This is a genomic window from Actinoalloteichus sp. AHMU CJ021 (assembly GCF_002895405.1).
GTDB lineage: Bacteria > Actinomycetota > Actinomycetes > Mycobacteriales > Pseudonocardiaceae > Actinoalloteichus_B > Actinoalloteichus_B caeruleus.
Genome location: NZ_CP025990.1, coordinates 4027254 through 4257939 on the forward strand (window position 1 = coordinate 4027254; position 230686 = coordinate 4257939).

Consider the following 230686-nt stretch of genomic DNA (forward strand, 5'->3'; position numbering starts at 1 on the left):
GCGGGCCAGGGGTCTGCGCCCGGTGGTCCTGACCGCCGATCCTTCACGGTATCCCTACCTGCGGCGGGACCACATCGACGTGCGCGTCGTCCGAACCAGTGAACCTGACGAGGTGCTCGCCGCGTGCCGGACGATGCGGGACGAACAGGGCCTGGCCGGTGTCACCTCCAGCTCGGAGTACTTCATCGGTACTGCCACCGCCGTCGCCGCAGCCCTCTCGCTCCCCTCCGGGGATCCCGAGGCGATCGCCCGGTGCCGGCACAAGCACCACCAGCGCGCCGCGCTCACCGAGGCCGGTGTCCCCGTCCCCGACTTCCGCGTCGCCACCGATGTCGACTCCGCCTCACTGGCGGCCACGGACCTCGCCCTTCCCGTCGTGGTGAAGCCGAGCACCGGGTCGGGGTCCGTTGGCGTACGCCTCTGCCGGACCAACTCCGAGGTGGCCCGCCACGCTCGCGCACTGTTCGGCACCGGCGCGCGGACACCGATCCTGGTCGAGCGATACGTGCGGGGACCGGAGTTCTCCGTGGAGACATTCGACGGGAACGTCGTGGCGGTGGTGGGCAAACATGTGGGCCCGCATCCCCACTTCGTCGAACTCGGGCACGACGTACCAGCTCCAGTTCCCCCGGAATGGGCGGCCGAACTGCGACGATGCGCGCTGGCGGCGGGGTCGGCACTCGGACTCGGGTGGTCGGCCAGCCACACCGAGATCCGCATGTCCGAGGACGGCCCGGTCATCATCGAGGTCAACCCCCGCCTGGCTGGCGGCATGATCCCCGCACTGGTCCGGCACGCCTGCGGGGTGGACCTGGTGGACTGGGTGGTCGCGAAGGCCGCCGCCCTGTCCCTCCCCACGGTTGACCGCTCGGCGTCCAGTGCCTCCATACGCTTCCTGCGGGCACGAACGGGTGGCGTGGTCACCTCGGTGATCGGGCAGCGGGAGGCCGCGGCTAGTCAGGGGGTCGAGTCGGCGGTGGTCACGGTCGCCCCGGGGGACGAGATCCAGCTCACCTGTTCGTTCCGTGACCGCCTCGGGTACGTCATCGCCACGACAGCGGCTGGCGGCGATTCGGGCGCCCTGGCCGACGCGGCCCTCGCGCACCTCCGCGTCAGTGTCGAGGCCGGTCCGCGGGAGCCACGTCGATGACCGCCGACCGTTCCACCACGACCAGGACCGGTGTCGGCGCGGCCTATGGCACGTTCGGGGAGCTCCTCCAGGGTGTCCTTCCCGAGAGGGACGGGGACTTCCTCGTGACCCTGCCGATCGGACAGCGTTCGACCGCGACGTTCTCGCTCGGCGACCACGACGAGCTCGCGGTCCAGCCCGCTGGCAAGTGGAAGTCGGCGCGGATGGCGGGCCTCGTCCTGGCGGCCGCCGGTCTCCCTCCGCGTGGCCTGCTGGTCATCGGCAGCGACCTTCCGGAGGGCAAGGGCTTGGCCAGCTCGTCAGCTGACCTCGTGGCGACAGCGCGGGCCGTCGGCCGAGCGCTGGGAACGCGGTTGTCCACGAGGGAGGTGGAGGCATTCCTCCGCAGGATCGAGCCGACCGACGGAGTGCTGTACCGGGACGTCGTGGCCTACCACCACCGGTCCGCGCGACTGCGGGGGCGACTGGGACAACTCCCACCGGCCACTATCGTCGCGATCGACGAGGGAGGCCAGGTGGACACGGTGGCCTTCAACCAACTGCCCAAGCCCTACTCCGCCTCGGACCAGCGGGAATACGCCATGCTGCTCGACCGGCTGCGCGTGGCGATGCGACGAGGGGACCTGAAGGAGGTGGGTTCCATCAGCACGCGGAGCGCGGAACTGAACCAGCGGCTGCGTCCCAAGCGGACATTCGAGCAGATGCGTTCGGCCTGCGCCGAGGTTGGAGGGCTGGGAGTCGTCGTGGCGCACAGCGGCACGATGATCGGCGTCATGCTCGACGAGTCCGACCCGGACTTCACCGAGAAGTGGCGTGCGCTGCGACGGTCGGAACCCCTGTGCGCGGGCAGTCCCGTCTCCTTCCGCTCGCTCCGGTCGTCCAGCTGACACGCCCGGTCCGGCGCAGGAGGTACGGCGCCGGCGCGAAGGACCCCGGTCGGGCGACGGATCCTCCCGGTGCTGTCCGCGTCCCCCGGGGCGCACGGCAGGGGGCTTGGAGCGTCACACCGCTCCCGAGGACACGCAACGACCGATTACCGGGTGCAGGAGGAACCGTTCGTCCTCAACCTGCGCGACCAGGTTGGCGTCGACCAGCAGGTCAAGTGACGCCTCGACCTCGTCCCGCGCGCGAGCGACCCGGCTGGCCAGTGAGGAGGGGGTCGTGACGGTTCCCGTGGCAGCGAGGGCCGCCAGTACGGTGCGTTCGCTCTCCTCCAACCTCGCTATCGACGAGGACACCACGGTGAGCAGGCTGACCGACTCCGCCCGCAGGACCGAATTCGTGTCCCGACTGGCCAGTTGTCGGGCGAGCACGGAGATCCGCAGCACGGGTCGGTGACGCAGTCTGTTCGCGGCGAGTGTCAGAGCCAGTGGGTGACCCGCGCACGCCTGGATCAGCTGGGCGGTCGCCGTGGCCTCAGCGTCGAGCCGCTCGGCTCCGACCAGGCCCGCGAGCAGTGATCTCGCGGCACTGTCGGAGAGGGCGGGAAGCGAGCAGGTGTGCGTCGCGGGGAGCGCCAGCAGCTTGTTCCTGCTGACCGTGATCAACGTGGACCCGGTTGACGAGGGGAGCAGCGGCAGAATTCGCTCGCTGGACACCACGTCGTCGAGGACGACGAGGATCCTGCGGTTCGCCATCCTCGCGCGCAGCACTGCGGCCTGGTACTCGTCCCGGTCGAGCCCATCCTCCGCCGCCACCCCCATGCTCGCGAGCAGGGAACGCACCGAGTCGGCGGTGGACAGGGGGGATGGGCCGTGACCTCGGAGGTCGAGATAGTACTGACCGTCGGGGTAGTCAGCCGCGATGGTGTGCGCCAGCCGCAGGGCGAAAGCGGTCTTGCCGACGCCGGGCATACCGTCGATCGCCACCACCTGTCGCCGCTCCCGCGCACCGGACATCACCTTGAGGACACGGTCGAGTTCCTCGTTCCGCCCCTCGAGGGAGCCGGTTTCGGCGGGGAGGTTGGAACGCAACACCTCCACCCGGCCCGTGGCGGTCGCCGCGGGAGCGAAGCGCTCCGTGATGCGGTCAATCGCCCGCTCGTCGCGGTTCAGGACGGCTTGGTGCGCCGCGAAGAGTTCCTCACCGGGTTCCATGCCCAATTCGTCGAGGAGCCTCAGTCGCATGCTGGAGTAGACCATCAGGGACTCGGCCTGTCGGCCACTCCGGTACAGCGCCGCCATCAGCAGGCAGGCGGCCTGCTCGTGCAGCGGATGCCGTTCTCGTATCTCCGTCAGGTCGAGCACCGCGCTTGGGTGGTCACCCGCGGCGATGTCCAGTCCCGCCCGCCGCATCAGCAGGCCCAACCGCAGCTGGTGGAGTCGAACGCGATCCTGGGCCAGCAGCGGGCCTGGCAGTCCGTCGAACGGTTCACCCCGCCAGAGCGCAAGGGCGTCGGCGACCTGGCCGTATCCGACCTGGTCCGTGCTCCGGGGAGCCGCCGCCCTGGCGAAACGGACGGCATCCACCGTGTCCGGGTCGATCCGCAGGGTGTAGCCGGGGCGCCGCCGTTCGATGACCGCGGCGCCAGCCAGCACCCTGCGCAACCGGTAGATGTAGGTGGGGATCACCTTGCTCGCGCTACTCGGGATCGCCTCACCCCACACCGCTCCCAACAGCTCGTCGGACGACATCGTGACGTTCGGGCGGGAGAGCAGGACACCGAGGAGGGCGCTCTGCCGTGCTGGTCCCGGGTGGAGGTCCTTCCCCCGGAACTTCGCCCGCAGTGGCCCGAGGACGTCGAACGACAGGCCGGAAGACAACGCAACCCCCCACAGATCCGTGTTCGCTGGAAGAGCACGAACTATTGAACGTGACTTCCGTATTTCGACGAGTGGACAATTGGGTCCCATCATCCATCTCACGGAAAGGCGAACGGCGGCCCCACGAGCGCCGGCTCCGAACCGCCCTCCCATTCGGAGGTGATGCGCGAGCGCGGGTGACACGAAGCCGGGACACCTGTCCGCGCGACTTACCCGCCCGGCGAACATGCTCCAACACCTCACACCGCTTTCCGAGTACCGACGGTACCCAGCAGGACACGGAACGTGTCCCGGATTCCCGCAGTACGATGCGGCGTGCCCGTCCCAGCCACTTCGAGGCCAGGGCGCATTCCCTTCCACGCCCGCCCCGCAGCCTGGCCGCCCTCGCGGCTCGTCGCCACCGGTGAGCGCCGTCAACACCGTGCCCCGTCCCACTCCGCGGCGGCCGACCGGCGGACCGGTGCGCACGACCTTCGCCGGGAGGACCGCCCACATTCCAACTCCCGCCGGCCGTCCGAACGGGTACTCGCCCGCCACCAAGGGATGTGGGGCCCGGCCGACCTGAAACCATTCGTCGACCACGTCGTGAGCGATTTCCCCAATCCAGGACCACTCCGCAGCTCCGCTCCCTCCGAACCACCCACGTTCCCTTTCCCGCGCGACGCGCACACCACGGCCGCCGCTGATTGCCGGCACCCATTTGCGCGCCGACCCGGAACAGTGGGCACGGGACGCAGGCGTCCGGGATCGTCGCACTCGGCGATCAGCCGACGCTTCACACTAGCATTTCACACTTTTGGGGGCTTGTCCTTAACCATCCGAACACTTAACTTATCGCTGGGGTACACCCCACTTCTCCTTAAGAGGCACCGTTAGCCCCCCGGAGCTATCAGCCCGTTACTTTCCGTGTTCATCAATACCCGGCACTGGTCTCTCCTGAGGCTCATTCCAGCCGCCCTCCACCTGCGGACGGTCATGGCCCAACGGGTGGTGTTGGCGCCCCCGCTCCGCCGAGCGACCTACCGGCACCACGTCTCCCACCCAGCCACGCCGCACGAGCGCCAAGCGCGCCCGGGTTGCCCAGGGGGACTGGTGGCCTGCCCGGAGGAGTCGAAGGGTCCAGGCGCTCGCGCCGGCCACCGGGCCAGCACCCCCGCAACACCTGGGCGGGCCACCGCGACGAGCAGCCACCTACCGCGTCGACCTCGACGCAAACGCCTTCGCCGGCACCCACCGGCTGCTGCCGCGAGTCAGACTGGGCGACACCCACGTCCGAAGGACGTCACCTTCCGCCTCGACGACGCCCAACTCGTCCCGGTGTACCGGGTCACCATCGCACCCGGTCCCTCGTGACCACGTCGGGAACCCGTTGACTCCGTCCCGGTAGCGGGACCCCCGGCGTCGAGCCCCCTCCCACCGTGGTGCCCCAGCTGACCGCTCCCTCGTGGGACCAGTTCCGCCATCCGCCCGGTCTCGCCCAGCCAGACCGTCGCTCGCCCACCGACCGGGAGGTGCGCGTCCACGAATCGCGATCAAGGCCAGCGCCGGTCCGGCCAGCTCCTCCTGGTTCGTCGGGCCCCGTGGGCGAACCGCGGCGCACCCGCTTCGAAGCCGCTCAGCGACTGCCCGCCCACGCGGGGCACCCTGGCGGGAATTCCCGCGCGACACGGCGACGCCAACGGCCGTTGCCGTCCGGCTGGGGGCGGCGGGTTGGGCCGCGAGGTCACACTGGTCTGTCGGGGACCAGGCCGAGGCTGATGATGTGGCGGGCGCGGCCGTCACCGGGAGCCGGGTGCGGGAGCAGGCGGGTCGGGTGTTACCGGAGTACATGATGCCCACGGGGTGGGTGGTCCTGGACGAGTTGCCAGTAACCCACAACGGGAAACTGGACCGCGTGGCGCTGCCCGCACCCACGTACCACGGCGGGGCTGAGCACGCCGAGCCGTCGACCGAGACCGAACGATCCCTCCTCGTACTGTGGAGTGAAGTGCTCGGAACGACGGGCATCGGTGTCGACGACGACTTCTTCCGCATCGGCGGCGACTCCATCAGCGGTGCCCGGGTGCTGGCAAGACTGCGGTCCGGCACGTCCGTTGAGCTTCCGTCCCGCGTCCTCTTCGACCACCCGACCATCCGAGGACTGGCGGCATTCCTGGCCGGCGCCGATGTCGTCCCAGACGGCACGAACGATGTCATCCCCGCACGAGGAGACGTGGCCGCCGCGCCGCTCTCCTCGGCTCAGCAGCGGTTGTGGTTCCTCGACAGCTTCAGCCCGGGGGGAGTGGAGTACAACACCGGAATCGCACTCCGGGTGGCAGGTCGTGTTCGGCACGATGCGCTACGCGCAGCGCTGTGCCGCCTCGCCGACCGCCATGACTCGCTGCGGACTGTCTTCGACTTCGATGGCGGTGTGGGCCGACAGCGCGTTCGTGAGCACGCGGCGGTCGGGCTCCGGACGCTCGACCTGACCTCGTTTGACGGCGTTGAGCGGGATCTCCGGCTGGGCGAGGAGCTGCGAGTCGAGTCTTCGAAGCCCTTCGAGCTCGGTGTTGGTCCCCTGGTACGAGCCCTCCTGATCCGCGAGAGCGACGAGTCCGAAGTCCTCGCACTGGTCATGCACCACATCGTGACGGACGGGTGGTCGATGGGTGTGCTGGTCCGGGAGCTGGACCAGTACTACACCGCCGAGCTGGCCGGTGCCCCGGTGGAACTACCCGCGCTACCGGTGTCCTACCGGGACTGGGCAGCCTGGCAGCGGGACCAGACCGAGAAGGCCGGTTGGGAGGAACAGCTCGACTACTGGCGGGAGCAGCTGGCCGGGGTTCCGGTGCTGGAACTGCCCACCGACCGTGCCCGACCGGTGGTGCGCAGTTCGGTGGGCGCGGTGCACGTCCTGCGGGTCCCGCCCGCGGTGGTGGACCGGTTGACACGGTGGGGCGCCTCGGGTGGGGCGAGCCTGTTCATGACCCTGACCGCGATTACCCAGCTGGTGCTGGCCCAGCACAGCGGGCAGGACGACATCGCGGTGGGCACGGTGGTCTCGGGTAGGGACCGCACCGAGCTGGAAGGGCTGGTCGGGTTCTTCGTCAACACCCTGGTGCTGCGGTCCCGGGTGGATCTGTCCGAGTCCGCCGAGGTGTTTCTGGCGCGGGTCCGGGAGACGGTGCTGAGGGCGTTCTCCCACCAGGACGTGCCCTTCGACCGGGTGGTCGACGCCGTGGGTGGGGTGCGGGACGCGTCCCGGCCGCCGTTGGCGCAGGTGATGGTGGTGTTGCAGAACGCGGTGGGTGAGGTGGCCGAGTTCGGGGGGATGCCGGCGCGACGGGTGGTGTTGGACCGGGCGTCCTCGCGGTTCGAGGTGACCTTCGAGTTCTGGCCGGACGCGGAGGGGTTGGTGGTGGAGCTGGAGTACAACACCGACCTGTTCGATGCCGGCACGGTGGAGCGGTGGGCCCGGGACTGGGTGCGGCTGGCCGAGGCGGTGACCGCGGAGCCGGAGCGCCGGTTGGTCGAGGTGGCGGTGACCGACCCCGCTGAGCGGGATCTGGTGGCGGAATGGAACACCCCCGACCGGGTGCTGCCGGTGCAGACGGTCACCGGGGTGTTCGCCGCGCGGGTGGTCGAGTGCCCGGACGCGGCGGCGGTGGTGGGGGAGGGGGTGTCGTGGTCCTACCGGGAGGTCGATGCCCGGTCGGCCCGGTTGGCCGGATACCTGGTGTCGCGGGGTGTGGTGGCCGGTTCCCGGGTGGGGGTGTTGTTGGAGCGGGGTCCGGATGCGGTGTGCGTGCTGTTGGCCGTGCTCCGGGCGGGTGGTGCCTACGTTCCGGTGGATCCGGGGTACCCGGCGGCGCGGGTGGAGTTCCTGCTCACCGACAGTGGGGCCGGGGTGGTGGTGACCACCGCCGAGTTGGCCGACCGGGTCCCGGCGGGCCTGGCGACGGTGGTGGTGGACGACCCGGCGACCGTGGCCGCCCTCGAGCGGGAGACCACCGTGCCACCGGGAGTGGTCTCGGGTGACATGCCGGCGTATGTGATCTACACGTCCGGCTCCACCGGTACTCCGAAGGGAGTGGTGGTACCGCACCGGGCTGTGGTGCGGGTGGCGTGGGAGCCGGATCACCTGCCGGTGGGGCCGGGGGATGTTGTCGCCCAACTGGCGTCGTTGTCCTTCGACGCGGCCACTTTGGAGATCTGGGGAGCGTTGCTCAACGGGGCGGCGGTGGCGGTGCCCCGGCCCGGGGTGTTGTCGGTACCCGAACTGGGTGAGTTCCTGGGTGAGTACGCGGTGACGGGGTTGTGGTTGACGGCGGGGTTGTTCCACGAGGTCGTCGACACTGATGTGGCGGTGTTGTCGGGGGTGCGGTACCTGTTGGCCGGGGGTGACGTGCTGTCTCCGTCGCACTGCCGGCGGGTGGTGGAGGCGGTACCGGGGGTGCGGTTGGTCAACGGGTACGGGCCCACGGAGAACACGGTGTTCACCACTGTTCAGGTGGTGGGTGCCTCCGTTGTGCGGGGGCGGGGTTCGGTGCCGATCGGGTCGCCGGTGGCGGGGTCCGGGGTGGTGGTGTTGGACCGGTGGTTGCGTCCGGTGCCGGTGGGGGTGCCGGGGGAGCTCTACACCTCGGGTGCGGGTCTGGGGCATGGGTATGTGGATCGTCCGGGGTTGACGGCGTCGCGGTTCGTGGCTGATCCCTTCGATGCCGCTGGTGGTCGGGTGTACCGGACGGGGGATCGGGTGCGGTGGTTGCCGGACGGGGTCCTCGAGTTCGTGGGGCGGGTGGATGATCAGGTGAAGGTGCGGGGGTTCCGCATCGAGCCGGGTGAGGTCGAGGCCGCGTTGGTGGGGCAGCGGGGTGTGGCGCGGGCGGTGGTGGTGGTCCGGGAGGACACCCCGGGAGCGCGGCGCCTGGTGGGTTACGTGGTGCCGGAGGACGGGGCCGTGCCCGCTCCGGAGGTGTTGCGGGACGCTCTGCGCCGGTTCCTGCCGGAGTACCTGGTGCCGGCGGCGGTGGTGGTGCTCGAGGCCTTGCCCCTGACGGGTAACGGGAAGGTCGACCGGGCGGCGTTACCAGCCCCGGAGTTCCAGTCCGCTGACCGTCATGTCGCACCGCGCACGGACACCGAAAAGGTGTTGTGCGAGGTGTGGGCTGAGGTGCTGCGGTTGGACCGGGTCGGGGTGACCGACAACTTCTTCGAGCTGGGTGGCGACTCGATCCTGAGCATCCAGGTCGTGTCGAAGGCCCGAGCGGCGGGGGTGGTGTTCACCTCCCGGGAGTTGTTCCAACGCCAGACGATCGCTGCCCTGGCATCAGGACTGTCATCCCCTGACGGGGAACCCGGAACGGTGGGGGCCGAGCAGGGTCGGGTGTCGGGGGCGTTCCCGATGACCCCGGTCCTGGAGTGGTTCACCACCACGCACCCGGTGGGCCCGGAGCATTTCAACCTTTCCGCGGGGTTCACCCTGCCCCCGGACACCGATCTGGCGGTGGTGCGGCGGGCGGTGGGCGCGGTGGTGGAGCACCACGACGCGCTGCGCATGGTGCTGCGCCGCGAAGGCAAGAGGTGGACACCGGTGGTGTTGCCCGAGGTGGACCTGGACGAGGTCATCCAGGTAGTGGACCTACCAGCGGTGGAGGCAGACCAGGTCTGGCAGCGGGCGGTGGTCGCGGCGCAGGCAGGGTTGGACCTGCAACGAGGCCCGTTATCGCGTGTTCTCCTCGGCCGTGGTGCTGGTGGTGACCGGCTGCGGGTGGTATGGGTAGCCCACCACGTACTGGTCGACGGGGTGTCCTGGCGGATCCTGCGGGAGGACCTGACCACCGCCTACCACCAGGCAGTGACCGGACGACCGGTGGACCTCGGGGTGAAGACCACCGCGTTCCCCCACTGGGCACAGGCCCTGCGGGAGCACACCCGGGCCGGGGGGTTCACCGACCAACTCCACTACTGGCGGCAGGCCATCCCCACCAGTCAGGACCTACGGCTTCCGGTGGACGTTGCCGAGGGGGACCACTCGGTCGGAGCCCAGGACCGGGTGCGGGTGGTACTGGACCAGACCACGACCCGGGAGTTGCTGCAGGACGTGCCCGGGGTGTACCGGACCAGGATCGATGAGGTCCTGCTGACCGGGCTGGCCCGGACGGTGCGGAGGTGGACCGGGTGGCCCCGGGTACCGGTGACGGTCGAGGGCCATGGTCGGGAGGAAGTCCTGCCGGGGGTGGAGGTGTCCCGGACCGTGGGCTGGTTCACCTCGATCTACCCGGTCACCGTGGAACTGTCCCCGCGGGGGGAATGGGCCGGTGATGTCCTGGCGGTCAAGGAACAACTCCGTGGGGTCCCCGACCGGGGGATCGGGTACGGGGCACTGCGCTACCTCACCGGAGGGGGAAGCCCGGATTCGGGGCTGGACACCGACCGGGAACCACGGATCAGCCTGAACTACCTGGGCCAGTTCGACACCACCACCGGTGAGCAGGAGTGGATCGGGGACTGGCGGCTCAACCCCGGTGGCGAGCACCACCCGGGAGAAACCCGTACTCACCTGCTGGAGGTCGTGGCCCAGGTCCGCAACGGCCGGTTGGAGATCGACTGGTGGTACTCCCCAGGCCTGCACCACGAGGACACCGTTCATGGCCTGGCGGAGTCCTTCCTCACCGAGTTGTCGGGGTTCGTGGCTCACTGCCGCCAGCCCGGGGCCGGGGGTGTGTCCCCGTCGGACTTCCCGTTGGTGGCGTTGGACCAGGACACGGTGACCCGGTTGGCCGGGACCGGTCGTGCGGTCACCGAGTTGTACCCGTTGACGGGGTTGCAGGCCGGGATGTTGTTCCACGCGGTGGCCGATCCGGCGTCGGTGGCGTATCTGGAGCAGTTGTCCTGTGTTCTGGAGGGGGTGGATCAACCGGGGTTGGTGGCGGTGGCCTGGCAGCGGGTGGTCAACGCTCATGAGGCGTTGCGGGTGTCGGTGGCCTGGCGTGAGGTGCCGGACCCGGTGCAGGTGGTGCACCGTGAGGTTGAGGTCCCGATCACCGTGGAGGACTGGTCGGGTTACGAGGGTGGGGAGCAGGACCGGCGGTGGCGGGAGTACCAGCGGCGGGATCAGGGGGTGGCCTTCGATCTGGAGCGGGCCCCGTTGATGCGGGTGTTGCTGGCCGGGTTGGGGGAGGGCCGGGTGCGGGTGGTGTGGACCTTCCACCACCTGCTGCTCGACGGGTGGAGCATCTACCGGTTCTTCTCCGACCTGATCGCGACCTACCAGGCCCTGGCCGAGACCACGGGTGAGAACACCGTCTCGGTGGTCCCGGTGGGACGCCGCCAGTACGGGGAGTTCCTGCGGTGGTTGACCCGGCAGGACCAGACCACCGGGCGGGCCTACTGGCGGGAGGCGTTGGCCGGGTTCGACCAGCCCACTGCCCTGCCCTGGGACCGTGCCCCTGACCGGGCACACCGTTCGGAGTCCACCGCCCGTGTCCGGGTGCCTGTGACCACGGCGGGTTCGGAGGCGGTGTTCTCCTTCGCCCGGCAGGAGCGGGTCACGGTCAACGCGGTGGTGCAGGCCGGGTGGGCGTTGGTGTTGGCCCGGCATGCCGGCACGGTGGATGTGGTGTTCGGGGCGACGGTGTCATGTCGACCGGCTGAGGTGGTGGGTCCGCAGGAGATGGTGGGGTTGTTCATCAACACCCTGCCGGTGCGGGTGGTGTGTGATCCGGGGGTGCGGGTGGGGGAGTGGGTGTCGGGGGTGCAGGCCCGGCAGGTGGAGGCCCGCCAGTTCGATTACGTGCCGTTGACCGGGATCGAGTCGGAGCTGCCGGCGGGGGTGGGGTTGTTCCAGAGCCTGGTGGTGTTCGAGAACTACCCGGTTCAGGAGGCGGGGTCGGCATCCGGGGTGCGGGTGTCGGGTGTGGAGGCGGTGGAGGCGACGAACTACCCGGTGACGGTGACGGTGTATGCCCGGGACCGGGTGGAGGCGTGGTTGTCCTATGACCCGGAGTTGTTCACCGAGGACACCGCCGGGCGGGTCGCGGCCCGTTTCGCCTGGGCGCTGTCCGAGATCGCCACCAACCCCGACCGACCACTCGGCCAACTCGGCATCGCGACCGCATCGGAGGTACGGGATCTGGACCGGTGGAACGACACCGCCCGTCCCGTGCCCTCCATGACCGTTGACCAACTGGTCAACGAGCAGTGCCTCCGCACGCCTGACCAGCTCGCCGTCATCGCCTCCGACGGTCGCCTCACCTACGGAGAGCTGTCGGCTCGGGCCAACCGGCTCGCACACCACCTCAGCGAGCGCGGTGTGAGGGCGGAGCACCGGATCGGTGTGCTCCTCAACCGTACGACGGCGCTACCCGTGACGTTCCTCGCGATCCTGCGGGCAGGCGGAGCCTACGTCCCGCTCGGCTCGGAACAACCCCCAGCTCGGCTGAGGAGCATGGTGGTGGGCAGCCGACTGGACCTGGTGATCACCGAACGGGAACTCGCGAACCGGATTCCCGGGGCCGGGTGCGACGTTCTCGTGCTCGACGACCACCCGCAGCGGTTCGACACAGCCCTTCCGACCGCCGAGCCGGACGTCCGACGGCACCCGGACCATCCCGCATACCTGATACACACCTCCGGTTCCACCGGACGCCCGAAGGGCGTCGTGGTCACCGATCGCGCGTTGGTGAACCTCCTCAGCTGGATGAGGGACCGACCGGGACACCTCGACACGGACCGTGTCCTGGCGAGGACTTCCGCGACATTCGACGCCGCCCAGTGGGAACTGTGGTTGCCACTGGTCACGGGCGCCGTGCTGAGGCTCGCCGAACCCGACATCTCCCTGGACCCGGTAGAGCTCCGGACGAGGATCAGGGAGGACGGCATCACCGTCCTCCAACTGGTACCGACCCTGCTCCGTGAGCTCGCGGTGGCGGCCGGCGACCAGAAACCCCTCTCCGGTGTGCGCGAGCTCTTCGTTGGTGGGGAAGTGCTGACCGCTGAACTCGCGGACCGTGCCCTCGAACTCGGTGCCGAGTCCGTCGTGAACGTCTACGGGCCGAGCGAGACCACTGTGCAGGTCAGCGCCGGCACCTACCGGCCTGAGGACACCGGGTCGTCCAGCGTTGCCATCGGGGCTCCGGCGCACAACGTCCGGGCCTATGTCGTGGACCGGGAGCTGCGGGCACTTCCCGTTGGAGTCAGCGGTGAGCTGTACCTGGCCGGAGCGCAGGTCGCACGGGGCTACACCTCGCCCACCTTGACGGCGGAGCGTTTCGTCGCCGACCCGTGGGGAACCGCCGGGGACCGGATGTACCGGACCGGCGACCTGGCGCGGTGGCTGCCCGACGGGAGGCTGCTGATCCTCGGACGAGTCGATGACCAGGTGAAACTCCGGGGGCGCAGAGTCGAGCCCGCCGAGATCGAGACAGTGCTCACCGGACATCCCTCGATCGCCCAGGCCGCGGTCCTCGTCAGCCCGGCGACCGCGACCGCTGCCGAACGACTCACGGCCTACGTGGTCACCGCGAGGGGTGCGGAACCACCCGATGACCTCGAACTCCGTACCTTCCTGCGGCGCCTGCTACCCGAGTACCTGGTGCCAGCGGTCGTCGTCGCACTCCCGGAGCCACCGCTGACACCGAGCGGGAAGCTCGATCGGAGGGCGCTGCCCCGACCTGCCGACGGCACCGACCCGATCACCGAGCCGCGGACCGCCACCGAACGGCTGCTGGCGGAGGTGTGGGCGGAGGCGCTGGGGCTGCCCAGGGTAGGAGTCGAGGACGACTTCTTCCGGTTGGGAGGGGACTCCATCACGAGCATGCGTGCGGCCGCCCGGATCCGCGCACGTCTCGGCGTCGAGCTGTCTCCGCTGATCGTCTTCGACCGACCGACGGTAGCGGCGCTGGCAGCCGAGCTCGACGAACGCCAGGAGGTCGGGACACACCAGGCGTCGGCTGACGAGCCAGGCTCGGACCTCCTCCCGATCACCGATCAGGGAGCCGGAAGCATGCCGTTGTCCTTCGGGCAGGAACGGCTGTGGTTCCTGGAGGAGTTCTCCCCGGGCGGCACCGAGTACAACACGGGCTTCGCGCTGCGGATGTCAGGACACCTCGACACCGCCGCGCTGGAGGACGCGCTCTGCGCGCTGCTCCAACGTCATGAGGCCCTGCGCACGACGTTCCCCACGGTCGACGGGCACGCCGTACAGCGGATCACCACCGACGAGGTCGTGGGACTCCGGACGGTCGACCTGTCCGGAACACCGGAGTCGGAGCGACCGGCCACGCTGCACGACGTGTTGTCCACGGCGGTGACGCGACCGTTCGACCTGGCGTCGGGACCGCTGCTGCGGGCGTTGCTGGTTCGTGAGGTCGCGGGCCAGCACGTGTTGGTGGTGACGATGCACCACATCGTCACCGATGGCTGGTCCGCAGGCGTGTTGGTCCGGGACCTCGGTGTGCTGTACGGCGCAGCGTCCCGGGGCCACCGAGCAGTGATGCCGAGCCTGCCCGTCCGCTATGCCGACTGGGCGGCCTGGCAGCGGCGGCGCGTGTCCGGAGACCTCCTGCGAGACCAGGTGGATTACTGGCGGGAGAGGCTCGCTGGGCTCCCGGTGTTGGAACTGCCCACCGACCACCCCCGACCGGCGGTGCGCACCGGTGCCGGTGCGGTCCACACCTTCGAGGTCCCGGCCGGAGTGGTGTCCCGGCTGACCTCGGTGGCCCGGGACGGGGAGGCCACGCTGTTCATGGCGTTGGCCGCGATCACCCAGCTGGTGCTGTCCCGGCATTCCGGGCAGGACGACATCGCGGTGGGGACGGTGGTCTCGGGCCGGGACCGGGCCGAGGTCGAGGACGTGGTCGGGTTCTTCGTCAACACCGTGGTGCTGCGTTCCCGGGTCGAGCCGGGTGGGTCGTTCGCCGCGTTGCTGGCGCGGGTCCGGGAGACGGTGTTGGGGGCGTTCGCGCACCAGGACGTGCCTTTCAGCCGGTTGGTGGAGGAGCTGGTGCCCGAGCGGGACACCAGCAGGACCCCGTTGGTGCAGGCCCTGGTGGTGTTGCAGAACACCCCGGCCACGCCCGCCGAGTTCGACGGGTTGCGTGTCGAGCCCTGTGACCTTCCTCGGGAGGCAGCACAGTTCGACCTCAGCCTGGAGTTCCGGCCTGATCCGAGTACCGGCGGGCTCGTCGGCGAGTTCGAGTTCAGCACGGACCTGTTCGAGGTGGACACGATCCGCCGGTGGTCCGGGCACTGGCTGCGCGCGGCGGAGCTGTTCGGTGCCGATCCCGGTCAACCGGTAGGGGATGTCCCGCTGCTGAGCGAGACCGAGTACCAGCAGGTGGTCACGGACTGGAACACCACGGACCGTCCGGTACCGGTGGTGGACCTGGCGGGGTTGTTGGCCCGGCAGGCCGGACGGACCCCGGAAGCAGCAGCGGTGCTCACCGATACCGGTGCCGGGCTGTCCTATGCCGAGTTCACCGCCCGGGTGGCCCGGGTGGCCGCGGTGTTGCGGTCCCGGGGTGTGGGAGTGGAGTCCCGGGTGGGTGTGGTGCTGCCCCGGTCGGTGGACTCGGTGGTCGCGGTGTGGGCGGTGTGGACCGCGGGTGGGGTGTACGTGCCGGTGGACCCGGAGTACCCGGCCGAGCGGATCGCCTACGTCCTCAAGGACAGCACCCCGGCCCTGGTGATCACGACCGAGGACCTGGTCGGGAGCCTGCCCGCCGACATCGACACGCTGGTGATCGACAGTGAACCAGCCCGCGCGGAGATCACTCGTGCGTCTGAGCCCAGCCCGGTCACGGTCCACCCCGCGCAGGCGGCGTATGTGGTGTACACGTCGGGTTCCACCGGCCGCCCGAAGGGGGTGGTGGTCTCCCAGCAGGCGATCGTGGCGCACCTGGACTGGATGGTCCGCACGTTCCCGTTGGGCACTGGGGACCGGGTCCTGCACAAGACCTCGATCGGGTTCGACGTGTCGGTGTGGGAACTGGCCTGGCCGGTGATCACCGGGGCCGGGGTGGTGCTGGCCCGTCCGGGTGGGCAGCGGGACCCGGCCTACCTGGCTGGGGTGATCGAGCGGGTGGGGGTGACGGTGACCCATTTCGTGCCCTCGATGCTGGCGGCGTTCGTGGCTGAGGACGAGGCAGCGGTCCGGTGCGGGGGGTTGCGGTGGGTGCTGTGCTCGGGGGAGGCCCTGCCACCGGGGGTGGTGGACCGGTGGGCCCGGCGGGTGCCGGGGGTGCCGGTGGTCAACCTGTACGGGCCGACCGAGGCCGCGATCGATGTGACCTGGTGGCCCTGCCCCACCCCGGAGGACACCGACCAGACCACGACCGGGGGCAGCCCCCTCGCCGCCGCAGCACAGGACCCAGCGCCGGCTGGACCGGCGAGGGGTAAGGACGGTGCGGCCGGTGGATCGGTGCCGATCGGTCGGCCGGTGGACAACACCGGGGTGCTGGTCCTGGACGACCGGTTGCGTCCGGTCCCGGTCGGGGTGTGGGGCGAGATCTACCTGTCCGGGGTGCAACTGGCCCGGGGGTATGCCGGGCGGGCGGGGTTGACCGCGTCGAGGTTCGTGGCCCACCCGGTGGGGGCGGCCGGTGCTCGGGTGTACCGGAGCGGGGATGTGGGCCGGTGGACGGCCTCGGGGGTGGTGGAGTTCGCCGGTCGGGTGGATGACCAGGTCAAGATCCGGGGTTATCGGATCGAGCTGGGTGAGGTCGAGACCGTGCTGGGGGCGTGTCCCGGGGTGGGGCAGGCGGTGGTGGTGGTGCGGGAGGACCAGCCGGGGGTACCGAGGTTGGTGGCCTATCTGGTGGCCGATACCGCTGGGGTGGTGGTGGATCGGGTGCGGGAGCAGGCGGGTCGGGTGTTACCGGAGTACATGATGCCCACGGGGTGGGTGGTCCTGGACGAGTTGCCGGTGACGGCCAGCGGGAAGACCGACCGCCGCGCCCTGCCCGCACCCGTTCTCGAGGAGAGTGCCTCCTACATCGCTCCCCGCAATGAGGTCGAGGAGATCATCGCCCTGCACTGGTCGGAAGTCCTCGGAGTCGACAAGGTGGGTGCGGAGGACGACTTCTTCCGTCTTGGTGGAAACTCCATCCAGTGCATTCAGGTCCTTTCCCGAGTCAGGACGACTTTCGGTGTGACCATCTCACCTCGTGCCTTCTTCGCAGGGCCGACTGTCGCCAGCCTCGCCGTCATGGTGGAGGAGGAGGTCCTGCTGGAACTCGAGAGTTCCGTGACGACCGAAAGCGGTGGTGAGGGTACAGCGGGGTGACCAGGATGAGTCCGATGTGGGGGCTGTCGTCGGTACGGGGGCGTTGCCGATGGGTGCGGAAGTGACATAGCAGCCACTTGTCCTGGCCGGCCAACTGTGAGTACCTGAGGGGAACGGACCGCATGGTGACGACGTCGACGGGCGGAAACGAGCGGGCTGACCAGGGTGGTGACCAGCCAGAACCCGGGCGTTCCTCGGTGCGCCCTTCCGACTGCCTGCACCACCTCCTCGAACGGCGGGCGGCGATGAGTCCTCTGTCGACGGCGGTGACCTCCGAGGCGGACTCGATTTCCTACTCCGAGCTGAATTCCCGGGCCAACCAGGTGGCCCGGGCGGTACTGGCAAGGGGAATCCGCCCTGGAGACCGGGTGGGGCTGTGCCTGGACAGGTCGGTGGATCTGGTCGTCGCGCTCGTCGGTGTCCTCAAGACAGGTGCGAGCTATGTGCCGATGGATCCGCGCTATCCCGCTGACAGGCTGCGGTACACAATGGACGATGCGGGAATCCGTCTGGCGATCGGGACCTCGGAGACGGTGCCGAGTCTTCCCAGTGCTGTATCCGTGTTGCGAATCGACGAGGAAACGGCGGCAATCGCCTCCTTCCCCGACGGCGACCTCAGCGACGAGGAGCGGGGCGGCCGGGTTTCTCCCGACAGTGTCGCCTACGTGATCTACACGTCCGGGTCGACCGGACGGCCGAAGGGCGTGGCGGTACCGCACCGCGGCGTGGTGTCACTGCTGACCGGGACCCAGGACCGGTACGGCTTCGACGCCGGGGACGTGTGGACGTTGTTCCACTCGGTGGCCTTCGACTTCTCGGTGTGGGAGATGTGGGGCGCGTTGGCGTTCGGGGGCCGGTTGGTGGTGGTGCCCTGGGAGGTGTCCCGCAGTCCGGGGGAGTTCCTGGAGCTGGTGGTGGCCCAGCGGGTGACGGTGCTCAACCAGACACCCTCGGCGTTCGAGCAGTTCGTGCGGGCCGAGGCGGAGAACCCCGGGTTGGGGCGGGAGTTGTGCCTGCGGTGGGTGGTCTTTGGTGGGGAGGCGTTGGAGGTGTCCCGGGTGCGGCCGTGGTTGGCCCGGCACCCGGACACACCGGTGTTGGTGAACATGTACGGGATCACCGAGACCACGGTGCATGTCACCGCGCACCCCCTCAACCCGACCGGGAAGGGGGAGAACGGTGCGGAGGTCGATCTGGTCGAGGGGTCGGCTGGGGTGATCGGGCACGCGGTGCCGGGGTGGCGGGTGTACGTGCTGGACCGTGCCGGTGGGTTGCGTCCGGTTCCTCCGGGGGTGGTGGGGGAGATGTACGTGGCGGGTGCGGGCGTGGCGCAGGGGTATGCGGGTCGTGCGGGGTTGACGGCGTCGCGGTTCGTGGCCGATCCGTTCGCTGGGGATGGCCGGCGGATGTACCGGACTGGGGACTTGGCCCGGGTGGATGGTCAGGGGCGCCTGTCGTACGTGGGTCGGGCGGATGAGCAGGTGAAGGTGCGGGGGTTCCGGATCGAGCCGGGGGAGGTCGCCGCCCGGTTGGGAGAGCACCCGGGAGTGGCGCAGGCGGTGGTGGTGGTCCGGGAGGACACCCCCGGCGACAAACGCCTGGTCGCCTACCTCACCCCCGACACCACCACCGCCGCCCCCGTCGCCCGCTACACCCGACTGGCCGCCACCGGGGAACTGGCCGCCACCGGAGCCGAACTCCACGAACTGCCCAACGGCATGCTGGTCCTGGGCCGCAACCGCTCCAACATCGCCTTCCTCTACCAGGAGATCTTCGCCAACACCGAGTACGTCCGCGGCGGGATCCACCTCGACCCGGGGGCGGTGGTCATCGACGTGGGCGGACATGTCGGGTTGTTCTCCCTGTTCGTCACCCACCAGGTGCCCGACGCCCGCGTGTACGCCTTCGAACCGATCCCGGAGCTGGCCCGGTTGTACCGGCTCAACACCGCCCTGCACGGGGCGGACACGGTGCTCTCGGAATGCGGGGTGGCTTCGGAACCGGGGGTGGCGGAGTTCACCTACTACCCGGAGATGTCGATCATGTCCGGTCGGTTCGCCGACCAGGACGAGGAACGGCAGGTGCTGGAACAGTTCGTGCGCAACGAGCACGAGGAGGTCGGCGGTGACCAGGGTCTGGGGCAGCTGTTGTCCCACCGGTTGGCCAGCCAGCGGGTGCGGGCGGAGTTGACCACGATCTCGGAGGTGATCGACGCGCGGGGGTTGGCGCGGGTGGACCTGGTCAAGGTGGATGTGGAGAAGAGCGAGTTGGACGTGTTGCGGGGGGTTCGGGACGAGCACTGGCCGCGGATCGGTCAGGTGGTCGCGGAGGTGCATGACGCGCAGGGCCGGTTGGCGGGGGTGCGGGGTCTGTTGGAGTCGGTGGGGTTCACCGTGGTGGTGGACCACGCGCCGGATGTGGCCGACACGGGCTTGTACATGGTGTACGCGACCCGGCCGGGGTGGTCCACCGAACCCGCCACGCCCGTCGAACCCGCCACTGCTGGTGGTGCTGATCCTGGGGTGGGGCCTGGTGGTCGGGCGGTGCGGTGGTGGAACCCGGGGCAGTTGGTGGGGTCGGTGCGGGAGACCGCGCGGGAGGTGCTGCCGGAGCACATGGTGCCGGCGGCGTTCGTGGTGCTCGACCAGCTCCCCCTCACCGTCAACGGCAAACTCGACAGAGCAGCCCTCCCCGCACCGACCACCGACACCCTCCGGCGCTACGTACCGCCCCGGACCGACACCGAACAGCAGCTGTGCTCCGTGTGGCAGGACGTGCTCGGCGTGGAACGGGTCGGTGTGGAGGACGACTTCTTCGAACTCGGCGGCAACTCCATCAGCGGTCTGCGCGTCCTGAGCCGCCTCCGTGAGGTCCTCGGAGCAGAACTCTCCCCCCGCGTCCTCTTCGACGAGCGCACCATCACCGGCCTCGCCGCCGCGGTCGCCGCCGAGAGCGCTCGGGCCGGTGGTGACGTGCGGGCCGTCATGAGCCGGGGCCTCCGGGACACCGGCCCGCTGTCCTTCGCGCAGCAACGGCTCTGGTTCCTCCAGGAATTCGCCCCAGAGGGTGTCGAGTACAACACCGGCATCGCCCTCCGGCTGACGGGCGAGCTGCGACTCGACGCGCTGAACTCCGCACTGGCGGCCCTCGTCGCCCGGCACGAGTCCCTGCGCACCACTTTCCACCTCGTGGACGGGAACGCGACGCAGACCGTGAGCCCCGCCGCTCCGCCTCCCACCACCCACATCGACCTGCGGGACCGGCCCGCCGCAGGACGTGGTGCGGCGCTGGACGAGGTTCTCCGCGCGGAAGCCGCGACCCCGTTCAACCTGCGCACAGGGCCGCTGAGCCGGATCGTCCTCGTGCAGGAGGACACGAACCTCCACGTGCTGATCTGGTCGATGCACCACATCATCACCGACGGGTGGTCGGTGGGCCTCCTCATCAGGGAACTCGCCGAGCTCTACACGGCCGGACTCGGAGGGACGGACGCGAAGCTGGCAACGCCATCCGTCCGTTACCTCGACTACGCGGACTGGCAGCGAACCCGGGCGGACAGCCAGGCCTGGACGAACCAGTTGCACTACTGGAGGGCGCAGCTCGCCGGGCTCGAACCTCTCGACCTACCCACCGACCGACCCCGCCCTGCCGTGCGGACCACCGCAGGGGCCGTGCACACCTTCGACGTGCCCGCCGACGTCGTCCACACACTGCGCACCGCGAGTACCCGACACGGGGTCAGCCTGTTCATGGCGCTGACCGCCGTCACCCAGGTGCTGCTGTCCCGCCACACCGGGCAGGACGATGTCGCGGTGGGGACAGTGACGTCGGGACGAGGGCGTCCCGAGCTGCAGAACCTCATCGGTTTCCTGGTCAACACGCTGGTGTTGCGGTCGCGGATCGGCCGTGAGGATTCGTTCGCGTCGTTGTTGGGGCGGGTCCGGGAGACGGTGTTGGAGGCGTTCGCGCACCAGGATGTGCCGTTCGACCGGGTGGTGGACGCGGTGGTGGGGGAGCGGGACGCGTCGCGGTCTCCGTTGGCGCAGGTGATGGTGGTGTTGCAGAACTCGGTGGGCGAGTGGGGTGATTTCCCGGGGTTGGGGGTGGAGCGGGTTCCGCTGGCTCGGGAGTCGGCTCGGTTCGAGGTGACGTTCGAGTTCTGGGAGCGTCCGGGTGGGTTGTGGGTGGAGGTGGAGTACAACACGGATCTGTTCGACGCGGGCACGGTGGAGCGGTTGGCGCGGCACTGGGTCGTCCTCGCCGGGGAACTCACCGCCAACCCGCACCGCGACCTGGCCGACGTGTCCCTGCTGGAGGACGACGAACGACGGCAGCTGCTGCACGACTGGAACGACACCACACGACCCGAGACACGGAACACCACCGTCCTCGACCTGTTCTCCCGTGCTGTCCGCGCGCACCCACGATCGGATGCCGTGGTGTGGGACGACCGGCGGCTGAGCTATGCCGAACTGGACAGGCGGGCGAACCAGCTCGCCCGCCACCTGCGCACCGCGCACGGGGTCGGCGGAGGAACCAGGGTCGGTGTGTGCGTGTCGAGGGCGCCCGAATCCGTCGTCGCGTTGCTGGCCGTCCTCAAGGCCGGAGCGGCCTACGTCCCCCTCGATTCCCGGTACCCGACCGAGCGAATCCGGTTCATGCTCTCCGACAGCGGCATCGGAACCGTCGTTTCCCAGACCGCACTGGCGCCGCGCCTGCCTGAGGACTGTGGCGTCGTCCTCGTCGACGACCCGGAGACCGAGCGCGCGCTCGGTCAGCAGGATGGCTCCGCGCCACCGCTGTCGGTATCGCCGGACAGTGCCGCCTACGTGATCTACACGTCCGGCTCCACCGGACTTCCCAAGGGGGTCGAGGTGCCGCACCGCGCTGTCGTGCGCGTGGCGTGGCGGTCGGACCACCTGCCGGTGGGACCAGGCGACGTCGTCGCCCAACTGGCCTCGATGTCCTTCGACGCGGCGACCCTGGAAATCTGGGGTGCGCTGCTGAACGGGGCCGCCCTGGCGGTGCCGCCACCGGGCGTGCTCTCGGTGCCCGAACTCCGGGATTTCCTCAACGAACGCAAGGTCACAGGCCTCTGGTTGACGGCTGGCCTGTTCCACGAGGTCGTGGACATCGACGTGGCGGCGCTGTCCGGGCTTCGCTACCTGCTCGCGGGGGGCGACGTGCTCTCCGCGGCGCACTGCCGGCGGTTGGTGGAGGCGGCGCCGGGGGTGCGGTTGGTCAACGGGTACGGGCCCACGGAGAACACGGTGTTCACCACCACGCAGATAGTGGATGCCGAGGTGCTCGCTCGCCCCGGACCGGTGCCGATCGGGTCGCCGATCGCCGGTACCCGGGTGTACGTGCTGGATGCGATGCTGCGACCAGCCCCGATCGGCGTTGTCGGCGAGGTGTACGCCGCAGGTGAGGGGCTGGCACGCGGCTACGTGGACCGTCCCGGTCTGACGGCGTCGCGGTTCGTGGCCGATCCCTTCGATGCCGCTGGTGGGCGGGTGTACCGGACCGGGGACCGGGGACGCTGGCTTCCGAACGGTTCCCTGGAGTTCCTCGGCCGTGCGGACACCCAGGTGAAGATCCGAGGATTTCGGATCGAGCCGGGTGAGATCGAGGCGGTACTCGAACAGCACGTCGCCGTGTCCCAAGTCGCCGTGATCGTCCGCGAGGACAACCCCGGTGTCCGGCGGCTGGTCGCGTACGCGGTGACTGACGGGCAGGACGAACCGTCCTCGTCCGAACTGAGGGACTTCGCCCGCCAGGTGCTGCCGGAGTACATGGTTCCGGCTGCGGTCGTCACCCTGGACGCCTTGCCGTTGACGGTCAACGGCAAGGTAGACCGAGCCGCTCTCCCCGCACCCGGGACCGCCGACGGCCCCTTGTCCACCGCCCCCCGTACCGACACCGAGAAGGTGTTGTGCGAGGTGTGGGCTGAGGTGCTGCGGTTGGACCGGGTCGGGGTGACCGACAACTTCTTCGAGCTGGGTGGCGACTCGATCCTGAGCATCCAGGTCGTGTCGAAGGCCCGAGCGGCGGGGGTGGTGTTCACCTCCCGGGAGTTGTTCCAACGCCAGACGATCGCTGCCCTGGCATCAGGACTGTCATCCCCTGACGGGGAACCCGGAACGGTGGGGGCCGAGCAGGGTCGGGTGTCGGGGGCGTTCCCGATGACCCCGGTCCTGGAGTGGTTCACCACCACGCACCCGGTGGGCCCGGAGCATTTCAACCTTTCCGCGGGGTTCACCCTGCCCCCGGACACCGATCTGGCGGTGGTGCGGCGGGCGGTGGGCGCGGTGGTGGAGCACCACGACGCGCTGCGCATGGTGCTGCGCCGCGAAGGCAAGAGGTGGACACCGGTGGTGTTGCCCGAGGTGGACCTGGACGAGGTCATCCAGGTAGTGGACCTACCAGCGGTGGAGGCAGACCAGGTCTGGCAGCGGGCGGTGGTCGCGGCGCAGGCAGGGTTGGACCTGCAACGAGGCCCGTTATCGCGTGTTCTCCTCGGCCGTGGTGCTGGTGGTGACCGGCTGCGGGTGGTATGGGTAGCCCACCACGTACTGGTCGACGGGGTGTCCTGGCGGATCCTGCGGGAGGACCTGACCACCGCCTACCACCAGGCAGTGACCGGACGACCGGTGGACCTCGGGGTGAAGACCACCGCGTTCCCCCACTGGGCACAGGCCCTGCGGGAGCACACCCGGGCCGGGGGGTTCACCGACCAACTCCACTACTGGCGGCAGGCCATCCCCACCAGTCAGGACCTACGGCTTCCGGTGGACGTTGCCGAGGGGGACCACTCGGTCGGAGCCCAGGACCGGGTGCGGGTGGTACTGGACCAGACCACGACCCGGGAGTTGCTGCAGGACGTGCCCGGGGTGTACCGGACCAGGATCGATGAGGTCCTGCTGACCGGGCTGGCCCGGACGGTGCGGAGGTGGACCGGGTGGCCCCGGGTACCGGTGACGGTCGAGGGCCATGGTCGGGAGGAAGTCCTGCCGGGGGTGGAGGTGTCCCGGACCGTGGGCTGGTTCACCTCGATCTACCCGGTCACCGTGGAACTGTCCCCGCGGGGGGAATGGGCCGGTGATGTCCTGGCGGTCAAGGAACAACTCCGTGGGGTCCCCGACCGGGGGATCGGGTACGGGGCACTGCGCTACCTCACCGGAGGGGGAAGCCCGGATTCGGGGCTGGACACCGACCGGGAACCACGGATCAGCCTGAACTACCTGGGCCAGTTCGACACCACCACCGGTGAGCAGGAGTGGATCGGGGACTGGCGGCTCAACCCCGGTGGCGAGCACCACCCGGGAGAAACCCGTACTCACCTGCTGGAGGTCGTGGCCCAGGTCCGCAACGGCCGGTTGGAGATCGACTGGTGGTACTCCCCAGGCCTGCACCACGAGGACACCGTTCATGGCCTGGCGGAGTCCTTCCTCACCGAGTTGTCGGGGTTCGTGGCTCACTGCCGCCAGCCCGGGGCCGGGGGTGTGTCCCCGTCGGACTTCCCGTTGGTGGCGTTGGACCAGGACACGGTGACCCGGTTGGCCGGGACCGGTCGTGCGGTCACCGAGTTGTACCCGTTGACGGGGTTGCAGGCCGGGATGTTGTTCCACGCGGTGGCCGATCCGGCGTCGGTGGCGTATCTGGAGCAGTTGTCCTGTGTTCTGGAGGGGGTGGATCAACCGGGGTTGGTGGCGGTGGCCTGGCAGCGGGTGGTCAACGCTCATGAGGCGTTGCGGGTGTCGGTGGCCTGGCGTGAGGTGCCGGACCCGGTGCAGGTGGTGCACCGTGAGGTTGAGGTCCCGATCACCGTGGAGGACTGGTCGGGTTACGAGGGTGGGGAGCAGGACCGGCGGTGGCGGGAGTACCAGCGGCGGGATCAGGGGGTGGCCTTCGATCTGGAGCGGGCCCCGTTGATGCGGGTGTTGCTGGCCGGGTTGGGGGAGGGCCGGGTGCGGGTGGTGTGGACCTTCCACCACCTGCTGCTCGACGGGTGGAGCATCTACCGGTTCTTCTCCGACCTGATCGCGACCTACCAGGCCCTGGCCGAGACCACGGGTGAGAACACCGTCTCGGTGGTCCCGGTGGGACGCCGCCAGTACGGGGAGTTCCTGCGGTGGTTGACCCGGCAGGACCAGACCACCGGGCGGGCCTACTGGCGGGAGGCGTTGGCCGGGTTCGACCAGCCCACTGCCCTGCCCTGGGACCGTGCCCCTGACCGGGCACACCGTTCGGAGTCCACCGCCCGTGTCCGGGTGCCTGTGACCACGGCGGGTTCGGAGGCGGTGTTCTCCTTCGCCCGGCAGGAGCGGGTCACGGTCAACGCGGTGGTGCAGGCCGGGTGGGCGTTGGTGTTGGCCCGGCATGCCGGCACGGTGGATGTGGTGTTCGGGGCGACGGTGTCAGGTCGACCGGCTGAGGTGGTGGGTTCGCAGGAGATGGTGGGGTTGTTCATCAACACCCTGCCGGTGCGGGTGGTGTGTGATCCGGGGGTGCGGGTGGGGGAGTGGGTGTCGGGGGTGCAGGCCCGGCAGGTGGAGGCCCGCCAGTTCGATTACGTGCCGTTGACCGGGATCGAGTCGGAGCTGCCGGCGGGGGTGGGGTTGTTCCAGAGCCTGGTGGTGTTCGAGAACTACCCGGTTCAGGAGGCGGGGTCGGCATCCGGGGTGCGGGTGTCGGGTGTGGAGGCGGTGGAGGCGACGAACTACCCGGTGACGGTGACGGTGTATGCCCGGGACCGGGTGGAGGCGTGGTTGTCCTATGACCCGGAGTTGTTCACCGAGGACACCGCCGGGCGGGTCGCGGCCCGTTTCGCCTGGGCGCTGTCCGAGATCGCCACCAACCCCGACCGAACCCTGTTCGCTCTGCTCCACCTGGAGTTCGCTGGACTGCCCCCGTTGGACGAGACGACCACCGGCAAGATCCCGATGTGGCCGAGGCCTGGCCAGACGCCCGAGATCGCCGCGACCGAAGTGTTCGCGGGAGACGGGGTCCTCCGAGCGAGTACCCGGTCCGGAACGGTCGAGACCGTGGAGATCGCCCGTGTGCTGGCTGGGCACCACACGCTCTCCGACGCCGCGGTCGCTCTGCGGGATGTACCAGACCAGGACGATCGGCTCGTGGCTTACGTCGTACCGTCCGACGACCAGGTTCCTGACACCGGTGAGCTCCGGGAGCACGTACGTGCCTCGCTGCCGGACTCGGTGGTGCCGGCCGAGTTCGTGGTGATGGCGAGCCTCCCCGTCACTCCGGACGGGGAGCTGGACCTCGCCGCCCTGCCCATGCCGACCACAGAACACCGGCTCGACTACCTGGCGCCGCGAACTCGGACCGAGGAGGCACTCGCAGCTGTCTGGTGCGACGTGCTCGGAGTCGACCGGATCGGGGTAGAGGACAACTTCTTCGACCTCGGTGGCGATTCGATTGTCAGCCTGCGGGTGGTCGCGAGGTTGCGTCCCAGGATCCAGGCGGACGTGTCCCCGAGGCTGCTGTTCGACCACCCGACCATCGCGGAACTCGCTCCCGTCCTGGACGTCGAGGCAGGTGGGGAGAGGGCGGGTTCTCCCGGGCCAGCCTTGGTGCCGGAGACCAGCGGTGACACCGCTCCGCTCTCCTTCGCGCAGCAACGGCTGTGGTTCCTGAACGAGTTCGCCCCGGACAGCGTCGAGTACAACTCCGGAATCGCTTACCGGCTGTCCGGAGATCTGGACCTGGCCGCGCTGGGAGCAGCCCTGTCCGGCGTTCTGATCAGGCACACCGCGCTGCGGACGACTTTCGAGTCGGTGGACGGAGTTGGGCAGCAGCGGATCCACGCGCAGCGGGACGTGCCGATCCGACTCGTCGAACTGACGGGTACGACGGTCGTGGACCGGGCCGCCGAGCTCCACCAACTGCTGCGGTCCGAGATGAACACACCGTTCGACCTGGCTACCGGGCCTCTGCTGCGGGTCCTGTTGGTCCGTGAGGAGGAGGACCGGCACGTGTTGTCGGTGACGATGCACCACATCGTCACCGATGGTTGGTCGATGGGAGTGTTCCTCAGGGACCTCTCCGCCCTGTACGCCGCGGCGGTTCGTGGCGAGCGCGCCCAGCTGCCCGAACTACCGGTGCGGTATGTGGACTGGGCGGTGTGGCAGCAGCGGAACGCCTCCGGTCCCGACTGGGAACGGCACCTCGACTACTGGCGGAACCAGCTGACCGGTCTGCCGGTGTTGGAACTGCCCACCGACCACCCCCGACCGGCGGTGCGCACCGGTGCCGGTGCGGTCCACACCTTCGAGGTCCCGGCCGGAGTGGTGTCCCGGCTGACCTCGGTGGCCCGGGACGGGGAGGCCACGCTGTTCATGGCGTTGGCCGCGATCACCCAGCTGGTGCTGTCCCGGCATTCCGGGCAGGACGACATCGCGGTGGGGACGGTGGTCTCGGGCCGGGACCGGGCCGAGGTCGAGGACGTGGTCGGGTTCTTCGTCAACACCGTGGTGCTGCGTTCCCGGGTCGAGCCGGGTGGGTCGTTCGCCGCGTTGCTGGCGCGGGTCCGGGAGACGGTGTTGGGGGCGTTCGCGCACCAGGACGTGCCTTTCAGCCGGTTGGTGGAGGAGTTGGTGCCCGAGCGGGACACCAGCAGGACCCCGTTGGTGCAGGCCCTGGTGGTGTTGCAGAACACCCCGTCGCAGCCGGTGGTGCTCTCCGGGGTGGAGGCGGTCGAGTGCGACCTGCCCCGGGAAGCAGCCCAGTTCGAGGTCTCGTGGCACTTCGAGCCCACCAGCACGGGAGGGTTGCGGGCACTGGTGGAGTTCAGCACGGACCTGTTCGAGGTGGACACGATCCGCCGGTGGTCCGGGCACTGGCTGCGCGCGGCGGAGCTGTTCGGTGCCGATCCCGGTCAACCGGTAGGGGATGTCCCGCTGCTGAGCGAGACCGAGTACCAGCAGGTGGTCACGGACTGGAACGCCACGGACCGTCCGGTACCGGTGGTGGACCTGGCGGGGTTGTTGGCCCGGCAGGCCGGACGGACCCCGGAAGCAGCAGCGGTGCTCACCGATACCGGTGCCGGGCTGTCCTATGCCGAGTTCACCGCCCGGGTGGCCCGGGTGGCCGCGGTGTTGCGGTCCCGGGGTGTGGGAGTGGAGTCCCGGGTGGGTGTGGTGCTGCCCCGGTCGGTGGACTCGGTGGTCGCGGTGTGGGCGGTGTGGACCGCGGGTGGGGTGTACGTGCCGGTGGACCCGGAGTACCCGGCCGAGCGGATCGCCTACGTCCTCAAGGACAGCACCCCGGCCCTGGTGATCACGACCGAGGACCTGGTCGGGAGCCTGCCCGCCGACATCGACACGCTGGTGATCGACAGTGAACCAGCCCGCGCGGAGATCACTCGTGCGTCTGAGCCCAGCCCGGTCACGGTCCACCCCGCGCAGGCGGCGTATGTGGTGTACACGTCGGGTTCCACCGGCCGCCCGAAGGGGGTGGTGGTCTCCCAGCAGGCGATCGTGGCGCACCTGGACTGGATGGTCCGCACGTTCCCGTTGGGCACTGGGGACCGGGTCCTGCACAAGACCTCGATCGGGTTCGACGTGTCGGTGTGGGAACTGGCCTGGCCGGTGATCACCGGGGCCGGGGTGGTGCTGGCCCGTCCGGGTGGGCAGCGGGACCCGGCCTACCTGGCTGGGGTGATCGAGCGGGTGGGGGTGACGGTGACCCATTTCGTGCCCTCGATGCTGGCGGCGTTCGTGGCTGAGGACGGGGTGGCCCGGTGCGGGGGGTTGCGGTGGGTGCTGTGCTCGGGGGAGGCCCTGCCACCGGGGGTGGTGGACCGGTGGGCCCGGCGGGTGCCGGGGGTGCCGGTGGTCAACCTGTACGGGCCGACCGAGGCCGCGATCGATGTGACCTGGTGGCCCTGCCCCACCCCGGACGGGCGATCCCCGGAAGGAGGTGACCGGGATCCCGGGACCGGGGATCCCTCGTCGGCATCGGTGCCGATCGGTCGGCCGGTGGACAACACCGGGGTGCTGGTCCTGGACGACCGGTTGCGCCCGGTCCCGGTCGGGGTGTGGGGCGAGATCTACCTGTCCGGGGTGCAACTGGCCCGGGGGTATGCCGGGCGGGCGGGGTTGACCGCGTCGAGGTTCGTGGCCCACCCGGTGGGGGCGGCCGGTGCTCGGGTGTACCGGAGCGGGGATGTGGGCCGGTGGACGGCCTCGGGGGTGGTGGAGTTCGCCGGTCGGGTGGATGACCAGGTCAAGATCCGGGGTTATCGGATCGAGCTGGGTGAGGTCGAGACCGTGCTGGGGGCGTGTCCCGGGGTGGGGCAGGCGGTGGTGGTGGTGCGGGAGGACCAGCCGGGGGTACCGAGGTTGGTGGCCTATCTGGTGGCCGACACCGCTGGGGTGGTGGTGGATCGGGTGCGGGAGCAGGCGGGTCGGGTGTTACCGGAGTACATGATGCCCACGGGGTGGGTGGTCCTGGACGATTTGCCGGTGACGGCCAGCGGGAAGACCGACCGCCGCGCCCTGCCCGCTCCGGAGGTCCACCCGGAGGCGGAGTACGTGGCCCCGGGGACACCGACCGAGGAGGCGTTGGCCGAGATCTGGGCCGAGGTCCTCGGCGTGGACAAGGTCGGGGTCACCGACGACTTCTTCCACCTCGGAGGGAACTCGATCGTCAGCATGCGGGTAATCGCCCGCATTCGTGAGGACTTCGATGTGGAGGTCTCGATCAGGACATTCTTCGACGGCCCAACAGTGCGGTCGCTCGCCAGCACTGTCGAGGAGCGGATCCTGCTGGAGCTCGAGACTTCTGTGTTGACTGAAAGTGGTGGTGACGATGCGGCGCGCTGAACCAGGATGACGGCGGGCCAGAGGGAGCCGCATGGACGCGATGAGTTGAGCTTGTCGGAGGACTCCGCCCTGCGAGGAGTGTCCTGGCTGCTCCCAACCAGCATGTCGTCTGCTCTTGGGGGAAACGCATGGTTGATGTGTCGTCGGTGGCCGGAGACCGGTCCGGCACTGTCGTCCATGTCGACCCCCCCAACGCGATCACGCGAGCTTCCGGATCGGTGCACCACCAATTCGGAAGAATGGTCGACGAACGTCCGGATGCCGTCGCGGTGCGATTCGACGGCGGAGCCCTCACCTACGCCGAGGTGTGGGAGTGGTCGGGTCGCGTGGCCGCGGAGCTGTGCCGTCTCGGAGCCGGTCCCGAGGTTCCGGTGTTGGTCGCGCTGGAGCGGGGGCCGGCCGTGCTCCCGGTCTGGCTCGGAATCCTGCGTGCCGGTGCGGTGTTCGTCCCCGCGCACCCGGGCACACCCGCCGAGCGGGTGTCGTGGATGTGCGAGGACCTCGGAATCACCGTCGCGGTAGCCGACCCTGACCACCACGACCGGGTTCCGTCCACTGTCCGTCTCGTCGAACCCGACCCTGCCGGGAGTGACGGGGACCGGGGCACGAGCGCCGTCGTCCCCCTGACCTCGGCCGCCTATGTCATGTACACCTCCGGGTCGACCGGACGGCCCAAGGGCGTGGTGGTGACGCACGGGGCCGTGCTGTCCCTGGCCGAGGACCGGCGGTGGCGGGAACCCGCGCACCAGCGGGTGTTGTTCCACTCCCCCCACGCCTTCGACGCCGCCGTCTACGAGATCTGGGTACCCCTGTTGCGGGGAGCGACGGTCGTGGTCTCCCCACCAGGCGATCTCGACGTCGCCGTCCTCACCCGGATGGTGACCGAGCACGGGGTATCCGCTGTCTTCGTCACCACCGCCCTGTTCGGGCTCCTCACCGAGCAGGACCCGGGGGTGTGGTCCCGACTCGGTCAGGTGTGGACGGGAGGTGAGGCGGCCCGACCACCGGTCTGGTCGCGGGCACGGGCGGCCTCCCCGGACACCGAGTTCGTGCACGTGTACGGCCCCACCGAGGCAACCACCTTCGCGGTGTGCGGCGCGGTCCCCGCGACGGAGCTCGCAGCCGGCCGGGTCCCGTTGGGGCGGCCGATGGACGGCGTTCGGATGTGGGTGTTGGACCGGTGGCTGCGTCCGGTCCGGACTGGCGAGGTCGGCGAGCTCTACCTCGGTGGGACGGGACTCGCGCGCGGGTACGCGGGACGACCCGGTCTGACTGCGGGCCGCTTCGTGGCCGCTCCCCTCGATGACGCGGCCGGCGCGCGTGCGTACCGGACCGGCGACCTGGTACGGAGCCTGCCGGGCGGCGGCGTGGAGTTCGTCGGTCGTTCCGATGACCAGGTGAAGCTGCGCGGTTTCCGGATCGAGTTGGGCGAGGTGGAGGCCGCTCTCGCGGAGCTCCCGGGAGTCGGGCAGGCGGTGGCGACCGTTCTGGAGGACGGCCCTGACCTGCGTCGTCTGGTCGGGTACGTCGTGCCGTCGGACGACGGGGACGGGATCCACGGCGATCCGAGGGCGGAACTCCGGGCGGTGCTCCCGGCGTACATGGTGCCGGTCTCCGTGCTCGTTCTCGACGCGCTCCCGCTCACCCCCAACGGGAAGATCGACCGAGCGGCCCTGCCCGCCCCAGCTCCCAACTCCGGCGGGACCCACGTGGCACCCCGCACGGAGACCGAACGGGCGCTGTGCGACACCTGGGCCGAGGTGCTTCGGCTTGACCGGGTCGGCGTCACCGACGACTTCTTCGATCTTGGTGGCGACTCGATCAGCGGGCTGCGGGTTCTCTCCAGGCTGAGGGCGCGCTTCACCGACGACCTCTCCACCCGGATGCTGTTCGAGCACCGGACCGTCGCGGCCCTCGCCCCCCTGATCGACAAGGCTGTCTCGGCCCGGCCAGGTCGGAACCCCGGTGCCTCCGGCGTCGACCTCCGCCCCGCCGACCTGAGCAGGCCCCTGCCCCTGTCCTTCGCGCAGGAGAGGCTCTGGTTCCTGCACGAGTTCACCGCCGGTGGGGTCGAGTACAACACGGGTATCGCGCTGCGCCTGGCAGGCCAGCCGCCGCACCTGGACGCGCTGCGAACGGCGTTCGCCGAGGTCGTCGCACGTCACGAGTCCCTCCGCACCACCTTCGACACCGTCGACGGCCAGGCAAGGCAACGGATCCACGCGACCGCCGAGGTGCCGTTCACCTTCGTCGACCTGACCGGCCGAGCGGCGGGCCAGGGTTCCAACCTCGACGAACTGCTCCACGCCGAGGCCACCACCCCCTTCGACCTCCGCACCGGCCCCGTCGCGAGGGTGCTCGTCGTCCGCGAGCACGCGGACTCCCATGTGCTGGTCCTGTCGATGCACCACATCGTCACCGACGGCTGGTCCGTCGGTCTATTCGTCCGGGAACTCGCGGACCGCTATCGGGGCCAGCTCACGGGCAGCGGCGTGCCCCGCCCGCCGCTGCCGGTCGCCCAGTACGCCGACTACGCCGTGTGGCAGCGGGAGCAGGTCACCGCCGGGGCCTGGGACGACCAGATCGACTACTGGCGAGCGCGCCTCGCGAACCTCCCCACCCTGGACCTCCCCACCGACCGTCCCCGGCCACCCGTCCACACCACCCACGGCGCGGTGCACAAGCTCACGGTGCCCGTCGAGACCAGCGAAGCACTCGCTCGCGCGGCCCGAGCGCACGGCGTCAGCCTCTTCATGGTCCTCACCGCCGTCACCCAGGTGCTGCTGTCCCGGCACAGCGGCCAGGACGACATTCCCGTGGGCACCGTGACCTCCGGTCGCCACCGCGCCGAGTTCGAGGAGATCACGGGGCTCTTCGCCAACACGCTGGTGTTGCGGTCGCGGATCGGCCGTGAGGATTCGTTCGCGTCGTTGTTGGGGCGGGTCCGGGAGACGGTGTTGGAGGCGTTCGCGCACCAGGATGTGCCGTTCGACCGGGTGGTGGACGCGGTGGTGGGGGAGCGGGACGCGTCGCGGTCTCCGTTGGCGCAGGTGATGGTGGTGTTGCAGAACTCGGTGGGCGAGTGGGGTGATTTCCCGGGGTTGGGGGTGGAGCGGGTTCCGCTGGCTCGGGAGTCGGCTCGGTTCGAGGTGACGTTCGAGTTCTGGGAGCGTCCGGGTGGGTTGTGGGTGGAGGTGGAGTACAACACGGATCTGTTCGACGCGGGCACGGTGGAGCGGTTGGCGCGGCACTGGGTCGTCCTCGCCGGGGAACTCACCGCCAATCCACGACGGTCACTGGCGGAGGTACCCGTGGTCGACGCCAGGGAGAACGCCGAGCTGCGTGCGCTCGCCTCTGGAGCTGATCGCCCCGAACTGCTGGTGGGGTCGGTCCCTGAGATCCTCACGGCCCACGCACACCACACCCCCGGCGCGGTCGCCGTCGAGCAGGGAACCGACCGACTCGACTACGCGGGGTTGGCGGCGCGGGTAGGTTGGCTGTCCGCGTCGTTGCGCGCGCGAGGAGTGCGCGCCGAGACCCGGGTCGCCGTGCTCATGCCCCGTTCGGTTGACTCGGTGGTGGCGATGCTCGCCGTTCTCGCGGCGAACGGCGTGTACGTCCCCGTCGACCCGGCCCTGCCCGCCGAACGCATCGCCTTCATGCTCGCCGACGGCGAGGTCGCGTTGGTGCTCACCACCGCGACCCTTCACCACCTGGTTCCGGACGGTGTCGCCGGGCTCGTGGTGGACGAGGAGTTGACCGGTTCCGATGCCTCGGATCCGGTGGCGGTCACCTCGCCCGCCGCTCCCGCGCAGGCCGCCTACGTGATCTACACGTCGGGCTCGACCGGGCGTCCCAAAGGCGTGGTCGTGGCCTACTCCTCGGCGATCGGGATGGCCAGGACGCACGTCGAGGAGCTGGGACTCGGCTCGGCGAGCCGAGTCCTGCAGTACGTGTCCCCGAGCTTCGACGTCGCGGTGGCCGATGTGCTCATGACCGTCGTCGCCGGAGCTTCCCTGGTCCTGCCGGACACGAACGAGCTCCCGGTCGGTGCGGAGCTCGTCGAACTGCTGCGGGACCGGACGATCTCGCACACCATGCTGCCGGCGGTGCTGCTCGGAGCGCTACCGACGGCGGAACTCCCGAACCTGCGGGTCGTGGTCGCGGGAGGTGAGGCTCTCAGCACCGAGACGGTGCAGCGGTGGGCCGCCGACCGTGTACTCCTGAACGGCTACGGGCCGAGCGAAACGACCGTGTGCGCCTCCCTCGGCGGACCGTTCACCACCGAACTGCACGGCCCCCCGCCCATCGGTGGCCCGCTGCCCAACACGACGACCCTCGTGCTCGACCCCGACCTCCGGCTCACCCCCGTCGGTGTCGTCGGCGAGCTGTACATCGCCGGACTCGGTCTCGCACGGGGTTACGCGAAACGGGCCGCTCTCACCTCGGAGCGTTTCGTGGCCAACCCGTTCGGTGCGGTGGGAAGCCGGATGTACCGGACGGGAGATCTCGTTCGCTGGCGGACCGACGGTGCTGGACTGGAGTTCGTCGGTCGGCTGGACGACCAGGTGAAGGTCCGTGGCTTCCGAGTGGAGCTGGGAGAGATCGAAGCCGCACTGACCACCCAGGACCACGTCCGCCAGGCGTGCGTCACGCTCCACGAGGACGGGCGGGGAGCACGACGCCTGGTCGGCTACGTCGTCGCCGAGGAGGGGGACGAGGTACCGACTTCCACCGATCTCGCTGCCGTGGTCCGGTCGACGCTCCCCCAGTACATGGTCCCCCACGCCTTCGTGGTGCTCCCCGAACTGCCGTTGACGAGGAACGGGAAGGTCGACCGGGCGGCGTTACCAGCCCCGGAGTTCCAGTCCGCTGACCGTCATGTCGCACCGCGCACGGACACCGAGAAGGTGTTGTGCGAGGTGTGGGCTGAGGTGCTGCGGTTGGACCGGGTCGGGGTGACCGACAACTTCTTCGAGCTGGGTGGCGACTCGATCCTGAGCATCCAGGTCGTGTCGAAGGCCCGAGCGGCGGGGGTGGTGTTCACCTCCCGGGAGTTGTTCCAACGCCAGACGATCGCCGCCCTGGCATCAGGACTGTCATCCCCTGACGGGGAACCCGGAACGGTGGGGGCCGAGCAGGGTCGGGTGTCGGGGGCGTTCCCGATGACCCCGGTCCTGGAGTGGTTCACCACCACGCACCCGGTGGGCCCGGAGCATTTCAACCTTTCCGCGGGGTTCACCCTGCCCCCGGACACCGATCTGGCGGTGGTGCGGCGGGCGGTGGGCGCGGTGGTGGAGCACCACGACGCGCTGCGCATGGTGCTGCGCCGCGAAGGCAAGAGGTGGACACCGGTGGTGTTGCCCGAGGTGGACCTGGACGAGGTCATCCAGGTAGTGGACCTACCAGCGGTGGAGGCAGACCAGGTCTGGCAGCGGGCGGTGGTCGCGGCGCAGGCAGGGTTGGACCTGCAACGAGGCCCGTTATCGCGTGTTCTCCTCGGCCGTGGTGCTGGTGGTGACCGGCTGCGGGTGGTATGGGTAGCCCACCACGTACTGGTCGACGGGGTGTCCTGGCGGATCCTGCGGGAGGACCTGACCACCGCCTACCACCAGGCAGTGACCGGACGACCGGTGGACCTCGGGGTGAAGACCACCGCGTTCCCCCACTGGGCACAGGCCCTGCGGGAGCACACCCGGGCCGGGGGGTTCACCGACCAACTCCACTACTGGCGGCAGGCCATCCCCACCAGTCAGGACCTACGGCTTCCGGTGGACGTTGCCGAGGGGGACCACTCGGTCGGAGCCCAGGACCGGGTGCGGGTGGTACTGGACCAGACCACGACCCGGGAGTTGCTGCAGGACGTGCCCGGGGTGTACCGGACCAGGATCGATGAGGTCCTGCTGACCGGGCTGGCCCGGACGGTGCGGAGGTGGACCGGGTGGCCCCGGGTACCGGTGACGGTCGAGGGCCATGGTCGGGAGGAAGTCCTGCCGGGGGTGGAGGTGTCCCGGACCGTGGGCTGGTTCACCTCGATCTACCCGGTCACCGTGGAACTGTCCCCGCGGGGGGAATGGGCCGGTGATGTCCTGGCGGTCAAGGAACAACTCCGTGGGGTCCCCGACCGGGGGATCGGGTACGGGGCACTGCGCTACCTCACCGGAGGGGGAAGCCCGGATTCGGGGCTGGACACCGACCGGGAACCACGGATCAGCCTGAACTACCTGGGCCAGTTCGACACCACCACCGGTGAGCAGGAGTGGATCGGGGACTGGCGGCTCAACCCCGGTGGCGAGCACCACCCGGGAGAAACCCGTACTCACCTGCTGGAGGTCGTGGCCCAGGTCCGCAACGGCCGGTTGGAGATCGACTGGTGGTACTCCCCAGGCCTGCACCACGAGGACACCGTTCATGGCCTGGCGGAGTCCTTCCTCACCGAGTTGTCGGGGTTCGTGGCTCACTGCCGCCAGCCCGGGGCCGGGGGTGTGTCCCCGTCGGACTTCCCGTTGGTGGCGTTGGACCAGGACACGGTGACCCGGTTGGCCGGGACCGGTCGTGCGGTCACCGAGTTGTACCCGTTGACGGGGTTGCAGGCCGGGATGTTGTTCCACGCGGTGGCCGATCCGGCGTCGGTGGCGTATCTGGAGCAGTTGTCCTGTGTTCTGGAGGGGGTGGATCAACCGGGGTTGGTGGCGGTGGCCTGGCAGCGGGTGGTCAACGCTCATGAGGCGTTGCGGGTGTCGGTGGCCTGGCGTGAGGTGCCGGACCCGGTGCAGGTGGTGCACCGTGAGGTTGAGGTCCCGATCACCGTGGAGGACTGGTCGGGTTACGAGGGTGGGGAGCAGGACCGGCGGTGGCGGGAGTACCAGCGGCGGGATCAGGGGGTGGCCTTCGATCTGGAGCGGGCCCCGTTGATGCGGGTGTTGCTGGCCGGGTTGGGGGAGGGCCGGGTGCGGGTGGTGTGGACCTTCCACCACCTGCTGCTCGACGGGTGGAGCACCACGACCTTCCTCGATGACGTCTTCCACGAGTACGACGCGCTTCGTCATGGGGAGACTGGGGATCGGCCCCGGCCGCGGTTTGACCCGGCGCTGAGCCGGAGCCCGGTGGGACGCCGCCAGTACGGGGAGTTCCTGCGGTGGTTGACCCGGCAGGACCAGACCACCGGGCGGGCCTACTGGCGGGAGGCGTTGGCCGGGTTCGACCAGCCCACTGCCCTGCCCTGGGACCGTGCCCCTGACCGGGCACACCGTTCGGAGTCCACCGCCCGTGTCCGGGTGCCTTTGACCACGGCGGGTTCGGAGGCGGTGTTCTCCTTCGCCCGGCAGGAGCGGGTCACGGTCAACGCGGTGGTGCAGGCCGGGTGGGCGTTGGTGTTGGCCCGGCATGCCGGCACGGTGGATGTGGTGTTCGGGGCGACGGTGTCAGGTCGACCGGCTGAGGTGGTGGGTTCGCAGGAGATGGTGGGGTTGTTCATCAACACCCTGCCGGTGCGGGTGGTGTGTGATCCGGGGGTGCGGGTGGGGGAGTGGGTGTCGGGGGTGCAGGCCCGGCAGGTGGAGGCCCGCCAGTTCGATTACGTGCCGTTGACCGGGATCGAGTCGGAGCTGCCGGCGGGGGTGGGGTTGTTCCAGAGCCTGGTGGTGTTCGAGAACTACCCGGTTCAGGAGGCGGGGTCGGCATCCGGGGTGCGGGTGTCGGGTGTGGAGGCGGTGGAGGCGACGAACTACCCGGTGACGGTGACGGTGTATGCCCGGGACCGGGTGGAGGCGTGGTTGTCCTATGACCCGGAGTTGTTCACCGAGGACACCGCCGGGCGGGTCGCGGCCCGTTTCGCCTGGGCGCTGTCCGAGATCGCCACCAACCCCGACCGGAACCTGGGAGACCTGGAAGTCCTCACGCCGGAGGACACCGGTTCCATCGCTGGCTGGAACGCCACGGACCGTCCGGTACCGGTGGTGGACCTGGCGGGGTTGTTGGCCCGGCAGGCCGGACGGACCCCGGAAGCAGCAGCGGTGCTCACCGATACCGGTGCCGGGCTGTCCTATGCCGAGTTCACCGCCCGGGTGGCCCGGGTGGCCGCGGTGTTGCGGTCCCGGGGTGTGGGAGTGGAGTCCCGGGTGGGTGTGGTGCTGCCCCGGTCGGTGGACTCGGTGGTCGCGGTGTGGGCGGTGTGGACCGCGGGTGGGGTGTACGTGCCGGTGGACCCGGAGTACCCGGCCGAGCGGATCGCCTACGTCCTCAAGGACAGCACCCCGGCCCTGGTGATCACGACCGAGGACCTGGTCGGGAGCCTGCCCGCCGACATCGACACGCTGGTGATCGACAGTGAACCAGCCCGCGCGGAGATCACTCGTGCGTCTGAGCCCAGCCCGGTCACGGTCCACCCCGCGCAGGCGGCGTATGTGGTGTACACGTCGGGTTCCACCGGCCGCCCGAAGGGGGTGGTGGTCTCCCAGCAGGCGATCGTGGCGCACCTGGACTGGATGGTCCGCACGTTCCCGTTGGGCACTGGGGACCGGGTCCTGCACAAGACCTCGATCGGGTTCGACGTGTCGGTGTGGGAACTGGCCTGGCCGGTGATCACCGGGGCCGGGGTGGTGCTGGCCCGTCCGGGTGGGCAGCGGGACCCGGCCTACCTGGCTGGGGTGATCGAGCGGGTGGGGGTGACGGTGACCCATTTCGTGCCCTCGATGCTGGCGGCGTTCGTGGCTGAGGACGGGGTGGCCCGGTGCGGGGGGTTGCGGTGGGTGCTGTGCTCGGGGGAGGCCCTGCCACCGGGGGTGGTGGACCGGTGGGCCCGGCGGGTGCCGGGGGTGTCGTTGTTGGCGACCCGTCTGACCAGTCGGGTGCGGTCGGTGTTGTCGGTGGAGTTGCCGGTGCGGGCGGTGTTCGAACACCCCACCGTGGCCGGTCTCGCCGAGGTCCTGGCCGGTGGGGGGCGGGTGCGTCCCGCTGTGGTGCCTGTCGAGCGGCCGGCGCGGATCCCGCTGTCCTACGCGCAGCGCCGGCTGTGGTTCCTCCACCAGCTGGAAGGACCATCGGCCACCTACAACATCCCCTTCGCCCTCCGGTTGCGGGGTGCGCTCGACGAGGAGGCGTTGGGGGCTGCGTTGCGGGACGTCGTCGCGCGGCACGAGGCGCTTCGAACGGTGTTCCCCGAAGTGGATGGGCAGCCCGAGCAGCGGGTGCTGCCGGTGGACGAGGCCCGTCCGCGGTTGTCCGTGGAGGCGGTGTCGGAGGCCGAGCTCCCAGCGGTGTTGGCGGCGGAGGCCGGGACCGGGTTCGACCTGACCCGTGAGCTGCCGCTGCGGGCGAGGCTGTTCGGAGTGGGGGAGCGGCAGTGGGTGTTGTCGGTGGTGTTGCACCACATCGCCGGTGACGGCTGGTCCATGGGACCGCTCGCTCAGGACCTCACCCGGGCCTATGCGGCGCGCACCAGCGGACACGCCCCCGACTGGGAGCCGCTGCCCGTGCAGTACGCCGACTACACGCTGTGGCAGCGGGAACTGCTGGGCAGCGAGGACGAACCAGACAGCCCGATCTCCCAGCAGCTCGACTACTGGCGAACCGCACTGGCCGAACTGCCAGAAGGACTCGACCTGCCCACCGACCGCCCCCGCCCCGCCATCGCCGACTACCGGGGCGACACCGCCACCTTCGACATCGACGAGAACCTGCACCAACGGGTCGTCGACCTGGCGGCGGAGTGCGGTGTCAGCGTCTTCATGGTGCTCCAGGCGGGGTTGGCCGCGTTGCTGACCCGGTTGGGGGCGGGCACGGACATCCCGTTGGGCACGCCGGTGGCGGGCCGCCCCGACGAGGAGCTGGAGGAGCTGGTCGGGTTCTTCGTCAACACCCTGGTGTTGCGGACCGACACGTCCGGGGATCCCTCGTTCCGGGAGTTGCTGCACCGGGTGCGGCGGACCGACCTGGCGGCCTACGCCCACCAGGACCTGCCCTTCGAACGGTTGGTGGAGGTCCTCAACCCGACCAGGTCCCTGTCCCGTCACCCGCTGTTCCAGGTGGCACTGGCCTTCCAGTCCACCGCCAGGCCGGACCTGGACTTCCCCGGCGCCACCGTGGAGTCCGAACCGACCGGTGGCAAGGTCGCGAAGTTCGACCTGTCCATCAGCCTCAACGAGTACCGCACGCCCGACGGCGCCCTCACCGGCATGGAAGGGCTCGTAGAGTACTCCACGGCGCTCTTCGACCCCTCCACCATCAGCGCCCTCATCGGCCGGTTCCTCCGACTCCTGACCGAGGCCACCGCCCATCCCGAGCGCACCATCGACAACCTCGACATCCTCGGTCAGGAGGAACGTCGCACGATCCTCCACGACTGGAACGACACCGCGCACCTCACCGACGCCGTGCCGCTGCCCACCCTCGTGGAACGCACCGTCGACTCGGTCGGGGACGGCGAAGCCGTGCGGCACGGGGGCACCACCCTCACCTACACCGACCTGGACACCAGGGCGAACCAGCTCGCCCACCACCTCATCGAGCTCGGTGTCGGCCCGGAGACCAGGGTGGCGCTGCTGCTGCCCCGCACCCCGGAACTCGTCGTCACCGTTCTCGCCGTCCTCAAGGCCGGCGGAGCCTGGGTCCCCGTGGACCCCCACTACCCGGCCGACCGGGTGCGGTACCTGCTGGAGGACAGCCAGGCCGCGCTCCTGGTCACCGAGGAGGCACACCACGGCGACCTCGACACCACCGTTCCCCTGCTCCTCCTCGACGACGAGACGACCAGGAACACGGTCGCCGCGCGGCCGGTCTCCCGACCATCGCGCACACCGCACCTGGACAACGCCGCGTACGTCATCTACACGTCCGGCTCAACCGGCCGCCCGAAGGGCGTGGTCATCCCCCACGCCGGACTCACCGGACTCGCCGAGGAGCAGATCGACCGGTTCCGGCTCACCACGGACTCCCGTGTCGCCTCGCTGGCGTCCCCCAGTTTCGACGCCTCGGTCATGGAGATGCTCATGGCCCTCACCAGCGGCGGAGTCCTCGTCCAACCCGAGCAGTCCGGTCCCGTCGTGGGCGCCGATCTCGCCCAGTTCCTGTCCGAGCACCGCATCACCCACGCCCTCATCCCACCCACCGCGCTCGGGAACGTCCCAGCGACCGACCTCCCCGACCTCGTCACGGTCCTGGTCGGCGGTGAGGCCTGCGGCACCGACCTCATCGGCAGGTGGGCACCCGGCCGCCGGATGTTGAACCTCTACGGCGCCACCGAGGCGACCGTCTGGTCCACCGCGGGCACCCTCGCCGAGGGCACCACGGTGCCGCCGCTGGGCGGACCCATCCGCAACACCAGGGCCTACGTACTCGACCCGTCCCTGCGCCCGGTCCCCGTCGGCGTCGCCGGCGAGGTGTACCTGGCCGGCGACGGTCTCGCACGCGGCTACCTCGACCGCCGCGGACTGACCGCCCAACGCTTTGTCGCCGACCCGTTCGCCGCCGGTCCCGGCGCCAGGATGTATCGCACCGGGGACGTGGCGCGCTGGCTGCCATCCGGCTCCCTGGCGTTCGTCGGACGAGCTGACGACCAGGTCAAACTCCGCGGATTTCGCATTGAACTGGGTGAGATCGAAAACGCCCTGACCGAACTCCCGGACGTCGCCCACGCGGCGGTCGTCGTTCGGGAGGACCAACCAGGCCGCCAGCAACTCGTCGGCTACGTGGTACCGGAGGCGAACCACGCCACCAACGACGCGGCAACCGACGCGGAGGGCACCCCGACGGGCGCTGCGGGGTCGAGCGCGCTGCGGGAACAGCTCCGCCGGACACTGCCCGAGCACATGGTGCCCGCGGCCGTCGTCACCCTCGGGGAGCTCCCGCTCACCAGCAACGGAAAACTGGACCGGGAAGCACTCCCCGCACCCGACCACACCGCAACCACCTCAGGGCGGATCCCGATCACCCCACGCGAGGAGGCGCTGTGCGCACTCTTCGGGGATGTCCTCGGTGTCGAACGGGTCTTCGCCGACGACAGCTTCTTCGACCTCGGCGGCCACTCGCTGCTGGCGACCGAACTCGTCAGCCGGGTCCGCGCCCTCCTCGGCGTCGACCTCGCCGTGCGCACCGTCTTCGAAGCGCCGACCGTCGCCGAGCTGGCGGCGCGCCTGGGCACCGAGGTGGACGAGGGTGCCCTCGACGTCCTGCTCCCCCTCCGCACCCGAGGCAGCAGGCCACCCCTGTTCTGCGTGCACCCCGCCGGGGGAATGAGCTGGTGCTATGCCGGGCTCCAGAACACCCTCGACGGCGATCAGCCGATCTACGGCCTCCAGGCGAGGGGGATCGGGGAACCGGGCGCTCTCCCCGGGAGCATCGAGGAGATGGCCGATGACTACCTGGCCCAGATCAGGACGGTCCGCCCCCACGGCCCCTACCACCTGCTTGGCTGGTCCTTCGGAGGCGTGGTCGCCCACGCCATCGCGACCCGCCTCCAGGCCGACGGGGAGGAGGTCGGGCTCCTCGCGCTCCTCGACAGCTACCCCGTGACGGCGACGATCGAGGGCCGCCAGGCCACCGAGCAGGAAACCCTGCGGGAACTGCTCCAGGTTTTCGGGATGCCCGGACCCGAGGACGTGCCCCTCACCCGCGACGACGTCGTCGCCGCCGCACTCGGGAACGGAACCCTCGCGGGCCTCGCCGAACGCGACGTCCAGGCGATGCTGGATGTCTACCTGAACAGCAGCGACCTCGTCGCGAAGTTCACCCCGGGGCGGTTCGTCGGCGACGTCCTGCTGTTCCCCGCCACCGTGGACCGCGTGGAGGACGCCCCCACCGCCGAAGCCTGGGCCGCTTACGTCCAGGGGACGGTGACGACACACGAAGTCCACTGCGCACACCTCGACATGGCCCAACCAGGACCGCTCGCGGAAATCGGACGCCGTGTGGCGGAGGAAATGCGCGACAGCACCGAGGAGGCGGACTGACAGCAACACCCGGGCCCGAGCACCATTGGGAACGGTGGACGGGCGCGTCAACGGAAAGCGGCATCGACTTGACGAAACCGTTGACGCGCCTGCCCTCGAAATCCGGTTCGCCCGCGTCCCGGAAGTCCGCCGCATTTCCGAAAACCCACCGAGCGCACACCACGGCACAACCACCCGAAAAGGAACTCGACCAGAGGGTTTTGGGGAAGGGCGAAGGTCGTTGCGAGTCCGAACCACCTGGTAGAGCCTGGTTGCGGATTGTTGGCGGGCAAACGGGAACGTCCGGCCCCCAGGGGGCGGAGGGGCGCGGCCGGTCCACCACCGAACCAGACGAGAAGTCCGTCCGCAACGGGGGAACGGGTGTCAACGCTCGACACCCACGCCCACCGTCCGGTGCCCGGGGAAGGTGGCATGGAGTCAACTCAACTGGCAGACGTGTTCGAGAAGCTGGTGCATCAGTACCGGGTTCCCGGGGCCCAGTTGGCTCTCTACGACAACGGCGAACTGCGCACCGTCGAAGTCGGCCACCAGCACCACGACCGTCCCAGCCCCGTCACCAGGAACTCCGCCTTTCCGTTCGGTTCCGTCACCAAGTTCGTGACCGCGACCCTCGCCATGCAGTTCGTCTCCGACGGGGACATCGACCTCGACACCCCGATCTCCGAGTACGTCCCCGCTCTCCGCGGTGCGGCCAACCCCCAGATCGGGCGGATCACCCCCCGGCAGCTCCTCAGCCACACCGGTGGCCTGGTGACAGAGATCGACTTCCCCGACATGCGGACCGCCTCCTACCAGCGGTACGCCCAGGCCGCCGCCGGCGTGGACAACATCTTCCCGCCCGGCGAGGCCTTCTCCTACTCCAACGTGGGCTACTGCCTGGTCGGCCACCTGGTCGAGAGGGTCTCCGGCATGGACTGGTGGACCGCCGTCGAAACCTGCCTCCTCCGGCCCCTCGGCATCACCCCGGCGTTCCTCTTCGACCCCCGGCCGCTCAGCGAACGCTCCTCCGTCGTGGGCGGCCACACGGTACGTGTGGAAACCGGTGACGTCGCGGCCGTCGACCTGTTCCTCCCCCTCTCCGCCAGCGCCGCAGGAGGCCTCGCCGGCAGCGCGTCCGACCTGGTCACCCTCGCCCGGCTGCAACTCGAGGACCGCGACGGCTTCGACCACGCCGACCTGCTTCCCGATGACGCCGCCCGGAACATGCGCGCTACCGCCCACGGCGCCGAACCCTTCGGCCTCGCTGACGCCTGGGGTCTCGGTCTGATGAAGTACCAGGGCGCCGACGGGACGACCTGGTTCGGCCACGACGGAACCGTCGACGGCACCAGCTGCCACCTCCGGGCCAACGCCGAGCAGAACACGGCACTCGCGATGACCGCCAACGGAACCACCGGACTCCTGCTCTGGGCCGACCTCGTCGAGAGCCTCCGCGACGCCGGGATCGCGGTCGGGCACTACACCGTGCCCGCCACCAACCCCGTCGAGGTGGCCGACCCCGCTGACTACACCGGCGACTACGTCAACGGCAACATCCCCTTCCGGGTGGAGTCGGACCCCGAAGGCGGACTCGCGCTGACCAGGACCGACGGTTTCCACGTTCGGCTGGCGATGCACCAGGACGACGTCTTCCTCGCACGCGAGGAGAACTTCGACGCCGCCGACATCGGTGGTCGGTTCGTCCGTGACGCCGCGACCGGCGCCGTCACCCTGCTGCAGTACGGCGGACGCTCGTACCGGCGGTCCTGACCACGTCGAGCGAACACCGCCAGGCTTCGCTGGTTGGCCGGAGTGGAACGCCTGGCACGGCACGACGAACACCAGGCGGCGGCCAACCGACAGGAGCGAAGTACCAGAGATGACCACCGAACCGCATGCTGTCCAGGTCTCCGCCCCCGGCCCCCGCCGCTTCGCCCCGCTCGTGGTGCCGGCCGACCTCGTGCGCCGGCTGGACGCACTCCAACACGACCACCACCCGGGGGCGGCGACGACGACAGCGGAGCACGGCGACGCTCCCACCCGGCGGGAAGAACCCGCTCACCCGTGGGATGCGGTCCTTCCCGCTCTGATCACGTCCGCACGGGCGCTGTACGCCAGTCAGCACGACGGTCCGAGTCCTTCGGTCCACGTCATGCGCCAGTCCGAACCAGGGGACCCGGCGCATTCGTCGAGCGACGCCACAGCGGGGCAGTTCTCCGCCTCGACCGTCATCCCCGCGAGCGAGATCAGCCCGAAACAGGAGGCAGCCGAGCTGCTCGGGGCCCTGCGCAGTCACCTCGTCCAAGGCAAGGCCCTCGGTACCACGGCCGCTGACCTCACCCAGCCTGCTCCTGTACGCCACTCCTCGACCGCAGCGGGGACGCGCCCCGCCTCTTCTCCACGCATCGTGATCCGCATTCACGGCGCCCCGGTCGCCCGAGATTCGCGCTCCGACCAGTCCACCGGTGCCCTCGCGCTCGATCTGTGGACGGCCGCCGACGGGGTGTTCGGGGTGATCGGCGGCACCGAGGTGCTGGACGGGCAACACGCGACTGGCCTGGGACGGCAGCTCGTGCTCCTGCTTCGGTCCATCGCCGACCACCCTGAGCAGCCGGTGCGGGATCTCCTGCGCGCGTCGGAACGGCGCCACACCGAAGAGCACGTGATCGCCACCGACCGGGTGCTGCCGGTGCAGACGGTCACCGGGGTGTTCGCCGCGCGGGTGGTCGAGTGCCCGGACGCGGCGGCGGTGGTGGGGGAGGGGGTGTCGTGGTCCTACCGGGAGGTCGATGCCCGGTCGGCCCGGTTGGCCGGATACCTGGTGTCGCGGGGTGTGGTGGCCGGTTCCCGGGTGGGGGTGTTGTTGGAGCGGGGTCCGGATGCGGTGTGCGTGCTGTTGGCCGTGCTCCGGGCGGGTGGTGCCTACGTTCCGGTGGATCCGGGGTACCCGGCGGCGCGGGTGGAGTTCCTGCTCACCGACAGTGGGGCCGGGGTGGTGGTGACCACCGCCGAGTTGGCCGACCGGGTCCCGGCGGGCCTGGCGACGGTGGTGGTGGACGACCCGGCGACGGTGGCCGCCCTCGAGCGGGAGACCACCGTGCCACCGGGAGTGGTCTCGGGTGACATGCCGGCGTATGTGATCTACACGTCCGGCTCCACCGGTACTCCGAAGGGAGTGGTGGTACCGCACCGGGCTGTGGTGCGGGTGGCGTGGGAGCCGGATCACCTGCCGGTGGGGCCGGGGGATGTTGTCGCCCAACTGGCGTCGTTGTCCTTCGACGCGGCCACTTTGGAGATCTGGGGAGCGTTGCTCAACGGGGCGGCGGTGGCGGTGCCCCGGCCCGGGGTGTTGTCGGTACCCGAACTGGGTGAGTTCCTGGGTGAGTACGCGGTGACGGGGTTGTGGTTGACGGCGGGGTTGTTCCACGAGGTCGTCGACACTGATGTGGCGGTGTTGTCGGGGGTGCGGTACCTGTTGGCCGGGGGTGACGTGCTGTCTCCGTCGCACTGCCGGCGGGTGGTGGAGGCGGTACCGGGGGTGCGGTTGGTCAACGGGTACGGGCCCACGGAGAACACGGTGTTCACCACTGTTCAGGTGGTGGGTGCCTCCGTTGTGCGGGGGCGGGGTTCGGTGCCGATCGGGTCGCCGGTGGCGGGGTCCGGGGTGGTGGTGTTGGACCGGTGGTTGCGTCCGGTGCCGGTGGGGGTGCCGGGGGAGCTCTACACCTCGGGTGCGGGTCTGGGGCATGGGTATGTGGATCGTCCGGGGTTGACGGCGTCGCGGTTCGTGGCTGATCCCTTCGATGCCGCTGGTGGTCGGGTGTACCGGACGGGGGATCGGGTGCGGTGGTTGCCGGACGGGGTTCTCGAGTTCGTGGGGCGGGTGGATGATCAGGTGAAGGTGCGGGGGTTCCGCATCGAGCCGGGTGAGGTCGAGGCCGCGTTGGTGGGGCAGCGGGGTGTGGCGCGGGCGGTGGTGGTGGTCCGGGAGGACACTCCGGGGGCGCGGCGTCTGGTGGGTTACGTGGTGCCGGCCGAGGGGCATGTGGTTGATGGTGGGCAGGTGCGGGAGGAGTTGCGGTCTCGGTTGCCGGAGTACCTGGTGCCGGCGGCGGTGGTGGTGCTCGAGGCCTTGCCCCTGACGGGTAACGGGAAGGTAGACCGGGCGGCGTTACCAGCCCCGGAGTTCCAGCCCTCCCAGGGGTACGTGGCACCGCGCACGGACACCGAGAAGGTGCTGTGCGAGGTGTGGTCCGAGGTTCTTGGTGTGGACCCGGTGGGCATCGATGCCGACTTCTTCGCCCTCGGTGGCGACTCCATCAGCGGGCTGCGGGTGCTCTCCCGGCTGCGGGAACACCTGAACCTCCCGCTTCCCGCCCGGCTCCTGTTTGACGAACCGACGGTGGCCGGGCTCGCCGCGCACGTCGACGGCCACACCACTGCGGAACACCAGGAAACCGAGCAGGTACCGCTTGTCGGCGGAACCGGTGGACACCCGGACAACGGTAGCGACAGCTCCGTGCACCAGCTGTCGCCGCCACAGCAACGCCTGTGGTTCCTCGACAGCCTCATCCCGGGCGGTGTCGAGTACAACACCGGAATCAGCCTCCGGCTGCACGGCTCTCTCGACCTGGAAGCCCTGGCCAAAGCCCTGAACCGGCTCGTCAGCCGTCACGGGAGCCTGCGAACGACCTTCGAGGAGGTGTCAGGCCAGCCCGTCCAACGAGTGCGGCGGGGGTTCGACGTACCGCTGCGGACGGTCGACCTGCGCACACCAGAGCTGGACTGCCTGGAGGAGCGGGATGCCCGCCTGGCGGCGGTACTCCGCGAGGAGACGTCCACACGGTTCGACCTCCACGAGGGGCCGCTCTTCCGAGGCCTGGTCGTCCGAGAGACGAACGACGTGAGCGTCCTCGTGCTGTCGGTGCACCACATCGTGACGGACGGGTGGTCGATGGGTGTGCTGGTCCGGGAGCTGGACCAGTACTACACCGCCGAGCTGGCCGGTGCCCCGGTGGAACTACCCGCGCTACCGGTGTCCTACCGGGACTGGGCAGCCTGGCAGCGGGACCAGACCGAGAAGGCCGGTTGGGAGGAACAGCTCGACTACTGGCGGGAGCAGCTGGCCGGGGTTCCGGTGCTGGAACTGCCCACCGACCGTGCCCGACCGGTGGTGCGCAGTTCGGTGGGCGCGGTGCACGTCCTGCGGGTCCCGCCCGCGGTGGTGGACCGGTTGACACGGTGGGGCGCCTCGGGTGGGGCGAGCCTGTTCATGACCCTGACCGCGATTACCCAGCTGGTGCTGGCCCAGCACAGCGGGCAGGACGACATCGCGGTGGGCACGGTGGTCTCGGGTAGGGACCGCACCGAGCTGGAAGGGCTGGTCGGGTTCTTCGTCAACACCCTGGTGCTGCGGTCCCGGGTGGATCTGTCCGAGTCCGCCGAGGTGTTTCTGGCGCGGGTCCGGGAGACGGTGCTGAGGGCGTTCTCCCACCAGGACGTGCCCTTCGACCGGGTGGTCGACGCCGTGGGTGGGGTGCGGGACGCGTCCCGGCCGCCGTTGGCGCAGGTGATGGTGGTGTTGCAGAACGCGGTGGGTGAGGTGGCCGAGTTCGGGGGGATGCCGGCGCGACGGGTGGTGTTGGACCGGGCGTCCTCGCGGTTCGAGGTGACCTTCGAGTTCTGGCCGGACGCGGAGGGGTTGGTGGTGGAGCTGGAGTACAACACCGACCTGTTCGATGCCGGCACGGTGGAGCGGTGGGCCCGGGACTGGGTGCGGCTGGCCGAGGCGGTGACCGCGGAGCCGGAGCGCCGGTTGGTCGAGGTGGCGGTGACCGACCCCGCTGAGCGGGATCTGGTGGCGGAATGGAACACCCCCGACCGGGTGCTGCCGGTGCAGACGGTCACCGGGGTGTTCGCCGCGCGGGTGGTCGAGTGCCCGGACGCGGCGGCGGTGGTGGGGGAGGGGGTGTCGTGGTCCTACCGGGAGGTCGATGCCCGGTCGGCCCGGTTGGCCGGATACCTGGTGTCGCGGGGTGTGGTGGCCGGTTCCCGGGTGGGGGTGTTGTTGGAGCGGGGTCCGGATGCGGTGTGCGTGCTGTTGGCCGTGCTCCGGGCGGGTGGTGCCTACGTTCCGGTGGATCCGGGGTACCCGGCGGCGCGGGTGGAGTTCCTGCTCACCGACAGTGGGGCCGGGGTGGTGGTGACCACCGCCGAGTTGGCCGACCGGGTCCCGGCGGGCCTGGCGACGGTGGTGGTGGACGACCCGGCGACCGTGGCCGCCCTCGAGCGGGAGACCACCGTGCCACCGGGAGTGGTCTCGGGTGACATGCCGGCGTATGTGATCTACACGTCCGGCTCCACCGGTACTCCGAAGGGAGTGGTGGTACCGCACCGGGCTGTGGTGCGGGTGGCGTGGGAGCCGGATCACCTGCCGGTGGGGCCGGGGGATGTTGTCGCCCAACTGGCGTCGTTGTCCTTCGACGCGGCCACTTTGGAGATCTGGGGAGCGTTGCTCAACGGGGCGGCGGTGGCGGTGCCCCGGCCCGGGGTGTTGTCGGTACCCGAACTGGGTGAGTTCCTGGGTGAGTACGCGGTGACGGGGTTGTGGTTGACGGCGGGGTTGTTCCACGAGGTCGTCGACACTGATGTGGCGGTGTTGTCGGGGGTGCGGTACCTGTTGGCCGGGGGTGACGTGCTGTCTCCGTCGCACTGCCGGCGGGTGGTGGAGGCGGTACCGGGGGTGCGGTTGGTCAACGGGTACGGGCCCACGGAGAACACGGTGTTCACCACTGTTCAGGTGGTGGGTGCCTCCGTTGTGCGGGGGCGGGGTTCGGTGCCGATCGGGTCGCCGGTGGCGGGGTCCGGGGTGGTGGTGTTGGACCGGTGGTTGCGTCCGGTGCCGGTGGGGGTGCCGGGGGAGCTCTACACCTCGGGTGCGGGTCTGGGGCATGGGTATGTGGATCGTCCGGGGTTGACGGCGTCGCGGTTCGTGGCTGATCCCTTCGATGCCGCTGGTGGTCGGGTGTACCGGACGGGGGATCGGGTGCGGTGGTTGCCGGACGGGGTCCTCGAGTTCGTGGGGCGGGTGGATGATCAGGTGAAGGTGCGGGGGTTCCGCATCGAGCCGGGTGAGGTCGAGGCCGCGTTGGTGGGGCAGCGGGGTGTGGCGCGGGCGGTGGTGGTGGTCCGGGAGGACACTCCGGGGGCGCGGCGTCTGGTGGGTTACGTGGTGCCGGCCGTGGGGCATGTGGTTGATGGTGGGCAGGTGCGGGAGGAGTTGCGGTCTCGGTTGCCGGAGTACCTGGTGCCGGCGGCGGTGGTGGTGCTCGAGGCCTTGCCCCTGACGGGTAACGGGAAGGTCGACCGGGCGGCGTTACCAGCCCCGGAGTTCCAGTCCGCTGACCGTCATGTCGCACCGCGCACCGAGGTGGAGAAGGTGTTGTGCGAGGTGTGGGCTGAGGTGCTGCGGTTGGACCGGGTCGGGGTGACCGACAACTTCTTCGAGCTGGGTGGCGACTCGATCCTGAGCATCCAGGTCGTGTCGAAGGCCCGAGCGGCGGGGGTGGTGTTCACCTCCCGGGAGTTGTTCCAACGCCAGACGATCGCTGCCCTGGCATCAGGACTGTCATCCCCTGACGGGGAACCCGGAACGGTGGGGGCCGAGCAGGGTCGGGTGTCGGGGGCGTTCCCGATGACCCCGGTCCTGGAGTGGTTCACCACCACGCACCCGGTGGGCCCGGAGCATTTCAACCTTTCCGCGGGGTTCACCCTGCCCCCGGACACCGATCTGGCGGTGGTGCGGCGGGCGGTGGGCGCGGTGGTGGAGCACCACGACGCGCTGCGCATGGTGCTGCGCCGCGAAGGCAAGAGGTGGACACCGGTGGTGTTGCCCGAGGTGGACCTGGACGAGGTCATCCAGGTAGTGGACCTACCAGCGGTGGAGGCAGACCAGGTCTGGCAGCGGGCGGTGGTCGCGGCGCAGGCAGGGTTGGACCTGCAACGAGGCCCGTTATCGCGTGTTCTCCTCGGCCGTGGTGCTGGTGGTGACCGGCTGCGGGTGGTATGGGTAGCCCACCACGTACTGGTCGACGGGGTGTCCTGGCGGATCCTGCGGGAGGACCTGACCACCGCCTACCACCAGGCAGTGACCGGACGACCGGTGGACCTCGGGGTGAAGACCACCGCGTTCCCCCACTGGGCACAGGCCCTGCGGGAGCACACCCGGGCCGGGGGGTTCACCGACCAACTCCACTACTGGCGGCAGGCCATCCCCACCAGTCAGGACCTACGGCTTCCGGTGGACGTTGCCGAGGGGGACCACTCGGTCGGAGCCCAGGACCGGGTGCGGGTGGTACTGGACCAGACCACGACCCGGGAGTTGCTGCAGGACGTGCCCGGGGTGTACCGGACCAGGATCGATGAGGTCCTGCTGACCGGGCTGGCCCGGACGGTGCGGAGGTGGACCGGGTGGCCCCGGGTACCGGTGACGGTCGAGGGCCATGGTCGGGAGGAAGTCCTGCCGGGGGTGGAGGTGTCCCGGACCGTGGGCTGGTTCACCTCGATCTACCCGGTCACCGTGGAACTGTCCCCGCGGGGGGAATGGGCCGGTGATGTCCTGGCGGTCAAGGAACAACTCCGTGGGGTCCCCGACCGGGGGATCGGGTACGGGGCACTGCGCTACCTCACCGGAGGGGGAAGCCCGGATTCGGGGCTGGACACCGACCGGGAACCACGGATCAGCCTGAACTACCTGGGCCAGTTCGACACCACCACCGGTGAGCAGGAGTGGATCGGGGACTGGCGGCTCAACCCCGGTGGCGAGCACCACCCGGGAGAAACCCGTACTCACCTGCTGGAGGTCGTGGCCCAGGTCCGCAACGGCCGGTTGGAGATCGACTGGTGGTACTCCCCAGGCCTGCACCACGAGGACACCGTTCATGGCCTGGCGGAGTCCTTCCTCACCGAGTTGTCGGGGTTCGTGGCTCACTGCCGCCAGCCCGGGGCCGGGGGTGTGTCCCCGTCGGACTTCCCGTTGGTGGCGTTGGACCAGGACACGGTGACCCGGTTGGCCGGGACCGGTCGTGCGGTCACCGAGTTGTACCCGTTGACGGGGTTGCAGGCCGGGATGTTGTTCCACGCGGTGGCCGATCCGGCGTCGGTGGCGTATCTGGAGCAGTTGTCCTGTGTTCTGGAGGGGGTGGATCAACCGGGGTTGGTGGCGGTGGCCTGGCAGCGGGTGGTCAACGCTCATGAGGCGTTGCGGGTGTCGGTGGCCTGGCGTGAGGTGCCGGACCCGGTGCAGGTGGTGCACCGTGAGGTTGAGGTCCCGATCACCGTGGAGGACTGGTCGGGTTACGAGGGTGGGGAGCAGGACCGGCGGTGGCGGGAGTACCAGCGGCGGGATCAGGGGGTGGCCTTCGATCTGGAGCGGGCCCCGTTGATGCGGGTGTTGCTGGCCGGGTTGGGGGAGGGCCGGGTGCGGGTGGTGTGGACCTTCCACCACCTGCTGCTCGACGGGTGGAGCATCTACCGGTTCTTCTCCGACCTGATCGCGACCTACCAGGCCCTGGCCGAGACCACGGGTGAGAACACCGTCTCGGTGGTCCCGGTGGGACGCCGCCAGTACGGGGAGTTCCTGCGGTGGTTGACCCGGCAGGACCAGACCACCGGGCGGGCCTACTGGCGGGAGGCGTTGGCCGGGTTCGACCAGCCCACTGCCCTGCCCTGGGACCGTGCCCCTGACCGGGCACACCGTTCGGAGTCCACCGCCCGTGTCCGGGTGCCTGTGACCACGGCGGGTTCGGAGGCGGTGTTCTCCTTCGCCCGGCAGGAGCGGGTCACGGTCAACGCGGTGGTGCAGGCCGGGTGGGCGTTGGTGTTGGCCCGGCATGCCGGCACGGTGGATGTGGTGTTCGGGGCGACGGTGTCAGGTCGACCGGCTGAGGTGGTGGGTTCGCAGGAGATGGTGGGGTTGTTCATCAACACCCTGCCGGTGCGGGTGGTGTGTGATCCGGGGGTGCGGGTGGGGGAGTGGGTGTCGGGGGTGCAGGCCCGGCAGGTGGAGGCCCGCCAGTTCGATTACGTGCCGTTGACCGGGATCGAGTCGGAGCTGCCGGCGGGGGTGGGGTTGTTCCAGAGCCTGGTGGTGTTCGAGAACTACCCGGTTCAGGCGGCGGGGTCGGCGTCCGGGGTGCGGGTGTCGGGTGTGGAGGCGGTGGAGGCGACGAACTACCCGGTGACGGTGACGGTGTATGCCCGGGACCGGGTGGAGGCGTGGTTGTCCTATGACCCGGAGTTGTTCACCGAGGACACCGCCGGGCGGGTCGCGGCCCGTTTCGCCTGGGCGCTGTCCGAGATCGCCACCAACCCCGACCGACCACTCGGCCAACTCGACATCGTCAGCCCGAGCGAGTGGAAGGGTGCCCCTGTTCTCGAATGCAACTCTCAGGTAGGAGTGCGGGATGTGGAAGCAGAATCCCTCCTCGACCTGTTCCGGCACCACGTCCACGCGGCCCCGAGCAAGGTCGCCGTGTCCTACCGGGATTCCGAGGTCACCTACGGGGAACTCGACCTGCTCTCGACCCGGCTGGCGAAGCACCTCGTCGGGATCGGCGTCGGCCCGGAAACTCGGGTAGCCGTGGTCTTGCCCCGCTCGGTCGACCTCGTCATCGGCATACTCGCCGCTCTGAAGGCCGGCGGTACCTACGTTCCAGTCGATCCCCAGTACCCCGCCGACCGCATCGCCTACACCCTCGCCGACAGCGACGCGTCGGTCGTGCTCACCGTCTCCTCGGTAGCAGGAGCCCTGCCACCGGGCCTGGCGGAGGGCATCGTCCTGCTCGACGAGGTCGAGTGGCGGAACTCGGATGAGGACCGCGACCAACCCCTACCTGGGCGGGTCGACCCGGATCAGTCGGCCTACGTCATCTACACCTCGGGTTCCACCGGCCGGCCCAAGGGAGTCGTCGTACCCCACCGTGCCGTGACCAGCCTGTTCCGGGAAACCACGGAACGGTTCGGTTTCGACGCTGACGACGTGTGGACGATGTTCCACTCGGCGGCGTTCGACTTCTCGGTGTGGGAGATCTGGGGAGCCCTAGCATTCGGTGGCAGGCTCGTCGTCGTGCCGTGGGAGGTCTCGCGCTCGCCGGGGGACTTCCTGCGCCTCCTCGTCGATCACCGAGTGACGGTGTTGAACCAGACCCCGTCGGCCTTCGCGCAGCTGGCGCAGGCCGAGGCGGATCAACTCCACCTCGGCCAGGACCTGGTACTGCGGTGGATCGTCTTCGGGGGCGAGGCCCTCGACGCGTCGCGCCTCGCACCGTGGTTCGCCAGACACCCGGACGGGCCGACCATCGTGAACATGTACGGCATCACCGAGACCACGGTGCACGTCACGGCTCACCCGGTCCTGCCGGAGGAGCTCCTGCCCGGCGTGATCGGACGCGCGATCCCCGGTTGGCGCGTCCACGTGCTGGACCGTGCGGGAGGACTGCGGCCGGTTCCACCAGGCGTGGTCGGAGAGATGTACGTCGCTGGTGCGGGGGTCGCTCGCGGTTACTCCGGACGCCCTGGCCTGACGGCCACCAGGTTCGTGGCCGACCCGTTCGGCGAGCCGGGTTCACGCATGTACCGCACGGGGGACCTCGCGAGGGTCGACGCCGAAGGCCGGCTGGTGTACGTGGGCCGAGCCGACGAGCAGGTCAAGCTGCGGGGTTTCCGCATCGAGCCTGGTGAGATCGCGACCGTACTCGGCCAGCACCCCGGCGTCGGACAGGCAGCGGTCACGGTGCGGGACGATCTCGCGGGCGAGGCTCGGCTCGTCGCCTACCTGGTCCCCGCCGCTCCTGACGAGCCACTGCACACCGACGAACTTCGAAGCCTGCTCCACCAGGTTCTCCCGGACCACATGGTGCCCTCCTCGTTCGTCGTCCTCCCCGAGCTCCCCCTGACGTCGAACGGCAAACTGGACGGGCGGGCGCTTCCCGCGCCGGACATGACGGCGACCGCGTCCTACGCCCCTCCCACGACCGAGACGGAACAGGTCCTCTGCGTGATCTGGGCCGAGGTGTTGGGGAAACGGCGAGTCGGCATCGACGACAACTTCTTCGAACTCGGCGGCGACTCCATCAGCAGCATGAAGGTCTCCTCCCGTACCCGCGCGGTCCTCGGGATCGAACTGTCACCCCGCCTCCTCTTCGACTACCCGACCGTCGCCTCCCTCGCCGCTGCCCTGCCCGGCGAGGAGCTGTTCGGCGCCATGGCCGAGGTGCCGACAGCCACGGTGCGTTCCGACGGGCTTCCCCTGTCCTACCCGCAGGAGAGGTTGTGGTTCCTGCACGAGTTCAGCCCCGCGGGTGCCGAGTACAACCTGGGTGTCGGCCTGCGGCTGACAGGTGCTCTCGACGTGGAAGCCCTGACCTCGGCCGTGGAGGCCCTCGTTGAGCGGCACGAATCGCTGCGTACCACCTTCGACTCTGTTCACGGCAGCGGGATCCAGCGGATTCACCCGACGATGCCCATCTCGCTGCGCACGGTCGATCTGACTGGGGAAGAGGAGGGACGTCGCGCGCGTGAGCTGCGGCGGCTCCTGAGCGCGGAGATGGACAAGCCCTTCGACCTCAGGAAGGGGCCACTGGCGCGGGTGCTCCTGGTTCGGGAACGACCGGCGGTTCATTTCCTGGTGGTGACGATGCACCACATCGTCACGGACGGCTGGTCGATCAACCTGCTGCTGGGCGAACTCGCCGCGCTGTACGGGGCATCCGTGCGGGACGAGACACCGTGGCTCCCGGAGCTTCCGCTCCAGTACGTCGATTACGCCGTGTGGCAGCGGAAACAGCTGTCCGGTGACGCGCTCGATGGGAAACTCGCCTACTGGCGAGACCAGCTGTCCGGCCTGCCAACGCTCTCGCTGCCAACGGATCGTCCACGGCCGGCCGTGCGGACCACTGCGGGTGCCATGCACACCTTCGCCGTTCCGGCAGCCCTGGTGAGGGGGTTGAGAAGGGTGGGCCGTCCGCACGGCGCCAGTCTTTTCATGGCTCTCACCGCCCTCACGCAGCTCGTGTTGGCTCGGCACAGCGGGCAGGACGACATCGCCGTCGGTACGGTCACCTCGGGGAGAGAACGCGCCGAGTTCGAGGAGACCGTGGGGTTCTTCGTGAACACCGTCGTCCTCAGGACCAGGATCGACGAGACCCGGACGTTCGACCAGCTCCTCGCTGACGTGCGGGACACCGTGTTGACGGCGTTCGCCAACCAGGACGTCCCCTTCACCAGGCTCATCGACGAGCTGGTTCCGGACCGCGATACCAGTCGAACACCACTGGTCCAGGCCATGGTCGTGCTGCAGAACACGCCACCTGCCCGGCCGGCGTTCCCTGGTATCGAGGTCGAGGAGGTCCTGCTTCCCCGGAACGCCGCCCAGTTCGAAGTCAGCTTCCAGTTCGAGGAGCGGCTGGATGGTCAGCTCTGGGCGGCGATCGAGTACAACACGGACCTCTTCGACCCGGACACGGTCGCTGAGATCGCGAATCATCTGGTGGTGGCGGCGAGCGCTGTTGTCGAGGAGCCCGCGCGTGCTCTCGCGGTCACTCCGCTGATCGAGGACGCCCGGCTCGAGGAGCTGCGCGCGTCGTGGGCGCGCTACTCCCCGGCGCTCGTCGAGGGTGTGGAGCCGGTGTCGTTGGTGGAGTTGTTCGATCGTCAGGTCCGGGAGCGTCCCGAGGCGGTGGCGGTGTCCTTCCAGGACACGACGGTGACCTACGGGGAACTGGCCGGGCGGGCCTACCGCCTGGCGGCGCACCTGCGGGCCAGGGGCGTGACCCCGGGAGCGCGGGTGGCGTTGCTGCTGCCCCGCACCACCGACCTGGTGGTAGGGGTGCTGGGTGTGCTCGCGGCCGGGGCGGCGTACGTGCCGGTGGACCCGAACTACCCGGCGGAGCGGATCGCCTACACCCTGACCGACAGCGGGGCCTCCACGGTGGTGACCGTCTCGGAGACCGCTGGTGCTCTCCCGGGGGCGGTGTCCGGGGTGCCGGTGGTGGAACTGGACCGCACGGACTTCTCGGGGTACGAACCCGGGCGACCGGAGGTGGTGGTGCCCGCCGAGGCGGTGGCCTACGTGATCTACACGTCCGGGTCGACCGGACGGCCGAAGGGCGTGGCGGTACCGCACCGCGGCGTGGTGTCACTGCTGACCGGGACCCAGGACCGGTACGGCTTCGACGCCGGGGACGTGTGGACGTTGTTCCACTCGGTGGCCTTCGACTTCTCGGTGTGGGAGATGTGGGGCGCGTTGGCGTTCGGGGGCCGGTTGGTGGTGGTGCCCTGGGAGGTGTCCCGCAGTCCGGGGGAGTTCCTGGAGCTGGTGGTGGCCCAGCGGGTGACGGTGCTCAACCAGACACCCTCGGCGTTCGAGCAGTTCGTGCGGGCCGAGGCGGAGAACCCCGGGTTGGGGCGGGAGTTGTGCCTGCGGTGGGTGGTCTTTGGTGGGGAGGCGTTGGAGGTGTCCCGGGTGCGGCCGTGGTTGGCCCGGCACCCGGACACACCGGTGTTGGTGAACATGTACGGGATCACCGAGACCACGGTGCATGTCACCGCGCACCCCCTCAACCCGACCGGGAAGGGGGAGAACGGTGCGGAGGTCGATCTGGTCGAGGGGTCGGCTGGGGTGATCGGGCACGCGGTACCGGGGTGGCGGGTGTACGTGCTGGACCGTGCCGGTGGGTTGCGTCCGGTTCCTCGGGGGGGGGGGGGGGAGATGTACGTGGCGGGTGCGGGCGTGGCGCAGGGGTATGCGGGTCGTGCGGGGTTGACGGCGTCGCGGTTCGTGGCTGATCCGTTCGCTGGGGATGGCCGGCGGATGTACCGGACTGGGGACTTGGCCCGGGTGGATGGTCAGGGGCGCCTGTCGTACGTGGGTCGGGCGGATGAGCAGGTGAAGGTGCGGGGGTTCCGGATCGAGCCGGGGGAGGTCGCCGCCCGGTTGGGAGAGTACCCGGGAGTGGCGCAGGCGGTGGTGGTCGTCCGGGAGGACACCCCCGGCGACAAACGCCTGGTGGCCTATGTGGTCGCTGCCGCTGGTGGGTCCCTGGTGCCTGCCGAGTTGCGGAAACATCTCCGCGCGGCTCTTCCCGAGCACATGGTGCCGTCGAACGTCGTCGTCCTGGACGCCTTCCCGCTGACCGGGAACGGCAAGCTCGACCGCGCGGCGCTGCCCGCCCCTCAACAGGAGATGCACGGATCCGCGGGAGATCCCGCGACTCCGACCGAGGAAGCTCTGGTCGACATCTGGTCCGATGTGCTGCACGTCAGCTCAGTCGGAACCGATGCCAACTTCTTCGAGAACGGTGGTAACTCGATTCTGAGTCTCCAGGTCATCGATGCGATTCAGGAAACCTTCGGCATCGACTTCTCAGCGCGGCTCTTCTTCGAGAACCCGACGATCACCCGCCTTGCCGAGGTGATCGAGGAGAAGATCCTGTCCGACATCGAGGGCTCGCTGTTCACCGAGGGTGACAGCGCACTGGACTGAGCTTGGCGGATGCCGGGCAGCAGAGCCGAGCGAGGGACGACAACAGCTGCTCGCTCCCGGCCCGCCCTGCCCAACAGCCGAAACCCACGTTCGTGATCACCTGGCCACCGAGGGGAAACTGATGATCAGGCCGGCTGCCGACGAGAACCTGCCGATGCGGTGGGCAGGTGCGGACCATCCCGTTCCTGGTTCGGACCTGGCGGGGTTGTTGGCCCGGCAGGCCGGACGGACCCCGGAAGCAGCAGCGGTGCTCACCGATACCGGTGCCGTGATGGGGGTGACGGTGTTGCTGATCTGGCCGATCGCGATCCGCTTCTTCCGCTGGGAGTGAGCGGGGTGCCCCGGGCCAGCAGTGCCGTGACCTCAGCCTCGGTCGTCTTCAGCGCAACCGTTCTCGACCTTGTTCAGCTTGCTTCGGGACCACCTCGGCAGTTGCTCCTGTCACTCCATCGGCGGTACGCGGAAATGAGGTTATCCCGCAAGTTCGGGCATGGTGTCGAACTGGGAGGAGTTGGGGTGAACAGCCTGTCGTTCCTTTGGCTGGAAATCACCGGCAAGTGCCAATTGCGGTGTTCGCACTGCTATGCCGAATCGGGGCCGCGTGGCAACGATGGCACGATGGCTCCGCAGGACTGGGAGAGCGTCATCGACCAGGGGGCCAGGCTCGGGGTTGAAATGGTGCAGTTCATCGGGGGTGAGCCCACGCTGCACCGCTCGTTGCCCGATTTCGTGAACCATGCCCTCACACGCGGCCTGCGGGTCGAGGTGTTCAGTAACCTGGTGCACGTGTCGCCACGCCTCTGGGACGTCTGTTCGCAACCGGGCGTGCGGCTCGCCACAAGCTACTACAGCGACCGCCCCGACGAGCACGAGCGCATCACCAAGGGGCGCGGTAGCTACATACGTGTCAAGACCAATATCATCGAGGCACTACGCCGGTCGATTCCACTGCGTGTCGGGGTGATCGACCTCGGCGACGGGCAGCGCGTCGAGCAGGCACGGAACGAGCTTGCCGCGTTGGGGTTCGACGGCGAGGTGCGCGTCGACCGGCTGCGCGGGATCGGGCGCGGGGTGCGCGCCGCGGCACCCGACATGACCCAACTGTGCGGAGGGTGCGGTAACGGAAAGGTCGCGGTGACCGCTGACGGCACCGTGTGGCCGTGTGTGTTCTCGCGCTGGCTGCCGGTCGGTAACGTGCGGGTCGCCCCCCTCGCCACTTCGAGCAAACCGCCGGCACGGTGGTGGCGATCGACGAGAAGCAGGGCTCGAAGTCCGAGCAGCTGGCGAAACGCCTGTCCAGCCAGCAAGGAAAGATCATCACGGTCACGCTGCAGACCTTCCCTGCGCTGCTGGACTACCTGCGACGCAACCCCACCGAAATCCAGGGCGCCAGGTTCGCGATCGTCGTCGACGAGGCGCACTCCTCGCAGTCCGGCGACGCCGCCGGTGACGTGCGCAAGGTGCTGCGGGGGCTCGCGCTCGACGCCGACGACGACAGTGGCGAGGCCGGCGCATCCGAGGCGAGGATCGACAAGGACGACATCGAGGCCAAATCGAGGCCAAGCTCAGACAGCGCATCGCCGAACGCGCGAAGAACCCGCACCTGTCGTACTTCGCGTTCACCGCCACTCCGAAGGCCAAGACCCTTGAGTACTTCGGAGTCCTCGGAGAGCACGAGGGCAAGCCCGCCTTCGTGCCGTTCCACACCTACTCGATGCGGCAGGCCATCGAGGAGGGCTTCATCCTCGACCCGCTGCGCAACTACGTCACCTACAACACCTACTGGAAGCTGATCAGCAACAACCCCGACGACCGGGAGGTGGATCCGAACAGGGCCAATTCGCAGCTCGCACGCGCTGCGGTGATGCACCCCTCGACCGTGTCGCAGCACGCTCGGGTGATCGTCGACCACTTCCAGGCGCACACGCTACTGGGCCGAGACCAAGGCCATCCTCGACGACCCCAACGTCGACCACGAGACCAAGCAGCTGCTGCTCCGGTCCTACCGGGACCACGTCGTCTACAACCCCGATGCCGTGAACGTCTGCTACGCCAACGAGTCCGAGGAACTGGCGCAGTACCTCGACGAGTACGACGTCAAGGGCATCGCGTTCGGCCATTACGCGAACGACCTCGACCCGATCATGGAGGAGGCCCGCGCGCAGCGGGACGACCGGGGCTGGCAGGAACAGCAGGCCCGCGAGGCGATCGACGAGGGGCAGCGCGACCTCGACCGGATCACGCCTCCGGGGCAGGCTGGTGGGGTGGACACCTCGGACGAGGTGCTCGACCCTGGTGAGGCCGGCCTCCGCTTCTTCGACACCTTCGGGCAGCTCCTCGCGCAGTGCCCGGCCGACACCATCCCCTACAGCGGCCGGCGTCCTCCGCCGAGCTCGACGCGTTGCCGCCCACGGTGTGGCCGGCGAACACGTCCCGCCACGCCGACGGCGCGGTGCGGATCGGTGGCGTCGACGTCCGCGAGCTGGCCAGGGACTTCGACACCCCGCTGTTCGTCCTCGACGAGGACGACTTCCGCTCCCGGTGCCGCGAGTACCAGCGCGCCTTCGGGGAACGGGCCCGTGTCCACTACGCCTCCAAGGCGTTCCTGTGCACGGAGGCCGCCCGGTGGGTCGCCCAGGAAGGGCTCAGCCTCGACGTGTGCAGCGGCGGGGAGCTCGCCGTCGCGCTACGAGCGGACTTCCCCCCGGAGCGGATCGCCTTCCACGGCAACAACAAGTCGGTCCCGGAGCTCGCCGCCGCCCTGGAGGCCGGCGTCGGCGTGATCGTGGTGGACTCCTTCGAGGAGATCGACCGCCTGGACCGCCTCACCGCCGAGAACCCACCGGCCGGTGGCCGCCAGGACGTCATGATCCGGGTCACGGTGGGAGTCGAGGCCCACACCCACGAGTTCATCGCGACCGCCCACGAGGACCAATGATCCGGGTCACGGTGGGAGTCGAGGCCCACACCCACGAGTTCATCGCGACCGCCCACGAGGACCAGAAGTTCGGGTTCTCGCTGGCGGGGGGAGCCGCGGCCGAGGCGGCCAGGCGCGTGCTCGGGGCGGGGGGGCTCCGGCTCGTGGGCCTGCACAGCCACATCGGTTCGCAGATCTTCGACCTCGCCGGTTTCGAACTCGCCGCCAAGCGGATCGTCGGCCTGCTCTCCGACCTCCACGACGAGCACGGTGCCCAGACGATGGCGGACCTGGACACCCTCGACCTCGGCGGCGGGCTCGGCATCGCCTACACGGAGCAGGACCGGGTCCCCGAGGTCGGCGAGATCGCCGCCACCCTCTGGGAGATCGTCCGCCGGGAGTGCGGCTTCGCCGGGCTGGACACGCCCCTGCTGGCCGTGGAACCGGGACGTTCGATCGTCGGGCCGGTGATGGTGACGCTCTACGAGGTGGGCACCACCAAGGAGGACGACCTGTTGCGCCTGGAGGTGTCATGACATCGGCTACCGGTTCGACCCCACCGGTCAGGGTCGCGATGCTCGGCTGCGGCACGGTCGGCACGCAGGTCGAACGCCTGATCCGGGAGCAGTCCGCCGACCTGACCGCGCGGGTTGGGGCTCCCGTGGAGCTGACCGGCATCGCGGTGCGGCGGCCGCACCGCCACCGTGAGGTGCCGGAGGAACTGCTGACCACGGACGCCGAGGCGCTCGTGGCCTCCGACGTCGACGTCGTGGTGGAGGTCATCGGCGGGATCGAGCCGGCCAGGAGCCTGCTGCTGGCGGCCCTGCGCGCCGGCAAGTCGGTGGTGACCGCCAACAAGGCCCTGCTCGCCGAGCACGGCCCCGAGCTGTACGAGGCGGCCGACGCGTCGGGCGCCGACCTCTACTTCGAGGCGTCGGTGGCCGGCGCGATCCCCCTGCTGCGGCCCCTGCGGGAGTCCCTGGCTCGGGCTGGCCCTGGCGCTGTACGACGAGGTGTGGCTCCGGGTGGTGGACCGGGGCGTCCGGGTGGAGGTCTCGGGCGAGGGAGCCGACGCGGTGCCCCGGGACGCTAGCCACCTGCTGTTGCGGGCGTTGCGGGCCGCCACCGACGCGCTCGGCGTGGAGCTGCCCGGGGTGGAGCTGCGGTGCGTCAACCGCATCCCGCACGCCCGGGGTCTGGGCTCCTCCGCCGCGACGATCGTGTCCGGGATCGCCGCCGGTTACGCGTTGGCCGGGCGGGAGCCGGACGAGTCGGCGCTCGACCTCGCCGCCCGGTTCGAGGGACACGCCGACAACGTGGCGGCGAGCATGGTCGGCGTCTACGTCCCCCGGCCGGTGCACCCCGACGCGCTGGAACTCCTCGCCGGGCACGGCCGGGTCGTCCCCGGCTACGGAGACGGAGCGGTGCCCTTCGAGCAGGTCGCCGACACCGTCGAAGCCGTCCTGCTCCGCACCGCCGAGCTCCGCGCGCCCAGCATCGACCGGGCACCGCGCCTGCGGGTGATCTCCCGGCACGGCGTGGGGGTGGACACCGTGGACGTCGCGGTCGCCACCGCCCGGGGCATCCCGGTGTGCGTGACGCCGGCCGCGAACACCCTGGCCGTCGCCGAGCACGCGGTGGCCCTGCTGCTCTCGGCCAGCCGTTCGGAATGACGCCAAGATCGTCTTCCTGGACCGGTCAGTATGTGAACGTACTCGCCGTCAGCAAATCCCGAGTGAGGTTCCGCGCGATGCCACGCGGGGGGCTCACGAGGGCGACGCCAAGGAAGCGGGAGTTCATGCGACCACGACGACTGACAGCGGCGGGGGGTGCGGTGTTGATGGGCCTGAGCCTGGCCCTGGCCGTGCCCTCCGCCACCGCCGCCGAACAATCGAACAGGGATGCTCCGCTCTCGTCGAGCGCCTCCGGACGGGCGGAGGTGTTGACGCTGGTGACCGGTGACCGGTTGCACGTCCACCGCGAGGCCGGGGACGCGTTCGGCGTGCGGGTGGAACCGGCGGAGGGGCGTGAGCACGTGACCTTCGTCCGCTACGCCGACGGGGATCGTCTGGTGGTGATCCCGTCCGACGCGCTGGGCCTGGTGCGTTCGGGTCTGTTGGACGAGCGGTTGTTCGATGTGCGTGGGCTGTTGGAGCAGGGTTTCGCCGACGGCGGTCCGCTGCCGTTGATCGTCTCCTACGCCGAGGGCAGCGATCCGGGGGCGCGGGCGTCGGTGCTCTCCGAGGAGGCGAGCACCGGTCGGGTGTTGGAGAGCCTGAACGCGGTGGCGGTGCACCCGGACGAGGATTCCGGGGACGGTGTGTGGTCCGAGATCACCCAGGAGGACGCGGAGGCGCGTGTCTTCTCCGGTGGGGTGGAGCGGGTGTGGCTCAACGGCCGTGCCCAGCTCTTGGACGAGGAGAGCAACGCCCAGGTGGGCGCGCCGGAGGTGTGGGAGTCGGGGTACACCGGTGAGGGTGTGACCGTCGCGGTGCTCGACAGTGGCTACGACCCGGAGCACCCCGACTTCGCGGATGCCGTGACGGAGGCGGTGGATTTCGTCGACCCCGAGGGTTCGGCGTTGGACGAGGACGGTCACGGCACGCATGTGGCGGGTACGGTGGCGGGCCGGGGGACCGCCTCGGGCGGGGCGCATCGGGGGGTGGCGCCGGATGCTGACCTGCTGGTGGGCAAGGTGTGCGGCCCCTTCGATTGCCCGGAGGACGCGATCATCGCGGGCATGGAGTGGGCCGCCGCGAGTGACGCGGTCGCGGTCAACTTGAGCCTGGGCGGGTGGCACTCCGACGGGACCGACCCGATGTCGCTGGCGGTGAACGCCCTCACCGAGGGCACCGGCACGCTGTTCGTCATCGCAGCCGGCAACGACGGTCCGGGCGAGCGCGTCAACACACCGGCGACGGCGGACGAGGCCTTGGCGGTGGGCAGCGTCACGAAGTCCGACGAGCTCAGCTACTTCTCCAGCCAGGGCCCTCGGGCAGGGGACCGCGCGGTGAAGCCGGAGATCGCGGCCCCGGGCTCGGCCATCATCTCCGCGCGCGCGGCGGGCACCTCGATGGGCTCCCCGGTGGACGAGCACCACACCTCGGCTGATGGCACGTCGATGGCCTCGCCGCACGTGGCGGGCGCGGTGGCCCTGTTGGCGCAGGCGAACCCCGACTGGACGGCCCCCGACTTCCGGGCCGCGCTGATGGCCTCCGCCCAGCCGTTGGAGGGCATCGGGGTCGCCGGGCAGGGTGCCGGTCGGCTGGACGTGGCACGGGCCGTCAACCAGACCGTGGTGACCGAACCCACCGCCGTGTCCTTGGGCAACTTCTCCTGGCCGAGGGATGGGCTGGAGCCGGTGGTGGAGACCGTCACCTACCGCAACTCCGGTGACGAGGACGTGACCCTGGACCTGGCCTTCGACGTGGTCGGCTCGGAGGGCGAGGCGGCCCCGGACGGGCTGGTCGAGCTGTCGGCGAGCGAGGTGACGGTCCCGGCGGGTGGCACCGCCGAGGTGGAGATCGTCGTCGACCCCACCGTCAACGAGGTGGCCGGGTACCTGGGTGGTCAGCTGCTCGCCACGGACGGCGAGGTGTCGGTGTCCACGCCGGCGGGGGTGTTCGTCGAGGAGGAGAGCTACGACCTCGACCTCACGATCCTGGACCGCGAGGGGGAGACGGCGCCGTGGGCGATGGTGTTCGCCGAGAACACCGAGACGGGGGACGTCACCTTCCTCGTCACGGACGAGAACGACAACTACGGCACCCGCCTCGCGAAGGGCACCTACGACCTGTTCGCCCTCGTCGACACTTCCCCGGCCGGGGAGGACAACGCGGAGATGTTCAGCGAATGGACCTACGTGTCCCAGGCCGGGGTTGACCTCACCTCGGGTAATGCCGAGGTAACGCTCGACGCGTCCCCGGCCGTTCCGGTCCGCGTCGAAACCGAGCGGCCGGCGGAGCTGACCGCGTGGGACAGCTCGCTGAACAGCGGGCATCGTCATGCCAACGTGGGTGCCAGCGCGGATGCCGCGAGCCCGCTGTACGTGGTCCCGGGCGAGGGAAGTTTCGCCCTGGCGTACAAGCCGGTCCTGGAGTCCGCATCGGAGGAGGACTACACGTACCACCTCGCCTTCGAACTGGTGGACGAGATCCCGGAGGAGGTCCTCTTCGCCCCCTCGGACGAGGAGTTGGCCAAGGTCACCACGACCTACCACGGCCAGGGCATCGAGGCTCGGGGGGAACGCACCGTGGCACCGCGGTTCGACTACGACGCCATGTGGGCGTACCAGGTGAGGGAGGTCGGGCTGCCCTCGGACGAGACCCTCTACTACTCGGTGGGACAGGGCTTCACCTACGAGGAGCTCCTCACGCTCAGCGATCCGGATGCTGAGATCCACGAGCAGTGGGAGCGGGTGAGCACGTACGAGACGGGTTCCTCAGAGAGCTCCTGGAACCTGGCCCCGGTGACGGTGAACGGATTCGCCGAGCGCATCTACGACCTGGCGATGATCGCACCCCAGCTCTTCACGACTTCCGATGCCGACCGTTACGAGGCTTACAGCGGAACGGGCAACGGGGTCAACGGGCAGCTGACCCTCTCCCATGAGGGTGAGGTCATCGCCTCCACAGAGGATGCCGTCCTGCTCATGCTGCTGCCCAGCGGACCGGCCGAGTTCACGGTGGAGGCGAACGCGACGCGGGACGTGCCCTGGTCGTCCCTCGGTTCCTCGGCGGAGGCCCGGTGGACCTTCCACTCGGACACCGCCGGTGAGACCGAGGCCGAGGAGCAGCCGATGCTCGGTGTGCGGTTCTCCGGGGCCGCCGGCGATGCCGACCTGCTGGGTCGGCTGCCCGGTGGTGGTGAGCACGTCCTGAGCGTGGACGTGGAGCGGGCTGTGGGTGAGGTCGCCGAGTTGTCGGTGGAGGTGTCCACGGACGACGGGGAGACCTGGGAGGTCGTGGAGGTCGTGGACGGCACGGTGACCGTCGAGCACCCGGAGGAGGGTTTCGTGTCGCTGCGGGCCTCGGCCACCGACTCGGAGGGCAACAGCGTGGAGCAGACGGTGATCCGTTCCTACCAGGTCATCTCCGAGTAGTGAGCGCCGGTCGGGGTCCGGTCTGGTCCGGGCCCCGCCGGGGCCGGGTGGGTGTGCCACGCCCCTCGTGACCCGGGCTCGGCATCGCCCGCTCGGCATCGCCCGCGTTGGGGACGACGGGGTCGTTCCGTCCCCATGTGCCACGCCGTCCCCGGCTGCTGCCTGATCCCGCCACCACCGCGCCGCTGGCCCGACCTCGCGGGGGCGGGACGTCGCACCAGCCGTCCCCCGCTCGGCCGCCCACCCGGTGCCACTCGGCCACGAGGGCGAGCCCGGTCCCCAGGCGCAGTTGACCGTCCGGGTGGCCGGTCTCGTGGCGCGGCGTCGTCGTGACGTGGTTGGCGAGGATCGTGGGTGCCCGTCCCGGCGCCATCGGCTTGGCGGTGAGCTGGCGATTCCACCGCCACCGTCGTCCCTGGTTCCCTTCGGGGGCGAGCGTCGCACGAGGAGAGAACGCACGGCGAATTCGGTGATACGAACGCGGTCAGGTTCCGCGAGAGTTCCACCACCGCGCCGAATGCGTTTCCGCTGATTCCGGTAATCCTTCGTCGTCGCCGGTCAGCCCGCTGGACCGACCTCGACCACGGCTGCGGGCTCGGGACCGCGACGCGACGGGGACCGCCGCCGCGCCCTGGTGGAGGGGTGGTGTGCCAGCGCACGAGGCCCGGACCGCCTCATCGTGGGAGCGGGACCAGCCGGCCGGTTCGCCTCGTACTTTCGGTCGACGCCGTTCGGCGGAGCACTCTCGGCAATATGGCCACTGTTCCCGTTCCAGCTGTTCGGGAATGGCGCCGAGATCTGTTCGTGAACTGGCCGATATGTGAACGTACTCGCCGTCAGCAAATCCCGAGTGAGGTTCCGCGCGATGCCACGCGGGGTCTCACGAGGGCGACGCCAAGGAAGCGGGAGTTCATGCGACCACGACGACTGACAGCGGCGGGGGGTGCGGTGTTGATGGGCCTGAGCCTGTCCCTGGCCGTGCCCTCCGCCACCGCCGCCGAACGTCCGAACGGCGGGGATCAACCGCTCTCGTCGAGCGCCTCCGGACGGGCGGAGGTGTTGACGCTGGTGACCGGTGACCGGTTGCACGTCCACCGCGAGGCCGGGGACGCGCTCGGCGTGCGGGTGGAACCGGCGGAGGGGCGCGAGCACGTGACCTTCGTCCGCTACGCCGACGGGGATCGCCTCACCGTGATCCCGTCCGACGCGCTGGGCCTGGTGCGTTCGGGTCTGTTGGACGAGCGGTTGTTCGATGTGCGTGGGCTGTTGGAGCAGGGTTTCGCCGACGGCGGTCCGCTGCCGTTGATCGTCTCCTACGCCGAGGGCAGCGATCCGGGGGCGCGGGTGTCGGTGCTCTCCGAGGAGGCGAGCACCGGTCGGGTGTTGGAGAGCCTGAACGCGGTGGCGGTGCACCCGGACGAGGACTCCGGCGACGGTGTGTGGTCCGAGATCACCCAGGAGGACGCGGAGGCGCGTGTCTTCTCCGGTGGGGTGGAGCGGGTGTGGCTCAACGGCCGTGCCCAGCTCTTGGATGAGGAGAGCAACGCCCAGGTGGGCGCGCCGGAGGTGTGGGAGTCGGGGTACACCGGTGAGGGTGTGACCGTCGCGGTGCTCGACAGTGGCTACGACCCGGAGCACCCCGACTTCGCGGATGCCGTGACGGAGGCGGTGGATTTCGTCGACCCCGAGGGTTCGGCGTTGGACGAGGACGGTCACGGCACGCATGTGGCGGGTACGGTGGCGGGCCGGGGGACCGCCTCGGGCGGGGCGCATCGGGGGGTGGCGCCGGATGCTGACCTGCTGGTGGGCAAGGTGTGCGGCCCCTTCGATTGCCCAGAGGACGCGATCATCGCGGGCATGGAGTGGGCCGCCGCGAGCGACGCGGTCGCGGTCAACTTGAGCCTGGGCGGGGGCCCCACCGACGGAACCGACCCGATGTCGCTGGCGGTGAACGCCCTCACCGAGGACACCGGCACGCTGTTCGTCATCGCCGCCGGGAACTTCGGCGCGGACGAGAGCGTCAGCAGTCCAGCTGCGGCGGACGCGGCGCTGGCCGTGGGCAGCGTCACGAAGTCCGACGAGCTCAGCGACTTCTCCAGCCGGGGACCCCGGGTGGGCGACCGCGCGGTGAAGCCGGAGATCGCGGCCCCGGGAACGGCGATCGTCTCCGCGCGGGCGGCGGGCACCTCGATGGGGTCCCCGGTGGATGAGCACCACACCTCGGCTGATGGCACGTCGATGGCCTCGCCGCACGTGGCGGGCGCGGTGGCCCTGCTGGCGCAGGCGAACCCCGACTGGACGGCCCCCGACTTCCGGGCCGCGCTGATGGCCTCCGCCCAGCCGTTGGAGGGCATCGGGATCGCTGGTCAGGGCGCCGGTCGGCTGGACGTGGCGCGGGCCATCGACCAGACCGTGGTCAGCGAGCCCGCAGCGGTGTCGTTGGGCAACTTCTCCTGGCCGAGGGATGGTCTGGAGCCGGTGGTGGAGACCGTCACCTACCGCAACTCCGGTGACGAGGACGTGACCCTGGACCTGGCCTTCGACGTGGTCGGCTCGGAGGGCGAGGCTGCCCCGGACGGGCTGATCGAGCTGTCGGCGAGCGAGGTCACGGTCCCGGCGGGTGGTACCGCCGAGGTGGAGATCGTCGTCGACCCCACCGTCAACGAGGTGACCGGGTACCTGGGTGGTCAGCTGCTCGCCACGGACGGCGAGGTGTCGGTGTCCACGCCGGCGGGGGTGTTCGTCGAGGAGGAGAGCTACGACCTCGACCTCACGGTCCTGGACCGCGAGGGGGAGACCCCGGAGTGGGCGCTGCTGGTCGCCGAGAACACCGAGACGGGTGAGGACACCCAGATCCTGCCCGATGAGAACGGCGACTACGTCGGCCGGCTCACGAAGGGAACCTACAACCTGCTCGGGATCATCACCACCACCTACCCGGGTGGTGAGGGCGACGAGGAGATCTCCGAGGACCACACCTACGTGATCGGGTCGGGGATCGACGTCACCTCGGGTGATGCGGAGGCCACGCTCGATGCGGCGCCCGGCGTTCGGGTGCGCGCCGACACCGAGCGGCCGGCTGAGCTCACCGCCTGGGACAGCTCCGTGGTCGGCGAGCACCGGCTGTTCGGGGTGGGAGTCGCCGGGATGGCCGGGGGCGGCTCCACTCCCCTGTACGCGGTGCCGGGCGAGGGCTCCTTCGCCCTGACGTACCTGCCCATCCTGGAGTCCACCTCGGGTGACGAGGACTATGCCTACCACCTCGCCTTCGAGTTGGTGGACGAGATCCCGGAGGAGATCCTGTTCGCCCCGTCGGACGAGGAGTTGGCCGAGGTCACCGCGACCTACCACGGCCAGGGCGTCGAAGCCACCGGCAACCGGGCGGTCATCGCGCGCTTCGACTACGCCCACATGTACATCCGCGTGCCCAGGGTGGTGGAGGTGCCCTCGACGGAGACCCTGTACTACAGCGTCGAGGACAACCTCTCCTACACGGAGAGCTTCGACCACAGCGACCCCGACGCGGGGATCTACGAGTACTGGGACCGGACCAGCACCTACGAGACGGGTTCCTCCGAGAGCTCCTGGAACCTGGCTCCGCTCACCGTGCGGGGACTCGCCCAGCGATTCGGCGACGAGGCCATGATCGGATCGAGCCTCTTCACGACCTCCGACGCCGACTTCTACGACGTCTACGGCGGCTCGGACGGGGGAGTGACCGGGGAGGTGACCCTTTCCCACGAGGGTGAGGTCATCGCCTCCAGTGAGGACGTCGCCTATCTGCTCGCGACGCTGCCCAGCGGCCCGGCCGAGTTCACGGTGGAGGCGAACGCGACGCGGGACGTGCCCTGGTCGTCCCTCGGTTCCTCGGTGGAGGCCCGGTGGACCTTCCACTCGGACACCGCCGGTGAGACCGAGGCCGAGGAGCAGCCGATGCTCGGTGTGCGGTTCTCCGGGGCCGCCGGCGATGCCGACCTGCTGGGTCGGCTGCCCGGTGGTGGTGAGCACGTCCTGAGCGTGGACGTGGAGCGGGCCGTGGGTGAGGTCGCCGAGTTGTCGGTGGAGGTGTCCACGGACGACGGGGAGACCTGGGAGGCCGTGGAGGTCGTGGACGGCACGGTGACCGTCGAGCACCCGGAGGAGGGTTTCGTGTCGCTGCGGGCCTCGGCCACCGACTCGGAGGGCAACAGCGTGGAGCAGACGGTGATCCGCTCCTACCAGGTCACCTCCGAGTAGTGAGCGCCGGTCGGGGTCCGGTCTGGTCCGGGCCCCGCCGGGGCCGGGTGGGTGTGCCACGCCCCTCGTGATCTCGGGCTCGTCGCCGTACGGCCGGTTCCGCCCCAGGCGGAGCCGGCCGTACGCGCGTGTACGCCAGGAGGCCCTGCCTCGCCGCCGTGCGGCCGTGCGCGCCCTCGACAGGGTGACCGGGGTGGGGCACGGCCCGCCCGCGCCTGGCGGGCGGGCGTGTCCGGGGGAACGGCCGGCTGTCCCCGCTTCCCGCTCAGGACGGGCCGAGTTCGGCGGTCCCGTCCGGCGCTCGACCAACCCCGGACGGGCCCGGCCCGGGATGGCCGACGGGCGCGGGAGGAGGGGAGAGGCTCGGAGCGGAGCCACCGATAGGGGAGTACGGCACGGACGGGACAGGAGTGTTGCGGCGCGGTTCCTGTCCCGTCCCGGCGAGCCGACCGGCCACTGCGGATGCCGGCTCAGACCCCGACAGGAGGTGAATCACTGTGGGCCCTCGCTAGGGAGGTGGCTTCACCGTACGTGGGGAGTAGTGGGAACTCTACGAGCGAAAGCAGCAACATCGGATGCTGCTTTCGGGCTAGGAAACGGGCATCCTGGCGGTGACCGGCGGTCAGGTTCAGCGCAGCGTTCTCCCTGGTCAACGGGCTGTGATCGCGGGAGGGGGTGTGGGCGGTCCGGTGCGCACGGGAAGCTCCGCGACGCCGCTGATGAGGACACGCCGCCAGCGCAGTTCCCCCACCGGGACCGCGAGCCGCAGGCGGGGGAACCTCGTCGTCAGGGTCCGCAGCGCCTCCCGGAGTTCCACCCTGGCCAGCGCGGCGCCCAGGCAGTGGTGGATGCCGTGCCCGAAGGCCAGGTGCGGGTTCCCGCCGCCCCGCCCGAAGTCGAGCGAGTCCGGCGAGTCGAACACCGCCTCGTCCCGGTTCGCCGAACCGATCGCGGCGATGACCCCGTCACCTGCCCGGATGCGCACGCCGGCCACTACCACGTCCTCCGCCGCCACCCGGTACTGCCCCGTCTCGCCGAGGCGGTTGAACCGCAGCAGCTCCTCCACGGCGTCGGGGATCAGGTCGGGCTCGGCCACCAGCCGTTCCCACCGGGTGGGGTCGCGGAGCAGGGTGATCAGGAAGCTCCCGATCTGGTTCGCCGTGGTCTCGTGCCCGGCCACCAGCAGGGTGAGTACCAGGGAGACCAACTCGGCCTCGCTGAGCCGGTCCTGCTGGTCGCGGGCCAGCACGAGCTCGTCGAGGAGCGCGCCGGAGGGGGCCCGGCCCGCGAGCAGCGCGGAGCGCCGCTCGGCCACCAGCGCCGTCACGTAGGCGTCGAGCGCGTCGTAGGAGCGTTCGACCTCGTCCTTCTCCGCCATGTCCATGCTGTAGACGACCTCGGACCAGCGCGCGAAAAGCGGCTGGTCCTCGGCGGGCACGCCCAGCAGGTGGCAGATCACCGTGATGGGCAGGGGCAGCGCGAACAGCCGCCGCAGGTCGGCGGGGCCCTCGACGGCGGCCACGTCGTCGGCGAGGCGGTGGGTCAGCGCGCCGATCCACGGCTGGAACTCCCGCATCCTGCGCTGGGTGAAGGAACCAGCGACCAGGCGGCGCAGCCGGGTGTGCTCGGGCGGGTCGGCCGCCGTGATCGAGCCGGCCCTCGGGGCGGCGACGGCGGTGCGGGGGGCACCCGGTCGCACGACGAGGGCCCGGGAGAACCGGGGGTCGGCGAGGACGACGCGGACGTCGTCGTAGCGGGTGACCAGCCAGACCTCGTCGCCGGCGACCGTGCGGACCCGGCGCACCGGCGCGTCCCGCCGGAGTTCGGCCCAGGTGGGGGACGGGTCGACGGCGAAGGCGTCGGGGAAGGGCAGGCGCAGTTCGGGTTCGTCGCGGGCGGTTCCCGTCACGTCCCACCTCCCGGTGGCCTCCCGGACACCGTCGTTCCCGGTTCCTCGAGCACCGAGGGTAGTGCCGCGGCGACACCGCGAACAGGGGGTCGCGCGGTTCGGCTCGCCCGGGCGGTACGGGTCCGATATGCCCGCCGGGTCCGGGCGAACCGGGCTCCGAGCCGGGTGGGTCACGCCAGGTGGCGAACCGGGCCCGGCGCGGTGGGTACCGTTCGCCGCGCCGTCCCCGGCAGGCCGCCTCAGTCGATCGGGGGGCCGCCCCGCTCGTCGACGCCGAGGAGTTGGCGGGCCCTGGCGTTCGCCCACTTGTTCTCCGGGGCCTCGTACCGGACGAAGCGGTCGAGCAGCTCGGCCGGCTCGGACCCGACGAGCAGCATGTCCCGGAACACCGGGGCGAGGAACTCCTCCGAGACCATGTGGTCCACGAAGCGGCGGAGCGGCTGGTAGAAGCCGCCGACGTCGAGGAGGCCGAGGGGCTTGGCGTGCAACCCGATCTGCGCCCAGGTCCACACCTCGAACAGTTCCTCCAGGGTGCCCGCGCCGCCGGGGAGTGCGATGAACCCGTCGGACAGCTCGGCCATCATGGCCTTGCGTTCGTGCATGTCGGAGACCACCCGGAGGTCCGTGAGGCCGGGGTGGGCGATCTCGCGGTCCACCAGCTGGGTGGGGATGACGCCGGTCACCGAACCGCCGGCCGCGATGGCCGCGTCGGCCACCGCTCCCATCGTGCCGACCGAGGCCCCACCGTAGACGAGCCCGATGTCGCGGGCCGCGAGGAGCTCGCCGAGGGCCCTGGCCGCCTCGACGTACCGTTCGCCCCGACCCCGGGAGGATCCACAGAACACACAGATGCGCACGGGCCGACCCTATTCGGGGCGGTCCACGGGGGAGGAACGGCCCGGTGGACGTCGGGCGGCGGGCAGGGGAGGACCGCGTCACGCCGGCCGAGCCCGGGTCGCGCCCACCGGGATGGTGACGGCACCCGCGACGACGGTGTGTGACGTCCCGCCCGCACCTCACCGGGACCGTTGGTCACCGGAGTGAGATCGCCTCGGCCCCCTTGTTCCGGGACGGGCGACACCAAACGCTGGTGCGGGTTCGGGACGCTGTCGAACCCGACCGTGGACGCGGTGGACCGGTGCCGGGCGGCGGCCGGCGGGGCCACCCGCCCCGGTGTTCGACCGTTCCCTCGAGGACAGGAGGAGCGATGACCCCCCTGCGGCTGCGCGCGGACGTGGCGACGACCGAGACCGAGGACGGGATGGTCCTCCTCGACCGGCGCACCGGTCGTTACTGGGTGTTGAACAGGTCCGGTGCCCTGGTCGTCCGTGGCCTCACCGCCGGGCTCAGCCACGACGAGATCGCCGAGGAACTGGCCGGTGAGCAGCACCGCGACCCCGGGCAGGCCCTGGCGGAGGTGCGGGCACTGGCCGAGCAGCTCCGGAGCGCGGAGCTGGCCCACACCTGATCGGCCAGGGAACTCGCCGGCCCCGGCGGTTCGCCCCGCCGACGGCGAAGGCGCGCAGGACGACCTCGGCGCGACCGTCTCCGTCGAAGTCGTACACCAGGAACTGCGTGTAGTGGGCTCAGGACGGCCTCGGGCAGGTCATCGGCGACCCGACGTCCCAGCCGACCGGACGACCTCCGACGCCGTCGCCGCGCGCACCACCGCCGGTCCTCCGGCGGAACGCGGGAGGCGGCCGCCGGCTGGGCCCTGCTCCACCCGGGCATGTCGACCGGTCACGGCAGCAGGACCACCTTGCCCACGGTGCGTCGTTCCTCCAGCGCGCGGTGGCTGGCGGCGGCCTCCGCCAGGGGGTAGGTGGTCAGTTCCGGCCGGAGGCGGCCCGTCGCCGCCGCCCGCAACGCCCGTTCCTCCAGCTCCCGCAGCGCGCCGGGCCGGCGGAGCGCCCCGAGTCCCCAGCTCGCGGTGAGACCGCGCCCGACGAGGTCGGCGGTGGTGATCTCGGTGGGGCCGCCGCCGGAAGCCCAGCCGTACATCGCCAGCCGCCCGCCCGGCCCCAGCAGTTCCAGGGCTCGCCGGCCCAGCTGGCCACCCACCCCGTCCAGCACCATGGTCGGAGCCCGGTCCGGGCCGAGCGCGGCCGAGACGGCGGCCGGCCAGTCCTCCTTCCGGTAGTCGACGGCGACCTGGGCGCCGAGGGCGCGGACCCGATCGACCTTCTCCGGGCCACCGGCGAGGCCGACGACGGTGGCGCCCACGGCCAGCGCCTCCTGCGTGAACAGGGTGCCCAGGCCCCCCGCGGCGGCCAGGACGAGCACGACGTCGGCGGGGCCGGGGGTGACCGTGTCCAGCACGGCCAGGGCGGTGCGTCCGGTACCGATCATGGCGACCGCCGCCTCCGGGGTGAGTTCGTCCGGCACGGGGTGCAGGGATGCCGCCGGGGCCACCGCCAGCTCGGCGTAACCCCCTGCCGAGGCGACGGAGCCGAGGTGCGCCACCACGCGACGTCCCAGCCAGCCACGGTCGACGCCGTCCCCGACCGCGTCCACGGTCCCGGCGACCTCCCGGCCGAGGACGGCCGGGAGGTCAGGCGCCTTCGCCGGGCCGGCCGGCTCACCGCGACGCAGTTGGGTGTCGACGAGGTGGACGCCGCTGGCGGCGACCCGGACCCGGACCTGGCCCGCCGCCGGCACGGGGTCGGGGACCTCCGCCAGCACGAGGTGGTCGGCGGGGCCGAAGGAGGACAGCGTGATCGCGCGCATGGGTGTGCTCCCCGGTCTGGATGGATGCCCGCACGGTATGAGCTCAAGCTCGCTCGAGCTCAAGATCGTGGCGGGGGTCGTCGTCTGGCCGGGAGGCGCCCGGCCAGACGAGTGGTCAGGCGAGTGGTCGCCGGCCGCGTGTCAGGGTGAGGAACACCCCGAGGGCCGCCAGCGCGGTGAGCACCATCACCAGGGCCATCGGCACCGCGCTGCCGCTGCCGCCGAGTCCGACCAGCGGGGCCGCCAGGCCACCGAGGGTGAACTGGAGCATCCCGAGCAGTGCCGAGGCGGAACCGGCCGCGTCGGGGTGGTCGGCCAGTGCCAGGGTCGTGCCGTTGGGCATCACCAGACCGATGCTGGAGACCACCAGGAACAGGGCCGGGAGGACACCGGCGAGGCCGAGCACGTCGGTGGTGACGACCACCAGCAGCGCGATCGCTCCGAGCAGGGCGGAGCAGAGCCCGGTGATCAGCAGCGTGCGCTGGTCGAACCGGCTGACCAGCAGCCCGTTGACCTGACCGGCGACCACGATGCCGACGGAGTTCAGGCCGAACAGCAGGCCGAAGGTCTGGGGGGAGACCCCGTAGATGTCCTGGAGCACGAACGGCGACGCCGAGATGTAGCAGAAGACGGCGCTGAAGGCGAGACCGCTTGAGAGCGCGCAGCCGAGGAAGAAGCGGTTGGCCAACAGGCTCCGGTAGGTCCGGAGGGTGTCCCGGACGCCGCCGCTGCGGCGGCGTTCCGGTGGCAGGGTTTCGGGGAGTCGCAGGCCGGCGAGGAGCAGGAGGACGACGCCGTAGCCGGCGAGGACGACGAAGACGCCCTGCCAGGAGGTGATCAGCAGCAACTGGCTGCCGATGAGGGGGGCGAGCACGGGGGCCGCGCCGGTGACCAGCATCAGCATCGAGAAGAACTTGGCGGCGGCGATTCCGGAGTACCGGTCGCGGACGATGGCTCTGGCGATGACCAGGCTGGCGGCTCCGGACAGGCCCTGGACGAAGCGGGCGCCGGTGAGCATGGGGGCGGTCAGGGCGACCGCGCAGGCGGCGGAGGAGAGGACGTAGACGAACAGGCCGGTGAGCAGTGGTCGCCGTCGGCCGAGGGCGTCGCTCAGGGGGCCGGCCACGATCTGACCGAGTGCCAGGCCCAGCAGGCAGGCGGTGAGGCTCAGCTGGACCTGGGAGGTGGTGGTGTCGAAGTCGGAGGCGATCGCGGGGAAGGCCGGTAGATAGGTGTCGATGGACAGTGGGCCCAGCGCGGACAGCGCTCCGAGGATCGCGGCCAGTCGCCACCGGGAGATCGGGAAGGGTTCCTCGGTCCGTTCCGTGGTCTGGTCTGGTCGGGTTTGGCGTTCCACGCTGGGTGCGTGGTCCCCCTCGGACGGCACGGAGGACGGCGTGATCGCGCGCATTGGGTGTGCTCCCGGGTCTGGATGGATGCCCGCACGGTATGAGCTCAAGCTCGCTCGAGGTCAAGATCGTGATATGGCGGGATTCCGCCACGCTCTGCCCCGGGCGGTGCGCGCGGGTGCCCGGACAGCCGACCGCCCCCGACCCATCAGTGGGAACCGGCGGGTGGGGGCGGTCGGTGGGAGGCGTCTCGTCAGGCCGGCTGCCGGCCCCGCGTCAGGGTGAGGAACACCCCGAGGGCCGCCAGCGCGGTGAGCACCATCACCAGGGCCATCGGCACCGCGCTCTCGCTGCCGCCGAGTCCGACCAGCGGGGCCGCCAGGCCACCGAGGGTGAACTGGAGCATCCCGAGCAGTGCCGAGGCGGAACCGGCCGCGTCCGGGTGGTCGGCCAGCGCGAGCGTGGTGGTGTTGGGCATCACCAGACCGATGCTGGAGACCACCAGGAACAGGGCCGGGAGGACACCGGCGAGGCCGAGCACGTCGGTGGTGACGACCACCAGCAGCGCGACCGCTCCGAACAGGGCCGAGCAGAGCCCGGTGATCAGCAGCGTGCGCTGGTCGAACCGGCTGACCAGCAGCCCGTTGACCTGACCGACGATCACGATGCCGACGGAGTTCAGGCCGAACAGCAGGCCGAAGGTCTGCGGGGAGACCCCGTAGATGTCCTGGAGCACGAACGGCGACGCCGAGATGTAGCAGAACACGGCGCTGAAGGCGAGACCGCCCGAGAGCGCGCAGCCGAGGAAGAAGCGGTCGGCCAACAGACTCCGGTAGGTCCGGAGGGTGTCCCGGACGCCGCCGCTGCGGCGGCGCTCCGGTGGCAGGGTCTCGGGGAGTCGCAGGCCGGCGAGCAGCAGCAGGACGACGCCGTAGCCGGCGAGGACGAAGAAGACGCCCTGCCAGGAGGTGATCAGCAGCAACTGGCTGCCGATGAGGGGGGCGAGCACGGGGGCCGCCCCGGTGACCAGCATCAGCATCGAGAAGAACTTGGCGGCGGCGACCCCGGAGTACCGGTCGCGGACGATGGCTCTGGCGATGACCAGGCTGGCGGCTCCGGACAGGCCCTGGACGAAGCGGGCGCCGGTGAGCATGGGGGCGGTCAGGGCGACCGCGCAGGCGGCGGAGGAGAGGACGTAGACGAACAGGCCGACGAGGAGTGGCCGCCGTCGGCCGAGGGCGTCGCTCAGGGGGCCGGCCACGATCTGACCGAGTGCCAGACCCAGCAGGCAGGCGGTGAGGCTCAGCTGGACCTGGGAGGTGGTGGTGTCGAAGTCGGAGGCGATCGCGGGGAACGCTGGCAGGTAGGTGTCGATGGACAGCGGGCCCAGCGCGGACAGCGCTCCGAGGATCGCGGCCAGTCGCCACCGGGAGATCGGGAAGGGCTCGCCGGCCCGCTCCGATGCCTGGTCTTGTCGGGGTTGGCGTTCCACGCTGGGTGCGTGGTCCGCCTCGGACGGCACGGCGGGCTGACGCTGGTCCGCAGCGAGCCCATTGCGTGCTGAATTCACCATTCCTCCCTGTGATCCGGGCCCGTGAACGGCGGCGCCAGGCGGCGCCGGTTGACCCGGCAGACAGTTTCATTAGACAACCTTCAGCGAACGTCCGACCACCGCGATTTCATCTCGGATGTGAGCCAGCTCATCCTCGCCGTGGTCGCGGGCTGGTCGTCGCCCACCTCTCCCGTGATCGCATACTTATTGCATACAATGCGTGCGACTCCAGGTCCCTGGTGAACCCAGGTCGCATGGAATCAGACGCTTGTCAGACCGGAGAGTGAGGAGACAGCCGATGCGGTCCACCCCAGTCAGTGGTTCCACCGCCATCCCGGCACCAGACGCGGCCGAGCGGGTCGACGTCGTCGTCGTGGGCGGCGGCAACGCCGCGTTCTCCGCCGCCCACGCGGCCCGCGAGCGCGGTGCCAGCGTGTTGTTGCTGGAGAAGGGCGTGCGGGAGGCGGCCGGCGGCAACTCCTACTACACGGCGGGAGCCTTCCGCTTCGCCCACGGCGGCGGGCGGGCCCTGGCCCCGATCCTCGACGAGGGCAGCGTCGAGCGGCTGCCCAGGACCGAGCTGCCCGCCTACTCCGCCGACGACTTCGCCTCGGACATGGCGCGGGTGACGGAGGGCCGCAACGACCCGGTCCTGACCCGTACCCTCGTCGACCACAGCGCCGACACCGTCGACTGGCTGACCGGGAAGGGCCTCCGCTGGCAGCTGCTGTACGAGCGCCAGACCTACGTCGAGGACGGCCGGTGGGTCTTCTTCGGCGGGCTCGCCGTCGGCACGGTCGACGGGGGCAAGGGCCTGATCGCCCAGCACACCGCCGCCGCCGAGAGCGCGGGCGTGGAGATCCGCTACGAGGCCGAGGTCCGCGAGCTGGTGCGGGGGGACGACGGAGCCGTCCGTGGCGTGGTCTACCAGGACGGATCCGGTGCCCACCACGAGGTCGCGGCCGGGTCCGTGGTGTTGGCGGCGGGTGGCTTCGAGGCGAACCCGGACCTGCGGGAACGGCACCTCGGGCCGGGGTGGTCGCGGGCGTTGGTCCGGGGCAACCCGCTCAACACCGGCGAGGTGCTGGAGATGGCGTTGGCCGCCGGCGCCGCGCCGCACGGCGACTGGGGCTCCTGCCACAGCGTGCAGTGGGACGCCGGCGCCTCGCCCGACGGTGGTAACCGGGAGCTGACCAACCAGCTGACCCGGCAGAGCTACCCGGTGGGCATCGTGGTCAACCGGGACGGGCGGCGCTTCATCGACGAGGGCGCGGACTACCGCAACTTCACCTACGCCAAGTACGGGCGCGAGGTGCTCGCCCAGCCGGAGGGCGTCGCCTACCAGCTCTTCGACGCCAAGACCCGGCCGATCCTGCGGACCCTGGAGTACGACAGCGAGCCCATCACGAGCGCGGTGGCGGACAGCCTGGAGGAACTGGCCGACAAGCTCGGCGTCGACCGCGACGGCCTGATGGGCACCGTGCGGGAGTTCAACGAGTCGATCGTCGACGTGGAGTTCACCCCCGCCGTCAAGGACGGTCGCGCCGCGCGGGTGGACCCGCCCAAGTCGAACTGGGCGCAGGCGTTGGACACCGCGCCGTTCTACGGCTACCCGGTCGCCTGCGGGATCACCTTCACCTTCGGCGGCGTGCGCGTGCACCACGAGACCGCCCAGGTGCTGACGGCGGCCGGCGAGGGCATCGGTGGCCTCTACGCCGCGGGGGAGCTCGTCGGCGGGCTGTTCTCCGGCAACTACCCGGGCGGTTCCGGCCTGACCGCGGGCGCGGTCTTCGGTCGGTTGGCCGGGTACGCGGCGGCCGAGGAGAGCGCCCAGCTCCGCGCCTGAGGGGCGGCACGGTCCCGGCCCGGTGGGAGCAGCGCCCCCGGCCGGGACGGAGCCCGGGAGGCTCCCCCGTCGGAGAGGTACCCAGCTCGGCGGGGCCGCGCGGTCCTCTCGTGAACCGCTTCCCCCGCCGGCACCCGCCCCCGGGCCCTTCCCGTGGACCGGTCTCGTCGTGCCTCCGGTGCTGCCGCGCGTGTGGGGTGCTGGTGGGGCTGCCCGCCGGCAGTCGACGCGCCGCCGGGTGGTGGTGCGGTCAGCGGGTGGCGGGGGTCCCCCCGGTTCGGGGGCCGGGGCGCGGAGGCCGTCGCGGACATGCCATCGGTGCGGATCGTCGGGGCCTTCCGAGGGGCGGCCGCGCGTCCCCCGTGGGGTGGGGTGCCCCGAGGGCGCTCGCCCGTGGCTGGTCGAGTGGCCAGCGGGTCGGCCCGTCGACAGGTCGGGTGGGGACCGCCCGGGGCGCGCGGGCGGTCCCGAGGACGCGCCGCCCCACCGCCACTGCCCTTCGTGGCGGGGCGGCGCCGCCGTTCCGGGTGCCGGCCCCCGGAGGAGGCCCCGGGGGCCGGCGGAGATCGGGGAGGGCCCACCCGGCCAGGGTCAGCCGAGGGCCGCCGACGTGGGGACGTCCAGGGTCGCCGTGGCGAGCCGGCGGGCGTTCCGCAGCACGAACACGGTGTCCAGCTCGCCGTCCTCGCTGCTGGTCCACAGCGGGAGGACGCCGGAGGGCGTGCTCAGGCGCAGCGGGTCGCGGTGCCGCGCGCTCTCCGGGAGGACGGTCCCCGGCGTCGCGGCCGCGGCGGCGACAGCGACGCTGACCGTCACCGCCAGCGCCGGGTGGGTCCGCCCCATCGACAACATGCGCGCGGAGACGTCCGCCTCGTCGGCGCGGACCGCCTCCCCGGACAGCGTGCGCTGGTCGGTGCTCGGGGCCAGCCAGGCGAGTTTGGGGATGGCCCTGGACACCTCGGCGGCACGCGCCCGGTCGGGGGCGATGCCCATGAGTTCGGAGGCGTGCGCCCTGGCCTGGTCCAACACCCGGAGCAGGTCGGTGTCCCCGTCCACTCGCGCGGGGAGTTCGGTGCCGTCGAGACCCAGGTCGGGGCCCCACAGCAGGGCCGACGGGTTGCCGGCGTCGACCAGCGTCGCCCGGACCGGGCCCCGCTCGGTGTCGAGGTGGTCGACCGCGCGCCCGGTCGGGAGCAGGCGACCCGTGACGGCCCCCTGCGGTCGGACGAAGCCCATCCGGATACCGGGGCCGGGGAAGGGCACACCGTCGATGCGCACCTCGCCCTCGTTGGTGGGGTGCCCGCCGGGGGTGGGCACGTCCTGGGCGATCAGCTTGCCGGTGTTGGTGTTGAGCACCATGACCCTGGTGAGGTCGCCGGTCGGGGCGACCCACCCCTGCTGGACGGCGTAGAGGCCGACGACGGTGGCGCAGTTCCCGCAGTTGTTGCTCCAGTCCACCTTCGCCTCGGCGATACCAATCTGCGCGAACGTGTATTCAACGTGCACTCCATCGCGCTGGGATGGGGCCAGCAGGGCCGCCTTGCTCGTGGTGGAGGTGGCGCCGCCGACCCCGTCCACCTGGCGCAGGTCGGGACTGCCGTACGCGCGGAGGAGCAGCCCGTCCCGGTCGTCGGTCAGGCCGTCGAGTTCCCGCAGGTCGAAGGTCCAGCACTTGCTGGTACCCCCGCGCATCAGCACCGCTGGTACCGCAATCGACATGCTGCCTCCCGCCGTCTCGCAGGTTGGTCCGATTCGTGACCAGGCGCCTCCGCCGGCCGGGAGGGGTCGTCCCCTGGCGGCTGGGGCGGGGTTCTCGCGCCAACCTCAACCCCGGTCGTCGCGACGCTGGCCCTCAGTGGGGCGAGTATTGCATACTCATTGAATGCAAAGTAGGGACGAGGTTGCGCGGACGCTGACGATCGGCGTGATCGAGGGCGACGGGATCGGACCCGAACTGGTGGCCTCCGCCGTCGAGGTGCTCGACGCCGCCGTGGCCGGAGTCGGCCACCGGCTGGAGCTGGTCCGCGAGGACGGCGGCGCCGACACCTACCGGCGCACCGGGGAGGCGCTGGCCCCCGGGGTCCTCGACCGGGCGCGGGGGTACGACGGGTTGCTCAAGGGACCCGTGGGCCTGCCCGACGTGCGGCGCCCCGACGGCACGGAGGCCGGGCTGCTGGGCGGCCTGCTGCGGGGCGGCCTGGACACCTACGCCAACGTGCGGCCCATGCGCCTGCTGCCGGGCGTCGCCACGCCGACCAGGTACGCGCCGGGGGACATCGACTACGTCATCGTCCGGGAGAACACCGAGGGCCTCTACCTGTCCCGGGGTGTCGGGGTGCGCAACGACCGCGCCGCCGTCGACCAGCTGATGATGACCCGGCACGGCGTCGAACGGGTCGTCCGCCACGCCTTCGACCTGGCCCGCACCCGGCGGGGTGCGCCAGCCGACGGTGTGAGCCGCGTGACCTGCGTCGACAAGAGCAACGTGCTGCGCAGCTTCGCGTTCTTCCGGGAGATCTTCGAGGAGGTCGCCGCCGACTACCCCGACGTCGAGCACGACTTCCGGTACGCCGACGCCGCCGCCCACGACCTGGTGGCGAGCCCGGGGCACTTCGACGTGCTGGTCATGGAGAACTTCCTCGGCGACATCCTCAGCGACCTGGGAGCGGCCACCGTCGGGGGACTCGGGATGTGCCCCTCGGCCAACGTCGGGGCGGATGCCGCCTACTTCGAGCCGATCCACGGCAGCGCGCCCAGCCTGGCCGGCCGCGACCTCGCCAACCCGGTCTCCCAGGTCCTGGCCGGCGCGCTGCTGCTCGACCACGCGGGCCTGCCGGCCGCCGGGGACGCGGTGCGGGCCGCCGTGCACGGCGCCTTCGCCGACGGTGCGGTGCGGCTCGCCGACGGGCGACCGGAGGGCGGGACCCGCGCGGTGACCGCCGCCGTGGTCGAGCGCCTGGCGGCCGGGTGACCACTCCACCGCTGGCCGGCCGGGGGGTCGCCGGCGGGAGAACCAGGTTTCGCTCTGGCCACCACCATGGGACTTCACCCCGTCCGCGAAGTAACGTTCTGTTGTGGCCTCAGAAAGTAACCGCAGCCGTCCGCCCTCCAAGCGTGGCTCCGGTAGCCCCGGCTCCCCGGCCTCGGCCGTGACGGGACCGGCCCACGACTCGCCGGTGGCCGCCCTGCCGCGCTACCTCGACGGCAAGCCGACCTGGGGACGGACGACCGACGCCGTGTCGGACGCGCTGCGGGAGGCGATCCTCGACGGTGCGTTGCCCCCGTCCACGTGGCTGCGCGAGGACGAGATCGCCGCCGCGCTCCAGGTGAGCCGAACACCCGTCAGGGAGGCGTTGCGCAGGCTGTCCGACGAGGGCCTGACGGTGAAGACGGCCCACCAGGGCACCGTCGTCGCGCCGATGTCCCTGGAGGACATCCTCGCGCTCTACGTCATCCGGGAGAACCTCGAGGGGCTCGCCGCGCGGCTGGCCGCGCTGAGGCCCACCCCGGAGTTGATCGGCAGGCTGGACGCGGTCCAGGCGGAGATGGCCAAGGCCGCCAAGCGGCCCAACGTCGAGCGGCTCGCCAAGCAGAACATCGAGTTCCACCGGCTCATCAGGGAGGCGGCGGGCAACCACTACCTGGACCGCTTCCTGGCCCAGGCCGAACAGGCGGTGCGCCGCCTCCCGCCGACGACCTTCGCCCGTCCTGGCCGTCCGGCCTCCGCCATCGAGGAGCACGACGCGATCGTGCGGGCCATCCAGCAGGGTGACCCGGACGCCGCCGAGGCCGCCGCCAAGCAGCACATGCGCAGCGCCAGGGAGATCCGGCTGGCCGTGCTGCTCAACACCTGAGGCGGTTCGCGCCGCCTCCCTCCCGCGCTGCCGTGCGGGGCTTGGCCGGTGCCGCGCCCCCGCCCCCCGGGAACCCGCTTCGGGGCAGCAGGTGCCCTTGGAGGCCCGCCCCGATCCGGCGAGCGCGGTCCCGCCCCGAGGGCCCCGCGTCGCCTCGTGCCCCGGTCCGCCGCGTGCGCGCGCCGGGAGCGTGAGCACGTCGTCCCCCTTCGCTGTCGTGGGGCTGGCCTCCCCGCCTCCCGAGTGGTCCACGGCGGAGACGCCGAGGCGGCGGGCCGGCGCGTACCGACCCGCCGCCCAGGACGGTGTCAGGCCAGGAAGGCCGGGGTGAACCAGCCCATCGGCATGCTGATGTCCGCGAGGACCTGGAGCAGGACGAGCGCGGCGACCACCACCGACGTGTAGATCGCGATCGGGACGGGCCGCATCGACGCGACCCTCCACAGGAACAGGGGCACGAACACGGCGGCCGCGAGCACCGCACCGATCACCCAGGTGATGGCGAGGAACAGGCACAGCCAGCCGAGGGCGTGCGCGGTCCACTTCACCTCGGTGCGCCACTCCGAGTCGCGCCCGCGTTCCTCCCGCCACCGCCGGTACTCCTGGACGCCGACGACGAGGGTCAGCAGGACCCCGATGCCGGCGACCAGCTGGGGAACCAGCCTGGCGTCCTCGCCGAAGCCCTGGCTCATCACCCAGGCCCCGCCGAAGACCACGAGGAAGACCCCGGCGAGGGACATCGGCCAGTAGGTGCCGGTGAACGTCGGTCCGGGTTCGCTGATGACCGGTTCGGCGGCCGCACCGTCGCCGCCGGTGGTGGCGTCGTTCGAGCGCTCGCCCTGGTCGTCGGTGTCGGTTCCCGAGCCCGCGGCGCCCGGGGACGTGCCCTCGGAGGTGGCGCCGGCGCCGACCGAGGCGGGGGCCGCGTTCCGCTGCCGCCGGGCGCGCAGCAGCGCCTTGACGAGCTTGAAGAGCAGCGGAGCCAGCAGGATGGCGATCATGACCACGACGCCCGGCCTGGTGAGCCACTCGGTCGGCTCGTAGAGGCTCTCCGTGAGGAAGTAGTACCGCTCCAGCGGGATGCTCAGGACGAATCCGATGAGGAAGGGCGCCCTCGGGTAGTCGCACATCTTCATCAGCCAGCCGAACACGCCGAGCAGCAGCATCACCTGCATGACGCCGAACTCCTGCGAGGCCTGGAAGGCGGCGACGAACATGATGACGACCAGGCCGCCGGCCAGGACGGGGAAGCGGATGAAGCTCAGCCGGGCCAGCGGTGCCGCGAGCAGGAAGCACAGCGCCGCGCCGAGCACGGCGGCCAGGGCGAAGGACCAGATGATGGTGTAGACGAGGTCCAGGTCCTGGGTGATCAGCCGTGGTCCCGGTTCGATGCCGAAGACCAGCAGCGCTCCCAGCAGCAGGGCGGCGGCGGCGCTCCCCGGGATCCCGAAGAGGAGGGTGGGGATCAGGTCACCGGCGGCGATCGAGGTGTTCGCGCCCTCCGGCGCGGCGATGCCACGCGGGTCGCCCTTGCCGAACCTCCGCTTGTCCTTCGAGGTGGCGATGGCCTGGCCGTAGGCGATCCAGCTGCCGGCGGTCGCCCCGATGCCGGGGAGCACGCCGGCCCAGACGCCGACGAGCGCTCCGCGCAGCACCTGCCCCCAGTGGGTCAGGACGTCGCGGAACCCGCGACCCCAGCCGCCGCCGATCCCCGTCTTGGAGGCGACGCTGGTCTTCCTGGCGATGAGCGCGATGATCTCGGCGATGCCGAAGGTGCCCAGGGCGACCGCGACCAGGTCGAGCCCCTCGGTCAGGAACAACGAGCCGAAGGTGAAGCGGTACTCGGCCGCCGCGGGGGCGGCGCCGATCTGGCCGATCAGCAGTCCGAAGGCGCCGGCCAGCAGGCCCTTGGCGACGTTGCCCCTGGAGAGCAGGGCGGCGAGGCTGATGCCGAGCACGGTGAGCATGAACAGCTCCGGTGAGCCGAACATCAGCACCAGCGGGCGGGCCAGCGGGATGGCCAGGGTCAGGCCGATCGCACCGACGAGACCGCCGACCATCGAGGAGATGAAGGCGATCGACAGCGCCCGGGCCGCCTGCCCCTGTTTGGCCATCGCGTGACCGTCGAGGGTCGTCACGGTCGCCGAGGCCGAACCGGGGACCCCGATCAGCACGGCGGTGATCGTGTCCGAGGTGTGGATCACGGCGGTCGCGCCGATGATGAGGGCGAGGGCCTGCTGCGGTTCGAGGACGAACACGAACGGCAACAGGATGGCGACCGCCCCGGTGCCCCCGAGCCCCGGGATGATGCCCATGACCAGACCGGCGAGGACGCCGGAGATCAGCATGAGGATCATCTGCGGATCGAGGAAGCCCCCCAGCGCGGAGGCCGCTGCGTCGAGCATGGTGGAACCGCCTGTCTGTGTGTTCCGTGGAGACGGTGTTGGGTTCGGGAGGGAGACCGGTCAGGAGCCGGCGATGACCGTGCCGTAGTTCTCGGCGAGCAGGTCGAGGACGTACTCGCGCACGGAGTCGTCGAGGCGCAGCGCGGCGCGCACCGACTCCTCCACCTCGTCGCCGGCGTAGAGGGGGTAGCCGCCGAGGACCTCGCGACCCTGTTCGAGGAAGGCCTCGTCCCGCTGGAGTTCGCGCACCGCGTCGAAGACCGGCTGGACGACGGAGTCCGGGGTGTCCTCGCGGACCCACAGCCCCTTCTGGTACGAGAAGCCGGCCGCGAGGAAGGTCTTGTAGGCGTCCCAGCCGGGACCGGAGGGCGATTCGCCGTAGTGCTCCTCGTACACCTCGGGGACGGTCGGCAGGTCGGGCACGTTCGGGTCGCGGATGACCTCGCCGGCGTCGTCGAGCTGTCCCAGCGACATCAGGGGGACCGCCCGGCCCTCGTCGATGAGCGGTTGCACCTGGGTGAGGAAGCCGGACGTCGTCTGGTAGTCGACGTTGAGCTCGCCGCGCTCGATGGCCAGCCGCGCCGGCCCCCGCCCCTCGAACCCGAAGGTGGAGGTGACGTCGAGCCCCAACACCTCGAAGGCGAGGACGGCGCTGAGGTCGAGGCCGGTGATGCTGATGCCGCCGTACTGGAGCGGCGTCGAGGGGGAGAAGAGGTCGTCCACGGACGTCACCCCGCCCTCGACCGAGCCGTAGATGACGCCGCCGGAGCCGTTGATCACGAGGGGGCGCATCTCGCCGAAGTCGAACTCGACCTCCGGGCGCCCCAGCAGGTACTGGAAGTAGGTGGTGCCGGAGGACACCAGGACCTCGGAGCCGTCGTTGCCGGCGCTGCGCGCGTACCGGTTGGAGCCGATGATGCTCTCGCCACCGGGGACGTTCTCGGGTACGAACCTCGTGCCGGTCTCGATGTGCCCGCCGAGGTGGTTGCCGATGAAGCGCCCCCAGACGTCGGTCCCGCCGCCTTCGGCGTAGGGGATCAGGACCCGGACCCGGGACGGGAGCGGGTCGCCCTCGTGGGCGTCGGCCATCGTCCCGTGGGGGTTGGGTGTCGCGCAGGCCGCGCCGAGCAGGGCGGCCGTGGTGAGGACGGCCAGGGCGGTGCCCCGGCGTCGGAAGAGCCGCGTCATTGCGTCTTCGACCTCCATGAGAACGGGTGGGTGTGGCGAAGGGCGGTGGGTGTGCGGGGTCGCCGACGCCGCCGGTGTTCCGGGACGAGCCGGGAACACCGGCCGTGCCGGTGCGGGGAGGTGTTCGACGCGCCGCCGGTCGGGCGGGGTCGGAGCGGAAGGCGCTAGACGTGCACCTGGCCGGCCATGAGTCGGCGGGCGGTGCGGAAGACGCTGACGCGGTCGACGGTCCAGCCGTTCGCGGTCAGGTGTGGTTCGGCGGCGACGGCGAGGGTTCCGGAGGGGTGGCCGATGACTCGTTCCGACCCGCCGTCGTCGGGCCGCAGTTGTTCGGCGACGACCGTGCCGTCGACGCCGGCGGCGACCGCGAGGCAGATGCCGGCGGTCACCGGGAGCGCGCGGTGCACCTGGCCCATGGACAGCGCCGCGACCCGGAGGCTGGTGGCCGCCGCGTCGACGGTGGTGCCGTCGGTGGCCTGGTAGGTGGTCGGCGGGCCGACGAGTGCCAGCTTCGGGACGGCCCTGAGCGTGGCGCCGGCCTCCTCCCGGCTGGCGGCGAGCCCCATGCGCACGGCCCCGGCCGTGCGGGCGTGCTCCAGCCTGGCCAGCAGGTCGACGTCGGTGTCCAGCTCGTCGGGGGTCTCCCGGCCGGTGAGCCCGAGGTCGCGCCAGCGGACCAGGACGAAGGGGTTGGCCGCGTCGATCAGCGTCACCGGGATCTCCCCGAGCCCGGGCACGTCCAGGGTCTCCTGGGGGCTGCCGGTGGGCAGGAGGGAACCGGTGCGGGAACCCCCGGGGTCCAGGTAGTCGAGCTGGATGCGGGATCCGGTGCCGGGGATCCCGGGGATCGCGAAGTCGCCGGTGGGATCGAAGCGGCCGTCCCTGGTGGGGACGGTGGCCACGATGATCTTGCCGGTGTTGGTGTTGTGGATGCGGACCCGGGTGGTGCCCGCCCCGGGGGTGACGAGCCCCTCGTCCACGGCGAAGGGGCCCACGGCGGCGGAGAGGTTCCCGCAGTTCCCGCCCCGGTCGACCACGGCGGCGTCGATCGAGACCTGGCAGAACTCGTAGTCGACGTCCGCGCCCCGGGTGCCTGGGCTGATGACGGCGACCTTGCTGGTGCTGGAGGTGGCACCGCCGAGCCCGTCGATCTGCCGTCCGTGGGGGTCGGGGCTGCCCATCGCGCGGAGGATCACCTCGTCGCGGGCGGCGGGCTCCCGGGGGAGGTCCCGCTCGTGGAAGAACAGGCCCCTGCTGGTGCCGCCCCGCATGATCACGCTGTTGACGAGCACAGCTTCCTCACCCCCGTACCCCGATGAACGCAGATTGCATACATCTTGCATGTAGTCCGGATGGGTGTAAAGGCTGCGCGCGGAAAAATGCGCGGGAAGCGGCGACGGCCCGGGTGACCAGGTGTTTCCCTCTCAATACACGACAACGGCCGGTCCGATCAATGGATCGAACCGGCCGTTCCGGACATCGCGCGCGAGTCGTGCGTGAAGTTGTGCCGCCCTTGGTGTCGCCGCCGGATGTCGCCCGGGGAGCGGGGGCGGAAGCCCCGCCTCAGACGGAGCTGACCACCTGGTCGTACTCCAGTCGCGGCAGACGCGGGTACCAGGCGTCGGGGCCGGGTCGGCCGACGTTGACCACCGCGAGCACCCGCTGGTTGCCCTCGGGGAAGAAGTCCGCCTCGATGCCGGCCGCGTCGAAGCCGGTCATGGGGCCGGCGGCCAGTCCGGCCGCGCGCACGCCGAGGATGAAGTAGCCGACCTGGAGGGTCGCGTTCAGGCGAGCGGAGCTCTCCCGGCCGGTCGCCTCGGCGAAGAAGTCCTTCGCGTTCGGCACGGGCGGGAACTGGCTCGGCAGGTGCTCGTGGAAGTCGGTGTCGGCGGTCAGGATGACGGCCAGCGGGGCGTTGCCGGTCTTCTCCTTGTTGCCGTCGGCCATGTGCCCGACCAGGCGCTCCCTGGCCTCGGGCGACCGCACGAGCGTCGCGCGCAGCGGTTGCTGGTTCATGGACGTCGGCGCCCACTTCACCAGGTCGTAGATCGCTCGCACCTGCTCGTCGGTGACCGGCTCGTCAGTGAAGGTGTTCGCGGTCCTGGCCTCGCGGAACAGTTGTTCCTGGCTCTCAGGGGAGATCGTGATGTGCGGGGTCGTCGTGCTGGTCATCGGGCAATGCTCCTGGAGATCGGATCGGGATCTGGATCGGGGTTGGCGGGGCGGAGCCACCGCGATCCGCAACGAAGTAGAGCGTTCAAGTATTTCAGGGTGTGGCTCAGGTCTCCTCGCGGCGCGGGGAACAGCCGTTCGGGGCCGCGCGCCCCACCTCCGTGCTCTTCGCGTCGTCGCCCTCGGTCCGGGTGCGCACCCGATGAGTGCGTTTCCTCCCCGCGCGGGCGGATGGGTGGCTGCTTTCCCGGCCGGACGTCGGCGGAGGGTGACGCGGTCGCCACGTCGGGTGCGTGAACGCGGGATGTCCCGCGCTTCTCCGCTGACCGTCACTGGGGTGGCTGCCCGGGGCGTGCCCGTTCGGAATGGCGCATGGGGGCCTAAGGTGTCCCGTGGGTCTCGTGAAATCGGGGTCTGGCTGCGTAACATCGGCCGGTAGTGAGAGAGGAGGTCCACCGTGGGTGGAATCGGAGGATGGCAGCTCCTGATCATCGTGGGCGTTCTGGTGCTGCTCTTCGGCGCCTCGAAGCTGCCGCAGATGGCCAGGTCGCTCGGCCAGTCGGCGCGCATCCTGCGCGCCGAGACCAAGGGCTTCAAGAAGGACGACGAGGCGGCCGAGTCCCAGGACCAGGCGGCGCAGCAGCAGCCGGCGGCGCAGCCCGCTCCGCAGCAGCAGATCACGCCAGGTCAGCCGGTCGTCGCGCAGCCCGTCACCAACGCGCAACCGGTACAGGCCGAGCAGCAGAGCACTGACGACAGCCGCCGCTGATCACGGCCGGCGTTCACGGAAACGGCGGGGCCCCCGGTCGTGGTTCGAGGATTGAAGGCACTGCGCCTGGTCAAGACGCTGAGCAGGTTCCGGCGTCGCGGGATCGGTCGCAGGTGGGGACGGCGTGCCAACCCCGACGGCACGATGCCGTTGATGGAGCACCTGTACGAGCTGCGGTACCGGCTCACGGTCGCCTTCGCCGCGCTCGTGGTGACCACCGTGCTCGGCTTCCTGTGGTTCACCAACTCGGTGTGGGTGCTGCCCTCGCTGGGTGAGCTGCTCACCGCCCCCTACTGCGCCCTGCCCACCGAGATCCGCTTCGAGCCCAACGACGGCCAGTGCCAGCTGATGCAGACGGCCCCCTTCGAGGTCTTCATGCTCCAGCTGAAGGTGGCCTTCGCCGCCGGGCTGGTCCTGGGCTCCCCGATCTGGCTGTACCAGATCTGGGCCTTCATCACCCCGGGCCTCTACGCCAGGGAGCGCAAGTTCGCCGGGCTGTTCGTCGGCTTCGCGTCGGTGCTCTTCGCCGTGGGCGCGGTCCTCGCCTACAACGTCGCCCCGCAGGGGCTGCGCTTCATGACCTCCTTCGGCGGCGACCAGTTCTTCACGTCGCTGACGGGTGGGGAGTACATCAGTTTCGTCCTGCTGCTCCTGATGATCTTCGGCATCAGCTTCGAGCTCCCCCTGCTCGTGGTGATGCTCAACTTCGCCGGGGTGCTCCCCTTCGCCAAGATCAAGAGCTGGTGGCGGGGCATCACCTTCTCGCTGTTCTGCTTCGCCGCGCTGGTCACCCCGGGTCAGGACCCGGTGTCGATGGTGGTGCTCGCGATCGCGCTGTGCCTGCTGTTCGGCGCGGCCAGTCAGATCGCCTGGCTGCACGACAGGCGCAAGGCCAAGAAGCTGGCGGCGGCCGGTCTCGCGGGCGGCGACCTCGACGAGCCCTCCCGGCTCGACCTGACGCCGAGTGGTCCCGAGCAGGCCACGGACAGCAAGGAGATCCGGCGGGACTACGACGACGTGACCTGATCCCCCGTGGAGCGGGACCCGTCGCCGTCGGCCCGGGGCGCTGGTGGAGCCGCCGGGGCCGGCCGGAGCGGCGGGGTGAGGGGCCACGTCAGCCAGGGCAGGTCGTGCCGCACCCAACCTCTGGGCACACCCACTCCGGTGGGCGGGTGGTGTCCCCGTCTCAGGAGGGGCGGGAACGCAACCACCCGTCGAGCGACCACGCGACTTCGACGAGGACCACCGCGACCCCCGCGACGGCCAGCGCCGTGAGCACCGCGCCCACCCCGCCCGGGTCGAGCGCGAAGAACGCCCGGGAGGACGGGAACGCCAGCACGAGCAGGAACAGCCCGACCATGCCGGCCACCAGGACGACCTTCCACCACGTGTAGGGGCGCGCGATGATGACCAACACCCAGGTCGCCACCACGTAGAGGGTGACCAGGGTCGCCGTCCCGTGCTGCTCGGCGGAACCGTCGGCCCGACCGCTGACCCACCAGTAGGTCACGAAGGTCGCCGTCGCCGCGATCACCCCGGCCGGCAGGGCGAGCCGCATCACCCGGTTGACGAAACCGGGACGTGCCCGCTCCGCGTTCGGGGCCAGGGCCAGGAAGAACGCCGGCACGCCGATGGTGAGCGCGCCGATCAGCGTGAGGTGCCTCGGCAGGAACGGGAAGGGCACCTGCGCGATCCCGACCATGATCGCCAACAGCACCGAGTAGACCGTCTTCGTCAGGAAGAGGTTGGCGACCCGTTCGATGTTGCCGATAACCCGGCGCCCCTCGGCGACCACGTGCGGCAGGGTGGCGAACCGGTTGTCCAGCAGCACGATCCGCGCCACGGACCGGCTCGCCGGACTGCCCGAGCCCATCGCGACCCCGATGTCGGCGTCCTTGAGGGCGAGCACGTCGTTGACACCGTCCCCGGTCATCGCGACCGTGTGCCCCCGGGACCGGAGAGCGACGACCATGTCCTGCTTCTGGGCCGGCGTCACCCTGCCGAAGACGGAGTGCCCGTCCACGGCCTCGGCCAGTTCGCGGGGATCGGTCGGCAGCCCCCGGGCGTCCAGGGGGCGGTCCGCGTTCGGCAGGTCCAGTCGGGCGGCCACCGCTCCCACCGACGTGGCGTTGTCCCCAGAGATGATCTTGACGGTGACGCCCTGCTCCGCGAAGTACCGCAGGGTGTCCCGCGCGTCCGACCGTATCCGCTGTTCGAGCACCACCAGGGCCGCCGGCTCCACCACACCCGGGCCGGCCGGATCGTCCACCGCGCCGGCGGGCCGCCCCAGCAGCAACACCCGCAACCCCTGGCTGGCGGCCTCGCCGACCTCGGCGAGCAGCGGATCCGTGCCTGGCAGCAGGACGTCGGGAGCGCCGAGCACCCAGTCCCCGGCCTCGGTGAACCGGGCCCCGCTCCACTTGCGGGCCGAGGAGAACGGCACCGTCGCCGCCACCCCCCACCCCGGTGGTTCGGGGAACGCCTCCCGCAGGGCCAGCAGGCTGGCGTTGGGCCTCGGGTCGGTGGCGGCGAGGGCGGCCAGCACCAGCCCGGGGTCGACCTCCCCACCGGCGCCGACGGGCCGGAGGTCGGCGAGCCGCATCCCGTTCTCGGTGAGGGTGCCGGTCTTGTCGGCGCACACCACGTCGACCCTGGCCAGACCCTCGATCGCCGGCAGCTCCCGCACCAGGCAGTGCCGCCGGCCCAGGCGGATCACGCCCAGCGCGAACGCGATGCTGGTCAGCAGGACGAGCCCCTCCGGAACCATGGGCACCAAGGCCGCGACCATGCCCCGCACCGCGTCGGGGAGCGCCTCGTCTGCGAGGGTGAACTGGCTGTAGATGATGAGAGCGCCCGCCGGGACCAACAGGTAGGTGATGAACCGGAGGATGCGGTCGATGCCCGACCGGAGCTCCGAGTGCACCAGGGTGAAGCGGCTCGCCTCTTCGGCCAGCCTGGCCGCGTAGGCCTCCCGCCCCACCCTCGTCGCCTGGTAGCGGCCGCTGCCGGCGGCGACGAAGCTTCCGGAGAGGACTCTGTCACCGGGCTCCTTGACCACCGGGTCGGCCTCCCCGGTGAGCAGCGATTCGTCGATCTCCAGACCGGAGGCCGTGGTCACCACGCCGTCCACGACCACCTGGTCACCCGCACCGAGTTCGACGACGTCGTCCAGCACCACCCGGGCGGGCGGCACCTCGCGGGCCCGGCCGTCCCGCACCACCCTCGGTCGGGCCTCCCCGATGATCGCCAGCCGTTCGAGGGTCCGCTTCGCCCGCAGCTCCTGCACGATGCCGATCGCGGTGTTGACCACGATGACGAAACCGAACAGGCCGTCCTGGATGGGCCCGATCACCAGGATGATGGCGAAGAGCACCCCGATGATGGCGTTGAACCGGGTGAGGACGTTCGCGCGGACGATCTCGGAGACGGTGCGGCTGGCGCGGGCGGGCACGTCGTTCGTGCGGCCCTCGGCGACCCGGGTCGCCACCTGCTCCTCGGTCAGCCCCCGCTGGGGATCGACGGTCGCGCTGCCGGACTCGTCACTCATCCACACCCCGCACGCGCCGGAGCCGCCGCCTCCGGGTCCCGTGGGGGAGCTGGGCGCAGGGAAGTGCCGTCGGAGCTACCGGCACGGGTCGGGATGCGGGGCTGTCACAGGTCTGGCTCGGCCCGGGAGGACCTCCGGTGCCGCATTCTGCCGGACCGGCGAGGTCGACGAGGCCGACATCCCCGTCCCGAACGAGTGATGCGTCCGGCCCGGTGGGCCCGCGCTCAGCGTCGCGCGCGGGCCGTCTCCCGGGCGTTGGTCCGCTCGATGGCGCGCACCAGCTCGCTCTTGCTCATCTTCGACCTGCCCGGCAGGTCCAGTTCCCTCGCCACCTCGTACAGGTGTTCCTTGGTCGCGTTGGCGTCGACGCCCGACCGGGACCGCCCGCCCGAGCTGCTCGCGCCCCGCCGGGCCCGCGAATCCGAGGGCCCCCGTTCCGGTTTGGCCTCCCAGTGGTCGCCGACCTTCTCGTAGGAGTGCTTCAGCGCGGCGTAGGCGACCTGGTGGGCCCGCCGGCCCTCGCCGTAGCTGTCGATGGCCGAGTCGTGCGCCTTCACCCACGTGCGCTGCGCCTTCTTGGGGGAGCGGCGCAGCGTGTCCGGGAGGCTGTCCCAGCCAGGCATGGTCTCTCACCTCCATCTGGTCGGTCGGACCGTTCCCGGTCGTCGCCCGAGGACGACCGCTTCTCCGCCGGGCGTACCCGGGCGGCGAGCACCGAAACGTCCGAGATCACTCACCGGGAGGACAGACCGTCGACGACCCCGGCCGTGTCGACCGCGATCCCCAGCTCCTCGCGCGGTTCGACCACGAGGACCGGCACCGAGGCGTCCCCCGCCGAGACGAGCCCGTCCTCGGCGCGGTCGCCGACCACCGGCTCCTCCACACCCAGCACGTTCAGCCGCCGGCACACCGCCGCGCGCACCTCGGGCTGGTCCCAGCCGATCTCCCCGGTGAACACGAGGGCGTCCACCCGATCCAGGCTGGTGGCGGCGGCCGCCAGCTCCCGGCTCACCCCACGGGCGAACACGTCCAACGCCAGCGCCGCGGTGGCGTCACCCGCCCCCGCGGCGCGCACCAGGTCCCGGGTGTCCGCCGACAGCCCGTCCGAGAGGCCCAGCAGGCCCGAACGCCGGCGCAGCGCCTCGTCGAGGTCCTCCCATGACAACCCGGCGCCGTCCCGGCTGGTGAGCCAGAGCAGCAACCCCGGGTCGACGCTGCCGGACCGGGTGGTCATCGGCATTCCCTCCAGGGGTGTCATCCCCATCGAGGTGTCCACGCTCCGCCCGTCCCGGACCGCGCTCACCGAACACCCACCACCGAGGTGGGTGAGCAGCAGCTGGTCGGCGGGCCGGCCGAGGTCACCGAGCAGGGCGGTCGCCCGCCGCAGCGCCCAGCCGTAGGACAGCCCGTGGAACCCGTACCGCCGCAACCCGTACCGCCGGGTCCACTCGGCTGGCAGCGGGTAGGTGGTCGCGACCTCGGGCAGCTCGGCGTGGAACGCGGTGTCGGGGCACCACACGTGTGGGTGGTCGGGCAGCCTGCTCAGCAGGGTGTCCACCAGGCGCATCGCGGCCGGCACGTGGGACGGCGCCAGCCCGGCCGCGGCCCGCACCGACGCCACCGAGGAGCGGTCGACCAGCGTGGGTGCCCGCACCTCCCGACCACCGTGCACCAGGCGGTGTCCGACCCCGGCGACCCCCGACGGGTCGGTGCGGGAGAGGAAGTCGTCCAGCTCCCGCTCCGCCTCGGCGCTGCCCGGCGGGCGTTCCACCGCCGCCGAGTCCACCACGCGCGGTTCCGGGAGCTCCACGAGGTGCAGCTGGAGGCTGGACGAACCGGCGTTCACCGTCAGCACCCTCGTCACGCCGACCACCGCCACTCGGTGAACTCCGGCGCGTCGGCTCCCTCCCGGTAGGCGTACCGGCGCAGCCGGTCCCGGTCACCGGCGAGGGACTCGGCGAGCTCCCCGCCCGCCGAGGACCAGCCGGTCGCCCTGGTCACCGCGTCGGCGGCCAGGTCGTAGCGGCTCATCCGGTTGCTGACGAGCAGGTCGAAGGGGGTCGTGGTCGTACCCTCCTCCAGGTAGCCGTGGACGTGCACCCTGTCGCTGACCCCGCGCCCGTGCAGCACGTCATGCACGGCGGAGGGGTAGCCGTGGAAGCCGAACACGACAGGCACGTCCGTGCCGAAGCAGCGCGTGAAGTCGGTGTCCGACATCCCGTGCGGATGCCGGTCACGCGGTGACAGCGAGAGCAGGTCGACGACGTTGACCACCCGAACCCGCAGGTCCGGGGCCTGGCGGCGCAGCAGCCACGCGGCCGCCAGGACCTCGGTCGTGGGGATGTTCCCGGCGCACGCCAGCACCACGTCCGGCTCGGCCGGGTTCGCCGCGCCGTTCCCGTCGTGGCAGGCCCACTCCCACACGCCGGCCCCCGCCCGGCAGTGCCGTTCGGCTGCCGGGAGGTCCAACCACTGCGGACCGGGCTGCTTGCCGGCCACGACCAGGTTGATCCGGTCACGCGTCTCCAGGCACCGCCGCATGGTGACCAGCAGGGTGTTGGCGTCGGGTGGGAGGTGGACCCGGCTGACCGAGGCCTTCTTGGTGAGCAGGTTGTTGATGAAGCCCGGCCCCTGGTGGCTGTAGCCGTTGTGCTCCTGGCGCCACCCCTCGCTGGTCAACAGGTAGTTCAGGCTCGCCACCGGTTCCCGCCACGGCACCTCCGCCGACATCTTGAGGAACTTGGCGTACTGGTTGACCATGCTGTCCACGATCGAGGCGAACGCCTCGTAGCAGGGGAAGAGCCCGTGCCGGCCGGTGAGCAGGTACCCCTCCAACCAGCCCTGGCACAGGTGTTCGGAGAGGACCTCCAGCACCCGCCCGCCCCGGCCCAGGTGTTCGGCGTACTCGTCGACCGGCCAGGTGTAGGCCCGGTCGGTGACGTCCAGGATCGCCCCGAGCTTGTTGGAGACCAGTTCGTCCGGGCAGACGACGCGGAAGTCCCTGCTCGCCTCGGTGCGGCGCACCAGGTCCGCCAGCCAGGAACCGAGCACCGGGGTGGCGCCGACGGTGGCCCCACCCGGCTCGGGGACGTCGACGGCGTGCTCCTCGACCGGGGGCAGCGGGAGCGGCCGGAGCAGCCGGCCCCCGTTGGCCTCGGGGACGCTGCCCAGGCGCAGCTCCCCGCTCGGCGGCACCGAGACGACGTCGGAGCGGGGGCGGCCGGCCTCGTCGAACAGCTCCTCCGGGCGGTAGGAACGCAGCCAACGTTCCAGCAGCCGCAGCTGCGCCGGATCGTCGTGGACGTCGTCCAACGGGACCTGGTGGGCGTGGAAGGTCCCCGCCAGCGGCGTGCCGTCCACGTCGTGCTCCGGCGCGCCCCAACCCTTGGGGCTGCGGAGGACGATCATCGGCCACACCGGTCGGGACGGGGTCGCCGAGCCCTGCCGGTAGCTCGTCTGGACGGCGGTGATCTCCTCGTGGGCGCGGTCGAGGGTGGCCGACAGCAGGGCGTCCGGGTCGTCGGTGCTCTCGACGTCCACCAACAACGGGGACCAGCCGGCGCCGGCGAGGTAGGCGATGACCTCCTCGTCGTCCATCGTCCCGAACACGGTGGGCGAGGAGATCTTGTAGCCGTTGCGGTGCAGGACGGGCAGCACGACGCCCCCGGTGACCGGGTCCAGGTACTTCGATCCGTGCCAGGAGGCCGCCGTCGGCCCTGTCTCGGCCTCACCGTCGCCGACCAGGCAGGCCACCAGCAGGTCCGGGTTGTCCATGGCGGCGCCGAACGCCGTGGACAACGCGTAGCCGAGTTCGCCGCCCTCGTGGATCACCCCGGGGACCTCGGGGGAGAGGTGGCTGGGGAAGCCACCCGGCCAGGAGAACCCGTCCACGAGCCTGGCCAGCCCGCGCCCGTCCCGGGACAGGGCCGGATCGTGGTCCTGGTGGGTGCCCTCCAACCAGAGGTTCGCGTGGACCGCCGGCGCGCCGTGGCCAGGGCCGGTCACGAGCAGGGTCCGTTGCCCGGTGCGCCGGACCAGCCGGTTCAGGCCGCTGTAGAGGTAGGTGATCCCGGGGCAGGTCCCCCAGTGGCCGAGCAGCCTCGGTTTCAGGTGTTCCCGCCGGAGCGGTTCCCGCAGCAGGTGGTTGCCCCGCAGGTAGATCATCGCGGCGGCGAGGTAGTCGGCGGTGCGGCGGTACCGCCGCAGGGTCGCGCTGTCGGGCAGCGAGGCGTCGTCGGGGGTGCGGGTCGTGGGCACCGCGTGGGTGGTGGCCGTCATCGTCGCGGTCTCCTCCCGGTCTGGCCAGGCCTGGTCGTCGTCGACACCCGTTCGGGTTTCCCCGCTCGGCCCCGGCTATGTGCCGGACCCCGCATCCGGGTGCGAACGGAGTAGTGGCGGCCCTCGTTCGGCGCGGCACCGCACGGGACGTGGCAAGGGGGGTCGGGGCCAGCGGAGCCCCACCCGCTCGGGTCGGCTTCGTGTCGAGCTGGGCGGTTTCCGCGCCGCCGGCCCGGGGTAGGTCGACACCATGAGCGACGCCGTGATGATCTTCGCGCCGTCGCCGCAGTTGACGGTGACCATCGAGGACCGGGGCGGCCGACCGGACATCCACCTCCACCCGGGTGGGCAGGGTGTCTGGCAGGCCAGGATGCTCCGCTCCCTCGACGTGCCGGTCCGGCTGGTGGCCGGGCTGGGCGGGGAGATCGGCCAGGTACTGGCCAGCCTGATCAGCGGCGAGGGAATCGAACTCACCGGGGAACGGATCTCCAGCCAGAACGGGGGATACGTGCACGACCGCCGGGGCGGTGGACGGGTGGAGATCGTGGAGTCACCCTGCGACGCCCTCGGACGGCACGAGGTCGACCGGTTGTACGAGTCGGCGTTCACCGAGGGGCTGCGCAGCCGGGTGGCGATCCTCTCCGGCCCGGCGGGTGAGCACGTCCTGCCCACCCACGTCTACCGCAGGCTGGCCGCGAACCTCTCGGCCACCGGCTGCCAGGTGCTGGTGGACCTGGCCGGCCCCCGGCTCGACGCCAGCCTGGAGGGCGGCGTCGACCTGCTCAAGATCAGCGATCAGGAACTCGTCGCCGACGGCCGCGCCACCAGCCTCGAACTCGGCGACATCCGACGCGGCATGGAAGGCCTCCGCCAGGCTGGCGCGGACACGGTGCTCGTGTCGCGGGTCGGCCATCCCTCGCTCGCGCTGGTCGGCCAGAGCTGGTACGAGGTCGCGGTGCCCGAGCTGGATGCCGCCGACCCCCGGGGCGCGGGCGACTCGATGACGGCGGGCCTGGCTGCCGGGATCGCCAGGGGAGGCTCGGTGATGGACGCCATCGCCCTCGGTGCCGCCGCCGGAGCGGTGAACGTGACCCGCAGGGGGCTGGGCACCGGGAGCGACGAGGCGATCCTGGCGGTGTCGGACCTGGTCAGGATTCGCCCTGTCGAGGAGGCCGTGACCTGAGACTCCCGGGTGCTGATGAGGTCGCCGCCCGCCGGACTGCGGAGCGGGCGGACAGCGGTACGAACCGGAGCGGAAAGGCCGGGTCCGGACGGTGCGCGCCGTCGGGCGTGGCGGACGGAAGCAGCCATAGGCGCGGAGCGGGACGGTGATGAGGGTGCGGGTACTGGTCACCAACGACGACGGAATTGACTCTCCGGGGTTGCACGCGTTGGCCGCGGTGGCGGTCCGGGAGGGCGCGGAGGTCACCGTCGCGGCCCCGGCCCACGACGCCAGCGGCAGCAGCGCCGCCCTGACCGCGCACGTGCGCGACGGGGCGGTCTCCTCGGAACGCGTCGACCTCCCCGACCTCCCCGGTGTGCCCGCGTACTCCGTCGGAGCCCAACCGGCGTTCATCGTCTTCAGCGCCCTCCAGGGGGCGTTCGGCGATCCGCCCGAGCTCGTGCTCTCCGGCATCAACCGGGGACCGAACGTCGGGCGGGCCGTCCTGCACTCGGGAACGGTCGGCGCCGCCCTGACCGCCGGTCTCGGTGGGGTCAGCGGTATCGCCGTCTCGCTCGACTCCAGCGTGGAGGACGAGTCGGCCGGTGTCGACGAGCCGCACTGGGAGACGGCCGCCGACGTGGTGCCCATCGCGCTCCGGCACCTCCTCGCCGAGTGCGCCGCCGGCACGGTGTTCAACCTGAACGTGCCCAACGACGTCGGTCCCTGCGACACACTGCACCGAGCCCGCCTCGGCCACTTCGGCGCCGTGCAGACACGGGTGGAACGCGCCGGCGACAGCGACCTGCGGATGACCACCATGGTCGGGGAACCCGACTTCGCGCCCGGGACGGACGCCGCGCACCTCGCCGCCGGCCGGGCCACCATCACCGCGCTGCGCGGCATCACGGAGTCCGGGGAGGTGGGCCTGCCGGCCAGCATCGCCCTGCCCGCGCGCTGAACCCCGTTCGTGCCGTTCCCTGCCGCCGCTGCCCCGCCGAGCAGGGCTGGTGCCCTCGAACCGGCCACCTGGTCGCCGGTTCCTGTCGAGGCCGTTACGAGCAGGAGGCGATGCGAATAGCTGACGTCGCGACGGTGATCCCTGGCTTGCTCCAAACCCGTGCGTACGCACGAGCTGTGCTGGCCTCAGCGGACGGTCCTTACGCCCCTGCCGACCTGGTGATCACGAGGATGGGCCGTCAGTCAATCCTCAACGAGCCGCCGGCACCCGACTACACCGCGTACATCGACGAGTCAGCATTGATGCGCCCGGTTGGTGGTGCGCGCGTGATGACCGACCAGCTCACCCGACTGATCTCTCATCCGACAGCGACTGTGCGGATCATCCCCATAACTCTGGCCCCGACACCGGACCTAGTGCCCGGCTCGCTGGGCACGTTCGCACTCATCGAGTTCACTGACGCACCACCGGTGGTGTACCTGGAACACCTTGCTACCGGGACCTACCTGGATCGTCCGAGTGATACCGGCACCTACGTTAGGGCCGTGGATACGCTGTCCGGCGTGGCGATGACCCCGGATGAGTCCGCCAAGGTCATCGCAACGTACCGAGATAGGTATGAAGGGCAGGACCAACGTGACACAGACGCTCAAGGGGTGGAGAAAATCCAGCCGTAGCGGACCTAACGGCGGATGCGTCGAAGTCGGCGGCGCGCCTGGCATCGTGGGTATCCGGGACACGAAGAAGCGGGACGCTGGCACCCTCGTCGTCGGTCGTGACTCCTTCGCTGCCTTCATCGCGGCGGTGAAGTCCGACCGCTTCTGAGCGTTCCTCGGATGTGGTGGAGCCCCCGCGACGCGGGGGCTCCAGGCGTTCGGGGGTCGGTTCACCTCAATCGCCGTGTTCCCGGGGTGTCGCTGCCCGTTGCCTGTTGCCCAGTCGACACCGCAGGACGAGGTTTGTGTGCGCTGGCACGGGGCAATGCTCGTCCGAATGGCGTGGTGGCTACTCCGTAGTGGTGCCTAACCTTCTGCTGCCACGCTGGTTGCGCAGCCGCCGCGTGGGGCGGGACGGTCCCACCGCACGGTGGGACATCAACGGGAGCCCATGCCAGTGCCTGGACTTCGCGACCCCAGTGAGCCACCCAGACGACCCGGCTGGTGAGCCGCCCGCACCGAACGCGACGGCGGCGCCCTCCACTCGGATACGGAGCTGCCCGACGTCAACGAGGCCCATTGAACTACCGAGCGGGACGCTCCTTGACCTCGAGCACCTGGACGAAGTCGCGTCCGACGGTCCTCCGACCCACCGGGCTGTTCACATCTCCTGGTGTTGGCCACACCACACGGACAACGAGGTCCGCACGGGACAGTTCCAGTCGACAAGTGATTCCCGCCCCAGTACGAGCTAACCGAGCCCGCCCTGTGGAACCGGCTCTACCGGCTGTGGATCGACCACGCCGACGATCTCCGACGTGAGCTGGGCGAGATCCAGGCCTCGCGCATGCTGCGCGAGGCGTACCAGATGCTACCCATCCTGCCGGACCGACGCGCGGTCCTGATGACCCTGCGCCGCCCCACAACTCTCCCGATGCCACCCAGCACGGCCGATACGGTCAGCGGGCCCGGCGACAGCCTCGATGAGAGGACCAACCAGTGACCCACCCTTCGGCTCGTGCCGCAGTATTCTCCGCCGGGGCCTGGGGCACCACCATGGCCAAGATCCTGGCTGACGCCGGCACCAGTGTCACGATGCACGCCCGCCGTGGCGAGATCGCCGACGGGATCAACACTGAGCGCCGCAACCGGGACTATTTCCCGGACGTCGAGCTGCCGGCTTCCCTGAACGCGACGACCAACGCCGCAGCCGCGCTGGACGGCGCTGACTTCCTGGTGCTGTCCATTCCCGCGCAGACCCTCAAGCCCAATCTTGCCGCCTGGGCGCCGCACATCGAGGAACACACCGTGATCGTTTCTCTGATGAAGGGGATCGAGCAGGGGAGCCATCTGCGTGCAAGCCAGATCATCACCGAGGTGACCGGCGTCAGCGCCGATCGGGTCGCGGTGCTGTCCGGCCCGAACCTGGCGCGCGAGATCATGGACGGCCAGCCCGCCGCAGCCACCATCGCGTGCCTTGACGAAAGTGCTGCCCGTCGGTTCCAACAGACCTGTCACACCACCTACTTCCGCCCCTACACCAGCACCGACGTAACCGGGTGTGAGCTGGGCGGCGCGGTCAAGAACGTCATCGCCCTCGCCGTGGGCATCGCTTCCGGTATGGGATTTGGCCACAACGCACAGGCCATGCTCATCACTCGTGGCCTCGCGGAGACCACTCGACTGGCTGTCGCCATGGGTGCCACCCGAACCACCCTGTCCGGCCTGTCCGGCCTGGGTGACCTGGTAGCCACCTGCTCCTCCTCGTTGTCCCGCAACCGCACCTTCGGCATCCACCTCGGCCAGGGGCTTAGCGTTCAAGAGGCAACGGCCGTCACGCGTCAGACCACCGAAGGCGTCAAGTCCGCCCAGGCGATCCTTGCCCTGGCTCGCGCCCATGAGATCGAGATGCCGATCACGAAAACGGTCTCCAACCTGCTGAACGAGAAGATCACCCTCGAAGAGGCGGTGGCCACGCTGACGCAGCGGCGCTGATCACAGCGTCCGGCTGCGCAGCCGCACTTCCTTTCACCCTCCCCACCGGAGGTTTCATGCATGTGTCTGTGCTGTCCGCTGTCCAGATGACCGTCACCCTCGGCTTGGTGGTCTGGATGATCATCGGTTTCACGCCCCTACCCGGCCACTGGCTGCGATGGAGGATGTTCTGCCGGGCCACCTTCACGATCGTCACCCTCATCGGCACGAAGGACGGACGCGCCGAGCCCGTGAACGTCTACGACCACCTGTCCCCGGGTTCCTTCATCCTCAACCCTTCTGCCCTTCAGAGGATTCTTGATCACCTCATCGAGAGCGGCCGGTACGACCGGATCGACGGACACGGCCGCATGCTGTCCGCTGACGGTGAAAAGCCCGTCGAGGTGAGGGAGAGTCGTGTGGTTCTTTGACGCCCTTGCCTCCGGCTTCCAGTACCCCACCGACACCGGTCGGCTCCAGTGGTTTCGAATCATCTTCGGCGCCGTGCTGACCACCCGTTTCGTTCTCGCGTTCGGGCAGGGCGGTTGGGACCGATTCGTTCCCGGGTCGATGAGTGTCCACCTTGCCAAGCAGCGTTTCGGTCAGGCCCGTGCCCGGGCTCTGATCATCCTTTATCGACCCGGGCTGCTGGTTCGCACGGCCGCCGCCCTCGCCCTGGCGCTCGGCTTCGTACCCCGGATCGCGCTACTACTAGTCCTGGCGGGTATCGCGATGGAGTTGCTGTACCTCCGTAGCCCCAACGCTGTCCGCTACACCCTGCTGACCGGCGCTTGCCTCCTGCTCGCCGGAAACCTGGGTCACGGTCCGCACGTCGACTACGGCCTGAGCATGGAGAACACCTGGTCGCAATGCCTCCTGGTCCTTGTCACCACCGACATCTACTGGAACAGCGCCTGGCAGAAGCTCCGCTCCAGCCAGTTTCGCAGCGGGCTCTACCTCGCCCAGTGGATCCACACCTACACCCAGGTGAGGGACCGGCTGCCCCACCGCCAGTACGCCGTTCCCGGCCTCGTCCGCCGCCACGCGGGTAACCTGACCTCCCGCGACATCCGCCTCTGGCGTTTGGTCGCAATCACTGTCATCGTGGTGGAGATCGTGTTGCCCCCCGCCCTGCTCATCCCGGAGACGATGCCTTACGCGGTTGCCGTCGGCATCGTGATGCACGCCGCGTTCAGCGCCCTCAAGCCCCGCCAGCTCATCACCTTCTCCGGCCTGACACTCGGCACCTACCTCGCGTTCGCCGCGTGAGTTCTCCTCAGCCGGCGGCGGCCGTCGGGGCCGGGTGTAGGTTGTCGGCCGCCTTCGGCACGGCCGTGAAGCACGACTGCTGAGCGCCCGGGCCATCGGGAGCACAATGGAGGCCAACTGTTCACGGTGGTGAACCAGCCGTCGCCGCATCGAGGAGACGAAGTCACGGGCCACCGCAGCACTACCTGGGCAGCAAGGGTTCGACCGCCGTCGCCACCCGCTCGGCCATCTCACACGGCTCATCCGTCGACCCACCGTCACGAATTCCACGGACCATGACCGAGACGGTCGCTTCCCCGTCCAGGTCCAGAGCGAACTGGCAGAACTCGATGTCGAGGGAATCCGTGATACGAAGGGCGCGCAGCGACCCGACCTGCGTCTCCTCCGGCTGGTAGTTGGTCAGCTCAAGTGTGTCTACACCGCCGTACGTGTCGAGGTTGAGAGCTACTGAAGGCCTGATACCCGGCCCAGGACGGTAGTTGCAGGCGTAGATCACCCCAACGTCGTCGAGCGTGGCGGTCGCGGGATCGAGCCCGATCCCGTCCAACTGCTCATCGGACAGCACTTCGCAGGGGTGCATCGCCGCCAACTTCTCACCGACCGTGGCATCAGGGGTACCACTGGCGCCTGGATGCGCTGAGGACGTGTCGACAGCTGTCGGGCCCTCCTCCACCGGAAGGGACCGTCCGGCTTCCGCGGTCGTGCACCCGGCGATCGCTCCGGCGAGGACGAACGCAGTCGGCGCCGCCGTCCACCGCCGGGTGGAGAGGGACCTCGTCACAACTGCTCTCCTGTCTGCTCAAGTTGAGCTGCGGTGGTGGAGTCGGTCTCGGCCGTGGTTCTGGCGCTCGTTCGAATGGCCGCCGCGAGTTCTCGTAGGGCGTCGATGTAGAGGAGGAGGTTCTCCTTGGCGGAGGTCGGCGTGCCCGAGGCCGACAACCTGGTCTGCTCCGCCATCTCCAGGGCCACCGGGCTCGACCCCAGGCGAACACGCTGTTCAAGGAACGCGACGCGGGTCAGCCGATCAGTCGCGCGTTCGGCCATGGCTTCCAGCTTCGAGGCCATGCGTTCCGCGCTGTCGGCGTCCACCGTCACTGTGCCAGCAGCGGCCGCCGCCCGAAATCGGTGGATGCTTCCCGTCATCTTCGCCGTCGCGGCGGCGTACCCCGCCTGATCCTCACCGCTTGACTCAACGTGCACGTGGGCCTCCCACCACTGCGGCTCGCGTCGCCTCAATGAAAGATCAAACTAGCAGTGTGGCATTGTCCCTGGAGCCGTTTGGTCGCATTGCGTGATCAGCGCGAAGCCTGGGCTGGCCCGCCCGGTCCATGCCGGCGCACGTTGGCCCGGTGGACGTGCCGGCACCGGGGACGTCCACCCCCGAGCGCGCGAGGGACGAGCTGGGCGTCGCGGACGCTGTCTCAGCCGGCCGTACTGGCGGGGACGGGCCGCGCAGCCCAGCCGTGGACACTGAACGAGGTGCCGGCGCGGTAGGCGTGGATACCCGCCGCCGGGTAGGCGATGATCTTCTCGGGAAGCGCGTCGAGCGGGAACCAGGACACCGCGGAGCACTTGTCGGGTTCGCGGTTGGTGGGTTCACCAACCCACCGGCGGGTCTCGAAGAACAGCCCGAGGCGGGAGTCGGGGCCGGAGCCGTTGACGTGCAGGGTGTGCACGTGCCACAGATCGCTCGGATCGATGAGGACCCCCACCTCCTCGTGGGCTTCCCGGGCTGCGGCGTCCAGGACGGACTCACGCGCGTCGAGTTTCCCTGAGGGCAGGTGCCACAGCCCGTCGAAGCTCGGGTTGGTGTCGCGCCGCCGACTGAGCAGGAGCTGGTCGTCGCGCACGAGGAGCAGGTGGACGTCGATCAGGTGACGGTCGGCCATCATCAAGTCCCTTGCGGCGCGGTCAGTAGGGGGCAGCGCTCAAGTGCAGGGCTCCCCCGTGGTCTGGACCAAACGGAGCTTAGGGGGTGGCCGGATCGGCGTGCGGGAGGCCCGCCAGGTGGGCGATTCGCTTGGCGATCAGGCTTGTGACGTGAGCGATGGGGGTGCGGGTGGTGTCCACCGTCAGCAGCGGCCAGCGGCCTGCACCCAGGCGCCGGCTCGTGTCCTGGTAGAGCTCGGCTTCGGCGCGGCTGGTGGCCAGGCCGCTCTCGAAGCGGCTGTGCGAGCCTCGCCTCTCGATCCGGCCAGCGGTGACGGTCGCGTCGGCAATCAGGATGACCGCTAGGTCCGGGATGTCGGCGGCGGCATTGAGCGCTTCGACGAACTCGATGGGCACACGGTCCATGCGTTGCAACACGAAGGAGGAGGCGACGTAGCGGTCGCAGAGGACGATGCGTCCAGCCGCCAGATTGGGGCGGATCTCGGTGGCCAGGTGGTGGTAGCGGTCGGCGGCCACCAGACAGGCCAGGGCGTGCCGGCTGTAGGTGTCGGTGCCGTGACGAGCGATTGCGCCCAACTCGGCATGAGAGGGCTCGGTGGTGACATGCACCGTGTACCCCTGTGCGGCGAGGTGCTCATTCAGATGCCGGGTGGTGGTGGACTTGCCAGCGCCACCCATCCCGTCGAGGGTGACGAACACCCCGCGATGCCCGGTTACCGAGTCGGTGGCGGTCATGCGGCGGTGGCCTTGCGGGTGTACTGCTCGCGGGAGAGCGCGACCAGTCGCGTGCGGACGTAGTCGATCGGTGCCTCGGCCAAGGGCAGGTTGACGGAGAAGTTGAATTCGTCGCGCTCTCGCATGGATTCGTCCAGGCCGGCACCGGTGAGGTCGACGGCGCTGTAATCGAGCAGTTGGGCCGTGCTGTAGCGACCGGTCGCGAGGAGCCGGTGCCAGTCCGGGGTCCCCGGATAGGGCCGATACTCGAAAGCTGAGGCCCGGAATCGTCCGGGTAGCGCTTCGGTGAGGTTCCAGAGTTCGTGGACCAGACGTACGGTGGAGTCGATCTCGGCCACCGTCTCAGTGGGGAATCCGAGGATGAAGTAGCCCTTGACACTGATCCCGCGTTCGGTCAGCCTCCGCACGACACGCTGGGTCATACCGGGATCGATGCGTTTGTCGATCAGCTCCAGGATCCGTTGACTTCCGGATTCGATCCCGAGTGCGACTTCGCGTAACCCGTTACGTGCCAACCTGTCCAGGGTGGTGTCACTGGCGCGGTCCAGTACGTTGATGCGGCCGGTAGCGTCCCACACCGCCCAGTCGCCGACCCTGTCGGCTGCGAAGGCGTTCATCGTCCGCTCGATGACCCGCCGAGCGCCGAGGAACAGGTCGTCGACGAAGCGGAACGCGGTGACGCCTTGCTCGCGGAGCTGGTGCATCTCGGCGAGGATGTTGTACGGGTCACGGGTGCGGATGGTGATGTCCGGGTTGGCTGAGACAGCGGCGCCGCAGAAGGAACAGTCGTAGGGGCAACCTCGTGCCCCGACCATGTTGGCTTCCCACCGCCCGTTCTCGTGGTGTGGGTCCTGGGCCAGGAAACGGCGGTCAATGAAGGGCAGAGCGTTGATATCTGGCGCCAGGTGGTGCGCCGTCCCGGGCTTCCCGCCGGTAACCGGAGACTTCAGAATCGGGTCCAGCCACATCACTCCGGGCAGGTCGGCGCGGGCTCCCTGATCAGCCAACAGGGCCGCCACGCGGGTCTCTCCCTCACCCAGCACCAGAGCTTCGCACCCAGCCATACGCGGGTCGTTCAGGATTTCGGTGGGCATCGCCTTGGCTTGGTGCCCGCCGAGCATGACCTTGATCGAGGGATCGAGTTGGGCGGCGATGCGAGCGCTGATCTCATAGGTCGGAGCGAGCAGATTGAACCCGACCCACCGAGGCCCCCGCCTGTTGATCAGGTCGACGGTTGCGGCGATGCCTTGGCCGTGCGCTTCGGCATCCAGGACACCGACGTTGAACCCCTGGGCCGTGGCGTAGGTCGCGAGGTAGCCCATGCCGAGGACCGGCAGGGTGAAGTCGTTGACCCGTGGCCGTTGGGTGTAGTCGCGTAGGGGCGCGTTGACGAAGATGGCATCGAGCGGGCGGGTGTGCTCGGCACCGGCGATCAGGTTAGAGAGCGACGACTCCGGTTGTGCGGGCATGGCGTACTCCCCAGGCGAGAGTGAGCAGGGTCCGCGCGGACAGCTGCCCCCCCGCCGCCTCCGCCCACACCCGCGCGAACTCCGGCTCGGTATCCGGCCAAAGTCGCTGCGGTGCGAGGCGTTTCGCCCAGGTGCGGACGGCGAGGTCGGCGAAGGGATACAGGGTGTAGTCGTTGGTGAGGTCGGCTACGGTCGCGCCGGCGGTCCAGGGACCGATTCGCGGTACGTTCTGCACCTCGCCGACCAGCGTGGACGGCTCGAGTTCGGCCCACTTGGCGCCGAACTCCAGGTACGCTTCCGCGGCGGCGCGCAAGGGACGTGCTTTGAACGCCATGCCCAGCCGCGTGAACTCGGCGTCGGACAGCTCGAGCACCGTCGCCGGATCAGGGAACAGCCACGTCTGGCCGTGCGAGGTGACTACCGGCTCGCCGTGGGCTTGGCCGAAGGCGCGGTAGAGCTTGCGGGCCTGACCCGCCCGGATGACCTGCCGCACGATCGAGGTGGCCAACGCGTCCCACAGATCCGGGTTGCGCCACCGCGCCACTTGTCCAGCGGCACGCAGGTTGTCGACGATGTCGCCTGCCCCGGTCAGAGTCGCGGGATCAACCACGTCGACCACTGGCGCCTCCCCATCACCGGACACGCGATCGACGGCGGTGCGGTGGCGACAACCGTCCTCGGCGGAGGCGACGGTCATCGCCCAGACGGCGTTTCCGCAGCGCACAGCTCGGAAGGCGCCAGTACCGCTAGCGAGCCAGGACGGGTGGTCGGTCATCACCGAGTCAACGATCACTCCGGCGTCGTCCTTCCGCTCGCGGGGTGCGCACTCATCATGCCGATCACGCTTCACTTCCAAGTGGACTGTGCCGGGTATGGCCGTCAGCGAGACCAGCACGGGATGACGCTCGGCCAGGTGCTTCAGCCGGTCCGGGTCCTGAACCAGGGCGGTGACTGGACGTAGCGGGGTCACCACTAAGGGCACCTTACTGTGAGATCCCAGGCTGGCAAGGCTGGCCCTCGATGCCTTGTGGCTGAGGTCAACCTGAAGTACGCCCATCACCACGAAGAGAGCGGGCTATGGCCGGCGTCAGGCCCTTTCGAGTTGCCGCCTGCCGACCCGGCGGAGTTGGCGGGGCTCCCCGCGTTCGTCACGCCCGGCATCGCGACATCGCGTGGCGGATCGGTGGGTGAGCTCGCCTCCCCCACGAGCACGTCTCGCGCGAGAAAGTGCCCATGCGTCGACACGTCCGGCTGGCCGATGCGGAGGAGCCCGCCGATGACCTCCCACCGTCGGGTGCGCCACTCCAGCCGGCCCTTCGCTCCCGCGATCCGCGACGTTCAGCGCGAGCCGACGTTCCTCCGCTCGTGCCACCGCAGCCCCGCGCCGGTGAGGGACGAGAGGAACCGCGCCGGCTCGACGAACTGGTCGAGGTGGAACACGCCGGGCGGGTGGGCACCGCTGGTCATCAGCTCCACGACCCGGGCGGCGACCAGGGCGGTCGCCCTGCTCTGCCCGTCCCCGGTCACCCCGAAGCGCGCCGACCCGCCCCCGGCCCCGACGGCTTCGGCGACGACGGCGAACCGGCTGCCCCCGAGGCGGACCCGGCCAGCGGTCGCCGCCACCCGCCCACCGGCTCCGAGACGCGCCACCAGCGGGCGCACCGCCCGGCGGGCCCGGAACACCGCCGCCGTCACCGCCGGGTTGTCGAAGCACAACCGCGTCGTCACCGGCACCCCGAGGGTGGCCCGCAGGTGTTCCTGGTCGGAGAAGGGGAAGGGGTACGCGCGGCGCGCACCGAACTCGGGGAACCGGGTGAGGCGGGGGTTGCCGCCGGCGCCGCGACCACGGGGGGCGGCGGCCAGCCCTTCGGCCGTCCAGCGCGCGCCGGCCGCTCCGTGCGCCTCGCCCGTCCCGAGCAGGACGCCGATCTCGACCCTGGCCGGTGCCTCCGCCAGCCGGGAGACCGCGTGCGTGGCCAGCAGGTTCGTCAGGCCCGGCGCGACACCCACGCTGAGCACCGCCGTCGTCCCGCTGCGGAGGAAGTCCGCTCGTCGTGCCTCGACGGCGCCCAGCACCTCGGCGTTGGCACTGATGTCGACGTAGCGGACTCCGCGTTCCGCGCAGCGGCCCGCCACCCACCCCTCGGGGTCCTCCACGCAGTTCACGACCGTCCCGACGTCCCGGAGGGCCTCGGAGAGGGCGGTCGGGTCGTGCGGGTCGAGTTGGACGGCGGTGCTCCCGCCCTGGACCGTGGCGGCGACGGCGGCCGCCCGGTGGCGACACCGGCTCGCGACCACCACCACACCCGGCACGACCTGCCCCAGCATCGGGGCGAGGTGGCGGCCCACCGCCCCGGCACCGCCGAGGACCAGGCAACTCCCACCGGGGTCGACTTCGCGGGGTGGGACGTCACGGGTGGTCATGGTCGGGTTCCGCTCCCAGGTGGACGTGGCTGTCCTTCCGAGGCTACGGCGGCTCGGGCCCGGACGTCCGGTGCGCGCCCGCCGAGCCGGTCCTCATCCGTCCACCGCTCGTTGCCGTAGTGCCAGCACCGCCCCGGCGGGGTCGGCGATGACGGCGTAGGCGCCCGGCCCGGTGCCCCGGGGTTCGGTCAGCACCCGGCCGCCGAGGGCGCGCACCCGCTCCAGGCTGGTGTCGAGGTCGGCGACGGTGACGTGACTCAGCCAGTGCGCGGGTCGGTCGGCGTTGGCGCCGCGCCGAGGGGACACCCCGGCCCTGGGAGTGTCGTCGGCGGCCAGCATCTGGTAGTCGTCGCGGTCCCCCAACCCGAGGGGCCGTGCCTCCCCGCCCACCACCGCCGCGTAGAAGTCCCGGATGCCCCGGGTGTCCGACACGGTGAGGTCGAACCCCGTGACGGTGCCGATGGTGCCCTGCGCGTGGTCCCGCATGTCCGTTCTCCTCTCCGGTGATCACTGTCGTCCCCAGCCTGGGGGAGGAGACCGACAACTCGGGCGGAGCGGGTCGACTCCCCGCGCCCGGGGCGGGTCAGCCGCCGCACGGCTCAGGTCGGGTCCGGTTCCGGACACACGCCCTGGCCTCAGCCACCGGACGAGGTGCTCAGTCCACTCCACCCACTCGACCTCGATGCCGTCGGCGTGGCGGGCGCGGCACCGCGGGACACGGGCCAACGGAGTGCGCGCCTGGGCTGGGACCCGGCGGCACCTCGACGGGATCGGCGGCGCTCGCCGCGCCTTCGTCGAGCGGGGCCGAGCCCGCCGGGCACTGGGGCGGCCCCGAATTCCCTCGCCGCCGCGACTCGTCGTGCCCTGATCGCGCCCGCGTCCACTGGGGCGGGTGGTTGGTGCTCGGGGCCGGTGGCCCCGGTGGTGCCGTCGCGTCCACCCGCGCATGACGTCCTGACCAGCGGCTCATGACGGTCGTGTGAACACCAACCGTGATTACCGAAGGTAATTGTGGAGTCTCTTCGGGTTACCTCTATTGGGCCTGTCGTTGGCGTGTGGACCGTCTGTTTGATGTTCCTGATGCCGGACGGCCACTCCCTGCCGCAGGTTCGTCCACACGGCGTCGCGAACGAAGGAGACCAACGTGGCTAACACGAAGTCCCGACGGTGGGCCGCCCTCGGCGCCATGCTCGCCGCCGCGCTCCTCCCGCTCACGGGCATCCAGGCCGCGGCCGAGACGGAGCCCATCGCCGGGGCCCCCGCCTCCACCGTGCCCGGCACCGAGGCGGGAGACGTCGGCACCCGCATCGTCGGCGGAACCCGGGCCAGCATCTCCGACTACCCGTGGGCCGTCTACCTGACCAACACCGCCGGCTCCCAGTTCTGCGGCGGAGCGCTCGTCGCGCCGAACAAGGTCGTGTCGGCGGCGCACTGCACGATCAACCGCTCCGCCTCGGCCGTCCGGGTCGTCGCGGGCCGCGAGGACAAGAACGGCACGGCGGGCGTGGTCGCCTCCGTCACCAGCATCTGGAACCACCCCGACTACCGGAGTTACCTGATCGGCGAGGACGTCTCGGTGCTCACCCTGGACCGCGACCTCCCCTACGAGACGCTGCCGCTCGCCACACCCGCCGACACGGCGCTGTACGAGGCCGGCACCACCAGCAAGGTCCTCGGCTGGGGGGCGACCTCCTCCGGCGGCGCCGCCTCCCGCTACCTGCTGGAGGTGGACGTCCCGGTGACCAGCGACGCCACCTGCGCGGGGGCCTACTCCCAGTACAACAGCACCGCCATGGTGTGCGCCGGGTTCCCGGAGGGCGGCTACGACGCCTGCCAGGGTGACTCCGGCGGCCCGCTGGTGGTCGACGGGAAGCTGATCGGCATCGTCTCCTGGGGCAACGGCTGCGCCTGGGCCGGCTACCCCGGCGTCTACGCCCGCGTCTCGACCTACGCCGCCGACATCCAGGCCCAGCTCGGCTGACCGAGGCGTCATCGCACCGCGGTCGGGGAGCGTCGGGGAACCCACACCCGGCGCTCCCACCCGGCCCGCTCCGCGTCCTGGGGAACGCCGAGCACCGGCGCCGCACGCCACGGCCGGGCGCCCGAGGAGCGGGTGGCCGGCGCCGCGCCCGGCACCGGCATGATGGTCGGCATGGACGACGTGCCGATCCGGGACGGCAGCATCAGACTCGGTCAGTTCCTCAAGCTCGCCGACCTCGCCTCCGACGGCGGTGACGCCAGGGACATGCTGGAGTCGGGGCAGGTCACGGTCAACGACCAGCCGGAGACCAGGCGGGGCCGCCAGCTCGCCCCGGGGGACGTGGTGGCAGCCAGAGGGCGCACCACCCGCGTCGTCGGCCCCGGGGCCTGACCGGACGCGACGGCCCGGCCAGGCCCGTGGCTCAGCCCCGTCCCCGTCCCCGCCGACGGCCGGGACGGCGGCGCCGGCCCGGCCGTTCCGGACCGCCCCGCGCGGTCCGCACCACCGCTCCCAGTTCGTCGTAGCGGGTCCGCTTCGCCAGCGGGACACCGGTGAGGTAGCCGGCCCTGGCGATCGCGTAACCGCCGACCGCCGCCGTCGTCAGCTGCACCACGACCGCCAACACCACCTTCACGGTGTTCCCGAGGCTGGGGTGGTGCAGCAGCACACCCACCAGCACCAGCCCCACCCCGAGACCCGAAGCCGTGGTCACCGCGCTGGCCCTCGTGTACAGGTCGGGCAGGCGCAGCAGCCCGACCCCGGCCACCGCCAGCACGAGGGCACCCACCACGACCAGCGCGGTTCCCACGTGACCGAGCAGCACGCTCATCGTTTCCCCCCTGTCACGAGCCGGGCGATCGAGAGACTGGCCAGGAACCCGACCAGGGTGGCCACCAGGACCACGTCGAAGACGAGCTCGCTGTCCGCGCGGAGGCCGACCAGGGCGACGAGCGCGACGAAACCGAAGAAGACCAGGTCCCCGGCGAGACCCCGGTCCGCGTCGGAGGGGCCGCGCACCAACCGGACCACGGCTGCGAGCAGGCTCAGGGCGACCAGCACGATCGCCACGTCGATGAGGATCACGTCTCGTCTCCGTCCTCGCTGCGGTCGGCGGACCGACGCGCCGCGTCACCCGCCTCGGACGCGGGGCCATCCGCCGGCCCCGGACCGGGCAGCGCGCCGGCGGCGGCGGACAACCGCATCGCCACCAGCATCCGACCCTCCATCTCGTACAACTCGGCACGGAACGCCTCGCGGTCCTCCGCGAACATCCCGTGCACCCACAGGGTCGGCGGCTCCGCCCTGACCGCCACCGTCAGCGTCCCCGGGGTCAACGAGATCAGGTTCGCGATCATCGTGATCTCCAGGTCCGTCCGGCAGCGCAGCGGCAGTTCGGCGATGCCGGGCCGCAACCGGTCACTCGGGACCAGGGTCTCCCTGATCACCGAGACGTTCGCCTTCACGAGTTCCAGCAGGTAGTACCCCAGGAACCCGACCAGCCGGAGGATCCGTGCCAGGTGCCGTGTCATCGGCCGATCACCGCCTCGATGTAGCCGGACGTGTCCAGCAGTCCCGCCGCCGCCTGTTCCGCCAGCACCAGCAGGCCCTGCGCCCCGATACCCACCCCGAGGGTCACCCCGGTGAGGACCAGGGCTGGCAGCACGAGTGCCGGCCGGACCCTGGTGAGCAGTGCTCCTCTCGGGTGCCGTTCGAGGTGGTGCCCCGCGACGTCCTCCGGGGACCGGCCCCAGAACACCCCGCCCCAGATCTTCAGCATCGACATCAGCGTGAGCAGGCTGACCGCCACGGCGACCACCGCCACCGCGACCTGCCCCTCGTCGAAGGCGGCCCGCACCAGCGTCAACTTCGCCACGAACCCGGAGAAGGGCGGCATCCCGGCCAGCGACAGGGCGGCACCGAGGAAGGCCGCCGCGAGCAGCGGTTCCGTCCTGGCCACCCCACCCAGCCGGTCCAGCCGGTTCGTCCCGTAGGTGACCTCCACCGCTCCGGTGGACAGGAACAGCGACGCCTTCACGACCATGTGGTGCAACAGGTAGAAGATGCCGGCGGTCAGGCCGAGCGGGCCGAACAGCGCCACCCCCAGCAGGATGTAGCCGATCTGGGAGATCATGTGGAACGCGAGGATCGACCGCGTCGTGTTCTCCCCGACCGCGCCGAGCACCCCCACCACCATGGTCACGCCCATCGCGACCACACCGATCCACAGGTAGGTGCTGTCCCCCTCGAAGACCACCGCGTACACCCGGTAGATCGCGTAGATCGCCACCTTGGTGTGCAGCCCGGAGAACAACGCGGTCACCGCGGGGGAGGCGTAGGGGTAGGTCCTGGCCAACCAGCCGTGCACCGGGACGACGGCGGCCTTGACCGACAGGGCGATCAACACGACCGCCACCGCCGTGGCCACCAGTTCGGATTCGGCGGCCAGCCCGGCCAGCTCCCCGAGGTTGACGGTGCCCGTCACCCCGTAGACGAGGCCGACGCCGGCGAGGAACACCGTCGAGGTCAGCAGGTTCATCGCCACGTACAGCCGGCCGGCCCGCACCCCCCGGATGCCGGTGAGCATCGCCAGCAGCCCGTACGAGGGCAGCAACATCACCTCGATGAAGACGAACAGGTTGAACAGGTCCGCCGTGAGCAGCGCCCCGTTCACCCCCGCCGCCAGGACGAGGACCAGCGGCGCGAAGAACCTGCGTTCCTCGTCACCCGCGGCGATCGCGAACGCCGAGCACACCAGTGTCAGCAGGGAGGTCACCACGATCATCAGGGCGCCGAACATGTCCCCGACGAACGGGATGCTGATCCCGTTCGGCCAGAGACCGACGTTGTGCGAGACGATGCCGCCGTCCCAGCTGGCGACGACGAGCAGGACACCGAACCCGAGGCTCAGCGCGCTCGTTCCGAGCAGGATCGCCCGGCGCGGTAGGGCGGGTTCCCGGAGCACGGTCAACACCGCGGCGGCGAGCAGCGGCACCGCCACGGCCAACGGCAGGAGAGCGCCGGTCATGCCTTCTCCTCGTCCTTCTCGCCGGACACGGCCGGGCCGCCCCGCGTGTCATCGTCCCGCTTGCCGACCCCGGCGAGGGTGAGCATGTAGACGGTGATCGCGAACGCGATCACGATCGCGGTGAGGACGAACGCCTGCGGCAGCGGATCGGCCGCCACCGAGGCGTCCGTCTCCGACATCAGCGGGGCCTCCCTGCGGAACGCGCCCCCACCCGACACCAGCAGCAGGTTCACCGCGTGGCCGAGCAGGACGAAGCCGAAGGTGATGCGCACCATGCCGCGCTGCACCACCAGGTACACGCCGCCGGCCACCAGCAGGCCGACGGAGATCGCGAGAGTCATCGGGTCTCCTTCCCCGCGCTCCGACCGGACCTGGACGCGCCCCGCGAACGAGGCATCCCGCCCGGCGGGCCGGAATCCCCTCCCAGCCGGTTCAACGCCGTGACCACGACACCGATCACCGCCAGGTAGACACCGACGTCGAAGACCAGGGCCGAGGTGAAGTGGTACTCACCCCCCCAGGGGAGCGGGATGTCCAGGTGGACTGGCCGGAGGAAGCTCCCCTCCAGGTAGCCCGCCACCCCCGTCAACACCGCGACCCCGACACCGGAGGCGATCAGGGCGATGTAGGGCCAGCGGATCGGGGCGCGGTCCGAACTCGGCGCGCTGAGGTAGGCCAGGGCGAACCCGGCGCCGCCCACCAGCGCCGAGATGAACCCGCCGCCCGGCTCGTAGTGGCCCCGCAGGAGCAGGTAGGCCGACAACAGGATCACCAGCGGCGCCAACCACCGCCCCACGGTGCGGAACAGGATGGTGGCATCGGTCGGCGAATCAATGGGACTGCCGGCGAACCGGTGGATGGCCGTCGGCTGCCGGTTCGGCAGCAGGCCGTTGGCGTTGAGCACGGCCACGATCACCAGCCCGGCGATGCCGAGCACGGTCAGCTCCCCCAGCGTGTCCAACGCGCGGAAGTCCACCAGGATGGTGTTCACGACGTTGGTGCCGCCGGTCTCGTTCTCGGCTTCGGTCAGGAAGTAGTCCGCCGCGGGGGACAGCTCCCGGCGACCGGTCATCGTGTAGGTGGCGAGCGCGGCGACCCCACCGGCGACGATCGCGAGGACCGCGGCGGCGGCCCTCCGCACCCTCCCCGTGGGGTGGAAGGACCGTGGCAGCCGCCGGAGGACCAGGACCGCGACGACGACGGTGAGCACCTCGACCAGCAGCTGGGTCAGACCGACGTCGGGGGCGCCGAGCGTGAAGAACCACAGGGCGACGGTGAAACCCCCCACCCCGATCGACCCCAGCGCGGCGAGGCGGGAGCGCGCCACCACCGCTCCGAGCACCGAGGCGGCGATCAGGGCGACGAGCACCCAGTCCATCGGCCGGCTCACCGGAGCGGGGAAGTCGCCGACGGCGAGACCGGCCGACAACGCGACCGAGGCCAGCACCGCCAGCAGCACGAAGGGCATCGCGAGGTGCTGGGCGGGGGAGTCGCTCCGGGTGAGATCACCCACCCGCGCACCCAGCGCGATCGTCCCCCGGTACAGGCGTTCGAACACCTCCGTCCCCCGGACGGGGAACAACGAGCGGTCCAACACCCGGTCGAGCCACGCCCGTCGGAGGAAGAGCACCGTCCCGGCGCCGAGGACGACCACCGACATCCCCAGCGCGGTGGAGAAACCGTGCCAGAGCGCGAGGTCGCTGTCGTGGACCAGCCCCCAGGTATCGGTGACGACCCGGTCCACCAGGGGGTTGAGCAGCGGGACCACCAGCCCGAGCACCAGACCCGCCACCGACGCCACGGCGGCGGGGAACAGGAACGCCGCCTTCGGCTCCCGGAGGTGGCTCTGCTCGGTGGGCCCGCCGAAAGCCCCGTAGACCAGCCGGAAGGAGTAGGCGAAGGTGAGGATCGCCCCCACCACGGCGACCCCGCCCACGACCGGCCCCACCCATCCGGGGCCCGGGGCGTCGAGGAAGGCGCCGAACATGCTCTCCTTGCTGACGAAGCCCAGCAGCGGCGGAACACCGGCCATCGACAGGGCCGCCAGCCCCGTCAGCGTCGCGGTGACCGGCATGACCCGTCGGAGACCGGTGAGCTTCCGGATGTCCCGGCTGCCCGCCTCGCGGTCCACCACGCCGACCAGCATGAACAGGGTGGCCTTGAACAGCGCGTGCGCGAGGGTGTGGGCCGTGGCGGCCGCCATCGCCGCCGGGGTGCCCACCCCGATGATCGCGACGAGGAACCCGAGCTGGCTCACCGTCGAGTAGGCCAGCAGCTCCTTCAGGTCGTGGCGTTGCAGGGCGAACAGCGCGCCGAGGACGGCGGTCACCAGGCCGAAGCCGATCAGCGCGGTCTGCCAGACCGCGTGGTCGGCCAGCGCGGGGGAGAACCGCATCAGCAGGTAGATCCCCGCCTTCACCATCGCCGCGGCGTGCAGGTATGCGCTCACCGGTGTGCTGGCGGCCATGGCGTCGGGCAACCAGTAGTGGAACGGGAACTGCGCGGACTTGGTGAAGGCGGCGAGGATCACCAGGACCGCGACGGCGGTGGCGAAGGCCGGGTCGTCGGTCCAGGCGGAGTGCTCCAGGATCACGCTGAGCCGGGTCGTCCCGGTGGTCACCCACATCAGGACCACGGCGGTGAGCAGCGCGAGGCCACCCGCGGCCGTGAGGATCAGCGTCCGCACCGCCGGGCGGCTCGCGGACAACCCCGATCTCCCGATGAGGAAGAACGAGCAGATCGTGGTGATCTCCCAGAAGACGAACAGCAGCACCACGTCGTCGGCGAGGACGAGACCGAACATCGCCGCGGCGAACAGCGTCATCAGCAGGTAGAAGTCGCCGTGCCGCCCGTGGGAGAAGTAGCTGGCCGAGTAGGCCATCACCAGTGCGCCCACGACCAGGACGAGCGAGACGAACAGCAGGGCGAGACCGTCCAGCCGCAGGTGGAAGCCCACACCGACGGCGGGCATCCACGGTGCGTCGAAGGACGGGGCCCCGGCCCCGGACAGCACTTCGGGTGCCCGGGTGGCGACGAGCGCGGCGAGGCCCAGGAACGCGGCGGCCAACGGCCAACCCGTCGACCGGCCCAGGAACCGGTCGAGCAGGGGAGCCGCCAGCGCCAGCGCGGTGAGCGCCGCGAGAACCAGTGGCAGGACCAAACGAGTGACCTCTCAGCTCGGCTTCGGGGCAGCCGTCACTCGGTGGTCCCGCGACGCGGGTCACGGGACGAGGAAGGCGGTGACAGCCGGAGCCCGAGGAGGGCGAAATCCGGGTAGGGCGAACGACCGTGGCGTCCCGACCGGGGCCACGGAGCGGGTCAGCGCGGAGAGGAGGCGCTGACCAGGGCGTGGGAACGGGGCGGCGGGCATCCGCTGAGTTCGCCGTGCGCGTTGGTTCCCCAGGAGTTCGTGTAGCCGTTGGTGCCGGTCGCCCGTTTCGTGTCCGAGGGGGGCAGCACCGGGTGCGGCGTGGAAAGGGCTCGACGGGTCGACTCGAGCGCGGGCGACGGGATGGGGGCCACCGCTGGGACCGCCTGGGGCCAGCGCGCCGGTCGTGGCTGCGGAGCGCGGCTGGTCCGCGCCCTGGGGGCAGGACCGGCCACCCTCGTGGGGGGCTCCCGTGGCGGTGGGAGGGCCGAGCTGGCGACGCGCACCGGCACCTCACTCTCCCCGCGCGAGCGACATCGCGACGGACCCTACCAGCCCGGGAACGGTGGGCACCGCTCCAAACCGCTCGGCCACCACGGGGGGAGGGGAGTCGAGGCGCGACGTGCCGGCCTCGTCCTCAAGGCGCCGTCGCTCCGACCGCGACGCGGGGAGCCCGCCCGTGGCGGTGGGGACTGAGAGCGACGAGCATATCACCGGTGGGCGATATGCCGAGGGAATATTAGTGCTTGCGGGGGAAGGCTTGGCATGGCCGAAAACTACCCTGAGTAGTCGAACTGGGGGTGGCTGACGTGGACGATCGGGTGGTGGGGAGGTCCGAGTCGCGGGCGGCGCATGGGGCCGTGCCGAGGGCGCCACGAGTGTTCCAGCCTCGAGTGAACTGCGTCTACCAGCCGATATTAGTTCTGCTGACCGCCTTGGCTCTCGTCTTGGGCCGTTCGTGGAAGATTTCTGCCCGCTGAGCGAGTGGTGGCAGCCAGTAGTCGCGATATCGACCCACCGGTGTAGGTTGCTTTGCACGAATTGGTGCCGGTGGTGGGCGGCTTCCTCGGAAGGAAGCCGCCCCGGTCGGTCGCCACCAGCCGCGCTCGCGGACGCCCGCTCCTGGCAGAGATCAGCGTCCGCCTGGCGCTCCGAGGGAGGACCAACCTGATGACAGTAGGCCGTGACCCCTGGCTCGACGCAACCGAGGTCGGGGGCAAGACCGGTGAACGGTGGGGTTCGCGCGGTGGGGTGTTGGAAGCGATTCGCCTCGCGGTGTCGCTCCTGTCGGCGGTGGTGGGCGACTCGCCGACCACCAGGCGGGTCATCCTCCTGCTGTGCGCGATCTGCCTCGTCCTCACCTTCCCCCTGCTGGTCCTGCCGATAGAGATCGACCTGGGCTGGTTCCGCCTGCTCCGTTAGGCGGTGCTGGCTCGCCCCGACCCCGCCGGCCCCTCCGCGACGCCGAAGGGGTTGTCGATGGCGTAGCGCCAGTACCCGTCGGCCCCCCGGCGCGCCACGTCCGTCGCCGTTCCCTCGATGCGGACGGAGCCGCCGTGCCGCGCGGTTCCGGCGATCACGAAGTCGACGATCAAGAGTGCGACGTCGTCCAGGGCGTAGACGTGGCGGGGGGAGACGGTGATGGGCAGCCCGAGTTCCAGGAACTCCGCGTTGGCCAGTCGCCGTGCCTCCCCCGTCACGGCCGTGCCGGGTTGGGGAACGAACAGCGCCCCGGGCTCGTACACCTGTTCCAGGATGTCGACGTCGCCGGTGTTGAACGCCGAGGCGAAGACCTCGGGGTGCCGTGCGGGGTCCGTCGTGAGTTGGATGTGGGTCGGAGTCTCGCTCATGGAGCGGAGCCAACAGGAGGCGCACGTGGGTAACCAAACGGAAACCGTGGTCAGGGCCGACGGCGGCTGGGACCGAGAGCTGGTCCCGGACGTGGCGGGGCGCACCCAGCGGCCGGACCCGGACTGCCCGGTCGAGGTCGCGCTGGCGGCCGTCTCCGGTCGCTGGACCACGCTGGTGCTACGGGAACTCCTGCACGGGCCCTGCTCCTTCACGGAACTCCGGCGCCGACTTCCCACCCTGAGCGCGAAGGTGCTGACCGAGCGGTTGGGTGAGCTCCAGGCGCGCGGCCTGGTCGGCAGGACGCGCGCCCCCGGCTTCCCGGCGCGGACCGAGTACGCGGTGACCGAGCGCGGGACAGCGCTGCGCCCACTGCTGATCAGCCTCTACCGCACCGGCCAGGCCCTCGGGGGCCTGCCCCCGCGCCGCTGAACCAGGTCGGTGGGACCTGTCGGCCGCGACCGAGGTGTGACGGCCCGGCCGGGTGCTCCGCTCCAGCCCGTCCCCGGAGTCACGAGGAGAGGTCAGCGCGCGCACCACGGCCGCGGTCGGGTGGATGACGTCGGCCTTCGGGCGCGGCCCGCGGATCGGTCACCCTTCCGGACGGACCTCGCGCCGATCGGGGCGGGGCGAAACCGCCCCGCCCCGGAGGTGCGGCGTCAGTTGCCCAGGCCGTCGTCGTGCGGGGGCTTGCCCGCTCCGCTCAGGCCGAACAGCAGCCGCTGCATGACCTGGGGGTCGAAGTCGTCCGGCTCCCCCGCCATCGCCTCGGCGGCGGGGGAGGGGCGTCGCTCCCGTTGGGGCAGGGGGACCGCCGTGCCGTTCAACCCCGTCGGCAGGGGGAGCTCACACCAGGCGAGTCGGATTCCGCCGTCGAGCGGAACGAGCCCGGTGCGCAGTTCCGACAACTGGGCCAGCACCGGGGCGTGCTCGTTGAACCGTTCGGTCTCGACCTCCACGACGAGGCAGTCACCGCGCAGGCGCAGGCGCACCGTGATGAAGCCCGCCGACTGCTGGTCGGTGTCCTCGACGGTGGCCGTGACCAGCGCGCTCATCACGCGGGACGCGTCGTCCTGCAAGGGGCGTAAGGACCACTCGGACAGGGTGAACCGGAGAAAGAGATCGGCGAGATTCACGGCATTGGGCACTGCGAGCAGGCGGAGGTCGTCGACCTGGATGGTTTGCGAGTTCACCAGGATCCTTTCTGCTTCCGCGTTCCGCGCGAGACGTCACGAGGCACCGGCGAGTCCGTATCTTGCCAACTCGAGCCGACGTCGGGTCTGGGCGGGTTCCCCTGACGCGGCTTTCCGTCGCTTCGACGTCATCCCAGGTGCCGAGCGTGGCAGCACGGGAAACGCGTGCACCGGAGCTTCCACTGTGGAAACTACCTGGTGGCACCAGGGTCGCCCAGTGGTGGGGCACCCGGTCGCCGCCGGCAGCGTTCTGACGCTCGGTAACCGCCGAACGGGTGCCGCCCCGTCGGACGATCGCCGCGCTCCCGTCGGCGGGGGCGCGACGCGTCCATCCTGCCCGCGATGGTCACCGGCCGATTCCGCCGTTCTCCGGGCCGAACCGCCGGGAATCGCGCAAACTCCGGGTACGGCGCCCGCCGGGGTGCTAATTTGGTCGAGTGACCAAAACAGTCGATCGACCAGGTCCCGGGCGAGGTGAACGACGCCGTGAGCAGCTGGTGGCGGTCGGCGTCGACCTGCTGGCGGAGGGCGGATGGCCCGCCGTGACCACCCGTGCGGTCGCCGAGCGGGCGACCGCGAACGTCGGGCTGATCCACTACCACTTCGGGGGTGTCGGCAACCTGCACCGCGCGATAGCCGAACGCGCGGGTGACCTCGTGATCAACCCGGTCATCGACGAGCTGTTGGAGGCCTCCGACGAACAGGCCGCCCTGGACACGCTGCGTGGTCTGCTGCCGAGTTCCGGGAGCACGCGGGCGAGCCGGCTCGCGGTCGAACTCGTTGTCGGAGCGATGCGGGACAGCAACCTCGGTGCCGTGATGCGGGACCAGATGCGCCAGTCGAGGGCGCAGGCCGCCGACCGGCTGGCCACGCTCCGACCGCACTGGTCGGCGAGCCGCTGCGCCGGTGTCGCCACCCTGGTGGTGGCGCTGCTCGACGGGCTGATGCTGCACCTGGTGCTCGACGAGGACCTGCCCACCGAGGAGGCCCTCGCCGCCATCGAGGAACTCGTGGGCGACCGCGACGACACGCCGGTCCCCTCCTGAGCCTGGCGACCCGCCTCCTCCGTGAGCGGATGGTCCCGGGCTCGGCCCTCCCCGCCGGTGGGGACGCGGGCTGGGCTGGTGGTGGGTGTCGGGACGCCGACGAGGACCTCGTCCCCCAGGGCCGCCGCTCCTGGGCGCTCGTGCGGTCCCGACTGGCGTACCCGGGCGGGCGAGAGCGGGCTGGGGAGCGCCCTCGGGTCTCCGTGCCGGGGGTCAGCTGCCGAGCCGGGCGGCGCGGCGGTGGTTGGCCGTCGGCGCGGGAACGTCTCGTCGTTCTCCTGCCGGCGGGAACGCCTCGCTCCCGCCCGTGCACCGGCTCGCTCGCGCAGCGTCCCGGCCTCCCTCGGCCCGGGAGGAGGCAAGCCGCCACCGTCACGTCAGCTTCGGTGGGGCGCCGCGCGCCCCCGTGGGTCCCGGGGACAGCTCGATGGCGGAATCGGACCGCTCTCCTGGCGCGACCCCGTCCCTGGGTGAGGCGAGCCGCCGGCCGCGGTCCGCCAGCGTGGAGTTGGTCGAGGAGACGTGCCGTCTCCCGGGTCTGGGGTCTCCCGAAAACCGCGAGGGGGAACTAGGACGTGTCGACCGCACACGACGAAGCGCGGTGGGGGATGCCCGCCACCGCGCTCGTTGGTCTCGTTGCGCCCTCGACAGGATTCGAACCTGTGACACCTGCCTCCGGAGGGCAGTGCTCTATCCACTGAGCTACGAGGGCTCACCATCGTCGGTTTCGGGATTCCCCTCGCCGGCGACGGGGAAAGCTTAGCGCATCCCGATCGGGGGTTCGCGCACCCCCCCTGGTTGACGCCTGAACGAGTTCACCTCCTCGTTCTCCCAGGCCAGGGGAGCGCGCGATTGCGGACTTGTACTCATGCGCATATCGCTATATGTTCGCTCCGGGAGGCGACGAGATGACAGCGGACAACGGCGGTCGTTCCGACGAGGGGCACCGGGGGCACGGACACGGGCACGGCATCACCGCGGCCGACGCGGTGAGCGCGTCCGGGAGGCATGTGCGGCGGATGGTGGCCGCGTTGTGCGTGCTCGTCACCTTCCTCGTCGTGGAGGTCGTGGTCGCCCTCGCCACCGGCTCCCTCGCGTTGCTCTCGGACGCCGGCCACATGCTGACCGACGTCCTCGGCATCGGGATGGCCCTCGCCGCGATCACCGCCGCCCGCCGAGCCGCGCGCCGCGCCTCCGGGACGCGCCGCACCTTCGGCCTCTACCGGCTGGAGGTGCTCGCGGCCCTGGCCAACGCCCTGCTGCTCTTCGCGGTCGCCGGCTTCATCCTGTACGAGGCCGCCCACCGCTTCACGGATCCGCCGGAGGTCGAGGGCGGCCCGGTCATGATCGCCGCCGCCGCCGGACTGGTCGCCAACCTCGTCGCCTTCGCCCTGCTGCGACAGGGCGCGGCCGAGAGCATCAACGTGCGGGGCGCCTACCTGGAGGTGCTGGCCGACACGCTGGCCTCGGTCGGAGTGCTCATCGGCGCCGCCGTCACGCTGCTCTTCGGCTGGCGGTACGCCGACCCGCTCGTGGCCGTCGCCATCGCGGCCTTCGTCATCCCCCGGACCGCACGGCTCGCGGGCCAGGCCCTGCGCATCCTCGTGCAGGAAGCGCCCGCCGAGGTCGACGTGCGCCAGCTCAGGCGGGACCTCGTCGGTCTCCCGGCCGTGGTCGGCGTGCACGACCTCCACGTCTGGACCCTCACCTCCGGCATGGAGGTCCTCCAGGCGCACCTGACGATCGAGACCGACGGCGACACCGGGACCGTGCTGGGCGAGGCCCAACGGATGCTCGCGGAGAAGTACGGCATCCACCACGCCACCCTCCAGGTGGAGCCCGCCCACCTCCCGATGAGCTGCCGCGAGTTGAGCTGGTGAACCGTTCGGCCCGAGACGGGGCACCGGGCGGACCACCACTGGTCTGACCAGCCGTCGCGCACCGTCCGGAGGTGGGGACGCCGACGAGCCCGGGCGCGCCCCGACCTCCCGGGGGCCAGCCGGCGGTGGTGGCGGGACGATCAGCGCCGCCGGCGGTCGCACCGGCACCGGTGGAGGGCGGCGGCCGAGCCCCCGGGAGGTCGGAACGGGAGAGGGCCACGAACCCCCGCCGGGCGCGCCCGGGACGCGGGGACGACCTGCCGCGCGCCGCCGCCGAGGAGCGCGCGGGCGCGTCGCCGGTCAGTCGTGCGCCTCGGCGGGCTCGTCGCCGGGGGTGGTGGCGGTGGGTACGCCGGCACGAGCGCCCCGCCGGCCCCGAGCGCGGTGGGGGTACGAGCACCCCGGCATGCGGCAGGGGCGAGGCTCCCGACCAGTACCCGCCATTGCGGCGCCAGTGGGGTCGGTCAGTTGTCGAACGGCAGCGGCTCGGCCCCTCGCTCCCGCAGCATGCCCACCATCTTCGCGCTCTCCGCGGTCTGGTGTTCCAACATGTTCGACGCGAGGTTGCGCACCTGCGGCCGGCCGGCGCGCTCCGCCGCGTAGGAGGCCATCTCGACGCCACCCTCGTGGTGGCGGAGCATCAGCTGGAGGAACAGGACGTCGAGTTCCTCTCCCCGGGCCGCCCGCAGCTCGGCCAGCTCCTCCTCGCTGGCCATCCCCGGCATGATCGCCGGAGCACCGTTCTCGTCCTGGGGCACGGCACCGTGGTGCTGGTGGCCCTCCGGGCCGGTCATCCAGTTCATGTAGCCGTCCACCGGTGTCAGCGAACGGTCCCAGATGTTCAACCAGCCCTGCATCCAACCGATCTGCTCGCGCTGGTTGGTGTCGATGTCGAAGGCCAGCTGGGAGATCGACGGGTCCTCCCCGTTCACCCGGTACAGGGTCGCCATCGTCGTCGCCTGGCGGTGATGGATCGTCATGTCCTGCGCGAAGCCGACGTCCACGGACTCCGCCGACGGGGCCGCCGAACCGCCGGCCCCCGGCAGCCCGACCAGCATCCCGCCGGCCGCGCCGAGGAGCAGCAGCGCCAGCACCGCGCCCACGAGGGTCACCGCCCGTATCCACGGCGGCCCACCGGAGCCGACCCCCGGGGGCGGCGAACCGTCGCTCTTCTCGGCGCTCCCGCTCCGCGCCCTCGGGTGCCTCGTCACCACGTGGCCCTCAGCCCTCAGTCGTTGGTGTCGCCCTCGTCGGATGCGTCAGCGCCCTCGTCGGACTCGGGGGCCTCCGACTCGTCCGTGGCCGGGTCCTCCTCGCCCTCCGGCTGCTCGCTCGCCTCCGGGGCGCCCGAGGGGTCGAGCATCTCGTCACCGGGACCGGTGTAGCCGCCGAAGTCCTCCGGGTTCGCCGACATCGGCATGGCGTCCGGTCCGGGCTCGCTCGGGTCGAAGGGCGGCGGGTTGTCCACGTCGAAGCGGGCCGGGTTCGGCATGCAGGTGGCACCGATCTCGGGGTAGACGTAGGCGTTGAGCTGGAGGGCCGTGATGAACTGGTCGATCCGCTCGTCGTCGGCGCTGTCGACCTTCAACCGGTGGCCCCATGCCTGGAGCGAGATCGGGCTGTCGAGGTCGGGGTAGGGCGACATCATCATCGCCGGCTCACCGATGACCTTGTTCCGCAGCGTCTCCAGGTCGTCGCCCTGGATCTGGTCCTCGTTGTAGGCGATCCAGACGGCGCCGTGCTCCAGCGAGTGGACCATGTTCTCGTTCCGCACCGGGACGTCGTAGACCACGCCGTTGCAGCCAGCCCACACCTCGTCGTGCGGTCCGCCGTTGGGCGGGAACTCCTCGTAGGCCACCCGCTGCGGAGCGACCACGTGCAACTGGCCCGCGTACTCCTCGCTGGTGACGCCCTCGATGTCCAGGGCCGGGTTCTGGTTCTCCTCCGAGGGCGTGAAGGCGCGGATGTCGGCGGTCGCCTCGTACTGCGTGTAGACGTAGGTGAAGATGCCGCCGGCGAACAGCACCAGCACCGCCACCGCGGCCAGCGTGCCCCAGGGCTTCGACTTCTTCACGGCCGTCGCCGCGCGGGCGTTGCGTACCGCTTTGGAGCTCTTTCCGCTCGCCATGCCTGTCGGACCTCGTCTCCGTGACTACCGCACTCCGCACCTGACGGCGGACAGTCTATGAGCCGCGAGCGGAATTCGGTACGTGTGGTCGGCCTCTCGTTCACCCAGAGTCAGACCGGGATGGCGGACGGTGCCGACCCCTCGCGGGGGTCGCCGACCCCGCCCCGGCCGGGCGTGTGCGCGGTGTCCGCACCCGGCGGTGAAGCGGGTGTGGGTACCGGGTGGGGGCACTCGACGTGAGCGAACACGCGCGGTGGGCCACCCACGGGGCGGCCAAGCCGCACCGCGTCCCAGCAGGCGGGACGCGGTGCGCCCACCGGACAACCCGCTCGTTTGTCGTGGTGGCGGCTGCCTAGACTTTCCCGGGTGAACCCCGCCGTGCTCAGCGACCTGATCCGTTCCACCGCAGCGGAAGCGCTCACCACCCGTGGGCTGGACACCACCGTGCTGCCAGCCACCGTGACCGTGGAGCGACCCAGAAACCCCGAGCACGGCGACTACGCCACGAACCTCGCCCTCCAGGTCGCCAAGAAGGTCGGAGTGGCGCCCCGCGAGTTCGCCGGGTGGCTCGCCGAGGCGCTGGCGCACCAGGACGGCGTGCGGTCGGTGGACATCGCCGGTCCCGGCTTCCTCAACCTGCGCCTCGACCCGGAGGCGCAGGGACTGGTCATCCGCGAGGTGCTGCGCCGGGGCGAACACTTCGGTGAGGGCGACGAGCTCTCCGGCACCCGGATCAACCTGGAGTTCGTCTCCGCCAACCCCACCGGGCCCATCCACCTGGGCGGTACCCGCTGGGCGGCGGTCGGGGACACCCTGGGACGGCTGTTCGCCGCGCGCGGCGCCGACGTCACCCGCGAGTACTACTTCAACGACGCGGGCGCCCAGATCGACCGCTTCGTGCGCTCGCTGGTCGCCGCCGCCAAGGGCGAGCCGGTGCCAGAGGACGGGTACGGCGGCGACTACATCGCCGAGATCGCCGCCAGCGTGCTCCAGGCGGAGCCCGACGTGCTCGGCCTGCCGGAGGACGAGGTCGCCGAGACCTTCCGCCGGGTCGGCGTCGGCATGATGTTCGAGCAGATCAAAGGGAGCCTGCACGACTTCGGCACCGACTTCGACGTCTACTTCCACGAGGACTCCCTGCACTCCTCGGGAGCGGTGGACCGGGCGGTCGAGCGGCTGAAGGAGGCGGGGAGCCTCTACCACTCCGAGGGTGCCTGGTGGCTCCGCTCCACCGAGTTCGGCGACGACAAGGACCGGCCGGTCATCAAGAGCGACGGGCAGCCCGCCTACATCGCCGGTGACCTCGCCTACTACCTGGACAAGCGGTCCCGGGGCTTCGACCTCTGCGTCTACATGCTCGGGGCCGACCACCACGGCTACATCAACCGCCTGAAGGCCGCCGCGGCCGCGTTCGGGGACGACCCTGGCACGGTCGAGGTCCTGATCGGCCAGATGGTCAACCTCGTCCGGGGCGGGGAGACCGTCCGGATGAGCAAGCGCGCGGGCACCGTGGTCACCCTGGAGGACCTGGTGGACGCCGTCGGGGTCGACGCGGCCCGGTACTCGCTGATCCGGGCATCCGTGGACTCCCCGCTGGACATCGACCAGGAGTTGTGGAGTTCGCGCAGCAACGAGAACCCGGTCTTCTACGTGCAGTACGCGCACTCCCGGCTCGCCTCGATCCAGCGCAACGCCCTGGAGCTCGGGGTGGACGCCGGCGACCCGGAGCGGACCGACTACGGCCTGCTCTCCCACGAGCGGGAGGGTGACCTCCTGCGGGAGCTCGCCGCCTTCCCGGAAAAAGTGGAGATGGCCACCCGGCTGCGGGAGCCGCACCGGATCGCCAGGTACCTGGAGGAGCTCTCCAGCGCCTACCACAAGTTCTACGACGCCTGCCGGGTCCTGCCGATGGGCGACGAGAAGCCGACCGAGTTGACCTCGGCCCGCCTCCAGCTCTGCGCCGCCACGCGGCAGGTGCTGGCCAACGGCCTCGCCCTGCTCGGCGTCAGCGCACCCGAACGGATGTGATCATGCGCGCCCATCCCGCCGGTCCCCGCCACGCGGAGGTCCTGCTCCCGGTCAACACCGCCGGCCCCCGGCCGGCGTCCTCCGCCGAGCTCGACGCGTTGCCGCCCACGGTGTGGCCGGCGAACACGTCCCGCCACGCCGACGGAGCGGTGCGGATCGGTGGCGTGGACGTCCGTGAGCTGGCCAGGGACTTCGGCACCCCGCTGTTCGTCCTCGACGAGGACGACTTCCGGTCCCGGTGCCGCGAGTACCAGCGCGCCTTCGGGGAACGGGCCCGCGTCCACTACGCCTCCAAGGCGTTCCTGTGCACGGAGGCGGCCCGGTGGGTCGCCCAGGAAGGGCTCAGCCTCGACGTGTGCAGCGGCGGGGAACTCGCCGTCGCGCTGCGAGCGGACTTCCCCCCGGAGCGGATCGCCTTCCACGGCAACAACAAGTCGGTCCCGGAGCTCGCGGCCGCCCTGGACGCCGGCGTCGGCGTCATCGTGGTGGACTCCTTCGAGGAGATCGACCGCCTGGACCGCCTCACCGCCGAGAACCCGCCGGCCGGCGGCCGGCAGGACGTCATGATCCGGGTCACGGTGGGAGTCGAGGCCCACACCCACGAGTTCATCGCGACCGCCCACGAGGACCAGAAGTTCGGTTTCTCGCTGGCGGGGGGAGCCGCGGCCGAGGCGGCCAGGCGCGTGCTGCGGGCTGGGGGGCTCCGGCTCGTGGGCCTGCACAGCCACATCGGTTCGCAGATCTTCGACCTCGCCGGTTTCGAACTGGCCGCCAAGCGGATCGTCGGCCTGCTCTCCGACCTCCACGACGAGCACGGCGCCCAGACGATGGCGGACCTGGACACCCTCGACCTCGGCGGGGGGCTCGGCATCGCCTACACCGAGCAGGACCGGGTCCCCGAGGTCGGTGAGATCGCCGCCACCCTCTGGGAGATCGTCCGCCGGGAGTGCGGCTTCGCCGGGCTGGACACGCCGCTGCTGGCCGTGGAACCGGGACGTTCGATCGTCGGGCCGGTGATGGTGACGCTCTACGAGGTGGGCACCACCAAGGACGTCGTCGTCCAGGACGGGGCCAGCCGGCGCTACGTCAGCGTCGACGGCGGGATGAGCGACAACATCCGCACCGCCCTCTACGACGCGGTGTACGACTGCCGCCTGGTCTCCCGCCGGGCCGAGGAACCGCCGGTGCTCAGCCGGGTCGTCGGCAAGCACTGCGAGTCCGGTGACATCGTCGTGCGGGACTGCTGGCTCCCCGCCGACCTGCGACCGGGTGACCTGGTCGCCGTCGCCGCGACCGGCGCCTACTGCTACGCGATGGCGAGCGACTACAACCGGTTGCCCCGGCCCGCCGTCGTCGCGGTCCGGGACGGCCAGGCGCGGTTGCTGCTGCGCCGGGAGACCATGGACGACCTGTTGCGCCTGGAGGTGTCATGACATCGGCTACCGGTTCGACCCCACCGGTCAGGGTCGCGATGCTCGGTTGCGGCACGGTCGGTACGCAGGTCGAACGCCTGATCCGGGAGCAGTCCGCCGACCTGACCGCGCGGGTCGGGGCTCCGGTGGAGCTGACCGGCATCGCGGTGCGCCGACCGCACCGCCACCGTGAGGTGCCGGAGGAACTGCTGACCACGGACGCCGAGGCGCTCGTGGCCTCCGACGTCGATGTCGTCGTGGAGGTCATCGGTGGGATCGAGCCGGCCAGGAGCCTGCTGCTGGCGGCCCTGCGCGCCGGTAAGTCGGTGGTGACCGCCAACAAGGCCCTGCTCGCCGAGCACGGCCCCGAGCTGTACGAGGCGGCCGACGAGTCGGGCGCCGACCTCTACTTCGAGGCGTCGGTGGCCGGCGCGATCCCCCTGCTGCGGCCCCTGCGGGAGTCCCTGGCCGGTGACCGGGTCAACCGGGTGATGGGGATCGTCAACGGCACGACCAACTACGTCCTGTCGGCGATGGACTCGACCGGGGCCGCCTACGGCGAGACCCTGGAGGAGGCGGGGCGGCTCGGGTACGCCGAGGCCGACCCGACGGCGGACGTGGACGGTTTCGACGCCGCCGCGAAGGCCGCGATCCTGGCCTCGCTGGCCTTCCACACCCGGGTCCCGGCCGAGGCCGTGCACCGGGAGGGCATCTCGCGCGTGACCGCCGCCGACATCACGGCGGCCAGGGGCATGGGGCGTGTCGTGAAGCTCCTGGCCATCTGCGACCGGGTGGTGGACGAGGACGGCGGCGAGTCCGTCTCGGTCCGGGTGCACCCGGCGATGATCCCGCGCGGCCACCCGCTGGCGACGGTGGGCGGGGCGTTCAACGCCGTGTTCGTGGAGGCGGAGGCAGCCGGGCAGCTGATGTTCTACGGGCAGGGCGCGGGTGGCCCGCAGACGGCGAGCGCCGTCCTCGGGGACCTCGTCGCGGTGGCCCGCAACCGGGTCGCCGGCGGGCGCAGCCCCCGGGAGTCCGCCTACGCCGAGCTGCCAGTGCGCCCGATGGGGCAGGTGGCGACCCGCTACCACATCAGCCTGGACGTCGCGGACCGCACGGGAGTGTTGGCGCAGGTCGCCGCCGTGTTCGCGGAGAACGACGTGAGCATCGCGACCGTGACCCAGCGGGGCCACCGCGACGAGGCGAGCCTGGTCATCGCCACGCACCTCGCCTCCGAGGACGCGTTGCGGGGCACCGTCGAGAAGATCGCGGCCCTCTCCGCCGTGCGGGAAGTGGTGAGCGTGATGCGCGTGGAGGGCGAGGAGCCGTGACCGAACAGACCGCGTTGTCCCCCATCCCACCGGCGGTGTCCGGCGGGGCCGGCCCCTCGGCGGTGTCCGGCACCGGCGGTCCGGCGGCGGGGTGGCCCGGTGTCATCGCCGCCTACCCCGCTCGGGTGGCGGTACCCGCCGGCGCCGGGATCGTCACCCTCCACGAGGGCGGCACCCCATTGCTCCCGGCCCCCCACCTGAGTGAGCTGACCGGTACCTCCGTCTACCTCAAGGTGGAGGGTGTCAACCCCACCGGGTCCTTCAAGGACCGGGGTATGACGGTGGCGATCACGCACGCGCTGGCCTCCGGCAGCAAGGCCGTGATCTGCGCGTCCACCGGCAACACCTCGGCCTCCGCCGCCGCCTACGCGGCCAGGGCCGGCCTGACCTGCGCGGTGCTGGTGCCCAGCGGGAAGATCGCCCTGGGCAAGATGGCCCAGGCAGTGGCCCACGGGGCCCGCATCCTCCAGGTGGCCGGCAACTTCGACGACTGCCTGGAACTGGCCCGCAAGACCGAGGCGGAGCACCCGGTGACCCTGGTCAACTCGGTCAACCCGGTGCGGATCGAGGGGCAGAAGACCGCGGCCTTCGAGATCTGCGACGTCCTCGGCCGCGCCCCCGACATCCACTGCCTGCCGGTGGGCAACGCCGGGAACATCACCGCCTACTGGAAGGGCTACCAGGAGTACGCGGACGACGGCCTGGTGCGGGGTACGCCCAGGATGTTCGGTTTCCAGGCGGCTGGGGCGGCTCCGATGGTGCACGGCCAGCCGGTCGCCAACCCGGAGACGATCGCCACCGCGATCCGGGTGGGCAGCCCCGCGTCCTGGCAGGGAGCCGAGCGCGCCAGGGCGGAGTCCGGTGGTCGGTTCGACGCGGTGACCGACGAGCGGATCCTGAGCGCCTACCGGCTGCTGGCCGCCCGGGAGGGTGTCTTCGTCGAGCCCGCCTCCGCGGCCAGCGTGGCCGGTCTGCTGCTGTCCTCGGAGGAGGGGCGGTTGGACCCCGGGTCCGTGGTGGTGTGCACCGTCACCGGGCACGGTCTGAAGGACCCGGGCACCGCACTGGAGGGCGCGGTGGACGTGGAGCCGCTGCCCGTCGACGCGAACGCCGTCGCCGCCGCCCTGGAGCTCCGGTGAGCCTCCGGAGACGAGCGGCTCTCCCCGGGTGGGGACGATCGTGATCGGCCGGGAGCTGTCGGTGCGGGTCCCCGCGTCGACGGCGAACCTGGGGTCGGGTTTCGACACCCTCGGGCTGGCGCTGGCGCTGTACGACGAGGTGCGGCTCCGGGTGGTGGACCGGGGCGTCCGGGTGGAGGTCTCGGGTGAGGGAGCCGAGGCGGTGCCCCGGGATGCCAGCCACCTGCTGTTGCGGGCGCTGCGCGCCGCCACCGACGCGCTCGGCGTGGAGCTGCCCGGGGTGGAGCTGCGGTGCGTCAACCGCATCCCGCACGCGCGGGGTCTGGGCTCCTCCGCCGCGACGATCGTGTCCGGGATCGCCGCCGGTTACGCGTTGGCCGGGCGGAAGCCGGACGAGTCGGCGCTCGACCTCGCCGCCCGGTTCGAGGGACACGCCGACAACGTGGCGGCGAGCATGGTCGGCGGGGTGGTCGTGGCCTGGTCGTCGGCCGGTGCGTCCCCGACGTTCCGCGCGCTCCGGCTCGAACCGCACCGCGCGCTCGCGCCGGTGCTGCTGGTGCCCGAGGTGGAGTCGGCCACCCACACCACGCGGGGTCTGCTGCCGGAGCGGGTCCCCCACGAGGACGCGGCGTTCGCGGCCAGCCGGGCCGCCCTCGCCGTCGCGGCGCTGACCTCGCGGCCCGACCTGCTGCTGGACGCGACCGGGGACCGGCTGCACCAGGAGTACCGGCGACCCGCCTGGCCCCGGTCGTTGGCGCTGGTGGAGGAGCTGCGGGCCGCCGGTGTCCCGGCGGCCATCTCCGGGGCGGGCCCCACCGTGGTCGCCTTCCCCGTCGGCGCGCCGTCCTGGGCGGGATTCGACACGAGCGGGTTCGAGGTGTGCCCGTTGGCCGTGGACACCCGAGGGGTGACGGTCCGTGAGGAGCCGGCCGATCCGTGACCGGTGCCGGGGGCGTGCCTGGGCTGTTCGGGGTCCCCGGTAGGAGGGGACTCCCGGGCAGCCGGTAACATGGAGTCATCGGAGGGGGATGGCCGCGGCGAAGCACCGCGCTGGCCAGAACCGCTGGACCTCCAGCCTTTCGCCAGTACCCCCGCTACCTGGTCGCCTTCTCCGTCAGCCATACCCGATCGACGGCACAACACCCTCCATCGGTGGTGATCTTGGCCGTTGGTTCGGCCGCCGGGAGACACGCAGGTGACGCGGGTTGTTGCGAGCTGTTGACGAGCGGTCTACCCTCGAAGGCGATCAGTCACCGCGCGCACGGGCGCCGGTACCGTCCCGGGTAGTCAACTCGGGAGGCATTCTCTCGCTATGAGGTTGGTTCACGCTATCCAGCGGGGACCAGCGGTGGAGAGTACCCGGACAGCCTGGGGTGGCCGAGGAGTCCGTACGGGTGGTTCTTCGTGAGTGTCGTCAGGTGTGGCAGCGTCGAGAATCGCCATAAGCGGGCAGGTTAGGGTGCGTGCGGGCAGAACGTCGTGACCGCCAGTTCTGCCCCCGAGCCCGCAGTGCCGCACTGCGTCCCGCAGCGTGGCAGGTCCGCTGGTCCGCGTAGGAGGCGCGGACCGGTCAGGAAGGACATTTGTGAGCAACACCGAACTGTTGAGCGGCGAGGCGGGCACGGCGGCCTCGGCTGCTGACCAGCCAGAAGCGGATAAGCCCAAGTCACGCAAGGGCTCTGCGGCGAAGGGGGAGGTACCGCACCAGGCGGACAACGGAGCCGCTCCCCGTCGGCGCGGAGGGCTGTCCGGCATGGTGATGGCGGAGCTTCGCCAGCTCGCCGGGGAACTCGGCATCACCAGCACCACTGGAATGCGTAAGGGTGATCTCATCGCCGCGATCAAGGAGCGGCAGGGCGGTGGTTCCGCCAAGACCGACACCGCTGCGCAGCTGCCGTTCGGGTCCGGGGACCAGGGCAAGACCGAGCAGACCTCCGCGGACGCGCCGGCGCAGCCGGCTCCCAGCCGCCGCTCCAGGGGCGCCAGTGCGTCCGAGAGCGCGTCGTCCGGTGAGGGTGAGGAGGACGGTGGCCGTCGCGGCCGTCGTCGCCGCACCTCGAGCCGGGCCGCCAGCGCCACCGACGGTGGCGGCGGCGATGACCGGGGCGGCGAGCGCCAGGAGCGTGGTGAGCGTCAGGACCGTGGTGAGCGTCAGGACCGTGGCGAGCGTCAGGACCGCGGCGACCGCCAGGACCGCGCGTCGCGCAACGACCGCCAGAACGACGGTCGGGACGATGACGACGAGGACGGCGGCGGCCGGCGGCGGGGACGCAGGTTCCGGGATCGTCGCCGGGGCCGTGGCCGCGCCGAGGGTGGCGGGAACGAGCCGGAGGTGCGGGAGGACGACGTCCTCCTGCCCGTGGCCGGCATCCTGGACGTGCTGGAGAACTACGCGTTCGTCCGCACTTCGGGGTACCTCGCCGGCCCGAACGACGTCTACGTGTCCCTGTCGTTGGTCCGCAAGTACGGGCTCCGGCGGGGCGACGCGATCACCGGTGTGGTCCGCCAGCCGCGTGAGGGCGAGCAGCAGCGCCAGAAGTTCAACCCGATGGTGCGGGTCGACTCCATCAACGGCCTCGCGCCGGACGCCGCTCGGGGACGCCCGGAGTTCACCAAGATGACTCCGCTGTACCCGAACGAGCGGCTGCGGTTGGAGACCGAGTCGCACGCCCTGACCGGCCGGGTCATCGACCTGGTCATGCCGGTGGGCAAGGGCCAGCGGGCCCTGATCGTCTCGCCGCCCAAGGCCGGCAAGACGATGGTGCTCCAGGCCATCGCCAACGCCATCACGACCAACAACCCCGAGTGCTACCTGATGGTCGTGCTGGTCGACGAGCGGCCCGAGGAAGTCACCGACATGCAGCGCTCGGTGAAGGGCGAGGTCATCGCCTCGACCTTCGACCGGCCGCCGTCCGACCACACGACGGTGTCGGAGCTCGCCATCGAGCGGGCGAAGCGGCTGGTGGAGCTGGGTTACGACGTGGTCGTGCTCCTCGACTCCATCACCCGGCTCGGCCGGGCCTACAACCTGGCGGCGCCGGCCTCGGGTCGGATCCTCTCCGGTGGTGTGGACTCGACGGCGCTGTACCCGCCGAAGCGGTTCCTGGGCGCGGCCCGCAACATCGAGAACGGTGGTTCACTGACCATCTTCGCGACGGCGCTGGTCGAGACGGGATCCGCTGGCGACACGGTGATCTTCGAGGAGTTCAAGGGCACCGGCAACGCGGAGCTGAAGCTCGACCGCAAGATCGCGGACAAGCGGACGTTCCCGGCGGTCGACGTCGACGCCTCGAGCACCCGCAAGGAGGAGCTCCTGCTCTCCCCGGACGAGCTCGCCGTCACGCACAAGCTGCGGCGTGTTCTCTCCGCGCTGGATGATCAGCAGGCGCTCGACCTGCTGCTCGAGCGGCTGCGGAAGACCCGGACGAACATCGAGTTCCTGATGCAGGTGGCGAAGAACACGCCTGGCGGGAACGGGGACTGAGGACGCACCGGAGGCGTTGCCGTCGTCGCACGGCGGCAGGGCCTCCGGTCACCCGGCGCCGCTCACCACCTCGGGCCGCGAACAACGGTCCGCCTCGCCGCCATCGGTCGGGCAGGGGCGCCGGCCGGCGAGCAGCAGCACCCAGGACACCACGGCCGCGGCGGCGCACCCCAGCGCCGCCGACGTGGGGACCGGCAGGTCGCCCACGGTCAACGCGCAGGTGATCAGGACCAGGCCGTAGGGCCAGCTCAACCACCGTGGTGACCACGGGCGGGTCCACGCGACCGAACCGGCGAACACCGCGTTCAACCCGGCCGCCGCGCCGAAGAGGACCGACCAGTCCGGGTGAACGGCATCCCCGGCGGCGGGCAGCACCAGGCCCAGGCCACCCAGCCCGAGCACGGTGCACAGGAACGTCGGGGGCACCAGCAGCCAGGCCCACACCCGCAGCGGTCCCAGGTTCGCGCACAACACGGAGCCAGGATGGAACAGCCCCGCCTGGCGCGGCGGCAGCCAGCCGCTCCGATCGCCCGGCGGACCGGAGACGGCGGCGGGTGGCCCCTGCGTCACGGTGAGTGGCATGGGGCGTTCGGAAACAGACGGCGACCCCCACGCGTTGTGGAGGGTGGCGGCGACGCGGTGGCCATCTGGCACACTGGTTCGCCGAACCCGGCTCCGGTTCACCCCCTCACCCGGCCCCTGGCGAGTGCCAGGCGACCAGGCAGGGCGGACCCGGCGGCCCAAGAAGGAAGGGACACACCTGTGAAGACCGGTATCCACCCCGAGTACGTGACCACGCAGGTCACCTGCGGTTGCGGCAACACCTTCACCACCCGGAGCACCCGTTCCACCGGTGCGGTGACTGTCGAGGTCTGCTCCAACTGCCACCCGTTCTACACGGGCAAGCAGCGGATCCTGGACACCGGTGGCCGGGTGGCCCGCTTCGAGGCCCGCTACGGCCGCCGCAAGAAGTAGCTCTTTCGACGGCGCCCACCCCACCGAGCTGGCGGGGTGGGCGCCGTCGGCGTGTGTCCGGGGTCCGGTCGGCAGTGACCAGGGCCCGGCGGTGTCGTCAGGACGGAGGGTGCGGCGTGGAGAACTCGGCGCTACGGAGCTTGCTCACCGAGTACGGGGAGCTGGAGGAGCGGTTGGGTGACCCCGCCGTGCTGGCGGACCGCGCCGCGGCACGCCGGTACGGCCGGCGGCACGCCGAGCTGACGGCCATCGTGCAGGCCGCCCGCGAGCTGGAGCGGGTGCGCACCGACCTGGAGGCCGCCCGGGAGCTCGCCTCCGAGGACCAGGCCTTCGCCGAGGAGGCAGAGGAACTGGCCGCCCAGCTCCCCGAGCTGGAGGCGAGGGTGGCCGAGCTGCTCGTCCCCCGCGACCCGCACGACGCCTCCGACGCCGTGCTGGAGATCAAGTCGGGGGAGGGCGGCGCGGAGTCCGCGCTGTTCGCCGCCGAGCTGCTGCGGATGTACGAGCGGTACGCCGAGCGCCGGGGGTGGCGCACCGAGGTGCTGGGCGTCACCGAGTCCGAACTCGGGGGCATCAAGGACGCCACGATGGTCGTGAAGGGCCCGGTGCGAGCCGACGGCGTGTGGTCGAGGCTGAAGTTCGAGGGCGGGGTGCACCGCGTCCAACGGGTCCCGGTGACGGAGTCCCAGGGCCGCATCCACACCTCGGCCGCCGGGGTCCTCGTGTACCCGGAACAGGAGGACGTCGCCGTCGAGATCGACGAGAACGACCTCCGGGTGGACGTGTTCCGCTCCTCCGGGCACGGCGGGCAGAGCGTGAACACGACGGACTCCGCGGTCCGGATCACCCACCTGCCGACGGGCATCGTCGTGTCCTGCCAGAACGAGCGCAGCCAGTTGCAGAACAAGACCAGGGCCATGCAGGTGCTCCGCGCGCGGCTGCTGGCGGCGGCGGAGGAACAGGCCGCGCGGGAGGCGTCCGCCGCCCGCCGCAGCCAGGTGCGCACGGTCGACCGCTCCGAGCGGGTGCGGACGTACAACTTCCCGGAGAACCGGATCTCCGATCACCGGGTCGGGTACAAGGCGCACAACCTGGACCAGGTCCTCGAGGGCGACCTCGACGCGGTGTTGGACGCGCTGAGCGCCGCCGACCGCCAGGAGCGGATGGAACGCAGCGCGGCACCGACGGCCTGAGGTTCGAGGACCGATCGGCGGCCCACCTCCCCGGCGGGGCGCTCACTCCGGCGGGGGACCACCCCGGTAGCCCGGTCGGCGGGTTGGTCGGGTCGGGCGCCCGCTGACCGGGCGCACCGCGCTGGCCGTGGTTGGCTGGTGCGGGGGAGACGGGTTCCGGACCGGGAGGGGGAGGAATTGTCCAAGCAGCCGTTGCGACTCGCCGTCGCCGAGGCCGAACGAATCCTGCGGGAGGCCGGGGTCGCGAGCCCCCGCGCGGACGCCGAACTGCTCGCCGCCCACGTCGTCGGGGTGGAACGCACCAAGCTCACGATGGTTCCGCTGGTGTCCGTCTCCGTGGTCGAGGAACTGCACCGACTGGTCAGGGAACGGTCGAAGGGCATCCCCCTCCAACACATCACCGGCTGGGCAGCCATGGGGGCGATCACGGTGAGCGTGGGGCCGGGCGTCTTCGTACCGAGGCCGGAGACGGAGCTGCTGCTGGCCTGGGGGCTGGCGCACCTGCGCCGCACCAGGCAGCCGACGATCGTGGACCTGTGCACCGGCTCCGGTGTCCTGGCGCTCGCCTTCGCCAACGCCCGCCCCGACGCCTCCGTCCACGCGGTCGAGCGGGACCCGAGCGCGCTCGCCTGGGCGAGGCGCAACGCCAACGCGCTGGTGGGTGCGGGGGACCGCCCGGTCGATCTCCGGTTCGGTGACGTCGGCGATCCGGAGCTGCTGGCGGAGCTGGACGGCACGGTCGACCTCGTCGTGTGCAACCCGCCCTACGTGCCGGAGGGAACGCCCGTGCCGGTCGAGGTCGCGGAGCACGATCCGCACGCGGCGGTCTTCAGCGGCCTCGACGGCATGGACACCATCCGCCACGTCGTGCACTGCGCGGTGCGGCTGCTCCGCCCAGGTGGGGCGCTGGCGCTCGAACATGACGACACCCACGGCGAGGCGGTGCCCGAACTGCTCCGGGCGCGCCAGGTGCTCACCGAGGTCGCCGACCACCCCGACCTGGCGGGACGGCCGAGGTTCGCCACGGCCCTGCGGCGTTCGTTGTCCTGATCCGACCAGGGGAGGGCGTCCGATCGGCCGCCCTCCCCGACTCGGTGAACCGTCACCAGTACGGGTACCACTTCTGGTCGACCGCGCCCGTGCAGTGCCAGATCAGGGTCGGAGTGCCGTCGTCCCAGCGGCCGTGCTCCGTGCCCAGGCACCGGTTGGCCAGCACGGAGACGATGTCCCCCGACTCGACGCGCCACCGTTGGGCGTCCGACCCGTCACAGTGCGCGATCCGCACCGGGGTGCCGGCGGAGGGGTCGCCGCCGGCGACGGCGAGGCAGTAGCCGAGGGCGCGGATGGTGTCGCCTTCCCGGGTCCACTGCTGGGCGTCCGAGCCGTTGCAGTGGGCGATCTGCACCGGGGTGCCGTCGCTGGCGTTGCCGCCGGCCACGTCCAGGCACAGCTCGCCGATGCCCCTGATCGTCCCGGTCCCGTCTCCGGGCGGCGGGGTGCCCGAGCCCTCGTAGACCCGTACGTAGTCGATGAGCATCCGCTGGGGGAACTGGGTGGAGTCGTCGGGCGGGCCGGGCCAGTTGCCGCCCACCGCCGAGTTCAGGATCATGAAGAAGTCCTGGTCGAACACCCAGGGGTTGTTGCCCACGTCGGAGCGCGTGACCTGGTGGTACACGTGCCCGTCCACCGACCACACCATGCCATCGGGTGACCAGTCGACCGCGAAGACGTGGAACCCGTCGGCGAACTGCTGGCCGCCGGGCAGCGTGTACGAGCCGGTGATGCCCTCGCCGGCCGAGTAGCCGGGGCCGTGGATGGTGCCGTGCGCGGTGCCACCCTCCCGGCCGACGACCTCCATGATGTCGATCTCGCCGCTGTGCGGCCAGGGTGTCTCGGGGAAGTTGTCGCCCAACATCCAGAACGCTGGCCACACCCCGTTGCCCCGGGGCACCTGGATTCGGGCCTCGAAACGGCCGTAGCGCTGGGAGAACTTGTCCTGCGTCGTGAGGCGGGCGGAGGTGAACTGGCAGGGGCCGTAGTGGCAGCTCAGCCCGTCGGTGCCCTCCCGGGTCGAGGTGATGACCAGGTTGCCCTGCCCGTCGAGCGCGGAGTTGCGGCGGTCGGCCGTGTAGTACTGGAGTTCGTTGTTGCCCCAGCCGTGGCCACCGATCTCGTGGTTCCACCTGGCGGGGTCGGGGGCGGCGCCGGAGGGACCCTCGAAGTCGTCCTCCCAGGTGAGGGCGAGCGGGGTCGCCCCGACCGCCGAGGAGGGGGCGCTCGTCGTCGACGCCAGCGCCGTCGACGCGTCGACATCGGGTGCCGGGTCGACGTCCGCGTGGGCGGCCGGTACGGCGAGACTCGCGCCGACGGCCAGGACAGCGGCCAGGACGCCGGCATTCCTTCTCCGGCCACGTCGACCGGACGTCGGCACAGGGGAAAGGGCCATGAAGATGACCTCCACTCACGGGCGGAAGAATTGTGGTCGGAAACAAAACACCGCCAGTTCCCGATGTCAAGGGCGCGGATGTCCCGTGGGGTTGGGGCGAGGCTGGCGGGAGTACTGGAACCGCTTCCGTCCGGACCTCCGGATACCGCCGTGCGGTGCATCAGAGGTGGTCAGAATCGGCCCAAAACGGGCCAGGTGGCCGCCGTTGCGCTGCGGGTTCGCCGTATCGCGGGTACACCCGCCCGGTGCGGGGCGAATGACAAGGAGTCGGCGCCAGCCATTCGACGTTCGTTCCACTCGCGGACGCGGGAAAGGCGATCGGGTGAACGAAGGGAATCGTCGGAGCGGAGCCGGGAAAACGCGGGAGTGCCGAGGGCATCGCGTGCCGGTCCGTTTCGCGGAGGACGGCTGTTCCCTCGCCGGACCCCCAGGGGAAGGCCGTCGTCGCCCCGCTCGGCCAGGGGGGCGGGACGGGGCACGCTGGCACCGGCCCCGGCGGTCGGGAGCGGGTGGGCCGTTCCCCTGTCCGCCACCGGCGGGCAGGTCCCGCTGCCCTCCCCGTCACCGGGGGTGCCAGGATCGTCCGTGTGAGCACGAGCTATGACTGCAACATTCCCGAGACCCGGCAGGCGGGGCTCGCCGCCGCCGCGGAGACGGTGCGCGCCGGCCAGCTCGTCGTGCTGCCCACCGACACCGTCTACGGGCTGGGGTGCGACGCCTTCGACTCCGCCGCCGTCCGAAGCCTGTTGAGCGTCAAGGGGCGTGGCCCGGACATGCCCGTCCCGGTGCTGGTCGGGTCCTGGACGACGATCGATGGCCTGGTGCTGTCGGTGCCCAGGCCGGCCAGGGCCCTGATCGAGGCGTTCTGGCCGGGTGGCCTGTCCCTGGTGCTCAACCACGCCCCCTCCCTGGCCTGGGACCTCGGGCGCACCCGGGGAACCGTGATGCTGCGGATGCCGTTGCACCCGGTGGCCCTCGAACTGCTGCGCGAGGTCGGCCCGATGGCCGTCTCCAGCGCCAACCGGTCCGGTCAGCCGCCGGCCACCACGGCGGAGGAGGCCAGGGAGCAGCTGGCGGAGGACGTCCCCGTCTACCTCGACGGTGGCGCCGCCGAGCGGGCCACCCCGTCCACGATGGTGGACCTGACCGGCCCCACGCCCCAGATCCTGCGGGTGGGTGCGGTGTCGGCTGAGGAGATCTCCGAGGTCCTCGGCGTCGAGGTGGCCGTCGCGGACTGAGGGGTCCGGCGGCCGAGCTCCTCGACGCCGAAGCCGGTGCCCGCACGACAGGGCGCCGAGGCATCGCCTCGGCCATCCCGGTCAGGCGGGTGGGGCCGGTCGACCTCGGCTTCGGCGGCGGCGCCCTGCTGGCCCCTCCACGGCGCGACAGGCGGGACCCCTCGGTGCTCGGGGACGGCGCGCCGACCGGACGAAGATCGGGCCGCCGACCTGACAGCAAGATCACGCAGTAGCGTGAGAGCGCGCGTTCGGCCCCGGCGTCCCCGCCGGTTCCGGGCGCGCCGACGCCCCCGCGCGGGGGCCTCCCCGTCCCGAGGCTGGTGTGCCCGGCACCACCAACCAGGGCTAAGGTCTGGGGCACCGCGACGCGCGAGGGCGCCGGTTGGTGGAGACCTGACGACGGGCGGACACCGCGGGGCCCGGTCGGGCCAACGCTCGTGGCGACGCGACGCGGTCACTCGTTCCCATCCGAGGCGAGGAGCATCCAGCAGTGAGCACGCCGTTCTGGGGGCCGGACTTCGACTCCCTGCGTGACACCGACCCCGAGATCGCGGACGTGGTCCTGGGGGAACTGGACCGGTTGCGGGGTGGGCTGCAACTGATCGCCAGCGAGAACCTGACCAGTCCGGCGGTGTTGGCCGCGCTGGGGTCCACGCTGTCCAACAAGTACGCCGAGGGCTACCCGGGACGCCGCTACTACGGGGGCTGCGCCCAGGTCGACCGCGCCGAGGAGATCGGGACGGCGCGGGCGCGGGAACTGTTCGGAGCCGAGCACGCCAACCTCCAGCCGCACTCGGGCGCCAGCGCCAACCTCGCGGTCTACGCCGCGTTCGCGAGGCCAGGGGACACCGTGCTGGCCATGGACCTCAAGCAGGGCGGCCACCTCACCCACGGATCGCGGGTCAACTTCTCGGGGAGCTGGTTCAACGCGGTCTCCTACGGGGTGCGCGCGGACAGCGAACTGATCGACTACGACCAGGTGCGCGACCTCGCGCGGGAGCACCGGCCCCGGCTGCTGATCGCCGGCGCCACCGCCTACCCGCGCCTGATCGACTTCGCGGCGTTCCGCGAGATCGCCGACGAGGTGGGAGCCGTGCTGGTGGTCGACGCGGCCCATTTCGTCGGGCTGGTCGCCGGCGGGGCCGTCCCGTCCCCCGTTCCCTACGCGGACGTGGTCACCTGCACCACCCACAAGGTGTTGCGCGGTCCGCGTGGCGGCATGATCCTCTGCCGTGCCGAGCACGCCAGGGCGATCGACAGGGCCGTCTTCCCCTTCACCCAGGGCGGTCCGCTGATGCACGCGGTCGCGGCGAAGGCGGTCGCGCTCCGCGAGGCGGCCAGCCCCGCCTACCAGGAGTACGCCCGGCAGGTGGTGGTGAACGCCAGGGCACTCGCGAGCGGCCTGGAGGCGGCGGGGATGCGTGCCGTCTCCGGCGGGACGGACACCCACCTGGCGTTGCTCGACCTGCGTCCGCTCGGGCTGACCGGTGCCGAGGCCGAGAGCAGGGCCGAGGCTGCCCGCATCACCCTGAACAAGAACGCCATCCCCTTCGACCCGGCCCGACCCGCGGTCGCCTCCGGCATCCGGATCGGGTCGCCGGCCGTCACCACGCAGGGCATGCGGGAGCCCGAGATGGCGGAGATCGCCCGGCTGCTCGCCAGAGCGGTCCGCGCGGTACCCGGTTCCCCCACCGGCGACGACGTCCTCGCGGAGGTCGGTGCCGAGGTGGCCGAGCTCGTGGCCGCCCTCCCCGCCTACCCCCGTCCGGCCTGACGACAGAAGCGGTACGACAAGCGTGATGCCAGGTTTCGCTCCGGCCGGCTTACCGGTCCGCGAGTACCTCCTCGTGGGACTGACGGCAGCCGCCGTGACCTTCCTGGTCACCGGCGTGATCCGGCTGCTCGCCATCCGCATCGGCGCCGTGGCGCATCCCCGGCAGCGGGATGTCCACGTCAAGCCCATGCCCAGGATGGGCGGGGTGGCGATCTTCATCGGCGTGGTGGCCGGCATGCTGCTCGCCTGGCGGCTCCCGGTCCTCAGCCGCGCCTTCGACTACTCCTACGAGATCCTCGGAGTGGCCGTCGCGGGCGGGGTGATCGTCCTGATCGGGATGCTCGACGACCGTTTCGAGCTGGACTCCATCACCAAACTCGCCGGCCAGATCATGACCGCCGGCATCCTCGTGCTCTTCGGCGTGCAGTGGTTCTTCTTCTGGGTGCCGTGGGGGGAGCAGGGGGACAGCGTCGGTTCGCTGCTGGTGCTCTCCGGTAACCAGGGCGCGGTGCTCACCGTGCTGCTCGCCGTCACGATGATCAACGCGATGAACTTCGTCGACGGCCTCGACGGGCTGGCGGCGGGCATCGGGTTCATCGCGGCCTCGGCGATCTGCGTGTTCTCCCTGGGCCTGCTCTCGGACGTGGGGGGTGACGTCGGCGCCTACCCGCCGGCGTTGATCGCGGCCACCCTGGCGGGCGGTTGCCTGGGCTTCCTGCCGTACAACTTCCAGCCGGCTCGGCTGTTCATGGGTGACTCGGGGTCGATGCTGATCGGCCTGATGCTCGCGGCCGCGAGCACCACGGCCTCCGGCGACATCGACTACTCCCGCTACAGCGCGAGCGACGCGATCGCGTTGCTCTCCCCGCTGCTGGTGGTGGCGGCGGTGCTCTTCGTGCCGCTGCTCGACCTGATCATGGCGATCATCCGCCGTACCCGGCGCGGGCAGAGCCCGTTCAGCGCGGACAAGATGCACCTGCACCACCGCCTGCTGGAGATCGGGCACTCCCAGCGTCGCGCGGTCATGCTGATCTACCTGTGGGCGGCGTTGTTGGCGTTCGGGGCGGTCGCGGTGACCATCTTCGACCCGTCAGTGGTCGTCTGGGGCGTGCTGGGCGGGCTGCTCCTCGCGGTGATCGTGTCCGCCGTGCCCCGGCTGCGCCAGCTCGCGAACCGCCGGCGCCCCTGACCGCCGCTGGCCACATCCGGCCGCCGCGCCCCGCGCCCCTCCCTGCTCATCACGCACGGTGACCAGCGTTGCCGGAGCGCGCCGGCCCGGCACCCGGTCGCCGGGTGAGGTCCGGGTATGGGCGACAATGGTGCCGCGCGAGGACGTGAGTCCCGCGCAGTCGACGAGTGAGGGGTCGTGCGGTGAAGGCAGCCACCGTGGCGGGGACACTGCGTTCCGCCCTGCGTCAGGCGCTGCTGGCACTCGGGGTGGGCACCCCGGTGCTGCTGGGCGCCGGTTGGCTGGTCGACGGGGTTCCCGGGGTGTGGGGCGCGGCGATCGGGATCGCGCTGGCCGCCGGGTTCATGCTGGTCACGACCGTGGTCAGCGTCATGACCGCGTCGGCGTCCCCCACCGTGATGGCGGCGGCCGTGCTCGGCTCGTGGCTGGGCAAGATGATCGTGCTGTTCGTCGTGCTGGCCCTGTTGCGCAACGAGGACTTCTACTCGCGGATAGTCCTGTTCGGCGTCGTCGTACTGACGGTGATCGGCGTGATGGCCGTCCAGACCCGGGTGATCCTCACCAGTCGGGTGCCCTACGTCGACACCACTACGCCGAGTAGTGAACCGGACACCGGGGACGAACCGGCTCGACCCGGGGTGGCCCCGGAGGGGAGCGACGCGGTCGACACCGCTCCCGCTACGAGCCGATCAGGCTCTGACCAGTGACGACGGCTAACGCCCCTGGGGTTCGTCCTGGCGAAAACCGATTGGTAAAGTGCGTTTCAAGATGAGTGATCAGTCGGACAAACCACCCCAGAAGGGTGAGTCCACCCGAGGGTTGCTCATCAGGACCCTGATCGCCGGCCCCATCGCCTGGGGTGGCATCGGGTTCGCCGTTGACCTGATCAGTGACAGCTGGCTGTGGACCTTCGTCGGTCTGGGGCTGGGGCTGCTTACTGCGCTCTACATCGTGTACGTCCGTTTCGGCCGGGCCTGATCCGCGCCGGCTACGACCAGGGAGACCACACTGAACGCGCAAGTGTTGGCCGCCGTGCTGGCCGCGGGTGACGGAGAGGGTTTCCACGCGCCCGGTATCGAGGAGTTCTACCCCGGTGCCCTGCTCTTCGAGGGCACGATCTTCGAGATCAACCGGATCATGCTGGTCCGGTTCGTCATGGTGGCGCTGTTGGCGTTGTTCTTCATCCTCGCGCTGCGCCGGGCCAAGCTCGTGCCCCGGGGGCTCCAGAACGTCGCCGAGTACTTCCTGGACTTCGTCCGCCTGCACATCGCCGAGGAGATCCTCGGCAAGGGGGCGGCGCGACGATTCCTGCCGATCCTCACCACGTTCTTCTTCATGATCACGGCGTTGAACCTCGCCGGCGTGATCCCGTTGCTCAACATCGCGGGGACGAGCCTCATCGGCACCCCGCTGGTGTTGGCCATCGTGGCGTGGATCGTCTTCAACTACGCGGGGATCAAGGCGCAGGGTTTCGGCCCCTACATGAAGAGCAACCTGCTCCCGTCAGGTGTTCCGCTCTACATGGCGCCGATCATCGTGCCCGTCGAGTTCGTCTCGACGTTCATCCTGCGCCCCTTCGCGCTGACGGTCCGGTTGCTGGCCAACATGATGGCCGGCCACCTGATCCTGGTGCTGTTCTTCTCCGCCACCAACTTCATGTTCGTCGAGGCGGGATCGGCGCTGCTCGCGCCGGTCGGCGTCCTGACCCTCGGGGCCGGGTTCGCCTTCACGCTCTTCGAGATCCTGGTGGCGGTGCTGCAGGCGTACATCTTCACTCTGCTCGCCGCCGTCTACATCGACCTGGCGTCCCACGCCGAACACTGACGGCACGACCTGCGAGCACCAGAGACGACCTTCCGGTGAACGCCGGGAGGCCAACATGAAAGGGAAGACACGGAAGTGGAAATCCTCGCTGCGATCGAAGGCAACATCGCGACCGTCGGCTACGGTCTGGCCACTCTCGGCCCGGGTATCGGTCTGGGCATCCTGATCGGCAAGACGGTCGAGGGCATGGCGCGTCAGCCGGAGATCGCCGGTCAGCTGCGGACCACCATGATCCTGGGTATCGCCTTCGTCGAGGTCCTGGGTCTGCTGGGCCTCATCGCCGGCATCCTCTTCGGCGGCATGGGCTGATCCGAACCGACCGTTAGGCGACCATCGTGAGTACATTCGCAGTGCTGGCGGCGGGCGACAACCCGAATCCGCTGCTGCCGCCTGGGTACGACATCTTCTGGTCCGCGGTCTGCTTCGTTCTCGTCGGTCTGCTGTTCTGGAAGTTCGTCCTCCCGATCTTCCAGCGCGTGCTCGACGAGCGAACCGACAAGATCGAGGGCGGTATCGCCCGGGCCGAGAAGGCCCAGCAGGAGGCCAAGGAGACGCTGGAGCAGTACCAGGCCCAGCTCGCCGAGGCCAGGGCCGAGGCGGCCCGCATCCGGGACGACGCTCGTGCCGAGGGCGACCAGATCATCGAGGAGATGCGGGCCAGGGCTCAGGAGGAGTCCGCGCGCATCGTCGCCCAGGGCCAGGCCCAGCTGGACGCCCAGCGCGCCCAGATCGTGGCCGAGCTCCGGGCCGACCTGGGCCGCATGTCGATCGACCTGGCCAGCCGGGTGATCGGCGAGTCCCTGGAGGACGAGGCCCGTCGTCGGGGAACCGTGGACCGGTTCCTGGACGAGCTGGACTCGGTGTCGGCTCCGGCGAGCAAGTGACCAGGTGACCATCGTGCCGAACAGGGGAGTGGAGACGTCGTGACCACCGTGACCACACTGCACGCGGCGAGTCGGGACGCCTTCGCCGCCGCCGCCGAGCGGCTGCGCGCCGAACTCGACGGCGTCACCGGCGAGGAACTGGCTGGTGTCGGCGAGGACCTCGGAGCGGTCAGCCGGCTGCTCGGTCGGGAGTCCTCGCTGCGCCGGTCCCTCGCCGACGCCGCCAGTGAGCCGGCACACCGCGAGTCGCTGGTGCGGGAGGTGCTCGGGCGCAAGATCGGCGCCCGGGCGCTGAACGTCCTCGCGACCGTGGTGACCGCCCGCTGGTCGAGCCCTCGCGAACTCGTGGAGGGCGTCAGCCGGCTGAGCTGGGAGGCCATGCTGATCAGCGCCGAGCGCGCCGGTCGGCTGGACACCGTCGAGGACGAGCTGTTCCGCCTCGGCCGGATCGTCGCCAGCCAGCCCGACCTCGACCAGCTGCTGTCCGACCCGGCCGGGTCGGCGGCGGGCAAGGTGACCCTGGTCCGGCAGTTGCTCACCGACCGGAGTGACCCGGTGACCCTGGCTCTGGTGGAGCAGCTCGTCAGCCAGCCGGGCGGCCGGACGGCCGTCGCGGGCCTGGAGGAGTTGGCGGCAGCCGCCGCCAAGCGCCGGGAGCGTTCCGTGGCGCACGTTCGCTCCGCGACCGTGCTGTCGGACGCTCAGGAGGAACGGCTGGCCGCGCTGCTCAGCCGGATCTACTCCCGACCAGTCGCCGTGCACACCGAGGTGGACCCGACGCTGGTCGGCGGCCTGGTCATCCAGGTCGGCGACGAGATCATCGACGGCAGCGCCGCGGGCCGGTTGGCCGCACTACGGCGGCAGCTCGCGGGGTAGGCGCGCCGGCGCCCCGCGCGAGTAGCCGCGCAACCAAGACCAACACCGCTTGAGAACGACCGAGAGCAGGAACGACATGGCGGAGCTGACGATCTCGTCGGACGAGATCCGCAGTGCGATCGAGAAGTACGTCTCCAGCTACTCTCCCGAAGTCAGCCGAGAAGAGGTAGGCGTCGTCACGGACACCGGTGACGGCATCGCCCATGTCGAGGGCCTGCCTTCGGTGATGACGGAGGAGCTGCTGGAGTTCCCCGGCGGCATCAACGGCGTCGCGATGAACCTCAACGAGAGGTCGATCGGCGCCGTCGTCCTGGGTGACTCGGAGAAGATCGAGGAGGGCCAGCAGGTCCGCCGCACCGGCCAGGTGCTGTCGGTGCCGGTGGGCGATGGCTTCCTCGGCCGCGTGGTGAACGCCCTGGGCGAGCCCATCGACGGCCTCGGCGAGATCGTCGCCGAGGAGCGGCGGGCGCTGGAGCTCCAGGCCGCCACCGTGGTGCAGCGGCAGGAGGTCCGCGAGCCGCTCCAGACCGGTATCAAGGCCATCGACGCGATGACCCCGATCGGTCGGGGCCAGCGCCAGCTGGTCATCGGTGACCGCAAGACCGGCAAGACCGCCGTCTGCGTGGACACCATCATCAACCAGAAGGGCAACTGGGAGACCGGCGACCCGAAGCAGCAGGTCCGCTGCATCTACGTCGCCATCGGCCAGAAGGGCTCCACGATCGCCTCGGTGAAGCGGTCGCTGGAGGACGCCGGCGCGATGGAGTACACGACCATCGTGGCCGCCACCGCGTCCGACTCGCCCGGCCTGAAGTGGCTGGCCCCCTACGCGGGTTCCGCCATCGGCCAGCACTGGATGTACCAGGGCAAGCACGTCCTGATCATCTTCGACGACCTGTCCAAGCAGGCGGAGGCCTACCGGGCCATCTCGCTGCTGCTGCGCCGCCCGCCGGGCCGCGAGGCCTACCCGGGTGACGTCTTCTACCTGCACTCGCGTCTGCTGGAGCGTTGCGCGAAGCTGTCGGACGAGCTCGGTGGCGGCTCGATGACCGGTCTGCCGATCATCGAGACCAAGGCCAACGACGTCTCGGCCTACATCCCCACCAACGTCATCTCCATCACCGACGGGCAGTGCTTCCTCCAGTCCGACCTGTTCAACTCCGGCCAGCGGCCGGCGGTGGACGTCGGTATCTCCGTCTCCCGTGTTGGTGGCGCCGCCCAGATCAAGGCGATGAAGGCGGTCTCCGGAACGCTGCGGCTCGACCTCGCCCAGTACCGGGAGCTGGAGGCGTTCTCCGCCTTCGCCTCGGACCTGGACGCGGCCTCCAAGGCGCAGCTGGAGCGGGGCGCGCGGCTCTACGAGATCCTCAAGCAGGGCCAGGGCCAGCCGGTGCCGGTGCAGGAGGAGGTCGTCTCGATCTACCTCGGCACCAGGGGCCACTTCGACGCCGTGCCGGTCGCCGACCTGCGCCGCTTCGAGTCCGAGCTGCTGGACCACCTGCGGCACGCCCACGAGGGCATCCTCACCGAGATCCGGGACAGCAAGGTGCTCAGCGACGACAACGCGGAGCGGCTCGTCTCGGTGACCGACGAGTTCAAGAAGCAGTTCGTCACCTCCGACGGCTCCTCGCTGATCCCGAACGAGGCCCCCGCCGAGGCGATGGACGCCGAGAAGGTCGGGCAGGAGACGGTCAAGGTGAACCGTCCCGCTCCGAAGAAGTGAGCCGATGACATGGCCCAACTTCGAGAACTACGCGAACGGGTCCGCTCGGTCAAGTCCACCCGCAAGATCACCAAGGCGATGGAGCTGATCGCGACCTCGCGGATCAACCGGGCGCAGGCGCGGGTGGAGGCCTCCCGGCCCTACGCCGAGGAGATCACGAACGTGCTCAGCGCGCTCGCCGGGTCCTCCTCGCTCGACCACCCCATGCTGGTCGAGCGTGAGGAGCCCAAGCGGGTCGGTGTGCTGGTCGTGACCAGTGACCAGGGGCTCTGCGGCGGCTACAACGCCAACGTGATCAAGGCGGCGGAGGAGCTCCAGACGCTGCTGCGCGAGCAGGGCAAGACCCCGGTGCTGTACGTGGTCGGCCGCAAGGGCGTGAGCTACTACCGCTTCCGCCAGCGGCACATCGAGCGGAGCTGGACGGGTTTCAGCCAGCGGCCCGGGTACACCGACGCCGCTGATGTCGCCGAGACCCTGGTGCGGGCCTTCCTGGCCGGTGCCGACGACGAGGGTGACGAGCCCGGCGCCGACGGCGTGCTCGGCATCGACGAGCTGCACATGGTGCACACCGAGTTCGTCTCGATGCTCACGCAGCGGCCGGTGGCCCGCCGGGTCGCTCCGCTGGAGGTCGAGTACACCGACGAGCCGACCGAGGCCGCGCCCACGCCGAACTACGAGTTCGAGCCGGACGCGGAGGCGCTGCTGGCGGCGTTGTTGCCGAAGTACATCAACTCCCGGTTGTACGCCGGTCTGCTCGACGCCTCGGCGGCCGAGCTGGCGGCCCGCCGGAACGCGATGAAGTCCGCGACGGACAACGCCGACGAGATCATCCAGAACCTCAGTCGCCAGGCCAACCAGGCCCGCCAGGCGCAGATCACCCAGGAAATCAGCGAGATCGTCGGCGGTGTCGAGGCGCTCTCGTCCGCAGGAAGTGAGTGACATGACTGCAACTGCCACCAGCACCGCGGTTGGGGCCGGCCGCGTTGTCCAGGTTCTCGGCCCGGTCGTGGACGTCGAGTTCCCGCGTGGCGAGGTGCCCGACCTCTACAACGCCCTCAAGGTGGAGATCACGGCCGAGGGCATGGAGAAGACGCTGACCCTGGAGGTCGCGCAGCACCTGGGTGACAACTCGGTGCGGACCATCTCCATGCAGCCCACCCAGGGCCTGGTCCGGGGCGCCAAGGTCACCGACTCGGGCGCCGGCATCTCGGTGCCGGTCGGCGACTCGGTCAAGGGCCACGTGTTCAACGCCCTGGGCGACTGCCTGGACAAGCCGGGGCACGCCTCGGACGCGGAGCGCTGGGAGATCCACCGCAAGGCCCCGGCCTTCGACCAGCTGGAGGGTCGGACCGAGGTCCTGGAGACGGGCATCAAGGTCATCGACCTGCTGACCCCGTACGTCAAGGGCGGCAAGATCGGCCTGTTCGGTGGCGCCGGTGTGGGCAAGACGGTGCTCATCCAGGAGATGATCACCCGTATCGCCCGAGAGTTCTCCGGGACCTCGGTGTTCGCCGGCGTCGGCGAGCGGACCCGTGAGGGCAACGACCTCTGGGTCGAGATGGAGGAGATGGGCGTCCTCCCCGACACCGCGCTGGTGTTCGGTCAGATGGACGAGCCGCCCGGCACCCGTATGCGGGTGGCGCTGTCGGCGCTGACGATGGCGGAGTACTTCCGGGACGTCCAGAACCAGGACGTGCTGCTGTTCATCGACAACATCTTCCGGTTCACGCAGGCCGGTCAGGAGGTGTCGACCCTGCTGGGCCGGATGCCCTCCGCCGTGGGTTACCAGCCGACGCTGGCCGACGAGATGGGTGAGCTCCAGGAGCGGATCACCTCCACCAAGGGCCGGTCCATCACCTCGCTCCAGGCGATCTACGTGCCGGCGGACGACTACACCGACCCCGCGCCGGCGACCACCTTCGCGCACCTGGACGCCACCACCGAGCTCTCCCGGGCGATCTCCCAGAAGGGCATCTACCCGGCGGTGGACCCGCTGACCTCCAGCTCCACGATCCTGGACGCCTCGGTCGTGGGGCAGGAGCACTACCGGGTGGCCCAGGAGGTCAAGCGGATCCTCCAGAAGTACAAGGAGCTCCAGGACATCATCGCCATCCTCGGCATGGACGAGCTGTCCGAGGAGGACAAGCTCACGGTGAGCCGGGCCCGGCGGATCGAGCGGTACCTGTCGCAGAACTTCTTTGTCGCGCAGAAGTTCACCGGCGAGGAGGGCTCGTTCGTCCCGGTCAAGGAGACCATCGAGGCCTTCGACCGGCTGACCAAGGGCGACTTCGACCACTACCCGGAGCAGGCGTTCCTCTCCATCGGTGGTCTGGAGGACCTGGAGAAGGCGTACAAGAAGCTCACCGGCAAGTGATCGGTGGGGACGGCGCCGCCGCGTCGTCCCGCGCCGGACACGGCGCGACGTTCGGGGCCGGACCTCCACCACGGAGGTCCGGCCCCGACGTGTCTTCCGGCAGGGCCGGACCTCCGGGTGGGTGTCGCGGACGGCGCGGGCGTCCTGTCGCGCGCCGCCCTTGGCTCCACCCGGCCGTTCGCCGTCACCCTGCCCTGGCAGGGCACGGGCGGGGCCTGCCGCGGCGATGGGTTCGCGCCGCCGCCCAGGCGACCAGGGCGGGAGCGGCGACCAAGGGGGACCACCGCCCTCAGCGGACGAGCTCGACCACGTCCGTCCCGCCCTCGCGGCTGACCTCGACCTGCACGGCCTCCGCCGGCAGCAGGGCCGCTCCGCGGTCGGACTCCACCGCCTGCCACGGACCGTCCGGGGTGGTGCGGTACCTCAGCTCGGCCTGGTAGGAGAGCACGACCCAGCCCTCGTCGTCCGGGAGCCGGACGGAGAGCTGCACCGGGTCGTCGGGCCGGGTCGGGCCGCCGTAGGCGAAGTCGTCGACCTCGGTGAGGTTGTCGTCGGTGAACACGACGGCGTGCGCCTCGCCGTGCTGGACGCGGTTCCACTGCTCGCCGATGGTGGCGATCCTGCCGTCGGTCATGCGCACGATGACGAGGAAGCTGCCGAAGACGCCCCCGCTGTGGTGGTTGATCAGGTCCGCGCGGCCGGAGTCCCGGAGCGCGCGTTGGGTCCTGTCCATCAGGTCCAGCTCGCGCTCGCTGTCGGGGTGGCTGGGCGCTGCCGTGATCCGCTCACAGCTTTCCCCGCCGTTCTCACCGGTCTCGCACCGCCAGTTGTCCGGGCTGTCCAGGGCTTCCTCCTCGGCCAGCCGTTCCTGGTAGGTCAGGGCGGGTCGGCTGGCGACCGGTAGGTAGAAGAAGGTGAGGCTCTCGTTCCAGTTCGAGTCCAGCGAACGGGGCCGGAGGAAGTGCTGCGCCGCGCCCGGATCGAGCGCGGCCGCCCTGCTCTCGGAGGTGAGCACCGCCAGTGGGGGCCGGCGCTCGAGTTCCTCGGGTATCAGGGTGTCCGGAACCTCCGTCGCGGCGACGACGTCGTGCGCATGGCTGTCCGCTGGCAGCTGCCGCAGGATGAGGCCGTCCTCGGCGACCAGTTCCTCCCACTGGCGGGTGACCTCACCGGTGCTCCCGTCGATGTCGGGCCCCGTGGAGAGGTGCAGCGGTTCGGGGCCGGGCAGGCCGATCAGGGTGCGGTCGTCCTCGCCGAACAGGTACAGCTGGCCCTTGCCCTCGTCGCGGCCCACGGAGAGCAGGTGCAGCTCGCCGTCCTCCGGCGACTGTGCGACCAGGCCCAGCATGTCGTAGCTCTCGTCGTCGCCCGGGGGGGCATGGCGCTGGACGAAGATCGCGGCCGGGCCGGACGGGGTGGTGGTCGCGGCCACCAGGTGGGGGTCGCCGCGACCACCCTCGTCGAGGCCCGCCCTGATGCCCAGGAAGAGCGGCAGTTCATCCCGCCAGGTCGTGCTCGCTCGCCCGACGAAGTCCCGGTCGTCGGCGAGGTCGCCCCGGGTGGGCACGTCGAACCAGCTCCTCGCGACGGCGGGGGCACCCTCGCCGCCCAGCACCTCGGTGGTGGTGAGGTTCATCGTCGTCAGGGCTCCGCCGGTCACGACGAGGGCCGCTGCCAGGGCGACAGCCGTGACGCCGGTCCGCCGCCGCCGGCGCCGGCGGGCACGCGCGCCCCCGATGACCTCCTCGGCCAACCGGGTCGGCGGTCGGAGCCCGTCAGTGGTCTCCCGCATGGCCTCCCGGAGCGAGTCCTCGTCGATCATCGCTGTCCTCCCGCTGGAGTGGTGGTCAACCGGGCCGCTCCTGGCCCGTCCGGTCGCAGGGCTTCGCGCATCCGCGCGAGCCCGCGCGAGGTCTGGCTCTTCACCGTGCCGATCCCGCAGCCGAGCACCTCGGCCACCTGCCGCTCGCTGAGGTCGTCGAAGAACCGCAGCACGATGACGGCTCGCATCCTCGGTGGCAGGCTGGCGAGCAGCGGTGCGATCTGGTCGGCCGTGACGACGGCCTCCTCCGGCCCGTCCACCGCGGGAGCGAGCTGGCCTGGTGCCAGCGGTGTCTCCCGCACCCGGCGGGACAGCCGGCGCCAGCGGTTGGCGGCGGTGTTGGCCAGCGCGCCCCTGGCGTAGGCCTCGGGGGAGCCGGTGATGCGGGGCCAGCGGGGGTACATGCGCTCCAGCACGTCCTGGAGCAGGTCCCGTGCGGCCTCCGGGTCCCCGCCGGCCAGCAGGTAGGCCGTTCTGAGGAGCGCCGGGGAACGGTGGACGACGAAGTCGGTGAACTCCGTGTCCCAGTCCTTGTTCTTTCCTGTCACGGACCACCTCGGTGGTTGGCGGAGCACTGTCACCCGACCTGACACCGTGCCGGTCCCGGTGGTTGCGAGGGGAGGTGTTCGACGGGCCCGGCGCCGGGGTTCTGGTCGCTGGGGAGGGAACGGGGCAGCTGGGCCAGCGGTCGTCGACGGCCCGGTGTCCCCGGCCGGCCGGACGGTGTCCACGCCGCGCCGGCGGGAGTGGCGTGGACACGTCGGGTCGCGCCCCGCTCCGGGCGGTCAGCCGGCGAGGGGCACGACGACGGGCTCGCCGTCCTCCGGAATCACCTCGACCCCCGGATCGGGGGTGGCGACCTGGACGGCCTCGCTGTCCACGTCTTCGGGCAGTTCGGTGACCGCCACCGCGCCCTGGACGTCCAGCTCACGCCAGTCCCGCTCGCCCCGGGCGTCCTCGGTCCACCACCGGCGGGTCGAGACGTGCGGCTCGGGCTCGGCCGAAGGTCGGTGACGAGCGGGGTGCGGTCGTCCTCGCCGATCAGGAACCCCGAGGGGGTGATCTGCTGGGTACCGGGAACGCGGTGGCCGAGATCCTCGCCGAGGACGCGGAGCTCGCCGGTCTCCGCGTCCGGTCCGACCAGGCCGACCAGGGTGCTCACCTGGTCCTCGCCCGTGACGACCCGTTCGCTGGTAGGAGCACGCGTTGGCCGATCACGGCCACCGTTCCGCCAGGTGTGGTGCCCGCCACGGCACCTGGGGGCGCCGGGGATGTCTTCCGTCCGGCCCTGCCGCAGGTTCCACGAAGTGGGGAACCCACTCCCGTCACCCCTCCAGCACCTCGGAGGAGGTCGTGCGCTCCGGCGAGGTCACCCGCTGCCGGGTGCCCGTACCGGGGGCCACCAGGATCGTGGCCGACGCGACCCTCGCCCAGGGCCGTGGCTACCGGCGACGCCGTCGCCTCAACCTCGTGACTGGCACGGTCGGGCTGCCGGCGGTGGAGCTGGCGGCGTTCCTCTGGCCAGCCTCCGCGACCCGGCCCCGTCCCGAAGCCGGGTGGGAGTGTGCGGTCGGAGCCGGCGGGGGCCAGTACCCGCCGCGGTTCCCCAACGGCCAAGGGGTGTCTCCTCCGACCGGGACGCGGGGGCGTTCTCCCCGGCGGGCAGGGGGGAGTGGGGGAGAGGGCGGCCCTTCGCGCCTTGGTCGTCCCCTGCCTGGTGCGGGACGGCGCGCAGCCGGGCGAGTGCCCGCGCGGTCTGGCTCCGTGACCGTGCCCCTGGAGGCCCAGAGGGCCGTGGCGGTCCGTTCTTCCGTCAGGTCCTCGGAGAAGCGGAGCACGATCACCGCCCGCTGTCGGGGCGGCAGCGTGGCCCGCGCGCGTGACCTCGTCGGGCCGGACCAGCTCGGGTTCTGGTCCATGTTCGCCCCCGTCGCCCCTGTCCTCCCACGGCGTCTCCCGGCCCCCCGTCGGGAGAGGTGGCGCCAGCGGTTGGCCGTGGCGTTGGCCAGCGTCGCCCGCGCGTGGGCCCCAGGGGAACCGGCGACGGACCGCCACCTCGGGTACGTCCGGGCGAGGACGTCCTGGAGCGGGTCCTCGGCAGCCGGGGGCGTCCCCGCCGGTGAGCAGGTACGCGGTGCGCGGCAGGGCGCGCGATCCGTGGACGACGAAGCCGTGGAACTCCCGGTCCTGCCGGTTCACCGGCGGCTCCCGTCTCCTGTCAGTGGGTACATCGGGTCAGGACACCGGGAGGGCGGCGGAGGTTGCCTGTCCCGTTGTCTAGACTGCACGCAACCAGCCGATGAAGGAGATGCGCGTGGCCGAGATGACCGTCGAACTCGTCGCTGTCGAGCGTCGCCTCTGGTCCGGGACGGCGACCTCCGTGGTGGCCGAGACGACCGAGGGGGAGATCGGCATCCTGCCCCGGCACGAGCCGCTGCTCGGTCAGCTCGTCGAGGGTGGTGTGTTCCGCGTGACCACCACCGACGGGGAGCGGATCAACGCGGCGGTGCACGGCGGGTTCCTGTCCGTGACCGGGGACCGGGTGAGCGTGCTCGCCGAGGACGCCCAGCTCTCCCACGAGATCGACATCGAGCAGGCGAAGCTCGAGGCGGAGAGCGAGGACTCGGTGATCCGGGCGAAAGCCCGGGGCAAGCTCCGAGCGGCCGGGCAGGCTGTCTGAGAAGCCGAGATACGGGCGGGCCGAGCCGTGTGGGTGATCGAGACCATCGGGGTGGGCCTGTTCGTGGCCGTGGTGGTCCTGGCAGTCCTGATCACCCGGCGGATCCGGCTGTTGCGCCGGATCGGTGGGGTCGACGTGGCCCTGCGGTCGCGCGTGGATGACACGCCCCGGGGCTGGCACCTGGGTGTCGGACACTACCGGGGCGGTGACTTCCGCTGGTACCGCGTGTTGAGCCTCCGCTCCGGGCCGGACCGGGTGTTGCGGCGGACCGGCCTGGAGATCGCCAGCCGCCGCTCCCCGACGGCGCCGGAGGCCTACGCCATGCCACCGGGTTCCACGGTCCTGCACTGCACCGGGGCCGAGGGGGACCTCGAGGTCGAGCTGGCGATGGGGCCGGATGCGTTGACCGGGTTCCTGTCGTGGTTGGAGTCGTCCCCTCCCGGCCGTTCGGTGCCCTGGGCGTCCTGAGCCCCGCACCGCCCGGTGTGCGTTACTCCCGTGGGATGTACCAGCGCGCCGCCGCCCGCCGTGTCGGAGTGGGTGCGGCCGCGTCGCTGGGACCGCGGTCGAGGAGCGCGCCGCCGTCCCTGGTCGGGTGCCGCGCCCCGAGCGATCTCGGTGACGTCACCCGTCCCGGCCTCCTCGCGAGGGCGCGTTCCGGCGGCCGGTGATCGCCTCCCGTACCGCCCTCGGCGCGGTCAGCTCGCGCCCCGCGCGTCGGGTTCCTCGGGGCGGGCGGTCGCGCGACCGCTGGCGGTGCCGGCCCGCCGTGCCGTGACCCGCCCACGGCGGGGGAGGAGTTCGGGCCCAGGGAGCCGATGCCGCCGCTCCTTCGCCGCTGTCCTCAGGCCTGGCCGCTGCCGGGCTTCCACAGCACGTCCCCGTCGGGGTTGCAGACCCGGGCGAGGATGAACAGGAGGTCGGACAACCGGTTCAGGTAGCGGGCGGTGAGGATGTTGCAGCGTTCCGGGTCGGTCTCCAGCAGCGCCCACACCGCCCGCTCGGCCCGGCGGGTCACCGTCCGGGCGGTGTGCAGCAGCGCGGCCGCCGGCGTCCCGCCGGGCAGGATGAACGAGTCGAGCTTGCCGAGCCGTGCGTTGAAGTCGTCGCACCACCCCTCCAGGCGGTCGACGGCGGCCTGGGTGACGCGCAGCGGCGGGTACCTGGGGTCGGGCACGATCGGGGTGCACAGGTCCGCTCCGACGTCGAAGAGGTCGTTCTGGATCGTGCGGAGCACCTCGGTGACGTCCTCGGGGGGAGCGCCGAGTGCCAGGGCGGTCCCGATCGCCGCGTTGGCCTCGTCGACGTCGGCGTAGGCCACGAGCCTCGGGTCCGTCTTGCGCACCTGGCTCGAGTCGCCGAGACGGCTCATGCCGTCGTCACCGGTCCTGGTGTAGATCCTGTTCAGGTGCACCGACATGTCGGGCAGCCTACGGAGGCGTCGCCCGTCTGGCCAGCGTCGCACGGTCGGACCCGCCACGTCCGGTGGCCGTCGCGGACGGCCGAGGAGTCGACCATTACGCTGGCTGGCCGTGAGTGAGCACTTCCGGGTTCGTGGTGGCGCGCGGTTGGTGGGAACCGTCGACGTGGTCGGCGCCAAGAACAGCGTCCTGAAACTGATGGCGGCCGCACTGCTGGCCGAGGGAACCACCACCATCACCAACTGCCCCGAGATCCTGGACGTCCCGTTGATGGGCGATGTCCTGCGGAATCTCGGGTGCGAGGTGACCATCGACGGCGGGACGGTGCGCATCACGACGCCCGCCCAGCCGGACCACCGTGCCGACTTCGCGTCGATGAGCAAGCTCCGCGCCTCGGTGTGCGTGCTGGGGCCGCTGGTGGGCCGGTGCCGCCGGGCCGTGGTCGCGTTGCCCGGTGGGGACGCGATCGGCTCGCGGCCGCTGGACATGCACCAGGCGGGGCTCCGGAAGCTGGGCGCGCGCAGCGAGATCGAACACGGGTGCGTTGTGGCCGAGGCGGAGGGGTTGCACGGCGCGCAGATCTGGCTGGACTTCCCCAGCGTGGGCGCCACGGAGAACATCCTGATGGCGGCCGTGTTGGCGGACGGCACCACGGTGATCGACAACGCGGCCCGGGAGCCCGAGATCATCGATCTCTGCGCGATGCTCCAGCAGATGGGGGCGAAGATCGAGGGGGCGGGCACGTCGACCCTCACCGTGCACGGCGTCACGGCGCTCCAGCCGACCCAGCACCGGGTGATCGGCGACCGCATCGTGGGCGCGACCTGGGCGCTTGCCGCCGGGGCCACGCGGGGGGACATCACCGTGCGCGGCGTCGACCCGCACCACCTGGACCTCGTGCTGGAGAAGCTGCGGATGGCCGGCGCGGAGGTCACCGTCGGGGACGAGGAGTTCCGGGTCGTCATGTCCGGACGGCCCTCGGCGGTGGACTTCGTGACGTTGCCCTACCCGGGGTTCGCCACCGACCTCCAGCCGTTCGCGGTGGTGCTGGCCGCGGTCGCCGACGGCACGTCGATGATCACCGAGAACGTCTTCGAGGCCCGGTTCCGCTTCATCGACGAGATGGTCCGGTTGGGGGCCGATGCCAGGACGGATGGCCACCACGCCGTGATCAGGGGCGTGGAGCGGTTGTCGAGCGCGCCGGTGTGGGCGTCCGACATCCGGGCGGGCGCCGGTCTCGTGCTGGCCGGGCTGTGCTCGGAGGGCGTCACGGAGGTGTGGGACGTGTTCCACATCGACCGGGGCTACCCGAGGTTCGTCGAGAACCTGCGTGGGCTCGGCGCGGACGTCGAGCGGGTGTCGGAGCCCCCGCAGCGCTGAGCGGCATTCTCCGGGGTCGGACCGGTGCCTCCGGTCCGGGCCCCGCCGGGAGCCGGGCGGGGCGTCTGGGCGCCGGTGAGGGCCGGCGTGGCGCCCCTCAGCCCGAGGGTCGCCCGGGCCGCGGCCTCCAGCACGCGCTCGGTCGGCGCGTGGCCCCACTTCTCACGTTCTCGCGGGCTCTGGTGATGCGGGTCAGGCGGTTCGTGGCGGAGTTGAACCGTTCTCGTGGGTGCGGGTGGGGACGTGCTTGGCCGGAGCGGACTTGGCCGGGCGAACTCCCGGTGCCGTGACGCTCCCAGGATGACCGGAACGAGCACCCCGGCGGCGACCGCGGTCGCGCCGACGGTCCTGGCGGGCCCGGGGCGGGCGAGGCCTCGGGCCCGACCATCCCGGGGCGGTGGCGCGGGGCGAGGCCCCGTGTGTCGAGGTGCGCTCGGTCGGCGGCGACCGGCTGGGTCGGTGGGCGTTCGGTCCCGGCGGTGCGCGGGCAGCTCGCACGGCGTGGCCCACGCTGCTCCCGGGAGTCTCCGCCCAGGCCCGGCCCGTCGTCGTTCGACGGTCGCTCCACCCCCTCGCCGCGTCGCCCGTCGGTTCGGCATGCGTTGGTGCCCGGTCCAGTGATCCTCCGGGTTCGGCGGGCGTCCCGAGGCCCACGGCCGTGTCCGGGTGCCGGTGGCGGACGGTCACGTGCTCGTGCGGTGGCCGCCGCCGTTGACCGGGCCGTGGCGAGGTGACGGCGCTCGAGCCCTCGGCGCGTTGGACACGGCCCCGGGCGCTGTCCTCACGTGCCCGGGCGGCTGGCGGACCCGATCCGCGAGGCATCCGCCATCCGCCATCCCCCGAGGCACCAACCGACCAGGCGCGTCGATCGACGCGAGACGACCGCCCTCGGAGAGCCCGGCGGTACCTCTCGGCGGGCCCGTGGCCTCGCCCCGGGAGTGGGATGTCGTGTCCGCTCCCGCCGTCGGGCGGGAGCGCCTGGGGGAGCGGGACGCACCCGACGCGAGTACCCATCCGCGCGGCGTTCCACACGTATTCTTCCCGCATGCATTGCCGGATCGTTTCCTGATCGCGTCCGGTCTGTTTCCCTGGCGGGGAACGCGGCGCCGCTCACGAAACGTGGTCGTTCTCCTTCGGTGCGCAGTCCTCGCGTGCGCGGCCGATCGTAATCAAAACGAGACCCATATAGCACAACGTTCGCACGATGTCAGCCGAATGGGTGAATCTGCTGGTAACGCAGAGTTTTTCCCGTGGCGATCTTTGTCGCTCGCGGGGTGAATCGTGAATCTCGTTCCGATAACGTCGCCTGACCGTGTGAACGGTCGTCTTTGACCGGGGGGATGACGCGGCCTAGGTTCGGAGCGCCGGGTCACCCGGGTAATCGGGAACCCGGCGTCACCTGTTACCAAGTAGGGAGCGGCCCGCTGTGTCTGCTGCGAACGTCAACCGACGAAACTTCCTCCGGGGTGCGGCAGGCGGATTGCTGGTGGTCGGACTCGGCACGGGACTCGCGACCGGTTGCAGTCGAGTGGATCTCGAGGCCACCACGGAGGGCGGGAGCCTGCTCGACGAGCTCCGGAGCCGAGGCAACGTCCGCATGGGATTCGCCAACGAGCGGCCCTTCGCCTACATCGACAGCGAGGGGAACCTCACCGGCCAGGCCTCCGAGGTCGGGAAGACCATCTTCCGCCGGCTCGGGGTCGAGGAGTTCGTCCCGAAGCTCGCCGACTTCAGCTCGCTGATCCCCGGTCTCAACGCGGGCCTGTTCGACGTGATCGCCGCCGGCATGTACATCACCCCGGCGCGCTGCGAGCAGATCCGCTTCACGAACCCGGACTACAACGCCCCCTACAACCTGCTGCTGCCCGAGGGAAATCCCAAGGGGCTGGGCACGGTCGAGGACTTCGTGCGGCGCGACGACGCGGTGATCGGGGTCATCGTCGGCGGCGTCGAGCAGGGCATCGCCCGGGACATCGGGGTGCCGGACAGCCGCATCGTGGTGTTCCCGGACCAGCCCTCCGGTTTCGACGGCGTCCTGGCGGGTCGAGCGGACGCCTTCCTGCTCACCGGCCTCTCGCTGCGCTCTGCGCTGGAGGCCCGCCCCGGCACCCCGCTGGAACTCGGGCCTCCGTTCGTCGCCGTCGTCGACGGGGTGGAGCAGCACGGCGCCGGCGCTTTCGGCTTCCGGCAGGACCAGGGGAACATCGTCAACGACTTCAACCGCGAACTCGCCGACATGAAGAGCTCGGGAGAACTGCTGGAAATCGTCGAGCCGTTCGGTTTCACCGAGGCAGAGATGACTGATCTGACCGCCGACGAACTGTGCAGCGCGCCGGTGTCCTGACGAGAAGGAGTTCGCGCAGATGTCCGCGGGTCTCTGGAACTACATGTTCGAAGGGTTGCTTGTCACCCTTCAGCTCACGATATTCGGGGCGATACTGGGACTGGTGTTCGCCTTCGCGGCCGGGTTGGCCCGGCTCAGCGGGAACGAACTGTTGCGGGGAATGGGATTCGCCTACACCGAGGCTTTCCGGGGGCTCTCGGCACTGGTGGTGCTGTTCTGGTTGATCTTCGTGCTCCCGACGGTCTTCGGGGTCCAGTTGGCGCCGCTGTTCGCCGGTGTCCTCGCGCTCTCGCTCAACATCGGTGCCTACGGCGCCGAGGTGGTGCGCGGGGCGGTGCGGGCGGTACCGCAGGGGCAGATCGAGGCGGCGATCGCGCTCAACTTCACGCCGTGGCAGCGGATGCGCAAGGTCATCCTCCCGCAGGCGGTCGTGGCGATGATCCCCTCCTTCAGCAACAACCTCATCGAGCTGCTCAAGGCCACCGCGCTGGTCTCGGTCGTCTTCCTGTCCGACCTCACCTTCGGTGCGCAGCTGGTGCGGGCCTCCACCGGTAACACCGCTGGCACCTTCGGTCTGCTCCTGGTCGCCTACGGCCTGATCGCCCTGGTCTTCACCACGCTCATGCGGCTCCTCGAACGGCGTGCCGCCGCCTCGCTTGGCCGGACCGTGCCGCCGGGCATGATCGCCCGCATCTTCCGCAGGACGGAGGCCTCCGCATGAACTGGGACTGGCAGATCTTCTGGGACTCCTTCCCCCGGCTGCTCGACGGGCTGGTCATCGCGCTCCAGGCGACCGTCGTCGGCTACCTGATCGCACTGGTGCTCGGCCTGGTCTTCGCCCTGCTGCGGCGCAGCCGGCTGGTCTGGGTCTCCGCTCCGGTGGGGCTGGTCGTGGAGTTCATCCGGTCCACGCCGCTGCTCGTGCAGCTGTTCTTCCTCTTCTACGTGCTGCCGCAGTTCGACGTGCACCTCTCCACCCTGATGACCGGTGCCATCGGACTGGGCGTGCACTACGCCACCTACATCTCGGAGGTCTACCGGGCTGGCATCGAGGGGGTGCCCCAGGGGCAGTGGGAGGCGGCGAAGGCGCTGAACCTGCCGGCTCGCCGCACCTGGACGAGCGTGATCCTGCCGCAGGCGATCCCGCGTTCGGCGCCGGCGCTGGGCAACTACGTGATCGCGATGTTCAAGGACACCCCGCAGCTCATCGTCATCACGCTCCCGGAGATGCTGACCACCGCCCAGGGCATCGGGTCGGAGACCTTCCGCTACCCGGAACCCATCACCGTCGCCGGCATCCTCTACCTGGCGACCGCCCTGGTGATGTCGTGGATCGCCCGCATCTTCGAGCGCCGTTTCGGCACCGTCCGCGCGGCCTGATCCGCCGCCAGCCCCACCCCACCGTTCTTCGTGAGACCGAGAGGATTCGACATGACCGAGCCCAGCGCCGCGGCGGCCGGCTCGCCGGGGGAGAAAGCGACCACCGACGACGGGTTCATCGTCTTCGACCAGATCAGCAAGCGCTTCGGGAAGAACGTCGTCCTCGACGACCTGTCGTTCTCGGTCGGGTCCGGGGAGCGGGTGACGCTGATCGGGCCGAGCGGTTCGGGGAAGACCACCATCCTTCGGATGCTCATGACGCTGACCAAGCCAGACTCCGGCACCATCAGGGTGGGGGAGGACTACCTCTACCACGAGGAGCGGAACGGCGAGCTGGTCAAGGCCGGGGAGCAGCACGTCCGCAAGGTCCGAGGTCGGATCACGATGGTGTTCCAGCAGTACAACCTGTTCCCGAACATGCGGGTCCTGCGCAACGTCACCGAGGCCCCGGTGCACGTCCTCGGCCGCTCGCAGGACGAGGCGGAGGAGCGGGCGAAGGAACTGCTCGACATGGTGGGGCTCGGTGACAAGCTCCGGGCGTACCCGTCGCAGCTCTCCGGTGGTCAGCAGCAGCGGGTAGCGATCGCCAGGGCGCTGGCCATGGACCCGGACATCCTGCTGCTCGACGAGGTCACCTCGGCGCTGGACCCCGAGCTGGCCGCCGAGGTGCTCGACGTGCTGCGCGACATCGCGAAGAGCAGTGACATCACCATGCTCTGCGTCACCCACGCGATGAAGTTCGCCCGGGACGTCTCCCACCGGGTGCTCATGTTCGACCAGGGGAAGATCATCGAGGCGGCTCCGCCGGCCGAGATCTTCGACGACCCCAAGCAGGAGCGCACCAGGACCTTCCTGGAGTCCGTGCTCGACGAGACCTGAACGGGTGCGGGCGTCGGTCAGTCAGCGACGCCGACGCCCGCCCGGTGCAGCAGGAGCAGGGAGTACGCGGCGATGGACTGGGCGTCGGTGATCTCGCCGGTGGCCACCATCTCCCGGAACCGCTCGTGGGTGAACCAGGCGGCACGCATGTCCTGCTCCTCGTGTTCCCGCTGGTGCACGCCGATGGTGAGTTCGGTGGCCAGGAAGACCGCGCCGCGCTGGCTGCTCAGCCCCGGCGCGAGGTCGAGCGTGCCGAGTTCGGTCAGCCGACCCGCCCGCAGGCCGGTCTCCTCGCGGAGTTCGCGTTCGGCCAGTTCCCTCGGCGGGAGTTCCAGTTGGTCCGGGGCGGTGCCCTGCGGGAACTCCCAGCACCGCCGACCCAGTGGGTAGCGGAACTGCTCCACGAGGAACAACCGTTCCCCGTCCTCCGGGATCACCAGCGCGAACGGTGGCTTGTCGATGACCCCGTAGATCCCGACCGAACCGTCTTGGCGCCGGATGGTGTCCTCTCGGATGCTCATCCACGGGTTCGCGTACACCTGGCGGCTGTCGAGCGTGTCCACGGCCGATGATCCTGCCTCCTGGCGAGGAGGGTGCCAAGTCCGGGGGTGGTGCTTCCGCGACCCACGAACCCCGCTCCGCTGTGGAGACCGTGCTCCGGTTGGAGCAGTCCCCGCCACCACTCGTGAACGGTTCCTTGGCCGAACGGGTGAGACCCCTCATTCGAAGGGGTACAGCCCCGCCCGACGAACGCGAAGGCATTCCGCAACCAGCCGGTCGAATGTCAATCTTTCCCTTACGAATAGTCGGTCCTGTTGGAAATTTCCTGACGGATCGACGGGGAGGAGTGGCAATGAACGACTCATGGTCCAGGGCGGTGGCGTTCCTGGGGGCGGTGGCGCTCGTCGCGGCCCTGCCAGGAACGGCACTCGCGACGGAAGGCCCACGCGGGGACGTGCTGGGCACCGAGAACCCCGACGCGGTGCCCGGCCGGTACATCGTGGTCCTGGACGACACGGTCTCCGCCCAGGACGTCGTGGGAACCGCCGGTGATCTGGCCGCCAAGTTCGGCGGCTCCGTGGAGATGACCTACCGGACGGCGCTGCGCGGGTTCGCCGTCAGCCTGGACGACGCCGAGGCGCCGCTGCTGGCCGCCGAACCCGGTGTCGCGCTCGTCGAGCAGGACCAGCGGGTTCGGCTCACCGATGTCCAGGAGGGCCCCACCTGGGGCCTGGACCGCATCGACCAGCGGGAACTCCCCCTCGACGAGGCCTACGAGTACCAGTCGACCGCGGAGGGGGTGTCCGTCTACGTCCTCGACACCGGCATCAACCACGGGCACGTCGACTTCGGTGGCCGAGCCCAACTCGGGTTCGACGCGGTCGACGACGGCCAGGAGGGCGAGGACTGCAACGGCCACGGCACCCACGTCGCGGGAACCATCGGCGGCGAGGAGTACGGGGTGGCCAAGGGCGTCGACCTCTACTCGGTGCGCGTGCTCGGATGCGACGGCTCCGGCACGAGCTCCGGCGTGATCGCGGGCATCGACTGGGTCACCGAGAACGCCGAGACGCCCGCCGTGGCCAACATGAGCCTGGGTAGCGCCGGGGCCACCGCCATCGACGAGGCCGTCGCCAACTCCGTGGCCGCCGGCGTCACCTACGTCGTGGCCGGGGGCAACTCCAACACCGACGCCTGCGGGACCTCACCGGCCCGGGTCGAGGAAGCCGTGACGGTCGGGGCCACCGACGCCGAGGACGGCCGCGCCTACTTCTCCAACTGGGGGGAGTGCCTCGACCTGTTCGCCCCCGGCGTCGACATCACCTCGGCCTGGATCGACGGGGAGGACGCCACCAACACCATCAGCGGGACGTCGATGGCCTCACCCCACGTCGCGGGCGCCGCCGCCCTCCTCCTGGCCGAGAGCCCCGAGGCCACTCCCGAGGAGATCGCGGCGGCCCTCACCGACGCCGCGACGCCGGACGTGGTCGAGGACCCGCAGGCGGGTTCGCCCAACCTCCTCCTCTACACCGGGCAGTGACGGCGAGCCGGCCGGCGGGGCGCGCGCGACGGCGTCGACGGGGCATCTAGGCTGTGCCGGGTGCGTCTCGTGATCGCTCAGTGCCAGGTGGACTACGTCGGCCGGCTCACCGCCCATCTGCCGAAGGCCACCAGGCTCCTGCTGATCAAGGCGGACGGGTCCGTGTCGGTCCACTCCGACGACCGCGCGTACAAACCGCTGAACTGGATGAGCCCGCCCTGCTGGCTGATCGAGGACCCCGACGTGTGGACCGTGCAGAACAAGGCCGGCGAGAAGCTCGTCATCACCATCAGCGAGGTCCTGCACGACAGCAAGCACGAGCTGGGCCCGGAGCCGGGCCTGGTCAAGGACGGTGTCGAGGCGCACCTCCAGGAGCTGCTCGCCGAGCACGTCACCACCCTCGGGGAGGGCTGGTCGCTGGTGCGCCGCGAGTACCCGACGGCCATCGGCCCGGTCGACCTGCTCTGCCGCGACGACGCGGGGGCCACGGTCGCCGTGGAGATCAAGCGTCGCGGTGAGATCGACGGGGTCGAACAGCTGACCCGGTACCTGGACCTGCTCAACCGGGATCCCCTGCTGGCGCCGGTGCGGGGTGTCTTCGCCGCGCAGATCATCAGGCCCCAGGCGCGGGTGCTGGCCGAGGACCGGGGCATCCGCTGCGTCACCCTCGACTACGACGCCCTGCGGGGCATCGAACCGGACGAGTTCCGCCTCTTCTGAGCGCGGGGCGTCGGGAACACGGGCGTCCGCATCGGCCCTAGCCTGGGGGGATGCCCGTCCAACCGGAGCCAGGCCACGCCCCCGCGCACCCGGTGCGCGGGCTGCTCGTCTTCGTCGCGGCCGTCGCGGCGACCGCCGTGGTCGGCTCGCTCGCCTCAAGATCCGCGGCCGAGGACTACGCGGCGCTCGAACTGCCGTCCTGGGCCCCGCCCTCCTGGCTCTTCGGGCCCGTGTGGACGGCGCTCTACGTGTTGATCGCCGTCTCGGGCTGGCTGGTGTGGCGGCGGCACGGCATCACCGGAGCCCGTACCGCGCTCGGGTTGTACGGCGCCCAGCTCGTGTTGAACGCCGCGTGGACGCCGCTGTTCTTCGCCGCCGGACGTTACGGCCTCGCGTTGGTCGACATCGTGGTGCTGTTCCTCGTCGTCGCCGTCCTCGTGGGCCTGTTCGCCCGGCTCCACCGCACGGCGGCTGTGCTGCTGGTGCCCTACCTGCTCTGGGTGGGGTTCGCGGCCCTGCTGAACGCCGCGGTCTGGTCGCTCAACACGTGAGCGCCGCTGACCCGTTCGCGACCGCCGAACCAGGTCGGGACCAGTGGGAACGGTGGACACGGACGGCCTGACGCGCGCCTCCCCGCCCCTCGTGGGTGACGAGCTGTGGGGTTCCACGCCCTGTCCCGCCGTGCTGCTCGGGCGCGACGGCACCCCGCGGGCCCTCAACGGCTTCCCCGCCGCCGACGGGGGTGCCCGGTTCGACCAGGGCAACCGGCGTGGTTGGTCGACGCGCACTCCCGTTTCCTCACCGCTGATCACCCACCCGCACCGGGAGGGCCCCGACGTCGTGGCGCTCTCCCGCTCGATCGCCACCCGCCTCCCCACCGGGCACGCGACCGTCACCGCCTGCCATGCCGACGGAAGGCCGTCATCGTCGGCGGAGCCCCCTGCGGCGCGGACGGCCGTTACGCCGAACCGCTCGGAGCGCACGCCTGGGCCCGGGACGCCCGCGAGGCGGCCGACCTCCTCGCGGCGCGGCGGCCACCACCGCCGACCTCCCCCGCCACCCCGTCGACGACCTCCCGCGCCTGGTGGCGCGGGAGTGCACGATGGTCGCGCGGCGTGCCACGGGTCTCGTCCGGACCACCTGCGCGCGGCTGGAGGATCTGTTCCCGGCCGTCACCGAGCACACCGAACGGCAGCGCCAGCACACCGCCGAGGACGTGGGTCCACATCATCGGCTTCCTGGTGACCGCGCCCTACCTCGGCGATGACGAGCTCTTCCACGGTTTCCTCGACTGGGCGTCGGACGTGCTCGCCGCGCGCGACGTCCCCCTCACGTTCCTGGTGACGACCCTCGACCCGCTTGCCACCGAACTCCGGGAGCCCCCCGCGCGGCGGCCATCCCCAGCGGCGGTGGATCCAGGTGGGACGGCGGACGAGCCCGAGCCGGTGAACCGACGGGCCGCCCTCACCGCCTCCCCGGCCGCCCGTGCGCCCCCGTCCGGGCGGGGGCTGGAACGGGCCGAGAGGTCTCGCCCGCCGGCGCGGTCCTCGACGGGCTGGCCGCGCGCGGGGACCCGCGCGGACGCGCACCCAGCGGAGTCCTCCACTTCCCGTACGGGACCGAACGCGCTCCCCGCGCGAGCCGGGGGACCACGGTTGGCCGTAGTGGACCCACCGGCACCGACGACCGGCTAGCGTGCGGACGTGCCTGTGCGTCGAACCGGTCCCGCCTCCTCGTTCCTGGGAGCGGCCGTGCTCATGTCCCTGGTGGCGGCCGGCTGCGGAGCGGCACCCGACCTGACCAAGACCGTCTCGGCCAGGAGCACGGTCCCGATGGAACCCGCCCCGGTCGATCCGGGGGTCGCGGCGGAGTGGACCGGACCACAGGACCCGGCGTTGACCCTGGACGCCCAACGGAGGGTCGATCCGTGCGCGTTGGTCGACCCCGCGGCCCTCGCCCCGTTGGCCGACGACCTGACCCTGTCCAACTCCGGCTGGGACCGCTGCTACGGGTACAAGCTCCTGGAGGAACGTTCCCTGAACGTGTCCCTCCAGCTCGGGGACAACGCGCTCCTCTTCGCGCAGGAGGCTGCCGAGGACATCGCCGGCCTCCCCACCTACCTGCAGTCGATGAGCAGCGGGTCCGGCGGGAACTGCACGGTGCGGCTGCTCACCAGCGAGGGCGAACACCCCCGCGCGCTGACCGTGCTGGTCGACGGCCCCGGCGAGGATCTGTGCGACCAGGGCGGCGAACTGGCCCGCGTGGCGGTCGAACGACTCCGCGAGGGTCCCCCGCTGTTGGACACCCCGGACGGCACCCTGCTGGAACGGGACCCCTGCGCCCTGCTGGCCCCGGACGTGGTGGAGGACGTCCTGGGACCCGATCAGGAGTCGCGGCCGGACGGCCTGTACCGGTGCCGCTGGGGAGCCCCGGCGGGCCCGTCCCTCCTCGTCGAGTTCGCGCAGGGGTCGGACCCCGCCGACGACGACGCCACCGAGGAGGTGGAGGTGGCCGGCGCGGTCGCCTACCGCGAACGGTCCGAGATCGTCTACCCCCAGTGCGAGATCAGCTGGTTGCACCGGACCACCGGCGGCGGCGCGTACGAGTCCGAGATCGTCCGGGTGGTGATGGACGACGTCCTGCGGGACGGGGCCGACGTCTGCGCCGGCGCGCTCGCGGCGGCCCAGGAGGTCAGGCCAGGGCTGCCGCCCTCGGCCTGACTCACGGGGTGTTCCCCGCCCACCCCGCCCATCACCCGTTCGTCGGATCTTCACCACGGCCCCACGCCAACGGGTGCGCAATGGGGGGTGTCCGGAAGATGATCTGTCACGACCGCGACGTGTCCGGCGCGCGAACTGGGCTGACGGCCCGCGACGCTCCCCGGTCCCTGGGAGGATGCACCATGCCGAACCCCGTGCCAGGCCAGGACAACAGCGTGGCGGGGGTGTCCGGGGGCGGCTGCGGGACGGTCACCGGCGAGTCGGTGACGGGGCCGGGAGCGCGGCGCTTCACCTCCGTCGACCCCCGCACCGGGGAGACCGTCGGCCACTACCCGCTGCGGACACCCGAGGAGGTCGAGGACACCGTTGCCTCGGCGCGCGCCGCCGGCGAGTGGTGGTCCGGGCTGGGGTTCGGCGGCCGTGCCGCCCGGCTCGCCGCCTGGCGCCGCCACCTCGTCCGCCACTTCGACGAGCTGGCGCACCTCGTCTGCGCCGAGACCGGGAAGCCGGTCGACGACGCCCGGGTCGAGGTGGCGATGGCCGTCGAACACCTCAGCTGGGCGGCTCGGCACGCGGAGCGGGTGCTGGGGCGCCGGCGGGTGCCGTCCGGGTGGCTGATGAACAACCAGGTCTCCACGGTCGAGTACCTCCCGCTCGGCGTCGTCGGCGTCATCGGGCCCTGGAACTTCCCCGTGCTCACCCCGATGGGCAGCATCGCCTACGCGCTCGCCGCCGGGAACACGGTCGTGTTCAAACCCAGCGAGCTCACGCCCGGGGTGGGGCGGTGGCTGGCGGCCTCACTCGCCGAGAGCGTGCCGGAGCGCGAACTGCTCCACACCGTCACCGGGGCTGGCGACACCGGCGCGGCGCTGTGCGCCTCCGGGGTGGACAAGATCTCCTTCACGGGCTCGGCGAGCACGGGCCGGGCCGTCCTCCACGCCTGCGCCGACAGCCTCACACCCGTCGTGCTCGAATGCGGGGGGAAGGACGCCCTCATCGTCGGGGAGGGCGCTGACCTGGGACGCGCCGCCGACGCCGCCGTGTGGGGCGGGCTGTCCAACGCCGGCCAGATCTGCGTGTCGGTGGAACGGATCTACGTGGTGGAGGCCGTCGCGGAGGAGTTCCTCCGACTGCTCGTCGAACGGGTGGCCCGGGTGCGACCCGGCGGTGAACCCCACGCCGACTACGGGCCGATGACCGACCCGGCCCAGGTCGAGGTCGTGCGCCGCCAGCTCGCCGAGGCGCTGGAGCGGGGAGGCAGGGCGCTGGTCGGCGGCGTGGAGTCCGTACGGCCGCCGTACGTCGAGCCGGTGGTGCTGGTCGACGTGCCGGAGGAGGCGCTGGTCAGTTCGGAGGAGACCTTCGGGCCGGTCCTCGTCGTCCACCGCGTTCCCGATCTCGACACCGCCGTCGCCCGGGCCAACTCCGGACGCCACGCGCTGGGAGCGGCCGTCTTCGCCGGTCCGGCCGGAGCGGACCTCGCGCCCCGGCTGCGAGCGGGCATGGTGGCGGTGGACGGCGTCCTCACCTTCGCCGCCGTTCCAGCTCTCCCCTTCGGGGGTTCCGGCGAGTCGGGTTTCGGCCGGGTGCACGGGGAGGACGGCCTCCGCGGTTTCGCCAGGGCGCAGTCGGTGGTGCGGCGGCGGTTCCGCCCCCTGCTGAACCCGATGACCTTCACGGGGCGGACCAGGGCCGTGCGGCGGCTGGGCCGGCTCCTGCGCCTGCGCTACCGGCGGTGACCCCTGGCGGCGCCGTCGTCCGGTGTCCGCATCCGCCCCGGCCGTCCACCCGACCCGACACCTCTGGCACCGGTAGGGTCACCGTGGTGACGGCCGTCACCCGGTCAGGGGGCGGGCGTGGGGCCTGCCCGGACGAGCCGGGCGGGTCGACAGGGAGGTTCGACGCGTGAAGAAGATCCTGAACGATCCCTCGACCGTGGTGACCGACGCGCTCCGAGGTCTGGCCCTGGCTCATCCCGAGCTGCTCAGGGTGAGCACCGACCCCGCCGTGGTCACCCGGGTGGAGCCGACCCCGCCGGGCGCCGTCGCGGTCGTGTCCGGAGGCGGCTCGGGGCACGAACCGCTGCACTCCGGGTTCGTCGGCCCGGGCATGTTGGCGGCCGCCTGCCCCGGCCCGGTGTTCACCTCACCCACCCCCGACCAGGTGGTCGCCGCGGTGCGGGAGGTGGAGGCGGGCGGGGGCGCGCTGCTCGTCGTGAAGAACTACACGGGCGACGTGCTCAACTTCGAGACGGCCGCCGAGCTGCTCGAGGCCGAGGGCGTCGAGGTGCGGACGGTGGTGGTCGACGACGACGTGGCCGTCACGGACTCCTCCTTCACCGCGGGGCGGCGGGGAGTGGGGGGAACCGTCCTCGTCGAGAAGATCGTCGGCGCGGCCGCCGCCCGGGGGGACTCCCTCGACCGGTGCGCCGAGATCGCGGGCCGGGTGAACTCCCAGGTGCGGTCGATGGGGCTGGCGCTGTCGCCCTGCGTCGTGCCCCACGTCGGCCGGCCCAGTTTCGAGTTGGGCGAGGACGAGATCGAGATCGGGATCGGCATCCACGGTGAACCGGGGCGGGAGCGCATCCCGCTCGAACCCGCGGACGGCCTGGTCCGCCGGCTCCTGGAGCCCGTGCTCGACGACCTGCCGTTCGCCTCGGGGGACGAGGTCCTGCTGTTCACCAACTCGATGGGCGGAACTCCCCCGCTGGAGCTGTACCTGGCCCACGGGATCGCCGAACGCCTGCTCGACGAACGGGGGATCAGGGTGCGCCGCAGCCTGGTCGGCCCCTACGTGACCAGCCTTGAGATGCGGGGCATCAGCGTGAGCGTGCTCCGGTTGGACGACGAACTGACCGCGCTGTGGGACGCCCCCGTGCGCACCACCGCGCTGAACTGGGGGCCCTGATGGGGTGCGGGGTGGACGAGGTGGTGGCGGCCTTCCACCGGGTCGCCGAGGTGATCACCGCGCACCGCGACGAACTGGTCGACCTCGACCGGGCGATCGGGGACGGTGATCACGGCGAGAACCTCACCCGAGGCTTCACCGCGGTCCGCGCGAGCTTGGACGAGGGTGAGCACGGCAGTCCCGCCGAGGTGCTCAAACTGGTGGCCAGCACCCTGATCTCCACGGTCGGTGGCGCCGCCGGCCCCCTCTACGGCACGGCCCTGCTCCGAGCCGCCAAGGCGGTGCCCGACCGGGTGGAACTCGGCCCCGAGGACGTCGCCGCCGCGCTCGCCGCCGCCCTGGAGGGCGTCGTCGCCAGGGGACGCGCGGAGGCGGGCGACAAGACCATGGTGGACGCGCTGGTCCCGGCGGTCGCGGCGGCGGAACGGGCGGTCGGCGACGGCGGGGACACCCGAGCCGTGCTGGCCGCCGCCTCCGCCGCGGCCGAGACCGGCGCGCGGGAGACCGCCCCCCTCGTCGCCAGGAAGGGACGGGCGTCCTACCTGGGAGAACGCAGCGCCGGTCATCTCGACCCCGGTGCGCGCTCGACCGCCCTGGTGCTGGGCGCGTTCGCCTCGCCCGGCCCCAGCCCCCGCCGAACCCCGGGGAAGGAGTGCGAGGGATGAGAGTGGCGGTGGTCCTCGTGTCCCACAGCCGGGCACTGGCGGAGGGACTGGCCGAACTCGCCGGCCAGATGGCACCGGACGTGCGGCTGGAGGCCGTGGGCGGGCTGCCGGGAGGAGGCCTGGGCACCGACTTCGACGCGGTCTCCACGGCCGTCGCGGACGCCGACCAGGGGGCCGGCCTCGTCGTGCTCTACGACCTGGGCAGCGCCCGGATGACCGCCGAGCTGGCGGCGGAGAGCGTGGGCGATCCAGACCGGGTCCTGCTCGTCGACGCGCCCTTCGTGGAGGGCGCCGTTGCCGCCGCCGTGGCCGCCCAGAACGGCGGCGAACTCGCCACGGTCGGCGCGGCGGCGGTGGCGGCGGCACCCGGCCCGGAAGCGCGGGGACCGGCCCTCACCGGGCCGGCGGCCGAAGGGGCGGTCGAGACCGCTGAGGTCCGGGCCGAAACGTTCGTTCTGCGCAACGAGGTCGGGCTCCACGCGCGGCCCGCCGCGCTGCTCACCAGGAGCATCGCCGGCCTGGACGCGGACGTGCGGGTGCGCTTCGGTGACGGGGAGGTGGACGCCGCCAGCGTGCTGGCCCTGATGGGACTCGGCGCCGGCCGGGGGGACACCGTGACCGTCTCGGCCACCGGACCGGACGCCGAGACCGCGCTGAGGCGGGTGACGGACCTGGTCGAGCGGAACTTCGACGAGTGAACCGCGCCGACCCGCCGAGGGAGTCGACGCGAGGTCATCCGAGGGGGAACCGTCCGACGCACGCCTACGCGCCGGGCCGGGAGCAGGTCGCTCAGCCGAGGTCAGCCGCAGCATCCCCCGCCGCAGCAGCCTCCCCCGGCCGGCGTCGCAGCGGCGGCCCCGGCCGGCGCTGCGCCGCCCCCTCGGGCCAGGGCCACCGTCGAGAGGAGTTTCACGGTGTCGTCGTGACCCACCGGGCAGCGAGCCGGGTCGGAGGCGGCGCTCATCGGCCGCTGGACCTCGAAGGTCGTGGCGCACTCACGGCAGCGGAACTCGTAGCTGGGCACGCCGCCATCATCGCAGAACGGAGCCGGTCGAGGCTCCTGCCGGCGTCCCCGCCCCTCAGCCGGTCACGGTGGCCGAGGACTCGGTGCGGGCGCCGGGGCGACTACCGTGGTCGTCCGTGCCGCGCCGCAACCGATCCCCGAAGTCCGCCGTCCGAGGTCGGGCCACCGCCGCGCGCCCGTTGTCGGCGGGGGTGGGGTCCGCCCAGCGGGTCTCCGGGCCCGACGGTGACTGGATGGTGCGCACCGTTCCCGGTTCCCAGGCGGTGAAGACCTACCGGTGCCCGGGCTGCGACCACGAGATCCGCGCCGGCATCCCCCACGTGGTGGCCTGGCCCGCCGACGAGTACGGCAGCGCCGAGGAACGTCGGCACTGGCACAACGGGTGCTGGCAGGCGCGCGGCAGGCGGGGCCCGACCCGGCGGTGGTGGTAGGGAACGGGTGTTCGTGACCCGTGTCCCGGTGGCCCGGATCACCCCGGCCACCGCGGCCGGTGATGGCACGATCGAGTGTTGATGAGTACACAGATCCGGGCGGGCACGGTACTGCCCGCACGCCGGGAGCCGCTCACCCTGCACACCGCCGACGACCTGCGCCTGGTCGGGGAGCTCGCGATGCCCGAGCGGAGGGCCCCGGTGGCGACGCTGGTCTGCCTGCACCCGCTGCCCACCCACGGCGGGATGATGGATTCCCACGTCTACCGCAAGGCCGCCTGGCGGTTGCCCGCGCTCGCCGACATCGCGGTGCTGCGGTTCAACACGAGGGGAACGGAGAGCGCGGCGGGGCGGAGCGAGGGCGAGTTCTCCCACGGGGACGCCGAGCGGCACGACGTGGTGGCGGCCCTGGAGTACGCCGAGTTCGAGGACCTGCCCAACGTCTGGTTGCTGGGCTGGTCCTTCGGTACCGACCTCGCGCTCATGCACGGCTGCGACCCGCTGGTGCGGGGTGCGATCCTGCTGTCCCCGCCCCTCCGGTACAGCCGCGAGGAGCACCTGCGGGTGTGGGCCGAGTCGGGCAAGCCGGTGCACGCGCTCGTGCCCGAGTTCGACGACTACCTGCGCCCGCCCGCCGCCCACGAGCGCTTCCAGGCGATCCCCGGGGCCAGGGTGGTGCCCTTCGAGGGAGCCAAGCACCTCTGGGTCGGTCGCGCCGACGACGTCCTCGACGAAATCGTCTCCATCGTGGCCCCGGACGTGCCGACCCCACTGCCCCGCAGCTGGGACGGGCCGTACGAGACCCACCAGTTCACCGTCCACCAGTCCTGACCCGCCCGTCGGATCGGCCGCTCCGGTCGCTGCGTCCGCGTCGCCGGGGGGAGGATGGCCGGCGTACCGACGGAAGGGACCGAGGATGACACCGCCCCTGGTGCTGCTGCACGCCTTCCCCGTGGACGCTCGGATGTGGGGCGGCGTCCGCCCGCTGCTCGGGCCCGGCCGGCGGGTGTTCGCCCCCGACCAGCGGGGACTGGGCGGTCGCCCCCTGACCCGGGACGGCGACGTGCCCCAGCCCGATCTCGACGTCGTCGCCGACGACGTCCTCGCCGAGCTGGATGCCCAGGGGGTCAGGCGCGTCGTGGTGGGTGGCTGTTCGATGGGCGGTTACGTGGCGATGGCGCTGCTGCGGCGTGCCCCGGGGCGGGTCGCCGGTCTGGTGCTGGTGGGCACGCGGGCCGGCGCCGACGGTCCCGAACAGCGCGCCAACCGGCTGCGGGTGGCGGACCGGCTCGAACGCGAGGGCGCCACCGGCTGGTCGGCCGAGTCGGCCGTGGAGGGACTGCTCGGGCCGACCACGCGGGCGTCCCGGCCGGAGGTGGTCCGCGCGGTCCGGGGTTGGGCGCGCGAGCAGTCGCCGGCCGGCGTGGCGTGGGCGCAGCGGGCCATGGCGTCTCGGCGGGACTCGCGCGCGCTGCTGGCCGCCGCCACGGTGCCCGTGCTCGTCGTGGCGGGCCAGGAGGACGGCGTGGTCCCCGTCGGTGAGCACCGCGCCCTGGCGGGAGACATCGCGGGCTCCGCGCTGCGGGTGGTGCCGGGAGCCGGGCACCTCGCCCCCGTCGAGGACCCGGTCGGTTTCGCCGGATGCCTTGTCCCGTGGCTCGACGAGGTGGCGTCGGCGGGGGAGTGAGCCGTTCCTCCGACCAGGGAAGTCCCACCCGCCTCGGGTGGTGTGCTCGTCGACGGCCCCCGGTGGTGGTCGCCGCCGCTGGGAGGTGGGAACGCACGGAACGGATGGTCGGGCCTGGGGGCGGGCGGTGGGAGGAGGACCTCCAGCTCGCGCGCTCGGAACGCCGCGAGGGGCCCCGGAACCGGGACCCCTCGCGGTGGTGGTGCGGCCTGTCGCGCGGCTACTGCTGCTTGGGAGCGGGCAACACGGTGGTCTCATCCCCGTGCCCCTGGCTCGCCTCGGCTCCCTGCTCCTCGGCGGGCTGCTGCTCCGGTTCCCGCTCGTCCTCCGGCGTGGGCAACCGCATGATCCTGGTGCCGTCGTCCGAGGTCACCGCCGCGTCGGCGTCGGAGCTCCCGGTGGCCGGGGTGGCCGGCTCCTCCCCGGTGGCCCGCTCGTCCTCGGCCCGGGGGATCGCCATCACCGTGGTGCCCTCGTTGTCCGCACCGGCCCCGTCGGCCGGCGTGGCCTCGGCGCCGGTGGCCGTCTCCGCCGCGACCTGGTCGTTCGCTGGGGGTGGGGCCGGCGTCTCCTGGGTCACCTGTGCGTCGGTGGCCTGCTGGGGGGCCGGGGGCGCCGGCGGGTGGGGCTGTTCCAACCGCACCTGCGAGACCGCGTCCTGCGGAGCGGAGGGCACGTTCACCGGCACCGACGCCGACTGGTCCCAGACCCGGGTCCGCTGGTGGGGGTGGCGCTGGATGACCGTCTCCTCCGCCCCGTTGTGCTGCTGGTGCGGCGGCTGCTTGGCGGGCGCCCAGCCGGGCACCGGCGGGCCGGCGGGCACCGGGTGGAAGTGGGGCCGGGGGAAGTGCTGCGTGGGCGGGTCGTGACGTGACTGCGAACCGGCCGGCAGCGCGGGCGGCTCGACCGGCTGCTGGTCCTCGTCGGCGAGGTCGAGCAGGGGGCCGGCCTCGACGAAGACCGCCCGGATCGCCTTGAGCTGCTGGGCCAGCCGGCCTCGCGTCTGGCGCAGGGTGTCGACCTGGCGCTGGGCCTGGCCGATCCGCCGGTTGGCCTCCTCCGTGGCCTCCCGCACCCGGCGGTGCGCCTCGTTCGTGCTCTCCTGGAGCCGCCGGTTGGCCTCCTCGGTGGCCTCCCTGACCCGCCGCTCGGCCTCCGCCTTGCTGTGGGCCTCCTGCTCGGCCAGCGTGCGCATCGCCTCGTTGCGGCGGGACGACATCGCCATCTCGAAGTCGTCCTCGACCTGCTTGCGCCGGGCGTCGGCCTCGGCGTCGGCTGCCTGGCGGGTCTGCTCGGCCTGCCGCAGGTACTCCTGGGCGTCGTGCTCGCCCTTCTGCCGGATCGCCTCGCCCTCCTGGCGGAGCCGCTGGGCCTCCGCCTCGCCCTGCCGGCGGATGTTCTCGGCGTCCTGCCGAATGCGGTCCGCGTCGGCCTCCCCCTGCTGGAGGACCTCCTGCGCGGCGGCACGGATGCGCTCACCCTCCTGGTTGGCCTTGTCCAGGGTGGCGCGGTGCTCCGCCTCCATCTCGGCGCGACGCGTGTCGTTCTCGGCGATGAGCCGCTCGTACTGGTTCCGGAGGCCGGTGGCCTCCTTCTCGGCCTTGGCCTGCATCTCGGCCGCGTCGGTCTCGGCGCGGGCGCGGATCTCGTTGGCCTCCTCCTGCGCCAGCCGGAGCATTCGCTGGAGGCGTTCGCTCATCCCCTCCAGACTGGTGGGGGGCTGGCTCATCCGCTCCAGTTGGGAGTGGAGGCTCTCGATCTCGGAGCGGGCCGCCTCCAACTGGCGGGCCAGGTCGCCCGCCTGCGACAGGGCCGCGTTCCGGTCGGCCGCGAGGATGCGGAGATCGGCGTCCAACCGCTCGAGGTGCTCGTCGACCTGAGCGCGGTCGTAACCACGTTTGGCGACGTCAAAGCCGGAGCCAAGGGGTAGTAGGTCACGGTCGTCGGCAAGGCCCATGAGTGTCACGCTACCTGGATGGCCGGAGGGTTCGGGGTATCTCCCCGCCATTGTGGTTCACGTGTCCCGAGTTCGCCGGACGACGAGACCGCACGGGTTGACCGGTTGGCCAACCAAGGCGCATCCTGGGGTAGTTCCTGCAGGAACGGAGGTGGAGACCATGACTGGAAAGTGGTCACGTTGGCAGGACTGGGCAGCGTTCGCGCTCGGTGTCTACACGGTCATCTCGACCATCTGGCTGGACGTCACCGCGGGCACGGCGTGGACCATGATCGTGCTCGGCGCGCTGCTGGCGATCAGCGGTCTGTGGTCGCTCTCGGCGCCCGGTTCGGTCGCCAGCGAGTGGACCCACATGCTCTTCGGGGTCCTGTTGTTCCTGGCGCCCTGGGTCATCGGGTACACGGACCAGGGCGGCGCGGCGTGGACCTCGTGGATCGTGGGTGTGCTGGCGGTCCTGGTGAGCGCGGCGGCGCTGCCCGAGGCGAACACCGCTCACCGGGGGGTGATGGCCCACTGAGTGGATGCCGCCGGCCACACCGGCGGCGGTGTCCCCGCGCCCGGCGTGCCCATAACGTGTCCAGTGCCGAGAAGGCGGACCCGTTGTGGGCACGACCGGCGTATGGGGAGGGACAACGGTGAGCGTGGCGGACGCGGCGGCAGGCTCGACGAGGAGCGGCAGGGTGCGGCGGACAGGCCAGCGGGACGGTGTCGGGGCGCGGGAGCGCATCCTGACCGCCGCCGGCGAGCTGTTCGCCGAATCGGGTTTCGACGCCACGCCCACCTCGCGGATCGCCGAACGGGCGGAGGTCCCCAAGGGGCTGGTGCACTACTACTTCCGCCGCAAGCAGGACCTGCTGGCGGCCCTCATCGAACGCCTGCCCGACGTGCGGGTGGACCTGACCTCGGTCGTCGTCCCCGGGGACGTCGCCACCAGCCTGCGCCAGTTGGTGGCCGCGCTCGACCGAGGTCTCGACGCGTCACCGCTGCTGTCCCACCTGCTCTGGCGGGAGACCGACACCCATCCGGCCGTCCGGGACGCGCTGGATGCGCGGCTGCGCGGGATCGTCTCCCAGATCCGGGAGGTGCTCATCGCCGCGCGGGAAGCGACCGGGGGGCCGGCGGCGGAGACGGCGCTCGTCGGGGAGGGAAGGGTCGGGGCCCGGGAGGGGAGCGACGACATCGAGAGCGCGGCGGCGTTGCTGGCGCTGGCGGTCAGCTACCGCCACTCGGTGGCCCGGCACACCCAGCCGGCGGACGTGCTGGACCGGGAGTTGGACTTCGTCGCGCGGGCGCTGGAAAGCGGGTGAACACCGAGCGCGGAGAGGGGACGCGCCCGGTCGGCCGTCGGGCGGTCCCGTCCGGGGTGCGCGGTCCTCGTCGGCACGCCGGCGGTCCAGGCCGGACGGAGTAGGTCACTGATCGAGGTGGAGTAGTGGTGGCCGCCCGGCCCTGGGCCGTTCGAGTGAGGTCCTGCTGGGGCGCATGGTGAAATATTCACGTTGCATGCACGATTCGTGTCCGAAGCCCACGTCAGGTGGGCCGCTCGGACGGAGTAGTCATGCGCATACCGAGTACCGGACGGGATCCCGCCGCCAGGTGGCGGAGACGAACGACGGCCGTCGCGCTGGTGGCCCTGCTGCCCGTGACCGCCTCCGGAGCGGCCGACGGTGAGGAGGGGGCCGGCACCACCGTCACCCTCCCCGGCCTCTCCGAGGAAGTGGAGATCCTCGTCGACGAGTGGGGGATCCCGCACATCTTCGCCGCCAACACCGACGACCTCTACCTGGCGCAGGGGTTCAACGCGGCCCGCGACCGGCTCTTCCAGATCGACCTGTGGCGGAAACGCGGACTCGGCGAGCTGTCCTCGGACCTGGGGCCCGACTACGTCGAACAGGACAGGGCCGCCCGGCTCTTCCTCTACGACGGCGACATGGAGGCCGAGTGGGCGAGCTACGGACCGGACGCCGAACGCACCGTGACGGCCTTCGTCACCGGGATCAACGCCTACGTCGACTGGCTGGAGGAGAACCCCGACCAGCTCCCACCCGAGTTCGCCGAACTCGGGTACGAGCCCTCCCGGTGGGCCCCGGAGGACGTCGTCCGGATCCGCAGCCACGGGCTCACCAGGAACCTCACCAGTGAGGTCGCCCGGGCGCGCGTCGCGTGCGCCGAGGGCACCGACGCCGACCTGGTGCGCCGTGGCCTCGAACCGGACTGGACCACCGAGGTCCCCGACGGGCTCGACCCCTGCGCCATCGGGGACGAGGTGCTCGACACGTTCCGGTTGGCAACCAGCGGGGTCGCGTTCTCCGACGGGGAGGTGCGGGTCCTCGAGGCGGAGGACCCGACCGTGGTGGGCAGCAACAACTGGGTGGTTGCGCCCGAACGGACGAGCACCGGGCGCCCGATCCTCGCCAACGACCCGCACCGCGCCTACTCCGCCCCGGCCCTCCGGTACGTCACGCACCTGTCCGCACCCGGTCTGGACGTGATCGGCGCCGGTGAGCCCGCACTGCCCGGCGTGTCCATCGGGCACAACGGCACCGCGGCCTTCGGCCTGACGATCTTCTCCATCGACCAGGAGGACCTCTACGTCTACGAACTCGATCCCGCCGACCACGACCGGTACCGCTACGGGGACGGGTGGGAACGCGTGGAGGTCGAGGAACAGCGGATCGAGGTCGCCGGAGAGGACGCGGTGACCGTCGAGACGCGGCACACCCGGCACGGTCCCCTCATCCACGTCGACGAGGACCGCGACCTCGGGTACGCGGTGCGAACGGCGTGGAGCGAACCGGGGATGTCCCCCTACCTCGGCAGCCTCGCCTACCAGGGGGCCCGGAGCTTCGACGAGTTCGAGGAGGCGATGCGGACGTGGGGAGCGCCGACGGAGAACCAGGTGTACGCCGACGTCTCCGGTGAGATCGGTTGGGTGCCCGGCGGCCTCGCGCCGGAACGCTCCGGCTACGACGGTCTGCTGCCCGTCCCGGGAGACGGCCGCTACGAGTGGACGGGTTTCCACGACGGGGCCGAGCTGCCGCGTTCGCGCAATCCCGCCGAGGGGTACGTGGCGACCGCCAACGAGATGAACCTGCCACCGGACTTCCCGCACGAGGAGTACGGGCTGGGGTACGAGTGGACCAACCCGTTCCGGTTCCAGCGCATCACCGAGGTGCTCGCCCAGGACACCGACCACGGTCTGGCCGACTCGGCCGCCCTCCAGCTCGACCAGCTGTCCCTGCCCGCGCGACGGATCACCGCGCTGCTGCCCGGGCTGGAGCCCGGGGACGCGATCACCAGCCGAGCCCGCGACCTCCTCGTCGGGTGGGACCACGTGGAGACCGCGGACTCGGGCCCGGCGGCCCTGTTCGAGGTGTGGTTGTCCCGGCACCTCGGTCCGGAGTTCGTCCGCCTGGCCGCTCCGGAGGCAGCGGAGATCATCGAACAACCCGACACCCTGGTGTTGGTGGAGGAGCTGGAGAACCCGGGCCGCTGGCTCGACCAGGAGGAACGCGACGAGCTGCTGCTCACCACGCTGCGCGCGGCCTACCGGGAGACCGGTGAGCTGTTGGGCGGCAACGACCGGCGGTGGGAGTGGGGGCGGTTGCAGCACACGCTCTTCGCGCACCCCGTCGGACGGGGCGGCGCGGAAGACGACCCGGCCAGCCTCGACGTGGGGCCCTTCCCCCGGGGCGGCTCCAAGGACACCGTGAACCAGTCCTCCTACCGGGTCTCCGACTTCCGCCAGACCAACGGCCCGTCGTTCCGCATGGTCCTCGACGTCGGCGAGTGGGACCGCTCCCTCGTGATCAACGGGCCAGGCCAGTCCGGTGACCCGGACAGCCCGCACTACCGCGACCACGCCGAGCCGTGGCGCGACGGCGAGTTCGTCCCCCTGCTCTACAGCCGGGCCGAGATCGAACGGCACGTGGGCGAACGGATCGTCCTGCTGCCCGGCTGAGCCCGGTCCCGCCCTGGGGTGAGCGGCGGCCAGTGGGAGGTGCGGTTCCACCGCCGGTCACCCCGGTCACGGGCCGGTCCCGCCGGTCCGGTTTCCTCCTGCTGGGTGATTTCCGGACCGGATCGCCGACGGGGCTCGCACCGACCGGCCCGCCGTACGGGTGACGGCCCTTCCCCGGTGGTCGGACGGGGAGGGGCCCCGGGCCGGTGCCGCCGCGCCCTCCCCGGTCACGGGAGCGCGGACTTGGGAGGTTCGACGAGTTCGATCAGGACACCCCCGGCCGCCTTCGGGTGAACGAAGTTGATGCGCGAACCCCCGGTGCCCCGCCTGGCCTCCTCGTAGAGGAGGCGGACGCCCTTGTGGCGCAGCGCCGTGCTGATCGCGTCGATGTCCCACACCCGGTAGGCCAGTTGTTGCAGGCCCGGGCCCCGCCGGTCGAGGAAGGACGCGATCGGCGAGTCCGCGCTGAGCGGGGCCAGCAGTTGGAGCGCCGCGCCGTCCCCCGCGTCCCCCGCCGCCCTGAGCATCGCCTCCCTGGTGCCCTGTTCCTCGTTCGACTCGATGTGCACGACCCTGAGACCAAAGGTGTCGCGGTAGAAGGCGATGGCCTCCTCGAGGTCGGCGACGGCGACACCGACGTGGTCGATGGCGGTGACGAACTGGCTGAGTTCCTCCGGCATTCCAGGAGGGTATGTGGCGCGGATCTCGATTACGGTGCCAGTGTGACCTTCTCGATCGTCGCCAGGGACCCGGTGACCGGTGAACTGGGCGCCGCCGTCGCCAGCGGTGTCCTCGCCATCGGCGCGAGGGCGCTCGCCGTCGAACCAGGGCTGGCGGCGGTGGTCGTGCAGGGCGCCGCGGGCGCCGACCAGCTCCACGCCGTCCTCGACCGGCTCCGCGAGGGGAACGAGCCGGAAGAGGCGGTGCGCGCGGCTGGGCTCAGCGCGGAGATGCAGTGCGGTGTCGTCACCCCGTCGGAGAGCACCAGTTGGACCGGCGACGCCTGCCCCGGTGCCGCCGGAGGCGTCGCGCTGCCCGAGGTCGCCGTCCAGGGCAACCTGCTGACCTCCACGGAGGTGTGGGAGGCGGCCCGCGAGACCTTCCACACCACCACCGGTCCGCTGCACCGCCGACTCGTCGCCTCGCTCCGCGCCGGGCAGCAGGCCGGGGGCGACGCCCGGGGGCAGCAGTCCGTGGCGCTCGTCGTCCGCGCCGCCGGGGGGACCGAACCGCTGCCGCTGGACCTCAGGGTCGACGACCACCGCGACCCGCTGCGCGAGCTCGGCCGCCTCCTGGACGTCCACCACGCCCACGACCTGATCGCCAGCGGCTCGTCCGTGCTGCACGAGGACATCGACATGGCGCGCCGCCTCGTCGACGCCTCGGCCCGGTTGCCCGGCGACGCCCTGCTGGCCGGCTGGGCGGCGGTCGGCGCCTTGGTGCACGGCCTGCCGGAGGCGGCGCTGCTGGTGAACGCGGCCCGCTCGCAGACCCCGAGGTTCGCCGCGCTCTGCGCCCTGCGCGCCTCCCACGGGGGGCCGCTGGCCCCCGCCTGGAACAAGCTGGCCGAACTGGGCTGAGGCGGGGCCGTCCCCTCGGGCCGGCCGCCCCTCGCCGTGGCCACGAGCCCGTCCGCCGCTGCCGTTCCCCGGCTTCCGGCCACCCCTCCCCCGAGGCGCGCACCAACGGGGCCGGCCCCACCCGGTGCGCCCACCGCCTCCCGTGACGACGTGTGTGGTCGCCGTCACCCCTCGTCGGTCCTGGCGGGGCCGGTAGGGTCCGGATCAGTCGTAGGCGGAGGAACGAGGGAGAACATCCGTGACCGGTTCCGTCATCGTCGCCGGAGCCCGCACCCCGATCGGGCGGCTGCTGGGTTCGCTCAAGGATCAGTCCGCCGCCCAGCTGGGCGGCGTCGCCATCAGGGCCGCGTTGGACCGGTCGGGAGTGACCCCCGACCAGGTCCAGTACGTGATCATGGGACAGGTGCTCACCGCGGGAGCCGGGCAGATCCCCGCCCGGCAGGCGGCGGTCGCCGCGGGCATCCCGATGGACGTGCCCGCCCTGACCATCAACAAGGTCTGCCTCTCGGGGCTCGACGCCATCGCCCTGGCCGACCAACTCATCCGAGCCGGTGAGTTCGACGTGGTGGTGGCCGGCGGGCAGGAGTCGATGTCCCAGGCACCCCACCTCCTGCCGAACTCCCGGACCGGGACGAAGTACGGGGACGCCGTGCTCCGCGACCACATGGCCCACGACGGCCTCTTCTGCGCCTTCGACCAGGTGGCGATGGGGGAGTCGACCGAGCGGTACAACTCCCGGTACGGCCTGGCCCGCGCCGAGCAGGACGCCTTCGCGGCGGCCTCGCACCAGCGCGCCGCCGCCGCCACCGCCGCCGGGGTCCTCGCCGAGGAGATCGTCCCCGTCGAGCTCCCGGGACGTCGGGGCGCACCGGGCGTGGTCGTCGATCGTGACGAGGGCATCCGCCCGGACACCACCGCCGAGGGCCTCGCGGCGCTGCGGCCGGCCTTCGCCACCGACGGGACCATCACGGCGGGCTCCGCCTCCCAGATCTCCGACGGGGCGGCGGCCGTGGTGGTCATGAGCCGGGCCAGGGCGGAGGAGCTCGGCCTGGAGTGGATCGCCGAGATCGGCCCGCACGGGGTGGTCGCCGGCCCGGACGCCAGCCTCCACGAACAGCCTTCCCGGGCGATCGCGGCCGCCTGCCGGCGAGCCGGTGTCACCCCGGCCGATCTCGACCTCGTCGAGATCAACGAGGCGTTCGCGGCGGTGGGCCTGGTATCGGCGAGGGAGCTCGGCGTGGACCTGGACCGGGTCAACGTCAACGGGGGTGCCATCGCCCTCGGCCACCCGATCGGGATGTCCGGTGCCCGACTGGTCCTCCACCTGGCGCTCGAACTCCGGCGGCGCGGTGGCGGCCTCGGCGCCGCCGGTCTCTGCGGCGGGGGCGGGCAGGGTGACGCGTTGCTGCTGCGCGTCCCGGAGGCGGACCGGGCCGAGCGATGAGCCACGCCGAGGTGGACGACCTGGTCCAGCGGGCGCGCGCGGGACAGCCGAGGGCACTGGGTCGGCTCATCTCCCTGGTGGAGGACGCCAGCCCTCGGCTGCGGGACGTGGCGGCCGAGCTCACGCCCCACACGGGACACGCCCGAGTGATCGGGCTGACCGGTCCACCGGGAGTGGGGAAGTCCACGTCCACCTCGGCGCTGGTCACGGCCCTACGAGCCCAGGGGAGGACGGTGGGGGTCCTGGCTGTCGACCCCTCCTCCCCCTTCTCCGGTGGTGCGCTCCTGGGTGACCGGGTCCGCATGCAGGACCACGCGCTGGACCCGGGGGTGTTCATCCGCTCGATGGCGACGCGAGGTCACCTCGGCGGGCTCGCCTGGGCCACGCCGCAGGCGCTGCGCGTCCTCGACGCCGCCGGCTTCGACGTCATCCTCGTCGAGACGGTGGGCGTCGGGCAGTCGGAGGTCGACGTCATCTCCCTGGCGGACACCACCCTGGTCCTGCTGGCTCCCGGCATGGGCGACGGCATCCAGGCGGCGAAGGCGGGCATCCTCGAGGTCGCGGACGTGTTCGTGGTCAACAAGGCCGACCGTGAGGGCACCGACCAGACCGTCCGCGAGCTCAAGCACATGATCTCCCTGGGCCGCCGGGAGAAGGAGGGGCCGAGTTGGCGTCCGCCGATCGTGCGGACCGTCGCATCCCGGGCGGAGGGGATGACCGAGCTCGTCGCGGCTGTCGACGAACACCACGACTGGATGCGGGAACACGGAGAGCTCAGTGCCCGGCGGCGGCGGCGAGCCGCCAGTGAGGTCGAGGCGATCGCGGTCGAGGAGTTGCGGGGCCGGCTGGGGGATGTGCGGGGCGGCTCCGCGCTGGTCGACCTCGCCGACCGGGTGCTGGCCGGGCGGACCGACCCCTACACGGCGGCGGACGAGCTGGTCGCGGGCCTGCGGCCACGGCGATGAGCCGCCCGCGCGTTCCGGACGTGTGACATCCCGGTTCCGGCCGGACCGAAGACGCGAACGGGCCGGCCGGGCGGTGCTCACCGGCGGGTGGCGGCGGTAGCCGCCCTGCTCAGATCCGCGGTCGAGCACCCGCTCACCCTCGCTTGCGCGGGGCTTACGCCATCGGCTCGAGGCCGAGCGTGTCGGCTACGGCTCACCCCCGCTTGCGCGGGGCTTACGTGACCTGGCCGTTGCCGACGAACGCGTTCACCGGCTCACCCCCGCTTGCGCGGGGCTTACCGGTGCGGGTTGGCGGTCTATCGGTGCGGCTACGGCTCACCCCCGCTTGCGCGGGGCTTACTGCGCCGGGTCGGGGACCACGTCCACGTCGCCCGGCTCACCCCCGCTTGCGCGGGGCTTACCCTTCGCGACCAGCGCGAATGGAGTGCCGTTATCATTTCTTGACCTTGCGGCCTCGATGATCAGCCTACTCCCGCTCAGTCCCGTCGCGTGGTGGCACGCCGCCCAGAACGGATCGTCGCCGGCGCGGCCAGTCGGCTGCTCCTCCACCATCGTCCACGTCGCCCCTTGTTCCCGGTGCTCGTTCACGAGCTCACGGCGTCGTGCTCCTGGCCGACGGGTGCCACCCACTCCATGACCGTCGTGGAACCGGCGGCCGGACCCGGGTGCGGCGTCCTCCCGTCCTCGACCGTCCGGGCCCGTGCCAGGTCGTTCCTCCTGCCCACGACGGGTAACCAGTCCAGGCTCGCGAGCGGGTCCGCGACGCGCAGCGCGGGGTCGTCCATCGCGAAGGTCCTGGCCGGTCCGGGCCCGGTCGTCCTGGTCTCGAACCGCACCGTCACCCTGCCGACCCCCGCTCCCTGCACCCACCCGTGCCCGTGCTCGGGGTGGCGGACGTCGTCACCCGCCGCCCAACCACGGCCGCCACGGTCACGACCGCCCGGGAGCGGGGCCGTGTCCGGTCGAGGGGTGGGTCCGGCGTCGGTCGCCTCGTCCGGTCCGGTCTCCTCGTCCGGGTGCGGCTCCGGGCCGGCGGTTGGCGGCGCGGGGAACAGGGACTCCTGCTCCGCCGTCGTCAGCCCAGCCAGGGACACCCCCACCAACCGGACAGGTGTGCCGGGAGGAACGGCGGAGCTCACCAGTCGTCGGGCCATCGCGGAGAGCGACGACAGGTCCGAGGTGGCGGCGCGGACGGTCTCCGAACGGCTGACGGTGGCGAAGTCCGCGCTGCGGACCTTCACCGTCACCGTTCTGGCGGCGCGGTGCGAGCGCACCAGCCTCTGGTGCGCGGCGCTCGTCATCGAGACGGCCGCGCTCTCCAGCGCGCCGCCGTCCACCAGGTCCGTGTCGAAGGTCGTCTCGGCGCTGACCTGCTTCACCTCGGCACGTTCCGCCACCGGCCTGGGATCCCTGCCGTGGGCGAGGTCGTGCAGCTCCCGGCCGACGGCCGTCCCGAGCAGCGCGGTGACGGTGGCGGGATCGAGGTCGGCGAACTCACCGAGCGTCTGCACCCCGATCCGCCGCAACTTGCCCTCGGAGACCGGGCCGATCCCCCACAGCGCCCGGACCGGAAGATCACGCAGTACCGCGCGTTGCTCCTCCGGAGTTACCACGAGCAGACCGTCGGGCTTGGCCAGATCCGAGGCGATCTTGGCCACCGACTTGCCCGAGCCGGCCCCGATCGAGGCCACCATGCCCACCTCGGAGTGGATGCGGGCACGCAGCTCGGCCAGGACGCGGCGCACCTCGTCGGCCTGGGCCCCGGCCAGCGAGCCGGGTTCGATGAACGCCTCGTCCAGCGAGACCTGCTCCGCCACCGGGCTGAACCGGCGCACCAGGTCGAAGACCCGGGCGCTGACGGCCTGGTAGACGGTGAAGCGAGGCGGGATGACGGTCGCCACCGGGCAGAGCCGCCTGGCGTGGGCCATCGACATCGCCGACCGCGCGCCGTAGGCCCGGGCCTCGTAACTCGCTCCCGCCACGGTGCCCCGAGGCCCCGCACCGCCGACCAGCACGGGCGACTCCCGGAGGGTGGGGCGGGTCAGCTGCTCGACGGAGGAGAAGAACGCGTCCATGTCGAGGTGCGCCACCCATCGCCCGCTCCCGCTCGCCGTCACCACCGGTCCATTACACCCCCTGACCCCGACGGTGCCCCTCGAACGGGCCGGGCGGATCGATCCGGGGACGGGCCGGGCGGGTCGGTTTCGGCGGTGCTCCGAGGTGCGCGCCGGCCGGTGCCGGTCGCGTCGCGCCGCTCCGTTGGAAGGGGCGGGCGCGTTCCCTGTCCGGGGGTGTCGGCCGCGCCCGGTCTCAGTCCTCGGGGGGAGGTGGCGTCTCCCCTGAGCCTCTGGGGATCAGCCGCACCGGCAGGACGACCCGTTGCGGCGGTGAACCGTCCCCCGCCATCCGGGAGAACAGCAGCTCCGCGCCCGTTCGTCCCAACTCTGGCACGTCCTGGCTGATGACCGTGATCGGTGGAGCCATCAGGTCGGCCAGCTCGAAGTCGTCGAAGCCGACCAGGGCGGGGCGGTGGGAACGGCCTCGGAGGGCGCGCAGCAGACCGACGGTGATCCGGTTGTTGCCGGCGATGACCGCTGTCGCCCTGGCCGCGCCGCCGCTGATGCGGGAGAGGCCGCAGGTCAGCGTGGTCTCGTCGTGCGGCCCCATGAAGACGAGCCGTTCGTCGAAGGGGAGGCCGGCTGAGGCGTGCCCCTCCCGGTAGCCGCGCACCCGTTCGCCCGCCGTGTAGATGTGGGGCGAGTCCCCGAAGAACGCGATCCGCCGGTGGCCGTGCCGCACCAGGTGGGCCACCGCCTCGGCGACACCGCCCTGGTTGTCCACCAACACGGTGTCGGCGGCGATGTCCCCCGGCGGCCGGTCCAGGAACACGATGGGGGTGCCCGCCCGCATCTCCGGTACGAGGTAGCCGTGCTGGACCCCGGAGGGGACCAGCAACATCCCGTCGACCCGGCGGGAGCAGAACTCCAACGCCAGTTCGCGCTCCCGGACGTGGCTCTCGTCGGAGGAACCGGCGAGGACCTGGTGGTCGTGTTTCCTCGCCACCTCCTCGACCGCTCTCGTCACCTGGGAATAGAAGGGGTTGGCCACGTCCTCCAGCAACAGGCCGAGCGTTCCGGTCGCCGAGCCGCGACGCAGATTCCGGGCACCGAGATTACGGCGGAATCCGAGTTGATCGATTGCCGACAGGACGATTTCCGCGGTGGACGGATGTACTCCGGGCTCGTTGTTCACCACCCGGGAAACGGTTTTGATGCTCACGTCGGCCAGTCGTGCCACGTCGTTCATGGTCGCACGTCGGTGGCGTCGTAATCCCTCGGGCAAGGTCGTCACAGCTAGCTCATCTCACCCGGTAGACGCTTCGCTGTCAACAGTTCGACGGATCATCGGCCGGCTGGGCCCATTCCCGGCGACCGTTTACGCCAATAGCACAGCTTTATCGATTAAGTAGCTCCCGGGTTATGGCTGAGTGGGGCCTGAAGGGAAACCTCGCATTGCGTCAAGTCGTCACGCCAGCGGGTCGGAGAAAGTAGGGCGGTCAGCCGAATTCGTCCGACGCTGTCCTCGATAGCGGGAGCAATGTCGCCGGCCGGGGTGGGCCGACGGCGACCCGGTCGCCCGGTGACGTGGGGCACTGAGCACACTGGGGACCGCCGGGGTCGTCGCCCGGCGCCACCGAGCCCCAGGAGGAGTGCAGTGTTCACCACGCCGGTCGGTCGCTTCCGCCTCGCAGCCCTGGCGGAGGCCGCCTCCTGGGTCGGGCTGCTCGTCGGCATGTTCTTCAAGTACGTCGTGGTGCACAACGACGTGGGGGTGGCGATCTTCGGCCGGGTCCACGCGGTGCTCTTCATCCTCTACGTCGTCGTGGCCCTGGTCACCGCCCGCGCGTTGAGGTGGAACCTGGTGACCCTCTTCTGGGCGCTGGTGGCGAGCGTGCCCCCGCTGGGAACCGTGCTGTTCGAGCGCTGGGCCACCAGGAAGGGGAAGCTGGCCGACCCCGGCGCGGTCAGGGCGCCCCTCGACGAGCGTGCCGCCGCGTGAGGCGACTCACCCCTCGGTCGGCTCGCGGCTGAAGTCCCCGTGCGCCAGCCGGACGCCGGTGAGCAGCTGGGTCAACTGGGTCATCTCCTGCTCGTTCAGGCCCCGCATCCCGAAGTTCACCGAGGTCACGGCGGTGGTGGCCGCCTCCATCCGTCCCCGCCCCGCGTCGGTGATCTCCACCAGCGTGGTCCGCCGGTCGGTGGGGTGCGGTGTCCTGCGCACCAGCTTGTCCCGTTCGAGCCGGTCGACGATGTTGGTGACGCTGGTGGGGTGCAACTGGAGCCGCTCGCCCATCACCCTCATCGGGAGGGCCCCCCGCCGGGAGAAGGTCAACAGCACCAGTGCCTCGTACCGGGCGAAGGTGAGGCTCAGGGGACGCAGCGCACCGTCGACCGCCGACTGGAGGAGCTGCTGCACCCGCATCACGCTGGTGACCGCGGCCATCGTGCTCGAGGGCCCGATGCGCGAGGCCCACAGTTCGGCGGCGCGCGCGATCGGATCGAACGGAAGTGGTTGCTGGGCGGTCATGACAACTGACGCTAGCAGCGTCGGAGGTGGGCCCGACCGCTTGGCGGGTCCCGGACCCACCGGGTAGCCCGGGAACGGAGGCGCCGGAGCCGCCGGCGCCCGAACAGGAGGTGCGTGCTCATGTTGGTCGCCTTCAGCGTCAGCCCCACGGGTGGTGCCAGGGGGGAGGAGAGCCCGGAGAGCGTCAGCGGCGCGGTGAGCGAGGCGGTGCGGATCGTGCGGGACTCCGGACTCCCGTACGAGCTGTCCTCGATGTACACCACCGTTGAGGGGGAGTGGGACGAGGTCATGGACGTGGTCCGACGCGCCACCGACGCCGTGCTCGCGCGGGCGCCCCGCGCGTCCCTGGTCATCAAGGCCGACATCCGCCCCGGTTTCACCGGGCAACTGCGGGCCAAGGTCGAGCGGGTGGAGCGCCGGTTGGCCGGGGAGGGCTGACCCGGGACGGCCGCCCCCGCCGCTCGGGCTGTGATCACCGCCGGTCGTCGGCACACTGATGACGGCGCACCGGGGTCCGTCGATCGACGCGGGCACGAGCGGAGGTCAGGATGTCGGAACGCGGAACGGGGCGGGACCCCCGACCAGACGACCCCGAACCCGGCCGCCGGCGCTGGCGGGAGCGCTACGAGGCCGCCGCCGCCTCGGGCCGGGTCCCGGACGTCGACGTCACCACCCTGTCCGGAGTTCCGGTGCACCCCGTCTACGGCCCCCCGGAAGGGGGCGTCGTCCCCGGTTTCGACCGCATCGGTTGGCCCGGGGAGTTCCCGTTCACCCGGGGGCCTCACACGACGGGGTACCGGGAGAAGCCCTGGACGATCCGCCAGTTCGCGGGTTTCGGCACCGCGCGCCAGACCAACGAGCGGTACCGGACGATCCTGGCCCAGGGGGGCGGCGGTCTCTCCGTCGCGTTCGACATGCCGACCCTCATGGGCCGAGACTCCGACGACGAGCGCGCGCGGGGCGAGGTCGGGCACTGCGGGGTGGCCGTCGACTCCGCCGCCGACACCGATCTGCTGTTCGAGGGCATCCCCCTCGACCAGGTCACCACCTCGATGACCATCTCCGGGCCGGCGGTGCCCGTCTTCTGCATGTACCTGGTGTCGGCCGAGCGACAGGGCGTGGACGTCGGGGCGCTCAACGGCACCCTCCAGACCGACATCTTCAAGGAGTACATCGCGCAGAAGGAGTGGCTCTTCGGGCCGGAACCACACCTCCGGCTGATCGGTGACCTCCTGGAGTACTGCGTGCGGAACACCCCCGACTACAAGCCCCTCTCGATCTCCGGCTACCACATCAGGGAGGCGGGGGCGACCGCCGCGCAGGAACTCGCCTTCACCCTCGCCGACGGGTTCGGGTACGTGGAACTCGGTCTCGCGCGCGGACTGGACGTCGACCGGTTCGCCCCCGGCCTCAGCTTCTTCTTCGACGCCCACATCGACTTCTTCGAGGAGATCGCGAAGTTCCGCGCCGCGCGGCGGACCTGGGCCCGCTGGCTGCGCGACGTCTACGGTGCCACCACCGAGAAGGCGCAGCGGATGCGGTTCCACACCCAGACCGCCGGCGTGTCGCTCACCGCCCAGCAGCCGGACAACAACATCGTCCGGACGGCGGTCGAGGCGATGGCCGCCGTGCTGGGCGGCACCAACTCCCTGCACACCAACGCCCTCGACGAGGTGCTGGCCCTCCCCGGTGAGCGCGCCGCGCGGATCGCCCTCCGCACCCAGCAGGTCATCGCCGAGGAGACCGGGATCACCAACGTCGCAGACCCCCTCGGCGGCTCCTGGTACGTGGAGGCCCTCACCGACAGGTTGGAGGAGGAGGCGGAACGGATCTTCGGTCGGATCCGGGACATGGCGGCCAGCGCCGTCCCGTCGGGCGAGCACCCGATCGGCGAGATGACCTCGGGGATCCTGCGCGGCATCGAGGACGGCTGGTTCGCCGGGGAGATCGCCGACGCCGCCTTCGCGCACCAGCGGGCACTGGAACGGGGTGACCGGCGGCTGGTCGGGGTGAACCGCCACGTCGAACCCACCGAGGGGGATCTGGAGATCCTCCGGGTCAGCGACGAGGTCGAACGCGAGCAGCAGCGGGTCCTGGCGGCGAGGAAGACGGCCCGGCGGCAGCGCGTGGTGGCGGAGGCGCTCGCCGAGCTCGTCAGGGCGGCGCGCGGCGAGGACAACCTGATCGAGCCCATGTTGGCGGCGGTGCGGGCGGAAGCGACCCTGGGGGAGATCTGCGGTGCCCTCCGCGCCGAGTGGGGCGACTACACCGAACCGGCCCGGTTCTGACCCGGCCGCCTCCGGGAACCGGATCGCTGACCTCGCGGCGGGGGATCCGCGCTCCGTGCCAGGATGGGGGACGTGACGAGGCCAGATCCACGCCAGACCGCAGCTCTGTCCGCCGCGCTGTCCGGTGCGGTCGATCTTTCCGCAGTGAAGGCCAGAGCCGACGCGGCCAGGCAGCAGACCCAGACCCCGGCGTCCCCGGCAGGGGGCCCCGGTGCCGGGAACGGGACCCCCGGCACCTCCTCCCCCCACGTCATCGACGTCACGGAGGCCGACTTCCAGACGGCGGTGCTGGAACGCTCCCTCCAGGTCCCGGTGGTCGTCGACCTCTGGGCCACCTGGTGCGGGCCGTGCAAACAGCTGTCGCCGGTGCTCGAGAAGCTGGCGGCTGCCGCGAACGGCGCCTGGGTGCTCGCGAAGGTCGACGTTGACGCCAACCCGCGCATCGCCCAGGTGTTCGGGGTCCAGTCGGTGCCGACCGTGGTCGCCATCGCCGGGGGACAGCCTGTCGACGCCTTCGCCGGCGCCCAGCCCGAGCCCCAGATCCGCGAGTGGATCGGCTCGCTGCTCGACGCGCTGCGCGACAAGCTGCCGGGCATCAGCGCCGCCGAACAGGGTGCCACCCCGGCGGAGGAGCCGACCGAGCCGGAGGTTCCGGAGGACCCCCGGTTCACCGAGGCCGAGGCCGCGTTGGACAGGGGTGACTTCGACGCGGCCGAGCGGGCGTACCAGCACATCCTGGACACCGAGCCCGCCAACGAGCAGGCCAGGGACGCGCTCAACCAGGTCCGCTTCCTCGCCAGGGCGCAGGCTGCCGACCCGTCCTCGGTCGAGCGTGCCGCCGCCGCGCCCGACGATGTCGACGCCCAGTTGGCGGCGGCCGACTACGAGCTGTCCGCCCAGCAGGAGGTGGCGGCGTTCGACCGGCTGATCGAACTGGTCCGGCGGACCAGCGGCGAGGACCGCGACCGGGTCCGGACACACCTCGTCGAGCTCTTCGAACTGTTCCCCGCCTCCGACGAGCGGGTCGTCGCGGCGCGGCGAGCGCTCGCCAGCGCGCTGTTCTGAGCGTCGTCGCCAAGGGTGTGGTGGTTCGCCGAGGAGGATGAACCACCACACCCCGGCCGGACGCCGGGCGGCGGTGGACGCCGGGCGGCGGTGGACGCCGGGCGGCGGAGGTGGCGGTGGCGACCGGCGCGCGCAGCGTCGCCCGGCGGCCCCCGTGGCAGGTGTGCGCGAGGACGCCCTCCGCACGAGGTCGGCCGCCTGCCGGACGCCCACGCCACCGCTCCCCGGGCGAGCCCGTCGAGGACCAAGCCGCCCGGGCGCGGCCGCCGACCCCGGCCCGCCAAGCCGGTTCGCGGGTGGCGGCGAGGAAGAAGTCGGGACCCGGGCGGACGTCCCGGTGCGGGGCGTGGGAGCCGATGACCACGGGCTGGACCCGTCGGTCACCCCCGGCGCCGGAGCCTGATCACCCGCTGAACTCGTCGAGGCAGGTGTCCATCCCGTCCTCGAAACCGATGCGCAACGACTCCACCCGGGCGAAACCGGCGGGAATGCTCTCGCCGTCGATGTCCGCGGCGATCAGGCTCCCCTCCGTGAGCAGCTCGGCGATCGCCTCGTCCAGGTCGCCGGGGGAGATCCGGACCCGACCGGGTCGCGGCGCGCCGTCCGGCAGCAGTTCGCCGGCCCACGCGCCGACCAGGCAGGCCGTGCGCAACCCGGCCTCGTCCCCGCGCAACGGCAGCCCCTGCCGTGCCTGGACCCAGAGCGCGTACCGGGAGGCGATCTCGGCGAACGCGGCGAAGTCGCCGATACCGCTGTCGCCCTGCCGCCTCGGTGCGGTCCCGATCACCTGGAGCGCCGCCAGGTCCAGGGAGATCACGTCCTCCGCCTCGCAGAACGCCACCGGAGCGGTGTTCCCGCACGACACGCCCTGGTAGTCCAGCGCCGGCCCGTCGCCGAACCGGGCGAACACCTCGCGGAGGGAACCGGCGACGTGTTCGACGTTCTCCTCCACGATCGGCAGTTCACCGGAGTTGGCGTCGCCCTCCGCGAACTCCAGCTGCGTGATGCGCCCCTCCAACTCCTCGATGTCCATCTCCGCGCAGCGGGACGGCCCGTCGGTGAAGCCGAAGGTGAACGCCGAGACCCGGTCGAAGGCACTGCCGTGGGCCCGGGGTGCGAGGTAGTCCGTCCCCGCCTGGTCCCTGATGAAGAACAGGGTCGCGAGGATGGCGTTCAGTCCCTCGCCGGTGGAGATCTCGAAGAACGGGGACTCCCCGTCGGCGACGTAGCGGAAGTAGGCGCCCGCGTAGCAGTCCGCCTGCTGCTCGGCGAGGATCGTGGGCATCGCCGGCCCCATCTGACCCGCCTTGTACTGGACCGCGTGCCCCATCTCGTGGGCGATGACCGTGACCACCGCCATCTCGCTGAAGGTGTTGCGGAGCTCGGGGAGCAGGACGCCCCGGTCCCAGGCGATCGAGTCGTCCGACGGGCAGTAGAAGGCGTTGGGCACGCCCGTCGTGTCCATGCCGCACACCAGAACGCCCTGCCCGTTCGCGTCGTAGGACAGCAGCGTCGCCACCGGTTCGAAGGTCAGCCCTGGGAAGGTCGCGGGGAACTCGACCTCCCAGTAGTCGTACAGGTCGGTCACCGCGGCGAGCGCCAGTTGGTCCAGCGGGCCCCCGTCGCTGTTCAGGGCGGTGGCCCTGATGGGGGGAGTCGAGGCCCTCGGGCCGCTGGGGCCGCTCGTGATGGGCAGCCCGGCCGCCTCGTCCGGGCTGATCCGCTCCAGGGCCGACGCCGTCCCGACGACCTCCCGGTGCCCGCAGGCCACCAGGACCACCAGGCCCACGACGAGCGCGGCCACGATCCTGGCGGGGGACGGCGTTCTGGATGAGCTGGCCACTGCCACGCTGCTCCTGTCAGAGGTTGGGCCACGACGGGAGGCGGTTCCGACCCGGCTCGGTGGCACAGGCGGATCTCCCGGGCCAGCAGGCTACTTTCCCGGGTCGGCGTCCACTGTCGGTTTCGCGCTTTTCGCCGCCCAGCGGGACCGTGCGTCACCGCCGCCGAGCGGTGCGCGATCGACGTCCCTCGCCAGCCGAGGGGGCGGGACGCGGCCGGGGGACCCGAGGGTCCGAGCGGATCAGTCGGAGGGGGTCAACCAGACGACACCGCTGGCGGGCAGCCGCGGCACGACCGACACCGGTCCGCCGTGCCACGGGCTGTCCTGCGCGACGAGGGCCCGGGTCGCGGGCCCTCGGCCGGGAGCGGTCGAACGCGCCTCGCACCCCCGTCGACCCGTCGCGGGACGGCCGGGGCGTTCGGCGCCCGGGATGGCGGCGGGTGGCGGCGTCCGACCCCGCAGGGCGCCTCGGCGGCCCCTCATCGGAAAGAGATTCACTGGGCACTGCCCGTGACTGGATGCTGGGTAACGCGCGCTCGGCGGTTCGGTGCCACGGGGTGGGGCCGGGCCCGGTCGCTGCTGGCCAACGGGCACGGCGCCTCGCGGGCTCCGGTCGGCCAAGGCCGGGGGTTGCCCAGGGCGCCCCGGCTCGTCAACCGCGTTCGACTGACCCCCTAGGGCTGGGGTTGATCACGGACAGTCACCCACAGGGAGCACGAAACCTGCGGCGCGCCCGGCGAGGCGTTGTGATGGGTACGCACCGGTCCGCTCGAGCGAGGTCGGGAGGTACGGCATGGACGTGGCGATCATCGGGGCCGGCGAGATGGCACGTGGGCTGGCCGGTCGGCTGGCCCCGGCCGCCCACTCCGTCACGGTGTACGGGCGCACGACCCGCGCCGCCGAGCGGCTCGTGACCGCGGTGGCGCGGGACGACCACGCGGTGCGACCCGCGACCCTCGGCGACCCCGTCACCGCCGACCTGCTGGTTCTCGCGGTCCCCTTCGCGGCGGCCCCCGCCATCATCGCCCAGTACGGGGAGCACCTCCCCGGCCGCGTGCTGGTGGACGTGAGCAACCCGGACCGGGGGCTGCCCGGGGCGGGTGCGTCCCCGGAGCCGGGTCCGGCGTCGGCGGCGGAGGAACTGGCCCGGCTGGTCCCCGCGGGCACCGTGGTGGTGAAGGCGTTCAACACCGTCACCGCCGGCGCGCTCCTCGGCCCGGGCGTGGTGGACGTCTTCGTCGCCACGGACGACGAACAGGCCCGGGTCGATCTCTTCACCCTGGTCCGGGCGGCGGGGATGCTGCCGCTGAACGCGGGCGGCCTGCGCGGGGCTCGGGAACTGGAGGGGATGGGGCGGCTGCACCTGGTCGTCCGCCGGGCACTCGGTACCGCCGCGCACAGCTCCTTCGCCCTGCGGATGGTCGGCTGAGCTCGAGCTCGTGCCGGCCCGCTTCGGCCGAGCTGGCCGGAGCCCGTCGAGCCGGGCCGACCCCGAACGGTGGTGGAGGTCAGTCCACCCTCGGCACCGGGCCGGTCGCCGTGGCCCGGGAGGACGCCGCCGGGTCGTCCGTGGACGCCCTCCCCGCGTCGTCCACGGCCCTGGCCGGTGCCTCCACCCGGCCGACCTCGGCGCCGCTCGCCGTGTCCACCCAGCTCAGGTGGCTGACCGGCTCGCGGTCCTGGGGGGTCGCCGTGACCGTGGACTCCCGTTCCGTGTCCTGGGACACCGTGTCGTGGGTCGCCGACCCGCCGGCGGCCGCCGCCCGCGCCGCCTTCCGCCGTGACCAGAGGCCGCCCGAGCGCAACCAGTTCGCCGCCGGTTCCTCGACGAGGCGGGTCAACGCCCAACCCAGGACGACCGCCACCACGAGCATGGCACCCGACTGGGCCATGGGCGGCCAGCCCGCCTCGGACAGCTGGTACATGACGCTGTAGCCGATGTTGTGGTTGACCAGGTAGACGCAGTAGGAGATCCCGGCGAGCCAGATGATGGGCCGCATCACCGGGTGGTAGTAGTCCTTGCCCCGGGCGGCGAGCGCGATGCCCACGGTGGCGATCGCGACCCACAACGTCGAGTCGATGTCGTCGTGGTGGAACTCGTGGGCCCACACCGCCGCCGGCACCAGCAACAGCGTCGCCCAGTTCCCCCGCCGGTTACCCCAGAGCCACAGGGCGGCGCCGGCGGCGAACAGGTGCGCCCGGTAGGCGCCTCCGGCGGACAGCAGGGAACGGACCTCCTGGGCCAGACCCGGCTCGGTGAGCGTCAGCTTGGCCACCACCGGCAGGGTGATGGCCGCCGCCAGCACCAGGTGCAGCCGCCACCCGTGCCCCCACCGACGCGGCCACAGCAGCGCCGCGACGCAGAACATGATGATCTGCACCGGCACGGTCCAGTAGCTGCCGTCGGTCCTGGCGATCCCCTCGACGAAACCCGGGGGGAGCACCAGCATGGTGCCGATCATCGAGGTGAAGCTGCGCTGGAGCGACTCGGGGCCGATCAGGTGGGTGATGATCTGGGTGAGGAGGGTGGCGACCAGGAAGGCCGGGAGCATCCGGGCCAACCGGTTCCGGAGCAGTGTTCCCGGGCCCTTGGAACTCAGCGTCTGGCAAACGAAGTAGCCGGAGATCATCATCATGATCGCCGCGCCCGACTGGATGCTGAACTCCCACGGGCGCCGCTCCAGTTCGGACACCAGGAACGGTCCGCCCCAGGTCGCGTGCTGGACGATGACGAAGATGATGGCGAAACCGCGGAGCAGGTCCCAGCTGGTCTGCCGGCGCTTGGGGCGGTCGGTGCCTGCGGCCGGTGCGGCCGGGACGCTGGCCATGCTCTCACTCCCCAGAGGATGTGGTCACGGGTTGTCAACTGCCACCGTCGTGGCGCGTCCGCCCGGCCCGTCGCCCTGGGGGCGGGCGGACGTGGTGGAGCAGCAGCACGAGGGACGTCAGCAGCCGCCGGGTGGCGTTCTCGCCAGCCGCGGATCTTGTGGTGCCGTGTGGCGGCCGAAGTTACCGCATGACCGGAGGCCCTGACGCGGAGGCCAGCCAATCGCGACCCCCTCGTTATCGCTGTTCACCCCCTGGTGGGTGTCGAATCCCCCAGGTTGGGGTGTTCGCTCGCTGTCAGTCGCGGTGCGCGGCGCACCTCGCACGACCGGGTGGCGGGGCCGCGTGGCATCGCGGTCGAGGGCTCCCGGGGGAGGACCAGGGGGAGGACCCGGGGCCACCGCGCGGGCCGCGCGGTGGGCGGCTCGTGGGGGTGCGCGTTCGACGCCCGCACCAGGGGCCCGGCCCGTGCGGTAGGCTGACCGGGAACGCGGCGAACCGCCTCGGCTGAGGCAGGCTGATCACGCGCCGGGACCCGTGGGACGTTGTCCACCCGCGAACGGCGCGGACCCGATGTCGACTGCCTGGACAGCATGGTGCGGCCCCGCGCCGAGTGCGCCATGAGCGCTGGCGTAGGATGCCCTGCGGTGCCGAACGCCGACAGGCCAGGATTTCTGACAAGGTAAGGTTTTCGATTATGCCTCCCAAGCAGCGTAAGACGTTCGAAGCGACGTTGGAGCTCGAAGCTGGCAACGCTGCCATGGTCGACCTCGGTAAGATGCTCGGCCCGACCGGCGCGAACACCCGCCAGATCAAGCTCGAGTACGACGAGGCCACCTCGGCCCAGCGTGGCGAGATCGCTCCCGTGGTCATCACGGTGTACGAGGACCGCAGCTACTCCCTGCGGTACAAGACCCCGCCGACGAGCTTCCTGATCCGCAAGGCCCTGGGGGTCACCACGGGCCACGCCAAGCCGGGCCACGGCTCCGGTGGCTCCCTGACCCAGGAGCAGGTTCGGCAGATCGCCGAGCGCAAGATGCCCGACCTGAACGCGACCAGCATCGAGGCCGCCATCAAGGTCGTCACCGGTTCCGCGCGGTCGATGGGCGTCTCCGTCGCCGACTGACCTGTCGTTCGGTCCAGCCTGAGCGACGACGTGCCGCACACAGCCCGTCCGGGTACTCCCGGGCGGGCTGTGTGGTGTTCGCCGGGGGGCGGCGCGATGGTCGTCCTGCTCGCGGGCGTCCCGGGTTCCCCGCCCGTTCGTCCCTCGTCCGGTCGATGTCGCCTGGCCTCGGGCGCGGACCGACGGGAGGCGTCGGTGCCGCCCCGCACCGGGGTGGCCGGGGCTCGAATCCAGGGGCGGGGCGGCCAAGCCCCTCGTCCCGGGGTCCACTGACCTCGGGGCGGGTCCCCGATGTCGCCGTTCCGCGTCGGTCCGTTCGCCGGCTCGGCTACCTCCCCGCGCCCTGGGCCACCGGGCCCGGTCCCGCGGCTTCCGGTGGTGGACCCCGCGTGGTCGGTGGCCGCCGTGTCGAACGGTGCGAGTGGGCGGCGTCGACGTCAGTCGAACACCGCGCGCCGTGGGGCGCGGCGCGGCGGGTGGGCTTCGTCCTCGTCCGGGCGTGCGCCGACCGCCACGGCCGGGGCCTGCCTTCGGCTCACTTCCCGATCCACCGACGGGACGAAAGTTGGGAGCGCTCCCAGGTGTCGGTCGCGCCGGGTAGGCCGGTGTAGGGAGCCGTCGGCCGAGCGGGTGCCGCCCCGCGCGCTGGGGTGCGCGACCGAACGGAGCAGGGAAAGGCTCGTGTTCGGCCGGACAGCGGAGCCCCCTCACCCGTCTGTCGCGGGCGGTAAGCGAAATATCACTTTGCGCGACATTCGGGGTTTACACCGTGTTGCGCAAGAATTACGATCAGGGCCTGGGAGCGCTCCCATCACGACACGTCTCATCGACTCGACGCCCCGCGTCCGACGAGGTTTCACGTGAGGAGTAGCCGTGACGAACGGCCCGTTACGCAGACGTACGTGCCTGACCGCAGCGATCTCGCTGTTGACGGTGACCGCGCTCGGAGCCACCCCGCCCGCGCTGGCCGACACCGGCGGAGCGGAACCGAGGACCGGCCAGTTCAACTACGGTGAGGCACTCCAGAAGTCGATCTGGTTCTACGACGCGCAGCGCTCCGGGGTGCTGCCCGCCGACAACAGGGTCAGCTGGCGCGGCGACTCGGCCGTGGACGACGGCTCCGACGTGGGCCTCGACCTCAGCGGCGGGTTCTACGACGCCGGGGACCACGTGAAGTTCGGCTTCCCGTTCGCCTACACCATGACGATGCTCGCCTGGGGAGCCGTCGAGGAGCCCGACGCGTACGCCGAGTCGGGCCAGCTGGAACACCTCAGGGACAACCTGCGCTGGGGGACCGACTACATCCTGCGGGCGCACCCGGAACCCGACGTGCTGTACGGACAGGTCGGCGACGGCCATCTCGACCACTCCTTCTGGGGGCCGGCCGAGGCGATGACGATGGAACGGCCCGCCTTCCGGATCGACCCCAGCTGCCCCGGCTCCGACCTCGCCGGGGAGACGGCGGCGGCCCTCGCCGCGTCCTCGCTCGTGTTCGCCGACTCCGACCCGGCCTACGCGGAGACCCTCGTCGAGCACGCGCGGCAGCTGTACGACTTCGCCGACACCCACCGAGGTGTCTACTCCGACTGCATCACCAACGCGCAGGACTTCTACAACTCCTGGGGCGGCTACCAGGACGAGCTGGTCTGGGGCGCCATCTGGCTCCACCGCGCCACCGGCGAGCGGTCCTACCTGGACAAGGCTCGTCAGGAGTACGAGCTGTTGCCGGACCCGAACGGCTGGAAATCCTACGGCTGGACGCAGTCCTGGTCGGACAAGGCCTACGGCAGCTACGTGCTGATGGCCCAGCTCACCGGCGAGCAGCGGTACGTGGAGGACGCCAACCGGTGGCTGGACTTCTGGACGGTCGGGGTCAACGGTGACCGGGTCGACTACTCCCCGGGCGGGCAGGCGGTGCTCGACACCTGGGGCTCGCTCCGATACGCGACCACGACGGCCTTCGCCGCGCTGGTGCACAGCGAGACGGTGAGCGACCCGGCGCTGCGCCAGCGGTACCACGACTTCGGTGTCCGCCAGGTCGACTACGCCCTCGGCGACAACCCCCGCCAGTCCAGCTACGTGGTCGGTTTCGGTGAGAACCCGCCGGTCAACCCCCACCACCGCTCCGCCCACGGGTCCACCACCGACGACATCCACGTTCCCGCGACCAACACCCACGTGTTGTACGGGGCGCTGGTCGGCGGCCCGGCCCTGCCAGACGACCAGTACGTGGACGACCGCACCGACTACGTCTCCAACGAGGTCGCCCTGGACTACAACGCCGGGTTCACCTCGGCCCTGGTCAAGCTCTACGCCGAGTACGGCGGCGACCCGCTGCCCGACTTCCCGCCCTCCGGTGGCGGCACGGGCTGAGGACACCGGTGGCCGGTCGGCCGCCCTCCTGACTCCGGTGCGGAACGTGCTGCGCGCCCACGCGTTCCGCACCGGACCCCAACCCCCAGTCGCGGTCATCCAGCACGAGAGCGCTCATTCGATCCGGCGGCGGAGACGAACCGGTTGACCGCGACTGCGGGGACCCGTCTGCCCGGAGGGAGGCGCTCGCCCGGGAGCGCCCGTTCCCGGTGAAGGTCCAGTGACGAGTGGAGGACATCCCTGCCATGACAGCGTCCACGTTACGGCGGAGGTCGGTGAGAAAGGCGCCCGTCCTCGCGGCGGCGGCCCTCCTGACCACCGCGATGGTGCCGGTGACCTCGGGGGCGGCCTTCGGCGGCGCCCCGGCCGACGACCTGCCGGCCGACGTCGAGGTCGAGCCCCGCCAGCCCTCCGAGTACGAGGCGGCCTTCCTCGACCAGTACGAGAAGATCAAGGACCCGGCCAGCGGCTACTTCCGCGAGTTCGACGGGCTGCTGGTGCCCTACCACTCGGTCGAGACGTTGTTGGTGGAGGCACCCGACCACGGCCACCAGACCACCTCCGAGGCGTTCAGCTACTACCTGTGGCTGGAGGCGAGCTACGGCAGGGTGACCGGTGACTGGGAGCCGTTCAACGCGGCCTGGGAGTCGCTGGAGCGCTTCGCCATCCCGGGGACCGAGGACCAACCGACGAACTCCTCCTACGACCCCGGGAGCCCCGCGACCTACGCGGCCGAGCACCCCTCGCCCACGCAGTACCCCGCACTGCTCCGCCAGGACGTGCCGGTCGGTGAGGACCCGCTGGCCAGCGAGCTGAGCGCCACCTACGGCACCGACGAGATCTACGGCATGCACTGGCTGCTCGACGTGGACAACGTCTACGGCTACGGCTTCTGCGGCGACGGGACCGACGACGAGCCGGCCTTCATCAACACCTACCAGCGCGGTTCGGGCGAGTCGGTGTGGGAGACCGTTCCGCACCCCTCCTGCGAGACCTTCGAGTTCGGCGGGGAGAACGGCTTCCTCGACCTCTTCACCGACGACCAGGCCTACTCCCCGCAGTGGCGCTACACCAACGCCCCCGACGCCGACGCCAGGGCCGTCCAGGTCGCCTACCTGGCGCAGACCTGGGCCGAGGAGCAGGGGCAGGCGGGAGCGGTCGCCGACACCGTGGCCGACGCCGCGAAGATGGGTGACTACCTGCGGTACTCGATGTACGACAAGTACTTCAAGCAGATCGGCGACTGCACCAGCGAGACCGGGTGCCCGGGAGCGCAGGGCAAGGACAGCGCGCACTACCTGCTGTCCTGGTACTACTCGTGGGGCGGGGCCCTGGCCGACGCCCAGTACCCGTGGGCGTTCCGCATCGGCTCCAGCGCCTCCCACCAGGGCTACCAGAACGTCCTGGCCGCCTGGGCGCTGTCCGAGGTCGACGGGCTGATCCCCGAGTCACCGACCGCCCAGGAGGACTGGGCCACCAGCCTCGACCGCCAACTGGAGTTCCTGCGGTGGCTCCAGTCCGCCGACGGTGGCATCGCCGGCGGCGCCACCAACAGCTGGCAGGGCGACTACTCCGACCCTGGAGCGGACCACCCCACCTTCTACGGGATGGCCTACGACTGGCAGCCGGTGTGGAACGACCCGCCGAGCAACAACTGGTTCGGTTTCCAGGTGTGGGACATGGAGCGGGTGGCCCAGTACCACCACATCACCGGCGACGAGCGCGCCGGCGAGATCCTCGACAACTGGATCCCCTGGGCCATCGAGCACACCACGGTCGGAACCGGGGGCGACTTCGGGGTGCCGAGCAACCTCTCGTGGAGCGGGGAGCCCGACACCTGGGACGCCGCCAACCCCGGTGACAACGCGTCGCTGCGGGTGAGCGTGGTGGACCAGAGCCAGGACGTCGGGGTGGCCGCGGGTCTGGCCAAGACGCTGCTCTACTACGCGGCCGCCACCGGCGACAGCGCCGCCCTGGCGACCGGGGAGGGGCTGCTCGACGCGCTGTTGGCGAACCAGACCGACCTTGGTATCGCCACCGAGGAGACCCGGGAGGACTACTCGCGGTTCGATGAGACCGGGGACCAGCAGCTCTACATCCCCAACGGCTGGACCGGCACGATGCCCAACGGGGACGTGATCGACTCCGACTCCACCTTCGGGTCCATCCGCAGCTTCTACCAGGACGACCCCGACTGGCCGCAGGTGCAGGCCTACCTGGACGGCGGACCGGCGCCGACCTTCACCTACCACCGGTTCTGGGCGCAGACGGACATCGCGACCGCCTTCGCGACCCACGCCGAACTCTTCGGCTGACCCGTTGACCGGGGCGCCATCCGCTCAACGGCGAGCGGGTGGCGCCCCACTCCGTCCTGGGTGGCCTGCCGGGGTCGACCTGGTCCGGGTCGGGCGCCGGCTCACACCGAGCCGCGCAACACCAGCTCGTTGGGGAGGATGACCGGTTCGCTGGTCGTGCTCCCGCCCTCGATGAGGGTCAACAACATGCGGGTCATCTCGCGCCCCATCAGTTCCGTCGGCTGTCGTACCGAGGTCAGTGGGGGGTCGGTGTGCCTGGCCGTCTCGGAGTCGTCGAACCCGATGATGGCGACGTCGTCCGGGACCCGTCGCCCGGCCGCCCGCAGCGCGCGCAACGCGCCGACGGCCATCATGTCGCTCGCGGCGAACACGGCGTCCAGCTCGGGGTCGCGTTCGAGCAGCTGGCGCATCGCCCGTTCGCCGCTCTCCTGGCTGAAGTCGCCGAAGGCGCACAGGTCACGGGGGACTCCCCGCCGCCCGCGGAGGGCCTTGCGGTAGCCGGCGAGCCGGTCCACCCCCACCGACATGTCCTGCGGTCCGGTGATCGCCGCGATGCGGCGGCGACCGCGCTCGTAGAGATGGGCGGTCGCGGCGCGCGCGCCCTCGACGTTGTCGGAGTCGACGTAGGGGAGGGAGGGGTGTGAGAGCTGCGGACGGCCGGACATGACCACCGGCGTGCCGTTCTCCATCAGCCGCCACGGCAGCGGATCGTCCCCGTGCACGGAGACCAGGACGGCCCCGTCGACGTGACCGTTGCGGACGTACTGCTCGACCTGGGCGTGTTCCCGGGCCGTCCAGGCCATCACCAGCACCAGTTGGAGACCGCTGGCGGACAGTTCCTTGCTGACACCCCGCAGCAGACTGCCGAAGAAGGGCTCGGTGAAGACGCGGGACTCCGGTTCGGAGACGACGAAGGCCACCGAGTCGGCGCGACGGGTGGCGAGGCTCCTGGCGGCCCGGTTGGGAACGTAACCCAGTTGCTGCACGGCCTCCAGCACCGACGCTCGAGCGGCCTCGCTGACCTGGGGGGAACCGTTGACCACACGGGAGACCGTCCCCCGGGACACCCCCGCGGCCGCCGCCACCTGTTCCAGGGTGGGACGGGCACTCCCGTTCCCGCTGCGTGTGGCTTCCACCACTGATGTACCTCCCCGACTAGCGCCTACCCAAGGGGCCGTTCCGAGCCCCGCTGGCCAACCGACTGGTGGTGGGCCAGCGAGGTGCTCCCCGCCCCGCCCCCGTGGTGGGTGTGAGCGCTCCTACCGCCGATGGTAGGCCACCCGGACCACTGGAACCGAGACGACGAACGCCCTGGTGGTGGAGTGGTCACGGTGCGTGAGGCCCCGCGTCGAGCCTACTCGTGAGAGCGCTCCCGGGCTAGTTGGCGCCGGGGCAAGCGACGAGCGCCACGTTGGAGGGTGACCACAAAGGACCGCTGGTTCGTTTGTCCCTCCATCGAGGACTTTTCGAGCAGGTCAGCGTGCGGTTTCGATGGGTGGGTCGACCCTGGAGCGTGATCTTCAGGTCACGGGCCTGCAACAGTGCTTGACAGTGGGGCGTGTCACTCGAAGACTGGTCAAGCGAATTTGGGAGCGCTCACATGAGGTGTGGCGCCGTCGTTCCTCGAGCAGGTCGACCGTCGCACCCACCAACAGGGAGTTCGAGGTGCGTGATTCAACGATGCGTCACTTATCCAGGACAACGCTGACCGTTTCGGCCGGGATGGCGGCCGTGCTGACGCTGGCCTCGTGCGGTGGTGGCGGGGGAGGTGGTGGCGGCGGCGACGGTGAGATCGAGCTGACCATCGCGACCTTCGGCTCGATGGGCTACGAGGCCCTGCTGGAGGAGTACGAGGAGCAGAACCCGGGCATCACCATCGTCCAGCAGCACACCGGACGGTCCCCCGCCCACCACCAGAACCTGTTCCAGAAGCTCGGCGCCGGATCGGGACTGTCCGACATCGAGGCCGTGGAGGAGGGGCACATGGCCCGGGCCCGGGGTGCCTCCTCCCGCTTCAACGACCTCACCGAGATCGGTCCCGAGGGGCTCGAGGACCGCTGGCAGGAGTGGAAGTACGCCGGCGGTCAGGACGCCGAGGGCCGGTTGATCGGCTATGGGACCGACATGGGCCCGCTGGCGATGTGCTACCGACAGGACCTCTTCGAGGAGGCTGGCCTGCCCTCCGACCCGGAGGAGGTGGCTCCCCTCTTCGAGACCTGGGAGGCCTACTTCGAGGCCGGCGACGAGTTCACCTCGGCCGACATCGGCTCCGCCTGGTTCGACAACGGCAGCCAGGTCTTCAACGCCATGAACAACCAGCTCGAGTTCGGCTACTACGACGCCGAGGACAACCTGATCGTCGAGAGCAACGAGGACGTCCGGCACAACTGGGACCGGATGACCGCGGCGGTCGAGGGCGGCCAGTCCGCCGGGCTGGCGGCGTTCAGCAACGAGTGGGAGAGCGGGTTCGCCGACTCGGCGTTCGCGACCAAGACCTGCCCCGCGTGGATGATGGGGCCGATCAAGGAGCACTCCGGCGAGGAGCACGCCGGGCAGTGGGCCATCAGCCCGACCTTCCCCGACGGCGGCGGCAACTGGGGCGGCACCTACCTGACGGTGCCCACCCAGAGCGAGCACCCCGAGGAGGCGGCGGAGCTGGCGGCCTGGCTCACCGCCCCCGAGCAGCAGATCCGCGCCTTCGTGGCGGAGGGCCCGTTCCCGGCGCAGGTCGAGGCCCTCGACATGGAGGAGCTGCTGGAGCACCGCGACGACTACTTCGCCACCCCGGACGTCGGACCGCTCTTCTCGGAGGCGGCCAAGCGGATCGAGCGGGCGCAGTACAAGGGCCCGAGCGACGGCGACCTGCAGGACAACGTCTTCGGACCGGCCATCCAGACCATCGAACAGGGACTGGCCAGCCCGGACGAGGCGTGGGAGCAGGCGGTACGCGGCGCCAACGAACTGGAGGGCTGACCGCGACCTCCCGGACGGGGTGCCGTGACGGCGCCCCGTCCGCTCCACGACCGTCATCCGTCCGCCGCGTCCGCGCAGCCCCTACCGAGGAGGGGAGTTGGCCGATCTGCGCTCCGAGACCGCCGAGGCGTCCCGGAAACCGTCTCCACCGCCCGGAGGCCGTTCAGGCTCCGGTAAGAACGACCTGACCCTGCGACAGCGCCTCTACCGCTTCGACGTCAAGTCGGCGCCCTACTTCTACATCGCGCCGTTCTTCATCGTCTTCGGCCTGGTCGGCCTGTTCCCGCTGCTCTTCACCGCCTACGTCTCGCTGTTCGACTGGGACATGCTGGCGGACGAACAGCAGTTCGTGGGGCTCGACAACTACGCCAGGCTGATCGAGTCGGACCAGTTCTGGAAGGCGCTGGTCAACACCATCAGCATCTTCCTGCTGTCCACCGGTCCGCAGCTGGTGATCGCGGTGCTGCTGGCCGTGCTGCTGGACGCGAGGATCCGCGCCCGCACCGGCTTCCGCGTCAGCGTGCTGATCCCGTACGTGGTGAGCCTCGTCGCCCTGGGCATCATCTTCAGCAACCTGTTCGGGCATAACTACGGTCTGATCAACAACGTGCTGGAGTTCTTCGGTTTCGACCGGATCAACTGGCACAGCGACCGCTTCGCCAGCCACGTCGCCATCGCCACGATGGTGAACTGGCGGTGGACCGGGTACAACGCGCTCATCATCCTGGCCGCCATGCAGGCCATCCCCCGGGACCTCTACGAGGCCGCGGTCGTCGACGGGGCCGGGCCCTTCCGCCGGTTCTTCAGCGTCACGATGCCGCTGCTGCGGCCCACGCTGATCTTCGTCGTGATCACCTCGACCATCGGTGGTCTCCAGATCTTCACCGAGCCCAAGCTGTTCAGCGACATCCCGGGCTCGAACAACGGCGGGTCGGACAACCAGTTCCAGACCATCACCCTGTTCATGTACCAGGCCGGATTCGAGCGTTTCGACCTCGGGTACGCCTCGGCGATCGCCTGGACGCTGTTCCTGCTGATCGTCGTGATCGCGCTGATCAACTTCCTGATCACCCGCCGGATCGCCTCGACCGGGGAGGAACGTCGATGAGTACCCAGACCGCTCCCCGGCCACCGAGGACCCGACGCCGCGCGTCCGAGGGAGGAGAACACGCCTCCCTGATCAGCCGGCCGCGCTTCCTGACCTACGGCCTGCTGCTCGCGTTCGTCCTCGGGTCGGTCTTCCCGCTCTGGTGGTCGTTCATCGTCGCCAGCCACGAGAGCTCCGTGGTGCGGGAACGCATCCCACCCCTGCTGCCCGGTGCGAACTTCTTCTCCCACGCCGCCGAGGTGTTCGACACCGTTCCCTTCTGGCTGGCGTTGGGCAACAGCCTGATCGTGGCCACCACGGTGACGGTCTCGGTGGTGCTCTTCGGGACCCTCGCCGGCTACGCCTTCGCCCGGCTGCGGTTCAGGGGGAGCGGCGCCCTGTTCGCCTTCGTGGTCGCCACGCTGGCGGTACCCACCCAGCTGGGCATCATCCCCCTCTACATCGCGATGACCTCCTACGGCTGGCAGGGCCAGCTCGCCGCCGTGATCGTCCCGAACCTCGTGACCGCGTTCGGCGTGTTCTGGATGCGCCAGTACCTGGTCGGAGCGCTGCCCCACGAACTGCTGGAGGCCGCGAGGGTCGATGGGTGCAGCATGATCAGGACCTTCTGGCACGTGGTCCTGCCGATCGCCCGCCCCGCGGCCGCGATCCTCGGCCTGTTCACCTTCATGCACTCCTGGAACGACTTCCTCTGGCCCCTCGTGGTCCTGGACGCGCAGAACCCGACCGTGCAGGTGGCCCTGGAACGGCTCCAGGCCGGCTACTACACCAACTACTCGCTGGTGCTGGCCGGGACGACGCTGGCCACGATCCCGATCCTCCTGGTCTTCGTCATCTTCGGGAAGCAGATCGTCGCCAACATCGCCCAGGGAGCGGTGAAGGGATGAGCGGGCCCGCGGGGCCCGACCGCCGACCGGACGCGCCTCCGGTCGGCGCCTTCCCCGCGGGGTTCACCTGATCTCTCCGCCGCAGACACACCAGCGAGCAACACCGAGCCAAGGACGGAGGCGAGGGGCGCTCCCCGGCGATCGGCCGGGGACGGCGCGCCCCCACAACGAGATGACGGAACACACTGCCCAGGACCCGGCCGCGAGTTCGGCCGCCATCACGTTCCCGGAGGGATTCCTCTGGGGAGCGTCCACCGCGTCCTTCCAGATCGAGGGCTCCACCACCGCCGACGGGCGCACCGACTCCATCTGGGACGTCCTCTGCAGGAAACCCGGCGCGGTGGCCAACGCGGACACCGGTGATCCGGCGGCGGACCACTACCGCCGGGTGTCCGAGGACGTCGCGCTGATGGCGGATCTCGGACTGGCCACCTACCGGTTCTCCGTCGCGTGGCCGCGGGTGCGACCGGACGGTGGGTCGGTCAACCAGCGGGGCCTGGACTTCTACCGGGGTCTGGTCGACGAGCTGCTGGAACGCGACATCGTTCCGTGGATCACCCTCTACCACTGGGACCTCCCGCAGGCCCTGGAGGAACGGGGCGGGTGGACGAACCGGGACACCGCCTACCGCTTCGCCGAGTACGCCGACACGGTGGTCACCGCGCTCGGTGACCGGGTGCCCTACTGGACCACGCTGAACGAGCCCTTCTGCGCGGCGTTCCTCGGGTACGCCTCCGGAGAGCACGCCCCGGGGCGGACCGAGCCGGACGCCGCGGTCGCCGCCGTGCACCACCTGCTGGTGGCCCACGGTCTCGGCACGGCGCTGATCAGGGCGCGGCGGCCCGACGTCAAGCTGGGCATCACGCTGAACCCCGCGCCCATCGTGCCGGCGGACCCGGACGACCCGGTGGACGTCGCCGCCGCCAGGCGGGTGGACCTCGTGCGCAACCGCGTCTTCCTCGATCCGCTGTTCCGGGGCGAGTACCCGGAGGACGCCCACACGCAGTTCGACCAGTTCGGGTTCTCCGAACTCGTGCGGGACGGTGACCTGAAGCTCATCTCCCAGCCGATCGACCTGTTGGGCGTGAACTTCTACCACGACGAGGTCGTCTCCGGGCACGGCGGGACGGAGGCGCCCTCGCTGGACGGACGTCCCACACCCCTCGTGGGCGCGGCCCCCTTCAGCAATCCCGAGCGCGACCTGCCCAGGACCGCGATGGGTTGGCCGGTCGACCCCCGGGGGCTGACCGACCTGTTGCTGCGACTGCACCGGGAGTACCCGGGCGTTCCGCTCTACGTCACGGAGAACGGCGCGGCCTACCTGGACACGGTGGCGGAGGACGGCCAGGTCCATGACGAGGACCGCACCCGGTACCTCGACGGGCACCTGCGAGCCGTGCACGACGCCATCGAGCAGGGCGTCGACCTGCGCGGGTACTGCTGCTGGTCGCTGCTGGACAACTTCGAGTGGGCCTGGGGCTACGACCAGCGGTTCGGTGTCGTCCACGTCGACTACAAGACGCAGGAACGGACCGTCAAGGACAGCGGCAGGTTCTTCGCCCGCGTGATCAAGGCCAACGGGATACCCGGCTCCGGCGACTGAGGACAGGCGCGGCCGGGCCGGCGCGGGGGCGCCCGAGGGTCATGACCCGGGTGCCCCCGCCCGCCATCCACCAAAGTCGGCGGACCGGGGAGGCCGCCACCCGGAACACACCACCCCACCGCTCGTCCGCTCCCTCCGGCCCGCGCCGGCTCCCGGTCGGCGAGTTCCACGGGCGAGGGCCAGCGCCCCTCCCGCCACCCGGCGGGAGCTCCCGGTCGGGCCGGTCCCGAGCGGGACCGACCAGCCGCCGGAGCGCCGCCGGAGCGCCGCCGGAGCGCCGCTGGACGTCCCGTGGACCGCGCTCGGTGCCGGAGGTGCCGCCCGGACGCCGTCCCCGGCACGGGCCGGGTCCTCCCGGCGCACCCGCCGCGCCGACGCCCCGCGCGCCCCGAGCCCGGTGCGGCCGGGGGCCGCCCGAGGTGCCCGGGACCCGGTGGCGGTGGCGACGACCGCGTCCAGGGCGTTCCCCCGATGATCGTCAGTCGGGGTGACAACCGGTTCCCGACTCCCTCCTCCGGAGGAATCCTCCCGTGCCCGGGGGGAGCCGCTCGCGCGCACCGCGCGGGAAGTGTGACCGCTCCGTGTCACCAATCGGGTGCCCTGCGTGCCCGTTCGCGAGATCATCAGGGCCAGGTTCACGGTGCCGCCGCGCGGCACACCCCGGTCCCGAGCCCCAACCGCCGCCCGGGGGCCTCGCCGATGGGAGTCCTGATGACCACGACAGCACGCCTCGGGACCGGGCAGCGGCCCGGGGTCCTCGTCGTCCTGCTGCTCGGTTCGACCCTGAGCGTGATGGCGGGCGCCATCCTGGGGCCGGTGATCGAGGTGCTGCGCGCCGACCTGGCCGTCACGGGAACGGCGGCGGGCCTGGTGCTCACCGCCCACTCCCTGGCGATCGCGCTCGCGAGCCCCCTGGTGGGATGGGTCATGGACCGCTGGGGGGTGCGCCGCCCGTTGGTGGTGGGGCTCCTGGTGTACGGCTTGGCCGGGGGAGCCGGGCTGGTGGTCGAGTCCTACACCCAGCTGCTGGTCACCCGCCTGGTCTTCGGTCTGGGGGCGGCGGCGGTCTTCACGGGGACGACGGTGGCGGTCCTCATGCTCTACCAGGGGACGGCCCGCGACCGCGTCGTGGGATGGCGGTCGACGGCCGTCAGCATGGGGGGTGTGCTCTGGCCGCTGATCGGGGGAGCCGCGGGCGCGGTCTCCTGGCACGGCCCGTTCGCCGTCTACCTCGTCGGAGTCCCGATCGCGATCGCGACCCTGGTGGTGCTCCCGGAGGTGCCCGCGCCGGCCCGGGGCGGTGGAGGTGGAGGACTGGTCTCGCTGCTGCGTGTGCCGCGCCTGATGGCGTACTGCGGGCTGCTCCTGGTACTGGCGATGTTGATGCTCGTCGTCGCGGTCTTCCTGCCCCAACGGCTCGCCCAGGTCGGCGTGCACAACCCCTTCGTCGTGTCGGTCTTCAGCGCGGTCCTCGCGGTCGCGATGAGCCTCGTGGGCCTGGGGTACGCCCGGATCCGGGGACGCCTCCGGTACCCGGCGATGCTGCGGGTCGCGGTGGTGGGCTGGAGTGGCGGCTTCCTCTGCCTCGGCCTGACCGACTCACCGCCGCTCATCCTGCTCGCCGTGATCGTCTTCGGTCTGGGCATGGGGCTGGCGATGCCCGCCCTCACCGTGCTGATCGCGGATGCCGCACCGCCAGCCGCACGGGCGCAGGCCGCTTCGTTGACCGGGACCGCCACCTTCGCGGGCCAGTTCGCCGCGCCGCTGCTGTTCGGTCCCCTGATGGAGGCGACCTCGATCAGGGCTGGTTTCCTGTCCGCCGCCGGCCTGTCGGTGATCCTGGTGGTGGGCCTGCTGTTCCTGCCGGCGGAGGCGCGGCAGGTGGAGGCGGCGGGCGAACCGGCGGAGGCCGCCTCGGCGACCCCGCGCGGCGCGGCCTCGGGAGAGGCGGGGAGCTGACGGAGCTGGGCACGAGGGGCGGTGGGAGCTCCGCTCCCGCCGGGGTGACCGGCTCGGGGCGCGCTTCCAGCCCTCGTCCGGGGCATGGCGTCCCGCCACCGGCGAGAACCGGGAAGGCGGAACGGTCCACCGGCCCAGCTGTTTGTCCGGCATTTGGAGCAATGGAATTCCTCGGGTGGGGGAGTATTCGTTCCGGCGTCCCCGGGAAGGAACGGAGAATTCGGGCGGAACGCACTCGAGGGCATCACGTGGTGGCTCCGCCCGACTCTCCGCCCGCCCCGAACCGGCACTGCCGGGAGTGGCGGGGGAATTCGGTTCCCCGGGCGTCGGCCCGGCGGCGAACACACCTCGCGCGGTGGCGTGAGGCCTCGACCTGCCAGCCGCCGGCCCCTCCGCCATCGAGATCCGCGCAGGCGGAGGGCGCCAGGTCATCGGTGGTCGACCGGTGGTCCGCGCCGTGCGGGTCCTGCCGGAAGCAGGCGTACCACCGCCCGAAACTCCTCCTTCTGGGTGAAACGCGGCCGAATGTCGACGAGGAGTGCGCCATTATCTTCCGCTTGTGGAGAATCGCACGCTGAGGCGCAAAGAGGGCCGATCGCGGCCACGTCTCCCGGGTGTGACGCGAGTGGGGGAGTAGCGTGTCCCTCTCCGGTTTCCGGTGTGACCGGATTCCGGTGGCCACCCGCGCCGGAGAACCGGGAAAACGAGGAAAGAGGCCGGCGTGGCTGGCCGGAAAGGGAGTGCGCAGTGCGGGTCCCACCGTTCGTGACCGCCGTGCTCGGCACCGCGCTCGCGGTGTCCCTCACGGCCTGTGGTTCGAACTCGGACTACCTGCCGACCCGGGCCGAGGCCGAGGACCTGGGTGAGGAGAGCCAGCAGGTCGCCGAGGAACTCGCGGCCGAGCTGGGCATCCCGGACGTCTCCGGTGAGTCGGACGACCTGTACGTCTTCCTGCCCAAGTCGTTGGACAACCCGTACTGGGACGACGCCAGGGCCGGGATGGAGGACGCTGCGGAACGGCTCGGGGTCCGGGCGGAGTTCGTCGGCCCCCAGACCACCGACGTCGGCCAGCAGGTGCAGATGTTCGAGGCCGCCCTCGCCCGGCAGCCCAAGGGCATCGCGATCTCGCCGAACGACCCGGCGTCCGTCCTGGGCACCATCGCCACCGCGCGGGACATGGGCATCGAGGTCATCGCCTGGGACTCGCCCGTGCCCGACAGCGAGGCTCGTGGCTACATCGGGACCGACAACACCAACGCCGGGCGGACCTTCGGTGAGCAGCTGCTGGAGCAGATCGGCGGGGAGGGCGAGATCGCCGTGATCGTCGGCTCGCTCGGCGCGGTGAACAGCCAGCAGCGGCTGACCGGGTTGCGCGAGGTCGTCGAGGCCGACCCCGACGTGGAGATCGTCGCGATCGAGGAGTCGGGCGACGCCATCGCCGAGGCGACCAGCAAGACCGAGGCGATCCTGGCCGCGCACCCCGACGTCGCGGCGATCGTCGGCGTCAACGGTGGCGACGCGCCCGGAGCCGCGACCGCCCTCCAGCAGACGGGGCGGTGCGGCGAAGTGCTGGTCGCGGGCTTCGACGCGATCCCCCAGGCCAGGGATCTGATGCGCAACGACTGCATCCAGCTGCTCGTCTCCCAGCGGCCCTACGGGATGACGGCGGCGGCCCTCCAACTGCTGGTCGCGATGGCCCAGGACGCGGACGTGGACGAGACCGAGCTGGACACCGGCGTCGTCGCCATCACCAAGGAGACGCTCCCCGACTTCGAGCGGACCATCTCGTGAGCGCGGCACCCGAGGCGGAACCGCCCACGGACGACCCACCGGCCCCCGGCGTCGAACCCCTGGTGCGGATGACCGGGATCGTGAAGACCTACCCGGGCGTGCGCGCCCTCGACTCGGTGGACCTGGAGGTCCGGCCCGGCGAGGTGATGGGCCTGGTCGGTGAGAACGGGGCCGGGAAGTCCACCCTGCTCAAGGTGCTCGCCGGCGTGGTGAGCCCCGACGAGGGCGAGGTGCTCGTCGAGGGGCGTCCCGTCCGGATGAGCGGCCCCCGGGACGCCCAGCGGCTGGGGCTGGCGGTGATCCACCAGGAACTCACCCTCGCCCCGCACCTCTCCGTCGCCGAGAACATCCTGGTCGCCGCCGAGCCGACCCGGTTCGGGATGCTCGACCGCCGGGAGATGGAACGGCGGACCGAGGCGGCGCTGTCCGAGCTGGGCATCCAGCTCGACCCGTGGGTCGAGGTGGAACGGCTGTCCCTGGCCAGGCGGCAACTCGTCGAGGTCGCCCGCGCGCTGGCCGCGAAGGCACGGCTCATCGTCATGGACGAACCGACCTCGGCACTCACCGAGGACGAGGTGGACCGGCTCCTCGCGGTCGTCAGGAGGCTGCGGGACTCCGGCGTCTCGATCGTGTACGTGAGCCACCGGATGCGGGAGATCTTCGAGGTCTGCGACCGCATCACCGTGCTGCGGGACGGGCGGCACACCGGTCTGTCGCGCGCGGACGACACCGACCCGGACGCCCTCGTCGCCAGGATGGTCGGCCGGGAGATCACCCAGCTCTACGGGGAGCGGTCCGACCAGGCCCGGGACGAGGTCGTGCTCGAGGTCCGCAACCTCTCCTCCGGGGATCGGGTGCGTGACGTCTCCCTGGCGGTGCGCGCCGGGGAGATCGTCGGCCTGGCCGGCCTGGTGGGCTCGGGGCGGACCGAGACCGCGCGGGCCGTCTTCGGCGCCGACCCCCACCAGGGTGAGATCCTGCTGCGGGGCCGGCCGGTGCGCTTCGGCCACCCGAAGGAGGCCCTGGCGGAGGGGGTCTGCTACCTCTCCGAGGACCGCAAGGCCACCGGGCTCTTCCTGGAGATGTCGGTCCGGCGCAACATCGCCGTGACGGTCCCGAGGACGATCGCGCCGAAGGGGTGGTTCCGGCCTCGGGCGGAACGCGACGTGGCCGACAGGTTCCGCACCTCGTTGCGGATCGCGTGCCCCAGCGTCGACTCCCTCGTCGGAGGGCTCTCCGGCGGGAACCAGCAGAAGGTCGCGCTGGCCAAGTGGCTGGCGACCGAGCCATCGGTCCTCCTGCTCGACGAGCCGACCCGGGGAGTCGACGTCGGGGCGAAGGCGGAGATCTACCGGATCATCCGGGAACTCGCTGCGGCCGGCGTCGCGGTCCTGATGATCTCCAGCGAGCTACCCGAGGTGATCGGGATGAGTGACCGGATCGTGGTGCTCTCCGCCGGACGGACGGCGGGCGAGCTGACCGCGGACGAGGCCACGGAGGAAGCCATCGTGGCGCTGGCCACCGGAATCGGCACCCCGGCGACGGGCTGAGGAGCGAACACCATGTCCACGACCACGACGCCCACCGCCGACCCGGACCGGACCGGCTCCTCCGGCGCCAGCACGCGCCGAACCGACTCGCCGTGGCTGCGGCCCTTCCGGGGCAGGGAGTCGGGGCTGCTGCTGGTGGTGCTGGGGATCCTGGCCTTCCTGGCGATCAGGACCGACACCTTCGTCACCGTCGACAACCTGCTCGTGGTGGCCAGGCAGGCCGCCCTCGTCGCGATCATCGCGGTGGGCATGACCTTCGTGATCGCCACCGGCGGCATCGACCTCTCGGTGGGCTCCGTCGTCGCGCTGACCTCGGTGGCGACCGGGTTCTGGGTGATCTCGGCGGACCTCCCCTACATCGTCGCGATCCCGCTGTCCCTGGCCACCGGTCTGGCCTGCGGGCTGCTCAACGGCGCCCTGATCGTGCTCACGAAGGTCCCGCCCTTCATCATCACCCTGGGCATGTTGGGCATCGCCCGCGGCGTGGCCCTGGGCTTGACCAGCGGTTCCACCCAGACGGGCTTCGCTCCGCCCTTCCTGGGCATCGGGCAGGGGTCCTGGTTGGGCCTTCCCGTGCCGGTGTGGGTGGCGCTGGTGGTCGCGGTCGTGGCGCACCTGGTCCTGACCAGGACGACGATCGGGCGGCACGTCTACTTCACCGGGTCGAACGAACCCGCCGCGGTCCTCTCCGGGATCCGGGTCCAACGGGTCAAGATGTTCGTCTACGTGGTCGCGGGCTCGCTGGCCGCCCTGTCGAGCCTGTTGGAGACCGCGCGGCTGTCGGTGGCCCAGCCCAGCACCGGAGTCGGTTACGAGTTGACCGCGATCGGTGCCGTCGTCATCGGCGGCGCGAGCCTGTTCGGCGGCCGAGGAACGGTGCTCGGCGCGGTGCTCGGCGCGGTGCTGCTCAGCCTGATCACCAACGGCCTGATCGCCCTCCAGGTGAGCGCCTACTGGCAGCAGGCGATCCAGGGAGCGGTGATCATCCTCGCGGTGGCGCTCAACGAGTGGCGGGGCCGGCGGGCCGTCGCCGCCGGGCGGGCGGGGGACACGTAGGCGGTCGGCCGAGGCCGCCGTCCTCGGACCACGGCGCCCCTCGGCGACCGTGGCCGGGATGACCCAGGCGGCGGCGTTCCTCCCCGCTTCGGCCAGGCGGGGCTCCGGCGCACGACCGGGGACGGCCGTGGGCTCGTGCCACCCGGTCGCCCCGCGCGACGACGTCGTTCCCGTGAACAGGGTTCCGGCACTCCGTCGGGCGTGCTCGTGAGCCACGAGCATCCGTCGGGGCCTCCCCCCGGGTGAGCCGGGTGGGAGCGATCAGCGGTCCGCGCTGGCCCGAGCCGCCGCGTCCGCCGCCCGGCGGCGCGGCGGGTGGTCCCGCCCGCCGTACTCCCCCGACCGGGTGAACAGGTGGGGCTGTTCCTCACCCGGTCAGCTCGAACGCGCGGCTGGGCTTCGGTTGCGGGGGGCGGTGCCCCTACGGTGGCGGAACCGCGCGGGCGCGTCGTCCCAGACCGAGGAGAGCGTCGACCGGGCCGCGTTCCCCGTTCTCGGCACACGGTCTCCGCCTCCGCTCCGCCGGCGCCGCGCCCGTCCGGGGAGGTGGGCCGCCGTGCCCGGGCGGCCCTGCCGCGCCGCGAGGCGCCAGCACGACGAAGGAGAGAGACACGCGTGACGAGCAAGCGAGTGGCCGTCATCCCCGGCGACGGCATCGGGCCCGAGGTGACCAGCGAGGCGATCGCCGTCGTCGAGGCGACCGGGGCTCCGGTCGAGTTCGAGGAGTTCGGCATCAACTCGGGCCGGTGGCACCGAGGGGAGGACCTCATCGGAGAGGAGGAACTCGAGCGCCTCGACACCAGCGCGGGCATCCTGCTCGGGGCCGTCGGCGACCCGGCCGTCCCCTCCGGCGTGTTGGAACGCGACATCCTGCTCAGGCTGCGGTTCCGCTACGACCTGGGTGTCAACCTGAGGCCGGTCCGCCTCCTCCCCGGTGCCAGGAGCCCGTTGCGCGCGGCGAACGCCGAGAGCGTGGACATGGTCTTCGTGCGGGAGAACACCGAGGGGCCCTACGCGGGGACCGGGGGGTCGTTCCGCGTCGACACCCCCGACGAGTTGGCGCTCCAGGACTCGGTGAACACCAGGAGGGCCGTGACCAGGGCGGTGCGGTACGCCTTCGAGCTCGCCGCGGCGCGACGCGGTCACCTGACCTGGATCCACAAGACGAACGTGCTGACCCACGCCGGGAGGCTGTGGGCGAAGGTCGTCGAGGAGCAGCACCAGCGCTTCCCCCAGGTCGAGGTGGCCTACCAGCACGCCGACGCGACCTGCATTCACCTGGTCCAGGACCCGGGGCGTTTCGACGTGGCCGTCACCGACAACCTGTTCGGTGACCTGGTCACCGACCTCGGTGGGGCGGTGGCGGGCGGCATCGGGTTCCTGCCCTCGGCCAACATCGCCCCGGACAACCAGCACCCGGGGTTGTTCGAGCCGGTGCACGGGTCCGCACCGGACATCGCGGGGCTGGGGGTGGCCAACCCCACGGGGTCGATCCTGTCCGCGGCCCTGCTGCTGCGCGAGATCGGGTTCGAGGAACAGGCCACCGCCATCGAGAAGGCGGTCAACGCGGCGGGAACCGCCGGGCGGCTGTCCGGCAAGACCCGGGAGATCTCCTCGGCCGTGGTCGAGCACCTCGACCGCTGACCGCCGGGCCTGCGGGCGGCACCCTCGGCCCGCACCCCGCCGCGATCGCGGGTGGACGGTGCCGTGAGCTGGCCAGCCCCGGTTGCCCGGGGACGACAGGGACTCGGTGGGAGACCCGGGGGTCGTGGTCGGCCCGCGGCGGGGCCCCTCGCGACTCCCGGGTTGGAGTCACCCGGTGCGTACACCAGTTATCACCGAGGGTGACCAGTTTCGGGGTGGAGTCTCGACCGAGGGTGATCGGTGCTCACAGGGTGCTGCGTGATCGGATGAACGCGCATACTGTGAGTGCCGACATCGACACGGAGGTCAGCATGGAACAGGGCCCGCCCGGCGTGGACCTCTCCCAACCCAACCCCGCGCGCATGTACGACTACGCCCTCGGCGGGGCGCACAACTTCGCGATCGACCGGGACGCCTTCGACCGGCTCGCGGAGATCGACCCCGACGCGCCGCTGGTCGGGAGGACGAACCGCGCCTTCCTCCGCCGCGCCGTGCGCTACTGCCTCGACCAGGGCGTTCGGCAGTTCCTCGACCTCGGCTCCGGCATCCCCACCGAGGGCAACGTGCACGAGATCGCGCAGACCGCCGCCCCCGACGCCCGCGTGGTCTACGTCGACAACGAGCCGGTCGCGGTCAGCCACACCCGGCAGATCCTGCGCGACAACGATCGCGCCGACATCGTCCCGGCCGACATGCGTGACGTCCGAGGGGTACTCGCGGCGCCCGAGACCCGGCGGCAACTCGACCTCGACCAGCCGGTCGCCCTGATGATGGTCGCGGTGCTGCACTACGTGTCCGACCAGGACGATCCCGCCGCGATCATCGCCGCCTACCGGGACCGCCTCCCCCCGGGCAGCGTGCTGGTGCTCTCCCACACCACCTCGGACCAGGCGAACCCCCACCTCGTGGCCGAGCTGAGACGTCTGTTCGGCGACTCACCCAACCCGGTGGCCCATCGCACGAAGGCGGAGGTGCGGGCGTTGTTGGACGGCACCCAGCTGGTGGAACCGGGCCTGGTCTGGACACCCCTGTGGCGGCCGGACGGCCGGGAACTGCTCGACGACGAACCGCACCGCTCGGGCACCTACGCGGCGGTCGCGGCGCTCTGAGCCCGCGCACGGCCCCACCCGTCAAGCCCCCGCCCGGGGCGACCGATGGTTGCGGGAGGACGGCGGTCGAGGAGGTGCCCGTGGTGCGGCTCAGGTGGTACCGGGCGGCTCCCCCGCCCGACCTCCCCGTCCGTCAGGTGCACGGCTTCCTCTTCGCGCCGGACGGGCGCGCGTTTCTCCGGGTCGACGGCGCCCGGCACGGCCTGCCCGGTGGCAAACGGGAACTCGAGGACGCGGACCCGGCCGCCACCCTGCGCCGGGAGACCTGGGAGGAGGTCACCCTGGAGATCGGGGCGCCTCGCTACCTCGGGTACCAGCTCGTGGTGGACGGCGGCACCCACCGCTACGCGCAGGTCAGGATGGTGGCGCTGATCACGCGGATCCACCCGGTGGCGCCGGACCTGGACAACGGGCGGACGTACCGCCGCCTGCTGGTGGACCCCCGCCGGGTCGGTGACCTGTTGGGATGGGGGCGTCGGGGCAGCCGGCAGGCGGCGGCCGCCAGGCAACGAGCGGTCGTCGAGTTCGCGCTGCCCACCCTCGACCTCCCGCCCGACGGCGAGGTCTGAGGCCGGGACGCCCGACCGGGTTCGCGGTGTCGCGGGTCGGGAGGCCGGCGGGCACCCCACCCCGAGCGCGGGGTGGTCCCGACCAGGCGCCCCGCGACGCCAGCGCGCCCCGGCTCCAGCCCGGAGCGGAACGCGCCCCGTGGGCGGACCAGGGGGTGCGGCGCCCGCCATCTCGATGGCGCGCCACCCCCCGCCGGTGCGTGTCCCGGGTGCCAGGGCGCCCGCCGCGCGGCGTCCTCAGCCGGTGGGAGGGCGCGCACGGCCGGCGCTGGCGGGGCCGCGCCGCACCGCCGCCGCCGCCGCCGAACCGCCGACCACCCGGAGCCGTCCACCTCCACGCCGGTGGCGGAGTAGCCGCCGCTCAGCCCGCCCCCAGCCCGTAGACCCGCCGCGCCGTCCCCCCGAACACCGCCGCGCGTTCGGCCGCGCCCAACTCCCGGGTGAGCTCCTCCGCGGTCGCCACGACCGTGCCGTACTCCGCCGTGAGCAGGCAGACCGGCCAGTCCGAACCGAACAGCACCCGGTGCGGTCCGAAGGCGTCCAGGGCGACCGTGACGTACGGGCGGAGGTCCTCCACCGACCACCGCTCGTGATCGGCCTCCGTGACCAGCCCGGAGAGCTTGCAGCAGACGTTGGGCGAGCGGGCGAGGCGGCGGAGGTCCGACTCCCAGTCCCGCACCGCGCCACGGGCGATCGCCGGCTTGGACAGGTGGTCCAGCACGAAGGTCAGGTCCGGCGACGCGGAGACGGTCTCGACGGCGGCCGGGAGCTGCCGGGGCAGGGTGAGCAGGTCGAAGACCAGGCCCGCGTCGGCCACGGCCCGCAGCCCCCGCCGCACCTCCGGCCGGCACAGCCACCGCTCGTCGACCTCGTCCTGGACTCCGTGGCGGACCCCGACCAACCGGCGGCCACCCGGCAGGCCCCGGAGCCGTTCCAGCTCGTCCGCCACACCACCGCCGGCCAGGTCGACCCAGCCGACCACGCCGGACACGAGGTCGTCCGAGTCGGCCAGGGCCAGCAGCTCCTCGGTCTCGCCCGGGTCCGGAACTGTCTGCACGAGCACCGTCGCGGTCACACCGCGCGCCTCGGCGACGGGCCGGAGGTCGCCCAGGGTGAAGTCCCGGTGGATCGCCGCCATCCCGACCGGGTCGATCCACGGCTGCGGGCGGTCGCCCAGCCGCCACACGTGGTGGTGGGCGTCCACCCGACCCGCCGGCGGGTCGGCCGGGGGAGCGGCGCGCTCCGCCTCGCCGTGGCGGCCACCTCGTCCCGGGCCGTCCACGACGGGCTCGCCGGGTCGTGCACCCGCCTCGGTCGTTCCGGAGCCGAGCACCGTGTGCCGGGCCGCCCCGAGACCCGGCCACGGCCGGGCGGCGGCCTCCTCCCCCGGGCCGGGCGCCTCCGCCGCCTCCCCGGACGCGATGGCGTCCAACTCGGCCCACAGCCCGGCCGGGACAGGGGTGGCGAGCAGGTCCACGTTCTCCCGCACCTCCCGAGCCGATCGCATGCCGACCAGGACGCTGCTCACGGCGGGGTCGCGGAGCGGGAACCGGAGCGCCGCCGCGACGAGGGGCACGTCCCAGCGCCGGCACGCCGCCGCCAGCCGCCGCGCGCGGCGCAGCACCGGTTCGGGGGCCGGTGCGTAGTCGAACGTCGCACCCGGCCTGGGGTCGGCGAGGATGCCGCTGTTGAACACCCCGCCCACGATCACGTCGACTCCGCGCCGGGCGCAGGCGGGCAGCAGGTCGGTCCCGGCCGTGCGGTCCAGGAGGCTGTAGCGGCCGGCGACGAGCACCGCGTCGATGTCGGTATCGCTGACGAACCGGCTGAGCAGCGGGGTGTGGTTCATCCCCACCCCGATGGCCCGTACGACCCCCTCGGACCGCAACCGCTCCAGCTCCGGGTAGGCGTGGTCGAGGGCGTCCCGGGCGAAGTCGTCGGGGTCGTGGATGAGAACCAGGTCGAAGCGGTCCAGGCCGGTCCGTTCGAGGCTCTCGGTGAGCGAGCGGCGCACCCCGGTCGCGGAGTAGTCGCGCACCCGGCGCAGCGCGGGCTCCCCGGCGAACATGGACGTCTCCCGGGCACCGCCGTCCGCGACCAGCAGGCGACCCACCTTGGTGGACACCGCGAACTCGTGACGCGGCAGATCGCTGAGGAACGCGCCGAGCCGGCGTTCGGCCCGGCCCGCGCCGTAGTGGGGCGCGACGTCGAAGTAGCGGAGCCCGCACCGCCAGGCGGTCTCGAGCGTCCGCTCCGCCTCCTCGTCGGACACCTCCGCGTAGAGCCCGCCCAGCGCCGCCGCCCCGAAACCGACCCGGCCGATCCCCGAGCTCCGGAGCCGCCAGCCTCCCCGGCTGGCCGTCCTCGCCTCACCACCCGTCACCGGGAGCCGCCCCTGACGCGGGGGCGTGGACGCAGACCCGCCATCCCACCGTCCACCTCCAGGGCCGTCCCGGTGGTGGAACCCGCGAGTGGGCTGGCCAGCGACGCGACGGCGAAGGCCACCTCGTCCGCCGACACGAGCCGGCCCAGTGGTTGCCGAGCCTCCAGGGCCGCCCGTTCCGCCACCGGGTCCTCGGCCGCGTCGAGCAGCCGAGCCACCCACGGGGTGTCGACGGTCCCCGGGTTCACGCAGTTCACCCGGACCCCGTCCGCGAGGTGATCGACGGCCATCGCCCGCGTCAGCGCGAGGACGGCGCCCTTCGAGGCCGAGTACAGCGCGCGGTGCGGGAGCCCGGCCGTCGCCGCGATCGAGCAGGTGTTCACGATCGACGCGGCGGGGGAGTGGCGCAGGTGGGGGAGCGCCGCCCGGGAGACACGGGCGACCCCGGTCACGTTGACGTCGAACACCCGTGCCCACTCCGCGTCCGGGTTGTCCTCGACCGTGCCGGCCGCGCCGATCCCGGCGTTGTTCACGAGCACGTCCAGCCGGTCGTGGCGGGCCACGACCGAGGTCACCGCGGCCCGCACCGACTCGTCGTCGGTGACGTCGGCGTGCACGGTCGTCAGGGGTTCCGGTGCGCGGCCCGCCCTGTCGAGCGCGATCACGGTGGCGCCCCGGGCGGCGAGGAGCTGGCCCGTCGCCAGCCCGATGCCGGAGACCCCTCCGGTCACCACGGCCACCAGTCCGGTGAAGTCCTGCGGGAACGTCGACTGGGACATCTCACTCCTCCATCAGGAAAACCTGTTCGGCCGGCGCCCACCACTCGCCGGGTCCCGCGCTCGCCAGCGGACGCTGGCAGGGGTCGGTCAGCCGCCACCACCGCTGGGTGACCGGGTCCTCGGCCATCGACGCCAGATCGGCCGCCAGGTCCGTCCCGTGGTACTCGAAATAGGAGAACAACAGGTCGTCCCGCAGGTGGATCGAGTAGTTGCGGATGTTGGCGTGCCGGATCCGATCGAGTACGGCGGGCCAGACCTCCTCGTGCAGGCGGCGGTACTCGGCGAGCATCTCGGGGCGAACCCGGATGACCTGGGCGACTCGTCGCATCCGCACCTCCGGTGGCCCGCCCGACGTCACGGGCGGGCTGCTCGATCGTGATGGCGAGGCGGCCCCCGGCCCTCGGAGCCCGATCGAACCCGGGACAGCGGGGACCAGCGACCCTCGTGGTTCGACGCTACAAGCCGTGTCGAGAGACATCCGGTGTCTGTCCGGCCTTGGCCAGGACCGGACACCCGCCGATCAGTGGCCGGACCCGTGGTGGACCCGGGATCAGGTGTTCCAGCTCGCCAGTGGAAGGGGCAAAGACATCTGATGAGTGGGTGGGGGTCCGGTGGCGGGGTAGGGCAGGGAGGTCCGGGCGGGTGGGCAGGGACGCGGACGCGCCGGGGCGGAGGCCGCAAGGGACGGCAATGCTCATTCGAATGTGAGAGGAAAGTGAGGAAAGTGAGCGTGCCGGCATTCGCCCTTTTCGTCAGCGGTGCGCTGGTCACGTGACCGCCACGCCACCTGGGAACACCGCTCGTGACGAACTCCCCGATCACGGGACTCCGCGTCCTCATCGGGGCCGACCGCGTTCGGCGGGCCGCGCCAGGGATCCGGAACGAAAACAGCGGTGTGGTCGGTGGGACCCGACCACACCAGCGGCCACTCCGGGTGGTTCCCCGGCGGGCTTCCCCCTATTCGGATCCCGGTTTCCGGGGGCCGGCGGCACGGCGCCGTTCTCCGATGGACCGTTCGGCGGAGCTCGACAATGTCGCCGGATGCGAATTGATCGCGCGCACGACGAGGTCGCGTGCCCGGGCGCGTTCGCGGTCCGGGCACGCGACCAGTAGGGGTGGAGAACGACTCGGTGGCGGAAGCGAATCCGCGTTGGCCGCACCGGGGCGGTCACCGGTCCGCCGAAAAGAGGGCGGGTGGGGAAGTTGCCGGCATCAGCTCGGCGATGTCGGGTGCTGGCGCCTTTTCGCTGGTCGGGCTCGCGTGGCCGTGTCCAGGAGCCGCGCATTGCCCCCGGTCCGCCCGGGGGACTTCCGGCATTCCGGGCGGATCCGATCTCCGGTCCGGGCTGGCGAGTTCGGACGGGTGGTGCCGGCGTCGGATCGTCAGGGCCGGCGGGGTTCGGGTATGCGCGGCCATTCCGGAAGCCACAACGCGCTGGGCGGGGACGTGATCCGGTAAGGCGAGTTCCGTTCCCCCGGATCGGGGAGGCACAGCAGCTCGATCGCCGTGTCCGCGAAAGTGCCCTCGTACTTCCACACCACCCTTCCCGCGGGCCGGTCACGGCCGTCTCCGCGTTCGTCCCGGAACCGGCAGGCCGTGGCGTCGTCCTCGCCCCGGATATGAATCCAGTCGATGTAGCCCGGCCAGCCAAAGGACGCCATCAGGGTGTGGGGCACCTCGGCATCTCCCGGCGCCGGCATGAACAGGAAGCCACGGTCCATCATTCGTTTCAGCAGGTCATCCACGGTGGGCATCCTTTCCATCCGCCTTCCCGCGTGGCGCGACCCGACGGCTGTCCCGATCTGTGCACCAATCCGCCGCAGGGCTGCTGACCAGCGGGTTCGGTGCTCTCGGATGGTTGTTGACCGTCGTGTTCGGCCGTTGTCCAGTGCCTGAAGACGGCAGCACGGAACCAATTCGGGAGGAAGTCCGCCCCCGAAACGATCTTTTCCTTTTCGTCGTGGTTGGCGAACTCGGCCTGTTCGAACCGGTCGCCGTGCTGTCATCCGATGTTGCTTCGGTACGCGCCCACCCGCCCCGCGAACCCTCCCGGCGGCGGCTCGCGGCGGTGCCTTTGTGACCGAAGCCGGGGTGTGGAACGTGTCGGACAGTGCGCTGATAACGCATCGTGAGCGCGTGATAGCGAGAATAGCACGGAAGTTCTTATTCGCACACAACACGTAAGAGGTCGGGTGTCAGCTAGTCCGAAGTCACTCGCCGGGGGAGGGCAAACCATGCCGTGAACAGTGCGATTAACCGGAAACCCGTGGCCCGCTCGCGAGGTGCTCGACAGTGTTCCGTCCGCGCCGCAAACGCCACCGCCCGCCGTTCTCCCGATAAAAAGCGTCCGCCGGCACCCGCAGTGGGAGCCCCCGGCTCGTCGGCAATCCCGCGCTATCCGGGCCCGTGGTCGACCGGGCGGACCAGAACGGCGTGTGCCACCCGGTGGAATGGGGGTGCGGTGAAACGGGCGCCGTTTGGGATGGTGTGCGCTGCCGCCCAGAGCCCTGCCGATCGGGGGTCCCGTCCCGAGAATGGGTCGCCGCTCGGTGGGTCGAAAGGTGCGGACCGCGACGGCGACCGGTCCGACCCCCATCAGATCCAGAACCGTCCATCACGAAATGCGCTGGGCGAAGCGGACATCGTCACCTGGGCCGCGAACCGGGCCGCCGCCTGCTCCCTTCGCTTTGCTGGCCGGCATCCCGGCACGGCCCGGCGAGTGCGGGAAAACCCACATCGACTCCGGGGCCTCCCCAGCCCTGGGCACGGAATTCGGCCGAGGATCAACCCGCCCGGGCTCCTCGGCCCCGACCGGGGCCGGTGGATTCGGTGACGCTCCTGGCCCGGGTGTGCTCGTTGTCCTCTCCCGGCTCGAGGAGAACACGCGATCGACGAGCTCACCCGGATCCGCATCGGCGTCAACGGGTGCGCGGGGAAAAGCGTGGTGGCGGAATAGGGGGCGGCCGAATGGGAGCGGCCAGCACCAGGTGGTTCCAGTCGGACGTCGTCAAACGAGGGCCCCCGTCCGACGAGAACGCTGTCGGAGGGGGCTGGGCCCCCACAGGGCGGCGGGGCGGGCCACGGGGCGGGGTCGAGGGGAGGGGCGGGCCCCGGCGAGGGGCCCCGGACCTCCCGGCCCCCGGGCGGACCGTGCGGGAACAGGTCCTGTGGAGGAGCCGCGACAGGACCGGCGACCCGGGAGGTCAGCTCGCGGGCTGGTGGGGCGCCGGCGAGCCAGGATGCGCCGGCGGCGTGGCGCTCCCCGCGAGTGTGGATCTCGTGGTTCCGCCCCGAGGGCGTTCCCACCGGCACCGGGCTGGCCGTGTCGGCCGGCCCGGGACGAGCGGATGACCGTCGGCGGCGGAGGGGGCACCCGGGGAGCCGATCCGCCACGACCCCGGCACCCGGTTGAGCTCGCATCGGAGCGGCCACCGGTGCGCCGTCCCCGGCGCGGTCGGGGGCGAGGACCGGCAGCGTCCCCGACCGGACACGGCCACCGGGACCGCCGAGGCGCGGAGGTCACCCGCCGGTGGTCGTCGCCCCCTCGTCCTCGGTCAGCGCTCGGTGAGCGACGAGGGTCCCGCCGGCCAACGCGGCCGGCATGACCAGGAGTGCCGCGAAGGGCACCAGGAGCAGCAGGTAGGTGGCCAGCGCGAACCCCCACGCGCGCATCCGGTTCCGCCGCAGGCAGCGGTGACGCTCCCCGAGGGTGCGGCCACGGCGACCGAAGGGGACGGCCGTCATCTCCAGCCCCAGCAGCCAGCCGTTGACCAGGACACCCAGCACGAGGGCCAGCACCGAACCGACGACGGGGATGAGGCCGATGAGGAACAGGGGTATCGCGACCAGGACCGCGATGAGCACCAGTAGCGCTGTCTCGCCCAGTCCCACCGAGAAGGAGCGCCACCAGGACGCCTCCTCAGACTCGGGAACGCCTCCCAGGTCGTCCTCGACGCGCTCGGCGATCGCCTCGTAGAACGGTCCGCCGATCGCCAGCGCGATCCCGGTGAAGCTGAGCATCGACACGGTCAGCGCCAGGGCCACCACCGCGACGCCGGCGGCGACGCGCACCAACGCCCGAAGGGGAGCCGCCCAGTCGTCGGCGAACGGCGTGACCAGCGCGGCGAGGTCCCCGGAGTAGTACACCAGGGCGGCGATGGCGCCGAGCAGGAGCACCGAGGTCAGCAGGGCGGGCAACGCGCCGAGCAGCAGAAGGCGTGGTGTGCGCGTCACCAGCCCGAACCCGCGCCCCAGCATGCCCACGCCGCTGAGGAAGTTCCGAACTCCGTTGATCATCGGCGGAGCATAGGACAGCGGTCGCGGAGCGCCCGTGAGGTTTTCCCCGGACCGCTGCCGAGCGGTTCGAGCCCTGGTGTCAGTCCCTCGCGAGGTCGCGGGCACGGCGGTCCAGCAACGCCGCCGACTCCTGGTCGGACAGCGCCATCCCCCCGACGCGTTCGGCCGCCAGCCGGTAGGGGGCGGCGCGCCCCGCTCCGTCGAGGACGGTGGTCCCCGCGGCGAGGTCCAACCTGACCAGCGGGGGTACCCGCTCCGACTCCAGCAACTGGAAGTCCCCGACGGCGAGGAGGGCGGCCAGCCTCGCGGTCGGCACGACCTGGACGCGCACGTGGGGGAGCTTCACCAGCTCCAACAGGTGCCACAGCTGACCGGCCAACACGGCGGGGCCGGCCCGGCCCAGGTCGGGACCCGGACGCACCGCCGGCTCGCCGAGGAGGACCCGCAGGGTGGGGGGTCGTGGCCGGTGCAGGATCTCCTGGCGTTCGAGCCGGGCGGCGACCTCCGCCTCCACGACCGACGTCGGAGTGCCCCGTGCCGTCAGCCAGGCGCGCGCGTACTCCGCCGTGCGTACCACCTCGGGTACCAGGAACGCCGAGGCCTCGACGATCGAGCTGGTGTCCGCATCGGACGGCTCCGTCCCGTCCGGTGGGTTCGGCGCGGCCCACCGCCGGCGTTCCCGGCGCCGTTCCGCCAGTTCCAGGAGTTCCGCCGTCACGCTGACGAACTCCCCGGCCCCCACCCCGACCTCCGTCAGGTAGGCGGCCGCCTGCGCGGCGGTGGGCAGCGTGTCCCCGCGTTCCCACCCGCCGACGACGCCGACGGGGACACCCACCCTCGTCGCCACGGTGCGGGGGGACATCCCGGCGGCCAACCGGGCCTGCCGGAGGCGGGCGCCCACCGCCCGGGAGCGGAGGGACCGCCCGCTGCTGCTGGCCATCCGGCAACGCTAGTCAGCTGCGTCCTGACACCGGAACGGTTCAGCCTCGGATTGACTCCTTCGGTGGATCCCCTCGGCGGGCGACCGGCGGCTCACGGCCGCCGACCGGCCCGGCGGAAAACGGTTCGATCGGCGGGCAACCCCCTCAGTACCGTGCGAGGACGACCGCCCGCACGTTCCCAGGAGCCCGCGAATGCCCGCTTCCGCACTACCGAACGTGACCCGCCCCGACTCCTGGACTGTGGTGGTCAGGGAACGCGACACGCGCGGCGAGGACACGACACGCGCCGCCGACGCCGTCATCGCCGAGTGGGACGCCCACGACTGGCCAGCGGGGCTGCTCAGCAGGGCGTGCCTGCGCAGCGTCACCGGCAACACGCTGCTCGAGTACGAGCAGTGGGCCGACCCCCGGCCGGGGGGCACGGGGGCCGAGGACACGCGCCCCCCGGAACCCGCGCGAGCGGGAACCGCGTACCAGCTCTACCGCAGCAGCGTGACCGACCTCCGCGAGCCCACCGGCTGCGCCGTCACCGTCGTGGTCGACCTTGGCCAGGCCGATCCGGCCGCGGCGAGGAAGTGGGTCGACGAGA

General features: G+C 71.3%; 154 protein-coding genes, 1 tRNA gene and 3 pseudogenes (2 of these 158 only partly in view). 99 read left to right on the forward strand and 59 right to left on the reverse strand.

Features of this window, described 5'->3' with window-relative positions; translation table 11 throughout:
- Both C1701_RS17225 and C1701_RS17230 read left to right on the forward strand, forming a co-directional pair.
- On the forward strand, positions 1-1150 hold the 3' portion of the coding sequence (locus tag C1701_RS17225) for an ATP-grasp domain-containing protein (protein ID WP_103056253.1). 80 nt of this gene lie to the left of the window's left edge; the window shows 1150 of its 1230 coding nt (coding positions 81-1230); its start codon lies off the left edge, out of view; the stop codon is at positions 1148-1150.
- Positions 1147-2037 carry a GHMP family kinase ATP-binding protein gene (locus C1701_RS17230; RefSeq protein ID WP_030228529.1) on the forward strand — a complete coding sequence of 297 codons (891 nt, stop codon included), beginning with the start codon at positions 1147-1149 and terminating at the stop codon, positions 2035-2037. The genes C1701_RS17225 and C1701_RS17230 overlap by 4 nt, the downstream gene beginning before the upstream one ends.
- Positions 2038-2151: 114 nt before the next feature.
- Here C1701_RS17230 and C1701_RS17235 read toward each other — a convergent pair whose 3' ends face one another.
- A complete protein-coding gene (locus C1701_RS17235; protein WP_030106890.1) occupies positions 2152-3912 on the reverse strand; it encodes a BTAD domain-containing putative transcriptional regulator in 1761 nt (586 codons plus the stop codon).
- A 1762-nt stretch (positions 3913-5674) separates the two neighbouring features.
- Between C1701_RS17235 and C1701_RS17245 the strand changes: the two genes are divergently transcribed.
- The 7 genes and pseudogenes from C1701_RS17245 to C1701_RS27640 all read left to right on the forward strand — a co-directional run.
- Entirely contained in the window at positions 5675-17176 is an 11502-nt protein-coding gene (locus C1701_RS17245; protein ID WP_103056254.1) for a non-ribosomal peptide synthetase, read from the forward strand.
- Positions 17177-17298: 122 nt separating this feature from the next.
- Complete coding sequence (locus C1701_RS17250; protein WP_103056255.1) at positions 17299-30021, forward strand: non-ribosomal peptide synthetase; 12723 nt, start codon at positions 17299-17301, stop codon at positions 30019-30021.
- A gap of 239 nt (positions 30022-30260) precedes the next feature.
- Entirely contained in the window at positions 30261-42968 is a 12708-nt protein-coding gene (locus C1701_RS17255) for a non-ribosomal peptide synthetase (protein WP_337661786.1), read from the forward strand.
- A gap of 411 nt (positions 42969-43379) precedes the next feature.
- Positions 43380-44717, forward strand: coding sequence for a serine hydrolase domain-containing protein (locus tag C1701_RS17260; protein WP_103056257.1), 1338 nt, complete (start codon positions 43380-43382; stop codon positions 44715-44717).
- Between the two features lie 109 nt (positions 44718-44826).
- A complete protein-coding gene (locus C1701_RS17265) occupies positions 44827-58488 on the forward strand; it encodes a non-ribosomal peptide synthetase (RefSeq protein ID WP_103056258.1) in 13662 nt (4553 codons plus the stop codon).
- A gap of 121 nt (positions 58489-58609) precedes the next feature.
- The gene (locus C1701_RS17270) at positions 58610-58819 is read left to right on the forward strand and encodes a hypothetical protein (RefSeq protein ID WP_103056259.1); all 210 of its coding nucleotides are present in this window, start codon (positions 58610-58612) and stop codon (positions 58817-58819) included.
- 134 nt (positions 58820-58953) lie between these two features.
- Positions 58954-59424, forward strand: a pseudogene (locus C1701_RS27640) (radical SAM protein); the annotation flags it as partial.
- Here the strand turns inward: C1701_RS27640 and C1701_RS27645 are convergent.
- Positions 59419-59589: a hypothetical protein gene (locus C1701_RS27645; RefSeq protein ID WP_337661787.1), complete on the reverse strand. Its 171-nt coding sequence runs from the start codon at positions 59587-59589 to the stop codon at positions 59419-59421. The pseudogene C1701_RS27640 and the gene C1701_RS27645 overlap by 6 nt on opposite strands.
- Positions 59590-59729: 140 nt before the next feature.
- Here C1701_RS27645 and C1701_RS27650 point away from each other — a divergent pair, with 140 nt between their 5' ends.
- The 6 genes and pseudogenes from C1701_RS27650 (at position 59730) to C1701_RS17300 (ending at position 70742) form a co-directional block, all read left to right on the forward strand.
- The gene (locus C1701_RS27650) at positions 59730-60281 is read left to right on the forward strand and encodes a hypothetical protein (RefSeq protein WP_337662305.1); all 552 of its coding nucleotides are present in this window, start codon (positions 59730-59732) and stop codon (positions 60279-60281) included.
- A 551-nt stretch (positions 60282-60832) separates the two neighbouring features.
- A pseudogene (locus tag C1701_RS17280) lies at positions 60833-61920 on the forward strand (diaminopimelate decarboxylase family protein); the annotation flags it as partial.
- 17 nt (positions 61921-61937) lie between these two features.
- Positions 61938-62390: pseudogene (locus C1701_RS17285) on the forward strand (homoserine dehydrogenase); the annotation flags it as partial.
- Positions 62391-62481: 91 nt separating this feature from the next.
- A complete protein-coding gene (locus C1701_RS28180) occupies positions 62482-63078 on the forward strand; it encodes a GHMP family kinase ATP-binding protein (protein WP_443098125.1) in 597 nt (198 codons plus the stop codon).
- A 125-nt stretch (positions 63079-63203) separates the two neighbouring features.
- Positions 63204-66506 (forward strand): S8 family peptidase, encoded by a 3303-nt coding sequence (locus C1701_RS17295; RefSeq protein ID WP_337661788.1) that lies wholly within the window; start codon positions 63204-63206, stop codon positions 66504-66506.
- A 912-nt stretch (positions 66507-67418) separates the two neighbouring features.
- Positions 67419-70742, forward strand: a complete 3324-nt coding sequence (locus tag C1701_RS17300) for a S8 family peptidase (RefSeq protein ID WP_337661789.1) — start codon at positions 67419-67421, stop codon at positions 70740-70742.
- Positions 70743-71391: 649 nt separating this feature from the next.
- Here the strand turns inward: C1701_RS17300 and C1701_RS17305 are convergent.
- Together C1701_RS17305 and C1701_RS17310 are read right to left on the reverse strand one after the other, a co-directional pair.
- Positions 71392-72651: a cytochrome P450 gene (locus C1701_RS17305; RefSeq protein WP_103056262.1), complete on the reverse strand. Its 1260-nt coding sequence runs from the start codon at positions 72649-72651 to the stop codon at positions 71392-71394.
- A gap of 239 nt (positions 72652-72890) precedes the next feature.
- The gene (locus C1701_RS17310) at positions 72891-73508 is read right to left on the reverse strand and encodes a TIGR00730 family Rossman fold protein (RefSeq protein WP_030105688.1); all 618 of its coding nucleotides are present in this window, start codon (positions 73506-73508) and stop codon (positions 72891-72893) included.
- A 350-nt stretch (positions 73509-73858) separates the two neighbouring features.
- On the opposite strand from C1701_RS17310, the gene C1701_RS17315 reads away from it, so the two are divergent.
- Positions 73859-74119 carry a lasso peptide biosynthesis PqqD family chaperone gene (locus tag C1701_RS17315; protein WP_026420792.1) on the forward strand — a complete coding sequence of 87 codons (261 nt, stop codon included), beginning with the start codon at positions 73859-73861 and terminating at the stop codon, positions 74117-74119.
- A 272-nt stretch (positions 74120-74391) separates the two neighbouring features.
- Here C1701_RS17315 and C1701_RS17320 read toward each other — a convergent pair whose 3' ends face one another.
- From C1701_RS17320 to C1701_RS17330, 3 genes are all read right to left on the reverse strand, one after another.
- Complete coding sequence (locus tag C1701_RS17320; RefSeq protein ID WP_103056263.1) at positions 74392-75378, reverse strand: zinc-binding dehydrogenase; 987 nt, start codon at positions 75376-75378, stop codon at positions 74392-74394.
- Between the two features lie 115 nt (positions 75379-75493).
- Positions 75494-76789: a Bcr/CflA family multidrug efflux MFS transporter gene (locus C1701_RS17325; protein WP_337661790.1), complete on the reverse strand. Its 1296-nt coding sequence runs from the start codon at positions 76787-76789 to the stop codon at positions 75494-75496.
- Between the two features lie 191 nt (positions 76790-76980).
- Positions 76981-78219, reverse strand: coding sequence for a Bcr/CflA family multidrug efflux MFS transporter (locus tag C1701_RS17330; protein ID WP_337661791.1), 1239 nt, complete (start codon positions 78217-78219; stop codon positions 76981-76983).
- A gap of 358 nt (positions 78220-78577) precedes the next feature.
- Here C1701_RS17330 and tcuA point away from each other — a divergent pair, with 358 nt between their 5' ends.
- A complete protein-coding gene (tcuA, locus tag C1701_RS17335; RefSeq protein ID WP_103056265.1) occupies positions 78578-80125 on the forward strand; it encodes an FAD-dependent tricarballylate dehydrogenase TcuA in 1548 nt (515 codons plus the stop codon).
- Positions 80126-80716: 591 nt separating this feature from the next.
- Here the strand turns inward: tcuA and C1701_RS17340 are convergent.
- Positions 80717-81844 carry a PrpF domain-containing protein gene (locus C1701_RS17340; RefSeq protein ID WP_103056266.1) on the reverse strand — a complete coding sequence of 376 codons (1128 nt, stop codon included), beginning with the start codon at positions 81842-81844 and terminating at the stop codon, positions 80717-80719.
- A 163-nt stretch (positions 81845-82007) separates the two neighbouring features.
- On the opposite strand from C1701_RS17340, the gene C1701_RS17345 reads away from it, so the two are divergent.
- Both C1701_RS17345 and C1701_RS17350 read left to right on the forward strand, forming a co-directional pair.
- Entirely contained in the window at positions 82008-83096 is a 1089-nt protein-coding gene (locus tag C1701_RS17345) for an isocitrate/isopropylmalate dehydrogenase family protein (RefSeq protein ID WP_337661792.1), read from the forward strand.
- A 205-nt stretch (positions 83097-83301) separates the two neighbouring features.
- A complete protein-coding gene (locus C1701_RS17350; RefSeq protein ID WP_016699176.1) occupies positions 83302-83979 on the forward strand; it encodes a GntR family transcriptional regulator in 678 nt (225 codons plus the stop codon).
- Between the two features lie 308 nt (positions 83980-84287).
- On the opposite strand, the gene C1701_RS17355 is transcribed toward C1701_RS17350, so the two are convergent.
- The 4 genes from C1701_RS17355 to C1701_RS17370 form a co-directional block, all read right to left on the reverse strand.
- Positions 84288-86384 carry a tripartite tricarboxylate transporter permease gene (locus tag C1701_RS17355; RefSeq protein ID WP_103056268.1) on the reverse strand — a complete coding sequence of 699 codons (2097 nt, stop codon included), beginning with the start codon at positions 86382-86384 and terminating at the stop codon, positions 84288-84290.
- A gap of 60 nt (positions 86385-86444) precedes the next feature.
- Positions 86445-87572 (reverse strand): Bug family tripartite tricarboxylate transporter substrate binding protein, encoded by a 1128-nt coding sequence (locus C1701_RS17360; RefSeq protein ID WP_103056269.1) that lies wholly within the window; start codon positions 87570-87572, stop codon positions 86445-86447.
- A 164-nt stretch (positions 87573-87736) separates the two neighbouring features.
- Positions 87737-88864: a 2-methylaconitate cis-trans isomerase PrpF family protein gene (locus C1701_RS17365; protein WP_103056270.1), complete on the reverse strand. Its 1128-nt coding sequence runs from the start codon at positions 88862-88864 to the stop codon at positions 87737-87739.
- A 271-nt stretch (positions 88865-89135) separates the two neighbouring features.
- Complete coding sequence (locus tag C1701_RS17370) at positions 89136-89744, reverse strand: malonic semialdehyde reductase (protein WP_026420784.1); 609 nt, start codon at positions 89742-89744, stop codon at positions 89136-89138.
- 457 nt (positions 89745-90201) lie between these two features.
- Between C1701_RS17370 and tatA the strand changes: the two genes are divergently transcribed.
- Both tatA and tatC read left to right on the forward strand, forming a co-directional pair.
- On the forward strand, positions 90202-90513 hold the full coding sequence (gene tatA, locus C1701_RS17375) for a Sec-independent protein translocase subunit TatA (RefSeq protein ID WP_026420783.1): 312 nt from the start codon (positions 90202-90204) through the stop codon (positions 90511-90513).
- 51 nt (positions 90514-90564) lie between these two features.
- Positions 90565-91539, forward strand: a complete 975-nt coding sequence (gene tatC, locus C1701_RS17380; RefSeq protein WP_081715770.1) for a twin-arginine translocase subunit TatC — start codon at positions 90565-90567, stop codon at positions 91537-91539.
- A gap of 160 nt (positions 91540-91699) precedes the next feature.
- On the opposite strand, the gene C1701_RS17385 is transcribed toward tatC, so the two are convergent.
- The 4 genes from C1701_RS17385 to C1701_RS17400 all read right to left on the reverse strand — a co-directional run bounded on the left by C1701_RS17385 (position 91700) and on the right by C1701_RS17400 (position 98338).
- A complete protein-coding gene (locus tag C1701_RS17385) occupies positions 91700-94060 on the reverse strand; it encodes an HAD-IC family P-type ATPase (RefSeq protein WP_103056271.1) in 2361 nt (786 codons plus the stop codon).
- Between the two features lie 224 nt (positions 94061-94284).
- Positions 94285-94683 carry a ChaB family protein gene (locus C1701_RS17390; protein ID WP_026420780.1) on the reverse strand — a complete coding sequence of 133 codons (399 nt, stop codon included), beginning with the start codon at positions 94681-94683 and terminating at the stop codon, positions 94285-94287.
- A gap of 110 nt (positions 94684-94793) precedes the next feature.
- Complete coding sequence (locus C1701_RS17395; protein ID WP_035274140.1) at positions 94794-95924, reverse strand: acetate kinase; 1131 nt, start codon at positions 95922-95924, stop codon at positions 94794-94796.
- A complete protein-coding gene (locus tag C1701_RS17400; RefSeq protein ID WP_103056272.1) occupies positions 95921-98338 on the reverse strand; it encodes a phosphoketolase family protein in 2418 nt (805 codons plus the stop codon). Before C1701_RS17400 ends, C1701_RS17395 begins: the two co-directional genes overlap by 4 nt.
- A 250-nt stretch (positions 98339-98588) precedes the next feature.
- On the opposite strand from C1701_RS17400, the gene C1701_RS17405 reads away from it, so the two are divergent.
- From C1701_RS17405 to C1701_RS17435, 7 genes are all read left to right on the forward strand, one after another.
- Entirely contained in the window at positions 98589-99521 is a 933-nt protein-coding gene (locus C1701_RS17405) for a PfkB family carbohydrate kinase (RefSeq protein WP_026420777.1), read from the forward strand.
- Positions 99522-99669: 148 nt separating this feature from the next.
- Positions 99670-100461: a 5'/3'-nucleotidase SurE gene (gene surE / locus C1701_RS17410; protein ID WP_035293308.1), complete on the forward strand. Its 792-nt coding sequence runs from the start codon at positions 99670-99672 to the stop codon at positions 100459-100461.
- 110 nt (positions 100462-100571) lie between these two features.
- Positions 100572-101138, forward strand: a complete 567-nt coding sequence (locus C1701_RS27660) for a DUF5753 domain-containing protein (protein ID WP_337661793.1) — start codon at positions 100572-100574, stop codon at positions 101136-101138.
- Positions 101080-101286, forward strand: a complete 207-nt coding sequence (locus C1701_RS17415) for a DUF397 domain-containing protein (protein WP_051313892.1) — start codon at positions 101080-101082, stop codon at positions 101284-101286. Before C1701_RS27660 ends, C1701_RS17415 begins: the two co-directional genes overlap by 59 nt.
- A gap of 887 nt (positions 101287-102173) precedes the next feature.
- The gene (locus C1701_RS17425) at positions 102174-103112 is read left to right on the forward strand and encodes an NAD(P)H-dependent glycerol-3-phosphate dehydrogenase (RefSeq protein ID WP_337661794.1); all 939 of its coding nucleotides are present in this window, start codon (positions 102174-102176) and stop codon (positions 103110-103112) included.
- Positions 103113-103198: 86 nt separating this feature from the next.
- Positions 103199-103522 carry a hypothetical protein gene (locus tag C1701_RS17430; RefSeq protein WP_211215252.1) on the forward strand — a complete coding sequence of 108 codons (324 nt, stop codon included), beginning with the start codon at positions 103199-103201 and terminating at the stop codon, positions 103520-103522.
- Positions 103509-104360 carry a hypothetical protein gene (locus C1701_RS17435; protein WP_026418656.1) on the forward strand — a complete coding sequence of 284 codons (852 nt, stop codon included), beginning with the start codon at positions 103509-103511 and terminating at the stop codon, positions 104358-104360. Before C1701_RS17430 ends, C1701_RS17435 begins: the two co-directional genes overlap by 14 nt.
- Before the next feature lie 181 nt (positions 104361-104541).
- Here C1701_RS17435 and C1701_RS17440 read toward each other — a convergent pair whose 3' ends face one another.
- The 8 genes from C1701_RS17440 to C1701_RS17480 all read right to left on the reverse strand — a co-directional run bounded on the left by C1701_RS17440 (position 104542) and on the right by C1701_RS17480 (position 111364).
- On the reverse strand, positions 104542-105141 hold the full coding sequence (locus C1701_RS17440; protein WP_026418655.1) for a DUF3558 domain-containing protein: 600 nt from the start codon (positions 105139-105141) through the stop codon (positions 104542-104544).
- Positions 105138-105560, reverse strand: coding sequence for a hypothetical protein (locus C1701_RS17445; protein ID WP_026418654.1), 423 nt, complete (start codon positions 105558-105560; stop codon positions 105138-105140). The genes C1701_RS17440 and C1701_RS17445 overlap by 4 nt, the downstream gene beginning before the upstream one ends.
- Positions 105561-105781: 221 nt before the next feature.
- On the reverse strand, positions 105782-106249 hold the full coding sequence (locus C1701_RS17450) for an NUDIX hydrolase (RefSeq protein ID WP_030105541.1): 468 nt from the start codon (positions 106247-106249) through the stop codon (positions 105782-105784).
- 79 nt (positions 106250-106328) lie between these two features.
- Positions 106329-106985 (reverse strand): dTMP kinase, encoded by a 657-nt coding sequence (gene tmk, locus C1701_RS17455; RefSeq protein WP_016697086.1) that lies wholly within the window; start codon positions 106983-106985, stop codon positions 106329-106331.
- On the reverse strand, positions 106982-108454 hold the full coding sequence (locus tag C1701_RS17460) for a B12-binding domain-containing radical SAM protein (RefSeq protein ID WP_016697087.1): 1473 nt from the start codon (positions 108452-108454) through the stop codon (positions 106982-106984). Before C1701_RS17460 ends, tmk begins: the two co-directional genes overlap by 4 nt.
- Complete coding sequence (locus C1701_RS17465) at positions 108423-109424, reverse strand: hypothetical protein (RefSeq protein WP_337661795.1); 1002 nt, start codon at positions 109422-109424, stop codon at positions 108423-108425. The genes C1701_RS17460 and C1701_RS17465 overlap by 32 nt, the downstream gene beginning before the upstream one ends.
- A gap of 368 nt (positions 109425-109792) precedes the next feature.
- A complete protein-coding gene (locus C1701_RS17475; RefSeq protein ID WP_103056274.1) occupies positions 109793-110878 on the reverse strand; it encodes a saccharopine dehydrogenase NADP-binding domain-containing protein in 1086 nt (361 codons plus the stop codon).
- Positions 110879-110971: 93 nt separating this feature from the next.
- Positions 110972-111364 carry a VOC family protein gene (locus C1701_RS17480; protein ID WP_103056275.1) on the reverse strand — a complete coding sequence of 131 codons (393 nt, stop codon included), beginning with the start codon at positions 111362-111364 and terminating at the stop codon, positions 110972-110974.
- Positions 111365-112064: 700 nt separating this feature from the next.
- Between C1701_RS17480 and C1701_RS17485 the strand changes: the two genes are divergently transcribed.
- Both C1701_RS17485 and C1701_RS17490 read left to right on the forward strand, forming a co-directional pair.
- A complete protein-coding gene (locus C1701_RS17485; RefSeq protein WP_051712961.1) occupies positions 112065-112859 on the forward strand; it encodes a S1 family peptidase in 795 nt (264 codons plus the stop codon).
- A 171-nt stretch (positions 112860-113030) separates the two neighbouring features.
- A complete protein-coding gene (locus C1701_RS17490) occupies positions 113031-113249 on the forward strand; it encodes an RNA-binding S4 domain-containing protein (protein ID WP_051313905.1) in 219 nt (72 codons plus the stop codon).
- 31 nt (positions 113250-113280) lie between these two features.
- Here C1701_RS17490 and mnhG read toward each other — a convergent pair whose 3' ends face one another.
- From mnhG to C1701_RS17520, 6 genes are read right to left on the reverse strand one after another with little or no spacing between them, the layout of a single operon-like run.
- Positions 113281-113688 carry a monovalent cation/H(+) antiporter subunit G gene (gene mnhG / locus C1701_RS17495; RefSeq protein WP_103056277.1) on the reverse strand — a complete coding sequence of 136 codons (408 nt, stop codon included), beginning with the start codon at positions 113686-113688 and terminating at the stop codon, positions 113281-113283.
- On the reverse strand, positions 113685-113942 hold the full coding sequence (locus C1701_RS17500) for a monovalent cation/H+ antiporter complex subunit F (protein WP_103056278.1): 258 nt from the start codon (positions 113940-113942) through the stop codon (positions 113685-113687). The genes mnhG and C1701_RS17500 overlap by 4 nt, the downstream gene beginning before the upstream one ends.
- Complete coding sequence (locus C1701_RS17505) at positions 113939-114388, reverse strand: Na+/H+ antiporter subunit E (RefSeq protein ID WP_103056279.1); 450 nt, start codon at positions 114386-114388, stop codon at positions 113939-113941. The genes C1701_RS17500 and C1701_RS17505 overlap by 4 nt, the downstream gene beginning before the upstream one ends.
- Positions 114385-115884, reverse strand: coding sequence for a monovalent cation/H+ antiporter subunit D family protein (locus tag C1701_RS17510; RefSeq protein WP_103056280.1), 1500 nt, complete (start codon positions 115882-115884; stop codon positions 114385-114387). The genes C1701_RS17505 and C1701_RS17510 overlap by 4 nt, the downstream gene beginning before the upstream one ends.
- Positions 115881-116225, reverse strand: coding sequence for a sodium:proton antiporter (locus C1701_RS17515; protein ID WP_016697459.1), 345 nt, complete (start codon positions 116223-116225; stop codon positions 115881-115883). Before C1701_RS17515 ends, C1701_RS17510 begins: the two co-directional genes overlap by 4 nt.
- Entirely contained in the window at positions 116222-119044 is a 2823-nt protein-coding gene (locus C1701_RS17520) for a DUF4040 family protein (protein ID WP_026418650.1), read from the reverse strand. The genes C1701_RS17515 and C1701_RS17520 overlap by 4 nt, the downstream gene beginning before the upstream one ends.
- A gap of 1158 nt (positions 119045-120202) precedes the next feature.
- Between C1701_RS17520 and C1701_RS17525 the strand changes: the two genes are divergently transcribed.
- Positions 120203-120454 (forward strand): hypothetical protein, encoded by a 252-nt coding sequence (locus tag C1701_RS17525; RefSeq protein ID WP_337661796.1) that lies wholly within the window; start codon positions 120203-120205, stop codon positions 120452-120454.
- Here C1701_RS17525 and C1701_RS17530 read toward each other — a convergent pair.
- Positions 120451-120882 carry a YybH family protein gene (locus tag C1701_RS17530; RefSeq protein WP_016697463.1) on the reverse strand — a complete coding sequence of 144 codons (432 nt, stop codon included), beginning with the start codon at positions 120880-120882 and terminating at the stop codon, positions 120451-120453. The two genes, C1701_RS17525 and C1701_RS17530, sit on opposite strands and share 4 nt — an antisense overlap.
- 25 nt (positions 120883-120907) lie before the next feature.
- Here C1701_RS17530 and C1701_RS17535 point away from each other — a divergent pair, with 25 nt between their 5' ends.
- Positions 120908-121312 (forward strand): winged helix-turn-helix transcriptional regulator, encoded by a 405-nt coding sequence (locus tag C1701_RS17535; protein ID WP_245588772.1) that lies wholly within the window; start codon positions 120908-120910, stop codon positions 121310-121312.
- Between the two features lie 227 nt (positions 121313-121539).
- On the opposite strand, the gene C1701_RS17540 is transcribed toward C1701_RS17535, so the two are convergent.
- Positions 121540-122073 (reverse strand): hypothetical protein, encoded by a 534-nt coding sequence (locus C1701_RS17540; protein WP_026418645.1) that lies wholly within the window; start codon positions 122071-122073, stop codon positions 121540-121542.
- Positions 122074-122510: 437 nt separating this feature from the next.
- Here C1701_RS17540 and C1701_RS17545 point away from each other — a divergent pair, with 437 nt between their 5' ends.
- Positions 122511-123119, forward strand: a complete 609-nt coding sequence (locus C1701_RS17545) for a TetR/AcrR family transcriptional regulator (protein WP_026418644.1) — start codon at positions 122511-122513, stop codon at positions 123117-123119.
- Positions 123120-123758: 639 nt separating this feature from the next.
- Here C1701_RS17545 and C1701_RS17550 read toward each other — a convergent pair.
- Positions 123759-123831, reverse strand: a tRNA-Arg gene (locus C1701_RS17550).
- Between the two features lie 196 nt (positions 123832-124027).
- On the opposite strand from C1701_RS17550, the gene C1701_RS17555 reads away from it, so the two are divergent.
- Positions 124028-124999, forward strand: a complete 972-nt coding sequence (locus C1701_RS17555) for a cation diffusion facilitator family transporter (protein WP_051712959.1) — start codon at positions 124028-124030, stop codon at positions 124997-124999.
- A 464-nt stretch (positions 125000-125463) separates the two neighbouring features.
- Here C1701_RS17555 and C1701_RS17560 read toward each other — a convergent pair whose 3' ends face one another.
- A complete protein-coding gene (locus tag C1701_RS17560) occupies positions 125464-126111 on the reverse strand; it encodes a DUF305 domain-containing protein (protein ID WP_248784471.1) in 648 nt (215 codons plus the stop codon).
- Positions 126112-126227: 116 nt separating this feature from the next.
- Entirely contained in the window at positions 126228-127127 is a 900-nt protein-coding gene (locus tag C1701_RS17565; protein ID WP_030105523.1) for a DUF3105 domain-containing protein, read from the reverse strand.
- Positions 127128-127493: 366 nt separating this feature from the next.
- Here C1701_RS17565 and argS point away from each other — a divergent pair, with 366 nt between their 5' ends.
- From argS to rho, 6 genes are all read left to right on the forward strand, one after another.
- Positions 127494-129155 carry an arginine--tRNA ligase gene (gene argS, locus C1701_RS17570; protein WP_026418640.1) on the forward strand — a complete coding sequence of 554 codons (1662 nt, stop codon included), beginning with the start codon at positions 127494-127496 and terminating at the stop codon, positions 129153-129155.
- A 2-nt stretch (positions 129156-129157) separates the two neighbouring features.
- Complete coding sequence (gene lysA, locus C1701_RS17575; protein ID WP_026418639.1) at positions 129158-130588, forward strand: diaminopimelate decarboxylase; 1431 nt, start codon at positions 129158-129160, stop codon at positions 130586-130588.
- Positions 130585-131898, forward strand: a complete 1314-nt coding sequence (locus C1701_RS17580) for a homoserine dehydrogenase (RefSeq protein WP_026418638.1) — start codon at positions 130585-130587, stop codon at positions 131896-131898. The genes lysA and C1701_RS17580 overlap by 4 nt, the downstream gene beginning before the upstream one ends.
- A 62-nt stretch (positions 131899-131960) precedes the next feature.
- Positions 131961-133037 carry a threonine synthase gene (gene thrC / locus C1701_RS17585; protein WP_103057084.1) on the forward strand — a complete coding sequence of 359 codons (1077 nt, stop codon included), beginning with the start codon at positions 131961-131963 and terminating at the stop codon, positions 133035-133037.
- Positions 133038-133065: 28 nt separating this feature from the next.
- Positions 133066-133977, forward strand: coding sequence for a homoserine kinase (gene thrB / locus C1701_RS17590; RefSeq protein WP_337661797.1), 912 nt, complete (start codon positions 133066-133068; stop codon positions 133975-133977).
- An 813-nt stretch (positions 133978-134790) separates the two neighbouring features.
- Positions 134791-136521 (forward strand): transcription termination factor Rho, encoded by a 1731-nt coding sequence (gene rho, locus C1701_RS17595; protein ID WP_103056282.1) that lies wholly within the window; start codon positions 134791-134793, stop codon positions 136519-136521.
- Between the two features lie 48 nt (positions 136522-136569).
- Here the strand turns inward: rho and C1701_RS17600 are convergent, their stop codons facing one another.
- Positions 136570-136995: a hypothetical protein gene (locus C1701_RS17600; protein ID WP_155886106.1), complete on the reverse strand. Its 426-nt coding sequence runs from the start codon at positions 136993-136995 to the stop codon at positions 136570-136572.
- A gap of 288 nt (positions 136996-137283) precedes the next feature.
- On the opposite strand from C1701_RS17600, the gene rpmE reads away from it, so the two are divergent.
- From rpmE to prmC, 3 genes are all read left to right on the forward strand, one after another.
- The gene (gene rpmE / locus C1701_RS17605) at positions 137284-137496 is read left to right on the forward strand and encodes a 50S ribosomal protein L31 (RefSeq protein ID WP_016696860.1); all 213 of its coding nucleotides are present in this window, start codon (positions 137284-137286) and stop codon (positions 137494-137496) included.
- 116 nt (positions 137497-137612) lie between these two features.
- Positions 137613-138689, forward strand: a complete 1077-nt coding sequence (gene prfA / locus C1701_RS17610) for a peptide chain release factor 1 (protein WP_026418634.1) — start codon at positions 137613-137615, stop codon at positions 138687-138689.
- A gap of 177 nt (positions 138690-138866) precedes the next feature.
- Entirely contained in the window at positions 138867-139739 is an 873-nt protein-coding gene (gene prmC, locus C1701_RS17615) for a peptide chain release factor N(5)-glutamine methyltransferase (protein WP_026418633.1), read from the forward strand.
- Positions 139740-139791: 52 nt separating this feature from the next.
- Here prmC and C1701_RS17620 read toward each other — a convergent pair whose 3' ends face one another.
- A complete protein-coding gene (locus tag C1701_RS17620) occupies positions 139792-141135 on the reverse strand; it encodes a family 16 glycosylhydrolase (RefSeq protein WP_030105512.1) in 1344 nt (447 codons plus the stop codon).
- 587 nt (positions 141136-141722) lie between these two features.
- On the opposite strand from C1701_RS17620, the gene C1701_RS17625 reads away from it, so the two are divergent.
- From C1701_RS17625 to atpD, 12 genes are all read left to right on the forward strand, one after another.
- Complete coding sequence (locus tag C1701_RS17625; RefSeq protein ID WP_026418631.1) at positions 141723-142373, forward strand: L-threonylcarbamoyladenylate synthase; 651 nt, start codon at positions 141723-141725, stop codon at positions 142371-142373.
- A gap of 490 nt (positions 142374-142863) precedes the next feature.
- Positions 142864-144147 (forward strand): serine hydroxymethyltransferase, encoded by a 1284-nt coding sequence (gene glyA, locus C1701_RS17630; RefSeq protein ID WP_103056284.1) that lies wholly within the window; start codon positions 142864-142866, stop codon positions 144145-144147.
- 25 nt (positions 144148-144172) lie between these two features.
- Positions 144173-145336 (forward strand): glycosyltransferase family 4 protein, encoded by a 1164-nt coding sequence (locus C1701_RS17635; protein ID WP_030105509.1) that lies wholly within the window; start codon positions 144173-144175, stop codon positions 145334-145336.
- 182 nt (positions 145337-145518) lie between these two features.
- On the forward strand, positions 145519-146043 hold the full coding sequence (locus tag C1701_RS17640; protein ID WP_211237509.1) for a hypothetical protein: 525 nt from the start codon (positions 145519-145521) through the stop codon (positions 146041-146043).
- Between the two features lie 61 nt (positions 146044-146104).
- On the forward strand, positions 146105-146314 hold the full coding sequence (locus tag C1701_RS17645) for a hypothetical protein (RefSeq protein ID WP_103057086.1): 210 nt from the start codon (positions 146105-146107) through the stop codon (positions 146312-146314).
- A gap of 42 nt (positions 146315-146356) precedes the next feature.
- A complete protein-coding gene (atpB, locus tag C1701_RS17650) occupies positions 146357-147160 on the forward strand; it encodes a F0F1 ATP synthase subunit A (RefSeq protein WP_016696853.1) in 804 nt (267 codons plus the stop codon).
- Positions 147161-147235: 75 nt separating this feature from the next.
- The gene (gene atpE, locus C1701_RS17655) at positions 147236-147469 is read left to right on the forward strand and encodes an ATP synthase F0 subunit C (protein WP_016696854.1); all 234 of its coding nucleotides are present in this window, start codon (positions 147236-147238) and stop codon (positions 147467-147469) included.
- Between the two features lie 26 nt (positions 147470-147495).
- Complete coding sequence (locus C1701_RS17660; protein ID WP_245588770.1) at positions 147496-148044, forward strand: F0F1 ATP synthase subunit B; 549 nt, start codon at positions 147496-147498, stop codon at positions 148042-148044.
- A 39-nt stretch (positions 148045-148083) separates the two neighbouring features.
- A complete protein-coding gene (locus C1701_RS17665) occupies positions 148084-148920 on the forward strand; it encodes a F0F1 ATP synthase subunit delta (RefSeq protein WP_026418627.1) in 837 nt (278 codons plus the stop codon).
- A 76-nt stretch (positions 148921-148996) separates the two neighbouring features.
- Positions 148997-150643: a F0F1 ATP synthase subunit alpha gene (gene atpA, locus C1701_RS17670; RefSeq protein ID WP_026418626.1), complete on the forward strand. Its 1647-nt coding sequence runs from the start codon at positions 148997-148999 to the stop codon at positions 150641-150643.
- Positions 150644-150652: 9 nt separating this feature from the next.
- Positions 150653-151582, forward strand: coding sequence for a F0F1 ATP synthase subunit gamma (locus C1701_RS17675; protein ID WP_026418625.1), 930 nt, complete (start codon positions 150653-150655; stop codon positions 151580-151582).
- 1 nt (position 151583) lies between these two features.
- Positions 151584-153017, forward strand: a complete 1434-nt coding sequence (gene atpD, locus C1701_RS17680) for a F0F1 ATP synthase subunit beta (protein WP_026418624.1) — start codon at positions 151584-151586, stop codon at positions 153015-153017.
- 289 nt (positions 153018-153306) lie between these two features.
- Here the strand turns inward: atpD and C1701_RS17685 are convergent, their stop codons facing one another.
- The 4 genes from C1701_RS17685 to C1701_RS28185 all read right to left on the reverse strand — a co-directional run bounded on the left by C1701_RS17685 (position 153307) and on the right by C1701_RS28185 (position 156758).
- Positions 153307-154839, reverse strand: a complete 1533-nt coding sequence (locus tag C1701_RS17685) for a hypothetical protein (protein ID WP_103056285.1) — start codon at positions 154837-154839, stop codon at positions 153307-153309.
- Positions 154836-155387, reverse strand: a complete 552-nt coding sequence (locus tag C1701_RS17690; protein ID WP_026418622.1) for a SigE family RNA polymerase sigma factor — start codon at positions 155385-155387, stop codon at positions 154836-154838. Before C1701_RS17690 ends, C1701_RS17685 begins: the two co-directional genes overlap by 4 nt.
- A 237-nt stretch (positions 155388-155624) precedes the next feature.
- Positions 155625-155747 carry a hypothetical protein gene (locus tag C1701_RS27665; RefSeq protein ID WP_337661798.1) on the reverse strand — a complete coding sequence of 41 codons (123 nt, stop codon included), beginning with the start codon at positions 155745-155747 and terminating at the stop codon, positions 155625-155627.
- A gap of 534 nt (positions 155748-156281) precedes the next feature.
- Positions 156282-156758, reverse strand: coding sequence for a sigma factor-like helix-turn-helix DNA-binding protein (locus tag C1701_RS28185; protein WP_103056286.1), 477 nt, complete (start codon positions 156756-156758; stop codon positions 156282-156284).
- Between the two features lie 395 nt (positions 156759-157153).
- Here C1701_RS28185 and C1701_RS17700 point away from each other — a divergent pair, with 395 nt between their 5' ends.
- Both C1701_RS17700 and C1701_RS17705 read left to right on the forward strand, forming a co-directional pair.
- Positions 157154-157519: a F0F1 ATP synthase subunit epsilon gene (locus tag C1701_RS17700; RefSeq protein WP_026418620.1), complete on the forward strand. Its 366-nt coding sequence runs from the start codon at positions 157154-157156 to the stop codon at positions 157517-157519.
- Between the two features lie 27 nt (positions 157520-157546).
- Positions 157547-157987 carry a DUF2550 domain-containing protein gene (locus C1701_RS17705; RefSeq protein ID WP_026418619.1) on the forward strand — a complete coding sequence of 147 codons (441 nt, stop codon included), beginning with the start codon at positions 157547-157549 and terminating at the stop codon, positions 157985-157987.
- Positions 157988-158363: 376 nt separating this feature from the next.
- Here C1701_RS17705 and C1701_RS17710 read toward each other — a convergent pair whose 3' ends face one another.
- The gene (locus tag C1701_RS17710; RefSeq protein WP_026418618.1) at positions 158364-158939 is read right to left on the reverse strand and encodes a cob(I)yrinic acid a,c-diamide adenosyltransferase; all 576 of its coding nucleotides are present in this window, start codon (positions 158937-158939) and stop codon (positions 158364-158366) included.
- A 112-nt stretch (positions 158940-159051) separates the two neighbouring features.
- On the opposite strand from C1701_RS17710, the gene murA reads away from it, so the two are divergent.
- The 5 genes from murA (at position 159052) to ehuA (ending at position 164923) form a co-directional block, all read left to right on the forward strand.
- Entirely contained in the window at positions 159052-160320 is a 1269-nt protein-coding gene (gene murA / locus C1701_RS17715) for a UDP-N-acetylglucosamine 1-carboxyvinyltransferase (RefSeq protein ID WP_026418617.1), read from the forward strand.
- A gap of 1426 nt (positions 160321-161746) precedes the next feature.
- Positions 161747-162664 carry an ectoine/hydroxyectoine ABC transporter substrate-binding protein EhuB gene (gene ehuB, locus C1701_RS17720; protein ID WP_026418616.1) on the forward strand — a complete coding sequence of 306 codons (918 nt, stop codon included), beginning with the start codon at positions 161747-161749 and terminating at the stop codon, positions 162662-162664.
- Between the two features lie 19 nt (positions 162665-162683).
- Positions 162684-163385, forward strand: coding sequence for an ectoine/hydroxyectoine ABC transporter permease subunit EhuC (gene ehuC / locus C1701_RS17725; RefSeq protein WP_103056287.1), 702 nt, complete (start codon positions 162684-162686; stop codon positions 163383-163385).
- On the forward strand, positions 163382-164044 hold the full coding sequence (ehuD, locus tag C1701_RS17730; protein WP_026418614.1) for an ectoine/hydroxyectoine ABC transporter permease subunit EhuD: 663 nt from the start codon (positions 163382-163384) through the stop codon (positions 164042-164044). The genes ehuC and ehuD overlap by 4 nt, the downstream gene beginning before the upstream one ends.
- 51 nt (positions 164045-164095) lie before the next feature.
- Positions 164096-164923 (forward strand): ectoine/hydroxyectoine ABC transporter ATP-binding protein EhuA, encoded by an 828-nt coding sequence (ehuA, locus tag C1701_RS17735; RefSeq protein ID WP_026418613.1) that lies wholly within the window; start codon positions 164096-164098, stop codon positions 164921-164923.
- A 17-nt stretch (positions 164924-164940) separates the two neighbouring features.
- On the opposite strand, the gene C1701_RS17740 is transcribed toward ehuA, so the two are convergent.
- Positions 164941-165486: an NUDIX domain-containing protein gene (locus C1701_RS17740; RefSeq protein WP_026418612.1), complete on the reverse strand. Its 546-nt coding sequence runs from the start codon at positions 165484-165486 to the stop codon at positions 164941-164943.
- A gap of 290 nt (positions 165487-165776) precedes the next feature.
- On the opposite strand from C1701_RS17740, the gene C1701_RS17745 reads away from it, so the two are divergent.
- Genes C1701_RS17745 through C1701_RS17755 form a run of 3 tightly spaced genes read left to right on the forward strand, consistent with a single transcriptional unit; the run spans position 165777 to position 168235 of the window.
- Entirely contained in the window at positions 165777-166964 is a 1188-nt protein-coding gene (locus tag C1701_RS17745) for a S8 family peptidase (RefSeq protein ID WP_026418611.1), read from the forward strand.
- 60 nt (positions 166965-167024) lie between these two features.
- Positions 167025-167684 carry an endonuclease NucS gene (gene nucS, locus C1701_RS17750; RefSeq protein WP_026418610.1) on the forward strand — a complete coding sequence of 220 codons (660 nt, stop codon included), beginning with the start codon at positions 167025-167027 and terminating at the stop codon, positions 167682-167684.
- A gap of 50 nt (positions 167685-167734) precedes the next feature.
- A complete protein-coding gene (locus C1701_RS17755) occupies positions 167735-168235 on the forward strand; it encodes a TspO/MBR family protein (RefSeq protein ID WP_026418609.1) in 501 nt (166 codons plus the stop codon).
- Between the two features lie 407 nt (positions 168236-168642).
- Here C1701_RS17755 and C1701_RS17760 read toward each other — a convergent pair whose 3' ends face one another.
- Positions 168643-168915: a hypothetical protein gene (locus C1701_RS17760; protein WP_103056288.1), complete on the reverse strand. Its 273-nt coding sequence runs from the start codon at positions 168913-168915 to the stop codon at positions 168643-168645.
- 472 nt (positions 168916-169387) lie between these two features.
- Between C1701_RS17760 and C1701_RS17770 the strand changes: the two genes are divergently transcribed.
- The 5 genes from C1701_RS17770 to dhaM all read left to right on the forward strand — a co-directional run bounded on the left by C1701_RS17770 (position 169388) and on the right by dhaM (position 174674).
- Positions 169388-170404, forward strand: a complete 1017-nt coding sequence (locus tag C1701_RS17770) for a hypothetical protein (RefSeq protein WP_337661799.1) — start codon at positions 169388-169390, stop codon at positions 170402-170404.
- Positions 170405-170586: 182 nt separating this feature from the next.
- The gene (locus tag C1701_RS17775) at positions 170587-172143 is read left to right on the forward strand and encodes an aldehyde dehydrogenase family protein (RefSeq protein WP_308208869.1); all 1557 of its coding nucleotides are present in this window, start codon (positions 170587-170589) and stop codon (positions 172141-172143) included.
- Positions 172144-172309: 166 nt separating this feature from the next.
- Positions 172310-173311 (forward strand): dihydroxyacetone kinase subunit DhaK, encoded by a 1002-nt coding sequence (dhaK, locus tag C1701_RS17780; RefSeq protein WP_103056291.1) that lies wholly within the window; start codon positions 172310-172312, stop codon positions 173309-173311.
- Positions 173311-173976 carry a dihydroxyacetone kinase subunit DhaL gene (gene dhaL, locus C1701_RS17785; RefSeq protein WP_103057087.1) on the forward strand — a complete coding sequence of 222 codons (666 nt, stop codon included), beginning with the start codon at positions 173311-173313 and terminating at the stop codon, positions 173974-173976. The genes dhaK and dhaL overlap by 1 nt, the downstream gene beginning before the upstream one ends.
- A complete protein-coding gene (dhaM, locus tag C1701_RS17790; protein ID WP_026418605.1) occupies positions 173973-174674 on the forward strand; it encodes a dihydroxyacetone kinase phosphoryl donor subunit DhaM in 702 nt (233 codons plus the stop codon). Before dhaL ends, dhaM begins: the two co-directional genes overlap by 4 nt.
- Positions 174675-174775: 101 nt before the next feature.
- Here the strand turns inward: dhaM and C1701_RS17795 are convergent, their stop codons facing one another.
- Entirely contained in the window at positions 174776-175000 is a 225-nt protein-coding gene (locus tag C1701_RS17795; RefSeq protein ID WP_081715388.1) for an FmdB family zinc ribbon protein, read from the reverse strand.
- 116 nt (positions 175001-175116) lie between these two features.
- Between C1701_RS17795 and C1701_RS17800 the strand changes: the two genes are divergently transcribed.
- The 3 genes from C1701_RS17800 to C1701_RS17810 all read left to right on the forward strand — a co-directional run bounded on the left by C1701_RS17800 (position 175117) and on the right by C1701_RS17810 (position 177118).
- Positions 175117-175431, forward strand: coding sequence for a hypothetical protein (locus tag C1701_RS17800; RefSeq protein WP_026418604.1), 315 nt, complete (start codon positions 175117-175119; stop codon positions 175429-175431).
- 81 nt (positions 175432-175512) lie between these two features.
- Positions 175513-176262: an alpha/beta hydrolase gene (locus C1701_RS17805; protein ID WP_026418603.1), complete on the forward strand. Its 750-nt coding sequence runs from the start codon at positions 175513-175515 to the stop codon at positions 176260-176262.
- 85 nt (positions 176263-176347) lie between these two features.
- On the forward strand, positions 176348-177118 hold the full coding sequence (locus tag C1701_RS17810; protein ID WP_026418602.1) for an alpha/beta fold hydrolase: 771 nt from the start codon (positions 176348-176350) through the stop codon (positions 177116-177118).
- A gap of 220 nt (positions 177119-177338) precedes the next feature.
- Here the strand turns inward: C1701_RS17810 and C1701_RS17815 are convergent, their stop codons facing one another.
- Entirely contained in the window at positions 177339-179075 is a 1737-nt protein-coding gene (locus C1701_RS17815) for a chromosome segregation protein (RefSeq protein WP_245588769.1), read from the reverse strand.
- Positions 179076-179235: 160 nt separating this feature from the next.
- On the opposite strand from C1701_RS17815, the gene C1701_RS17820 reads away from it, so the two are divergent.
- From C1701_RS17820 to C1701_RS17830, 3 genes are all read left to right on the forward strand, one after another.
- Entirely contained in the window at positions 179236-179592 is a 357-nt protein-coding gene (locus C1701_RS17820) for an SPW repeat protein (RefSeq protein ID WP_030105491.1), read from the forward strand.
- 163 nt (positions 179593-179755) lie between these two features.
- A complete protein-coding gene (locus C1701_RS17825) occupies positions 179756-180382 on the forward strand; it encodes a TetR/AcrR family transcriptional regulator (RefSeq protein WP_026418600.1) in 627 nt (208 codons plus the stop codon).
- A gap of 251 nt (positions 180383-180633) precedes the next feature.
- Positions 180634-183036 (forward strand): penicillin acylase family protein, encoded by a 2403-nt coding sequence (locus C1701_RS17830; RefSeq protein WP_051313883.1) that lies wholly within the window; start codon positions 180634-180636, stop codon positions 183034-183036.
- A 227-nt stretch (positions 183037-183263) separates the two neighbouring features.
- On the opposite strand, the gene mce is transcribed toward C1701_RS17830, so the two are convergent.
- Complete coding sequence (mce, locus tag C1701_RS17835; protein WP_026418598.1) at positions 183264-183716, reverse strand: methylmalonyl-CoA epimerase; 453 nt, start codon at positions 183714-183716, stop codon at positions 183264-183266.
- Between the two features lie 42 nt (positions 183717-183758).
- On the opposite strand from mce, the gene C1701_RS17840 reads away from it, so the two are divergent.
- From C1701_RS17840 to meaB, 3 genes are all read left to right on the forward strand, one after another.
- Positions 183759-184616 carry a DUF1028 domain-containing protein gene (locus tag C1701_RS17840; protein ID WP_051712938.1) on the forward strand — a complete coding sequence of 286 codons (858 nt, stop codon included), beginning with the start codon at positions 183759-183761 and terminating at the stop codon, positions 184614-184616.
- A 238-nt stretch (positions 184617-184854) separates the two neighbouring features.
- Complete coding sequence (locus C1701_RS17845) at positions 184855-186060, forward strand: acetyl-CoA C-acetyltransferase (RefSeq protein WP_026418597.1); 1206 nt, start codon at positions 184855-184857, stop codon at positions 186058-186060.
- Entirely contained in the window at positions 186057-187025 is a 969-nt protein-coding gene (gene meaB / locus C1701_RS17850; protein WP_030105486.1) for a methylmalonyl Co-A mutase-associated GTPase MeaB, read from the forward strand. The genes C1701_RS17845 and meaB overlap by 4 nt, the downstream gene beginning before the upstream one ends.
- Before the next feature lie 584 nt (positions 187026-187609).
- Here meaB and C1701_RS17855 read toward each other — a convergent pair.
- Positions 187610-189100 carry a DNA polymerase IV gene (locus tag C1701_RS17855; RefSeq protein WP_051313900.1) on the reverse strand — a complete coding sequence of 497 codons (1491 nt, stop codon included), beginning with the start codon at positions 189098-189100 and terminating at the stop codon, positions 187610-187612.
- 235 nt (positions 189101-189335) lie between these two features.
- Entirely contained in the window at positions 189336-190331 is a 996-nt protein-coding gene (locus C1701_RS17860) for a LacI family DNA-binding transcriptional regulator (RefSeq protein ID WP_026418595.1), read from the reverse strand.
- Positions 190332-190739: 408 nt separating this feature from the next.
- Between C1701_RS17860 and C1701_RS17865 the strand changes: the two genes are divergently transcribed.
- Entirely contained in the window at positions 190740-191084 is a 345-nt protein-coding gene (locus C1701_RS17865; RefSeq protein WP_026418594.1) for a DUF3817 domain-containing protein, read from the forward strand.
- 6 nt (positions 191085-191090) lie between these two features.
- Here the strand turns inward: C1701_RS17865 and C1701_RS17870 are convergent, their stop codons facing one another.
- On the reverse strand, positions 191091-191612 hold the full coding sequence (locus C1701_RS17870; protein ID WP_103056294.1) for a MarR family winged helix-turn-helix transcriptional regulator: 522 nt from the start codon (positions 191610-191612) through the stop codon (positions 191091-191093).
- Positions 191613-191732: 120 nt separating this feature from the next.
- Between C1701_RS17870 and C1701_RS17875 the strand changes: the two genes are divergently transcribed.
- The 3 genes from C1701_RS17875 (at position 191733) to C1701_RS17885 (ending at position 194965) form a co-directional block, all read left to right on the forward strand.
- Positions 191733-192050 carry a thiamine-binding protein gene (locus tag C1701_RS17875; RefSeq protein WP_026418592.1) on the forward strand — a complete coding sequence of 106 codons (318 nt, stop codon included), beginning with the start codon at positions 191733-191735 and terminating at the stop codon, positions 192048-192050.
- A gap of 110 nt (positions 192051-192160) precedes the next feature.
- Positions 192161-193900, forward strand: coding sequence for an acyl-CoA mutase large subunit family protein (locus C1701_RS17880; protein WP_026418591.1), 1740 nt, complete (start codon positions 192161-192163; stop codon positions 193898-193900).
- Positions 193901-193963: 63 nt separating this feature from the next.
- Positions 193964-194965 carry a tetratricopeptide repeat protein gene (locus tag C1701_RS17885; RefSeq protein ID WP_211237508.1) on the forward strand — a complete coding sequence of 334 codons (1002 nt, stop codon included), beginning with the start codon at positions 193964-193966 and terminating at the stop codon, positions 194963-194965.
- A gap of 403 nt (positions 194966-195368) precedes the next feature.
- Here C1701_RS17885 and C1701_RS17895 read toward each other — a convergent pair whose 3' ends face one another.
- Positions 195369-196808 carry a neutral zinc metallopeptidase gene (locus C1701_RS17895; protein ID WP_026418589.1) on the reverse strand — a complete coding sequence of 480 codons (1440 nt, stop codon included), beginning with the start codon at positions 196806-196808 and terminating at the stop codon, positions 195369-195371.
- 793 nt (positions 196809-197601) lie between these two features.
- Between C1701_RS17895 and C1701_RS17900 the strand changes: the two genes are divergently transcribed.
- A complete protein-coding gene (locus C1701_RS17900) occupies positions 197602-198237 on the forward strand; it encodes an NADPH-dependent F420 reductase (RefSeq protein ID WP_103056296.1) in 636 nt (211 codons plus the stop codon).
- A 79-nt stretch (positions 198238-198316) separates the two neighbouring features.
- On the opposite strand, the gene C1701_RS17905 is transcribed toward C1701_RS17900, so the two are convergent.
- On the reverse strand, positions 198317-199636 hold the full coding sequence (locus C1701_RS17905) for an acyltransferase family protein (RefSeq protein ID WP_103056297.1): 1320 nt from the start codon (positions 199634-199636) through the stop codon (positions 198317-198319).
- A 695-nt stretch (positions 199637-200331) separates the two neighbouring features.
- Between C1701_RS17905 and C1701_RS17910 the strand changes: the two genes are divergently transcribed.
- From C1701_RS17910 to C1701_RS17920, 3 genes are all read left to right on the forward strand, one after another.
- Positions 200332-200760 carry a 50S ribosomal protein L11 gene (locus tag C1701_RS17910; protein ID WP_026418586.1) on the forward strand — a complete coding sequence of 143 codons (429 nt, stop codon included), beginning with the start codon at positions 200332-200334 and terminating at the stop codon, positions 200758-200760.
- 873 nt (positions 200761-201633) lie between these two features.
- Positions 201634-203133: a glycoside hydrolase family 9 protein gene (locus C1701_RS17915; protein WP_103056298.1), complete on the forward strand. Its 1500-nt coding sequence runs from the start codon at positions 201634-201636 to the stop codon at positions 203131-203133.
- A 275-nt stretch (positions 203134-203408) separates the two neighbouring features.
- Positions 203409-205448 carry a glycoside hydrolase family 48 protein gene (locus tag C1701_RS17920; protein WP_026418584.1) on the forward strand — a complete coding sequence of 680 codons (2040 nt, stop codon included), beginning with the start codon at positions 203409-203411 and terminating at the stop codon, positions 205446-205448.
- Between the two features lie 101 nt (positions 205449-205549).
- On the opposite strand, the gene C1701_RS17925 is transcribed toward C1701_RS17920, so the two are convergent.
- Positions 205550-206584 (reverse strand): LacI family DNA-binding transcriptional regulator, encoded by a 1035-nt coding sequence (locus C1701_RS17925; protein WP_026418583.1) that lies wholly within the window; start codon positions 206582-206584, stop codon positions 205550-205552.
- Between the two features lie 544 nt (positions 206585-207128).
- Between C1701_RS17925 and C1701_RS17930 the strand changes: the two genes are divergently transcribed.
- From C1701_RS17930 to C1701_RS17980, 11 genes are all read left to right on the forward strand, one after another.
- Positions 207129-208421 (forward strand): ABC transporter substrate-binding protein, encoded by a 1293-nt coding sequence (locus C1701_RS17930; protein ID WP_417853578.1) that lies wholly within the window; start codon positions 207129-207131, stop codon positions 208419-208421.
- 184 nt (positions 208422-208605) lie between these two features.
- Positions 208606-209529: a carbohydrate ABC transporter permease gene (locus tag C1701_RS17935; RefSeq protein WP_162182577.1), complete on the forward strand. Its 924-nt coding sequence runs from the start codon at positions 208606-208608 to the stop codon at positions 209527-209529.
- Entirely contained in the window at positions 209526-210416 is an 891-nt protein-coding gene (locus C1701_RS17940; RefSeq protein WP_026418580.1) for a carbohydrate ABC transporter permease, read from the forward strand. Before C1701_RS17935 ends, C1701_RS17940 begins: the two co-directional genes overlap by 4 nt.
- Before the next feature lie 172 nt (positions 210417-210588).
- Positions 210589-212019: a GH1 family beta-glucosidase gene (locus C1701_RS17945; protein ID WP_026418579.1), complete on the forward strand. Its 1431-nt coding sequence runs from the start codon at positions 210589-210591 to the stop codon at positions 212017-212019.
- A gap of 711 nt (positions 212020-212730) precedes the next feature.
- On the forward strand, positions 212731-213978 hold the full coding sequence (locus C1701_RS17950; protein ID WP_103057090.1) for an MFS transporter: 1248 nt from the start codon (positions 212731-212733) through the stop codon (positions 213976-213978).
- Positions 213979-214725: 747 nt separating this feature from the next.
- Positions 214726-215769 carry a sugar-binding protein gene (locus C1701_RS27670; RefSeq protein ID WP_337661800.1) on the forward strand — a complete coding sequence of 348 codons (1044 nt, stop codon included), beginning with the start codon at positions 214726-214728 and terminating at the stop codon, positions 215767-215769.
- Positions 215766-217319: a sugar ABC transporter ATP-binding protein gene (locus C1701_RS17960; protein ID WP_051313880.1), complete on the forward strand. Its 1554-nt coding sequence runs from the start codon at positions 215766-215768 to the stop codon at positions 217317-217319. Before C1701_RS27670 ends, C1701_RS17960 begins: the two co-directional genes overlap by 4 nt.
- Positions 217320-217331: 12 nt before the next feature.
- Complete coding sequence (locus tag C1701_RS17965; protein ID WP_035291908.1) at positions 217332-218375, forward strand: ABC transporter permease; 1044 nt, start codon at positions 217332-217334, stop codon at positions 218373-218375.
- Between the two features lie 615 nt (positions 218376-218990).
- On the forward strand, positions 218991-220019 hold the full coding sequence (locus C1701_RS17970; protein WP_035274340.1) for a 3-isopropylmalate dehydrogenase: 1029 nt from the start codon (positions 218991-218993) through the stop codon (positions 220017-220019).
- Between the two features lie 266 nt (positions 220020-220285).
- Positions 220286-221128: an SAM-dependent methyltransferase gene (locus C1701_RS17975; protein ID WP_245588768.1), complete on the forward strand. Its 843-nt coding sequence runs from the start codon at positions 220286-220288 to the stop codon at positions 221126-221128.
- A gap of 80 nt (positions 221129-221208) precedes the next feature.
- Positions 221209-221697 carry an NUDIX domain-containing protein gene (locus tag C1701_RS17980; protein WP_026418574.1) on the forward strand — a complete coding sequence of 163 codons (489 nt, stop codon included), beginning with the start codon at positions 221209-221211 and terminating at the stop codon, positions 221695-221697.
- Between the two features lie 361 nt (positions 221698-222058).
- On the opposite strand, the gene C1701_RS27675 is transcribed toward C1701_RS17980, so the two are convergent.
- The 6 genes from C1701_RS27675 to C1701_RS18015 all read right to left on the reverse strand — a co-directional run bounded on the left by C1701_RS27675 (position 222059) and on the right by C1701_RS18015 (position 230096).
- On the reverse strand, positions 222059-224080 hold the full coding sequence (locus tag C1701_RS27675) for an aldo/keto reductase (RefSeq protein WP_337661801.1): 2022 nt from the start codon (positions 224078-224080) through the stop codon (positions 222059-222061).
- The gene (locus tag C1701_RS17995) at positions 224077-224859 is read right to left on the reverse strand and encodes an SDR family NAD(P)-dependent oxidoreductase (RefSeq protein ID WP_026418573.1); all 783 of its coding nucleotides are present in this window, start codon (positions 224857-224859) and stop codon (positions 224077-224079) included. The genes C1701_RS27675 and C1701_RS17995 overlap by 4 nt, the downstream gene beginning before the upstream one ends.
- 1 nt (position 224860) lies before the next feature.
- Positions 224861-225187 carry an L-rhamnose mutarotase gene (locus C1701_RS18000; protein ID WP_026418572.1) on the reverse strand — a complete coding sequence of 109 codons (327 nt, stop codon included), beginning with the start codon at positions 225185-225187 and terminating at the stop codon, positions 224861-224863.
- Positions 225188-226242: 1055 nt separating this feature from the next.
- Positions 226243-226605: a hypothetical protein gene (locus C1701_RS18005; RefSeq protein WP_155886102.1), complete on the reverse strand. Its 363-nt coding sequence runs from the start codon at positions 226603-226605 to the stop codon at positions 226243-226245.
- 1774 nt (positions 226606-228379) lie between these two features.
- Positions 228380-229156 carry an EI24 domain-containing protein gene (locus C1701_RS18010; RefSeq protein ID WP_103056300.1) on the reverse strand — a complete coding sequence of 259 codons (777 nt, stop codon included), beginning with the start codon at positions 229154-229156 and terminating at the stop codon, positions 228380-228382.
- Between the two features lie 79 nt (positions 229157-229235).
- The gene (locus C1701_RS18015; protein ID WP_030105464.1) at positions 229236-230096 is read right to left on the reverse strand and encodes a helix-turn-helix domain-containing protein; all 861 of its coding nucleotides are present in this window, start codon (positions 230094-230096) and stop codon (positions 229236-229238) included.
- Positions 230097-230289: 193 nt separating this feature from the next.
- Here C1701_RS18015 and C1701_RS18020 point away from each other — a divergent pair, with 193 nt between their 5' ends.
- On the forward strand, positions 230290-230686 hold the 5' portion of the coding sequence (locus tag C1701_RS18020; RefSeq protein WP_103056301.1) for an antibiotic biosynthesis monooxygenase. 248 nt of this gene lie beyond the right edge of the window; the window shows 397 of its 645 coding nt (coding positions 1-397); it begins with the start codon at positions 230290-230292; its stop codon lies off the right edge, out of view.

Coding starts and splice junctions, on each gene's coding strand:
- mnhG (WP_103056277.1), bottom strand. CDS start 113,688: ATGAGCGTGCTGCTCGGTCACGTGGGAACCGCGCTGGTCGTGGTGGGT.
- C1701_RS17645 (WP_103057086.1), top strand. CDS start 146,105: ATGAGTGATCAGTCGGACAAACCACCCCAGAAGGGTGAGTCCACCCGA.
- C1701_RS17810 (WP_026418602.1), top strand. CDS start 176,348: ATGACACCGCCCCTGGTGCTGCTGCACGCCTTCCCCGTGGACGCTCGG.
- C1701_RS17755 (WP_026418609.1), top strand. CDS start 167,735: ATGCCCGTCCAACCGGAGCCAGGCCACGCCCCCGCGCACCCGGTGCGC.
- C1701_RS17355 (WP_103056268.1), bottom strand. CDS start 86,384: ATGCTCGACGCAGCGGCCTCCGCGCTGGGGGGCTTCCTCGATCCGCAG.
- ehuD (WP_026418614.1), top strand. CDS start 163,382: ATGAACTGGGACTGGCAGATCTTCTGGGACTCCTTCCCCCGGCTGCTC.
- C1701_RS17565 (WP_030105523.1), bottom strand. CDS start 127,127: ATGGCGAGCGGAAAGAGCTCCAAAGCGGTACGCAACGCCCGCGCGGCG.
- C1701_RS17710 (WP_026418618.1), bottom strand. CDS start 158,939: ATGTCGGTGCACCTGAACAGGATCTACACCAGGACCGGTGACGACGGC.
- C1701_RS17260 (WP_103056257.1), top strand. CDS start 43,380: ATGGAGTCAACTCAACTGGCAGACGTGTTCGAGAAGCTGGTGCATCAG.
- C1701_RS17940 (WP_026418580.1), top strand. CDS start 209,526: ATGAGTACCCAGACCGCTCCCCGGCCACCGAGGACCCGACGCCGCGCG.
- C1701_RS17430 (WP_211215252.1), top strand. CDS start 103,199: ATGACCGTCACCCTCGGCTTGGTGGTCTGGATGATCATCGGTTTCACG.
- C1701_RS17975 (WP_245588768.1), top strand. CDS start 220,286: ATGAACGCGCATACTGTGAGTGCCGACATCGACACGGAGGTCAGCATG.
- C1701_RS17530 (WP_016697463.1), bottom strand. CDS start 120,882: ATGAGCGAGACTCCGACCCACATCCAACTCACGACGGACCCCGCACGG.
- C1701_RS17760 (WP_103056288.1), bottom strand. CDS start 168,915: ATGATGTGGACCCACGTCCTCGGCGGTGTGCTGGCGCTGCCGTTCGGT.
- C1701_RS17340 (WP_103056266.1), bottom strand. CDS start 81,844: ATGTCGATTGCGGTACCAGCGGTGCTGATGCGCGGGGGTACCAGCAAG.
- C1701_RS17525 (WP_337661796.1), top strand. CDS start 120,203: ATGACAGTAGGCCGTGACCCCTGGCTCGACGCAACCGAGGTCGGGGGC.
- C1701_RS17635 (WP_030105509.1), top strand. CDS start 144,173: ATGCCAGGTTTCGCTCCGGCCGGCTTACCGGTCCGCGAGTACCTCCTC.
- C1701_RS17320 (WP_103056263.1), bottom strand. CDS start 75,378: ATGCGCGCGATCACGCTGTCCTCCTTCGGCCCCGCCGACCACCTCGTG.
- C1701_RS17250 (WP_103056255.1), top strand. CDS start 17,299: ATGGTGACGACGTCGACGGGCGGAAACGAGCGGGCTGACCAGGGTGGT.
- C1701_RS17510 (WP_103056280.1), bottom strand. CDS start 115,884: ATGACCGGCGCTCTCCTGCCGTTGGCCGTGGCGGTGCCGCTGCTCGCC.
- C1701_RS17515 (WP_016697459.1), bottom strand. CDS start 116,225: ATGACTCTCGCGATCTCCGTCGGCCTGCTGGTGGCCGGCGGCGTGTAC.
- ehuA (WP_026418613.1), top strand. CDS start 164,096: ATGACCGAGCCCAGCGCCGCGGCGGCCGGCTCGCCGGGGGAGAAAGCG.
- lysA (WP_026418639.1), top strand. CDS start 129,158: ATGCGCGCCCATCCCGCCGGTCCCCGCCACGCGGAGGTCCTGCTCCCG.
- C1701_RS17870 (WP_103056294.1), bottom strand. CDS start 191,612: ATGACCGCCCAGCAACCACTTCCGTTCGATCCGATCGCGCGCGCCGCC.
- C1701_RS17460 (WP_016697087.1), bottom strand. CDS start 108,454: ATGCCCGCACAACCGGAGTCGTCGCTCTCTAACCTGATCGCCGGTGCC.
- mce (WP_026418598.1), bottom strand. CDS start 183,716: ATGCCGGAGGAACTCAGCCAGTTCGTCACCGCCATCGACCACGTCGGT.
- C1701_RS17295 (WP_337661788.1), top strand. CDS start 63,204: ATGCGACCACGACGACTGACAGCGGCGGGGGGTGCGGTGTTGATGGGC.
- C1701_RS17905 (WP_103056297.1), bottom strand. CDS start 199,636: ATGGCCAGCGTCCCGGCCGCACCGGCCGCAGGCACCGACCGCCCCAAG.
- C1701_RS17675 (WP_026418625.1), top strand. CDS start 150,653: ATGGCCCAACTTCGAGAACTACGCGAACGGGTCCGCTCGGTCAAGTCC.
- C1701_RS17385 (WP_103056271.1), bottom strand. CDS start 94,060: ATGAGTGACGAGTCCGGCAGCGCGACCGTCGATCCCCAGCGGGGGCTG.
- C1701_RS17400 (WP_103056272.1), bottom strand. CDS start 98,338: ATGACGGCCACCACCCACGCGGTGCCCACGACCCGCACCCCCGACGAC.
- C1701_RS18000 (WP_026418572.1), bottom strand. CDS start 225,187: ATGCGACGAGTCGCCCAGGTCATCCGGGTTCGCCCCGAGATGCTCGCC.
- C1701_RS17830 (WP_051313883.1), top strand. CDS start 180,634: ATGCGCATACCGAGTACCGGACGGGATCCCGCCGCCAGGTGGCGGAGA.
- C1701_RS17745 (WP_026418611.1), top strand. CDS start 165,777: ATGAACGACTCATGGTCCAGGGCGGTGGCGTTCCTGGGGGCGGTGGCG.
- C1701_RS17860 (WP_026418595.1), bottom strand. CDS start 190,331: ATGAACGACGTGGCACGACTGGCCGACGTGAGCATCAAAACCGTTTCC.
- C1701_RS17425 (WP_337661794.1), top strand. CDS start 102,174: ATGGCCAAGATCCTGGCTGACGCCGGCACCAGTGTCACGATGCACGCC.
- ehuC (WP_103056287.1), top strand. CDS start 162,684: ATGTCCGCGGGTCTCTGGAACTACATGTTCGAAGGGTTGCTTGTCACC.
- C1701_RS17265 (WP_103056258.1), top strand. CDS start 44,827: ATGACCACCGAACCGCATGCTGTCCAGGTCTCCGCCCCCGGCCCCCGC.
- C1701_RS17580 (WP_026418638.1), top strand. CDS start 130,585: ATGACATCGGCTACCGGTTCGACCCCACCGGTCAGGGTCGCGATGCTC.
- C1701_RS17300 (WP_337661789.1), top strand. CDS start 67,419: ATGCGACCACGACGACTGACAGCGGCGGGGGGTGCGGTGTTGATGGGC.
- C1701_RS17930 (WP_417853578.1), top strand. CDS start 207,129: ATGCGTCACTTATCCAGGACAACGCTGACCGTTTCGGCCGGGATGGCG.
- C1701_RS18010 (WP_103056300.1), bottom strand. CDS start 229,156: ATGATCAACGGAGTTCGGAACTTCCTCAGCGGCGTGGGCATGCTGGGG.
- C1701_RS17325 (WP_337661790.1), bottom strand. CDS start 76,789: ATGCGCGCGATCACGCCGTCCTCCGTGCCGTCCGAGGGGGACCACGCA.
- C1701_RS17480 (WP_103056275.1), bottom strand. CDS start 111,364: ATGCGGGACCACGCGCAGGGCACCATCGGCACCGTCACGGGGTTCGAC.
- C1701_RS17950 (WP_103057090.1), top strand. CDS start 212,731: ATGACCACGACAGCACGCCTCGGGACCGGGCAGCGGCCCGGGGTCCTC.
- C1701_RS17880 (WP_026418591.1), top strand. CDS start 192,161: ATGTCGGAACGCGGAACGGGGCGGGACCCCCGACCAGACGACCCCGAA.
- tmk (WP_016697086.1), bottom strand. CDS start 106,985: ATGACCGCCACCGACTCGGTAACCGGGCATCGCGGGGTGTTCGTCACC.
- C1701_RS17490 (WP_051313905.1), top strand. CDS start 113,031: ATGGACGACGTGCCGATCCGGGACGGCAGCATCAGACTCGGTCAGTTC.
- C1701_RS17230 (WP_030228529.1), top strand. CDS start 1,147: ATGACCGCCGACCGTTCCACCACGACCAGGACCGGTGTCGGCGCGGCC.
- C1701_RS17475 (WP_103056274.1), bottom strand. CDS start 110,878: ATGACCACCCGTGACGTCCCACCCCGCGAAGTCGACCCCGGTGGGAGT.
- dhaL (WP_103057087.1), top strand. CDS start 173,311: ATGGGGTGCGGGGTGGACGAGGTGGTGGCGGCCTTCCACCGGGTCGCC.
- C1701_RS17910 (WP_026418586.1), top strand. CDS start 200,332: ATGCCTCCCAAGCAGCGTAAGACGTTCGAAGCGACGTTGGAGCTCGAA.
- rho (WP_103056282.1), top strand. CDS start 134,791: ATGGTGATGGCGGAGCTTCGCCAGCTCGCCGGGGAACTCGGCATCACC.
- atpD (WP_026418624.1), top strand. CDS start 151,584: ATGACTGCAACTGCCACCAGCACCGCGGTTGGGGCCGGCCGCGTTGTC.
- C1701_RS17485 (WP_051712961.1), top strand. CDS start 112,065: ATGCTCGCCGCCGCGCTCCTCCCGCTCACGGGCATCCAGGCCGCGGCC.
- C1701_RS17805 (WP_026418603.1), top strand. CDS start 175,513: ATGAGTACACAGATCCGGGCGGGCACGGTACTGCCCGCACGCCGGGAG.
- C1701_RS27660 (WP_337661793.1), top strand. CDS start 100,572: ATGCGAATAGCTGACGTCGCGACGGTGATCCCTGGCTTGCTCCAAACC.
- C1701_RS17620 (WP_030105512.1), bottom strand. CDS start 141,135: ATGGCCCTTTCCCCTGTGCCGACGTCCGGTCGACGTGGCCGGAGAAGG.
- C1701_RS17505 (WP_103056279.1), bottom strand. CDS start 114,388: ATGACACGGCACCTGGCACGGATCCTCCGGCTGGTCGGGTTCCTGGGG.
- atpA (WP_026418626.1), top strand. CDS start 148,997: ATGGCGGAGCTGACGATCTCGTCGGACGAGATCCGCAGTGCGATCGAG.
- C1701_RS17855 (WP_051313900.1), bottom strand. CDS start 189,100: ATGGACGCGTTCTTCTCCTCCGTCGAGCAGCTGACCCGCCCCACCCTC.
- surE (WP_035293308.1), top strand. CDS start 99,670: ATGAGGGTGCGGGTACTGGTCACCAACGACGACGGAATTGACTCTCCG.
- C1701_RS17775 (WP_308208869.1), top strand. CDS start 170,587: ATGCCGAACCCCGTGCCAGGCCAGGACAACAGCGTGGCGGGGGTGTCC.
- C1701_RS17885 (WP_211237508.1), top strand. CDS start 193,964: ATGGGGGACGTGACGAGGCCAGATCCACGCCAGACCGCAGCTCTGTCC.
- C1701_RS17820 (WP_030105491.1), top strand. CDS start 179,236: ATGACTGGAAAGTGGTCACGTTGGCAGGACTGGGCAGCGTTCGCGCTC.
- C1701_RS17995 (WP_026418573.1), bottom strand. CDS start 224,859: ATGTCCCAGTCGACGTTCCCGCAGGACTTCACCGGACTGGTGGCCGTG.
- C1701_RS17965 (WP_035291908.1), top strand. CDS start 217,332: ATGTCCACGACCACGACGCCCACCGCCGACCCGGACCGGACCGGCTCC.
- C1701_RS17345 (WP_337661792.1), top strand. CDS start 82,008: ATGCAAAGTAGGGACGAGGTTGCGCGGACGCTGACGATCGGCGTGATC.
- tcuA (WP_103056265.1), top strand. CDS start 78,578: ATGCGGTCCACCCCAGTCAGTGGTTCCACCGCCATCCCGGCACCAGAC.
- C1701_RS17315 (WP_026420792.1), top strand. CDS start 73,859: ATGACCCCCCTGCGGCTGCGCGCGGACGTGGCGACGACCGAGACCGAG.
- C1701_RS17370 (WP_026420784.1), bottom strand. CDS start 89,744: ATGACCAGCACGACGACCCCGCACATCACGATCTCCCCTGAGAGCCAG.
- C1701_RS17360 (WP_103056269.1), bottom strand. CDS start 87,572: ATGACGCGGCTCTTCCGACGCCGGGGCACCGCCCTGGCCGTCCTCACC.
- dhaM (WP_026418605.1), top strand. CDS start 173,973: ATGAGAGTGGCGGTGGTCCTCGTGTCCCACAGCCGGGCACTGGCGGAG.
- C1701_RS17900 (WP_103056296.1), top strand. CDS start 197,602: ATGGACGTGGCGATCATCGGGGCCGGCGAGATGGCACGTGGGCTGGCC.
- C1701_RS17685 (WP_103056285.1), bottom strand. CDS start 154,839: ATGATCGACGAGGACTCGCTCCGGGAGGCCATGCGGGAGACCACTGAC.
- C1701_RS17270 (WP_103056259.1), top strand. CDS start 58,610: ATGATCAGGCCGGCTGCCGACGAGAACCTGCCGATGCGGTGGGCAGGT.
- C1701_RS17390 (WP_026420780.1), bottom strand. CDS start 94,683: ATGCCTGGCTGGGACAGCCTCCCGGACACGCTGCGCCGCTCCCCCAAG.
- C1701_RS17815 (WP_245588769.1), bottom strand. CDS start 179,075: ATGGGCCTTGCCGACGACCGTGACCTACTACCCCTTGGCTCCGGCTTT.
- meaB (WP_030105486.1), top strand. CDS start 186,057: ATGAGCCACGCCGAGGTGGACGACCTGGTCCAGCGGGCGCGCGCGGGA.
- C1701_RS17255 (WP_337661786.1), top strand. CDS start 30,261: ATGGTCGACGAACGTCCGGATGCCGTCGCGGTGCGATTCGACGGCGGA.
- C1701_RS17415 (WP_051313892.1), top strand. CDS start 101,080: ATGAAGGGCAGGACCAACGTGACACAGACGCTCAAGGGGTGGAGAAAA.
- C1701_RS17875 (WP_026418592.1), top strand. CDS start 191,733: ATGTTGGTCGCCTTCAGCGTCAGCCCCACGGGTGGTGCCAGGGGGGAG.
- C1701_RS17405 (WP_026420777.1), top strand. CDS start 98,589: ATGAGCGACGCCGTGATGATCTTCGCGCCGTCGCCGCAGTTGACGGTG.
- C1701_RS18015 (WP_030105464.1), bottom strand. CDS start 230,096: ATGGCCAGCAGCAGCGGGCGGTCCCTCCGCTCCCGGGCGGTGGGCGCC.
- C1701_RS17555 (WP_051712959.1), top strand. CDS start 124,028: ATGACAGCGGACAACGGCGGTCGTTCCGACGAGGGGCACCGGGGGCAC.
- C1701_RS28185 (WP_103056286.1), bottom strand. CDS start 156,758: ATGGACCAGAACCCGAGCTGGTCCGGCCCGACGAGGTCACGCGCGCGG.
- C1701_RS17450 (WP_030105541.1), bottom strand. CDS start 106,249: ATGGCCGACCGTCACCTGATCGACGTCCACCTGCTCCTCGTGCGCGAC.
- C1701_RS17945 (WP_026418579.1), top strand. CDS start 210,589: ATGACGGAACACACTGCCCAGGACCCGGCCGCGAGTTCGGCCGCCATC.